Annotated in this window: 198 protein-coding genes, 1 tRNA gene, 3 riboswitches and 2 other annotated features (1 of these 204 cut by a window edge); of the genes, 41 read left to right on the forward strand and 158 right to left on the reverse strand. The window is 47.1% G+C overall.

The genetic code is table 11. From position 1 onward, the window contains the following. The 9 genes from ABRS97_RS12750 to ABRS97_RS12790 all read right to left on the reverse strand — a co-directional run. Positions 1-337: the beginning of a hypothetical protein gene (locus ABRS97_RS12750; protein ID WP_367814373.1), read on the reverse strand. It extends 623 nt beyond the left edge of the window; 337 of the gene's 960 nt are visible here — the first part of the coding sequence; it begins with the start codon at positions 335-337; the stop codon falls past the left edge of the window. 11 nt (positions 338-348) lie between these two features. Further along, complete coding sequence (locus ABRS97_RS12755) at positions 349-1,488, reverse strand: hypothetical protein (protein WP_367814375.1); 1,140 nt, start codon at positions 1,486-1,488, stop codon at positions 349-351. Continuing rightward, positions 1,485-1,748: an acyl carrier protein gene (locus tag ABRS97_RS12760; RefSeq protein ID WP_367814376.1), complete on the reverse strand. Its 264-nt coding sequence runs from the start codon at positions 1,746-1,748 to the stop codon at positions 1,485-1,487. The genes ABRS97_RS12755 and ABRS97_RS12760 overlap by 4 nt, the downstream gene beginning before the upstream one ends. After that, the gene (locus tag ABRS97_RS12765) at positions 1,738-3,276 is read right to left on the reverse strand and encodes a class I adenylate-forming enzyme family protein (RefSeq protein WP_367814378.1); all 1,539 of its coding nucleotides are present in this window, start codon (positions 3,274-3,276) and stop codon (positions 1,738-1,740) included. Before ABRS97_RS12765 ends, ABRS97_RS12760 begins: the two co-directional genes overlap by 11 nt. Before the next feature lie 30 nt (positions 3,277-3,306). Continuing rightward, on the reverse strand, positions 3,307-4,656 hold the full coding sequence (locus tag ABRS97_RS12770; RefSeq protein WP_367814379.1) for a glycosyltransferase: 1,350 nt from the start codon (positions 4,654-4,656) through the stop codon (positions 3,307-3,309). Positions 4,657-4,695: 39 nt separating this feature from the next. Then, positions 4,696-4,959 carry an acyl carrier protein gene (locus ABRS97_RS12775; protein WP_367814381.1) on the reverse strand — a complete coding sequence of 88 codons (264 nt, stop codon included), beginning with the start codon at positions 4,957-4,959 and terminating at the stop codon, positions 4,696-4,698. 6 nt (positions 4,960-4,965) lie between these two features. Further along, positions 4,966-5,256: a phosphopantetheine-binding protein gene (locus ABRS97_RS12780; RefSeq protein WP_367814383.1), complete on the reverse strand. Its 291-nt coding sequence runs from the start codon at positions 5,254-5,256 to the stop codon at positions 4,966-4,968. Between the two features lies 1 nt (position 5,257). Continuing rightward, positions 5,258-6,499: an AMP-binding protein gene (locus ABRS97_RS12785; protein WP_367814879.1), complete on the reverse strand. Its 1,242-nt coding sequence runs from the start codon at positions 6,497-6,499 to the stop codon at positions 5,258-5,260. 233 nt (positions 6,500-6,732) lie between these two features. Beyond that, the gene (locus tag ABRS97_RS12790) at positions 6,733-7,467 is read right to left on the reverse strand and encodes a glycerophosphodiester phosphodiesterase (protein WP_367814385.1); all 735 of its coding nucleotides are present in this window, start codon (positions 7,465-7,467) and stop codon (positions 6,733-6,735) included. Between the two features lie 219 nt (positions 7,468-7,686). Between ABRS97_RS12790 and ABRS97_RS12795 the strand changes: the two genes are divergently transcribed. The 5 genes from ABRS97_RS12795 to ABRS97_RS12815 all read left to right on the forward strand — a co-directional run bounded on the left by ABRS97_RS12795 (position 7,687) and on the right by ABRS97_RS12815 (position 13,064). Next, positions 7,687-8,646 (forward strand): carbohydrate ABC transporter permease, encoded by a 960-nt coding sequence (locus ABRS97_RS12795; protein WP_367814387.1) that lies wholly within the window; start codon positions 7,687-7,689, stop codon positions 8,644-8,646. Beyond that, positions 8,643-9,464, forward strand: a complete 822-nt coding sequence (locus ABRS97_RS12800; RefSeq protein WP_367814389.1) for a carbohydrate ABC transporter permease — start codon at positions 8,643-8,645, stop codon at positions 9,462-9,464. The genes ABRS97_RS12795 and ABRS97_RS12800 overlap by 4 nt, the downstream gene beginning before the upstream one ends. A gap of 87 nt (positions 9,465-9,551) precedes the next feature. Next, positions 9,552-10,949 (forward strand): ABC transporter substrate-binding protein, encoded by a 1,398-nt coding sequence (locus ABRS97_RS12805; RefSeq protein WP_367814391.1) that lies wholly within the window; start codon positions 9,552-9,554, stop codon positions 10,947-10,949. A gap of 307 nt (positions 10,950-11,256) precedes the next feature. Further along, positions 11,257-12,345: a 3-phosphoserine/phosphohydroxythreonine transaminase gene (gene serC / locus ABRS97_RS12810; RefSeq protein WP_367814392.1), complete on the forward strand. Its 1,089-nt coding sequence runs from the start codon at positions 11,257-11,259 to the stop codon at positions 12,343-12,345. A gap of 44 nt (positions 12,346-12,389) precedes the next feature. After that, positions 12,390-13,064: a YdeI/OmpD-associated family protein gene (locus ABRS97_RS12815; RefSeq protein WP_367814394.1), complete on the forward strand. Its 675-nt coding sequence runs from the start codon at positions 12,390-12,392 to the stop codon at positions 13,062-13,064. A gap of 92 nt (positions 13,065-13,156) precedes the next feature. Here ABRS97_RS12815 and lpdA read toward each other — a convergent pair whose 3' ends face one another. The 4 genes from lpdA to pdhA form a co-directional block, all read right to left on the reverse strand. Continuing rightward, entirely contained in the window at positions 13,157-14,572 is a 1,416-nt protein-coding gene (lpdA, locus tag ABRS97_RS12820) for a dihydrolipoyl dehydrogenase (protein WP_367814396.1), read from the reverse strand. 4 nt (positions 14,573-14,576) lie between these two features. Further along, positions 14,577-15,896 carry a dihydrolipoamide acetyltransferase family protein gene (locus ABRS97_RS12825; RefSeq protein ID WP_367814398.1) on the reverse strand — a complete coding sequence of 440 codons (1,320 nt, stop codon included), beginning with the start codon at positions 15,894-15,896 and terminating at the stop codon, positions 14,577-14,579. Positions 15,897-15,925: 29 nt separating this feature from the next. Then, complete coding sequence (locus ABRS97_RS12830; RefSeq protein WP_367814400.1) at positions 15,926-16,906, reverse strand: alpha-ketoacid dehydrogenase subunit beta; 981 nt, start codon at positions 16,904-16,906, stop codon at positions 15,926-15,928. A 69-nt stretch (positions 16,907-16,975) separates the two neighbouring features. Then, entirely contained in the window at positions 16,976-18,058 is a 1,083-nt protein-coding gene (gene pdhA / locus ABRS97_RS12835) for a pyruvate dehydrogenase (acetyl-transferring) E1 component subunit alpha (protein ID WP_367814402.1), read from the reverse strand. 218 nt (positions 18,059-18,276) lie between these two features. Here pdhA and ABRS97_RS12840 point away from each other — a divergent pair, with 218 nt between their 5' ends. Then, positions 18,277-19,005: an alpha/beta hydrolase gene (locus tag ABRS97_RS12840; protein WP_367814403.1), complete on the forward strand. Its 729-nt coding sequence runs from the start codon at positions 18,277-18,279 to the stop codon at positions 19,003-19,005. A gap of 60 nt (positions 19,006-19,065) precedes the next feature. On the opposite strand, the gene ABRS97_RS12845 is transcribed toward ABRS97_RS12840, so the two are convergent. Beyond that, on the reverse strand, positions 19,066-19,890 hold the full coding sequence (locus tag ABRS97_RS12845) for a lipoate--protein ligase family protein (protein WP_367814404.1): 825 nt from the start codon (positions 19,888-19,890) through the stop codon (positions 19,066-19,068). Positions 19,891-20,113: 223 nt separating this feature from the next. Between ABRS97_RS12845 and ABRS97_RS12850 the strand changes: the two genes are divergently transcribed. Next, entirely contained in the window at positions 20,114-21,382 is a 1,269-nt protein-coding gene (locus ABRS97_RS12850; protein WP_367814406.1) for an ATP-binding protein, read from the forward strand. Here the strand turns inward: ABRS97_RS12850 and ABRS97_RS12855 are convergent. The 10 genes from ABRS97_RS12855 to alaS form a co-directional block, all read right to left on the reverse strand. Continuing rightward, positions 21,365-23,191, reverse strand: coding sequence for a peptidoglycan D,D-transpeptidase FtsI family protein (locus ABRS97_RS12855; RefSeq protein ID WP_367814408.1), 1,827 nt, complete (start codon positions 23,189-23,191; stop codon positions 21,365-21,367). The two genes, ABRS97_RS12850 and ABRS97_RS12855, sit on opposite strands and share 18 nt — an antisense overlap. Positions 23,192-23,851: 660 nt before the next feature. Continuing rightward, entirely contained in the window at positions 23,852-26,047 is a 2,196-nt protein-coding gene (locus tag ABRS97_RS12860) for a methyl-accepting chemotaxis protein (protein ID WP_367814410.1), read from the reverse strand. A gap of 194 nt (positions 26,048-26,241) precedes the next feature. After that, complete coding sequence (locus ABRS97_RS12865; RefSeq protein ID WP_367814412.1) at positions 26,242-27,525, reverse strand: peptidase U32 family protein; 1,284 nt, start codon at positions 27,523-27,525, stop codon at positions 26,242-26,244. A gap of 22 nt (positions 27,526-27,547) precedes the next feature. After that, positions 27,548-28,477, reverse strand: a complete 930-nt coding sequence (locus ABRS97_RS12870; RefSeq protein WP_367814414.1) for a peptidase U32 family protein — start codon at positions 28,475-28,477, stop codon at positions 27,548-27,550. Positions 28,478-28,514: 37 nt separating this feature from the next. After that, complete coding sequence (gene mltG / locus ABRS97_RS12875; protein WP_367814416.1) at positions 28,515-29,621, reverse strand: endolytic transglycosylase MltG; 1,107 nt, start codon at positions 29,619-29,621, stop codon at positions 28,515-28,517. An 83-nt stretch (positions 29,622-29,704) separates the two neighbouring features. Next, complete coding sequence (locus ABRS97_RS12880; protein ID WP_367814417.1) at positions 29,705-30,001, reverse strand: DUF1292 domain-containing protein; 297 nt, start codon at positions 29,999-30,001, stop codon at positions 29,705-29,707. Beyond that, positions 29,998-30,306: a DUF1292 domain-containing protein gene (locus ABRS97_RS12885; RefSeq protein WP_367814419.1), complete on the reverse strand. Its 309-nt coding sequence runs from the start codon at positions 30,304-30,306 to the stop codon at positions 29,998-30,000. Before ABRS97_RS12885 ends, ABRS97_RS12880 begins: the two co-directional genes overlap by 4 nt. Positions 30,307-30,312: 6 nt before the next feature. Further along, positions 30,313-30,729, reverse strand: coding sequence for a Holliday junction resolvase RuvX (ruvX, locus tag ABRS97_RS12890; protein ID WP_367814420.1), 417 nt, complete (start codon positions 30,727-30,729; stop codon positions 30,313-30,315). Between the two features lie 17 nt (positions 30,730-30,746). Further along, positions 30,747-31,007 (reverse strand): IreB family regulatory phosphoprotein, encoded by a 261-nt coding sequence (locus tag ABRS97_RS12895; protein ID WP_134753304.1) that lies wholly within the window; start codon positions 31,005-31,007, stop codon positions 30,747-30,749. 141 nt (positions 31,008-31,148) lie between these two features. Then, positions 31,149-33,776, reverse strand: a complete 2,628-nt coding sequence (gene alaS, locus ABRS97_RS12900; RefSeq protein ID WP_367814422.1) for an alanine--tRNA ligase — start codon at positions 33,774-33,776, stop codon at positions 31,149-31,151. A 472-nt stretch (positions 33,777-34,248) separates the two neighbouring features. Here alaS and ABRS97_RS12905 point away from each other — a divergent pair, with 472 nt between their 5' ends. Further along, positions 34,249-34,476, forward strand: a complete 228-nt coding sequence (locus tag ABRS97_RS12905; protein ID WP_367814424.1) for a DUF3951 domain-containing protein — start codon at positions 34,249-34,251, stop codon at positions 34,474-34,476. Between the two features lie 212 nt (positions 34,477-34,688). Here the strand turns inward: ABRS97_RS12905 and ABRS97_RS12910 are convergent, their stop codons facing one another. The 5 genes from ABRS97_RS12910 to cymR form a co-directional block, all read right to left on the reverse strand. Then, positions 34,689-35,759 (reverse strand): AI-2E family transporter, encoded by a 1,071-nt coding sequence (locus tag ABRS97_RS12910; protein WP_367814426.1) that lies wholly within the window; start codon positions 35,757-35,759, stop codon positions 34,689-34,691. Positions 35,760-35,938: 179 nt separating this feature from the next. Next, entirely contained in the window at positions 35,939-36,142 is a 204-nt protein-coding gene (locus tag ABRS97_RS12915; protein ID WP_367814428.1) for a hypothetical protein, read from the reverse strand. A 10-nt stretch (positions 36,143-36,152) separates the two neighbouring features. Beyond that, the gene (locus ABRS97_RS12920; protein ID WP_367814430.1) at positions 36,153-36,674 is read right to left on the reverse strand and encodes a PRC-barrel domain-containing protein; all 522 of its coding nucleotides are present in this window, start codon (positions 36,672-36,674) and stop codon (positions 36,153-36,155) included. A gap of 184 nt (positions 36,675-36,858) precedes the next feature. Then, entirely contained in the window at positions 36,859-38,007 is a 1,149-nt protein-coding gene (locus ABRS97_RS12925; RefSeq protein ID WP_367814431.1) for a cysteine desulfurase family protein, read from the reverse strand. A gap of 10 nt (positions 38,008-38,017) precedes the next feature. After that, complete coding sequence (gene cymR / locus ABRS97_RS12930; RefSeq protein ID WP_367814433.1) at positions 38,018-38,437, reverse strand: cysteine metabolism transcriptional regulator CymR; 420 nt, start codon at positions 38,435-38,437, stop codon at positions 38,018-38,020. A 243-nt stretch (positions 38,438-38,680) separates the two neighbouring features. Between cymR and mnmA the strand changes: the two genes are divergently transcribed. The 3 genes from mnmA (at position 38,681) to ABRS97_RS12945 (ending at position 40,988) form a co-directional block, all read left to right on the forward strand. Further along, positions 38,681-39,769 carry a tRNA 2-thiouridine(34) synthase MnmA gene (gene mnmA, locus ABRS97_RS12935; RefSeq protein ID WP_367814434.1) on the forward strand — a complete coding sequence of 363 codons (1,089 nt, stop codon included), beginning with the start codon at positions 38,681-38,683 and terminating at the stop codon, positions 39,767-39,769. 69 nt (positions 39,770-39,838) lie between these two features. Continuing rightward, positions 39,839-40,507, forward strand: a complete 669-nt coding sequence (locus tag ABRS97_RS12940; protein ID WP_367814435.1) for an AlkZ-related protein — start codon at positions 39,839-39,841, stop codon at positions 40,505-40,507. Between the two features lie 109 nt (positions 40,508-40,616). Beyond that, complete coding sequence (locus ABRS97_RS12945) at positions 40,617-40,988, forward strand: DUF3889 domain-containing protein (protein WP_367814437.1); 372 nt, start codon at positions 40,617-40,619, stop codon at positions 40,986-40,988. On the opposite strand, the gene ABRS97_RS12950 is transcribed toward ABRS97_RS12945, so the two are convergent. The 5 genes from ABRS97_RS12950 to ABRS97_RS12970 form a co-directional block, all read right to left on the reverse strand. Then, positions 40,983-42,302, reverse strand: coding sequence for a replication-associated recombination protein A (locus tag ABRS97_RS12950; RefSeq protein WP_367814439.1), 1,320 nt, complete (start codon positions 42,300-42,302; stop codon positions 40,983-40,985). The two genes, ABRS97_RS12945 and ABRS97_RS12950, sit on opposite strands and share 6 nt — an antisense overlap. A gap of 128 nt (positions 42,303-42,430) precedes the next feature. Further along, entirely contained in the window at positions 42,431-43,189 is a 759-nt protein-coding gene (locus ABRS97_RS12955) for a tRNA threonylcarbamoyladenosine dehydratase (RefSeq protein ID WP_367814441.1), read from the reverse strand. A gap of 18 nt (positions 43,190-43,207) precedes the next feature. Continuing rightward, positions 43,208-44,989 carry an aspartate--tRNA ligase gene (aspS, locus tag ABRS97_RS12960; RefSeq protein ID WP_367814443.1) on the reverse strand — a complete coding sequence of 594 codons (1,782 nt, stop codon included), beginning with the start codon at positions 44,987-44,989 and terminating at the stop codon, positions 43,208-43,210. A 42-nt stretch (positions 44,990-45,031) separates the two neighbouring features. Next, positions 45,032-46,291 carry a histidine--tRNA ligase gene (gene hisS, locus ABRS97_RS12965; RefSeq protein WP_367814444.1) on the reverse strand — a complete coding sequence of 420 codons (1,260 nt, stop codon included), beginning with the start codon at positions 46,289-46,291 and terminating at the stop codon, positions 45,032-45,034. A 473-nt stretch (positions 46,292-46,764) separates the two neighbouring features. Then, positions 46,765-47,070 (reverse strand): winged helix-turn-helix transcriptional regulator, encoded by a 306-nt coding sequence (locus ABRS97_RS12970; protein WP_367814445.1) that lies wholly within the window; start codon positions 47,068-47,070, stop codon positions 46,765-46,767. Positions 47,071-47,191: 121 nt separating this feature from the next. On the opposite strand from ABRS97_RS12970, the gene ABRS97_RS12975 reads away from it, so the two are divergent. Together ABRS97_RS12975 and ABRS97_RS12980 are read left to right on the forward strand one after the other, a co-directional pair. Further along, the gene (locus ABRS97_RS12975) at positions 47,192-47,584 is read left to right on the forward strand and encodes a DoxX family protein (protein WP_367814447.1); all 393 of its coding nucleotides are present in this window, start codon (positions 47,192-47,194) and stop codon (positions 47,582-47,584) included. 306 nt (positions 47,585-47,890) lie between these two features. Beyond that, positions 47,891-48,187 carry a hypothetical protein gene (locus ABRS97_RS12980; RefSeq protein WP_367814448.1) on the forward strand — a complete coding sequence of 99 codons (297 nt, stop codon included), beginning with the start codon at positions 47,891-47,893 and terminating at the stop codon, positions 48,185-48,187. Positions 48,188-48,272: 85 nt separating this feature from the next. Here the strand turns inward: ABRS97_RS12980 and ABRS97_RS12985 are convergent, their stop codons facing one another. The 10 genes from ABRS97_RS12985 to ABRS97_RS13030 all read right to left on the reverse strand — a co-directional run bounded on the left by ABRS97_RS12985 (position 48,273) and on the right by ABRS97_RS13030 (position 60,320). Continuing rightward, a complete protein-coding gene (locus ABRS97_RS12985) occupies positions 48,273-50,219 on the reverse strand; it encodes an FAD-dependent oxidoreductase (protein ID WP_367814450.1) in 1,947 nt (648 codons plus the stop codon). Positions 50,220-50,408: 189 nt separating this feature from the next. Beyond that, positions 50,409-50,582, reverse strand: a complete 174-nt coding sequence (locus tag ABRS97_RS12990; protein ID WP_367814452.1) for a hypothetical protein — start codon at positions 50,580-50,582, stop codon at positions 50,409-50,411. A gap of 65 nt (positions 50,583-50,647) precedes the next feature. Continuing rightward, positions 50,648-51,088, reverse strand: a complete 441-nt coding sequence (gene dtd, locus ABRS97_RS12995) for a D-aminoacyl-tRNA deacylase (RefSeq protein ID WP_367814454.1) — start codon at positions 51,086-51,088, stop codon at positions 50,648-50,650. A 40-nt stretch (positions 51,089-51,128) separates the two neighbouring features. Then, entirely contained in the window at positions 51,129-53,315 is a 2,187-nt protein-coding gene (locus tag ABRS97_RS13000; protein ID WP_367814455.1) for a RelA/SpoT family protein, read from the reverse strand. Between the two features lie 284 nt (positions 53,316-53,599). After that, the gene (locus ABRS97_RS13005; protein WP_367814456.1) at positions 53,600-54,112 is read right to left on the reverse strand and encodes an adenine phosphoribosyltransferase; all 513 of its coding nucleotides are present in this window, start codon (positions 54,110-54,112) and stop codon (positions 53,600-53,602) included. After that, entirely contained in the window at positions 54,109-56,562 is a 2,454-nt protein-coding gene (gene recJ / locus ABRS97_RS13010; protein ID WP_367814458.1) for a single-stranded-DNA-specific exonuclease RecJ, read from the reverse strand. The genes ABRS97_RS13005 and recJ overlap by 4 nt, the downstream gene beginning before the upstream one ends. Before the next feature lie 115 nt (positions 56,563-56,677). Further along, positions 56,678-57,631 carry a cation diffusion facilitator family transporter gene (locus ABRS97_RS13015; RefSeq protein ID WP_367814460.1) on the reverse strand — a complete coding sequence of 318 codons (954 nt, stop codon included), beginning with the start codon at positions 57,629-57,631 and terminating at the stop codon, positions 56,678-56,680. 68 nt (positions 57,632-57,699) lie between these two features. Beyond that, positions 57,700-58,623: a protein translocase subunit SecF gene (gene secF, locus ABRS97_RS13020; RefSeq protein WP_367814461.1), complete on the reverse strand. Its 924-nt coding sequence runs from the start codon at positions 58,621-58,623 to the stop codon at positions 57,700-57,702. Beyond that, complete coding sequence (secD, locus tag ABRS97_RS13025) at positions 58,613-59,845, reverse strand: protein translocase subunit SecD (protein ID WP_367814881.1); 1,233 nt, start codon at positions 59,843-59,845, stop codon at positions 58,613-58,615. The genes secF and secD overlap by 11 nt, the downstream gene beginning before the upstream one ends. A gap of 124 nt (positions 59,846-59,969) precedes the next feature. Further along, a complete protein-coding gene (locus tag ABRS97_RS13030) occupies positions 59,970-60,320 on the reverse strand; it encodes a post-transcriptional regulator (RefSeq protein ID WP_367814463.1) in 351 nt (116 codons plus the stop codon). Positions 60,321-60,505: 185 nt separating this feature from the next. On the opposite strand from ABRS97_RS13030, the gene spoVB reads away from it, so the two are divergent. Further along, positions 60,506-62,074, forward strand: a complete 1,569-nt coding sequence (spoVB, locus tag ABRS97_RS13035; protein ID WP_367814883.1) for a stage V sporulation protein B — start codon at positions 60,506-60,508, stop codon at positions 62,072-62,074. Positions 62,075-62,077: 3 nt separating this feature from the next. On the opposite strand, the gene ABRS97_RS13040 is transcribed toward spoVB, so the two are convergent. Both ABRS97_RS13040 and ABRS97_RS13045 read right to left on the reverse strand, forming a co-directional pair. Continuing rightward, on the reverse strand, positions 62,078-62,758 hold the full coding sequence (locus tag ABRS97_RS13040) for a DUF421 domain-containing protein (protein WP_367814464.1): 681 nt from the start codon (positions 62,756-62,758) through the stop codon (positions 62,078-62,080). 114 nt (positions 62,759-62,872) lie between these two features. Continuing rightward, complete coding sequence (locus ABRS97_RS13045) at positions 62,873-64,213, reverse strand: ArsB/NhaD family transporter (protein WP_367814466.1); 1,341 nt, start codon at positions 64,211-64,213, stop codon at positions 62,873-62,875. 98 nt (positions 64,214-64,311) lie between these two features. Between ABRS97_RS13045 and ABRS97_RS13050 the strand changes: the two genes are divergently transcribed. Both ABRS97_RS13050 and ABRS97_RS13055 read left to right on the forward strand, forming a co-directional pair. Further along, positions 64,312-64,701 carry a TIGR04086 family membrane protein gene (locus ABRS97_RS13050; protein ID WP_367814468.1) on the forward strand — a complete coding sequence of 130 codons (390 nt, stop codon included), beginning with the start codon at positions 64,312-64,314 and terminating at the stop codon, positions 64,699-64,701. Positions 64,702-64,796: 95 nt separating this feature from the next. Further along, on the forward strand, positions 64,797-65,633 hold the full coding sequence (locus tag ABRS97_RS13055) for a phosphatase PAP2 family protein (protein ID WP_367814470.1): 837 nt from the start codon (positions 64,797-64,799) through the stop codon (positions 65,631-65,633). 75 nt (positions 65,634-65,708) lie between these two features. On the opposite strand, the gene yajC is transcribed toward ABRS97_RS13055, so the two are convergent. The 8 genes from yajC to ABRS97_RS13095 all read right to left on the reverse strand — a co-directional run bounded on the left by yajC (position 65,709) and on the right by ABRS97_RS13095 (position 73,579). Next, positions 65,709-66,008 carry a preprotein translocase subunit YajC gene (gene yajC / locus ABRS97_RS13060; RefSeq protein WP_367814472.1) on the reverse strand — a complete coding sequence of 100 codons (300 nt, stop codon included), beginning with the start codon at positions 66,006-66,008 and terminating at the stop codon, positions 65,709-65,711. Positions 66,009-66,023: 15 nt separating this feature from the next. Next, the gene (tgt, locus tag ABRS97_RS13065) at positions 66,024-67,163 is read right to left on the reverse strand and encodes a tRNA guanosine(34) transglycosylase Tgt (protein WP_367814474.1); all 1,140 of its coding nucleotides are present in this window, start codon (positions 67,161-67,163) and stop codon (positions 66,024-66,026) included. A gap of 43 nt (positions 67,164-67,206) precedes the next feature. Beyond that, positions 67,207-68,262 carry a tRNA preQ1(34) S-adenosylmethionine ribosyltransferase-isomerase QueA gene (gene queA, locus ABRS97_RS13070; protein ID WP_367814475.1) on the reverse strand — a complete coding sequence of 352 codons (1,056 nt, stop codon included), beginning with the start codon at positions 68,260-68,262 and terminating at the stop codon, positions 67,207-67,209. Positions 68,263-68,271: 9 nt separating this feature from the next. Further along, complete coding sequence (locus tag ABRS97_RS13075; protein WP_367814477.1) at positions 68,272-70,491, reverse strand: SpoIID/LytB domain-containing protein; 2,220 nt, start codon at positions 70,489-70,491, stop codon at positions 68,272-68,274. Positions 70,492-70,636: 145 nt separating this feature from the next. Beyond that, positions 70,637-71,644: a Holliday junction branch migration DNA helicase RuvB gene (gene ruvB / locus ABRS97_RS13080; RefSeq protein ID WP_367814479.1), complete on the reverse strand. Its 1,008-nt coding sequence runs from the start codon at positions 71,642-71,644 to the stop codon at positions 70,637-70,639. A gap of 26 nt (positions 71,645-71,670) precedes the next feature. Next, positions 71,671-72,300 carry a Holliday junction branch migration protein RuvA gene (gene ruvA / locus ABRS97_RS13085; protein ID WP_367814481.1) on the reverse strand — a complete coding sequence of 210 codons (630 nt, stop codon included), beginning with the start codon at positions 72,298-72,300 and terminating at the stop codon, positions 71,671-71,673. Then, positions 72,297-72,800, reverse strand: coding sequence for a crossover junction endodeoxyribonuclease RuvC (gene ruvC, locus ABRS97_RS13090; protein ID WP_367814483.1), 504 nt, complete (start codon positions 72,798-72,800; stop codon positions 72,297-72,299). Before ruvC ends, ruvA begins: the two co-directional genes overlap by 4 nt. A 113-nt stretch (positions 72,801-72,913) precedes the next feature. Further along, positions 72,914-73,579, reverse strand: coding sequence for a BofC C-terminal domain-containing protein (locus ABRS97_RS13095; RefSeq protein ID WP_367814485.1), 666 nt, complete (start codon positions 73,577-73,579; stop codon positions 72,914-72,916). A gap of 112 nt (positions 73,580-73,691) precedes the next feature. On the opposite strand from ABRS97_RS13095, the gene ABRS97_RS13100 reads away from it, so the two are divergent. Beyond that, on the forward strand, positions 73,692-73,907 hold the full coding sequence (locus ABRS97_RS13100; protein ID WP_367814487.1) for a hypothetical protein: 216 nt from the start codon (positions 73,692-73,694) through the stop codon (positions 73,905-73,907). Between the two features lie 234 nt (positions 73,908-74,141). Further along, on the forward strand, positions 74,142-74,753 hold the full coding sequence (gene sigW / locus ABRS97_RS13105) for an RNA polymerase sigma factor SigW (protein ID WP_367814489.1): 612 nt from the start codon (positions 74,142-74,144) through the stop codon (positions 74,751-74,753). 66 nt (positions 74,754-74,819) lie between these two features. On the opposite strand, the gene ABRS97_RS13110 is transcribed toward sigW, so the two are convergent. The 7 genes from ABRS97_RS13110 to ABRS97_RS13140 form a co-directional block, all read right to left on the reverse strand. Further along, positions 74,820-76,169 carry a LysM peptidoglycan-binding domain-containing protein gene (locus ABRS97_RS13110; RefSeq protein WP_367814491.1) on the reverse strand — a complete coding sequence of 450 codons (1,350 nt, stop codon included), beginning with the start codon at positions 76,167-76,169 and terminating at the stop codon, positions 74,820-74,822. A 261-nt stretch (positions 76,170-76,430) separates the two neighbouring features. Beyond that, positions 76,431-77,309, reverse strand: coding sequence for a branched-chain-amino-acid transaminase (gene ilvE / locus ABRS97_RS13115; RefSeq protein WP_367814493.1), 879 nt, complete (start codon positions 77,307-77,309; stop codon positions 76,431-76,433). An 8-nt stretch (positions 77,310-77,317) separates the two neighbouring features. Next, positions 77,318-78,205, reverse strand: coding sequence for a prephenate dehydratase (gene pheA / locus ABRS97_RS13120; protein ID WP_367814494.1), 888 nt, complete (start codon positions 78,203-78,205; stop codon positions 77,318-77,320). Beyond that, positions 78,202-79,182 (reverse strand): homoserine kinase, encoded by a 981-nt coding sequence (thrB, locus tag ABRS97_RS13125; RefSeq protein WP_367814496.1) that lies wholly within the window; start codon positions 79,180-79,182, stop codon positions 78,202-78,204. Before thrB ends, pheA begins: the two co-directional genes overlap by 4 nt. A 7-nt stretch (positions 79,183-79,189) precedes the next feature. Next, entirely contained in the window at positions 79,190-80,254 is a 1,065-nt protein-coding gene (gene thrC / locus ABRS97_RS13130; RefSeq protein ID WP_367814498.1) for a threonine synthase, read from the reverse strand. Between the two features lie 239 nt (positions 80,255-80,493). Next, the gene (locus ABRS97_RS13135; protein WP_367814500.1) at positions 80,494-81,780 is read right to left on the reverse strand and encodes a homoserine dehydrogenase; all 1,287 of its coding nucleotides are present in this window, start codon (positions 81,778-81,780) and stop codon (positions 80,494-80,496) included. Positions 81,781-81,808: 28 nt separating this feature from the next. Then, entirely contained in the window at positions 81,809-82,291 is a 483-nt protein-coding gene (locus ABRS97_RS13140) for an ACT domain-containing protein (protein WP_367814502.1), read from the reverse strand. A gap of 171 nt (positions 82,292-82,462) precedes the next feature. Between ABRS97_RS13140 and ABRS97_RS13145 the strand changes: the two genes are divergently transcribed. Then, positions 82,463-82,972, forward strand: a complete 510-nt coding sequence (locus ABRS97_RS13145; RefSeq protein ID WP_367814504.1) for an NUDIX domain-containing protein — start codon at positions 82,463-82,465, stop codon at positions 82,970-82,972. 55 nt (positions 82,973-83,027) lie between these two features. Here the strand turns inward: ABRS97_RS13145 and ABRS97_RS13150 are convergent, their stop codons facing one another. The 20 genes from ABRS97_RS13150 to ABRS97_RS13245 all read right to left on the reverse strand — a co-directional run bounded on the left by ABRS97_RS13150 (position 83,028) and on the right by ABRS97_RS13245 (position 99,906). Further along, the gene (locus tag ABRS97_RS13150) at positions 83,028-83,843 is read right to left on the reverse strand and encodes a C40 family peptidase (protein ID WP_367814505.1); all 816 of its coding nucleotides are present in this window, start codon (positions 83,841-83,843) and stop codon (positions 83,028-83,030) included. Positions 83,844-83,988: 145 nt separating this feature from the next. After that, positions 83,989-85,068, reverse strand: a complete 1,080-nt coding sequence (locus ABRS97_RS13155) for an anthranilate phosphoribosyltransferase (RefSeq protein ID WP_367814507.1) — start codon at positions 85,066-85,068, stop codon at positions 83,989-83,991. Positions 85,069-85,840: 772 nt separating this feature from the next. Continuing rightward, entirely contained in the window at positions 85,841-87,145 is a 1,305-nt protein-coding gene (obgE, locus tag ABRS97_RS13160; RefSeq protein WP_367814509.1) for a GTPase ObgE, read from the reverse strand. A gap of 52 nt (positions 87,146-87,197) precedes the next feature. Then, positions 87,198-87,953, reverse strand: coding sequence for a Spo0B domain-containing protein (locus tag ABRS97_RS13165; RefSeq protein ID WP_367814510.1), 756 nt, complete (start codon positions 87,951-87,953; stop codon positions 87,198-87,200). A 148-nt stretch (positions 87,954-88,101) separates the two neighbouring features. Beyond that, complete coding sequence (gene rpmA, locus ABRS97_RS13170; protein WP_367814511.1) at positions 88,102-88,413, reverse strand: 50S ribosomal protein L27; 312 nt, start codon at positions 88,411-88,413, stop codon at positions 88,102-88,104. Between the two features lie 4 nt (positions 88,414-88,417). Next, positions 88,418-88,771 (reverse strand): ribosomal-processing cysteine protease Prp, encoded by a 354-nt coding sequence (locus ABRS97_RS13175; protein ID WP_367814512.1) that lies wholly within the window; start codon positions 88,769-88,771, stop codon positions 88,418-88,420. Positions 88,772-88,782: 11 nt separating this feature from the next. Further along, positions 88,783-89,094, reverse strand: a complete 312-nt coding sequence (rplU, locus tag ABRS97_RS13180) for a 50S ribosomal protein L21 (protein ID WP_367814513.1) — start codon at positions 89,092-89,094, stop codon at positions 88,783-88,785. A 12-nt stretch (positions 89,095-89,106) separates the two neighbouring features. Beyond that, positions 89,107-89,195, reverse strand: a sequence feature (ribosomal protein L21 leader region). Positions 89,196-89,247: 52 nt separating this feature from the next. Beyond that, positions 89,248-90,411 carry an Rne/Rng family ribonuclease gene (locus ABRS97_RS13185; protein ID WP_367814514.1) on the reverse strand — a complete coding sequence of 388 codons (1,164 nt, stop codon included), beginning with the start codon at positions 90,409-90,411 and terminating at the stop codon, positions 89,248-89,250. Positions 90,412-90,432: 21 nt separating this feature from the next. Beyond that, positions 90,433-91,308, reverse strand: a complete 876-nt coding sequence (locus ABRS97_RS13190) for a M50 family metallopeptidase (protein WP_367814515.1) — start codon at positions 91,306-91,308, stop codon at positions 90,433-90,435. Further along, entirely contained in the window at positions 91,301-92,200 is a 900-nt protein-coding gene (locus tag ABRS97_RS13195; protein ID WP_367814517.1) for a peptidoglycan DD-metalloendopeptidase family protein, read from the reverse strand. The genes ABRS97_RS13190 and ABRS97_RS13195 overlap by 8 nt, the downstream gene beginning before the upstream one ends. Positions 92,201-92,321: 121 nt before the next feature. After that, on the reverse strand, positions 92,322-93,470 hold the full coding sequence (locus ABRS97_RS13200; protein WP_367814519.1) for an FtsW/RodA/SpoVE family cell cycle protein: 1,149 nt from the start codon (positions 93,468-93,470) through the stop codon (positions 92,322-92,324). Positions 93,471-93,477: 7 nt separating this feature from the next. Continuing rightward, positions 93,478-94,272: a septum site-determining protein MinD gene (gene minD / locus ABRS97_RS13205; RefSeq protein ID WP_367814521.1), complete on the reverse strand. Its 795-nt coding sequence runs from the start codon at positions 94,270-94,272 to the stop codon at positions 93,478-93,480. A gap of 38 nt (positions 94,273-94,310) precedes the next feature. Further along, a complete protein-coding gene (gene minC, locus ABRS97_RS13210) occupies positions 94,311-94,970 on the reverse strand; it encodes a septum site-determining protein MinC (RefSeq protein WP_367814522.1) in 660 nt (219 codons plus the stop codon). 72 nt (positions 94,971-95,042) lie between these two features. Then, on the reverse strand, positions 95,043-95,570 hold the full coding sequence (gene mreD / locus ABRS97_RS13215) for a rod shape-determining protein MreD (protein ID WP_367814524.1): 528 nt from the start codon (positions 95,568-95,570) through the stop codon (positions 95,043-95,045). Positions 95,571-95,583: 13 nt separating this feature from the next. After that, positions 95,584-96,456, reverse strand: coding sequence for a rod shape-determining protein MreC (gene mreC / locus ABRS97_RS13220; protein WP_483312451.1), 873 nt, complete (start codon positions 96,454-96,456; stop codon positions 95,584-95,586). Between the two features lie 14 nt (positions 96,457-96,470). Beyond that, positions 96,471-97,505, reverse strand: coding sequence for a rod shape-determining protein (locus tag ABRS97_RS13225; protein WP_367814528.1), 1,035 nt, complete (start codon positions 97,503-97,505; stop codon positions 96,471-96,473). Positions 97,506-97,626: 121 nt separating this feature from the next. Further along, positions 97,627-98,316, reverse strand: a complete 690-nt coding sequence (gene radC, locus ABRS97_RS13230; protein ID WP_367814530.1) for a RadC family protein — start codon at positions 98,314-98,316, stop codon at positions 97,627-97,629. A gap of 110 nt (positions 98,317-98,426) precedes the next feature. Continuing rightward, positions 98,427-98,876, reverse strand: a complete 450-nt coding sequence (locus tag ABRS97_RS13235) for an RrF2 family transcriptional regulator (RefSeq protein WP_367814532.1) — start codon at positions 98,874-98,876, stop codon at positions 98,427-98,429. Positions 98,877-99,003: 127 nt separating this feature from the next. Then, positions 99,004-99,606: a Maf family protein gene (locus tag ABRS97_RS13240; RefSeq protein WP_367814533.1), complete on the reverse strand. Its 603-nt coding sequence runs from the start codon at positions 99,604-99,606 to the stop codon at positions 99,004-99,006. Between the two features lie 57 nt (positions 99,607-99,663). Continuing rightward, a complete protein-coding gene (locus ABRS97_RS13245) occupies positions 99,664-99,906 on the reverse strand; it encodes a DUF4321 domain-containing protein (protein WP_367814535.1) in 243 nt (80 codons plus the stop codon). 145 nt (positions 99,907-100,051) lie between these two features. Between ABRS97_RS13245 and ABRS97_RS13250 the strand changes: the two genes are divergently transcribed. Continuing rightward, the gene (locus ABRS97_RS13250) at positions 100,052-101,323 is read left to right on the forward strand and encodes an N-acetylmuramoyl-L-alanine amidase (RefSeq protein ID WP_367814536.1); all 1,272 of its coding nucleotides are present in this window, start codon (positions 100,052-100,054) and stop codon (positions 101,321-101,323) included. 53 nt (positions 101,324-101,376) lie between these two features. Here the strand turns inward: ABRS97_RS13250 and ABRS97_RS13255 are convergent, their stop codons facing one another. From ABRS97_RS13255 to ABRS97_RS13295, 9 genes are all read right to left on the reverse strand, one after another. Beyond that, positions 101,377-102,732, reverse strand: coding sequence for an SPOR domain-containing protein (locus ABRS97_RS13255; protein ID WP_367814538.1), 1,356 nt, complete (start codon positions 102,730-102,732; stop codon positions 101,377-101,379). A 603-nt stretch (positions 102,733-103,335) separates the two neighbouring features. Beyond that, positions 103,336-103,458, reverse strand: a complete 123-nt coding sequence (locus tag ABRS97_RS13260; protein WP_367814540.1) for a hypothetical protein — start codon at positions 103,456-103,458, stop codon at positions 103,336-103,338. A 103-nt stretch (positions 103,459-103,561) separates the two neighbouring features. Further along, on the reverse strand, positions 103,562-104,950 hold the full coding sequence (gene murC / locus ABRS97_RS13265; protein WP_367814542.1) for a UDP-N-acetylmuramate--L-alanine ligase: 1,389 nt from the start codon (positions 104,948-104,950) through the stop codon (positions 103,562-103,564). 7 nt (positions 104,951-104,957) lie between these two features. Then, a complete protein-coding gene (locus ABRS97_RS13270) occupies positions 104,958-106,343 on the reverse strand; it encodes a bifunctional folylpolyglutamate synthase/dihydrofolate synthase (protein ID WP_483312452.1) in 1,386 nt (461 codons plus the stop codon). Positions 106,344-106,403: 60 nt separating this feature from the next. Continuing rightward, complete coding sequence (locus tag ABRS97_RS13275; protein WP_367814545.1) at positions 106,404-109,073, reverse strand: valine--tRNA ligase; 2,670 nt, start codon at positions 109,071-109,073, stop codon at positions 106,404-106,406. A gap of 105 nt (positions 109,074-109,178) precedes the next feature. Then, positions 109,179-109,432, reverse strand: a binding site (T-box leader). 87 nt (positions 109,433-109,519) lie between these two features. Then, the gene (locus ABRS97_RS13280; protein ID WP_367814547.1) at positions 109,520-109,927 is read right to left on the reverse strand and encodes a MerR family transcriptional regulator; all 408 of its coding nucleotides are present in this window, start codon (positions 109,925-109,927) and stop codon (positions 109,520-109,522) included. Between the two features lie 2 nt (positions 109,928-109,929). Further along, positions 109,930-110,979: a medium chain dehydrogenase/reductase family protein gene (locus ABRS97_RS13285; protein ID WP_367814549.1), complete on the reverse strand. Its 1,050-nt coding sequence runs from the start codon at positions 110,977-110,979 to the stop codon at positions 109,930-109,932. Positions 110,980-111,133: 154 nt separating this feature from the next. Next, on the reverse strand, positions 111,134-112,171 hold the full coding sequence (locus ABRS97_RS13290; RefSeq protein ID WP_367814551.1) for a LysM peptidoglycan-binding domain-containing protein: 1,038 nt from the start codon (positions 112,169-112,171) through the stop codon (positions 111,134-111,136). 117 nt (positions 112,172-112,288) lie between these two features. Beyond that, entirely contained in the window at positions 112,289-113,173 is an 885-nt protein-coding gene (locus ABRS97_RS13295) for an RluA family pseudouridine synthase (protein ID WP_367814552.1), read from the reverse strand. Positions 113,174-113,447: 274 nt separating this feature from the next. Between ABRS97_RS13295 and ABRS97_RS13300 the strand changes: the two genes are divergently transcribed. Continuing rightward, entirely contained in the window at positions 113,448-114,938 is a 1,491-nt protein-coding gene (locus tag ABRS97_RS13300) for a phosphodiester glycosidase family protein (protein ID WP_367814554.1), read from the forward strand. Between the two features lie 854 nt (positions 114,939-115,792). Here the strand turns inward: ABRS97_RS13300 and hemL are convergent. From hemL to lonB, 19 genes are all read right to left on the reverse strand, one after another. Next, positions 115,793-117,097 (reverse strand): glutamate-1-semialdehyde 2,1-aminomutase, encoded by a 1,305-nt coding sequence (gene hemL / locus ABRS97_RS13305; RefSeq protein ID WP_367814885.1) that lies wholly within the window; start codon positions 117,095-117,097, stop codon positions 115,793-115,795. 15 nt (positions 117,098-117,112) lie between these two features. Beyond that, entirely contained in the window at positions 117,113-118,552 is a 1,440-nt protein-coding gene (gene hemG, locus ABRS97_RS13310; RefSeq protein WP_367814555.1) for a protoporphyrinogen oxidase, read from the reverse strand. After that, entirely contained in the window at positions 118,549-119,493 is a 945-nt protein-coding gene (hemH, locus tag ABRS97_RS13315; protein ID WP_367814557.1) for a ferrochelatase, read from the reverse strand. Before hemH ends, hemG begins: the two co-directional genes overlap by 4 nt. Position 119,494: 1 nt before the next feature. Continuing rightward, a complete protein-coding gene (hemE, locus tag ABRS97_RS13320) occupies positions 119,495-120,559 on the reverse strand; it encodes a uroporphyrinogen decarboxylase (RefSeq protein ID WP_367814558.1) in 1,065 nt (354 codons plus the stop codon). Positions 120,560-120,728: 169 nt separating this feature from the next. Further along, positions 120,729-121,724 carry a porphobilinogen synthase gene (gene hemB / locus ABRS97_RS13325; protein WP_367814559.1) on the reverse strand — a complete coding sequence of 332 codons (996 nt, stop codon included), beginning with the start codon at positions 121,722-121,724 and terminating at the stop codon, positions 120,729-120,731. Positions 121,725-121,761: 37 nt separating this feature from the next. Next, positions 121,762-123,294: a uroporphyrinogen-III C-methyltransferase gene (cobA, locus tag ABRS97_RS13330; RefSeq protein ID WP_367814887.1), complete on the reverse strand. Its 1,533-nt coding sequence runs from the start codon at positions 123,292-123,294 to the stop codon at positions 121,762-121,764. 5 nt (positions 123,295-123,299) lie between these two features. Further along, a complete protein-coding gene (gene hemC, locus ABRS97_RS13335; protein WP_367814561.1) occupies positions 123,300-124,250 on the reverse strand; it encodes a hydroxymethylbilane synthase in 951 nt (316 codons plus the stop codon). 20 nt (positions 124,251-124,270) lie between these two features. After that, positions 124,271-124,975 carry a precorrin-2 dehydrogenase/sirohydrochlorin ferrochelatase family protein gene (locus tag ABRS97_RS13340; protein WP_367814563.1) on the reverse strand — a complete coding sequence of 235 codons (705 nt, stop codon included), beginning with the start codon at positions 124,973-124,975 and terminating at the stop codon, positions 124,271-124,273. Positions 124,976-124,980: 5 nt separating this feature from the next. Beyond that, on the reverse strand, positions 124,981-125,811 hold the full coding sequence (locus ABRS97_RS13345; protein WP_367814565.1) for a cytochrome C assembly family protein: 831 nt from the start codon (positions 125,809-125,811) through the stop codon (positions 124,981-124,983). 34 nt (positions 125,812-125,845) lie between these two features. After that, positions 125,846-127,249, reverse strand: a complete 1,404-nt coding sequence (gene hemA, locus ABRS97_RS13350) for a glutamyl-tRNA reductase (RefSeq protein ID WP_367814566.1) — start codon at positions 127,247-127,249, stop codon at positions 125,846-125,848. Between the two features lie 155 nt (positions 127,250-127,404). After that, on the reverse strand, positions 127,405-127,941 hold the full coding sequence (locus ABRS97_RS13355) for an S-adenosylmethionine decarboxylase (RefSeq protein WP_367814568.1): 537 nt from the start codon (positions 127,939-127,941) through the stop codon (positions 127,405-127,407). A 101-nt stretch (positions 127,942-128,042) separates the two neighbouring features. Continuing rightward, positions 128,043-128,444 carry an adenosylmethionine decarboxylase gene (gene speD / locus ABRS97_RS13360; protein WP_367814889.1) on the reverse strand — a complete coding sequence of 134 codons (402 nt, stop codon included), beginning with the start codon at positions 128,442-128,444 and terminating at the stop codon, positions 128,043-128,045. Between the two features lie 312 nt (positions 128,445-128,756). Further along, on the reverse strand, positions 128,757-129,344 hold the full coding sequence (locus ABRS97_RS13365) for a non-ribosomal peptide synthetase module (RefSeq protein WP_367814570.1): 588 nt from the start codon (positions 129,342-129,344) through the stop codon (positions 128,757-128,759). A 215-nt stretch (positions 129,345-129,559) separates the two neighbouring features. Next, on the reverse strand, positions 129,560-130,327 hold the full coding sequence (locus ABRS97_RS13370; protein ID WP_367814572.1) for a YhfC family intramembrane metalloprotease: 768 nt from the start codon (positions 130,325-130,327) through the stop codon (positions 129,560-129,562). A 6-nt stretch (positions 130,328-130,333) separates the two neighbouring features. Further along, positions 130,334-131,005, reverse strand: a complete 672-nt coding sequence (locus ABRS97_RS13375) for an SdpI family protein (protein WP_367814573.1) — start codon at positions 131,003-131,005, stop codon at positions 130,334-130,336. Between the two features lie 2 nt (positions 131,006-131,007). Then, on the reverse strand, positions 131,008-131,274 hold the full coding sequence (locus ABRS97_RS13380; protein WP_367814575.1) for an autorepressor SdpR family transcription factor: 267 nt from the start codon (positions 131,272-131,274) through the stop codon (positions 131,008-131,010). Positions 131,275-131,433: 159 nt separating this feature from the next. Then, positions 131,434-132,051 (reverse strand): ribosome biogenesis GTP-binding protein YihA/YsxC, encoded by a 618-nt coding sequence (yihA, locus tag ABRS97_RS13385; protein ID WP_367814577.1) that lies wholly within the window; start codon positions 132,049-132,051, stop codon positions 131,434-131,436. A gap of 22 nt (positions 132,052-132,073) precedes the next feature. Beyond that, positions 132,074-134,419 carry an endopeptidase La gene (gene lon, locus ABRS97_RS13390; protein ID WP_367814578.1) on the reverse strand — a complete coding sequence of 782 codons (2,346 nt, stop codon included), beginning with the start codon at positions 134,417-134,419 and terminating at the stop codon, positions 132,074-132,076. A gap of 147 nt (positions 134,420-134,566) precedes the next feature. After that, positions 134,567-136,285 (reverse strand): ATP-dependent protease LonB, encoded by a 1,719-nt coding sequence (gene lonB, locus ABRS97_RS13395; protein ID WP_367814580.1) that lies wholly within the window; start codon positions 136,283-136,285, stop codon positions 134,567-134,569. A 176-nt stretch (positions 136,286-136,461) separates the two neighbouring features. On the opposite strand from lonB, the gene ABRS97_RS13400 reads away from it, so the two are divergent. After that, complete coding sequence (locus ABRS97_RS13400; protein ID WP_367814582.1) at positions 136,462-137,139, forward strand: N-acetylmuramoyl-L-alanine amidase family protein; 678 nt, start codon at positions 136,462-136,464, stop codon at positions 137,137-137,139. Here ABRS97_RS13400 and ABRS97_RS13405 read toward each other — a convergent pair. From ABRS97_RS13405 to ABRS97_RS13430, 6 genes are all read right to left on the reverse strand, one after another. Next, positions 137,132-137,941, reverse strand: coding sequence for a divergent polysaccharide deacetylase family protein (locus tag ABRS97_RS13405; protein WP_367814584.1), 810 nt, complete (start codon positions 137,939-137,941; stop codon positions 137,132-137,134). The genes ABRS97_RS13400 and ABRS97_RS13405 overlap by 8 nt on opposite strands. A 148-nt stretch (positions 137,942-138,089) precedes the next feature. Beyond that, the gene (gene ispG / locus ABRS97_RS13410; protein WP_367814585.1) at positions 138,090-139,190 is read right to left on the reverse strand and encodes a flavodoxin-dependent (E)-4-hydroxy-3-methylbut-2-enyl-diphosphate synthase; all 1,101 of its coding nucleotides are present in this window, start codon (positions 139,188-139,190) and stop codon (positions 138,090-138,092) included. Positions 139,191-139,286: 96 nt separating this feature from the next. Continuing rightward, complete coding sequence (clpX, locus tag ABRS97_RS13415; protein WP_367814587.1) at positions 139,287-140,555, reverse strand: ATP-dependent protease ATP-binding subunit ClpX; 1,269 nt, start codon at positions 140,553-140,555, stop codon at positions 139,287-139,289. Between the two features lie 12 nt (positions 140,556-140,567). Continuing rightward, positions 140,568-141,158 (reverse strand): ATP-dependent Clp endopeptidase proteolytic subunit ClpP, encoded by a 591-nt coding sequence (gene clpP, locus ABRS97_RS13420; RefSeq protein WP_367814589.1) that lies wholly within the window; start codon positions 141,156-141,158, stop codon positions 140,568-140,570. Between the two features lie 247 nt (positions 141,159-141,405). Then, entirely contained in the window at positions 141,406-142,707 is a 1,302-nt protein-coding gene (tig, locus tag ABRS97_RS13425; RefSeq protein WP_367814591.1) for a trigger factor, read from the reverse strand. Positions 142,708-142,852: 145 nt separating this feature from the next. After that, positions 142,853-143,683 (reverse strand): hypothetical protein, encoded by an 831-nt coding sequence (locus ABRS97_RS13430; protein WP_367814593.1) that lies wholly within the window; start codon positions 143,681-143,683, stop codon positions 142,853-142,855. 242 nt (positions 143,684-143,925) lie between these two features. Between ABRS97_RS13430 and ABRS97_RS13435 the strand changes: the two genes are divergently transcribed. The 7 genes from ABRS97_RS13435 to ABRS97_RS13465 all read left to right on the forward strand — a co-directional run bounded on the left by ABRS97_RS13435 (position 143,926) and on the right by ABRS97_RS13465 (position 152,501). Beyond that, positions 143,926-143,999: transfer RNA gene (locus ABRS97_RS13435), tRNA-Arg, on the forward strand. A 132-nt stretch (positions 144,000-144,131) separates the two neighbouring features. Beyond that, positions 144,132-144,321: riboswitch (cobalamin riboswitch) on the forward strand. Positions 144,322-144,463: 142 nt separating this feature from the next. After that, complete coding sequence (locus tag ABRS97_RS13440) at positions 144,464-145,234, forward strand: energy-coupling factor ABC transporter permease (RefSeq protein WP_367814595.1); 771 nt, start codon at positions 144,464-144,466, stop codon at positions 145,232-145,234. Continuing rightward, the gene (locus ABRS97_RS13445; RefSeq protein ID WP_367814597.1) at positions 145,234-145,512 is read left to right on the forward strand and encodes an energy-coupling factor ABC transporter substrate-binding protein; all 279 of its coding nucleotides are present in this window, start codon (positions 145,234-145,236) and stop codon (positions 145,510-145,512) included. Before ABRS97_RS13440 ends, ABRS97_RS13445 begins: the two co-directional genes overlap by 1 nt. Next, positions 145,509-146,312, forward strand: a complete 804-nt coding sequence (gene cbiQ / locus ABRS97_RS13450; RefSeq protein ID WP_367814599.1) for a cobalt ECF transporter T component CbiQ — start codon at positions 145,509-145,511, stop codon at positions 146,310-146,312. Before ABRS97_RS13445 ends, cbiQ begins: the two co-directional genes overlap by 4 nt. Next, positions 146,309-147,157: an energy-coupling factor ABC transporter ATP-binding protein gene (locus ABRS97_RS13455; protein WP_367814601.1), complete on the forward strand. Its 849-nt coding sequence runs from the start codon at positions 146,309-146,311 to the stop codon at positions 147,155-147,157. Before cbiQ ends, ABRS97_RS13455 begins: the two co-directional genes overlap by 4 nt. A 25-nt stretch (positions 147,158-147,182) precedes the next feature. Next, a riboswitch (cobalamin riboswitch) is annotated at positions 147,183-147,382 on the forward strand. Positions 147,383-147,539: 157 nt separating this feature from the next. Continuing rightward, on the forward strand, positions 147,540-149,840 hold the full coding sequence (metE, locus tag ABRS97_RS13460; protein WP_367814603.1) for a 5-methyltetrahydropteroyltriglutamate--homocysteine S-methyltransferase: 2,301 nt from the start codon (positions 147,540-147,542) through the stop codon (positions 149,838-149,840). A 171-nt stretch (positions 149,841-150,011) separates the two neighbouring features. Further along, complete coding sequence (locus ABRS97_RS13465; protein ID WP_367814605.1) at positions 150,012-152,501, forward strand: hypothetical protein; 2,490 nt, start codon at positions 150,012-150,014, stop codon at positions 152,499-152,501. A gap of 75 nt (positions 152,502-152,576) precedes the next feature. Here ABRS97_RS13465 and ABRS97_RS13470 read toward each other — a convergent pair whose 3' ends face one another. The 4 genes from ABRS97_RS13470 to ABRS97_RS13485 form a co-directional block, all read right to left on the reverse strand. Then, positions 152,577-152,939: a (2Fe-2S) ferredoxin domain-containing protein gene (locus ABRS97_RS13470; protein WP_367814607.1), complete on the reverse strand. Its 363-nt coding sequence runs from the start codon at positions 152,937-152,939 to the stop codon at positions 152,577-152,579. Positions 152,940-152,974: 35 nt separating this feature from the next. After that, positions 152,975-153,181, reverse strand: a riboswitch (cobalamin riboswitch). A 75-nt stretch (positions 153,182-153,256) separates the two neighbouring features. After that, entirely contained in the window at positions 153,257-153,388 is a 132-nt protein-coding gene (locus tag ABRS97_RS13475; protein ID WP_367814609.1) for a hypothetical protein, read from the reverse strand. An 813-nt stretch (positions 153,389-154,201) separates the two neighbouring features. Then, positions 154,202-154,315, reverse strand: a complete 114-nt coding sequence (locus tag ABRS97_RS13480) for a DUF4023 family protein (protein ID WP_367814611.1) — start codon at positions 154,313-154,315, stop codon at positions 154,202-154,204. A 46-nt stretch (positions 154,316-154,361) separates the two neighbouring features. Then, positions 154,362-154,718, reverse strand: coding sequence for a hypothetical protein (locus ABRS97_RS13485; RefSeq protein WP_367814612.1), 357 nt, complete (start codon positions 154,716-154,718; stop codon positions 154,362-154,364). A gap of 174 nt (positions 154,719-154,892) precedes the next feature. On the opposite strand from ABRS97_RS13485, the gene asnB reads away from it, so the two are divergent. After that, on the forward strand, positions 154,893-156,737 hold the full coding sequence (asnB, locus tag ABRS97_RS13490) for an asparagine synthase (glutamine-hydrolyzing) (RefSeq protein ID WP_367814614.1): 1,845 nt from the start codon (positions 154,893-154,895) through the stop codon (positions 156,735-156,737). Between the two features lie 44 nt (positions 156,738-156,781). Here the strand turns inward: asnB and ABRS97_RS13495 are convergent, their stop codons facing one another. From ABRS97_RS13495 to ABRS97_RS13520, 6 genes are all read right to left on the reverse strand, one after another. After that, a complete protein-coding gene (locus tag ABRS97_RS13495; protein ID WP_367814616.1) occupies positions 156,782-157,432 on the reverse strand; it encodes an XTP/dITP diphosphatase in 651 nt (216 codons plus the stop codon). After that, positions 157,416-158,177, reverse strand: coding sequence for a ribonuclease PH (gene rph, locus ABRS97_RS13500; RefSeq protein ID WP_367814617.1), 762 nt, complete (start codon positions 158,175-158,177; stop codon positions 157,416-157,418). The genes ABRS97_RS13495 and rph overlap by 17 nt, the downstream gene beginning before the upstream one ends. A gap of 235 nt (positions 158,178-158,412) precedes the next feature. Next, positions 158,413-159,693: an ABC transporter substrate-binding protein gene (locus ABRS97_RS13505; protein WP_367814619.1), complete on the reverse strand. Its 1,281-nt coding sequence runs from the start codon at positions 159,691-159,693 to the stop codon at positions 158,413-158,415. 10 nt (positions 159,694-159,703) lie between these two features. Further along, the gene (locus tag ABRS97_RS13510) at positions 159,704-161,554 is read right to left on the reverse strand and encodes a GGDEF domain-containing protein (RefSeq protein WP_367814621.1); all 1,851 of its coding nucleotides are present in this window, start codon (positions 161,552-161,554) and stop codon (positions 159,704-159,706) included. A gap of 514 nt (positions 161,555-162,068) precedes the next feature. Next, positions 162,069-166,289, reverse strand: coding sequence for a fibronectin type III domain-containing protein (locus ABRS97_RS13515; protein ID WP_483312459.1), 4,221 nt, complete (start codon positions 166,287-166,289; stop codon positions 162,069-162,071). A gap of 483 nt (positions 166,290-166,772) precedes the next feature. Continuing rightward, on the reverse strand, positions 166,773-167,876 hold the full coding sequence (locus ABRS97_RS13520; RefSeq protein ID WP_367814625.1) for a LacI family DNA-binding transcriptional regulator: 1,104 nt from the start codon (positions 167,874-167,876) through the stop codon (positions 166,773-166,775). Between the two features lie 150 nt (positions 167,877-168,026). Between ABRS97_RS13520 and ABRS97_RS13525 the strand changes: the two genes are divergently transcribed. Both ABRS97_RS13525 and ABRS97_RS13530 read left to right on the forward strand, forming a co-directional pair. Continuing rightward, positions 168,027-169,223, forward strand: coding sequence for an AGE family epimerase/isomerase (locus ABRS97_RS13525; RefSeq protein ID WP_483312453.1), 1,197 nt, complete (start codon positions 168,027-168,029; stop codon positions 169,221-169,223). Between the two features lie 31 nt (positions 169,224-169,254). Beyond that, complete coding sequence (locus tag ABRS97_RS13530) at positions 169,255-170,424, forward strand: glycoside hydrolase family 130 protein (protein ID WP_367814629.1); 1,170 nt, start codon at positions 169,255-169,257, stop codon at positions 170,422-170,424. A gap of 107 nt (positions 170,425-170,531) precedes the next feature. On the opposite strand, the gene ABRS97_RS13535 is transcribed toward ABRS97_RS13530, so the two are convergent. The 11 genes from ABRS97_RS13535 to ABRS97_RS13585 form a co-directional block, all read right to left on the reverse strand. Next, on the reverse strand, positions 170,532-172,112 hold the full coding sequence (locus tag ABRS97_RS13535; RefSeq protein ID WP_367814631.1) for a response regulator transcription factor: 1,581 nt from the start codon (positions 172,110-172,112) through the stop codon (positions 170,532-170,534). Beyond that, on the reverse strand, positions 172,109-173,923 hold the full coding sequence (locus ABRS97_RS13540) for a cache domain-containing sensor histidine kinase (RefSeq protein ID WP_367814633.1): 1,815 nt from the start codon (positions 173,921-173,923) through the stop codon (positions 172,109-172,111). The genes ABRS97_RS13535 and ABRS97_RS13540 overlap by 4 nt, the downstream gene beginning before the upstream one ends. 90 nt (positions 173,924-174,013) lie before the next feature. Next, the gene (locus ABRS97_RS13545; protein WP_367814635.1) at positions 174,014-175,018 is read right to left on the reverse strand and encodes an ABC transporter permease; all 1,005 of its coding nucleotides are present in this window, start codon (positions 175,016-175,018) and stop codon (positions 174,014-174,016) included. Further along, the gene (locus ABRS97_RS13550; protein WP_367814638.1) at positions 175,015-176,502 is read right to left on the reverse strand and encodes a sugar ABC transporter ATP-binding protein; all 1,488 of its coding nucleotides are present in this window, start codon (positions 176,500-176,502) and stop codon (positions 175,015-175,017) included. The genes ABRS97_RS13545 and ABRS97_RS13550 overlap by 4 nt, the downstream gene beginning before the upstream one ends. Positions 176,503-176,594: 92 nt before the next feature. After that, on the reverse strand, positions 176,595-177,647 hold the full coding sequence (locus ABRS97_RS13555) for a substrate-binding domain-containing protein (RefSeq protein ID WP_367814640.1): 1,053 nt from the start codon (positions 177,645-177,647) through the stop codon (positions 176,595-176,597). Positions 177,648-178,001: 354 nt separating this feature from the next. After that, positions 178,002-179,051: a LacI family DNA-binding transcriptional regulator gene (locus tag ABRS97_RS13560; protein ID WP_367814642.1), complete on the reverse strand. Its 1,050-nt coding sequence runs from the start codon at positions 179,049-179,051 to the stop codon at positions 178,002-178,004. A 921-nt stretch (positions 179,052-179,972) separates the two neighbouring features. Continuing rightward, a complete protein-coding gene (locus ABRS97_RS13565) occupies positions 179,973-181,673 on the reverse strand; it encodes an ABC transporter substrate-binding protein (protein WP_367814644.1) in 1,701 nt (566 codons plus the stop codon). Between the two features lie 62 nt (positions 181,674-181,735). Further along, on the reverse strand, positions 181,736-182,635 hold the full coding sequence (locus tag ABRS97_RS13570) for a carbohydrate ABC transporter permease (protein ID WP_367814646.1): 900 nt from the start codon (positions 182,633-182,635) through the stop codon (positions 181,736-181,738). 12 nt (positions 182,636-182,647) lie between these two features. Then, the gene (locus ABRS97_RS13575) at positions 182,648-183,607 is read right to left on the reverse strand and encodes an ABC transporter permease (protein ID WP_483312454.1); all 960 of its coding nucleotides are present in this window, start codon (positions 183,605-183,607) and stop codon (positions 182,648-182,650) included. Between the two features lie 19 nt (positions 183,608-183,626). Then, entirely contained in the window at positions 183,627-185,789 is a 2,163-nt protein-coding gene (locus ABRS97_RS13580; RefSeq protein WP_367814648.1) for an alpha-galactosidase, read from the reverse strand. Between the two features lie 408 nt (positions 185,790-186,197). Continuing rightward, positions 186,198-186,905, reverse strand: coding sequence for a ThuA domain-containing protein (locus ABRS97_RS13585; protein ID WP_367814650.1), 708 nt, complete (start codon positions 186,903-186,905; stop codon positions 186,198-186,200). Between the two features lie 192 nt (positions 186,906-187,097). Between ABRS97_RS13585 and ABRS97_RS13590 the strand changes: the two genes are divergently transcribed. Then, positions 187,098-188,717, forward strand: a complete 1,620-nt coding sequence (locus ABRS97_RS13590) for a GMC oxidoreductase (RefSeq protein WP_367814652.1) — start codon at positions 187,098-187,100, stop codon at positions 188,715-188,717. An 8-nt stretch (positions 188,718-188,725) separates the two neighbouring features. On the opposite strand, the gene ABRS97_RS13595 is transcribed toward ABRS97_RS13590, so the two are convergent. The 6 genes from ABRS97_RS13595 to ABRS97_RS13620 are packed head-to-tail and all read right to left on the reverse strand — an operon-like array spanning position 188,726 to position 190,706. Next, on the reverse strand, positions 188,726-188,929 hold the full coding sequence (locus ABRS97_RS13595) for a spore germination protein (RefSeq protein ID WP_367814654.1): 204 nt from the start codon (positions 188,927-188,929) through the stop codon (positions 188,726-188,728). Positions 188,930-188,980: 51 nt separating this feature from the next. Continuing rightward, positions 188,981-189,358 carry a spore germination protein GerPE gene (locus ABRS97_RS13600; RefSeq protein ID WP_367814656.1) on the reverse strand — a complete coding sequence of 126 codons (378 nt, stop codon included), beginning with the start codon at positions 189,356-189,358 and terminating at the stop codon, positions 188,981-188,983. Then, positions 189,355-189,567, reverse strand: a complete 213-nt coding sequence (locus tag ABRS97_RS13605) for a spore gernimation protein GerPD (RefSeq protein WP_367814658.1) — start codon at positions 189,565-189,567, stop codon at positions 189,355-189,357. The genes ABRS97_RS13600 and ABRS97_RS13605 overlap by 4 nt, the downstream gene beginning before the upstream one ends. Positions 189,568-189,571: 4 nt before the next feature. Then, positions 189,572-190,183, reverse strand: a complete 612-nt coding sequence (gerPC, locus tag ABRS97_RS13610) for a spore germination protein GerPC (protein ID WP_367814660.1) — start codon at positions 190,181-190,183, stop codon at positions 189,572-189,574. Positions 190,184-190,234: 51 nt separating this feature from the next. Beyond that, the gene (locus ABRS97_RS13615; protein ID WP_367814662.1) at positions 190,235-190,462 is read right to left on the reverse strand and encodes a spore germination protein GerPB; all 228 of its coding nucleotides are present in this window, start codon (positions 190,460-190,462) and stop codon (positions 190,235-190,237) included. Then, complete coding sequence (locus tag ABRS97_RS13620; protein WP_367814664.1) at positions 190,446-190,706, reverse strand: spore germination protein; 261 nt, start codon at positions 190,704-190,706, stop codon at positions 190,446-190,448. Before ABRS97_RS13620 ends, ABRS97_RS13615 begins: the two co-directional genes overlap by 17 nt. A gap of 116 nt (positions 190,707-190,822) precedes the next feature. Between ABRS97_RS13620 and ABRS97_RS13625 the strand changes: the two genes are divergently transcribed. Next, positions 190,823-191,020 (forward strand): spore gernimation protein GerPD, encoded by a 198-nt coding sequence (locus tag ABRS97_RS13625; protein ID WP_367814892.1) that lies wholly within the window; start codon positions 190,823-190,825, stop codon positions 191,018-191,020. A gap of 36 nt (positions 191,021-191,056) precedes the next feature. Next, complete coding sequence (locus tag ABRS97_RS13630; protein WP_367814666.1) at positions 191,057-191,947, forward strand: SDR family oxidoreductase; 891 nt, start codon at positions 191,057-191,059, stop codon at positions 191,945-191,947. Here the strand turns inward: ABRS97_RS13630 and ABRS97_RS13635 are convergent. From ABRS97_RS13635 to ABRS97_RS13655, 5 genes are all read right to left on the reverse strand, one after another. After that, positions 191,941-193,038 (reverse strand): GerAB/ArcD/ProY family transporter, encoded by a 1,098-nt coding sequence (locus ABRS97_RS13635; protein ID WP_367814668.1) that lies wholly within the window; start codon positions 193,036-193,038, stop codon positions 191,941-191,943. The two genes, ABRS97_RS13630 and ABRS97_RS13635, sit on opposite strands and share 7 nt — an antisense overlap. A 28-nt stretch (positions 193,039-193,066) precedes the next feature. Next, on the reverse strand, positions 193,067-193,309 hold the full coding sequence (locus ABRS97_RS13640) for a hypothetical protein (protein ID WP_367814670.1): 243 nt from the start codon (positions 193,307-193,309) through the stop codon (positions 193,067-193,069). 30 nt (positions 193,310-193,339) lie between these two features. Next, positions 193,340-194,509 (reverse strand): Ger(x)C family spore germination protein, encoded by a 1,170-nt coding sequence (locus ABRS97_RS13645; protein WP_367814672.1) that lies wholly within the window; start codon positions 194,507-194,509, stop codon positions 193,340-193,342. Beyond that, positions 194,506-196,092 carry a spore germination protein gene (locus tag ABRS97_RS13650; protein ID WP_367814674.1) on the reverse strand — a complete coding sequence of 529 codons (1,587 nt, stop codon included), beginning with the start codon at positions 196,090-196,092 and terminating at the stop codon, positions 194,506-194,508. The genes ABRS97_RS13645 and ABRS97_RS13650 overlap by 4 nt, the downstream gene beginning before the upstream one ends. A gap of 222 nt (positions 196,093-196,314) precedes the next feature. Then, positions 196,315-197,361, reverse strand: a complete 1,047-nt coding sequence (locus tag ABRS97_RS13655; RefSeq protein ID WP_367814676.1) for a GerMN domain-containing protein — start codon at positions 197,359-197,361, stop codon at positions 196,315-196,317. A gap of 136 nt (positions 197,362-197,497) precedes the next feature. On the opposite strand from ABRS97_RS13655, the gene ABRS97_RS13660 reads away from it, so the two are divergent. Beyond that, positions 197,498-198,460 carry a phosphatidylglycerophosphatase A family protein gene (locus ABRS97_RS13660; protein ID WP_367814678.1) on the forward strand — a complete coding sequence of 321 codons (963 nt, stop codon included), beginning with the start codon at positions 197,498-197,500 and terminating at the stop codon, positions 198,458-198,460. Between the two features lie 713 nt (positions 198,461-199,173). Here the strand turns inward: ABRS97_RS13660 and ABRS97_RS13665 are convergent. Genes ABRS97_RS13665 through ABRS97_RS13675 form a run of 3 tightly spaced genes read right to left on the reverse strand, consistent with a single transcriptional unit; the run spans position 199,174 to position 201,615 of the window. After that, positions 199,174-200,145 (reverse strand): MBL fold metallo-hydrolase, encoded by a 972-nt coding sequence (locus ABRS97_RS13665; RefSeq protein ID WP_367814680.1) that lies wholly within the window; start codon positions 200,143-200,145, stop codon positions 199,174-199,176. A 10-nt stretch (positions 200,146-200,155) separates the two neighbouring features. Further along, the gene (locus ABRS97_RS13670; protein ID WP_367814682.1) at positions 200,156-200,917 is read right to left on the reverse strand and encodes a class I SAM-dependent methyltransferase; all 762 of its coding nucleotides are present in this window, start codon (positions 200,915-200,917) and stop codon (positions 200,156-200,158) included. A gap of 23 nt (positions 200,918-200,940) precedes the next feature. After that, complete coding sequence (locus tag ABRS97_RS13675) at positions 200,941-201,615, reverse strand: DUF6483 family protein (protein WP_367814684.1); 675 nt, start codon at positions 201,613-201,615, stop codon at positions 200,941-200,943. Between the two features lie 141 nt (positions 201,616-201,756). Between ABRS97_RS13675 and ABRS97_RS13680 the strand changes: the two genes are divergently transcribed. After that, positions 201,757-201,930 carry a LuxR C-terminal-related transcriptional regulator gene (locus ABRS97_RS13680; RefSeq protein WP_483312510.1) on the forward strand — a complete coding sequence of 58 codons (174 nt, stop codon included), beginning with the start codon at positions 201,757-201,759 and terminating at the stop codon, positions 201,928-201,930. A gap of 173 nt (positions 201,931-202,103) precedes the next feature. Here ABRS97_RS13680 and ABRS97_RS13685 read toward each other — a convergent pair whose 3' ends face one another. The 4 genes from ABRS97_RS13685 to ABRS97_RS13700 all read right to left on the reverse strand — a co-directional run bounded on the left by ABRS97_RS13685 (position 202,104) and on the right by ABRS97_RS13700 (position 207,066). Continuing rightward, complete coding sequence (locus tag ABRS97_RS13685; RefSeq protein ID WP_367814686.1) at positions 202,104-203,972, reverse strand: hypothetical protein; 1,869 nt, start codon at positions 203,970-203,972, stop codon at positions 202,104-202,106. A 428-nt stretch (positions 203,973-204,400) separates the two neighbouring features. Further along, a complete protein-coding gene (locus ABRS97_RS13690) occupies positions 204,401-204,751 on the reverse strand; it encodes a twin-arginine translocation signal domain-containing protein (RefSeq protein ID WP_367814688.1) in 351 nt (116 codons plus the stop codon). A gap of 223 nt (positions 204,752-204,974) precedes the next feature. After that, complete coding sequence (locus ABRS97_RS13695) at positions 204,975-206,390, reverse strand: Calx-beta domain-containing protein (RefSeq protein WP_367859111.1); 1,416 nt, start codon at positions 206,388-206,390, stop codon at positions 204,975-204,977. 382 nt (positions 206,391-206,772) lie between these two features. Next, positions 206,773-207,066 carry a DUF6483 family protein gene (locus ABRS97_RS13700; RefSeq protein ID WP_367814692.1) on the reverse strand — a complete coding sequence of 98 codons (294 nt, stop codon included), beginning with the start codon at positions 207,064-207,066 and terminating at the stop codon, positions 206,773-206,775. A 195-nt stretch (positions 207,067-207,261) separates the two neighbouring features. On the opposite strand from ABRS97_RS13700, the gene ABRS97_RS13705 reads away from it, so the two are divergent. After that, positions 207,262-207,483, forward strand: coding sequence for a helix-turn-helix domain-containing protein (locus tag ABRS97_RS13705; RefSeq protein ID WP_028556998.1), 222 nt, complete (start codon positions 207,262-207,264; stop codon positions 207,481-207,483). Between the two features lie 346 nt (positions 207,484-207,829). Beyond that, the gene (locus ABRS97_RS13710) at positions 207,830-212,260 is read left to right on the forward strand and encodes a DEAD/DEAH box helicase (RefSeq protein WP_367814695.1); all 4,431 of its coding nucleotides are present in this window, start codon (positions 207,830-207,832) and stop codon (positions 212,258-212,260) included. Positions 212,261-212,361: 101 nt separating this feature from the next. Here the strand turns inward: ABRS97_RS13710 and ABRS97_RS13715 are convergent, their stop codons facing one another. The 4 genes from ABRS97_RS13715 to ABRS97_RS13730 form a co-directional block, all read right to left on the reverse strand. Continuing rightward, the gene (locus ABRS97_RS13715; protein WP_367814697.1) at positions 212,362-214,461 is read right to left on the reverse strand and encodes a molybdopterin oxidoreductase family protein; all 2,100 of its coding nucleotides are present in this window, start codon (positions 214,459-214,461) and stop codon (positions 212,362-212,364) included. Positions 214,462-214,491: 30 nt separating this feature from the next. Next, positions 214,492-214,842, reverse strand: a complete 351-nt coding sequence (gene nirD / locus ABRS97_RS13720) for a nitrite reductase small subunit NirD (RefSeq protein ID WP_367814698.1) — start codon at positions 214,840-214,842, stop codon at positions 214,492-214,494. A gap of 32 nt (positions 214,843-214,874) precedes the next feature. Next, a complete protein-coding gene (gene nirB / locus ABRS97_RS13725) occupies positions 214,875-217,295 on the reverse strand; it encodes a nitrite reductase large subunit NirB (RefSeq protein ID WP_367814700.1) in 2,421 nt (806 codons plus the stop codon). A 245-nt stretch (positions 217,296-217,540) separates the two neighbouring features. Further along, entirely contained in the window at positions 217,541-218,779 is a 1,239-nt protein-coding gene (locus ABRS97_RS13730; RefSeq protein ID WP_367814702.1) for a nitrate/nitrite transporter, read from the reverse strand. A gap of 473 nt (positions 218,780-219,252) precedes the next feature. Here ABRS97_RS13730 and ABRS97_RS13735 point away from each other — a divergent pair, with 473 nt between their 5' ends. Both ABRS97_RS13735 and ABRS97_RS13740 read left to right on the forward strand, forming a co-directional pair. After that, entirely contained in the window at positions 219,253-219,903 is a 651-nt protein-coding gene (locus ABRS97_RS13735; RefSeq protein WP_367814704.1) for an ANTAR domain-containing response regulator, read from the forward strand. Next, positions 219,900-220,931 carry an anthranilate phosphoribosyltransferase gene (locus tag ABRS97_RS13740; RefSeq protein WP_367814706.1) on the forward strand — a complete coding sequence of 344 codons (1,032 nt, stop codon included), beginning with the start codon at positions 219,900-219,902 and terminating at the stop codon, positions 220,929-220,931. Before ABRS97_RS13735 ends, ABRS97_RS13740 begins: the two co-directional genes overlap by 4 nt. Positions 220,932-221,276: the final 345 nt, after the last annotated feature.

Genomic DNA, 221,276 nt, shown 5'->3' on the forward strand with positions numbered 1-221,276 from the left:
GCTCTGACTCAAATCCCAGCATGTTTTTTGGGAAAAAATGTAGCTTTGAAGCTAAGCATTCAAGCATGGCCCAATTGCCCTCGTGCAATATCGGGATAATATCTGCTACAGACCCATTGACAGGCTTCACTTGAATCCCGTACACATACTCCAAATCGCTTCGAAGAATGCTGCCTCCAGACATCAACGTATTTGCATAGTAGGTCAAATTCCAATAGCCCAATAAAAAATATCGATAATTCATGCCGGATAAATGTAAGCCGGTTAACATACATGATGCCGCACATTCCATGGCCGCTAACTTAATCATGTCTTTTGAAGTAATGGACCTCTCCACACGATGACCTCCTAGGAAACCTGGCATACAAATGGATGGAATTTACCGCTGACGGGGTGAGGCGGAATTTCATCTACACAATCAATGGCAATCGTTACATCTTCAGAAAAGAGGCACTGCCTTAAAAGCAATTCCAATTGATCCGCAGCCATGGCTAAGCCGGCATCATTTCTTCGATTGGCGACAATTAATAAACGGAACGATGTAAACGATTCTTGTATCAATTGAAATTGCTTGACCCCTTGTTCGATGGATAGCTGATGATAGAACTGATCGAGATATCGGAAAATGGATGCATCCACCGTACGGTCTGCGAGTTTTATTTGATTAGCGCGAAAAGGCAATAAATCCAAGATTTTCTTCCCGCTTACGGGATCAACATACACCCGTCCCACATCCCCGGTTCGATAACGAACGAACGGTATGCTTTTCATCACAAATGAGGTAACCAAAATATCGCCGATTTCCCCTTCCGCCACGGGCATACTGGTTTTGGGATCAATAACTTCCACGTGGGCCACTTGATCGTCAACTTCCAAAAAGCCTGCATCATTGGAGAATGCTATAAGCCAAACTTCTTCCAAACCGTAGTAATTAAGGACCGGTACTTGAAAAATTTCTTCGATTCGTTTCTTTTGCGCTGGTTGTATGATCTCGCCCCAGTTTTGAATGAATAACAAGTTTTTGGGGATGGCTACATGCTGTGCAGCAAAATATTCCGCTATTCTATAAATCGCCGAACATCGCCCTTGGATCATGTGAGGATGCGTGTTCGCAATTTGGCTCGCGTACTGTGCGACCATTCGTTGATTTGCATACAATGAGCTGCCTATAATCACGGATTCATGGCGTAATGGGAGTCCCCACTTTCGCCGGTGCCGATGGATCGCCATGGATAATTCCATTTTCTCCTCAGGCGTTTTCACACATCGAAAAGGGACGCCGGTACTACCCGATGTAAACGATTCTATTAAAGCTGCTTCAGAAGATAGCTGCAATGACTCCCGATGTTCGTTCACAATAGATTTATCGATGATGGGTAAATCCTGAAACTTCATGTTTTCGTTCGCCCATTTACGATAAAAAGGGTATGCATGGACCAATTCCGTTACTAAATGTTCCAATCGATCATCCGTCGCAATAGGGTTCATAGCTGATCTGTCCTTTTACGAATAAAACGCACTACGGATAAAACGGTTTGAAATAATTCAGGGTGCAAATCTTCCACTTCCAATTGAAATGAAAATGTTTCTTCAATTTCTGCCATTAACTCTAAAAATCGAATAGAATCCAAGCCAAGATCGTCTACCAAATTCGCATCTATGTGTATGTCCTCAATGCTCAGTTTGCAAACGCCGGAAAGCATGATGAACACTTTATTTTGAATTTCTTGTTCCATTTCAATCGACATGTGCCGTCTCCCTTGCCATTAATTTTAAAAGATCTCTATTTATTTTTTCGCTTCTGGTTTTGGGCAATTTCTCTACAATGACAATATCTGCTGGACGTTGTGCGCCGGAAAATCTTTTTTGACAGAACTTGTATAGCTCGTCTTTTGTTATTTCAACACTTGCCTTGGATATTTCGAGTACAACAAAAGCGAGAGGAAGCTGGCCCCAAACGGGGTTCGGGCGTCCTGTAACGGCTACTTCCTTTACAGAAGGATGGGTTACAAGTATTTTTTCGATCGCTTCGGGGTACACCATATTTCCCCCTACATTGAGAGCGTTGTCGCTGCGGCCTTGCACATAAAGGTAATCTTCCTTGTCCAAGTAGCCGATGTCTGCCGTACGCAAGCCATAGTGCTGCAGAACAGCATCTGTTCGCGTATGATCTTCATAGTAGCCCAGCATAACACCCGGCCCATTTACCACGACTTCTCCAACCTCATCGCGACCCACAGGCTGCCCTTCCCGATAAATCGAAATGGAAACGCCAGAAATGGGAATGCCCACGGAGTCTGGCCTGCTTCTCAGATCGCTTGGCGGAAGGTAGGACACGCGCGGAGAAGCTTCCGTCAATCCATATCCAGGGCTAATGAGCGCCCATGGCATTTGTTCTTGGAGTCGTAAGAGCAGGTTCGGAGGCATTTGCCCACCGACAATAATGATCTTCTTCAAGCTTGTGAGATTCGTTAATGGCTGTGATTCCGACCGTATAAGGGGGATAACCACAGATGGAACCGTACACATAAAGGTAATCTCAGAATCCCGAATATATTTAACAAAATATAGGGGATGAGGGATTGAGGCAGGTATAAATAAATTGGCACCCGCTATTAAGGCTACGAACCACTCACTCGTGTGGGTTGAACAGTAACCAAACGATTTGGACAACAATATGTTGTCCGTGCTATCGAGATTTAAATATTCTTGAATCGCGCTGGCATTAGTAAGCAGATTAAGATCACTTAACATGATTCCCTTCGGCTCCCCCGTTGTCCCGGAGGTCATAAACAGAACAGCGGTCTCCTCAGGAGGAACATATCGCCTGCTTAACGGAATGTCTCCGTAGTCGCTCTCCAACAACTTACCGGTTGCCCCATCTATAAATCTTGTAGATACATTTGAGCGCAACACAGGTTCTACATGTAAAAATCTATGCGGAGAAGTCAGCAGAGCCTCTGCTTCTACTTTGTGAATGACTTCTCTAACTTCTTCCCATTTGGCAGCAGCATGCAAAGGAACCGGCACACCTCCTGCCAGTACAACGGCTATAAATGCCTGAAAGCAATCCGGTGTCTGGTCCATCCAAATTGCTGCAAGGAAGCGATGCCGAAGACCCAATGATTTTAATGAGCCGGCAATCTGCTGTGCCTGTTCAAACATGGCCGCATAACTGATAAACGGTTTTTCTCCCAGCGAGGAGTCCGCAAAATAAAATCCCCGATCGTCCCTGGCAGTTTCACGGAAAAAGCTCGTCAATGAACTTGCATCCATGGTTTCACCCCTGTTTTTCATTGGATAAACTTAGATTTTATTCGCAAAATGTTGAATGACCGGTTTGACCAAATGCATCCATTCGGATAAGGATTCACTGGAAGTATCCGACATTATCGTCAGAAGCGATTGACTATGAAATGAGAATTGCTTTAAGTTCTCGGTATGATAAATTTGCAGCAAGTCAGAAGGCGTAGAAGTTGCAAGTTCATCTGTGTTCAACTGTGTGCATACTGATTTGCGGGATGACTCTTCGACCGCTGACACAATAAGCGGAGTAATTCGTTTATAATTGTAGTGCTGTGCGGCCTCAACGGCACGTCTGGAAAATTGTTGCCTTTTGCGCTTATCCAGAAGTAATTGAACGGTATAGTCAATAAATTGGTCGATCTGAATGCGGGGCACCTGCTGCTCCCAATGACAATCCACAAGAAAGCCGTCTTCCCCATGTAAGACTACTTCCCGGAACCCGTCCCAATTCGTACAAACAACAGGAAGCCCCCATACTTTGGCTTCGACCAGATTATATCCGAATGTCTCTCCAGGATCGGTGGACAAATTCACTAGCAAATCAGCTCTTCGAAAAAGCTCTTCCTTCACTTCGCCTTCAACCGCACCAACAAACACCACTTGATTGTGAAGTTCCAGCTCGTTAACCATAGTCTCTAATAGATGCTTGTACTGCTGTTTTTGGTGGTCCGATTGCCCTGTGTACTCGCCTGCAATGGATAAGCGAACATTCGGCACTTTCGAGCAAATGGTTTTAAAGCCTTTCAAAAGAACGTGAATATTTTTCACATCTTCAATCCGGCCTATCGCAAGAAGGTGTTTCCCCTGTCGATTAACGGATTCACTCCCGGGAATATCAAAATCCCCCATCGCGATACTCAGTGGAATTAGATGCGCCAGCCGGTAGTTGTCTGAGATACGAAGCAGCGCTTGTTTGCTGGATTCCGTACTGCAAAGCAGCACATCCCGCTCGGACAACCAGGGCGCGCAACCTATCCACTTTCTAATCCAAAACTCAGAACCCACCGAATGAGCCAGGAATAGAAACCCCAAATCCAATCCCGAACTGCTTCTGGCCATAAGCAAATAAGGCATGATGACCGGTAAATTAAGATACAAGGTCCGAATCTGATACCGCTCGCATAAGTCCGCCAATCTCTTCGACAAATCCATTAGCGAATCCGGGAATCCTTTTATCCAATTTTCTATCGTGCCTCCGAATAGCTTAAAGAAGCTAAATGAAGGGATTTTCACGAGTTCTGTATACTCTCCCAGGTACTGTATCCACTGGCCATCGATAATTCGTTCATTCACCCTAACGGGTTCTCCCCCTATGTAACCAATACGATGTCTGGTTGCTGCTTCTATCATTTTCCCTCCTGTTCGCAATTAAATTTGGATAAAACGAAGTCATTTTTCAAATAGCTTGTTCAAGATATGCTTAGCCAACTTCTCTATCGTTCTGGAGTTGTCTAACATTAATTCCTCATCTTCAAACCTGATGCCAAACTGCTGTTCAAGTTGAACAATCAAATTAATAGTTTTCACGGAGTCGACACCTAGTTCACGAAGTGGAACATCCGTTTGAAAGTTAGTTTCAACTTGCTGCGTAATGGAGGAAATTTTTTGTTTTATAGCGTAAACTATCTCTTCGCTACTATGGCCTATTTTCATCTGAAATCACTCTCCCCGGTACGAAGCACTTTCATTGCTCTTCTGTTCGTTTTGAATCTCCTTGATAAACCATATCAGCGAGCCCACCGTTTTAAATAACGCTGAGTCTACATCCTCTTCCGGAATGGAGATTTCGAATGCCTCTTCAATGTAAACCAACAGTTGAAGGACCATAATAGAATCAATATGCAAGTCCTCATAGATACGATCAGTATCACGTAACTCATGAGAAAGCTGCATTTGTAATTTTTCCCTAATAATAGAGTCAAGGGTGCTTAAAATCGTATTTTTCTCCATGTTATGAGGTCCTTTCTTGCTCGAATAATAAAGTTCGGCTCACTTTGCCCGATGGCAGCTTCGGAATCTCCCGAACGATTTCAATAATGCTTGGCACTTTATAGGCTGGCAGATGAGCCATGCACCAATTTTTAATTTCAAGTGGTCCTATCCCGTCAGAGACGATCACCTGCGCTTTGACGGCCTCCCCCCATACTTTGTGAGGCATTTTGTGAACAACAACCTCTTTAATCCCCTGCATACGGCCTATTGTATTTTCCAGTTCAGAAGGGAAGACTTTGAGCCCAGATACATTAATCACATCATCCATCCTGCCCCACACGTGCAGCTCCCCTGATTCAGCAATTTCCCCCGCATCATTGGTATGAATGCGATTACTGCCTACCTGAACGACGATCTCGTTTAAGGTCGGATGCGAGGCGCTTGGCGATAGAGTAACTTGCAAATGGTTGAGCGGCCGACCTACATCAGAAGATACGGAGTCAAGCTTACCCAAGGAAATGCATCCAACCTCCGTACATCCGTATTGCTGCCAAACCTCATGCGATTTGGGCTTTAGCTGTGAAAGCAATGCATCCGTCAAAGGCGCTCCTGAACTAATAAGCTTGTGGTAGGCTAGTTCCTCTTTCCCAAACGAATTTAGTAAGTGATACAGAAATGGAACAGCGTAGATAATCGATTTTGGCGTCGATCGAATCAATTGGAGAGCAAACTTGGGATTGGGACTCTGCACAACTATCGGCTCTGCATCTCTCTGCATACTGGCCAGAACGCCCGCTATCAAGCCGAATGAATGTGAAACCGGAACGAGAATGACAGCTTTCTCATCCGAAGAGGCTGAGAGGGCTCGGTTATAGTTTTCGATTTCAATTCCGATCTCATGCCACTCACGCGACACCAGCTTAGACTTGCCGGTCGTACCTGAGCTGAACTGCATTAACGATGGGGGATGAAAGGGTTGATTCTTGTCGATTTCAATAATGAATTCCACGTTTCCATAGATTAAATAGTGACAATTTGAACGAATGGCAAGTTCTTTGGCCGTTTCCAGCGGGGTATCTGGATGAATCAGCAAAATGGAACCCGATCGTTCTTGTAAGTATTGGACGAAAACAATAAGATCAAAAGATTCTTTGAGGCAAACGGCGTAGACCCTACCTTCCGGTCGCGAAAGTTCGGCTAATCTCCCCAGATAAGAAATCCTTGAAGAGAAGTCCTCTTTACAAAATCTTTGTTTATTCACTACTAACAAAGTTCCCCCTCCTTACAAGAGATATGGAAGCGTTATCAAAGAACAAGATGTCACATCCCCCAGATGACTAATAATTGTTATCCTAACAATATCATTCAATTACCTGTAATATAATCCCATAATAACTCCAAATTATTATTTTTTGCAAGTAAATTATTTAATTAAAGTAAAATAATGCTAACACAATAATAATGTTAGCATTATTATTTGGGTCAAAGAAAATTTCATTTTGTTTCCATGAGCTCCCTCAGCCGTCCCGGGAAATCCGTAATAATCCCCGTCACCCCGCAGGCAATCATCCGCTTGTAATCCTGCACATGATTGACCGTGTAAGGGTACACCGCTAACTCCGCTGCCGCTGCACCATCCACATCGCCTTGATCAATGGAGTGAAAGTGAGGATGCAGAGAGAACACTTCAATGCCCATCAATTGCGTATACGCCGCATGATCGATTAAGTTAGCCGCGTACAGCAGCCCTACTTTAACGGCCGGCTCCGCTTGCTTGATGCGGCGAATGACTTTGTGATCGAACGACGAGATGACCACGTCCTCCATTCTGCCTCTCTCGCGAAGAAAAGCGAGCAGCGCATGTTCCATGCGGCCTTCGTAAGCATGCTTCACTTCCACGTTGATCAGGATCCCCGCCGGTACCAAATCAAAAACCTCGCGCAGAAGAGGCACCTGCTCCCCGCGGAATGCATCCGAGAACCAGGCCCCTGCATCCAACCGTCCAATCTCATCCATGGTCTGTTCGCATATTAGCCCGGAGCCATTAGTCGTCCGATCCAGCGTATGATCGTGACAGACGACAATCTTTCCGTCTTTGGATATATGTACATCCAGTTCAATGCCTTCAGCCCCTTGCTCAAGTGCAAGCGCAAAAGAAGCTAGCGTATTTTCTGGCGCCTCGCCTGCTGCCCCTCTGTGTCCAATTACGATCGGTTTTAGCCTATTCATCGTCAACACTCCCAACATGATTTCTTTCTGTATGCTCAAATTATAGATGAATTCAACCAATTGTGCCCAGTGAACATTCGAAAGGTTAAATGGTAATTTTGTAAAGACCTTCAATAAAATCAACAATTTATTCATGTCTATTTAATCTCGGTCAAATACAACTTCTATATGATTGAGAACGATTAGTAGGAGTCTAATAATATTGTGGAGGATTTACCTATGAATACGCTGGAAAGAGATTTACCGCTTACTGCGTCTGCCAAACCATCTGGCAAGCTGCATCACAAAATCAACACGCTCTCTGCCCAGAAGTGGACGGAATCGCTGCTTGGTTTTATGTTCTTGGCACCTTCACTTGTTCTATTTGCCATTTTCCTTTTCTACCCACTCTTTCAAAGCATTTATCTTAGCGTTAATGAAACCGATCCTCGCGGTAGGATCGCAGGTTATGTCGGACTCGACAATTTCACTGCTATTTTCACCTCCGAACGCTTTTATAAAAGTCTCGAGGTCACAGGCGCATTCACCCTGCTCACTGTACCAACCGGAATCGTTTTGGCTCTCCTGCTCGCCGCCTTGACCCATAATCACTTGAAAGGCATGCGAATTTTCCAATTCATTTTCTCTTTGCCTGTAGTTCTATCCGTCAGTACCTCGGCAGTCATTTGGATGATGCTGTTCCACCCCAGTGTCGGCATGCTCAATTACATGCTTAGCCTGCTCGGCATAGGACCCGTTGCTTGGCTGACCGACCCAAGATGGGCACTGTTCTCTATCTCTATGATGACCATTTGGATGAATCTCGGCTTCAATTACATTGTCTTGCTCAGCGGCCTTCAGGGAGTACCCGATGACATCTACGATAGCGCCAAAATCGATGGCGCAGGCCCTATTCGGACGTTTGTGCAAATTATTATGCCGCTCGTATCTCCAACTATATTTTTTGTAACCATTGTCTCGATCATTGGCGCATTTCAGTCTTTCGGCCAGATTCACATTTTGACCAGAGGCGGTCCTGCTAACTCCACTCAATTCATCGTCTACTCCATTTATCAAGACGCATTCATTAATTACCGATTCGGCATAGGGAGCGCCCAAGCCTTAGTGCTCTTCGTCCTCATTCTCATACTGACTGTTGTACAATTTAAAGCATTTGAAAGGAATGTACACTATCAATGAGCAATCGCATCCAAAACACGCTTGTTTATGTCCTCTTGATCATTTTCGCCGCACTGATCCTTTATCCCATTTTTTATACCTTCACATCCGTTTTCATGACGCCCGCGGAAGCGTCATCTTACCCGCCCCGCCTCTGGCCAACCGGCCTTTACATAGGAAGCATCAGTGCGGTCTTGAAGCTGGTTCCGATCGGCACCTTTATTTCAAACAGCTTCATCGTTTCCTCGATCATCATGATCGGACAATTGCTTACGGCCAGCATGGCCGCCTACGCTTTTGCCAATATTTCGTTTAAAGGAAAAGCAGTCATCTTCGCTATCTTCATGGCCACTATGATGGTTCCTTGGGAAGTAACAATCATTCCCAACTATTTGACTGTGAAAAAATGGGGTTGGCTTGACAGCCTGCAGGGCCTGACAGTGCCCTTTCTTGCGTCAGCGTTTGGAACGTTTCTTCTGCGCCAATTTTTCCTTCAACTGCCTCGCGAGCTGTTTGAAGCAGCAAAGCTGGACGGATGCGGCCATATCCGCTGCTTCTTCCGTATCGTACTGCCTCTTTCACGTCCTGCACTAGCGACTTTGGCGGTCTATGCATTCCTGAACGCATGGAATATGTACTTGTGGCCGCTGCTAGTCACCAATAGCGTTGACAAACGAACGGCTCAAATCGGTATCGCCATGCTTCAATTTGAAGAACTCACCGTATGGAACTTGGTATTGACGGGCGTAGCGCTCGTTCTGCTGCCTTCGCTGCTTCTTCTCGTGTTTGGACTGAAGCAGCTCGTGCGCGGTTTAACCGCAGGTGCGTTAAAGGGTTAGTCGCCACTTGTTCGATGGCTCCTCTGTTGCGGTATCATACCGGAACGGATCACCATAAATAATGAATACATAAAGGGAGAGAAAAAAATGAAATCCTTGAAAATGAGAAGCTCTGTCATCGCTATGACTGCACTCGTCATGATGCTCACTAGCGCTTGCGGCTCAACTGAAAAGACAACCTCCGGCTCATCCGCTTCACCGGCAGCAAGTCCGTCCGCTGAAGCGAAAACCGCCGATACGAAGAAATCGAGCGAACCGGTCAAAGTCATCTGGTGGCACTCCATGAGTGGAGAGCTTGGGAAAGCCGTGGACAAGCTTGTCGCAGATTTCAACGCCTCTCATAAAGATGTTCAAGTCGAAGCTGTATTCCAAGGCACGTACGACGAGAGCTTAAACAAAATGAAAGCTTCGATGGATACCAAAAGCGGCCCTTCGCTCATTCAGGTTTACGAAATCGGCTCCCGCTTCATGATCGATTCCAAGGCAATTACACCTGTTCAAACCTTTGTCGACGCTGACAAATTCGATCTTTCCCAACTGGAAGACAATATTTTGAACTATTATAAGTTCGATAACAAGCTTTATTCCATGCCTTTCAATACATCCAATCCGATTCTGTACTATAACAAAGACATGTTCAAAGCCGCAGGTCTTGATCCAGAGAAGCCGCCAACTACTTACGAAGATGTAGCCAAAGCTTCCCAAGCACTTAGTAAAGACGGAAAATTAGGTTCCTCCTTCGCGATTTACGGCTGGTTCATGGAGCAATTTTTCGCCAATCAAGGCGTCGAGTACCTCAATAACGGAAATGGACGCACAGCTTCAGCTACAGAATCAGTTGTAAATAACGAGGCTGGCGTTAAAACATTGACATGGTGGAAGCAAATGGTCGATAACAAGACTTCTGCCAACCTGGGCCGCAAAACCGATGATACGAAGAAAGCTTTCTTAGCCGGTCAAGTTGCCATGACCTTGGATTCTACAGCTGCTCTGCGCGGTATCGTGGCAGGTACTGAAGGCAAATTCCAAGTCGGTACTGCGTTCCTGCCCAAACCTGCTGATTCAAAAGAAGGCGGTGTCGTTGTCGGTGGCGCTAGCTTGTACATCCTTAACAACAAATCCGAAGCTGAGCAAAAAGGCGCGTGGGAGTTCATTAAATTCCTGACGAATCCGCAAACGCAAGCTTGGTGGCACGTGAACACGGGCTACTTCCCAATTACGAAAAAAGCATACGACGAGCAGCTTGTGAAGGATAACCTTGCTAAATATCCTCAGTTCCAAACGGCGATTGACCAATTGCACGCAACCAAACCGAGCAAAGCAACACAAGGCGCTGTCATGGGTGTATTCCCGGAAGCCCGTCAAATCGTAGAAACTGCCATTGAAGAAGCACTGACTGGCAAAAAAGCGCCGAAAGACGCGCTCGATGGAGCTGCGAAAAGCATTACAGAGAAAATTGCCGCTTATAATAAAACGGTGAAATAACACATTTATCACTTTTCCAATGCTATTGACCTTTTGCCAAAATCGGCATATACTTCTATTCAACATCCATACTCGATTATGCCTATGAAGAGAATCCAACTCGGAGGCGTTTTCGCTAAGAAAGACTGCGCAGATTCGGTCATTTCTAAGTTAACCGGCACCGCCCGTTATCGCGGAACCAAGTGGAGAAGCGTTCAACCGAACGTTTCTTAAATTGGGTGGCACCGCGAGCAAACGCTCCTCGTCCCAATCGGATGAGGGCGTTTTTTGTGTTTTTTGGCCAAACCACACACGGGAGGAATCAGAAATGACGAAACGATTGTACAATTTTAACCCTGGACCAGCGGCACTGCCTCTGGAAGTATTGGAGCAAGCGCAAGAACAGTTTGTAGATTATGAAGGTAAAGGCATTTCTCTCATGGAAATGTCGCACCGAAGTAAAACTGTTGAAGAACTTAACCATGAAACACAGCAGCTTCTTCTCCAGCTTCTAGATCTCCCAACCGGCTATGAGGTGCTCTTCATGGGTGGAGGAGCGAGCACACAGTTTGCCCTTTTGCCGCTTAACTTTTTGCATGCCAATCAGACCGCGAACTACGCGCTGACCGGAAGTTTTGCCGACAAAGCTTATAAAGAAGCAGCTTATCTGGGGCGCACGCATATAGCCGCAAGCTCGAAGGATCAGAATTGGCGGAATATTCCCAATTTCGATAAAACAGACCTTGCTCCTGACTCCGCTTATGTGCATATTACGCTTAACAATACAATTGAAGGTTCGCGCTATACGGCAATACCCGAAGTAGGAAACATCCCCCTCGTCGCCGACCTGACCAGTGATATGTTAAGCAGAAAGCTGGACCTGAGCCGTTTTGCCATGATCTATGCAGGCGCTCAGAAAAATCTGGGCCCAGCCGGTGTTACGGTGGCAATTATCCGCGAAGAATGGCTGAAACAAGCATCCCGGACTATTCCGGAAATATTGCGATATGAGACTTTTGCGAAAAATAAATCGCTCTTCAACACCCCTCCAGTCCATGCCATCTATATGATGAATTTGGTTCTGAAATGGACTGTACAACAAGGCGGCGTGGAGCAACTAGAGCGTAAAAATGCGGCTAAAGCTAAGCTTTTATATGATGTAATCGATGCTAGCGAGGGTTTTTACAAAGGGAGTATCGAACATAAAGATCGATCCGATATGAATATTACGTGGCGGATGAAAAGTGATGAGCTTGAGCGCCATTTCGTCAAGCAATCCGAAGCCAATGGCTTTGAGGGTCTTGCCGGCCATCGAAGCGTCGGCGGTCTCCGAGCTTCTGCGTATAACGGTGTTCCTGTTGAAGCATGCCAGGCACTCGCTGACTTTATGATTGATTTTGCCAACAAAAATGGCTAAATTCATAGTATAAACATCTTTCCATATGAAGCGAGGGAATTTCCTTGAGTAACGATTTAGTTAAAAAGCTGCGTCTGGCTGGCTGCAAACGGGCACTGATCATCAACGCTCCAGAAGGTTACATCGAAAAGCTGCACCCGCTGCCTGAGGGTGTAGTCGTAACTAAACAACCAGATCGTAAACTGACCTACGATTTCGTTCAGGTCTTCGTTCATCATATTGCCGAGGTCCAGAGTCTGACCCCGCAAGCGATCCAAGCTGTGGAGCCAACGGGAATGCTTTGGATCAACTACCCAAAGGGTACTGGCAAAATCAAGACGGATATCAACCGTGATTCTGGCTGGCAGACAGTGACCGACCTCCACTACGAGGGTGTAGCACTCGTATCGATTGATGAGACCTGGTCGGCTATGCGATTTCGCCCCATAGGCTTGGTGAAGTCATCACGCAGCGAGCGCGCATCCGGCCGAAACGCAAATACCGAGAACTCGTCATCCGCCGCAGCCGACAAGACTGTGACCATACCGGAAGATCTCGCTGAAGCTTTCCGCACGAACCCGGAAGCACAGATCTTCTACGAAACTTTGTCGTACACGAACCGCAAAGAATATGTACGCTGGATTACAGACGCCAAACGCGAAGAAACCCGCAGCGGGCGGGTTGCCAAAACGGTAGACAAGCTGTCGCGGGGCATGAAGAATCCAATGATCAAAGACTAACAGGGCATAAAAAATTAAAGTCCCGTAGAGCGGCATAACGCCAAGGCTCTCGGGACTTTTTATCTAAAGGTGATGAAACCAGTGGAACTATCTTATTTGCCGAGCTGATGAATCGGGTGGCCCAGCGCGCCTTCAGCAGCGTCCATAACCATTTCAGTTAATGTTGGATGTGCATGAATAGTAAGCGCGATGTCCTCGAGGTTAGCAGCCATTTCAATCGCAAGCGCAAGCTCGCCGATCAGGTTGGAAGCTTCTGGACCCACGACTTGACCGCCTAGCAGCTGACCTGTTTCTTTGTCCCCGACTAACTTCACGAAGCCTTGACCGGCATTCAAGGAATTAGCCCGGCCGTTTGCCGCGTAAGGGAATTTACCGATCGTCACGTTATAGCCTTGCGCTTTCGCTTCGGTTTCATTCAGACCTACACTTGCAATTTCAGGATCGGAGAAAACAACCGCTGGCATCGCTTTGTAATCCACAATGCTGGAATGGCCAGCAATCGCTTCCGCTGCCACTTTCGCCTCATAAGAAGCTTTGTGCGCAAGCGCAAGACCTGGAACAATATCGCCAATTGCGAAAATGTGCGGAATGTTTGTTCTGCCTTGGTTGTCAACTTCGATCATGCCGCGATCCGTCATTTTCAGGTTAATCAGATCGAGACCAAGCTCACCATCCGTGTTAGGACGACGACCCACAGTAACAAGAACGTAATCCGCTGTTACTTGCTTCTCTTCACCTTTTACAGTGAAAGTAACCGTAACATCATTCTCATTTTTCGTGCTGGATTGCGCCAACGCTTCTGTATGAACCTCAACGCCGATTTTCTCCAGGTTGCGGGCTACAAGCTTCGTCATTTCCTTCTCGAAGCCTGGCAGTACATGATCAGAGCCCTCAAGCACCGTTACTTTCGTACCGAACTTCGCGAACGTTTGACCTAGCTCGATTCCGATATAGCCGCCGCCGATAACGACCATGCTTTTCGGAATCTCAGGCAGGTTCAGCGCCTCCGTGGAAGAAATAATTCTGCCGCCGTAAGGGAATGCTTTCAGCTCGATCGGACGGGAGCCCGTCGCAATAATACAGTGTTGGAAACGGTAGCGCGGCGCTTCTTGATCGTTAAACACACGTGCTTCGTGCTCATTGATGAACATCGCTTCGCCTTGGAACATTTGAACTTTGTTGCCTTTAAGCAGCCCGCTAACGCCACCTGTTTGTTTTTTCACGATACCACTTTTCCACTCTTGCACTTTCGCGAAGTCGACCTTCACGTTCTCTACCGAAATCCCCATGCTGTCGGCATGTTGAGCGTGTTCGTAGGTGTGTGCAGCAGAGATCAAAGCTTTGGATGGGATACAGCCGCGGTTCAAACACACGCCGCCCCATTCGGATTTATCAACAATCAAAACGCTTTTGCCCAGTTGCGCGGCGCGGATGGCGGCTACGTAGCCGCCAGGACCTGCACCAATGACCAACACGTCAATATCTAAAGAAGCATCTCCAACTACCATACTGTTACACCTCCAAAACGAGAAGCTCAGGATCAGCCAGAAGCTGCTTGATGTAGTTCAGGAAGCTCTGCGCTGTCGCTCCGTCCACGATACGGTGGTCAAAGCTCAGTGAAAGCGCCATAACCGAAGCGGCTACGATTTGTCCATTTTTCACGACAGGTTTCTCGGTAATGCGGCCCGCACCCAGAATCGCAACTTCAGGGAAGTTGATTACTGGTGTGAAGAACATGCCGCCTACAGAACCAATATTCGTAATGGAGATCGTGCTGCCTTTCAGCTCGTTCGGAGCCAATTTGCCATCGCGTCCGCGGACGGCAAGGTCTTTAATGGAAGAAGCAATCGACCATACGTTTTTACGGTCTGCGTCATGAATAACAGGAACGAGCAAGCCGTTTTCTGTATCTGTTGCAATACCGATGTTGTAGTACTTTTTGTAGACGATCTCTTGTTTCTCTTCGTCGATCATTGCGTTCATTACCGGGAATTGACGGCAAGCCGCAACCAATGCTTTCACGATGAAAGGCAAGTAAGTCAATTTCACGCCTTTTTTCTCAGCAAGCGGCTTCGTGCGCTCACGCAGAGCGACTAATGCCGTTACGTCGATCTCGTCCATCAATGTCACGTGCGGAGCCGTGTATACGGATTTGACCATCGCGTTCGCGATAATTTTGCGGATTCCTTTGAACGGAATCCGTTCTTCGACGCGATCGCCGACGACGACCTGCTGCGCTGCCGCGGCAGGCGTCGCTTCGCCAGCAGCTGCCGCAGCTGGCGCTGCAGTTGGTGCCGCGGCCGGAGCGGCACCGTTAAAGCCAAGCACGTCCTCGCGTGTCACGCGGCCGTGCTTGCCTGTTGGCGTCACCTCTGCGAGGGTGATGCCTTGCTCTCTTGCCAGCTTGCGCACGCTAGGCGTCGCAAGCACTTCTCTTGCCGCGCCTGTGGCGGCTGCCGGTACAGCAGCTGCCACAGGCGCTGCTGTAGGTGCCGGTGCTGCTACCGCTGTGACAGCAGCAGTTGGAGCCGGCGCAGAAGGTGCGACGTGGCTGCTGCCGCCGCCGTGAATCGATTCCGCAGGCAGTTCGCCTGTTACTTCAATCGTCATCACAAGCTCGCCGACGTTGCAGATTTGGCCTTCTTTCACTTTTACGTCAACGACCTTACCTTCAACTGGGCAAGGAACTTCAACGACCGCTTTATCATTCTGAACTTCCATAAGAATGGTTTCATCGGTGACGGTGTCACCCGCTTTGACCAAGAGCTTTACGATCTCGCCTTCATGTATGCCTTCACCAAGCTCAGGGAACTTGTATTCAAACAATGCCACGTGTATAACCCCCTTGTTTCATGCGTCGATTAGAATTCAAGAACTTGTTTAATGCCTGCGATGACACTTGCCGGACTAGGCAGCCAAGCATCTTCGATTTGCGCGAACGGATAAATGGTATCTGGCGGAGCAATACGCAGAACTGGAGCTTCCAGGTGCAGAATCGCTTTCTCGTTAATTTGAGCAATAACTTCGGCAGCGACACCGGATGTTTTTTGCGCTTCTTGGACGATAATTGCACGGTTTGTTTTCTTGATCGATGCGACAATCGTTTCAATATCGAGTGGAATCAGCGTACGAAGATCGATAACCTCAGCTTTTACGCCTTGCGTTTTTTCGATTTCCTCAGCCGCTTTCACCGATGTGTGAACCATAGCGCCATAAGTAATAATGGTAACGTCAGAGCCTTCACGAACAACGTTTGCTTTACCGATCTCAATCGTATATTCGCCTTCTGGCACTTCAGCGCGGAATGCGCGGTATAAGTTCAAATGCTCCATAAAGAAGACAGGGTCATTGTCGCGAATTGCGGAGATGAGCAAGCCTTTTGCATCATAAGGATTGGAAGGAACAACTACTTTGATACCTGGCGTTTGAACAAGCAGACCTTCGAGTGCATCCGTATGCAGCTCAGCCGCTTTAACACCGCCGCCGAAAGGTGTGCGGAATACGATTGGCGAATTATAACGACCGCCGGAACGATAACGCATACGAGCCGCTTGTACGCAAATTTGATCGAGAGCTTCATAAATGAAACCTACGAATTGAATTTCAGCGATAGGGCGAAAGCCTTGAATGCCAAGACCTACTGCAAGGCCGCCGATCGCGGACTCCGCAAGAGGCGTATCGAATACGCGTTCTTCGCCGAACTCCTTTTGCAAGCCTTCTGTAGCACGGAATACGCCGCCTACATTACCTACGTCTTCCCCGAACAAAATTACGTTTGGATCTCTTTCCAATTCGACGCGCATTGCGTCTTTTATCGCTTGAATCATCGTCATTTGTGCCATGACTATCCGTGCCTCCTAATAGTTTTCGCAAGAAAACTTGCTTCGTAAGCATAATCTTCGTGTATAAACTTATTTAAAAGCCTGCTTCTGTTCTTCTAGATGCGCTGGTGTCGTTTCAAACATGGAATCGATGAGACCGGAAACTGTCATTTTCTCAGTTTCTTCGGCTTTTTTGATGTGCTCAGCTACAGTCGCTTTCGCTTCTTCTTTCACGCGAGCTTCTTCTTCTTCGCTCCATAGCCCTTTTTTGGTAAGGAACAAACGCATGCGCGTAAGCGGATCTTTTGGCTCCCACTCCGCCTCTTCGTCTTTAGTGCGGTATTTAGTCGTATCATCCGCCATGGAATGCGGACGGTAACGGTAAGTTAAAGCTTCGATCAACGTAGCGCCTTCGCCTTTACGCCCTCTTTCGGCAGCTTCTGTAACTGCCTGAACAACAGCCAGAACGTCCATTCCGTCAACTTGAACACCTTTGATACCAGCTGCAACAGATTTGTGGGCAACGGAAAGCGCCCCTGTTTGTTTGGCATAAGGCGTCGTAATCGCGTAACCATTATTTTGTACAAAATAAATGACAGGCAGCTTGAAGGATCCTGCGAAGTTCATGCCTTCATAGAAATCGCCTTCGGAGCTTCCACCGTCGCCTGTGTAAGTAATTGCTACACGTGGTTGGTTGCGTTTTTTGAACGCCATAGCTACTCCAGTTGCATGAAGAACTTGTGCGCCGATGATGATTTGCGGCATAAGCACGTGCACGTCTTGCGGAATTTGACCGCCATGTTGGTGTCCGCGGGAATATAAGAATGCCTGGTACATCGGAAGTCCGTGCCAAACGAGCTGCGGCATATCACGGTAACCCGGGCAGATAAAGTCATCTTTATTTAATGCGAATTCACTACCGATCATCGATGCTTCTTGTCCGGATACCGGAGCGTAGAAGCCAAGTCGACCTTGACGACCGAGATTAACTGCTCTCTCGTCCCAAACGCGCGTGAAAACCATTCTTCTCATTAACTCTTTTAATTGATCATCGCTAAGTTTTGGCATTTTGTCGGGATTGACTACAGTGCCGTCTGGAGCAAGAACCTGTAAAGGCTCAACCTTCTCTGTGGTCACTTCATAATTTGCTTGGCTGACAAGTGGCTTACTCATACCATTTCACCTCGTATATGATTTTAATGCCTGCTAGCTTCACTTCTGTTATAGTATTATTATAAACCTGTTTTTGTGAATTGTACACCAGTATCCTTTAAGAATATGAGGTTATTTGCATAACTTGAATAGTACAGTTTCAGAAAATGTATAATACAGTTAACTGAAAATTAACAACTGCTATAATACACCTAACCTTTTATTAGGAGGAATCCCCCTTGGATAACTCACGTTATTACAAAAGAACCGTCGTGAAAGATGAACTTATTTCATCCATTCTCGGTGAAACCCGTACACTGCGTATCTACCTTCCCCCCGGGTATAACGAGCTGCTATCTTATCCTGTCATCTACTGTCAGGACGGCGAACAGTTCTTCAACTTCGGCCGTATCGCAACGACGTTAACCCGATGCATTTTGGATGATGGCTTGGAACCGGTCATTGTGGTTGGCGTTGATGTGGATACCGCCACTCGCACTTCAGAATATGCGCCTGAGGGAGAGCGCCACGATGCGTACTGCCGTTTTTTTGCGGAGGAACTGCTTCCCTATGTAGAAAGTCGCTATCCGGTCCGAAATGATCGAACGGAACGCATCCTTGCCGGTGATTCTTTAGGCGGCACAGTTTCCCTGCATCTTGCCTTAGATTATCGTAGCCTTTTTTGTCGCGTTATATCCTTGTCGGGGGCATTTTTCGATATGACGAGAGAACGCTTGAGGGCAGAGGACGATTTGTCGTGGCTGGAGCTGTACATGCTGATCGGATTGGATGAAACTGAGGTTAAAACAGAACGGGGAACCTTCGACTTTGTCAGAGAAAACCGCGCCGCCAAAGAGCTGTTGGAAAACAAAAATACCGCGCTCCATTATTTAGAGAAGCCCGGTAAGCATTTATGGGGGTTTTGGCAGGGTGAACTTGATGCTGCCCTGCACTACTTTTTAGGATAAATTACCCGTCAACAGAATACAGCCTTCACTTCGTCTTAAGACGAAGCGAGGGCTTCTTTCTTATTCTTTTATCGCGTAACGCTGCCTGAGGAGTCTAATCATGCTTTCAATCTGATCTGTCTCAGGAAAAGCCTCCAGTTCCTCTATGGCAACTGAATGGCTCCCTCTCGCTTGCATGACCTCTATCACATTAGCAATGAATTGTTTTGCGGTAAGGGGGACGGCTAAGCACTCAGATAAGCTCGCCATGCTTCCGGGAGCAACGATTGGATAGTCGTGAGAGGCTGACCCTAAGCTCGCAGCCCGCGTATAAAAATCTCTCGCCAGTGACGCCTTCTCCTCGCCAACGCCCTCTACAATAACGAAAGCTTGTACGGCGATGGCATGCTGCTGCCTGCGCTGGGCAATTCCGCAAAATTTGCGCCCTCCTACAGAAAGGTCAAACTCCCCAGGACAGAAAGAACCGACGATTTCGCCTTGATCAATTCGATTCGTCAGCTTATTCATAACTTCCCGGATCAAGGTCACCATACGTTCAAAATCTTTGCGATGCTCCATATCCCCCGCGGTTTTGGGAAGCAGCAGGGATAGGTTCACCACGCCTGAATCCAGGGGCACCGCAGCTCCCCCGGAATTCCGCACAGCGGTGTCATACCCTTGTTCACGGAGCCAGCGGTCTGCTGCCGAAGCTTGCGGCAGCCTGCTGTCGCGAAGACCCATCACGAATGCCCGCGGATGCCTCCATATATGAAGGATTGGCGGAGCACCAAGACCGATTGACCGGCATAAAAGTTCTTCCAATGCAAAAGCGTATAAGATATCGCGCGGCTCGGCATCCCGTGAGCGATCGCAAATAATCATAGATTGAGGCAGTTGTTCACTCATTTTCGTCTCTCCTGTATGGCGGTTTGTGTTCGTCTCTAGCATTGTAAGCGATACATTCCAATGCCGCAATAAAGGGTTTCTATAAGCCCTATTTCGACAAACCCAAATTAATCGCCATAACTTTCCAAAAAACATCAAAATAATGGAAAATATTCAGAGGAATTTCAAATTTTTTGTCGAAATAGTCCTTTGATACCCAAAATCCGATAAGTAGGCGAGACCATTGAATTCCATAGACGACTTGTTGCTCAATGTGTTAGTTCTGACAGTCCCCATCTTGTTGTATCATATTTTTTGGCTTGATCGCCCCATCTCAATTAATTTCAATTCTTGGGGACGGGCTTATATTGGCATCATCAGTTCGCTAGCCGTTATCTTCTGTATGTCGCATCCTTTTTTTACAGCGGCCGGCAGCGACTTTGATTTGCGAATCATCCCTTTGCTCGCCGCTTTTTTATACGGTGGGATTCGTCCGGGTCTGCTGGTTACTGCTGTTGTTATCGTGTATCGCTATTATTTGGGCGGTCCTGATTTTATTTGGATCATAACCCTAACTGCACTACTTGTACCTTTCATTCTTGCTTTTATTTCCCTTACAAACTGGAAACATTTAACCCCCAAAGTCATGTTCCCGTCACTTCTGGCTTTCGTAAGCAGCATTGCGACATTCTGTATTACGCTTGTCTATCGCGTCCAGTTAGATCAACCGATTGATGCGGCCTTTCTTCTGATTGGCGTGTTATTCTGCAGCATTCATATGCTGACTATGTGGCTCCTAACCTATTTAATCGAACGTATTCGTGAAAATATAGCCATGCGCCGTGAGGTGCAGCGCTCTGAGAAGCTTAATGTCTTGAGCGAATTAGCCGCATCCGTAGCCCATGAAATTCGCAATCCTATGACAGTGGCGCGCGGCTTTATGCAAATTCTAAGCCAATCTCAAGTCACCGAAGAGAAGAAGCGCATCTACACAACGATGGTCATCGAAGAAATTGATCGCGCGCAAAGTATTATCAGCGACTACCTCTCATTCGCCAAGCCTCAAGCCGAAAAGCTCGAGGAAGTCGATGTTTCCTCCTCCACATATAAATTAACGAATCTTATAAACCCCTATGCAGCCATGCGGGGTGTGCAGATTACCTTCCAGATGGAACCATCGTTAATTATAAAGGCCAATAGCGAGAAGATCATTCAATGTCTCGTTAATTTAACAAAAAACGGTATCGAAGCGATGCCGAACGGCGGAACTCTCCAAATCAATGGATACAAGATTAACTCCAATATCATCATTGAAATTAAAGATAATGGCATCGGAATGACGCCCGAACAGATTGAGAGGCTCGGAACCCCCTTTTATTCAACGAAACATAAAGGTACAGGTCTTGGCATGATGGTTTCCTATCGGATTATCAAAACGTTCGGAGGCAGCATTGAAGTAACAAGCCAACTTGGCAAAGGCACTTGTTTTACAATCCTACTTCCCTCTGTTTGAAGACTCCGCCAAGATATCCATGATCCCTTTAAATAGAGGTATGGCCTTGTTGCTTTCCAGTGGATCCATGTTCTTGATCACTACAGATACTGCATACTCAGGAGTTTGGACAGGGCCATATCCGATAAACCACTGATTCACTTTCTCTTGTTTGCCAGCTTTAATTTGAGCCGTTCCTGATTTGCCGGCCAGCTTCCACTTTGCAGCTTTTAATCCTTGCCCCGTACCTGCCGTTACAACTTCTTGCATCCAGCTTACCAATTTGCGGCTCGTTGCCGAGGATACCCGATTTTTAACCGATCCGAGCTGTTTGACTGGAAACTGTTCCATGACCTTATCTGTCTGATAACGAACTTCTTGAACCACTCTGGGGGAGTAGCCTTTCCCATCATGAAGAAGCGTCACAATCATGTTCGATGCCTGTAAGGGAGTCATCATCACGTCTCTTTGACCTATGGCTGTCTGCATTAATACCCCCTCGTCGTTTTGCGGCGTGTGTTCATCAAAGAGTTGCCCGCTATCTTCCGCATCCAATTGATGAAGAATCTCTCTCGCATCTGTTTTACCAGACCATCCAACCTCGTCCAATACACCAAGTTTATGCGCATAACTCTCTAATTGAGCAGCTGTCAGTCGCTGCATGACCCTGGCGAATACGATATTACAAGATTGCGCATACCCTTCTTCCAGCGTCAAAGGGCCGTGCCCGTCTTTTCTCCAGCAAGTAAATCCGTACTTGCCTAATGCGCCTTGACAATCGAACGTTTCCTTCGGGCCAACGACTCCCTCGTCGAGTGCTGCGGCAGCCACAACCGTCTTGAATATCGATCCTGGAGCTGTCGCCTTGATCGCATAATTGCTCCAATTGTTCGTGCTGAGATCGACTTGTGTGGGGTCAAAATTAGGCCTGCTTGCCATCGCGACAATATCCCCCTGAGCTGCCTCTTGCACGACCGCAGCCCCCTCGCGGATATGGAGCTTGTCCATCAACTTTTCAATTTGCTGCTGTATATTCAAGTCCAATGTAGTTACTACTTTTACTGGATAGAATGCATTTCCCGGCTCAATCAATCTAGCATCCAAACCTGGAAGTGGCTTTTTACCTGCATCGGTAAAATAAGAAATCGACGTTTCTCCGATCCCCCGAAGCCAATAGTCGAAAGCTTTCTCCAAGCCCGCTCCGCCAATCTTACTGCTAAGCGTCATTTTACCTTGCATAAGCTCATCTCCATATATGTGCATAACCCTATCCGGGTTCTGTCCGATGTATCCGATCAATTGCCGCGCGGTCATTTCGGCTGGATAGCGATCTTCTATCTCCACCACCTTCAAATTAGGAAGCTCGAGCGCATTAATTTGCTCCTCTTGCTCCAAATTAAGCGCCAGCGGCTTCCCTCCTTCAGATGCCCCCCAAATCTGTGGATCTTTTGCCTGATTGGAGAAAGCATTCCAAGCCTCCGAAGTCGTCTTTAGGATATGAGCGAGGCGTTCGACCTGCTGAGGATTCTCTTTCAGCACTTTGATTTCATTATTTATAGGGAAAACGACAAGCGCTTTGATAAGCTTCCCCGTTATCGGCATCGAATGGCGATCCACGATCACTCCACGGCCGCTCTCAAGTACGAGAGCACGTTGTCTTTGCAAGACCGAATTTTTAACTAGATTCACGCCTCTAGACGTGTAGCTTTCCGATGCCGCTACCTGGATCCAGAACAGCTTACCGGCAATCACACTGAAAATCAGCAGGATGGCGAAAAGAACGAACACCATTCTGCGTTGTTCCCTAGCGGTTAAATGACTCACTCGCATAACTTTGACGACTCCTTCTATCGTGCCGTTTCACCTTCTGCTCTCAGTATAGTCATTCGCTCTCATCCACAAACCGGATACACTTCTGTCTTACTTCTTAGATTCCGGGTACATTTCCCCTCCTCGAGCTTCGCAAGAAAAGCGAGGAGGTACTGCCGACCGCCTATTCCCCATGCACAGCAATATTCACGGAACTACGATGCCTTATTCCACGGTAACATCCCTTTTCTCCCCCTGAAGAGGAACTGGGGTGCGTTAAATGAGCGAAAACATGCCTAAAACCCAGCATTTCCCGCTCATAAGGTACGGTAGTTCCGCGAAATATCCCTACAACCGAAAATACCGCCTCATAACGCACCCACGTTCCGCATACTCATGCAAAAAGACCATCTATCGGCAGATCGTGGCGGTAGATGGCGATCAAACCGCAGTGGCACTTCCGGATCTCCCGCGTCCATCCTATCAATGCTCGTACTACACGATGCGTGCGGAATCTCTCCGCTCTGCGAGCTCAACGCACACACAAACCTGACGACATCTGCTTTCTGTTAGAATGGGTATCCCTAATGCTTTAATCCCGCAAATGATTTAAACATTCTAGCATGTAAAAAAAGCCCATTCTCCCAATAAGGGAGAACAGGCTTTAGCTCAAATAAAAGATTAAATTTCGAATTTAGAAAGTGTATCATTCAAAGACTTAGATAGCTCATCCAGCTTGTCTGACAGCTTCACCAAGCCATCGCTAATGCTAAGCTGCTCCGAGCTTAAGGATGCTACTTCCTCAGACGTGGCAAGCGACTCCTCAGCTACTGCACTAACATTCGTCATGGCGTCAGAAAGCACAACTTGGGATTGCTCCAGTGTACTGATCGAATCGCTCACAGTGCTCAGTTGCTCGATGAATCCGCCCATGTGGTTCGTCACTTGCTTGAAGATCGTATCCGCTTCTTTCACCGCTTGAATTTGCTCTTGGAAGATCGGCGTCGCCGTTGAAAGCACCTTCACGGTTTCATCGATTTCCTTCTGAATAGTCTCTGTAATTTGGCCGACGACATCGATAGATTGTCGGGATTGATCTGCCAATTTGCGAATTTCATCCGCTACAACCATGAAGCCTTTGCCGGCTGCTCCTGCACGCGCCGCTTCAATCGTCGCATTCAATGACAAAATATTCGTTTGTTTCGTCATATTGTTCAGAAGATCCAAAATTTTACGAATCGATCTCGTGCTGTCCTTCAAATTATCCACTTTATCCACCATGGAGCGGATCATTTCTTCGGTCAAATTAGTTTTACTAATAAGCTCGCCCATATATTTCGTACCCAGCTCGCTTGAGCTTTGAACATCGGCGGCTGCCGTTCCCATTTCCAAATTGGCCTCGATTACATTTTTCATTTGCATACCAATATGATGTGTCAGCTCGTTGCCTTTTTCCGATTCAGTCGCCAGTCCTGCGGCGCCATTGGAAATTTCATCCGTAGCAACTGCAATCTCTCTGGCTGCTGTTGCTGTTACTTTGGAAGAATTCGTCAACTCCGTCGCCGTTTCAAAAACTTGTTGCGCAGAAGCGCTTGTCTGCTGAACCAAAGAAGTAATTTGCTGCATCATGACATCGAAGCTAGCGCCAAGCTGTCCAATCTCATCCTGAGTTTTGTAATTCGCACGCACAGTCAGCTTACCTTTGGCCCCTTGCTGCATCAGATTGCGAAGATTGATGAGAGGTTTACCAATCATTCTGGCAACAAACAATCCGATCAACACTGCCGCGATAGCAGCAAATAACGCAATAAGCAGCGTATAGTTGAAAATTTTCTTAGCTTCACTAACCAAGGAACTTACCGGGATATCCCCGACCAGATTCCAACCCGAGACGGTCGATGAATAATAAGCGACCAAGTGATCATCTTTGTTAATAAAGGAGCCGTGCTCTTTCCCCAGTTGTTCCTTCGTTAACTGGATTTGAGCATCCTTTTCCAGCCCACCGGACTCTAACGTCGCAATATTTTTGTTATTCGCATTCGTAATAACAACTTTACTGTCTTCGCCAAGAGAAATTCCTTTTAATTCTTTATTCAAGATATCCGTGCTTAGCTCTACAACAAGAATCCCCGTTGTTTTACTGGATTGCGTACTTTTTATCAATCGGCCTACAGCGAACGTGTTTGTCGATCTGCTCGAATACCCTTCGATTTTACTATCCAACCAAGCTACTTTCCCTTCACCTTCCATAATTTTCTTATACCATTCCGTGGTGTTAACTTTATCTGATACTGTTCCGCCTGCTCCTGTAATAACGATTTTCGTACCATCGGGTCTATACAGATGAAGCGTTTTAATCGACTTGTTAGAGAAACTAACGATACTCATTTTATCTGATATTTGACGGATAACGTCCAAAGCTTCATAAGTAGAAGGATCCAATTCATCGTACTTTGTCAACAAATCCTGCAGTTCTTTGTTCAACATAATTTGCAAAGTTGTTTCGTCAAACGTCTGATAAAGGAAATCCAATTTTTGCCCGGCCTGTGTAACTGTTTGAAGGCTTGACTCGGCCACTTTATTTTTAATAACGTTTTTGGATACCGAGTACGAAATCATACCTACAACTAGAACAAAAAAGAGAATACTGACAAAGAACATTAAAAACAGCTTCATTCCAACTGATTTCACTGGATTTTCAAGCCTTACTTGTTTGAGCTCCCTAAACGCCGACGCACTCATTCCCTTTGATTTCTCGTTAAAATTTTGCCCAGCCGCTCTAGCGATTCGACCCCACTTCACACTCTGAATGACAGAAATGAAGGCTTTGCCTAGTTTGACTAAAGAAGAGGTTATCTTTTGAAGTCCGTCTTTCATCACGTTCACCACCATTAGTTTCTACATGCTTGAGTACCATTGCTTTTGGACTATAATGAAAAGGTTTACATCATCCATCAGAATTATATTTTCGACATCTTTTAACAATATCCTTTATTTATCGCGCTAATTTCCGAAAAGAAAAAAAGAAGCTTTTTCCAATATATTTTACACTGAAAAAAGCTTCTATGGTACTATTTTCCTGTTTTTTTGCGGAGCATATCCCACCTGTTTACAGGGTGATTTGTACGCACCTTGACGAGTTGCAGAGGATGTCTGGCCGCATCCAATTCCTGTCCCTCTTCATTCCAAATCTTATCCACAACTTGTTTAAACTGAGTGCCATTGGGACCAAAAAATTCGACCTCTTGACCTTGTTTAAAGTGATTACGCTGTTGGATAACAGCGATACCTGTCTTCACGTCGTAGTCCATAACCAAACCTACGAAGTCGAAGCCGACCACCTTATCCTCCGGCTCGAAAATATGATCCTCATGCCCAGGAGCATCAAAGAAGAAACCTGAGTTCAACGGCCGATTCGCAGCCTTGTAGATTTCATCCTGCCACAGCGGATTCAGCGCATACTGTTCCGGGTCTGCAAAATAAGCGTCGATAGCTTGGCGATAAGCATTGACGACAGTCGCCACATAATGAATGCTTTTCATGCGGCCTTCAATCTTAAAACTGTCCACACCGGACTCGATCATATCTGGGATATGTTCAATCATGCTGAGGTCCTTCGATCCCATCGTGAACGCATCATCTTCATCGCTGAACAACGGCAGGTCCGTTGCCAGAGGTGAGGATAATGGTTGATCTTTCGCAAACAAATCATATTTCCAGCGGCACGATTGCGAACAGCCCCCCCGATTCGAATCTCGGTCCGTGAAATGGTTGGAAAGCACGCATCTGCCAGAGTACGAGCTGCACATCGCGCCATGGATGAACGCTTCGATTTCTACCTCAACATGATGTTTAATCTCATCAATTTCCTTCATGCTCACTTCACGCGCCAATACGACGCGTTCGATGCCCTGTTCTTTCCAGAACTTCACCGTTTGCCAGTTCATCGTCGATTGCTGCGTACTTAAGTGCACTTCCAGCTTAGGAGCTACCCTCCTAGCCGTCTGCATAATGATTGGATCCGCGGCAATTATCGCTGAGATTCCTACTTCCTGTAGTCCTGCTAAATATTCTTCCAAGCCGTCTATATCTTCATTGTGGGCATAAATGTTCGTAGCAACGAACACTTTGGCTCCATACTGGTTGGCGAATTGGACACCTTCGCGCATTTCCTCCAATGTAAAATTATCAGCGTTAGAGCGCAGACCATACTTTTGTCCGCCAATATATACAGCATCTGCTCCATAATGGATGGCAAATTTCAGTTTCTCTAAACTGCCGGCTGGAGCGAGCAATTCCGGTTTCTCCAAGCGTACGCGTTTGCCGCGAGCACGAGTTTCTACTGCTGTCGTCATTATCTTTTAACACCTGCTTTCCTCAATAAACCTGCTCTTTATAGAAAAACCCATAAGACAATTCACGTTCAGGATCTTGCAACTGCTGAATCGCATCCAGCCATTCCTGCTTGAACGAATACCCTTGCGGATCTGCCGCATACGCGTCAATTACCGCACGATAACTTTTGACAACTGCTTCATTATATGCAAACGACTTGAGAAGCCCTTCGATTTTTACACTATCCACATGCCCATCCATAAGTTCTGGCAAATTTTCCAGCATACAAATGTCCTCCGAGCTCATGATATGTGTCCCGTTCCGATCTTCGTAGACCGGATAACGCTGGTCACGGCGCTCATGTTCGATGAGGAACAAGCCCCGCTCCATAGAACGATCTTGTAAAGAAGCGTCTTTCCTTTGATGTTCCATATAATTTTTTACAAGCTCACGCTTAGAGTGATAAATATTAGTTATCCCATGAACCTGAACTTCAACTTCCAGTTCGGTATTTTGTTTGAAATCCAGAACCTGATCCATATTCAATTCTCTTGCCAAAACGACCCGTGTTGCGCCATGCTGACCCCAATAATTAGCTGTCGCGTAATTGGTTGATGTCATCTCCGCATTCCAGTGCAGCTTAACAGACTCTGGCAAGCTTCTAACAGCCATTAATACGGCAGGATCACCGAATATAAAAGCATCCACGCCATACAGCTGCAGCTTCGTTAAGTACAACGAAAGACCATCAAGGCTATCGTTATCAAAAATGTTGTTCACAGCCACATACACTTTCGCTCCGCGCTCATGAGCCCAAGCGACAGCGTGCTTGAGTTCCTCCAGCGTTACTTCACCAGGCAGGCGCAATCCATAGCGCTCTTCCCCGATAATCACAGCATCTGCGCCTGCTTCAATCAGGCGCTTCAATTCTGTAACAGAACCGCTGCTTACTACTAATTCCGGTTTTTTCACGTGCTTACCTTCCTTCTATCCGCTCCCCAAACTCGGGTTAATTCGCTGATTTCTTACTAGCAGCAATGTTCTTCTTATGTTCTTCGAACGTTTCTGCGAACAAATGACCTTTTGTGCCGTCTTTCTTCGTCACATAGAACAAATACTTCGTCTCCTCCGGATATACCGCTGCTTGAATAGAGGCTAAGCTCGGGCTGGCAATTGGACCTGGAGGCAGACCCGCATTTAAATACGTATTATAAGGGCTTTGAATTTGCAAATCTTTCTCCAACAGCCGTTCTTTCGGCTTATCGAATAAATATTGCACCGTTGCATCAATTTGAAGCGGCATATTCTTTTTCAATCGGTTATTGATAACTCCGGATACAAGCGCCCGCTCCTCATTCACGACGACCTCACGTTCGATTAAGGAAGCAATCGTCAGCATTTGATGGACCGTAAGTCCGCGTGCTTGAAGCTTGTCCTTCCAATCTGGAGGCAGCGTCCCCAACTTTTTATCGAGCTCTTGCAGCGAACGCTCAATGAAATCTTGTTCCGTTGAGCCTTTTTTGAATTCATAAGTTTCTGGGAACAAGTAACCTTCTAAACGATGCCTGATATTTTTGTTGTCAGGAAGCGTACCCAGCGCATCAGCTTGGAATTGTGCTGGCGCCTCAACCTCTTGGAGGAAAACATCCGACTTCCAAGGCGTTTGCTCCCTGAGCTTATCGGCAATTTGCCCAATCGTAAAGCCTTCCGGAATCGTCACGCGAATGACTTCCTGTTTAACTGTTTCACCTTTATTCAGCTTCTCAATCATTTCATCAAAGCTCATTCCAGGCTTCATGCTGTATTCCCCAGCCTGAAGACGCGCCCCCATCTTCTTCACTTTTAAATAATAGGTAAAAATGGATGCGTTCTTAATTAGCCCCTTCGCTTCAAGCTCACTGGCAATTGCGGAAGAGCCAGCCCCCTGCGGGATCGTTACTCTCACTTCCTGATCCGATGCTGGCATAGGCCGCAGCGCATTCGCCACATAAAGTCCAATGCCGCTCACCCCGCCAATAATAAGAAGCAGCAGTAAACTGATAATAAGCAGCATGACTTTCAGCTTGCTCCGCTTAGGCCTCACTACTTCGCTTTGTTGATCCAACAGATCGTCCACATGGTTCCTCCCCCAACAAATGAGAAAACCTCTAACGATGTCGCTCATGATTGAGCAACCGCGTGTAGAGGCAATTTTGCTTCTTACAAATCTTCCTGCTCAGGGAACACCATTTCATCATAGAGCTCCGAAACAGTCTCCCATTCATCGTCATCTTCGATCGTTTCGAGTTCATACTGCTGATCTGCGCCAACAACGACTCGAAAAACGGCGACTTCATCGTCCTTCTTGAGTGCCTCGGATTGCAAGACAGCATACGTATGTTCACCGTAAACGAACTCTTTCAGCAGACGATAAACCGTTGATTCGTTTTGCTCGTCAAACAAAATGATATCATCCCCATAAGCATTCCGCAATATATCTGTTTGCGTCGTACTCATGCCTCGTCTTCCTCTTCATACTCAGCCATTAACGTGTTGAAAGTTTCTTCAACAATGTTCCACTCTTCTTCATCCTCAATGGTAAACAGCTTCAAATCTTCGCCGTCTTCATCTTCTTCATAACGGAACGCATAGACTTCATCTGTTTCTTCGTCTTCAGTCTCTACGGGAACGACCATCATGTATTTCTTATCAGAACCGTCCACTTCGAATTTCATGATGACCTCGAATTCTTCCTCGTTGCCTTCATCGTCTGGGATGTAAATGATTTCCGGTTCTTCCTCACGCAATTCTTCTTTGGACATGTTCATTCACCTCTTCATATTAGCATCCATATACCCTTGTAAAATGAGCTGTGCGGCCATTTTATCAATAACCGTCTTCCGCTTTTTACGGCTAACATCCGCTTCAAGAAGCGCGCGTGTCGCAGCGACAGTCGTCAGCCTTTCATCCCACAAGTGCACAGGTACATTTAGTCTTTGCTGCAAATCTTCAGAAAATGCGATGGCGATCTCTCCCCGAGGGCCAATCGTATTGTTCATATTTTTGGGCAGGCCTACGATAATTTCAGATACCCCGTATTCCTTAACAATTGCTTCCAGCCGCTCCCACTCGTGCTCAGGCTTTCGACGCTGAATAACTTCCAGACCTTGAGCGGTCCAGCCGAGCTCATCGCTGACGGCTACGCCAATTGTTTTATCCCCATAATCCAAGCCCATCCATCTCATGTCGGTTCTCTTTTCCCCTATTTGTGTTGGCCCAGATAAGAACGTACTAGTTCCTCGATCAGTTCATCCCGTTCCCGCTTACGAATGAGACTCCGAGCATTGTTATGTCGTGGGATATACGCAGGATCTCCGGAGAGCAAGTACCCGACAATCTGGTTAATCGGATTATACCCTTTTTCCTGAAGAGCATCGTAAACCGCTAATAACACTTCTTTCGGTGATGTCTCAATTTCTTCTGCTTTGACGTTGAACTTCATCGTTTTATCCATGGAACTCATCAGGAGCACCCCACTTTCGATACCTTGTTTTGAAAGTCCTCGATAAAGGCAATTTCAAATTTCTAAAAAATGTTAAGTGTATACTGTGATATATTCTCTACGGGTTTAAAAATTCCTGTCCCGCAGAAAAATAATTATCGTTTATGCAAATTGGGATAGAAGCCCTTCGACTCCAGCAAGGGCCGATTGCAGCTTGTTTGCATCCTTACCTCCCGCTTGGGCCATGTCCGGACGACCCCCGCCGCTGCCGCCGCATTGCGCAGCGACTTCTTTAATGATTTTACCAGCATGGAAGCCTTTGGCTACGAGGTCAGGCGTGACCGCAGCGACTAGATTGACCTTGTCATCCGCAGAAGCGCCGAGGACGATAACAGCCGATCCCAGCTTGCCCTTCATCTCATCGACAATGTTTCTCAAGGAATCCATGTCCCCCGCATTCACTTGAGCAGCCAAAACGTTAACGCCGGCTACCTGCTTCACTTGATCCGTAAGCGAACCTGCCTCAATACGGCCTAGCTTGCTGCGCAGCGACTCGTTCTCACGCGAAAGTTCTTTCACTTGCTGCAGGGTGCTGTCCAGACGTTTAGGAACGTCTTGCACGTTTGATTTCAGCATGCCTGCCGCTTCCTTCAATAATTGCAGCTGCTGGTCAAGGAATTCATAAGCGCTGCGGCCTGTAACAGCTTCGATCCGACGGACGCCGGAACCAATGCCTGATTCGCTGACGATTTTGAACAGCCCAATCTGTCCCGTGTTCTGCACATGGCAGCCTCCGCATAGCTCAAGGCTATAGTCGCCGACTTGCACGACACGTACAATGTCGCCATATTTTTCGCCGAAAAGCGCCATCGCGCCCATAGCTTTTGCGTCTGCGATCGCTTTAAGCGAAATATCTACATTCGTGTTATTCCAAATTTGACGATTCACGCGTAGTTCTACATCCTGCAATTCTTCAGCAGTAATACTGCCGAAGTGGGAGAAGTCAAAGCGCAAGCGATCCGGCTCTACTAATGAGCCAGCTTGATTGACATGTGTTCCCAGCACTTCCTTCAGCGCCTTGTGAAGCAGATGTGTAGCCGTGTGATTTTTGATTGTATCTCCGCGCTGAGCGGACGCGACAACAGCTTCAACGCTATCGCCTTTGCGCAGTACGCCGGATTCAACAACGACTTTATGCACATGTTGACCGTGAGGCGCTTTGTTGACATCTTCCACTTTCAACGTTACCAGTCCGTTAGCGATTGTCCCATAGTCACTGACCTGACCGCCGCTTTCTGCATAGAACGGCGTGCGATCCAAGATCACTTGACAACTTTCTCCGACCCCAACGTGATCAACGAATTGATTCTCATGTACAATAGCAACAATACTAGCAGTTACTACCAGTTCATTATATCCAACAAATTCGCTTTTAACCGTGAAATCAGCGAGCGGCCCGCCCTGAACTTTCATGCCTGCATCATCATGGCGGGCAGCTCTTGCCCGTTCACGCTGCTCTTGCATGGAAGCATCAAACCCTTCACGATCGACCGTCAAGCCTTTTTCTGCGGCAAAGTCTTCAGTCAAATCAAAAGGGAACCCATACGTATCATACAGCTTGAACGCATCCGGTCCGCTAATTTGACTGCCGCCAGCTTGGCGCGTCTTTTCAACCATCTCCGCAAGTATATGAAGACCGTCACTGAGTGTTTCGTGGAAACGCTCCTCTTCAGTGCGAATTACTTTCTCAATAAACTCTCGCTTATCTACGACTTCCGCGTAGTAAACGCCCATGATTTCGCCGACCGTAGACACTAGCTTGTAAAGGAACGGCTTGTCCGTCCCCAGCACTTTGCCGTAACGGACAGCACGGCGAAGCAAACGGCGAATGACATAGCCGCGTCCTTCATTAGATGGAAGAACGCCATCACCAACGGAGAACGCTACGGTTCTGATATGGTCAGCAATAACTTTAAGCGCAACATCATGCTCTTCCGTCACGTGATAGTTCACACCGGCAAGCTCACACGTTTTATCAATGATAGGCTTAAACAAGTCTGTGTCGAAGTTCGAATCCACATCTTGCAGAATGGATGCGAATCGCTCCAAACCTGCGCCTGTATCAATGTTTTTGTTCGGAAGCGGTGTGTAGCTGCCATCTTTGTTATGGTTGAATTGGGTGAACACCAGGTTCCACACTTCCAGAAAGCGCTCGTTCTCGCCGCCCGGCCAGCATTCAGGATCAGAGAGATCGCCATACTTATCGCCACGGTCGTAGAAAATTTCCGTACAAGGACCACATGGACCTTCGCCGATATCCCAGAAATTATCTTCCTTCAGCTTATAAATGCGTTCTTCAGGAATGCCGATTTGCTTATTCCAGATCTCAAAAGCTTCCTCATCATCCTCATGAACGGTGACAGATATCCGGTTCGGATCAAAGCCAATCCATTGTGGATCGGTCAAAAACTCCCAAGCCCAAGGAATAACTTCTTTTTTAAAATAGTCTCCAATGGAGAAGTTGCCCAACATTTCGAAAAAAGTGTGGTGACGACGCGTTTTGCCGACGTTCTCAATATCGTTCGTGCGTATACATTTCTGTGCGTTCGTAATCCGAGGGTTCTCGGGAATTTCGCGGCCGTCCAAATAAGGTTTGAGCGGTGCAATACCCGCATTGATCCAGAGAAGAGACGGGTCGTTATGCGGAACGAGCGATGAACTTGGTTCTACTTTGTGCCCTTTGCTTGCAAAAAACTGTAACCACTTGGATCGGATTTCACTGGCTTTCATCTCATTCATGCCTCCATTTATGGATGTGTTCTCTTGTATTCAAACAAAAAACGCCCCTGCTGCTAAACAGGGACGAATCATCGCGGTACCACCCTGGTTATTGCGTTTATAGACTCTAACCCCAGTCAGAACCATAAACCCAATCTCCTTGTGCGGATTTGTAACGGGTCCAACCGGTGGAGTTCATCCACACTCCGAAACGAGCGTTCAGCCATCCTGGCATCGGTAGGTTCTTTCAGCCAACTGATCAGCGCTTTTCGCTTTTCACCGGAACCTTTTCTCTGACGATGAGTTATGGCTTACTGAAGTTTCATCAACGTTTTCACAATTGTGATAGATAAGGCAAATTATAACTTTATGCTTCCATACTGTCAAATATTTGTCCGCCCGAGAACGTTCTAAAATGATGAAACCACATTTTCTGGGCAACGTATATACTATAAAATTAGATTGATATTGGGAGGATGTTGAAATGGATTTCTCGTCTATCCTTTTGTTGTCACTAATTGGTCCTGTCTTTATTTTAATTATTTACATCATGGCCAAAACGCTTATTAAAAAAGAGATACCCGACAGCAGGTATAACCCCTTTGACTATATTACAGGACAAACCAAAATCGAATTCCAGGAACAGAAGGAGCAAAAGGAAGAAGATAACGATCAGGGCGACGATAAAAATAAGAATGAAAAAAATGTTTAATCTAGTTGACAATGATTCTCAATGGACATATAATAAAGTCAATGATAATGATTTTCATTATCGAATAGAACATCACAGCAAGATTTACTTGTTTCGTGGCTCATCATTCGATGGTTTACAATTGCCACTCCTTTCATATCCTCAACCCTCGTGCAGAACCCCTTGGACCATGATCCCGCAAGTCATGGCTCAAAGGGGTTTTGTGCGTCTATTCATACTGTCGGCCTGTGAATATAATGCAAAAACACATGCTGAACGATAACTTTCAACACGGCAAAGAAGGGAACAGCCAAGATCAGGCCTACAATTCCAGCCACCTCTCCCCCTACAAGAAGCGCAAAGATAATGAACAGCGGATGCATGTGAAGCGTCCGCCCTACCACCTGTGGCGAGATGACATTACCTTCCAATATTTGCACAGCCATATTAATCAAGGCAACGAATAGAACCATTTTCAATGATACCGTCGAAGCCATGATGATTGCCGGCGCCGCCCCGAAAAATGGCCCTAAATAAGGGATGATGTTGAACACCGTTACAACACTTGCTAACAACAGTGGGTAGGGCATCCCGATTAGCCAATAGCCTAAATAAGCGAGAATACCGATAATCAAGCACACGATCAACTGCCCTCGAATGTAATTGCCAAGCGCCGTATCAATATCGATAAGCAGCTTGACTGTCTTCTTCCGGTGCGCCTTCGGCACAATCGCCAGCGCCGTTTTCTCCATGAGTTGAAAATCTTTAAGAATATAGAAGGCAACAAAAGGGACAATGAAAGCGATGAACAGCATGTTGATCATGTTGCCGATTCCATTCACATAATCGGAGATTGCTATCGATATCGTTTCCTCCAGCTTGGTTAGAGAGTTATTTAATCCTTGCCGGACGCTGTCAGGCAGCAATTGATTCTGATTAAACCCATCAACTAAGGATTGGGCGTGCATCGCCATCTCTGGCATATGCTCATTCAGCTCCTTGAATTGCTTAATAAACATCGGTGTCATGTTCATGACAATGACGGTAAGTGCTGAAATGAACACACTGTAAATCAGAAGTACTGCAATCGTTCTAGGCACTTTACGCTGATTAAGAATATTGACGATCGGATTCAATATGTATGAAATTATTACAGCGATGATAAACGGGGTTAGAATTGCTTTCAGAAAGCGAAATAAGCTTACTAATATGGGATTGATTTTCAGCAGCATATAAAGCGTTGCCAGAGCAAGCAGGGTGTAGATCAACATCACAAACCATTTATTTCTCCAAAAGCGTTCCATTGTGTTCACCTCTGCATCAAGGTATAAGCTTCGCTAATACAGTATATGTACAACCTGTGAAAAATAACCCGCTGTCCGAGGTGTCGAGCGGACACCATGCAGTTCACACAAAAAACGCCATCCTTCAAGTGCTTGGGCAAGCACCTGAAAAATGACGTTGTATGATTGTACCTTTGGTGTTAATTGGCGTGCACATGAATTTGAGGAATCTCTTCCTCAAAAAATAAATCATCAAGAGAGCTTAACGTTCCATCTTCCTCAACTTGATACACGGACATTTTGTCGCCATTCACGCTGAGCTCGATGAAACAGCCCCAGCAGTAAAATTGATGGGAACCTATTTTCCCAATATCTTTGGAATTGCAGTTTGGACAACGCATCATGTTACTCACCCTATTCTTCTTTGGATACGAAGAGTTCTTCTACTTCTGATGTCGCATGTGTTGGCACGATAATAGCGTCCTCCCCTTTGGTCGCCGACTCTGGCATGGGAAGCCATCTACGCCCTTCCTTCAAATCAGAAATAAACCCTTCAGACAATTCATAGCCTACTATTTGTTTGCCCCAATCCTTGTTCAAATAAACATCTTCTACCACGCCTAATTGTTGGCCCCCCACTGTAATAACGGGAAGTCCTTTAATCTTACGGCTTCCTTCAAGTAGCGCATGCAGCCCTTCAGCTTGCTCCAGCTCTTGAATGACATTGTCGTTCAGTATGGTAACGGCATCTTCTCCAGCAGCAACAAGTTCCTCCCATGGAATGTACCGGAGAGAAGAGAACCAGTTCTTGCTTTCAAGTACGATGCCTTTTATGTTCCAAGTTGGATCTAGCAACAAATCTTTCACTTGACCTATTTGCTTACCCGTTTCTACCGTCAGAACGGGAAGTCCGATGAGATCGTGCGCTTTGCGCAAACAAAATTCCTCCTAATTTCCCCCACGAAGTGACGAGATGCTATGAAGCATAGTCCGTCCGCATAGAGCTGAAAGCTCGGTCGGCGTCTAAACTTTCAGCTTAAAGCGATCAAGCTTTCGACTTGCTTCGATAAGTGTTCATCCATTAACTTTGTGGGGGGGCCCCAAATAGAACCACCCGGTACTACTTACTACGCAACCGGTTCACAATGGTTGCAAGTTTTTGGGCGGCTGCTTCGATTTGCTCTATAGAATTCCCCATTCCAAAGCTAAATCGAACCGCGGAGGCTGTAGCACTTTCTGGAAGCTTCATGGCCTTCAGCACATGGGAAATTTCGAGAGAACCCGAAGTGCACGCAGAGCCGCTCGCGGCTGCCACACCTTCCAGATCAAGATTCATAAGCAGTGTTTCCGTTGAAATACCTGGGAAGCTGATGTTCAGAATATGCGGGATTGACTGTTCCTTGTGACCATTAATAACAAAACCTTCAAAGCCTAATTGTTCTTCCAAAACGGTAAGCATGATTTGACGAAGCTCCATAGCTTTATGTTGCATGCTTGCAATCATCGACAAACTGATATCGACGGCTTTAGCAAATCCTGCGATGCCCGCCATATTTTCGGTGCCGGAACGACGCTTCCTCTCTTGAGAACCGCCATAAACATGAGGCATCAGAATTGTATTCTTAGAGACATATAACGCTCCTACACCCTTGGGACCGTATATTTTGTGAGCGGAAAGACTCATCAAATCCACGGGCAGCGAGTCAAGATGCAGCGGCAGTTTACCCAATGCTTGAACGGCATCCACATGAAAGGGAATCTGCCGGCTTCTAGCCAGGAGACCCGCTTGCTCAATCGGTTGAATCGTTCCCACTTCATTGTTCACATACATCATAGAGATAAGCGCCGTATCCGGACGAATGGCTGCTTCCAGATCCTCGATTTGAATAAGACCGGTCGGATCTACTGGCAGGTAGGTAACCTCGTAACCGAGGTTTTCCAATCTCTCGCAAGGATGTAGTACGGCATGATGCTCAATTTGGGTTGTGATCACGTGCTTCTTACCGTATTTATTTGCGTTGAGCACACCGAAGATGGCCATATTGTTACTCTCGGTCCCACCGCTCGTATAAATAAGCTGCCCAGGCAGACAGCCTAATGAAGCTGCCATGGCGTCACGAAACCGATTCAAAGCCGTTCTTGCCGCTCTGCCGAAGCTGTGTGTGCTGGATGGATTGCCATAAAAAGCTGTATAGAAAGGAAGCATTGCTTCCACTACGTCGGGATGCACAGGCGTTGTCGCCGCGTGATCTAAATAAATAGGAAACATAATCGCACCTTTAGATATAGAACATATAGTTGTCGTTCGTGCCTTGATCTTCGAAAGAAATTAAATTAGCCAATGTCGTTGAATCCAACACATCTGCAATGCTATCGCGAATGCGAATCCATAGATCCCGTTTGGCAGGATCGTCTTCTTCCGTAAAGTCTACGGGACTGATTGGCCCTTCCAATACGCGAATTACTTCACCAGCTGTTACCAGTTCAGGAGATTTCGATAGAATATATCCGCCGTATGCACCGCGAATACTTTTCACCAAGCCTGCATTTCTTAGCGGAGCCACGAGTTGTTCCAGGTAATGCTCGGAAAGCTGATGTTTTTCCGCAATGCTTTTGAGTGAAGTCGGTCCTTCACCGAATCTATTGGCCAGCTCCATCATGATTGTTAAACCATATCGGCCTTTTGTAGAAATTTTCAAAATAACACCTCATTCAACATTTATACCATCAAGGTCGTCTCTATCCTGCTAAACAGCGTTTCCATTTTAAGCAAAAACATTCCTAAACATCTGCATATCATATATATGTTATCATAATTCCTTGTTTTGTGGGAGAAAAACAATGACATTCTCATGAAATATTTTATATTTTCAGAGGGGACATGTATAATAGTGAGAGTTTCACTATGACTTGCAGGATAGGTAGAAAAGAGGTATACAGCTATGAGTAAAAAAACAAGGGTTATTCTAGGCATGTCCGGCGGAGTGGATTCTTCCGTGGCAGCGCTTCTGCTTAAGGAGCAAGGTTACGAAGTGATCGGCATATTCATGAAAAATTGGGACGATACCGATGAATTCGGGCATTGTACCGCAGAAGAAGATGCAGAGGATGTCAGAAGGGTTTGCGATCAGCTCGACATCCCTTTCTATACAGTAAATTTCGAGAAGCAATACTATGATAAAGTGTTCGCCTATTTCTTGGACGAGTATACCAAAGGCCGCACGCCGAACCCTGATGTGATGTGTAACCGGGAAATCAAGTTCGGTGAGCTGCTGCAAAAGGTTATCGATCTGGGCGGCGACTATATCGCCACAGGCCATTACGCGCAGGTCAAAGAGCAAGATGGCGAGTATATGCTGCTTCGCGGCAATGATTCCAACAAGGATCAGACTTACTTCCTGAATGTTCTGAATCAACAGCAATTATCCAGAGCTATGTTTCCAATCGGTCATTTGCCGAAGCCAAAGGTTCGCGAAATTGCAGAAGCCGCCGGACTGGCGACAGCTAAAAAGAAAGACAGCACGGGGATTTGCTTTATCGGCGAGCGTGACTTTAAGCAGTTTCTAAGTCAGTATCTTCCTGCAAAACCAGGCAACATGGTCGATATCCGAAATGGTGAAGTGAAGGGTCGTCACGATGGTCTCATGTACTACACGCTTGGGCAAAGACAAGGCTTGGGCATAGGTGGTTCAGGTTCAGGTGAACCGTGGTTTGTTGTTGATAAAGATTTGGAAAACAACCGTCTGCTGGTCGTTCAAGGCGAGCAATACCCAGGTCTCTATTCCAAAGGGTTAACCGCCACGGATGTGAACTGGATCAGCCCTAACAAGCCGACCGGTACCTTTGCCTGTACAGCGAAATTCCGCTATCGTCAGCCAGATCAAGGCGTTCGCATTACTTTAAGCGAAAATGGAACTTGTGAAGTCGTATTTGATCAACCGCAAAAAGCCGTGACACCGGGACAATCCGTCGTCTTCTATCAAAACGATGTATGCCTAGGCGGAGGCGTCATCGACAAGGTTCATAAATAAATCCATTTCTAGGAATATTTGAGAATAGGGATAGGGGATGTTGAGTTGGTGGAAAAGAAGGCAATTTCGATGAAAGCCGCAACTTATGCAGAAGCGGCTAAGATTGTGAAAGAGGTAGGTATTCTTCCCCTATCCTCCTTCATACCAGATCATCCTTCGCTTGAATCCATTACGGAAAAAGAACAATGGCATACAGGTTTAGAGGATGACCCCTGGCTTTGGCGAGACCGTTTTCCAGGCGATGGCTTAGCCGCATACGGTCGTTTTTTTGCTAAAAAGCCTTTGTTGATCGCTGCTGATCTGTTCCCATTAGTGAAAAACATATTGGAAGAACCCTACTCTGTGGATGAACGCTATCAGGATGGGCAGCTGCCTAAATCAGCTGTGGAGCTCTTTGAGGCTGTTTCTGAAAATGAGGGAATCGATGTCAAAGAGCTTCGAGCGAAGACCGGGATGAAAGCCAAGGAATCCAAGAATGAATTTGACCGCGCGCTGATTGAGCTTCAAAGCACAACAGACCTCCTCATTGCCGGCATTAGCGAGCGTTTGAATGCAAATGGGGTCAAAAGTGGCTGGAACAGCACTTGCTATATGACTGCCGCTCATTGGATGGAGCTTCATGGTCTTGAACCGAATACACTGCCTACTCCTGAAGCTAAAAGTATGCTTAGAACAAAGCTGCAAGGAAGATGCAGCGAAGCAGCGCTTGCTTATTTGTACAAGATATTCCGTCTGTAGCTGAAACCCTGCCAACTCTGAACCAGCCCTGTTGATAATTACCTTTCGCCGTCTCGTATACGGGCATGATCAACCGCTAACGATAACTGCGAAGGGTGTGAAAGAGTTCATGAGTAAAGCAGCAGCCGTCCTTTTTGTCCTATGCGCATGTTGGCATGTAGAAGCAGCAGCTACTACGGAGGGAAACAATGAAGTGATAAGGATCGAGCAAGCGCAGACGAATGAAAATGAGCCTGAGTATGCCAAGTGGAGTCGTCTCGCTTTTCATGAGGCAAGCAAGATTTATACGTTATTGGATTATCGATATATAGGCCAGACCCATGTTGCGCCAGGTGTTGACCAGCAGCAATTCCGTTTCTGGGTCAAGAAAAAAGATGCGGAATTTCCGTTGATTGTGTCGATTCGCTACAATCCGGTGACTCAAAAAGAGTTTAGTGTCACCATGGAAGAAGAAAGAAGAGGGAACGTACAGCTCTTATGAGACTGTAGGTCTACCTCTTCTTTTTTGTTGGTTCTGTTTCATTTTCTCTTCCGTTCCTTGCTCGCTGGCATTAAAAATGACTTCGTTCTTAATTTCATCCGGCAAATACTGCTGCGCGACATAGTGCCCTGGATAATCATGCGGGTACATGTAGCCTTTATGCCCCAACTTTTCTGCTCCTTTGTAATGCGTATCTCTCAAATGCAGCGGTACATCCGCAGATCTGATCTGATCCATTAGCTGAGTCGCTCTCGCGATAGCGATTGGAATGGAATTGGATTTAGGACTTTCTACAGCAAAAAGTATTGCCTGGGAAATGACGTACTTGGACTCCGGCCATCCGATCTTATGATAGGCATCCATGGCCGTTACGGCTTGCATCATGGCCTGCGGATTCGCCAGGCCAATATCTTCACTGCAGGCGACAATCAGACGCCGCAGGAACGTCATTGGATCCATGCCGAGCTTCTCGACGGCATAGAGGAACCAGAACAGCGCGGCGTCGCTGGAGCCGCGCACGCTTTTGTGAAAAGCGGACAAGACGTCGTATTGCGTCGACTCGTCCGCTTTCACGATCGGGCGGCGGATGGATTCTTCTGCCACCTCGAGCGTAATCTGAACCGTTCCGTCCGGTTCAGGGGAAGTTGTCAGCGCTGCAAGCTCCAGCGCGTTCAGCGAACGGCGGATATCGCCTACGGCCATCCGCGCAATATGCTCCAGCGCCTCCTCATCCACGCGGAGGCGCATGAAGCCGAGCCCCTTCACAGGATCGACGAGCGCTCTTCGCATCGCGATGAGCGCATGCTCCGCCGTGAGGGCCCTAAGCTGAAAGAGCGTCGAGCGCGACAGCAAGGCCCCATTCACATGGTGGAACGGGTTCTCTGTCGTCGCGCCGATGAAAATCAGGATGCCCTGCTCTACCGCAGGCAGCAGCGCATCTTGCCTCGAGGTATTGAAGCGATGCACCTCGTCGAGAAACAATGTTGTTTTGCGCCCATAAAGCGCTTTATTCGACTTCGCCAGTTCAATGACTTCCCGCACGTCTTTGACTGAAGCGTCAACCGCATTCAGTTTGATGAACTCTCCCTGTGTGCGATTCGCAATAATATTCGCCAATGTTGTTTTTCCGGTTCCCGGAGGACCATAAAGTAAAATAGAATTCACCTGATCCGCTTCAATGGCGCGCCGCAGCAGCTTTCCCCGTCCGATAATATGTTCCTGTCCAATATACTCCTCAAGCGTTGCAGGCCGCATCCGATCGGCTAAAAGCTTACCGCTAGGTTCTTGCTGCGAGGCATATGTGAATAAATCCATAATAGGCTGTTTCCTTTGCTATATTTCTAGAATAAACGTATGTTCTATTATACCCCGCCGGGGAAGCGGTGTCATGTAAAGATAAAAAAGAACGAATACCCTCAGTGGTATCCGTTCTTTCTTCTCAATTAACTTTGCTTTTTCTCTGCGCTCTCCAGCAAGTCCTTAACGGCGACGCTAACCATAATCAATCCGGCCACTGGCGGAACGAAGGCGTTGCTCGCCGGCGGCATCTGCGCTTTACGAATTTCTGGCGCATTTGCAGGCACGATCTGCTGTGTAACATCCTCACGAGGCTTCATCGGCTGCTCGGTCGAGAATACGACCTTCACACCCTTCTTGATCCCTTCCTTACGCAGCTTGTGACGAACGACGCGAGCGATAGGATCCATGCTCGTTTTCGAAATGTCAGCAACCTTGAATTGTGACGGATCCATCTTGTTAGCCGCCCCCATACTGGAGACGATCGGAATTTTCCGCTCCAAGCACTGCTTGATCAAATGGATTTTGTAAGAGATCGTATCGCTGGCATCTAGTACGTAATCAAGCGGGAACTCAAAAAACTTCTCATACGTTTCTTCTGTGTAAAACATGCGCAAGGCAATGACATCACATTCCGGATTAATCAACTTAATTCGATCGCGCATCAAGTCTGCCTTCGGCTGTCCCACCGTCGTGGTGAGCGCATGTATCTGACGATTAATATTCGTGATATCGACAACGTCTTTATCGACTAAAATAATCCGTCCCACACCTGTACGCGCCAACGCTTCGGCGGCTATGGAGCCTACGCCGCCTATGCCGAGCACGGCGACCGTACTATTTTTCATTACATTGAGGCCTTCTGGGCCTATGGCCAGTTCCGTCCGTGAAAATTGATGGAGCATGGAAACACGTCCTCTTTCTTAAGCTTTAGCAGCAGGCTGCTTCAGTGCTACCCGAATAGACAGCTGCTCTAATTGCTTGTCGTCTACAGTTCCTGGCGCATCCGTCAACAGATCCGTCGCACTCGCCGTTTTCGGGAATGCAATTGTTTCTCTCAAGTTCGTGCGGCCGGTAATCAGCATCACTAGACGGTCGAAGCCGAAAGCAAAACCACCGTGTGGAGGCGTGCCATACTCGAAAGCTTCGAGCAGGAAGCCGAACTTCTCAGTCGCCTCTTCTTTGGAGAAGCCAAGCGCTCCAAACATTTTCTCTTGTACTTCACGTTGATAAATACGCATGGAGCCGCCGCCCACTTCATAACCATTCAGCACCAAGTCATAAGCTTGCGCACGGATTTGTCCAGGGTCTGTATCGAAGAGATGAATATCATCTTCATTAGGACGTGTGAATGGGTGATGTTCTGCGACATAACGTTTCGCCTCTTCATCATAGCCAAGCAATGGGAAGTCTACGACCCAAGCATATTTGAACTTGGAATCATCAATGAGCCCAAGATCACGGCCAATTTTCAAGCGCAGGTTGCCGAGAACGTCTGCAACGACTTTTTTCTTATCGGCGGAGAAAAGAAGCAAGTCGCCTTCTTCAGCGCCTAAACGCTCAGTCAATGCTGCAATCTCAGCTTCATTGAAAAACTTCACGATAGGCCCTTTGAACTCGCCGTCTTTCACTTGAATCCAAGCCAAACCTTTGGCTCCATAACGTGACGCAAAAGTTCCCAGGTCGTCGATATCTTTACGGCTCCATGTACCGCAGCCTTTGGCGTTCAGCACTTTCACTTGACCGCCGGCTTTGATTACATTAGCAAATACTTGTACGCCTGAAGTTGCAACGATATCAGAAACGTCTTCAAGTTCTAAACCGAAACGAAGGTCCGGTTTGTCTGATCCATATTTGCCCATAGCATCCGCATAAGTGATGCGTTGGAATGGACGAGGAATTTCAACATTCGCCGTCTCTTTCATCAGATTCACTACAAGCTCTTCCAGAATATCCAGAAGCTGATCTTGCGCTAAGAAGGAAGTCTCGATGTCGACTTGCGTGAATTCCGGTTGACGGTCAGCACGAAGATCTTCGTCACGGAAGCAACGAGCGATTTGATAGTAACGTTCAAGACCACTAACCATCAACAATTGTTTAAAGATTTGCGGAGATTGCGGCAAGGCGAAAAACTCGCCTGGATGCACGCGGCTCGGTACCAAATAATCACGAGCGCCTTCCGGTGTGCTTTTGGTCAAAATGGGCGTTTCTACCTCAATGAATCCTTGATCGTCAAGGAAATTGCGGAACACTCTTGCCGCTTTGGAACGAAGCGCGAGCGTTTTTTGCATTTCGGGACGACGGAGGTCGAGATAACGATATCTTAAGCGAACAGCCTCATCCACATCTACACCGTCTTCGATGAAGAACGGAGGCGTTTTGGCTGCGTTCATGATTTCAATTTCAGTTACTTGAATTTCAATTTCACCCGTCGCGATATTTTTGTTAACCGTCTCCGCATCGCGTTCAACAACTTTTCCTATTACCGCCAGCACATATTCATTACGTGCGCGATCCGCGATAGCTAGAGCATCTCCTGAGAAATCTGGGTTGAATACCGTCTGCACCAAACCGCTGCGATCGCGAAGATCAATGAACAGCACGCCCCCAAGGTCGCGTCTTCTTTGAACCCATCCATTTAGTACTACCGTCTGTCCAATATGCGCTTTTGTAAGCTGCCCGCAATGATGTGTTTTGAGCATCATAATCGTATTTCCTCCTCATAGGGTTATAAAATGGGTAAATTTCTATTCAAAAAGTGTTTTCGAAGCGTTCGAAGCAAGCTCCGCCAGGGAAACCGTCATTTGATCTCCTGTTTCCATCTTCTTTAGCGTGATTTCGCCCCGAACGAGCTCGTCGTCACCAAGAATGGCGACAAAAGTCGCATGAAAGCGGTCTGCCGATTTCATTTGCGCTTTCAGTTTACGCCCTTGGTAATCTTTCTCTGCGGCTATGCCCTGCTGCCTCAATTGGTGCAAGAGTTTCGTGATTTCTTTCTCTGCGGCTTCGCCAAGCCCGATTAAGTACAGATCGAGCGGCTCCGGCTTCGGAATTTCGACCCCTTGCGCTTGCAGCACGAGCAAAATCCGCTCAAGCCCAAGTCCTAAACCAACGCCTGGTTGGTCATTACCTCCGATTTGCTCAACGAGGCCGTTGTATCGTCCCCCGCCGCCAATCGTATCAATCGCACCGATACCCGCTGCTTTGTATTCAAAGGCCGTATGCGTATAGTAGTCCAGTCCGCGTACAAGGCGAGGATTAATTCGGAATGGAATACCCATCCCCAGCAGATGCTCTTGAACCAATTGGAAGTGCGTTTGGCATTCTTCGTCCAGGTACTGTAGGATGTCTGGCGCGCCTTCACCGTATTTTTGATCCTTTTTACAGTCCAGAATGCGCATAGGATTGCGCTCGTAGCGGGATTGGCAGTCTTTGCAGAGCTGATCCTTCACCGGTGCGAAAAATTCCTGAAGCTTCTCGCGATACGCAGTTCTTACGGAAGGGGTACCGACGGAGTTCACCTCGACTGTAACCTCTTTTAGCCCAATTTCTTTGTAGAACGTATAACCAAGCGCAATAACCTCAGCATCGATACTCGGATCGACTGATCCGAACGCTTCAATACCGAACTGATGAAACTGACGGTATCTGCCAGCCTGCGGCTGTTCATAGCGGAACATAGGTCCCACATAGTACAGCTTACTCACATCAGGCTCGCCGTACAGTTTATTCTCCACAAAAGCCCGTACAACACCCGCTGTCCCCTCTGGACGCAGCGAGATGCTGCGATCACCTTTGTCGAGGAATGTGTACATCTCTTTCTCAACAATGTCCGTTGTCTCTCCGACGCCTCTGGAGAAAAGCTCGGTGTGCTCGAAAATAGGCGTACGGATTTCCTTGTAATTAAATCTCCTGCACAGTTCTCTTGCTTTCGACTCCAAATACTGCCACTTTTCGACCTCTCCGGGGAGGAGATCCTGTGTGCCCTTAGGCTTTTGAATGCTCATTTGTTCAACCTCCTAATCCTTGTCTTTAAACTTCTTTTAAATAACCTCGAATAGAAACAAAAAAACCTCTCGCCTCTGACTGTTTTGTCAGGGACGAGAGATTTGATCAACAAATTCACCCGTGGTACCACCCACATTCAGCAAGCTGCTAATCATATCCTCTGAGACTATGATCAAACAATCCTGCTCTTTACGGTTAACGCCCGTTACACGCACAGCAGCTACTAGGCAACAACTCTCTTAAAAGTTGGCTTGCAGTTCCCTGCCGGTCCTCCGGGAAGTCTTTTCATTCGCTCATCATAAGGAAGCTTGCAGCCATGACTTCCCTCTCTGATCTATGTGGAGGCGAATTACTTTATCCCTTCAATGGATCGAAGAACTATAGAATTACATTATTGATTATTGTAATCATTACCAGACCCAAAGTCAAGAGACAGGAGTACTCCCATCTACGTGCACAAGTGCCGGTATAATCAATGGAGGTCTGCCCATTTTTGCAGCTCATCCATAACTGGTTTAAGCCCTTTACCTTTAACCGTCAACTCGTACTCAATACGTACAGGTGTTTCCGGGTATACGTGTCGGATGATGATTCCAGCAGCCTCAAGCTCCTTGAATCTTTCTGAAAGCATTCGATCGCTCATACTCGGGATCAGCTCAGAGATATCCTTAAACCTTTTCGGTCCGGTCAGCAGCACAGTAATGATGAGTCCCGTCCAGCGCTTTCCCAGCAGTTCGAATGCGTTCTCGAATTTAGGACATAGTTGATATTCTTCCATATGAATCATCTCCTTATTAACAATTTTAACATAGTCGCTTGACAAAAGTAAGTGATTCGTAATAATATACTAACATAAAGTAAGTCATTATACAAAATATATCTTAAGAGGAGTTGTTAGTATGGCTTTAGGTCTACTTATTATTCGGTTGGTTATTGGTTTGACATTCGCGGCACATGGTACTCAGAAGGTGTTTGGCTGGTTCGGCGGGTATGGTCCAAAAGGAACGGGGGGCTTCTTTGAATCCATTGGCATCAAGCCAGGTGTGTTAATGGCCGTTCTTGCCGGTCTTGCGGAAATTGCCGGCGGATTGCTTTTCGCAGCTGGTCTTTGGACGATCGCAGGTGCTGCTCTTATCGTACTCACAATGTTAGTCGCTATAATCAAGGTTCATGGTAAAAATGGTTATTGGGTCACTGCAAACGGAATCGAATACAATGTTGCCTTAATCGTCATTGCTATTGGAGTCGCACTAATTGGCGCTGGCGACTATTCGTTAGATGCTATCTTATAAGTTGTCAAAATAAGATTAAACCCGACACAGCTGAGAGCTGAATCGGGTTTTTTGCACGTTTAGACAAGAAAATAGCCTGCAACACATTGGTTGCAGGCCTCAAGTATATATTTTAAAGGGGGTCGAAATTTATTATATCCCCGCTTGATTAAACGTACATGAAAATTAAATTACAATTACATTACAAAAGCTTCGTGCATTTTCACCAATTTTCATTTCTTTGTCCCCGTATATTCATCTAATTTCCACATATACATGTACAACAAGGGCGATATCCTTGAACTCTCAATCAGGAGGCTGGTTACAATGACAACACAAAATGGATTTCAAGAAGAACCGCAAGATCTGTTGGTGCTCTTCTCCGAAGAAGCCGAAGAAGAAGTAACAGAGGCTGCCGAAGAAGCAGCCGAGGAAGAAGCTTCAGATGAGGTTGAAGCGGAGGAGGCTCCCGAAGAAGATGAGGCTGAGGATGGGGAATCAGAAGAAGACGCAGTAGATGAAGAAGCATCAGAAGAAGCAGAAGCGGAAAACGAAGAAGCTGCCGAAGAAGCTGCCGAAGAATCCGCCGAAGTTGAAGCGGATGCCTCCGACACCGTCGAATAACTGTAAACGCAGTCAACCCCATCTGACAAAAAGCTAAGAGCCTTACTACCCCCATTCATGCGGTAGTAAGGCTCTTATTAGTCCTCTAGTTTTTGCCAGTCAAGGCAACCTTCAGATCTTTGATTAACATATACGTATCGGCATTCGTTAACTTCTGTTTATTGGCGATCAAGCTCAAGGAGGCTTCCGTTAGTAATTTGCCGCGGATAAGCTCTACCTGAGCTTGAGATGCGTCTACTTTCATACCTATCGCTTGCGTGATCGTGTAGGTCGCTTGCTCCAGTGTCAAAGCGATTTTGTCCGAATTGTCCAGCTTGGCAATCGCAGCTGATGGATCCCCTTTAAACGCGTCTGGCTTCATTTTCTTAGCACCGTTCACCAGATTGACCATACGCTTCGGATTGGCTTGCTCATCCAGATGGAAGTCGTTATTGTAGGCTCCGGATGCTAATCCAAGCATCATCGCCGTCTTCAGGCCTTCATATTCCTTATGCTCCATAAAAGGCTGTGGTTTCAAAGTGATTGGTTGAATCTCCATCCCCTGCTTGTTCAACTGGGCTTGAAGCTTCGCAATCACTTCCTTGGATGCTGACAGTTGGCGGAAAGTCAGTTTCTCTTGCTGTGCCAGCTTCACAGCTGCACCTGCCGCCTCGCCTTCTGCCATTCCAGTCGGCATCACTCGCGCGCTGCCATGCGGAAGCGTATCGTAGCTAGCCGCTCTGCCGACTACCAGTAAGCCATCCATCTTCTGAGGCACGAGGCTGCGGAACGGGATAGCATACTGCTTCGGTTTACACACGACATTGCCTGAATCCGTCGGAGAAATTCGTTGGATATCCACGGCATAAGAACCAAAGCCTATGCGATCCCATTGATCGCTATTCGTGCAAACATCCACGATGTTCAAGCGGTACTCCCCTTGCATATGACGGGTTTCGCGAACATATAGCTCAGGTGCTGTGCCATCTAGTTCGAGATGCGCGAACTCAGGGAACGTTTTTTGCATATATGCGACAACATTAGGCAATTCCTTTTTACCTATGTCGAATGCTTCTTGTACCGATTTAGGATTAAATGTGTCAACGCCAAATATTTGCAATGAATTGATGAGAACGGTATTATCGTTTTGTCTTCCCATATTGAGCCCTCTCATCTTGGCTCTCTCTTTGTTTACAGCGGGGTAACTGCTCATTTCCTTGTACCCGAAAACGCTGACTTCGTTGACACCAGAATTAACATCATCATCATTATTTAATCGCTTCGCCATCTGATCCCAGACCTCGGGCGTCACATTCTTCAAACGAAAGGCAAGTGTTACGGCCATTTTAGAATTGGGATCGCCAATATCTTCGTGACCAATGGTGAACGGCACACCTGCCGCAGCGGCAAAATCGCCATCCTGCGTTGCATCAATAACAGAAGGTGCTTTAACGACCTGCGTGCTTCCGTTTTCAAGTGTAATCGTCGCACCCTGCACGGCCGCTTGTCCTTGTGCCAGAAGCGGCTCTATTTTTTTTGTTTTCATGAGGATGTCAATATTTTTCTCATTTTTGACAAGATCGTAGAAGGCATTTGCCGCCGTATTGACATCGAACGAATCGCCTTCAATTTTGGCATACCATTCTGAGAAAATGCCCTTATTGAACACATCGTCTTTACCAAATATATTTTTACCTGAGGAGTAGTTCATATCAATAGAGTTGATCCATCCCAATGTCATCAGTCCGCCCAGAATTTCACGGTCGCGACCATCTACAAGCAGCGTAGATAAGCCATTCCGGGATGCGGAAACAGCTGCCGCAACTCCTTCCGGATCTGTCCCTACCACAATAACATCGTATGTATCTTTAGCTTTCTTTACGGATTTCACTTCTTCAAGGCTTTGCTTTTTCGTGCTGTGACCGCTGTTAGCTGGATGCTTATATTGGTAATACAGTGAAGCCGCGGCGGCAAGTACCGCAAGTAATATTAGTGCCCACATCAACAAAAGCCACCCTTTGGATGCGGAATTGCCACGTTCGGAATTCATCATTAGATCAAAAACACCTGCCCCATTTATTCTGTTCCTGCAGCTTTGGCATCCAATGCCCCTTAAGCTCATCCAACAGTTCTATTACACCACTTGTTAGTCTATCATATTTTCATGTTGCTGAGAAATTATGCGCGTTCAACAAATAAAGCCTCTCCCCTGTACAAATAGCAGGGCAAGAGGCTTTACGGCTTAACGATATGATTTTTTGGGAATGCTCTTTAATCGCTCCTGCCCGGAGGTGAACTCAGCGCTCATCTCAACGTCCGATAACTGAGGCGCTTGGCTCATCCGTTCGGCTAACGTGCCTTGGAGCAGTTGTTGCTCGGGAGCCGTCATGGCTTTGTGCTTGATCGATTGACGCATCTGGGTGCTCCTAACTGACATGATTGTACATTTCTAGTATGACCAGTCAGCCGTCTATTCAACCCTTATTTGCTGTCAATGATTAGGGTAACAGGTCCCCAGTTCGTAAATTCCACATCCATCATTTCGCCGAAAGCACCTGTCTCTACTTGAAGCCCTTGCGCCCGCAGCAGCTCATTGAATTTCTCATAGAGCGGTTCGGCGAGTTCCGGCCTTGCCGCCGACATAAAGTTAGGACGTTTGCCTTTCCGGCAATCCCCGTATAAGGTGAACTGCGAAACAGACAAAATTTGTCCTCCAGTCTCGATAACGGAAAGATTCATTTTACCCGTTTCATCTTCAAAAATGCGCAATCCGGACACTTTGTCCGCCAAATACTTGGCATCTTGCTCTGTATCCTCGTGAGTGATGCCTACGAGCAGCATTAGCCCCTGTTCAATTTGGCCAACTGTTTCAGCGTTTACCTTGACTTGGGCTGCTTTACAACGTTGTACAACTACTCTCATCGCTTCCTAAAACTCCTTCAAAGCTCCTTCACATGCTTAGCTACGTTTGCATGATCCGCTGCACGGAATATACGTCCTTAACGCGTTTGATTTTCTCAACGACCGCCTGCAGGTGATCAATGTTCTTAATCAGGATCGTCATGTGAATCGTTGCCATCTTGTTTTTATCCGAGCGTCCGGAGACAGCAGAAATCATCGTTTTGCTCTCCGATACAGCTTGCAGCACTTCATTCAAGAAACCACGGCGATCATGTCCTGTGATCTCGATTTCCACATTGAAATTAGACTCTACCGCTTCCGCCCATTCCACTTCAATTACACGTTCCTCTTCGCCCATGCTGGTAGGGATGTTCGTACAATCCGAGCGATGAACGGAAACTCCGCGTCCCCGCGTGATATAGCCCATAATAAGGTCACCTGGAACCGGATTGCAGCAGCGCGCAAAACGTACAAGCAAATTGTCGACACCTTTGACGCGAACGCCATTGGTCGGACGGCTTTTCCGTTCTGTTTGCGCTTGCGACTTAACCTCTTTGACCTCACTGGTCAACTGCATGACTTGCGCTTCTTCCGCTTCTTTGCGCATTTTTTCCGTCAGCTTCGTGCATATTTGAGCAGCTGTGATCCCGCCAAATCCAACGGCAGACAGCATGTCTTCAATATCATTAAAATTAAACTTTTTCGCCGCTTCCAGCATTTTGTCGTCGCTCATAAGCGTCGGCGGATCGATCGCCAAACGTTTCAACTCGCGCTCGATCATTTCCTTGCCTTTTTCCACATTTTCTTCGCGTTTTTCTTTCTTAAACCATTGCTTGATCTTGCTCCGTGCATGTGAGGATTGAGCAATTTTAATCCAGTCCTGACTCGGCCCATACGAATGCTTCGAGGTTAGAATCTCGATAATATCACCGGTCTTCAGCTTATGATCAAGTGGTACGATACGAGAATTCACCTTCGCGCCAATGGTGCGATTACCAACTTCAGTATGAATGCGGTATGCAAAGTCAAGCGGCACAGAGCCAGCAGGCAGTTCAATTACTTCTCCTTTTGGCGTAAACACATAAACAAGGTCAGAGAAGAAATCCATCTTCATGGATTCCATAAACTCGGAAGCATCGTTTGTTTCGTGCTGAAGCTCCAGAATTTCGCGGAACCAGCCCATTTTATCCCCAAAAGTGCCCGATGGTCCGACCGAACCGCCCTCTTTGTACGCCCAGTGGGCAGCGATACCGAACTCCGAAGTTTTGTGCATCTCCCACGTGCGAATCTGCACTTCGAGCGGCTCGCCCTTCGGACCAATTACAGTCGTATGCAGGGATTGATACATATTAGGTTTTGGCATTGCAATGTAATCTTTGAAACGGCCCGGCATCGGCTTCCATAGCGTATGAATAATGCCAAGCGACGCGTAACAATCTTTGATGCCATCGACAATAACGCGCAGCGCCATGAGATCGTAAATCTCGTTAAACTGCTTGCCGCGTGAACTCATTTTTTTATAAATACTGTATAAATGCTTGGGACGCCCCGAAATGTCTCCTTGGATACCCATTTCTTCCAGTTTCTCTTTGATGCTCTGGATAACGTCTTCGATGTATTGTTCACGCTCGGTGCGTTTCTTCTGCATAAGGTTAACGATCCGGTAATATTGCTGCGGATTCAAATACCGGAGAGCGATATCCTCCATCTCCCACTTGATCGTGGAAATCCCGAGCCGGTGCGCGATGGGACAGAAAATTTCCAGCGTTTCCTCCGCAATGCGGCGCTGGCTCTCTTCTGACTGGTATTTTAAAGTACGCATATTATGCAGTCGATCGGCAAGTTTAATCAAAATAACACGAATATCCTGGGCCATCGCCACGAACATTTTACGATAATTCTCGTTCTGCTGCTCTTCCTTGGACTTAAATTTGATTCGTTCCAGCTTGGTTAGTCCATCTACCAGCATGGCGCAAGTTTTTCCGAATTTATCATGAACGGCTTCAAGTGAAACCGTCGTATCTTCAACGACATCATGAAGCAATGCTGCGATCACCGAGGTGACATCCATCTGCATGTTCACCAGAATATCTGCAACAGCTAAGGGATGCAAAATATAGGGTTCCCCCGATTTGCGCACTTGGCCATGATGGGCTTCATCGGCAAATTCATAGGCCTCCCGAATCCTTTGCAAGTCATTTTCTTTTAGATAGGTGGCGGCCTTCTCCAATAGCTGCTCTATACCCATGCATTTACCCATTCCCTTTAGTCGATTTTTATTCATTATGACGGCAAGGCAGGCTCCACGTCAACTGCTCGCGGGCTTACATTCGACAAAATAACAGCCATTCTCGCAAAGCTTTCACTTTTTCACAAAATGTTACCTGCAATTGTCTCTAAAAGGCTTAGAAATTTTACTAGTATCAACCAGTTATAGGTCAAATAATCGTTATCGCGTCAGGCTATTAAAGGCTATAAATGTAAAGCACCCCATCCATGCGCTAAGGCAAATCATGAGGTGCTCTCGTATGATTAATATTGGACTAACGAAACGACATCAATACCATTCAGCTTATCTCTGCCATCCAGGTATGAAAGCTCAATCAAGAATGCTGCGCCGACAATATCTCCGCCAAGCTGCTTGATTAAGTCAATCGATGTTTGTATGGTACCGCCTGTAGCCAGCAAGTCATCGGCAATCAGCACTTTTTGGCCCGGTTTAATCGCATCTTTATGCATGGCTAATTTATCTTTCCCGTATTCGAGGGCATAATCGGCCTCGATGGTTTCGCCAGGCAGCTTGCCGCTCTTGCGGATCGGCGCAAAACCTACTCCTAGGGCATAAGCCAAAGGAGCGCCAACAACGAAACCGCGAGCTTCAGGTCCGGCAATCACATCGATTTCCTTCTCTTTAATCATTTCTTTCAACTGATTGATCGCCTCTTGATATACAGCTCCGTTTTGGAGAAGTGTTGTAATATCCTTGAAGCGAATGCCTGGTTGCGGGAAGTCTGGGATAACGCGAATATAATCTTTGAAATTCATACGATTTCCTCCATTTTTTCGTTTTGAGATGTTAGTTGTTCAACAATCCACTGCTCCAGCTCTTTAGCTGACGAGTACATCACGATCGATTCAACTTCCTGACGATGCAGCCTGTCTTGATACAAACGAGATGTTGTTAGATCCCTTTTGGCCGGAGCTGCTTGCAACCTAACGACGGCCCCTTGCCGCTCGATGAACCCTAATTCTTCGAATACGGATAGGATGAATTGTATCATAGCTGGGGAAAGACCTGAACGCCGACTAAAGGCTTGCATGAATCTTTGATCTCCTTCATTCAGAGATCCTTCTTTCTGCAGAAGCCCATACAATAGCTTAAACATATCGCGCGACGGCATTGTACTGCCCGTATTCGTGCCTAACTCCGCAAACACTGCATAGCAGCGCATCATCCCTCGCGCCTGCCGGAGCAGACTTTGCAAGCTTTGGGCGCTGCCAGGGATCGAGTACAGCACAATGTCCTGCATGCTGGCAAAATCCAGCTCAGCAGCCTTCGCATTGCCTGCTGCAAGCTCACCTGTATCCTGAACGATCCAGTAAGGAAAAGAATCGCCGAGCTGGAACGATGCTGCAGCAAATGGCCTGTCATCCCGTTCATTAAACAAAACAAAGGCTGCACTCGAATTAGAACCCGTGTTGCCTACACCCGCCGATAAGGCTTGCTGCAAAGCGGTGAGCTTCCCTTCCAACTGAGGCGCACCCCGCCAATCAAACAGCTGCACATGGGTGATTCTCAAATCCTGCATCACAATTTGCGGCTTACGAACGCCGTTCCATTCATTAATGGACAGTTCACCAAGCACATCAAGCCGAGCTGCCGGCGCTATCAAACTCGTAAGGCTTCCTTTGCCGAAGCCTACAGCTTCAACGGAGCAGCTTACTTCGTTCTGCACTTGAGAAAGCGCAAGCTTCAGATGCTGCTTCTCTTTCCCCATCGTGCGGATTTCGCCCAGCGACATATCCGTGAATACAAATCTCGGCGCAGGGTTCCCCATGCCGAACGGCGCCAGCTTCTCCAATTGCTCGATGCCCGCAATCGGCACATCAGCCAGACTGACAACCGCGTCCGCTTTCAGCAGAGGAATGAAATCCTGTTCCGTCAGCGATTCAGCCGCAAGCTCATTCAGCTTGAGCGTGAAAGCATCCAAATGGCTGCGATCCAGGCTCATTCCTGCCGCCGCCTGATGACCGCCGTAGTGATCAAGCCAGTCCTTGCATGCGGTCAATGCTTTATACAGATCGAACCCCGCAATGGAACGGGCGGAGCCTTTCGCTATCCCCGTTTCCGGATTAATGCTGAGCACAAGCGTTGGGCGATAAAACTTTTCCACTATTTTAGAAGCGACGATGCCGACTACGCCGACATTCCACTCTTCTTTGGCGACAACAATGACTTTATCCAGGCCGCTAGCCCACTGTTGCTCAGCCATTTCCAATGCTTCCTTCGTCATCTCTTCCACGATGCGCTGACGCTCTTTATTCAACATATCCAACTCGAAAGCAATTTGTTCTGCTTCCAGTTCATCAGTTGTTGTAAGCAGCTTCACCGCTTCGTCGGCGCATTCCAGCCTTCCGCTTGCATTAATGCGAGGAGCCAGTGAAAATCCGATATGTGAGGCGGTCACTTCTTTACGCTCAATGCCGGATACGCCGATCAAAGATCGGAAACCCGCATAGGTAGAGGCTTGCATGCGTACTAAGCCTAGCTTCACGATAAGTCGATTCTCACCGGTAAGCGGCATCAGGTCGGCGACTGTGCCCAGCGCAGCGAACTCCAGCAGCTCCTCAGGCAAGCGCCCAAGAAGCGCATGGGCAAGCTTAAAAGCCACACCGACGCCCGCTAGATGCTTAAACGGGTATGAACATCCCGGTTTCTTGGGATTAATAACCGCGAGCGCATCAGGTAATATCTCCGGCGGTTCATGATGGTCTGTAACAATGACATCCATGCCCAGCTCTTGAATGTACTGAACTTCATCTACGGCGCTGATCCCCGTATCGACGGTGATGAGCAGCGAGACGCCCTGCTCTTTGGCCAGCGCAATTGCCGATCGATTCAAACCGTATCCTTCACGGATCCGATGCGGTATATACGTATCGAAGCGTGCGCCTAAGCTTCGCAGCAAATGTGCCATCAACGACGTACTGCTTACGCCGTCGGCATCATAATCCCCATAGACGCGAATGTGCTCATCGCGCTCTATGGCTTTCTGGATGCGCTCAACAGCAGGACGCATCCCATCCAGCAGGAACGGGTCAAGAAAGTGATCCGCTCCGCCATGCATAAACTGTTCAGCTTCCTGAACGGTGTGTAAACCTCGGAGAACGAGCATTTTGGCGACGAGCGGATCGATATGTAAGTCGCGGACAAATGTTTCTATGAGTGATTCGTCCGCATTTCCTATGCTCCATCTGGCCTTGGGGGCTAGCACCTGGTGTGTCCTCCTTAAAGTTTTGCTATGCAAAACTATCTTCGTAAGCGTTAACTTAGAGCTTTCCGTTAGGAAAGCTTTCTTCGCAAGCTAAAATACTAATGTTCATACAGACTTAATGAAATATAGTCGGATATTCACTCAGTTCGGTATCCGTATTGTTTTTATAGGGATAACCGGCATCATATGGATTCACATGAACAAAAACATCCGTCACATGATGGAAGCGTTTCATCAACTGCTGTTTGACGATTTTTGCGATATCATGCCCCTCGAGCACCGAAATTCTCGGGTTCACGCTAATTTTAATATCAACGATGACATAATGGCCATGTTCTCTTGCTCGCAAATCATCTACAGCGATTACACCCTTAATCGTCTGGACCGTTGTTATGAGATCTGCAGCGTCTTCCTGATGCAGCACATGATCCATCGCCCGATGAATGGCATCCATTACGAGCGAATACCCCATCCTGAGAACGAGTGCAGAAACGAATAACCCGGCAATCGGATCAAGATAGTAAAGCATCTTGAAATCCAAATATTGCCCCACTAAAGCTCCGAACACGCCAACAAGCGCCGCAATTGAAGAGTATACATCGGAACGGTGCTCCCATGCATTGGTAATTAATGCCTGTGACTTCAATCGTTTCCCCAGCCGGAATTTATACTGAAACATCGCTTCTTTAACAACAAGCGAAATGCCAATTGCAATAAGCGCATACGCTTTAGGAGCCGCCTCAATGCCCTGCCACATCGACTTGATAGCTGAGATGCCGATCTCCAGCCCAACAACAAGCAAGAGAACGGAAACGACGATGGAAGCAATAGACTCCGCTTTCCCATGACCATAAGGATGATCTTCATCCGGCGGCTTTTTCGCGGCTCGAAGTCCAATTAGAACTATGAAAGAGCCGACTACGTCAGATGCTGAATGCGCGCTATCTGCCAGTAGCGCTTTGCTTTGCGCCATGTAACCGACGATACCCTTGAGAAGCGCAAGTGCCAGATTGCCGACAATTCCTGCCCAGGCGGCGAATTCAGCCTTTTGAAACCTCTCTTCATTCACGTACTGCCACTCCCCCTGAACCGATACAAAGGCCGCGTTAACTTTCACGCGGCCGGTTATTATGGTTATTACGCTGCAGTTTTCTTTTTAGAACTTAAAGATTTCCGTTTTAATAAATACCAGAGTGAACAAGCAATAAAGATTGAAGAGTACGCGCCGCTTGTCAATCCGATCAGTTTGGCGAGCGCAAACAGTTTGATTGACTCGCTTCCGAAAATGTAGAGACAGCCTGCAGCAATCAAAACGACGAGTACAGTATTGATGTTCCGCGCCATTGTCTGCCAGATACTGTTATTCACAAGATCGACAAGGTCTTCATCCGTCTTCAACTTGGCAAATCTTAAGTTTTCACGAATTCGGTCAAAAATAACGATTTTATCATTAATGGAATAACCGATTGTGGTTAAGACAGCCGCAAGGAACGGTAAGTTCACTTCAAGACGGAAAATCGCGAACATGGCGATAACAAGAAATGCATCGTGCAGAATCGCGATAATCGCGGCCAAAGCAAAGCGCCATTCAAAACGAATACTGACGTATACGCAGATTAGAACGCTCGCAATCGCGACGGCGTAGACAGCTTTCAGCAGCAGCTCTCGGGCTAATTGAGGATCCACCGTATTTACTTCTTTGGAAACTTCAACCCCATATGCGGTGGCAAAGGCGCCTTGAATCTTAGTCACTACATCGTCTGCCAAAACATCATCAAAACGGATGGATACACGATCACTGTTATTGCCTCCGATTGTTGGATCGGCGAATCGCGATTTCACATCTCCGCTAGTAGTCAACTGTTTCAAAATCTCATCGACCTTGGCTTTGTCCAACTGTTTGCCAACAACGAGATCAATATTGGTTCCCGCTTTAAAGTCGACCCCGAAGTTCATGCCCGCAAATAGCAGAACAGCTAGGCCTGCAATGACGATTACCAAAGAAATTGCAAAAAATTTGTTGCGGTTCTTTACAAAATCGAACTGTTTCTTAGAGCTCACGGATGTCTGCCTCCTTCACACCAAAATAACTCGGCTTTTTCAGCAAGTTGCCTCGGATGATCAGATGCAGCAGCCATCTCGACAAAATGACATTCGTTAGAATACTAATGATAATACTCATCATTGTAATAACTGCAAAGCCGCGGATGGCACCATTCCCGACGTAATACAAAACGATACCCGAAATCAAATTCGTTACGTTCGCATCCATAATCGTACGGAAGGAATGTTTAGAGCCTGCTTTCAAGGCGGACATAATACTTTTCCCTGAACGGATTTCCTCGCGGATTCGCTCGTAAGTAATGATATTCGCATCAACCGCCATACCTGCCCCTAAGACAAGGGCGGCAATCCCCGGCAATGTTAATGTCGCATTCATAAAGTCAAATACGGCCAGAAGAATCCAAACGTATGTAATCAAAGTAAAAGCAGCTACAAGACCTGGAGCACGATAATAGATCACCATAAATAGGAAAATCAGAATCGAAGCAATCAGTCCTGCTCTTGCTGTTTCGTGCAACGATGCCGTACCTAGCGTAGCGTCGACACGTTGAATGTACTTTTCAGTCAACTTTAACGGCATAGCGCCTAAATTAATCAGTTTCGCAACTTTAGTCGCTTCTGTCACGCTGGATTGATTGATAATCGCGGCATCGCTGTCGATTGGATACGGAACAGATGCTGTCGATTGCAGTTCTTCGTCCAAATAAATTGAGAGCGTACTTCCTGTAAGCTTCGTTGTAACTTCTTTAAACTTCTCTCTGCTTTTCAACTTAATTTCAACAATCGGTTGTTTCGTATTGGGATCATAGCTTAACTTCGCTGCGTTCTCAACGAAATCCGTACCATTCATATAAACCGTTCCATCAGGTCCCCGAAAAGTCAGCACGGCTGGTTTGGACATCAAACCCCTAACCTCATCTTCGTTCTTTACACCTGCTAAACGCACACGAATGCGATCGCTTCCCTCCGTACTTACCTCAGGTTCTGCAACTCCAAGGCTATCCGCACGTTTGGCAAGACTTTCTGCCGCTTGCGTAAGCGTTTCCTTCGTCAGCGGCTGACCAGCCGTTAAAGGCTCAGCTGTGTACAAAATTTCGAAGCCGCCTTTCAAATCCAAGCCAAGCTTAATTCGTTCTACAAGTTTAGGACTTGTTGCACCGATACACCCGAGCACAACAATAATCGTTAAAAAAAAGAACGAGATTCTTTTCCAATCCAGCATCTCTTGCTTGTCTCCCTTCCATACTCAATATTCCTATTATACTCAGGTGCGAAAAGTGAGTCAATTTAAGTAAGTTTATGTAACTTGCTTAATTTTCATCAAAAGAAAAATAAGCCCGTTATTAGAATTGGGCCCCTTTATATGCACTAAGCGTCATCCAGTTCATAAACTGTGTTGATTTTAGGGACAAGATGTCGTTAACTACTTGATGCAGCGGAGGCACACCGGTTTTGCGGTATTTTTCGCTGACACAATCCCATATTTCTTTGCCGCTGACATGCTCATAGCCCAGCATAATAAATTCTTCAACCTTGCTTAAACATAAGCTCTCGATAATCTCGTTCAGTTCAAGATCAGAGAGTGCATCCGCATCCGAATATTCTCCCTCTCCTTCGCGGATCAGGTCTTCGGCCTTTTCAATTTCCTTGTCCTCCGGCATTGTGTGTATGTGATCGTTGTCTTCCTCATTCATAGGGAGAACCTCCTAAGAGTTTTCCGTCAGGAAAACTTGCTTCGTAAGCAATAATGGATACACTATTCGATGCCCATCCACCATTTTCCTGCACGCAGCTATAACATGTCCGTAAAATGTTAGCATGAGCTTGGCCAATACTCGCATATCCATAGATTATATACGTATGGGAAGAGGGAATGGCATTGACCAAGCAATCGTTTATTCGCGGGACGATGATCCTGTTAGCCGCTGGTATTTTGAACCGAATTCTCGGCTTCATTCCCCGCATTACACTGCCGCGTGTTATTGGAGCAGAGGGTATTGGCATTTATCATATGGGCTGGCCCTTCCTCTCTGTCATCCTAACCATCATCACAGGCGGTATTCCTATCGCCATTGCCAAATTAATCGCTGAGGCGGAAGCAGAACGCAACGAGACGCGGATTCGCAGCATACTAAGAATTGCACTGTTTATAACGATTGGCTTAAGTTTGATTTTCACCATTATTTGCGTTGCCGGCGCTTCCTGGATCACAAGCCATTTGCTAACTGATGCACGGGTCTACTACACCTTCCTCTGCATGAGCCCGATGATTCCAATTATTGGCATTTCCGCAGTCTATCGCGGTTATTTTCAAGGCCGGCAGAACATGATACCTACGGCTTCTTCGCAAATCGTGGAAACACTAATTCGCATTGTAATGGTGTTGGTATGTTCATATGTGATGATTCCATATGGGATCGAATACGCAGCCGCAGGTGCGATGGTCGGCGTACTGGCGGGAGAAATAGGTGGGCTGCTCGTGCTTGCCATCCATTTTAAACACAGTAAGAACCGGACTATAGCCGCGTCAGCCAAAGTTCAAATCGGTACGGATCATATGGGCGGCAGGCTCTCCAATCTCCGGCGCATTATGCGCATATCCGTTCCCGTAACAGGCAGTAAGCTGATCGGCGCCGGTTCTTATCTCCTAGAATCCATTCTTATTGCTCAAAGCCTTGCCATAGCCGGCATTTCCACCTCAGTCGCCACAGCGCAGTATGGGGCTTTGCAAGGAATGATCTTCCCGATTCTTCTGCTGCCTGGCGCGTTAACGATGTCCTTATCCGTGTCGCTCGTACCTTCTCTCAGCGAAGCTGCCGCACGGAAAGATATGAAGACTATTCATATGCGCCTTCATCAGTCCTTACGGCTTGCTCTGATAACGGGGGCCCCTTTTGCAGTTCTGATGTTCGTACTAGCCGAGCCCATCTGCGCTTTTATGTACAACCAGCCTGATGTAGGGATTATGCTGAAAATGATGGCCCCCGTGGCAATATTCATTTATTTCCAAGCTCCTTTGCAATCAACGCTTCAAGCCTTGAACAAACCAGGAGCTGCCCTTATCAATACTTTAGTTGGTTCTGTTATTAAGCTCGTTCTTATCTACCTGCTTGCCAGTAAACCAGAAATGGGGATTCACGGCGCGGTATTCGCTATTAATGTGAACATCGTATTAGTAACTCTCCTGCACTGGAACAGCGTTGTCAGACTGCTGAAATTTCGCATGCAAGGCAGCGATTTCGCCAAAATCGTAGCCGCAATGGCACTTTCAGGCATGTGCTGCTACGCCGTCATGTACACGCCTTGGCATGCTGCCGACTGGGTTCGCTTTACTGCATCTTGTCTCATCGGCGTTATCATGTATATGATTTTTATCATGCTGTTCCGTCTTATTAATCAGAATGATGTGATTCGTTTATTAAAAATGGGGAAGAAAGTGATTCAATAACAGCTATCGTTTTCTATCCACAAATAATCGGCCCCTGTGATCGATGGAGCAATAGAAAATTTCTTTGAAATCATGGGCTCCTTTCGCTTGAAGCTGATTTTTCAGCCAAAACCTGGTTTTTCCTAGCTTTTCGAGATTTTCATCTTGCACTTTACCGTCCATAATGAGAGGCAGTGGCAGACCTTCATAGCGAATCGTTCCTTTCAGTCCGTCCGCTACCTTGACTGCCTCTTTCTCTTCTTTTTCCACAACACTCAACTTCCCCGACGGCTCTAATATGGCAAATTCCACGTCAGCAATACTCATAATCTTATTCTGTCTAAGCTGCAGCATTAAATCATCCAAATTATAGCGATGCTTCTTCATTTCTTCTCGATTGATCGAACCATTCTCAATGAGAACGCTCGGTTTCCCATCGAATAGCACACGGACGGTCCTGCTTTTCAATGTGATAAAAGCAATGGCAACTTGAATCAGCACCAGCGTCAGCATGGGAACAAGTCCATCCATGAGCGGTTTCCTTGCATCTTCGAGAACGAACACCGCAATTTCTGCAATCATAATGGAAATGACAAGATCGAACAGGGATAACTTTCCGATTTCCCGCTTCCCCATAATTCGAAGCATCAGAAATACGACAAAATAGATGAGCACTGTGCGCAAAAAAATAGTCAGAATGTCCATTGAGCGAGCCTCCCCGTGATCTAAAGATTAGGCTTACGAGTTCTCGGAGTTCAATGGTATTCTGACCGCTGATGATCTTCATCATGCAGATTTTACGTATTCAATTGTTGGCAATTAGAGCAAAAATAGATTGAAATATATCGTTGCAACAATCAGGAGCAGGAGAGATACAGGGGCTGCAACAATGAAATACGCCCGGTGAGAAAGCCCTCCTCCGTTTTGTCCTGCGAGACCAGCCGCAAACATACTTGCTGTTGAACCAAACAAAGTTGCGCTCCCTCCAATGGCCGCGCCTATGATTAATGACCACCAAAGCGGTGAAATCGAGATATCCCCTACATCAGCTAAAATAAATCCTGTATGTTGAATAACAGGGAGCATCGCGGCTACATAAGGAATTGTATCCATCATCGCAGAACCAATACTTGTCAGCCACAGCACGAGATTAGTTAAAAACGGTATGCTGCCTTGGCTGATTTCCAATCCTCTGGCTGCCACAAATCCGCTAACTCCCGCGTATGCAAGTCCTCCTACCATAATAAACAGGCCCAGAAAGAATAGGACTTGGGTCTCCATAACGCCCTGCACCACCGTGCGGTAGTCTCTGCTTTTCACCAGATGAATAATCGATTTATAATCGAGGGCTAACAACGCTGCTGCGCCAACAGCCCCAATATATGAAGCTTTCCAATCAAGAACCCCTTGCAAAACAAAGGCAAGCAGCGTAAGCACTGCAGCTATGCTCACTCCCCAAAGCAGCACTGGATCTCTAGTCAGGTAGGAGATCGGCTGCAAACTCAGAAGCTCTCTTTTGTGAGAATCCGATACAATGAGTTTCTTGCCATAAAGCAGCCACATGACCACGTAAACGATTAAAAGCAAAATCACTACAAGTGGGGCAAGGACTACCAGAAAACGCCCCATCGTAAGCCCTGCCGCAATGCCAATCATTCGATTCGGCATATTGCCTAGGAGTGTTGCTGCGCCGCCGACATTAGCGGACAACACAACAGCGATCAGAAAAGGTACAGAGGACAATTTCAACATCTTTGTTGCGCTTAGAAGAATAGGAACGATAACAGCTATTGCTAGAAAAGCATCCAAAACTGCTGAAATTGCCGCAACAAGTAGAGATAAACTAAGTAAAATCGTAAATGGCTTCAAGCGGAACTTTCGTATGATTGCACTTGCCGCATAAGCGATAAGGCCTGTCTTTTCCATAATGCCAGCAATCACGGTTAAGCTTGCAAATAGTAGAAGTGCATGCCAATTCGCGAATGTGGAAAAGGCTTTGCCCATAGGAACAATGCCCAGAACGATCATGAGCAGCGCCCCGCCCAATGCGGTGTAAGTGCGATCCCATTTTTCAATCAACATACACACGTAGGCTGCTGCAAAAATAAGAATAGCCATAATGGCTTGCCACATTACAGGCCCTTGTGAAAATTCAGTCATATGCTCACTTCCCCTCCAAACAGTCTGTACTAATTCTATGTGTACAACCATACAATGATGTTAACGGAAATTTCGAATATAAGAAAGGATTGGTGTCTATGAACCCTATGCGAAGTGTCAGTCAGGTTCGAATTACGTCTCCTCTATTTTCTGGACTTCTCTACTCATTAATCATGATGACGATCGGAACATTAGTTACATCCTTATTCTTACTGTTGACGAGTGCTCAAGAAACGTCCTTGCATACGCTAACTACGATTATTCATGCGGCTTCCCTGTTTATTGGCGGCTGGGTTTCCGGTAAAAGGGCAGGTGCGCGAGGCTGGTACCATGGCGGGATACTTGGTTTTGTTTATTTTTTGCTTATCTTCTTAATCGGGTTTCTTGCTTTTGATGCAGGACTCAACTTACAATCGTTGCAATTGCTAATCATCCTTTTCATTTCGGGAGCTTTAGGCGGGATGCTCGGAGTGAACACGCGCAAATAAGTAGTTTCCGTGAAATTATCACCTTCCCCCTTCAAATGTGGTATAATATCATAGTTCTTCACGCAACTAATTTCCATTTTTAGGGGGAAAACACCATGAGTCCCTTTCAGTCTATGACACATGCAACGATTTATATCGTTATTACCGTCTTCGTTTTTCTAACGATTGCCACACGAAAAAACCCATTTGCCATAGCCGGAAGCTTTGTGCAAGAGATCTTTACATCACGCAAGTACATGCTGCATTTTATTGCCTTGATCATCATCTTATTTTTCAATAAATTCGAGCTTTGGCTTGAGCAAACCATCAATTTTAAAGCTGATTTCACGAAATCGATTTATCGCGTTGAAGGCAACTTTGTCGCTGCGATCCAGCATTTCTTTCACCAGGATTTGCTTACTTATGTGAGCAGTTATTTCTACGTTGTCGTCTTCCCGGCTGTCATGATCGCTTCAATCGGCATTTATACGTATCAGAAAAACTATAAACTTTTCTACGCTATCTGTTATGCGCTCATGTTTAATTATATGATTGCCATCCCATTTTATCTGTTTTTCCCAGTAAATGAAGTCTGGTCGTTTCATCCGAATGTGAAGCTGCTCATTCTCGATGTGTTTCCGACGTTCGAACAGGACTATCGCCCGTTGTCCGGTCTAGATAACTGTTTCCCAAGTCTGCATACATCCATCTCCGTATCGATGGCCGTCATTGCAGTAAAAAGCCGCAATACTTTCTGGAAAATTTTCGTGCCTTGCTCTTCGGCATTCATCATTTTCACGATTTTCTACCTTGGCATCCATTGGCTGTCCGATATGTGCGCCGGAGTCATTCTTGGCGTGGTCGCAGCGAGACTTGCCCTGAGGATTTCCGAAGGCCATCTCGTGCTAGGCGAGCAAGCGCTGCTGCAGCGGCTGAAGAAAAACCAAATGTAAGCTTTTCAACCATACAAAGCCAAATAAAAAGCGAGAACCTGATAAGAGGATCTCGCTTTTTATTGTATACCGTAACTATTCTTTCGCGATAGAGTTGATGGCAGAACGATCGAACGTCATTTTCGTAGCATCGTTAACGCGCAGCACGCAAATATCGTCTGTAATTTCCATTATCGTTCCATGCAGCCCACCGATAGTAACGACCTTATCCCCTTTTTTCAACGCCCCTAGCATTTGATTGCGGGTCTTTTGTCTTTTTTGCTGTGGACGAATAAGTAAGAAGTAAAGTACAACAAACATGAGCACTAACGGCCCGTATGTATACAAATATCCTACTGCTCCTGTGTTAGCAGCAGCATCAGCTAATAAAAACATGGGTATCCTCCTTTCTTAAAATCCTCTTTCATTATCATTCAGCCCATATGCCTCAAAGAAAGTATCACGGAAATCGAGCAATCGATCCTCCATAATCGCTTCTCTCACATCACGCATGAGCTGCAATAGAAAGTGCAGATTATGATAAGTAGTCAGCCTGATACCAAAGGTTTCATCTGCTTTAATCAAGTGCCGAATATAAGCTCTGCTGTAATTCTTACAGGTGTAGCATGAACATTTCGGATCAATAGGACCGAAATCTTCGGCATACTTCGCATTGCGGATCACAAGCCGCCCAGCGCTCGTCATGCATGTACCGTTCCTGGCAATACGTGTCGGTAACACACAGTCGAACATGTCGATCCCGCGAATTGAGCCTTCTATTAAAGCATCCGGAGATCCAACCCCCATCAAATAACGAGGTTTGTTTGCAGGAAGCAGCGGTGTCGTATAGTCCAGCACCTCATACATCAAATGCTTAGGCTCACCTACGCTCAGTCCACCAATAGCATACCCCGGAAAATCCATGGAAGTCAACTGCTGTGCGCTGAGTCGGCGCAGATCCTCGTGCATGCCGCCTTGGACGATGGCAAAAAGACCTTGATCCTCTGGTCTTGCATGGCTTTGCAAGCAGCGCTCCGCCCAACGAGAGGTTCTTTCTAACGATTTCTTAAGGTAATCGTATTCTGCCGGATACGGCGGGCACTCGTCAAAAGCCATCATGATGTCAGAACCGAGCGCATTCTGAATCTCCATCGCCTTCTCAGGGGAAAGGAATAGCTTGTCCCCATTCAAATGAGACTTAAATTGAACGCCTTCTTCCGTAATTTTACGAATATCGCTCAGGCTGAATACTTGAAAACCGCCGCTATCCGTAAGAATCGGACGATCCCAGTTCATAAATTTATGCAGGCCGCCTGCCGCTTTTACCAATTCATGACCAGGACGAAGAAATAAATGATAGGTGTTACTTAAAATAATATGAGCGTCCATCGCCTTTAATTCCTCTGGGCTCATTGTTTTCACAGTCGCTTGTGTGCCTACCGGCATAAATGCTGGTGTTTCAATAACACCATGTGGTGTATGAACTCGGCCTAGCCGTGCTCCTGACTGTTTACAAGTTTTGATGGCTTCGTAGGTTACTGCTGCTGGCAATACATCCACTTCCTATTCTAAGTTAAACAATCGTTAAACTATTTTAATAAATGAACATGGCATCTCCGAAGCTGAAGAATCGGTATTCTTCGCTAACAGCTTGCCGATAGGCTTCCATAATATGTTCCTGACCTGCCAAAGCGCTTATCAGCATCAACAGCGTCGACTTCGGCAAATGAAAATTCGTTAGCAGCGCGTCTACAACTCGAAACTTATACCCAGGGTATATAAAAATGCTCGTCCAGCCGTGCGCCGGCTGAATCTCACCATGCTCGCCGCTAAGCTGGGCGACTGTTTCGAGTGTGCGCGCAGATGTTGTCCCGACAGCGATTACACGCTTGCCATTTGCTTTCGTTGCGTTAATGAGCTCAGCTGTTTCTGGAGAAAGCACGTAATATTCCGCGTGCATCTGATGCTCTTCAACCTTATCCACGGAGACCGGGCGAAAGGTGCCAAGTCCTACATGCAGCGTAACGAAAGCTATCTGCACGCCTTTCGTACGAAGCTTTTCCAAATAAGCTTCCGTGAAATGAAGACCTGCTGTCGGTGCGGCCGCAGAACCTTCATGCTTGGCGTACACCGTTTGATAACGTTCCTTTTCCGGGAGTTGCTCCTTGATATAAGGAGGAAGCGGCATTTGTCCAAGACTATCCAATATTTCATTGAAAATACCTGTGTAGCTGAACTGGAGCACACGCGCTCCCATCTCTCCCTCTTCCAACACTTCCGCCGTGAGAGGAGCTTGACCCTCGGATGCTGCGTCTACACCGAACACGACAACAGCCCCTTGTTTCATTCGTTTGCCAGGCTTAACCAAAGCCTCCCATCGATCTTCGCCGATTGGTTTAAGGAGCAGAATTTCTACCTTGGCGCCGGTATCTTTCTTCACACCAAAAAGCCGTGCTGGAATGACCCGTGTATCATTCATCACGAGTAAATCCCCGGCTTCCGCATAATCAGCCAATTCTTCGAACATCTGGTGGCTGATTGCACCTGTTTGTTTGTTTAGCGTAAGCAACCGAGACGCCGTCCGATCAAGCAGCGGCGTCTGGGCTATCAGTGACTCAGGCAGTTCAAAATCAAAAGCATTTACATCCATTGTGTGCATTCATTCCTTAGTTATGTTGACTCCAGCATAATAAGTTTGGAGTATTTTCTGATAATTATAGCCTAACTCAGCGTAGCCTCTTGCTCCCCACTGCGACATGCCCAAACCATGTCCAAATCCGGTCCCTCGAAAAACAAACTGCTTGCCGCGAACCTCAGCTGATGGTTGTGGTAAAGATGGCGTAGTTCCGGTCGCAAAAGTTGTACCAGCCGAACCCAGTGCAGTGAGATCCGTCTTTTTCAATGCAGTTGGTTTTGATTGCCCTCCGGAAAGAACGTATATAGCGTCTGAAGGCGCACTGTTCGTGTTATTGCTTCCAGCTCCTACAATAGCCAGATTTGAAGTGCTTGGCAGATTGCCGGCAGAAGTACTGCCCGATGTACTACCAGTATAACTTCCTGCTTGCTCAATTTCAAACCGGGTACTCGGAAGTCCGCCTAAAGCAGCGCGTAATGCGTCCGGATACGGTACTTTAGCAACAATCCCGTTCACCTTGAGTTCAATAGCCCTGCCGGATGGACCACGCTTGGAAATTTCCAGCGATTGCAAATCGCCACTGATCGTAACCCCCGAAGCGGCCAGCTTGGTTTTGATCTCATCAGCACTGTAAGGTCCCCGAACCCAAGAAAATGCGTTGGATTCCTTTTCTTGACCGAGAACAAGCACCCGCTCCTTCTCTGCCAACTGCGCGATAGAAGGATTCGCAGCATTATCGGCATAAGGGGCAAGACGAACATTCACACCATTTTCAGTTGCTTCGTAATAGGAAGCGCCATCTTTATTCTTCTGACCGGTATCTTTCAAATACATGGAATGCACATACGCCGTTCCACCGTCGGCAAGCTGAATACGGTACCATACAGCTTTTCCTTTCTCAGCGCCTTCATCGGGACTTGACACGCTGCGCAAGTAAGTGACAGGATTCCCCCATACCTCGGACGGATCAGCCGTCATTCCGCCTGCATTCGATGAGAAGACGGGGGAAATGAGCCCGCTTTTATCCTTGATGACCTCGCCTTTCGTCGCATCAACAGCTTGCAAGCCTCCTGCAAATTCACGCTGTAAACCGTAGTACGCTTGATCCATTGTGGAGTCTGTCACTTGAGCAATTTCATATTTGTTTCCTTGCTTAAGGGCATATGTACGGGCAGCAACGGCCTGGGCTTTCAACGCTTCAACCGGCCATCCCGCGCTCAACTCCGAGCCTAAGACGGCATAAAGGTATTGTTCAAGCGGCAGCTCATTGACTAGCGCTAGCTTATCATGGAAAGCACTGACTTCCATGTCTCCCCGATAGCTGCGTTCCGCTCGCTCTTTCACCGTAATTCCCGTTGCTTTGGGATGAATCCACGTTTTCTGATTCGATGTGCCCACCGCATAGTGCGCAACCGACTCGGTTCCATTTGCCGAAGCGGTCACATCAGCTCTACGCAGCAAGTACGAGACTGTCGCATTCACTGCTTGCAGCGGTACATTAGGCGCTGCTTTCAGCGCCAGCTGCTTTACCGCATTCAACTGCTCTGTCGTTGCCTCATTACCAATCCAAACAGCATACACCAGTTTCCCGCTCACATCTTCTTGTAGCGCAAGATCAGCGGAGAGTCCTGCTTGATTATAGACGCCTGCTTGCTGCAAAGCTTCTGCCTCCGTTGCATATCCTCCGGCGCTCCAGCGCAGCGGGCCAGCCAAGTCAGGGGCAGCTGACTTCGTCATGGCAGCGATGGTACTATCTTTCAAAACCTGCGCCTTTGCGCCTTCCGCCGCCTCTTTCGTAGGAAAGCTGCCGTAATGCACTTCATACATCGTTTTTCCTTGTTTTACTCGGCGTAGTACATACCCGTCTGCCTGCATCGTCGACAACTTGGCATACAATGCCTTTGCCGCTGTAAAATCCGCCGTTTCCAACAGGTTCACGCTGTACTGGTCAAGAGACAAACGAATCGCGGAGGCATCCGAGCTAGACGCCCATACCTTTGCGGCAGTGCCGACTCCGCCATTGCGAACGCCAATTTCAAGCCCTGCCGAGGATGACAACGTAACAACAGGCTCTGCAAGCTTATATTTCGTTGAATCTATAAAAAGAGCTACACGAATTTGATCGGGACGTGAAACTGTTTCCGCATAGGTAGGATTCGGCAGGAGGGGGGCAGCACTTAAGGTCAAAGCAGCCGTAGTCATGAGTACAAAGGTCTTAGGGATTAGCAGCTTGCTCCATTTCATGCGACAAAAATTCCTTTCTCTCGTGGGGTTTCTAGCTAATTAGACGCTCAAGTCATCCGGAAGTTTTGTTTGATAGAGCCATTAGCGACAAAAAAATCTCTTGCCCGCCTTTCAGCAGAGGCAAGAGATTCTACATACGTTTGACTTAACGCTGCTCCGGTACAGGCAATCCCAAGTGCTGATAGGCCATCGGTGTTACCATCCGACCGCGCGGTGTGCGCTGCAAGAAACCAATTTGCAGCAAATAGGGCTCATAGACGTCCTCGATCGTCTGACTCTCCTCACCGATTGTCGCCGCGATCGTTTCCAAGCCCACAGGACCGCCCTGAAAGCTCTGAATGATCGCACGCAGCATCTTGTGATCAATCTCATCTAGACCGAGATCATCGATCTGGATGAGCTTCAGCGCGGTCTTGGCGATGTCTAAGGTGATGATGCCATCACCCTTCACCTGCGCGAAATCGCGGACCCGCTTCAGCAAGCGGTTCGCAATTCGCGGCGTTCCGCGCGAGCGCATGCCAATCTCGCGCGCGGCTTCGCCGACGATGCCGACCTGAAGGATGTCGGCAGTCCGGCTGACGATATAGGTGAGCTCGTCCACCGTATAGAACTCCAGCCGGCTGACGACGCCGAAGCGGTCGCGCAGCGGCGCCGACAACAGGCCGACTCGCGTCGTCGCGCCGACCAGTGTAAACGCCGGCAAGTCTAGACGTACCGAGCGTGCGCTCGGCCCCTTGCCAATAATAATATCAAGGGCAAAGTCCTCCATCGCCGGATACAGCACTTCTTCCACCGTCCGGTGGAGCCGGTGTATTTCGTCGATGAAAAGCACGTCGCCCTCCTGCAAATTCGTCAGGATGGCAGCAAGATCTCCCGGCCGCTCGATAGCAGGGCCGGAGGTCGTTCGTATATTTACGCCAAGCTCGTTAGCGATAATATTGGATAGCGTCGTCTTGCCGAGCCCAGGCGGTCCGTACAGCAGCACATGGTCAAGCGCTTCCTTGCGCATCTTGGCTGCTTCGATGTAGACCTTCAAGTTCTCCTTCGCCTGCTTCTGGCCGATATATTCCGCCAGATAACGGGGACGCAGGCTGTATTCGATCACGCCATCCTCCATCATCAAATTAGCCGAAATAATTCGGTCGTTATCCATGGGTAGGTCCTCCTAATTCAACTGCATTACATCGTATACAAAGCTTGCAGCGCAAGCTTCATCAACACATCGACGGAATCCGATGCCTGAGCCTTAGGCTTCACCTGCAGCCAAGCACGGTCAGCTTCCGCTTCCGTATACCCAAGCGTCATCAACGCTTCTTTCGCTTCCGACCAAGCACTGCCGCCTTCGCTTATCTGCGAAGAACCTACGATGCTCATCGCTACGGCTGCTTCCGGACTCGTCAAGCTTACAGCCCCCAGCTTATCTTTCAAATCCAAAATAATCCGCTGCGCTGTTTTCTTCCCTATTCCCGGCAGCTTCGTTAAGAAGGCAAGGTTTTCTTGACTAATTGCAGCGACAACCGCTTCAGGCCTTCCTCCGGCAGCTAGAATGCCCAGTGCCACCTTTGGCCCGATGCCCGTTACGTCCAGCAGAAGCCGAAATAAGGATTGCTCATCCCGGCTCATAAAACCGAAAAGCAAATGTGCATCCTCACGAACGTGATAGTGGATGAACATGGTCACATCTTCATTCTCTTTATGCGGCAGTGCATAGGGATTGGGACAAAACACCCGGTAGCCAACGCCGCCTACGTCAAGAACCGCATATTCATTCTCGCGATGCGCTACTTTTCCTCGTAAGAAATCTATCATCTTTTCACGACCTCATTTATCTTGTTTTGCAATGCCGAAGAATGCGCATGGCAAATCGCCACCGCGAGCGCATCCGCAACATCGTCAGGTTTTGGGACTTTGGCCAGCTTAAGAAAAATTTTGACCATTTCCTGCACCTGATGCTTCTCTGCTTTACCATAGCCAACAACTGCTTGCTTCACTTGCAGCGGCGTATATTCAGCAATTGGCAGTCCAGCTTGAACACCTGCGAGAATCATGACGCCTCGCGCTTGTCCGACAGTGAACGCCGTCGTTACATTACGATTAAAAAACAATTTCTCAATCGCAAGCGCATCCGGTTTATATTTCTCTATTAATTGTGTCGTAGCGTCATAGACATCCTTAAGCCTCAGCCCAGGGTCCGTATGCGCTTCTGTTTGAATAGAACCATATTGAACGGGAACGAGCTTGCTGCCAATCTTATCTATAAATCCAAAACCCACAATAGCAATCCCTGGATCGATACCCAGAATACGCAAAGCTATTTCTCTCCCATCCCAAAAAAGCGAACATATGTAGTCATTTCATTATAGCAGATAACAAAAAAAAGAGATAGACTCGGGTCTCTCTCCCTGTCTATCTCTTATCATAACTAATTAACCATAGCCTGTTCCTTTTCTTCTACCGCATAATCGCTGAATGTTGACAGTACACTGTTATACTCCTCTACATCAGAAACGCGGATACCATCATGCAGTTGTTTCACGGTGTCGCGCGGCAAACTGCTTTCCAGATGTTGAATGTTTAACTGAAAAAAGGTGCGAATCACATTATCCTTGCCTGGATTTCCATTGAATAACGACAAATTCCCATTCTCATCAATACCGAATACAGCCCTCAATTTACATTCCGGCGACAGATCATTAATATGCTGAGTAAACGTTACCTCGCCCTTGGCACTTAGGCTCAGCAGCCAATCCGGGTGCTTCGTCTGCTCGTCCAGCATTTGACTTGGTGTGAGAGTGCCCAGTTCCTGTCGTTCTTCCCCGCATATATATGATTTAAACAGATAGGTTTCCCTGCTGTCCGTAATACCCTTGAGCGTTACAAGAGAATCTCGAAGTCTTTGGTCTTCCTCCGGTGTCAACTTAGCTAAGGTTGCTTGGCTATTCACACTGGCTGCATCTCCCGTGAAGTAACCTTCTTTATGAAGCATCCAGCTCGCGAGGCATATCACAATAACCGTTCCGAGCGCTATCCAATTACGTCTCCAGCGCAATTTTCTTTTCCAATGCTTAAAAAAGCTATGTACATTCACCGAAATCCCCTTCTATTCTCGTTTTTTCGTATTGTTTCCATTTGCGCTGGAGGCTATACATCATTTACCATAGAGAGAAGCGTGAAACCAATCAAGACGGACGGTGAACAGCATGAAAGGGAGAAAACGTATCAAACGAACTACACTCCTTGTGATCGGAGCCATTCTCTTATGGGGAGTTGTCGCCATTTGGAATGAAGTGCAGCGAAGTGAAGCCGGTTTAGCAGCTCCTCATTCAACAACGGCCTCGAAGGAAATACCGACTCCAGCCAGCAATCATACAGCCATCTATCAGGACCCAAATCAAGCAAACATCGGCACACCCTAGCATGAAAATTTGACTGTTGGCACAGAAATGTTATAGTCAGAAGTAGATAAATTTTTCTCATACTTATTCAGACTAAATGATATACATTTGACATGACTGATCTTATATGAATGAGAAAAGTTCACAATTCAATATGCACGAATTGGCTTACGAGAAAGTTTTCCGGCAGGAAGGCTCCGCGTATGCATTCAAAGACAGTTTTCCAGTGGGGAAAACGCTAAGGAGGGGAACAGCATGAATGTGGCAGAGCTTCAATTGATTCAGTTATCGCGCCGGGGGGACCGCAACGCTTTCGTGGAATTAGTGGAGTTGTACCGTAATAAAATTCAAAGACTTGCTTTTCGTATGCTTCACAACAGACCGGATTCCGAAGACATTGTCCAAGAAACTTTCATCCGTGTTTACTTAAACTTGAACCACTATGACGAAAGTCAAAATTTTTCAACCTGGATATACCGCATCGGCAAAAATGTAGCAATTGATCTGCTTCGCAAAAAAAAGCCTGTCCAATCCTTAGATGCCGAATTGTCAGAGAATGACGATGATTACAGCTACTACAGCAAGCTAGCCAGTCAAGATCAAACGCCTGAGAACGCCGTTCTCCAGACCGAGATTCAAGAGCATATGCATACATCCATTAATAAACTGGCCGACAAATATAAAAGTGTAATCACACTGTACTACTTAGAAGAGCTTTCGCTTCAGGAAATAAGCGAGAAGCTGGATTTACCTATCACAACAATCAAAACCCGGCTGCACCGGGGAAGAGAGCTTCTCCGCAAAAAATGGGGCATGAATTTCGTTGTTGGCTTAATGGTATTTTTCACAATTGGCATGCTGGCCTAAAAAAACAACCCACCACTTTTTCCAAAGCGGATGGGTTGTTTTTTTGCCTGCAAACCGACGCTCCACTTAAACGTTGATCCAGGGCAGATTTGGTTTCGGAGTCGAACGCTCCACTTGATTTTGCTGCCTTTTCAAAGCGGAGTTGATCGCGGCAGTATTTAATAATCTAGTCTTTTTTGATTTTACCGCTCTTTCACTCTTTTTACTGGGACGAATATCGATTTCTACCGTTTCCTCTTTATCGGTTTCTTCAGCTAGCTGATGGGTGTGAACTTGCGGTAACATCGGGGATTCGTATGGCGTTGGATAAGGCGTTTCATAATGCGGAACCATCCCGTGGTGAGGTGTATAGAAGTCTGGCCCTACCGGATAGTGTGGTACATGCTGCATATGGATTGGCGATGTCATTCCCATAGACATCTCTGGAAAATAGCCATCTGCAGTTGGAAAAGTTTGAGGAAATGTATGCCATGGCTCTTCAGCCGTATACGCTGGCATTCCTGCAGGGAATGTCTGCCATGGCTGCTCAGCGTAATGGCTTCCTCCACAACCGCAGCCTCCGCTGCTGACCGGGATTTGATTCGTTTCCATCGGGTAATGTCCATGTTCCCAGGGAGCTAGAGGATAAGGAACGAATTCAGGGCATTCGGAAACATCTGCCGGCTCCTGGCTTGGATAGACGGAGACTTCTGTAGCCTGAATATGGAACTGATGAAAAGGATGTACCGCTGGTTGCATGTATGGCTCATTAAGGCTCGTTTGTTCAGGCTCTTGAGCCGGCTCTTGCGCAGGCGCTTCCTGCGTCGGCATAGTAAAGTTCGGTAATTCCGGAGCTGCTTCGGGCGCTTCGGCAGGCTCAGGCGCTGCCTCGCTACTCGGGCTTTCCATAATCGGAAGATAAGGCGTGAGCGGCGGTTGGATGGGTTGGGCAGGCGCCGCTTGCTGAACAATCGGCTGCTCGACAAATGGCGCCGTCGACTTCTTGTGGGAATGGCCTGGCAATGGGGCTTGCTGCCAATGTTCATGACCATGGCTATGGTCTGGATGGTGGCTGTGCTCTTGACCTTGCGCTTGATCGGCATGTATTTTTGGAATAAATACCAGTTCCCCAGTCATGAGGACATTTGGATTTTTGAGCTGCGGATTGGCTTGAATCATCGCTTGCAGAGGAATATCCCAGGCTTTTCCCAACTTCCACAAGCTATCCCCTTGCTGGACGATGTGCTTATACACATACTCCGATGAGGGTGGCTCTACCGGTTTGGGACTGGATGGAATTTTGACCTTTTCGCCAATGCTCAAGACGTTCGGGTCAGCGAGTTGCGGATTTAAGGCAATGACCTGGTCCAGATCGACATGATATTTTTTTGCCAGCTCGTAGAGGGAGTCGCCTTTTTTGACAATATGGATTTTCAACACCAATACCTCCTTAGAGTTTTGCGGACAAAATCTGCATGATTGGATCCGTTTCCTGCTAACGGCGTAATCATGCGCGAAATGCGTCCGCTTCGCTTTTTCGTTTGTAAACTTTACCTCGCAAGCCTAAACGACAGCGGTATCCTTTCCGGTTACCCATTCACAATGACATTACAGTTTATGCACGTAACTAGGCTTTTGACCTCCTTTCGGACAAAAAAATCCCTCACGCTTAGAGCGCAAGGGATGATATCCAAAAACCTATTCAAAAACGCGAACGCCGTCAATCTCCACAATACCGCGAAACGCTTGCAGAAGATGCGTCGTAATCGGTCCCGCCTTACCTTCGCCGATGATACGGGCGTCCACCTCCCGCACAGCAATAACCTCAGCCGCCGTTCCTGTGAAGAACACTTCATCAGCCACATATACGTCATGAAGCGTAAATGGTTCCTCTTTCAGAGGATAACCCAGCTTGGCGCACAGCTCAATGATCGCCGCCCGTGTAATGCCTTCCAACGCTCCACAATAACAAGGAGGTGTGTAGACGACGCCTCTTTTGATGATGAAAATATTGTCCGACGAACCTTCGGCTACATAGCCTTGGGAATTCAACATAATCGCTTCGCCGACACCGGCAAGATTAGCTTGAATTTTGACTAAAATATTGTTCAAATAGTTGAGCGATTTAATCTTTGGATTCAGCGCGTCCGGCACGTTGCGCCGTGTCGATACCGATACCGTTTTCAGACCGTTCTCATAAGCTTCTTCCGGATAAATGGATAACTGCTCAACGATGATCAGAACGCTCGCTTTCGGTGAACGGCGCGGATCAAGTCCGAGATCTCCGGCGCCACGGGATACAACCAGACGGATGTACCCATCGCGAAGCTCATTTCGGCGAACGGTCTCCACAAGCGCTTCCTGCATCTCCTTGTAGGTTAAAGGAATGTTCAACATGATGGATTTTGCGGAATCATATAAGCGATCCAAGTGTTCTTTGCATTTAAATATCGTGCCATTGTAGATCCGAATGCCTTCGAAAATACCATCGCCATACAAAAAACCGTGATCATACACGGAAACTTTGGCATCTTCTTTCTTGACATAATTACCGTCTAAATAAATCCATTGTGCCATGTTGTTCCTTACACCTCCAAATTTTTCGTGTAATCTTCATAGGAATAACTAGGATAACAACCAAGAATGCGTACCTGACAGCCAATGGCTTCAATTTCCTCCAAAGCGGCAGGCAATAACACGGAGTCCATGGAACCAACGATATCTATGTAAAAATAGTAAATTCCCAGCTTTTTCTTCGTTGGCTTGGATTCAATCTTCGAAAGATTAATCCTGCGCCACGCGAAGGCAGACAGAAGCTGATGCAAAGCTCCAGGCTGATCATCAGGAAGCGTAACGAGAATCGTCGTTTTCATGTTATTCGAGGCCATCAATTCAGGTGCTTCGGCGCCGACGAGCAAGAAACGGGTCATATTATCTTTATGATCCTGAATTTCCCTTTGCAAAATTGGAACTTCGTAATCCACTGCGGCAATAAACGGACCTATGGCCGCAACTGTCGGATCCTTCAGCGTAGAAACCAACCGAACGCCTTCCGCTGTGCTGCTCACGGACTCGAATTCAGCACCACGCAAATATTGCTTCATAAACCGACTGCATTGCGCCGGCACGACATGGTGAGAGAGCACTTTGCGAATATGCGCATACGGATTGGAAGCATCCTTCGTCCTATCGGGAGCCTCGTATCCAATGAGATTCATATCGATAGGAAAAACCCACTCGGCCCGAATCGGCAAATCCACCTCATGGACAAGCCAATCCACATGCAAGTGAACGGAGCCTTCCAACGTGTTCTCGATCGGGATAACGCTTAGATCCGTTTCCCCGGCAGCAGTTGCGCCAAATACGTCTGAAATCAATTTAAATGGCACGTATTCAAAGGTGTCGTTCCCCAGAAAATGCCGAGTCGATTCCTCCGAAAATGTGCTTGGCCCTAATACAGCAATTCTCTTCAAGCTCGTACCTCCTTAGCGCTTGCCTCCTGTAGCCACGCGCCAAGATCTAAGTTCCCCGGACTGAGTAAAGTGGTCGTTACGCCGTCAGAGCTCGGCTTGAGCCACAATAGCTGCGCTTCAATGCCTTCCTTCTGAAGCGTTTCTTTCAGAAAAGCTTCCAGCTCGGCTTTTTGTTCACTTCTCGCATCCACGAGCGCAAGCATCGTAGGGCCCGCTCCGCTTAGAGCAACACCGAGCGCGCCATGCTGATCGGCTTGCTCCAGAATCGTGTTCATGCCTGGGATGAGCGCCGCGCGATACGGCTGATGCAGCGCATCCTTCATCGCATGGCGAATCATCCCCAAATTGCCTGTACTCAGCGCGGCAACGAGCAAAGAGGAGTGGCTGAGGTTGAACACCGCATCCTTCATCGATACTTGCTGCGGCATCACGCTTCTCGCCTTCTCTGTGGAAAGCTGGAAGGCTGGTATCGCTACCAGCGCTTCCAAGTTCACATCGGGTTCCAGCCGAATGGCTTCAGCGCGCTCCCCGTCCCAAAATGCAACCACGATCCCGCCAAACAAGCTAGCCCCGACATTGTCGGGGTGCTTCTCCAGGCGGGTTGCGATTTGGAACAGCTCATCTTGCGTGAGCTTGTTCCCGATCAGTGCATTGGCGCCGGCCAGCGCGCCAACAATGGCCGACGCGCTGCTGCCGAGGCCGCGCGTCAATGGAATATCGCTATACATCGTGATAGCCAATTCAGGATGAGAAACCCCAGCCTGCTCGAATACCATCTGTGCTACTTTATAAATCAAATTCGACTTGTCGGTCGGAACGCCATTCATCTGATCGCCGATCAATTGAATCGTCGTTGTATCCGATATCGCCATGTCGATCCAAGCGTACAAATTAAAAGCCATACCCAGAGAGTCAAACCCCGGTCCCAAGTTAGCTGTACTGGCTGGAACCTTCACTCTCACCTTATGCATTGACATGGAAAGCTCACCCCTCCAGCTTGCGGATAGCTTCCATAACCGCCTGCTCGGAGTCCTCAACAACGAGAGGATCGCCGCCGGCTACGCTCTTAATAGCGATGTTAGGATCCTTCAAGCCATGTCCAGTCAGTACGCACACAACGCTCTCTCCGCCTTTGAAATACCCTTCAGCTTTAAGCTTCATCACACCGGCAATTGAAGCTGCGGATGCCGGCTCAGCGAAGATGCCCTCTTTGGCAGCAATGGTACGGTATGCATGAAGAATTTGTTCGTCCGTAACATAGTTAATCTGGCCGCCCGATTCATTAGCGGCATTCACCGCACTGTCCCAGCTTGCCGGATTACCGATTCGAATAGCCGTAGCCACTGTTTCAGGATCGCGGATCGGTTCACCTTTGACAATCGCCATTGCGCCTTCAGCCTCGAAACCAATCATTTTCGGCAAGGAAGAGATTTTACCTCCGGCATGGTACTCTTTAAAGCCTTTCCAGTAAGCGGTAATGTTCCCCGCATTCCCTACAGGAATAGCCAAGTAGTCAGGAGCTTTGCCTAATTGGTCGCTCACCTCGAATGCCGCCGTTTTCTGGCCTTCAATCCGGTAAGGGTTCACGGAGTTGACCAAAGTAATTGGATGTTTGGCCGTAATTTCACGGACGATCTCCAAAGCACGGTCGAAGTTGCCTTCAATCGCAATGACTTTTGCGCCATAAATGATAGCCTGAGCCAGCTTGCCCAGCGCAATATTGTTATTAGGAATAAGAACGATACAGTTCAAGTTGCCTTTGGCTGCATAAGCGGCAGCTGCGGCTGACGTGTTCCCTGTGGATGCGCACATAATCGTGCGGCTTCCTTCTTCCATCGCTTTGGCAACAGCCATCACCATGCCGCGATCTTTAAAAGAACCCGTTGGATTCAAACCTTCATACTTGAAATAAATATCCAAATCCAGCTCGTCAGAGAGCTTGTCAGCGCGGATTAATGGGGTATTCCCTTCATGCAAAGTCAGCAACGGCGTGTTGTCATTAACAGGTAAATAATTTTTGTAAGTTTGCAATAAGCCCATATATCTCATTTCGGTACAGCGCCTCTCTTTTTGGGGTTGAATTTTTTGTTTAACTTCTTTTTATTTAAAATGAATGTTTTAAAAACCTGCTTTCAGAACCGAGAAGGTTGGACGATATCCGGAGAAGGAGGAACGGAGCGTAGGTGTCCTACGTGAGTACCGGACTTCCCGGATTCGTTCAAGATTCGACGCCGAATCCGCTTCCCCGAGCCTCTTCGTTATCAAAGCAGGTTTTTAAAACTACCTTATTAGCCTTCTACGCGGTAGAGGCTTTTGATGGAGTGAATAACATCCATCGATTCGAACTGTCTCAGCACGTTTTTCATACTGGCTTGATTCGCATCGTGCGTGATGATAATGATTTCCGCTTTCGGATTACTCGTGTTCGGATGCTGGAAGACAGACTCCAAGCTCACTTCATGCTGGGCGAAAATTTGCGTAATTTGCGCAAGCACACCCGCTTTATCTTCTACGTATAGAAGAATAAAGTTTTTAGAGGCAATCTGCTCGTCGGTTTTAAGCTTTTTCTCCTTGTAAGGAGCCAGAACCGTGCGTCCGTTCACACCTAGCTTCAAGTTGCGCACTACCGCAACCAAGTCAGCGACAACAGACGTCGCCGTCGGCAGCTCACCTGCGCCGGCTCCGTAGAACATGGTTTCACCAACCGCTTCACCTGTAACATAAACCGCGTTGTATACGCCGTTAACAGAAGCAAGGGGGTGGGAATTCTTCACCATCGTCGGCTGTACGCTTACCGAGATGTGGCCATCATGATTCTCTGCGATGCCAAGCAGCTTGACTTCGTACCCCAGTTTTTTTCCATATAGAATATCTTCTTTGCTTACATTCGAAATTCCTTTTACCTCAACGTCAGCCAAGGCCACATTCGCATGGAAACCAAGTGTGGAGAGGATCGTCATTTTACGCGCAGCATCAAGACCCTCTACATCGGAAGTCGGATCCGCCTCGGCATAACCGAGCTCTTGAGCTTCTTTCAGAACGTCAGCATAAGCTGCGCCTTCTTGACTCATTTTGGTCAAAATGTAGTTCGTCGTGCCGTTCACAATCCCCATGATCTTCGTAATGCGATCGGAAGAGAAGCCCTCAACTAATGCGCGAATGATCGGAATGCCGCCGGCAACGCTTGCCTCATACAGCACGTCGCAGCCCTTCTCAGCTGCTTTAGCCAAAATTTCGGCGCCATGCATCGCCATTAAGTCTTTGTTCGCTGTGACGATATGCTTACCGTTATCAAGCGCAGTCAGAATATGCTCTTTCGTTGTGGAGATCCCGCCCATCACTTCCACGATAACGTCGATCTCGCTATCATGAATGATATCCCATACACTCTCCGTCAGCTTGTCCGGATCGACAGTGATGTTACGGCTCTTTGTTCTATCTTGCACCAAAATCTTAGCAATTTCAATTGATGATCCCGTTTGACGCTGCAAATCCTCCTGATGTCCTTCAACGATACGAACCACACCTGTACCTACAGTTCCAAGCCCAAGTAAACCAATCTTGATCGGTTTCATTCCATATACCTCCCGAATAATTTCTATCTTAACTGCCTTGACCAATGATCATTGCACGCTTGACACCCTCTTGCGCATGAAGAGTATTCAGCAATTGGCGAATCTCTTCCCCCATGGAAGACGTTTCTACAGAAATGACAACATTCGCCATACCTTGTAAAGGAATCGTCTGATTAATGGTCAGCACATTTCCATCCAAATTTGCGATAAGCGCCAGCACTCTCGATAAAATCCCGGACCGATGCTCCAAATCCATGGATATCGTAATAATGCGCTCTCGTTCAAGTTTATTCAACGGATGAATGCCATCTTTGTACTTATAGAAAGCGCTCCGGCTAAGCCCGACTTGTTCGACTGCCTCGTGAATGGTCTTTACTTCTCCGCGCGCGAGCAGTTCTTTTGCTTGCGCCGTTTTGAGCACACCCTCTGGCAAAATATCTTCTCGAACTAAATAATACTGTTCCGGACCCTGGTGCTTGACCGGATGAAAAAACTCTTTGCTTTCCGGCACGATGTTATCGTCCTCTCTAGAAAGACCTATGTTCCTCTATAGTGGACATTATATCGAATTGGCTCCTTTGAAGCAATAGGCAATTTTCATCAAAACGTCAAATGCCGACACTATCTTTGCGGTTCTTTGCTATGATAAGCTGAAGGTAACTTAGGAGAAGGAGGCCAAGTAGTGATTAACCTACGTATGATGTCCACGGCTCTCCTTTGGAATAGCCACAATGAGCTTCTTATGATGAAGCGTTCCTTAACCCGCAAGCTGTCCCCTGGACTTTGGGCAGCCGTTGGCGGGCATTTAGAACCCACAGAGATTAATCACCCAAGAACCGCATGTCTGCGCGAAGTGTGGGAAGAAACCGGCATTGAACACGACGAAATTCACGGATTGCGCATGCAGTATGTGCTGCTAAGACTTAATGGCCAAGAAATCCGTCAGCAATTCTTTTATGTGGGGAATACAGATGTGAATCCGCGTATCGTCACCAGCGAAGGCGAACTTCATTGGATTCCTAGATCCCAAGTGCTCGATCGTCCTCTCCCCTTTATCTTTCGTAGTCTGCTCGAACATTATTTCACTTTCGGTCTGACGCCGCACCCTTGGGTGGGCTCAGCAGGCTTCCACCCGGAGACCGGGGAACCGACGATTCATTGGAACCCGCTGCTCGACCCGATGCAAACGTAGAGACGACAAAAAGACAGGCTTCGATTGCTCGCTGCCTGTCTTTTTGGTGTGCTCTTTATAGCGCGCTTCCTCCGTAAAGGAAACGGTATTCCCAATGCCGTCCTACTATAGAATCAATGCGAACGCCGCCGCTTTCCTTCGAATAGGTTGACAAGATTTGCCCATCACCCAAATACATAGCCACATGGGTAACCGTTTGCGCGGACTTGTCTATCCCGTTGTACTTGGAAGCGCTTGTCCCTTTGTAAGACATGAAAAACATCAGGTCGCCGGGTTGCAGATCATGCCAATCCGTCTTGGCGTTTCCAAGCGATTTCACATAATTCCCTTGTCCGCGTGAATCGCCTGGCAGTTTTAACCCGATGCCATCCAGAAACGCTTGACGGACAAAATCGGAACAATCGAACGTGCTCGTATCGCTGCGGCTAGATCCGAATTCATACGGGGTGCCCATATATTTCTTTCCGGCTTCAATTACTTTTTGAATTTTCTCGCTTTTAGTTTCACCTGCGGTATTGCCATTGGATTCCGATCCATTCGTAGATCCGCCTATTGAGCCGCTAATGATTTTTATGTATTTCGAACTTGTGCTGACATAGCCTATCCGACTATCAGATGCTTTAACTTTATACCACCAGCTGTTCGTTTTCTCAACAATAGTTACTTTCTCATTCGTTTTTAAATAGCGAATACGCGCTGAATTTTCATCCGGACTTGTTCTAAAACTTACACTGCTTACAATTTGTCCGACAGCCGCAACTGAAGTAGCCGTAGCTGCAGAAACTACCGAAGCTTGTCCAGGAAGCGGAGCCGTAATAGCTCCAAAAGCGATGGCAGGCACGAGCATAAACGTCAAAAGTTGTTTTTTCATGATGTTGACTTAGCCTCCTAAGCGTTTCCCCAGAAAATTTTCTGGTAAACTATGAATAGTCCCACAACTAGATGGTAACACATCCAAAGTAATAGTTTTACTTGTAATTTCTTCCACTCACAAGTGAAAATTGAAGGCGATCCCTTTAACCAATGTGTTCTGAGGAATCGCTGCTTAAGGGCTGCGTCTGATTCCGCCAACGATGACTCTGCTCCACCCACCGCTGCATAACTTTTTGCGCTTCTTTACGCTTCAGCAAGGATTCTGCAAGCTGGAACCCTTCCTCATAGCTACCTACTTTATCGAACCAAGTCAGGCGCAAGCCCGTGTTGAAAATAACATGGTCCCGTTCTCGTTTCACCTCTTTGGAATCTTCACCGGACATCACTCTTTGTAATAGGGAGAGCTGATCTGCTTTGCCAAGCGGCACAAGCGGCTCACTGTGGAAGCCGAACTTCTGAGGTACAACCAACCGCGATTCATCCCCCCAAGGGGTAACGATATGGATCATGCTGTTTTGATAAATCGGGAGATCCTCCGAGCCTTCCATACCCTGCACAATGTACACACTCTGAAAGCCGGAAGAAATGGAAATAGGGATTAGCGAGGCCATCGCCTGTTTCCCGTTCACCCCAATGATCATATTCGTAGAGCGAACCGGATTAATAACTTTCTCCACGGTATTCATAATCGTCTTTAGCCCTATTTGCTCGCGAACTTGCTTGAGTCTGCCTATCGGCGGGCATAGCTGATCTATCGGCAAAAAACCAATATGCAATTGAAAAAATAATGCTTCCCAAGCCTTCATAGGCAGTTCTAGAGAAACGCCAAAGCTTTCCAAAATCTCCTTCATTGCGATCCCCTGTCTAGGCGGAAGAGCATCGCTGCCATGCAGCACCTGCGAAAAACCTACAGATGCAAGCAACAAGCTTACAGGCAAGGTTACTGGAAAGTAATGACGTCCCTCCGCAGGTCCGGCGCTAAGGAGAGAGTTTCTAGAAGATTGATAGCTGAGCGAGCAACCGCGGAAAACATCTATGAAAGCCTTCAATTCATCAATCGATTCGCCTTTCATGCAAAGTGCCATTAAAAAAGCCGCGCACTGTGCATCTGTTGAATGGCCAAGCGCCAACTCTCGCGCTGCTTCAAAGGCTTCATCATAGGACAAATTACGAGTATCCTGCCCGCCTGTACCAATGGCTTGAATCCATCTTTTCACTATCATCTCTCCTTTTCTGGTGAAATGAACAGAAAGGCTGCATGTCACTAATCATTACATTAAATGATTTCTATTATGAAAATGGTAATGCTTTTCATTTTTTATGTCAAGTTATATGACATTTCATTTATGTAAAAACAAAAACAACGCCAAGCGGCGTCCTGGGTATAAACCCTATGTTGGCGCATGGGGAGTGGATTGGGAATGGGGTCAACGAGATTTCAAATACGGGCGCTAATGCTTCTCTCCCCCACGCCTATCCCCTTCTCTGCTCTACTTTGTGCTGTCTTCTTCTTTTCTCCCTAACCTGCCTTCCATCCGGTATTCATACCCATGAACACCCCTGTAAGATTCCTGGTACATTTCGCCTCCGTAAGCTCCGCAAGAAAACGAGGAGGTACCGCCGGACCGCCTATTCCCCAAGCACAGCGATTTCGACGGAACTACGATGCCTTATTCCACCTCAACGTCCCTTTTCTCCCCCTGAAGAGGAACTAGGGTGCGTTAAATGAACGAAACCGTGCCTACAACCCAGCATTTCCTACTCATAACGCACGGCAGTTCCGCGAAATGCCCATTCAAGCCGATATGACTAGCCATAACGCACCGTAGTTCCGCTAGCCCGCTCATGATATCGCCTTCAAGACAATGGTTCGGTGAACCGCTTACAGCACCATCTCTCCAAACCAAGCTTGCTCCCCTTAAAACAACATATACATTCTATAGCCTCAAAAATAAAACACCCATCCGCGAACGAATGAGTGTAACTGTATATCGTTTATTCCTTCTCAACAAATTCAAATTCGAAATCCGCGATCCGAATGGTTTGTCCATCCACCGCTCCACGGCTGCGCAGCTCTTTGTCGATTCCGATGTTACGCAAAATTCGCGCAAAGCGGGCGACACCATCTTGGGTAGAGAAATTCGTTCTTTTGATAAGACGCTCGATTGAAGGACTTTCAACCACGAAGATATCGTTTTCCCGATGGATCGTGAAATCCTGTTCATCCCGTTTCTTCTCATAGCGGTATACTTTACGTTCTTCCACTTCCGCGACTTCTTCTACTTCCGGCGCATCCGGTATACTGTCCAAGATGTCCGCAATTTTGTAAAGAAGCTCCTGCACACCCTCCCGCGTTACCGCAGAGATTGGATAAATGGTCAACTCCCTGCCATCCTCGGCAAGTTGCTCTCGGAAAAGAGTTAAATGGTCAGCGGATTCCGGCATATCCATTTTGTTCGCGACAACAATTTGCGGGCGATGCTCCAGCTTGGCATTATAGAGCTTGATTTCCTCATTGATTTTGAGGAAATCTTCATACGGGTCGCGGCCATCTGCAGCGGACATGTCCACGACGTGCACGATCACTCGCGTCCGTTCCACATGGCGGAGGAACTCATGACCGAGCCCAACGCCTTCGTGGGCGCCTTCGATCAAACCCGGCAGGTCCGCCATCACGAAGCTGCGGCCCTCGCCAACATCCACCACCCCAAGGTTCGGGGTGAGGGTCGTGAAGTGATACGCCGCGATTTTCGGTTTCGCGGCAGAAACAACCGAGAGCAGCGTGGATTTTCCCACACTAGGGAAGCCCACAAGGCCGACATCGGCCATCACCTTCATCTCGAGCACGACCCAGCGCTCCACGCCTTCCTCGCCGTTCTCAGCGATTTCAGGAGCCGTGTTCTGCGCTGTTGCGAAGCGAGTGTTGCCACGGCCTCCACGGCCGCCTTTCGCAACAACGACTTCCTGGCCGTGACGCGTTAAATCGGCGATGATTTCCTGCGTATCATCGTCAATAACCGTCGTGCCCGGCGGAATACGAACGATCATGTCCTCGGAGTTCGCGCCATGCTGCGATTTGTTGCGCCCTTTCTCGCCGCGGGCCGCTTTAAAATGCTTCTGATAGCGGAAATCCATCAGCGTCCGCAACCCCTCATCAACGCGGAAGATGACATCACCGCCATTCCCGCCGTCACCGCCTGCGGGACCGCCCTCCGGCACGTACTTCTCTCGCCGAAATGCGACTAAGCCATCACCACCGTCGCCGCCTTTAACAAAAATCTTCGCTTTATCTACAAACATACCTACACCTCAATAAAAGTGAGACTCCGGTCTACGACCAAAGATCCCTATATTATGTACGAAACGGTAGCCTCAAAGTAACAACCGCGCCTTCGCCTTGCAATTCAAACTGTTCAACCGTATGATGCGCACTCTGAATCAAAAGCGTTTCACGTACAGCTTCCTGCAGCCTAACCTGCTCATACGGTCCCTGATATACGAAATCAAGCAGCAAGCTATCTTCTTGAACGTCAAATTCCAAACTCAGTACCCCGCACTCATCGCCTTCAGACGCTGCATAGCTCTTGAACAGTTCCACCGTTTTTCGAACGATGCCATCAATCAACCCTTCATGCAGCGGAAGTTGCCCGAGGTTTACCTCTTGGTCCAGCTCAATCTCAAGCTGCAGCGACTTGGCATGCACTCGGAACAAAAGCAAATAGGTGATTAGGGAAGGAATGCCCAGCTTGGAGAGATTGCTTTCCTGCTGCATATTCATCTTTATTTTTTCCATATATGGCTGTAAATTATCAAACTTCTTTAATTGAATATAACCGAACAAAATCTGTATGTCATTCATCCAATCATGGCGCAATCTGCCTACAATTTGTAGCACATTTATATCGCTCAGCTGTTCCTGTTTGCGAAGCTCGTTGTTCCATTTCTCGTGCATTTTGCTAGCTTCCAGTTTGAAAGCGGTATAACCGCAAAGGACGATAATCAGAAATAAAGCTGCTCTGACCACCCATGGTTCCACAAACATCAATCCGGTTAACCCAATGAGCACGATTGCCATCAAATAAACCTGTGCGCCGCCCGCTTGCTTCATTGCCTCTTCGCTCCGTTCTCGCCTGCTTTGTAACCGTTTCTTCAGTATAGCACGGCAACTGGTAAACTTCACCATTCCTCGCACTGAAAAAAGGATGCACAAACAAATAAAAAACCCCAGCGAACTTATCGCTCGCCGGGGATTATTATTAAACTTCTAAAGCTGCAGCCACAGGAGCTACATCAACCGGGTATACGCTCACTTTTTTGCGATCGCGTCCCCAACGCTCGAATTTCACTACGCCTTGTACCAAAGCGAAAAGTGTATCATCCGAACCGATGCCTACATTAGTACCTGGGTGAATTTTCGTACCGCGTTGGCGGTAGAGAATGCTTCCCGCAGTAACGGTTTGACCGTCAGCACGTTTAGCGCCAAGGCGCTTCGAGTGAGAGTCACGTCCGTTCTTTGTGGAACCCACCCCTTTTTTGGAAGCGAAAAACTGGAGATCCAATTTCAACATGGTGTTATCCTCCTTTGTGATAGATTGTTTCAATCGTTATATATTCACCATAGTTATCTGCAATGGTTTGTAACATGACCACCATAGATTCTAGAATCAATTGGACTTTATTCCATGTCTCCGGAACAGACCGCGTACTCTCTGGAATTGTAACATCCATCAAGCCTCGCTCCATCTCGTGAATGGGAATTACGCCGGTAAGTGATTCAATCGAATTATATGTACCGAACGTTACCGCCGATACAGCAGCGCAGACTAAGTCTTTGCCAGGCACGTCATATTCAGCATGGCCTTCCACTACAAAAGATGAGATCTGAGGTAAATCTTGCGAAAGCCGTTCTATGGTCACATAGATCATAAGACTGCCTCTTACGCTTTGATTTTCTCAATAACTACTCTTGTGTACGGTTGACGATGACCTTGCTTTTTGTGATAGTTCTTTTTAGGTTTGTATTTGTATACGATAACCTTCGCGCCTTTGCCGTGTTTCTCCACTTTCGCGGATACTGCAGCACCGGATACCAATGGAGCACCTACTACCAAACCGCTCTCTTTGGAAACCGCAAGAACACGATCAAAAGAAACAACTTCACCTTCAGCTGCGTTCAATTTCTCGATGTATAGAACATCGCCCTCTTGAACTTTGTACTGTTTACCACCTGTTTCAATAATTGCGTACATATTCATTACCTCCTCATGTCTCAGACTCGCCTTGTCCAGGTGACGGTCAGGATAACATCCAGCGCCGTACTTCAACCCGATTCGCGCGGTTACAGCATGCCTAAACAACACACTCCGAGTATTATAACACAGAAATATTTTGCTATGCAATCATTATTTACGCTTACGGGTCATTTCAAGAAGTCCCAGCTTCGTCCAGCCTACGATGACTGTCTTAGACCGGTCTTTGCGAACTTCTTGTGAAATAATATCCGAAACCGACAATCGATTTATTTCCGAATTCATATCAATAAAATCTACAATAATAATGCCGCGCGTATTGCGCAGACGAAGCAAACGTGGAATTTCACTGGCAGCTTCCCGATTAATATCGAATACAGTTTGCTCCAAGTTGATTGAGCCTGTATACCTTCCAGTGTTCACATCGATGACCGTCAACGCTTCCGTCTGATCGAAAACAAGGTAACCGCCGCTCGGCAGCCAAATTTTGCGTCTAAAGCTGCGATTCAATTCTTCACTAACACCAAACTGATCAAAAAGCGGCACTTTACGATCATAAAAGGCAACTCGCCCCCGCCAGCTCGGATTCATCTTGCGAAGCAACTGCTTCATGTCTTCGTACACTTTGGCATTGTTCATCCAAACTTCTTTAACATCATCGGTTATTACATCACGCGTAAGACGAGGCAACAAATCAAGATCTTGATAAAGCTGAGCGGGCGCGCGCGACTCTCCCATTTTGGAGCAAATGGCGCTCCACAAATCCCGTAAATTTTGCAAATCATCGCGAATATCTTCCTCGCTTTGTCCAACGGCTCCCGTGCGGATGATTACACCTTCGCCAGGAAGCAGATGTCCTTCCGCAAGCTGTTTTAAACGAGCTCTTTCGGCTTCAAGATCAATTTTTCGTGAAATGGCAATGTAATCTGCCTCCGGCATATACACAATCCAACGCCCAGGTATGGAAATATGAGTCGTTACTCTAGCGCCTTTGGTGCCCTGCGGATCTTTAGTCACTTGGACCATAAACGTTTGGCCGACTTCGGCGAGTTCCGTGATAGGAGGTTTGATTTTGGGCTGTTTGTCCAAGTGGACGGGAAGCAGATCATCTATATAGAGAAAAGCATTCTTAGCAAGTCCGATATCGACGAATGCCGCCTGCATTCCGGGGAGTACATTGACAATCCGGCCCATATAGATGCTGCCTGCCCTTTGGGAATCAAGCGGATACTGCGTATCATACTCAACAAGACGACCCTCATCCAGTAAGGCCGCTTGTGTGAGTTCAGGCGTGCAGTGGATAATGAGCTGCTTCATGCTTTCACCTCAACAGTTATTTTACATGAAAAGATCGGAAACTGCACTCCCCGGTTTTTTCCCATCTAAATAACCGCTGACTAATTGCTGCTCTGGCAGCACCGCTTGTATGCGCCCCTTCTCATTTACAACATAGATAAGATGATATTTTTCTCTCATAAATAACTTTACAGTTTCAGCCATTGTCCGTTGCTTGGTTACGACAATCGGCTGGGCCAGCGTCCCCCTGCTGAGCAATCTGCTTGCCCGCCCGCTGCGTGACATCAGAAATCGGAAGAAGTGATAAGGCAGTTGCCGGTGCGCGTACCAATTCGTTACCAGCAGAAAAATCCCGATTACAAGCAAATTGAGCGGCAATTGTCCGCCAAGAAATTGAAAGACCGCCGCACAAATAACGCCTGCACTCAAAATCATACTAATCCATGTCGTGTACAAGATGGTGCTGTGATAGGAAAATACGTAGCCAAGCAAGCATTGCAAAACTTTGCCTCCGTCCAGCGGCATGACAGGCAGCAGATTGAACAGGCCAACCATCAGATTCGCTTCAATGAAATAGGTCCACCATTCGTGCGCACCTACGCCAAACCACTGTAAAACAACTGCTGTTAGAATCAACCACACATGCTGCAAGGGCCCTGCCAAAGCAACGATTAGCTCTTCGCTGGTCGGCACCGAACCGAGTTCATCGACGATCACAACCCCTCCAAAGGGAAGCAGCTGCACTTCGCGCACTCTCCATCCGAAGCCGCTGGCCGCCGCCAAATGTCCGAGTTCATGGATAAATACAATGCCAAACAATGTTGCAGCCTCTAGAAAATAGCCGGTAAATGCAGAACCAATAAATATAAGCGTGAACAAGGGATGAAACCGATATATCGTGCCGCCCCATTTAATCAAATGAGATCACATCCGTCGGGTTGACGGGATGCCCGTCCTTCGTTACGGCAAAATAAAAGGTCCCTTTGGCTGAATCTCCCTTCGAGGCCGTTCCGACGGCTTCCCCGCGATTGATCCAGTCGTTCAACTCCACATGCGCCTCACCCATAGAGCCGTACACGGATTGAAGTCCGTTAGCATGGCGAATGATGATGGTTAGGCCCGACTCCGATGTCATGCCCACAAAAACAACTTGTCCCGTATCCAGTGCATAAATGGGCGCATTTGCAGCCGTGTTCAGCATTACACCCGTGTAAGAAGAGCCATCATACGCTGCTACGATGCTTCCTTTGGCAGGCGAGAACAATGTTCGTTTGGATGCAGCGTTCACTTTCACCGCCTCTTCTCCTTCTCGATTATGAAAGCTGGGAATGAATGCAGGAGAGCCGCCGAACCGGTCTGTATACCAAGCGGATAACGCCGTGAAATCATACGATTGCGTTAACGAATCTGTAATGAATCGTTTCCCTGTGCCCGACCAGGGTTGGTTGACTTGGAACATGCCATAAATAGCCGCGAATAACAAGCAGCTAACGAACAGTTTGGTCACTATGGATCGGCGCGTTGGAGGAGAAAATAGGCTTTTCTCTTCTTCATTGATATCATCGCGTCCGTTCAAAGACGGATCCATTTTTAATTTGTGGCGCCAGGCAAATTCAGGATCCTCCATGCGGCGATTCCATTCCGGATCCGGGTAGAGTGGGCTATCGTTTTCGTGACGGTTCCGTAATTGGCTAGCGTCGCCGCGGTAAGGTTTCATTGTATTCGCCCCGCCATAACCGGGATCGGACGATTCCCGCAAATTACGCAGCCGTTCCAATCTGCGCTGTTTGACTTTATCTTTGACTTCCATGGAAGTCCCCTCCTAAGCGTTCTCTAGCATAGTACAGCCTATGAGGAGAGGGACAAGATTATGTAACAACGCAAAAAGAAAAAGCCCCGGAATCAGCTCGAGGCTTTTATTTCTTTTACATTCAAAACAACTCCGGTTCACGCTCCTGATGCAGTTTGACACTCATGACTAGACCTAAAGAGAGCATGTTTATAAGCAAGGACGTACCTCCGTAACTAATAAATGGAAGTGTGATCCCCGTTAACGGCATGATGCCAATCATCATCCCGACATTTTCGAAAATTTGGAAAACGAACATCGAAACAACGCCAACAACGATATAAGCGCCGCTGCGCTGCGTGCTCTGAATGGAGATGAGAATCATACGGTAAATGAGCATGAAATAGATCAACAACAAGATAGCGGAACCGCGGAAACCAAATTCCTCTCCCACAACGACAAAGATTGAATCCGAATAAGCAAAGGGAATAAAGTTACTGTGAACGGAAGTGCCTTTCAAGTAGCCTTCTCCTTCAAGCGCTCCTGAGCCAATTGCTCGCACTGCGTTACGTACCTGGTAGCTGTCGTCATCGGATACATTATGCGGATATAGGAAAGTATCAATCCGATCCATCCAGTGGCTGAAATGATATTTCTCCAACAAGAGATACAAAGAATCATGAAAATGCTTATATAGGGTAAGCATCAGAAACCCTGCCCCTGCCAGAATGAGAATACTGAACAAAACATGGGTGTATTTAATATTTCCAATCCACAGCATGCCGACAAGGATAACGACGAAAATAATGGCATTACCCAAATCAGGTTGAATCAGCACCAAAATGAATGGCAACAAAACTGCCAGGCTTACTGGAATCACATCTTTCTTCAAAAAAAGCAATTCGCCGCCGCGTCTGGCTAACAAAGCTGTGATGCATACAATCAAAATCAGCTTCACAAGCTCAGCCGGTTGAAAATTCAGTCCGCCGGGAAGTTCGAACCACCCCCGCGCACCGTGAACTTTGGCCCCGAATAAATAAACCGCAATTAAAGAAATAATGCCGATTCCATAAAGGAATGGCGATACTTTCACGAGCACCCGGTAGTCGAACAAGCTGATCCCGACAAAAGCAAGCAACCCAACCGCATACAAAACCAGGATTTTGGTGATAGAAATTGAAATGGTTGGATGATCCACAGATGCACTGTACACCATCATTGTGCTAATAATCATGAAGGCAACCAAGATGACAACAATAGGAATATCAATGTTTTTCAGTTTGGCAAGCACAGGACGATCATCCTATCCCGATAAACTTTTTCATACGTTTTACCCAGCCCGTTTTATCATCCAACTGCATCAACGGAACCGTATCCCCCAGAATTCGCCTGGCAATGTTACGATAGGCAATAGCTGCACGGGACGATGGGTTCATTACTGTCGGTTCACCTTGGTTAGCTGCTTTAATCACATATTCGTCATCAGGAACAATGCCTAACAAATCGATTGCAAGTACGGCGCATATTTCATCAATGTCCAGCATTTCGCCTTTTTTCACCATATTGGGCCGAATCCGGTTAATCACCAACTTCGGCGATGAAATCTTCTCAGCTTCAAGCAGGCCAATAATCCGGTCTGCGTCGCGCACGGCCGCATTTTCCGGCGTTGTGACAACAACCGCTTTGTCTGCACCGGCTACTGCGTTTTTGAAGCCTTGCTCGATACCCGCCGGACAATCGATAATGACGAAATCAAAATCTTTTTTGAGGTCTAGTACTATATTTCTAACATCCTCAGGCTGCACGGCATGCTTATCTTTCGTTTGTGCGGCAGGTAGCAGATACAACTCGTCGAAGCGCTTATCTTTGATCAACGCTTGCGGCAAACGGCAACGTCCTTCCACGACATCAACCAGATCGTAAATGATCCGGTTCTCAAGTCCCATCACGACATCCAAATTGCGCAGTCCGATATCGGTGTCAACCATGCAAACTTTTTTGCCCAATAAAGCCAAGGCTGTCCCCAAATTGGCGGAAGTCGTTGTTTTCCCGACGCCGCCTTTTCCTGAAGTAACTACAATCGCATCTCCCATATCTCTCACTCCCACACTGTTTTTTCCGTATATACGTCTTAACCCATCATGGATTCCGGCCCAATGCGATGAAGCTGATGCAGCTTGTCAATTTCCATCTTGCCTTCTTTGATGTAGGCGTATTCCATAAAAGCTTCCTCAATTCCCCATTCATCCGGAGGGCGGCTAATAATACCGGCAATTCTCAGCTGTGTCGGGCGCATGTGCGAAGCGGCAATAATGACACTCTCGTCGCCGTCCACGCCAGCGTGCGCCATACCGCGCAGCGAACCCATAATGTAGATGTTTCCTGTGCAAATGATAGTTCCACCAGGATTCACATCGCCAAGATAAAGCAAATCACCCTCATGATGGAGGGTTTGTCCAGAACGTATCATGCCTTTGAGCGTCTTTATCGTAGCGGCAGGCTCATCTATTTCCTGTTCAGACGGAAGTTCGCCTTCAATTGATTGGATAAGCAGATTTCCTTTTTGACGGATAATCGCGCGAATTTCTTCTTTTTGTTCTTCTGTCGCTTCGCGACTGCCTAATTTGACATGTACATGAATAATGGGTCCTGTCAATATTTGCTGATGCGTTTTCTCAAGTTTATGCTGAAGCTCCTTCAGTAAAACTTCCCACTCGCATGCGTCGTTAAGTAGAAAAACAAGGCCATCCTTGACCCCTTTTATCATCACATGATGCTTGGATACGGACATAGTTGCGTTCAGACCTCCCAACCTATACATTTCGGTTCATGTCCTGAATTCTCCTGCAAAAGGCCTAGAAATTTAATCTTCGGTTCCAGACGAAGCACTTAACTTTCCTTCGAGCAGCTTGCGCATAGGCACGTAGCAAAGCAAGGCAAAAAGCAGATTAAACAGAACACTCGGAAGCATATAGTGGGTGAGCGCGAACTTCAAATCGATATCAATCAGCTTGAATAAGCGATTAATGCCATAATTGATGAATTCAAACAACAACAAGCCGAAACCTGATATAAGCAAATTATAGAAGATTAGATTGGGCTGCTTTCGTTGAGCAAGTCCCGCTAGGTACCCGGATAGCCCCATTCCGAAGGAATAAATGCCAAGCATCGAACCATAGTAGTTGAAATCATGCAGCAACCCAAACAGCAATCCATAGATCAATGCAGAATGACGATGATGAAAAAGTCCGATAAATAGAATAAAAACCAAGGTAAAATGCGGCGCCACAAAGACTTGAGATTGCCACGAGGAAGGAATAAGCCAAGTTACAATCGTTCCTTGCAGAACAAACAGTCCGAGTAGAATGAGCCAGAGCAGATGTCGTTTCATTTTGCGCCCCACCTCATTTCACTTCAGGAACTTCAACCACAAATACTTCGCGTATATGGCTGAACGAAGCTTTGGGCTTCACCATAACCTTGTATGTGATTCCGAATTCCCCAGGGCCGATCGAGGAAATCGTTCCAACTTCAATGCCTTTTGGGAAAATCTGTCCCAGACCAGATGTAATAATGGTATCCCCGACTTTCATCGTATCCGCTTTTTCAACCTTGTTCATAACGAGCTCGCCTGAAGTGGAATCATAGGATTCTATCATCCCAAAAGGCTCATTTTCATTCCCTTTAACGGTAACGGCAACGGCTTTGGAATTATTGTCAGAATCATTGATTTCCTTGAGCAACTGCACATTGGAGTGAAAACCAAATACTTTACTTACTCTACCTACCAGACCATCTACCGTCATAACGGCCATATTCTCTTTAATGCCGTCTTTATCTCCAAGATTTATCGTTGTCGTACTGTTGTATGGATCGGTAGCCATACTGACGACTTCAGCGATACGGTACGTGTACACGTTAGCTTGCCGCTGTCGTTCCGTAAAGCCCAGTGCTTCCATGAGCCTTTTGTTCTGCGCTTCAAGCTCATTCAGACGCTGCGTATCCCTTGCATACTGCGTAAGCGTTAGCTTGAGCGTCTTGTTCTCTTCATAAATGACCCGCAGCTGGCGAATATCCTGAAAGAAACCCGCTATGGAAGAAGCGGGCTTGTAGAAGAGGCCTTGTGTCCACGAAACAGAGTCTTTCACAAATTTCTCCGGCCACGTCATAGGCGCCCGGTTTCCAAGGGTCAGTCCCATTAGAATAAAGAAGCAGATCAGGCCGAACATCAAAAAAATCAGCCTCTTGTTCCCCATAAATTTAAACAAATTGAGCACCTTCTAACGAATGTTTAACGCTTATACTTTGAAGTGGGTCCCGATCTCGTCTTGAACAAATGAATATTTTCCAGCGCGCGGCCAGTTCCAATAGCTACACAGTCCAGCGGATTGTCTGCGACAAGTACGGGCATTCCGGTTTCTCTTGAAAGCAAGCGATCTAGATTGCGGAGCAAGCCTCCTCCGCCAGTCAAAACAATACCGCGATCCATAATATCAGCGGAAAGCTCCGGCGGGCATTTCTCAAGCGTAACCTTTACCGCATCCACAATCGCATTGACCGTATCGGTCAGCGACTCGGTGATCTCATCCGAAGTAACGCTTAGCGTCTTAGGCAGGCCGGATACAAGATCACGACCTCGGATTTCAAGCGTTTCCGGCACTTCCATCGGGAGGGCGGAGCCGATTTCCATTTTCAACGTCTCGGCGGTACGCTCCCCAATCATCAAATTGTATGTACGTTTAATGTATTGAATGATGGCCTCGTCCATTTCATCGCCTGCTATGCGAATCGAGCGGCTGGTAACTATGCCTCCCAGAGAGATCACGGCTACTTCTGTCGTTCCGCCGCCGATATCGACTACCATGCTGCCTGTCGGCTCCCACACCGGTAGATCAGCGCCGATCGCAGCTGCAAAAGGTTCTTCAATCGTATAAGCTTCACGCGCCCCCGCTTGCTTGGTTGCATCCTCAACCGCTCTCTTCTCGACGGCTGTAATCCCAGATGGCACGCATACCATGACACTCGGATGACGCTGGAAAAGCCAACGCTGTTTCTGGGCCTGTCTCAGAAAATAGCGAATCATCGTCGATGTCGTCTCGAAATCAGCGATGACGCCATCTTTCATCGGGCGGATCGCGCGGATATTGCCTGGTGTCCGTCCAATCATTTTTTTAGCTGCGTCTCCGACAGCTTCAATTGTTTTTGTATCAGTACGAAGGGCAACCACAGAAGGCTCCCTAACGACAATTCCTCTGCCTTTTACATAAACAAGCGTATTAGCTGTACCCAAATCAATGCCTAAATCTTTCGTAAAACCACCGAACATGGCAGTTGCTCCTTTCTTTCCTGTTGCGTCTTAGTCTCTGTCAGACCTGCATCCCATGTTTGTCATTCTCGTCTACCTTTTCAAAAATACCGCCTCATCATCAAGCGTAAATCTTATTATATTACATATAGCCTTGTTCCTTCAAACTTATGAATTTTTGATCACCGATAATGACATGATCCAGCACTTCGATCCCTATAATCGAGCCCGCTTCCACCAGTCGATGTGTTAGCTGAATGTCTTCCGGACTGGGCGTTGGGTCACCGCTTGGATGATTGTGGACACAAACAATAGAAGCGCTGCTCCGCTTAATCGCTGCGCGAAACACTTCACGCGGATGTACGATGGATGCATTCAGAGAGCCCATCGACAAAGTCTCTTGAGCAAGCACATGATTTTTCGTGTTCAAAAACAGGCAAACGAAGTGTTCCTTCTGCAAATAACGCAAATCCTCGCTGACGAGGTCCGCGATATCTTTGGGTGAACGAATCGTCGCTCGTTCTGTTAACGAACTCTTCGCTATTCTGCGCCCAAGTTCAATTCCAGCCTGGATTTGCAATGCCTTGGCATCTCCGATTCCTCTTATTTCGGTAAGCTGATCCTTGCTCATATCAACCAAACTGCGCAGACCTCCGCACTCACTTAGAATACGTCCAGCTAATCGAAGCGCCGACTCCGAGACAGTCCCTGTGCGAAGTAAAATAGCTAGTAATTCCGCGTTGCTCAGCGCCCCCGCTCCAAACTGGAGCATACGTTCTCTTGGTCTCTCCTCTTGCGGTACTTCTTTAAGCATCAAGCTTATGGCTTCCATGAATTCCCCTCTTTCACACTATGTAGGTTATGTTACTTCTTAGTATCCCATTCATCCGGTAAAGCCCTGATAAATATAAAAAGCCCTCGGCTATTGGGATCCGAGGGCTTCTAGGACAATTGTTCATTATGGGTATGCGGGCAGACCATTGCATGAAGACGCTGGAGTATACTGCCAATCGTATGCTGGTCGAAATATAGTTCCATCTGCTTTTCCGCATCTGAAAACATAGTTCCCATCAATTTATCCATCTTGGACGATACCATACAGGATGTGTTCTCATCACCTGAGCACCAGCTTGGCTTCAGTGATCCCTGACAGGTTAATCGATATATCTCACCAAGTGTGACCCCGTCAGGATTACAGCTTAGTATAAAACCGCCGCCAATGCCTTCCTTCGTCGATACATAGCCTGCTTTTCGAAGAAAGCCCATTACTTTGCGAATGCGAGCTGAATGCGTGGATACGTTCGCTGCAATTTCCTCACTGGTTGCCATATGTTCAGGCAAATGAGCCAGCAATACAAGACTATGGACGGCTATCGTAAATTCGCTGTTCATGGCAGAGTATACCTCCCGGTAGCATTGCATGTGATGACTTGTTGCTTACTGTTATTGTAACCGTTACAGATTACACAGTCAATGCACAACCGCCATTTCCCAAGACGAGCGATCCCCCTTGAAGACACTAAAGAACGTGAATATCAAACGAAAGAAGCAAGTCGCTTAATAATGACAAAGGAAGCCCAACCACATTGAAATAATCGCCTTCGATGGATTCTATGATTGTTGCGCCGAGCCCTTGAATCGCGTAAGACCCTGCCTTATCTTTAGGCTCACCTGTAGCGATATAACGGCGAATTTGTTCATCGGACATAGGCTTCATTGAAACCCGCGTCACACGGTGAGAAACAACATGCCTTCCTGTAGCTGCATCCAGACAAGCGACGCCGCTGTATACTTCATGAACGCGACCTTGCAGCGCTTTAAGCATCTGGAAGGAGTGCTCTTCATCGACAGGCTTGCCCAACACTTCGCCTTGATACACCACAACGGTATCAGATCCGACGATGATGCCTTGCTTTTCATTATCTTGAAGCAGTTCGCGTACGGTTGAAGCTTTGCGTATCGATAGCAGCTCCACCAAATCGGCAGGCGTTATTTTTCCTTCGACGGTCTCATCCGCATCGCTGACCCGAATGATATAAGGAAGTCCGAGCGATTGGATCAGCTCCTGCCTCCGCGGCGAAGACGAAGCAAGAATAAGTGTTTGAATGGTTGTAAGGCTCAATGCTAACAGCTCCTAACTTAAGTGTCATTCATAAGAGGTTTAAGGCCCCTATTCCGTTTATAGCTTGCGGTACAAGAAATAGGCTCCTACTAATCCGAGAATGCTGCACAGATTTAGTTTGACCAGAAGATGAAGCTCATATTTCACAACTTGCAAATCTGCTTTTGGCTCCCAATTAATTTGCGCCGACTTGGTCAAAAAAGCGAGAGCAGATACCGGCGCCAGCAGCTGGCCTACGATAATTCCGGTAAGAAGACCCACGATTAAAAAGATGATTAGTGTGACGGTGCCTTTTTTCATAGCTGCCATCCTCTCTTCTATGTACAAGCCTATTATACTTGCATCTCCTTTTATTTACCATGACAAACATGATCGAATGGCGTATCTTACCTGCTTACACAGAGAGCTGATCCTAGTAAGATAGTCATTGGAGGTATTACCGCACATGAGTCTACTAAAGAAATTCCTCGTTTTTTCATTGTTACTTACTTTCGCTTTCCCTTATCAAGCATTCGCCTACACAGTTGTTGTCGATGCCGGTCACGGCGGAAGCGATCCGGGCGCCATCGGCGTTAACGGCTTGCAAGAAAAAGATGTCAATCTGGACATTACCCAGAAATTGAGAGATGAGCTTCTACAACAAGGCTATGACGTCGTCATGACACGAACCGATGATCGTTACTGGTCACTCGCCCAGCGCGTGGAATATGCGAACAATCAAAATGCTGACTTTTTTGTATCCGTTCATGCAAATTCGCACGCAAATTCCAAAGTAAACGGCTCAATGGTGCTTTATTATGATGATGCTTACCCCCAAGAAGATTATCCGGCCAGCGAAACGATGAAGCTGATGACACCTTACAGCAAAGATCTGGCGCAAAATGTGCTGAATGCCTTGGTAGCCGCATCAGGCACTGCCAACTTAGGACTCGTGCCAAGTGCCGTTTATGTCGCAAGAATGGGCACAGTTCCAAGCATTTTGGTAGAGACCGCTTTCTTAAGCAATTCAAGCGAAGCAGCTCTGTTAGCGGACGACGCGACTCGGGCAAAGATGGCAGCCGGAATTGCCAAAGGCATCGCAGCTTACGTACCGCCTGTATTTACTGACACAATAGGTCACTGGGCGCGAGAAGCCATTTTGCGGATGAAAGATAAGAAATGGGTTGAAGGTATCGGTAACCGTTATCAACCCGAGCGTGCATTGACCCGAGCTGAGTTCCTGACAGTAATGGATCGTATGTTTACGTTCAGTCAGTTAAACGATGTGTGCGGGACAAGCAGTTCAGCCGGGTCGGTCACAGCCGCGGTATATGGCTGCAAAGCGGACAGCGGCTCATCGTCAGCAACAACGAATGGATACAAGGACCTTCCCGCGACCCACTGGGCGAGTCCTGTTTTCGCGAGCGCGAAGAAGTTGAACTTACTCCAGGGCTATCAAGATGGAACGATACGTCCGGATCAACCGATTACGAGAGGCGAGGTTGCGGTCCTGTTCGATCGATTGCTTCAAATGGCACAGCCTGCCGCCAAACAGATTTCTGCTACAGCAAGTCAGAAATTCGACGATGTACCCGTTTCATTATGGAGTGCCAAGGCGATCTATTCGCTGAAAAGTCTCGGCATCATTCATGGCATGACTGAAACTACGTTTAAACCGGAGCAAACGATCACAAGAGCGGAAATAGCCGCTATGATGGACCGTTACACTTCGAAATAAAATAAGCAGCCTGTCACCTGATAGAAATGGTGACAGGCTGCTTATTTGGTTTCTCACGCGCCAACCTTCTTGAGCAGCTCTTTCTGCGCGATGATGTACTGCATCATCGCAGATTGTGCTTGCCAAAGCATTGCGATTGATGGCGCTTTTTTGTACTCCTCCATCGATTGAACCGCACCGTTCAACGCCTTTGTCATCGTCTGAACAAACGGTTTCGTTTCATCGTTCAAACCTTCATTGACTGAAGATGACAAGGCTGTCAGCGATTGATGCGAGGTACGAATAGCTTGCAGCGAGCTCTCTGCCAAGGCGGTTGGTTTCGGTTCAGCTAGATGAACAACGGTTATTCCGCTAATGGTGCGAATGAGCTTATCGCCTTCCGTAATCAGCGGCCCGACCGCCTCTGGCTTCTTGCCGCTCCACCGAATGCCGCTCACTGCAGGGATATCCATATTTTTAATGTACACCTCTAGTGATTTATCCTGTACTTGAAGCTGCTGGCTTAAGGCCAACGCTTCATCCCTTGATGACGCAACCCCGACAAAAACGGTAAGCTTCTCGCTTCCTTCCAATGCCGATGCCAAACCTTTTTTCTTCAGGCTGTCCTGGGCAGTTTGAGCACTTGACAGCGTACTGAATACACCATTTTGCAGGAAGGCATAGGTTTTGGCGGGAATCTGAACCTGCGTAATACCTGCTGCTGTTGATGGATTCTCGGGAGACTGCTCGGTCGCTGCCGGCTTAGGGGCATCCGTTACGGTTACTGCAGTGCCTGCTGTAGCCTTGCTTGGCGCTGCGATCTGAGCATTCGGTGAAGCGACAGCCGTCTTCTCTCCTTGTTCGCGATCTGTCGTGAACATCGAAAGCACAAAAAAACCAAATGCTACACCGGTGATCACCGCACCTGCAACCGAGGTCGCAATCCGGATCCAAGGCGCACCCGACGATTTGGCATATCTGGCTCCGGTACCCGGCTCTACATAAGGACCTTTGGCCGTCCAGGTTGTCCAATCGTCTTGATCAACTTGAGGCGCTGGGCCTGATCTTTCCGGCTCCTGAGATTGCCTTCTCTCCACGGGATGCTCCCTAGTTGCTTGCGATTCTCGAATAATGCGCTCTACCCTTTCACCTTCCGTCTCTATCGAGCTCGTCCAACTGCCGAAATCCGTTGTGAATGTATTCAGTGCATGCGATTCGAATAAGCTCTCGACTTGCTGTCTCTCCGCTTTTTCTACTGAAGTGACTTCTTCTGAAAATTCATTCTCCTTAAGCAACGTCTCTGTGACCTCGAATTCTTCTTGATAGAGAGGGATCACTTTGTCCTCCGAATCCACGGCGTCTCTCGCTTTGCGGCTTGCTTCCGGCTGATCATTTTGATCGAATCGATATGTGATTCTTGCTTTGCTCATAAGGTTCTCTCCTTCATCCTAATCTTGTATTACTAGATTATGATTAAGAGAATCGAAATATGTTCGCTGAAAAATAAAAACCTGAGGTGTGCCTCTCCTTATCTAGAGCCATACGCTTGAGCGTAGGGAGGGAACTTAAGTATGAGGTTCCAACCGCTGTTAAAGTCGTGTTCCTTGAATTTACAAGGTGGTGCGAACACGACTTAAAGGCGGACGCTATCACTTTTCCACCCCACACCCATCCCCTTCTCTGTTCTACGCTGTGCTAACTTCCACTTCTCTTTCCCCTAACTGTTCCTCGATTCGGTATTCCTATCCATGAATGCTTTTGTAAGATCCCGGGTACAATTCGCCTCCGCAGACTTCGCATGAAACCGGAGGAGGTACTGCCGGACCGCCAATTCCACATGCACAGCGATATCCACGGAACTACGATGTCTTATTCCACGATAACGTCCCTTACCTCCCCTTGAAGCGGAACTAGGGTGCGTTAAATGAGCGAAAATATGCTTACAACCCAGCATTTCCTACTCATAACGCACGGTAGTTCCGCGAAATGTCCCTACAACCGAAAATGCCGCTTCATAACGCACCCACGTTCCGCTAACCCGTGCAAAAACAGACGATCTCTCGCAGATCGAGGCGGTATTTCAATACGCCAACCCGCTGTGGCACTTCCGGATCTTCTACGTCCATCCTTTCAAATACTCCTACCACACGATGCATGCGGAATCTCTCCGCTCTGCGAGCTCGTCACACACTCATACCTGACGACAAAAAAAGACCGTCTCAAGCCGCTAGCGGCTTAAAACGATCTTATCCATAAACGTTAAACACTCGTGCCATGCTGACTGCGCAGCGCCTTGGCCAAGCCGTCCGCGGCTTTCCAGATATCGCCTGCACCCATCGTCAATACCAAATCATTAGGCTGTACGTGGCCAATTAAATATTCGAGTACTTCATCCCTCGTTGGAATATGCTGAACGCTCGGATTGCTATTGCTCCGAATAAGCTCTACCAGCTTCGCGGAATCCACACCCTCGATGCGTTTTTCCCCCGCTGGCGAATAAATATCCGTAATGATGACTTCATCCGCCTCTTCGAATGAGCGGCTGAACTGCTCGAATAAATAATAGGTCCGCGTATAACGCTGTGGTTGAAATACCGCTACGATGCGTTTGCCAGTTGCTTTCGCCGCAGAAATCGTCGCTTGAATTTCAGTAGGGTGATGGGCGTAATCGTCAATAACCAATATATTACCCACTTCCCCCAACACTTGAAATCTTCGTTTAGCGCCGCGAAACTCTAAAATAGCATCTGCAATCTGATCGAAGGAAAGACCTGCTTCCAGACAAGTAATGAGCGTAGCCAGTGCATTGTAAACGTTATGCTTACCGGGTACGGACAAAGCAATTTGCCCTAAAGTCACGCCTTTATGCTGCACGGTAAATGTAACTTTTCGGTCTCCTAAGGAGATATCGCTAGCTACATAATCAGCGTCACTGTGTATCCCGTACGTAATCACTTCACTTTGAATCTGCGGAATCATTTCACCTAGAAAAATGTCATCTCGACAGACGACCGCTTTTCCGCCAGGTCTTACTTGACTAAGAAATTGCGCGTACGCTTTTTTCAAATTCTCGAAATCCCCATTGTAGTTTTCCAAGTGGTCTGCTTCTATATTGTTCACCAATGCGAGTGTTGGATGATATTGTAAAAACGTGCCGTCGCTCTCATCCGCTTCAGCTACTACAAATTCACCTTTCCCCGCTTTGGCGTTGCTGCCTACGTTCATAATCTCTCCGCCAATGATATAGGTCGGATCAATCCCGCATATCTCCATCACAAGGGCGATCATCGACGAGGTCGTCGTTTTGCCGTGTGCGCCTGCCACCGCAATGCCCTTGCGTTCATTCATTAACCGCGCAAGCATCTGCGAGCGATGAATAATCGGGATATTGAGCTCTTCGGCCGCCTGCATTTCCACATTATCTTTCGCTAATGCAGTGGAATATACAACCAGATCCGCTCCCGAAACGTTTTGCGCTTCATGTCCTATAAATACTTGAGCTCCCTTAGCTTTCAACTTCTCTGTAAGCTCCTGCTGCGCCAGATCGGAACCCGAAATCCGGTATCCCATTTCAAGCATGACCTTGGCAATGGCACTCATTCCGTATCCGCCGATGCCGATAAAATGTACATGTTCTGCTTGACTCACGCCGTTCTCACCATCCTTTTTCAGAATCGGTTTGATAGGTAATCCAAGAACGAACATCGGAGATTAAATACAGCGTGCCGGATACGACCGCCAGATCATCCTGCTCAGTTCTGCTTGTTAGGGTTTTCAATGCCCGCTTCCAGTCGCGTTCCACGATGATGTCAACTTTCCGGTCCATATCGTGAAGCAGTTCAGCCGCAAGCTCGGCAAGCCGAGAGGCATCCCCTTTTTTATGAAAATCTGGTTCGGTAAGGATGAGAGTATCCACCAATGGTAGTATATGCCTGAGATAGCCCGTATGATTCTTCGTCGAGAGCATTCCTATCATAAAGTGCAACTTCTTGTAGCTATACACGCTTTGCAGCGCTGCAGCCAGCGTTTCCGCTCCTTCCGGGTTGTGCGCGCCGTCTAACAAGATGCGGGGCTGGCTCGACACCATCTCCAATCTGCCCGGCCAACGTGTCTCTAAGAGACCGTTATAGAGAATCTCGTCATCTACGATACATGCGTTATATTGACGAAGCACCTCAAGCGTCATTACAGCAACTGCCGCATTCGTCAGCTGATGCTTGCCATTGAGCGAAATTGGAACCTCTTTCAAATGGCGAAAGGGGCCGGCAAAATCGAAAGTTTGATGATCCAGCGCACTTGAAACGGCCGTGTAACTGAACTGCTGACCAAGCGAATACAAAGCCGCTTTCTTCTCTTTCGCCGTCTTCTCGATAACACTCCACACATGTTGAGGTTCCACAGCCGTGATGACAGGTACGCCTGATTTGATAATGCCGGCTTTCTCTGCAGCAACTTGCTCCAAGGAATCTCCCAATATTTCCATATGATCATGACCCACATTGGTAATAATGGTAACGACCGGATTCACAATATTCGTGCTATCCAGCCTTCCCCCTAAACCTGTTTCCCATACGACATAATCCGGATAAGCTACCTTGCCAAAATATAAAATAGCCAGCGCCGTAGAAATCTCGAACATGGACGGAGAACCCACTTCCGTCTCCGCGATCTCATCGACGATCGGTTTCATCTCATTAACCAAGCGCCGGAGCACATCGTCTTCAATATCTGCTCCGTTCACTTGGATACGATTCGTATACTTCTCCAAATAGGGGGAAGTGAAGGTACCTACATCATATCCGGCTTTGCACAGCACAGAAGTTAAGTAGGCGCAGGTCGACCCTTTCCCGTTTGTTCCGGCCACATGAATGAACTTCAGCCTGCGTTCAGGGTGCCCCAGCCGTTCCATCAGCATTTCCATACGCTGGAGGCCTGGCTTCATGCCAAGCTTTTCCATCCGGCCTACAATCCAGGCAATGGCCTCTTGCGCCGTCTGAAAAGGCGCCGGATTGGAATCTTTGATTTCAGTCATAGAACTCATCCTCTTTACTATATGAATCACCTTGTTTTCGTAACTAGGCGATTGCTTTATTTTCCATAATTACCCTTTTAATTCCGCTAATCGAGCAATGACTTTGTCCCTCTTATCGGCATAGTCTGCAAGCTTTGCTTTTTCCTCGTCAATAACTTTGGCTGGCGCCTTCGCAACAAAGCCTTCGTTGCTTAATTTCTTCTCGATACGCTCTACCTCGCCGCGGAGGGTTTGGAGCTCTTTATCCAGTCGAACAAGCTCTTGCGCGATATCAATCAAACCCGCTAGCGGCAAGAAAAGCTCCGCCCCAGTGATGACCGAAGTCATCGCTTTCTCAGGAGCAGCCATCTCAGCGTCAATTTGAAGCAGCGACGTGTTGCAGAAGCGGCGCAAATACTCTTCATTGCTGCGCAAAATGTTTTGCGCTTCGCTGCTAGCCGGCTTCACCAGCAATTCAACTTTCTTGCTCATCGGCACGTTGACTTCCGCGCGAATGTTACGAACGGAGCGAATCGCTTCCATGAGAAGCTCCATTTCGCGAACCGCATCCGGAGATTCGAAAGCTGCATTCTCTGTCGGCCAAGCCGCCAATGTAATCGTCTCGCCTTCATGCGGCAAATGCTGCCAAATCTCTTCGGAGATAAACGGCATGAACGGGTGAATCAAACGCTGCGTTTGGTCAAGCACATAGGCCAGAACAGATTGTGTTTTCTTTTTAGCCTCAGCGTCTGCGCCATATAAGCTCAGCTTACTGAACTCAATATACCAGTCACAGAGATCGTCCCAAATGAAGTTGTACAGCAAGCGGCCAGTTTCACCGAATTCATAGCTATCAATCAATCGCGTTACTTCACGAACGGTTTCGTTCAAGCGATGCAGAATCCAGCGATCCGCAGTCCCCATAGGACCCGAAAGATCGATATCAGCAGCCGTCACGCCTTCCAAATTCATCAAGGCAAAGCGGGAAGCATTCCAAATTTTATTGGCAAAGTTACGCGCTTGCTCCACACGTTCCCAGCGGAAGCGCAGATCTTGCCCCGGGGTGCTGCTCGTCGAAATCATATAGCGCATCGCATCAGCGCCGTATTTCTCAATAACCTCGAGCGGATCGACGCCGTTACCTAGCGATTTGGACATTTTACGGCCTTCCGAATCGCGAACAAGACCGTGCATGAGCACGTCTTTGAACGGAATTTGATCGGTAAACTCCAGAGCTGTAAAAATCATACGTGCAACCCAGAAATAAATAATGTCGTAACCAGTTACAAGTACAGACGTCGGATAGAATCGCTTCATATCCTCCGTTTCATTCGGCCAACCAAGTGTCGAGAACGGCCATAATGCTGAACTGAACCACGTATCCAGCACATCGTTGTCTTGGCGTATGTTGCTGCTTTGGCAATGAGAGCAAGCCATAGCGTCCTGGCGTTCAACGGTGACGCCGCCGCAATCCGCGCAATGCCATGCCGGAATGCGATGTCCCCACCAGAGCTGCCGGGAAATACACCAATCGCGCACATTCTCGATCCAGTGCAAGTACGTTTTCTCGAAACGATCCGGTACGAAATTCACGCCTTTGCCGGATTTCTGCGCTGCAATCGCTTGGTCTGCCAGCGGCTGCATTTTGACGAACCACTGCGTGGACAAATATGGCTCAATAACAGCGCCACTGCGCTCGCTATGGCCTACTTGATGCACGTGCTCTTCAATTTTCAAAAGCACGCCCTGTTCTTTCAAATCAGCCACGATCTGCTTACGGCAGTCGAAACGATCCAAGCCTTGGTAAGGACCTGCATTCGCATTCATCGTGCCGGATTCGTCCATGACGAGAATTTGCGGGAGATCGTGCCGTTTGCCGACTTCGAAATCGTTCGGATCGTGCGCAGGCGTAATTTTCACAGCGCCGCTTCCGAACTCTTTATCTACATACTCATCTGCGATAACGGGAATCTCGCGATTCACGATCGGAAGCAGCAGCATTTTGCCAATGAGGTGCTGATAGCGCTCATCCTTCGGATGAACGGCAACAGCCGTATCGCCGAGCATAGTCTCAGGCCGAGTCGTGGCAACAACGATGGAACCGGATCCGTCTGTCGTCTTGTATTCCAGATGGTACAGCGCACCCTGAACTTCCTTATATTCCACTTCTATATCGGACAAAGCCGTACGGGCAGCAGGATCCCAATTAATAATATAGTTACCGCGATAGATCAGGCCTTTTTCATAGAGGCTTACAAAAACTTCACGCACCGCTTGCGAAAGACCTTCATCCAGCGTAAAACGCTCGCGGGAGTAATCCAGCGAAAAGCCCATCTTCGCCCATTGTTCGCGAATGGTATTCGCGTACTGCTCTTTCCATTCCCAGACCTTCTCCAGGAATTTCTCGCGGCCCAGATCATAGCGGCTCTGCCCTTGCTCCCGCAGCTTTTGTTCCACTTTCGTTTGCGTTGCGATTCCTGCATGGTCAGACCCAGGCAGCCAGAGGGTATCATACCCCTGCATCCGCTTCGTGCGCGTCAATATATCCTGCAGCGTGAAATCAAGCGCATGCCCGATATGAAGCATACCCGTCACGTTCGGAGGGGGGATGACAATCGTATACGTCTCGGCGTCAGGGCGATTGCCGGCTTTGAAAAACTCATTTTTGATCCAATAATCATACCATTTGCGCTCGGCTTCCTTCGGATCATACGTCGTAGGCATTTGCAGTTGTTCCTTGGTTTCATTGGCTTCGGTCATATCATTACCTCCATGGCTTTTATCGCTGTCAAACAGGCATAAGGAGCCTGTGATTCCTCTGAAACATCCTCGCTTACTCAAAAAAAACAAAAAAAGCCCTTCGCCGCAAAGGACGAAAGGCTTGCTTCCGTGGTACCACCTTCATTCCACACAGCTTCAAATAAAGAAGCGCGTGGCTCTCAAACAGATAACGGCTGCGGCCGGCAAACGCTGTAGAAAGCGAGAAGAGACTCCTCTTTACTATCACGTTTACAACTCCGGGGTGACTTCGATCGGCTGCTTCCTATGGAACCTTTCAGCGCTGCAGTTCCACTCTCTGAAGGGGCTATCCGCCTACTACTCCCTTTCAACGTTTCCAGTATTACTCAAAATGATTTACATCATATAATAACGAACATTTGAAATAGAGTCAATATATCATTCCAGTATTGCCGATTATACGTACATTATGCATCTGCCGAAAAGATGCAGCCGTCCCGCAGCAAATTTTCATAATAGTCCGTTTTGACGTTAACTGCCTCAATCAGCGACTCCAGATCACGCATCTGTTCAAGCAAATGCAGCTTGTGTGTCCGAAGAAGTTTTAAGCGGTCTTCAACGAGCTGAGGGCTGGCATTACCTTTCTTTACTCGCTCAATCAGACAACCCTCCTGCAAAAACACAGTCATATGCTCCAGCGACATGCCCGTTTTTTTGAGCGAACCAATAAAAGCAAGCAAGTTTACATCCGCTTCGGTAAAACTGCGCACGCCCGTGCTCGACCTCGCAATTCCGGGCAGGAGCCCCATCTTCTCATAGTAACGAATCGTATGCGCGGACATTCCTGTTTGCTTCTCTACCTCGCGTATGAACAAGTTCATTCCTCCTGACTTAGCAGCACAATTTTCCCAATTGCCGATTGTCTTTTCACAAGTTCGTGCGCCAGCCCAGCTTCACTGAAGTCAAACATGCGCGATATTAAAGGTTTAATTTTTCCCCGTGATAAGAGATCGAACAACTCTGTCAAATCCGTTCGGAAGTGATCCGGCTTCTGTTGCTTGGCGCCTGTCGTGCTAAAAGCAATTGTTTGGACGGATTCCGACTGCGAGCCGGGCTCCGATAGCTGCATCCATTGACCTGCAACCTCTTGAATCTTATCTTGAGATGGCTGCTGATCTTCCAATATGGATGTAAATCCATATCCAACCAGTATGCCTCCAGCTTTCAGCACTTGCTTCGATCGCTCCCAATTCTCTTGGCCGATTGGATCAAACACAGCGTCGATGCCATGCGGAGCTTCCTGCCCAATCACTTTTACAAAATCATCCTGCTTGTAATCAATCAGTTTAGCTCCATATTCAGCTAATGCCGCATGCTTATGCGCGGAAGCTGTTCCATACATGTTCAAGCCATACAATCGCCCTAAATCGAGCAAGGCAGTACCCACGCCGCCTGAGGCTCCATGGATGAGAATTCGGCCGTTAGTTTCGATAGAAACAATGCGGTTCAGCATTTGGTAAGCTGTCACATAGTTCAGCACAAGCGCGACTGCCTCCCCAACATTTACCCCACTAGGAACCTCAATAGCTTCTGATTCCTGTACACAAATGTTCCTTGTATATCCGCCCGTTCCTTGCGTCATAGCTGCCACAAGCGTTCCTAAACGCGACTTCGATACACCGTCGCCAACCGCGTCTATTTCTCCTATTATATCATATCCAGGGGTAAAGGGCGTTTTCGGAGTGCCCGGATACACCCCTTCTCTTCGCATGCTATCCGCAAGTGCGACACCAATTGCTTTGACCTTGATCCGTACTTCCCCATAGCCAGGCGTTGGCATCGGGCTTTGAATGATTTGGAGCACCTCCGGACCGCCATACCTCGTAACGATTATCGACTCATTCTTCTTTTCATTTGTAATCATCATGCATCATTCTCCTTTTACTAATCGGATTTGGCTTTAGAAAGACTGTAAACCTTAGAGTCGACTCTAAGTCAAGCTAATATTTTGACTATCGTTCCGCAGCAACATAAAGAGCCCCCAGCCGCGTAATCGCAGCCAGAGGCTCTTGTTATGTACTTTATTTGGGCAAGTAGATAACCTGCCCCGCGCTTACTTCCTGATCGCTAAGACGATTCAATAATTGCAGCTCGCGTGGATTAACCTGATACTTTTTTGCGATAGTTTCCAGCGTTTCTTCTCTCTGTACGATACACATCTTCAGCTTGCGGAATTCTTGCGAACCCGCGCTGCTCTGCAAAAACAGACGCTTCCATTCTACGGCATCTATTTTCGCATCTTCAGCCGCCTGCGCGTCCGCCCCCTCCTTGCGCTTATCGGAAAGAACCGCGCCTGCTTTGGACAAAAGCGATTTGATGCCATAGGGATTGATGTCAACCGCTTCATTCGCCTTCTTGCCGAAAGCAACCTTAAGCTCTTTCTTCTCTTCCGTAACAACCGTGTTCTCTTGATGAGGCGTCACCTTCAATTCAGTAGATTCCACCTCCACAACAAAATGGCTATCTGCAGGAGGTTCCACTTCTTGTACAACGGGCTCCTGCTGGACTAAAGGAGCCGTATTTACAAGCTCAGGCTCAGGTTCAGGTGCCGGTGTGTACGGATAAGTTGGCTCTTGATACGGTGTAGGCACAGGTTCATGGGGCGATGTCGGAGGCGCTGGTTCATTACGAGTGAAGTCCGCTTGGTGAATAAACGTAATCTCCTCTTCCTCCCGCCAGCGCTCGATCGGAGCTGAAACCATTTCCACTCCGGTCAAGGACAAGACACCTGTCACATTCAAGCTTCTCGCAGACAATAAGTCCACATCAAAATTCTCGATTTCGATCTGAATGTCATCCACGCGATGAATCCGGTTAAGCGGCAGGGTAATTTCCACAGGAATCAAGTGCTCCAGAGACCGTGGCTCTTCCCCCTCAATACTGGAATAATTGCCTGTTAGCAGTAAATTTCCTTTCAGGATCGCCTGATCGTCAAGTGTTATTACCTGAATGTGCGGAAGCAGTTCAACGTCGTTTAACTCTTGTATGCCCGCTAATCCTTCATGCAGGTGGACGCGTTCATAAATATCAAATCTTAATCCTGGTTGCTGTTCAGCCACTGTACATCCTCCCTTCCTTCAATCCGCAATGCGATTGGCATTCGAATTATACAACCATTACATTCTTTGTCTCTAAAAGTATATGGGTGAAAAGGAGAAGGCATGACTACATTTTTATTAAGCTTTCAGCTTATCCAGCAATTTCAGCATATCTGCAGGCCAAGGAGCATGCGCCGTAATCTGTTCGCCTGTGACGGGATGGTCGAACAATAACCGTTCGCCATGGAGCGCTTGCCGGTTCAGTAGCGCCGCTGAGCCCCCATAGAGCGTATCGCCGATAAGCGGATGCCCCGCATGACTAAGGTGAACCCGAATCTGGTGCGTACGTCCTGTCTCCAGCTTAAGCTCGATATGAGCGGCACCTCTCATCTGCCTAACAACATGGTAATGAGTAACCGCCGGATCTCCCGTAGGCGTCACTCGGCGCTTGCCGGAATGATGGCGATCCCGGCCGATCGGTGCGCCAAATGTTCCTTGACTCGCGCGAAAAGTGCCCTGTGCGAGTCCCGCGTACCTGCGGTCGATCCGTTTATCTCGCATCGCTTCATCCAGCAGGATATGCGCCCATTCATTTTTGGCGTAGAGAACAGCTCCCGTCGTATCTTGGTCCAATCGATGAATATGCCTAATCCCGCAGGCTTGTCCCGTCGAGGCAAAATAATAAGCCACTGCGGAGGCCAATGTCCCCGATTGCCCAGCTTCAGCAGGATGAATCGACATCCCTGCCGGTTTATTCACGACCAGACAAAACTCGTCTTCGTAACAAATATCCAAATCAGCATACTCCGGGACAAACGATGCTTTTTCCTCTGGGAACATGCGCAGGAGAAGCTTATTTCCTTGCACAAGAACTCCCCCTTGCGAAGCCAGCCGCAGAAATAGTTTGCGAGGAACCGGCAGTATGGCCGACAGTTCTTCAATCGCGCGGGGCTGCAGCGCTTTCCACTGTGCATGAGGAAGGGGCAATTCCAGCCATTCTCCTTTGCGCTTCCAAGCCATCATGATTTCGACCGTTTAAAAGAAATGACGATCACGGCTAGCACAAGAAGAAAGCCAAAAACCAACAAACCCAAATCTATCGGGAAATCAAAAAAATAATATCTTTTCATAGTAAATGAAAACTCCTTAAGCGTGAGGAATATCGTACACTTTATTTTAACAATTACCAATAACAATTGCATGTGAAATTATGATAATATAAGTCTAGTATTGTGTTTTTTCGACATCGTCGCAGGAAGTAGATTCTGTAGAAAAAGAGAGCAGGAGAGGAATAACCTTGGGTACTGCAATATTGGATCATTTTCGTAGTTATAGTTGGCTGAAACGTATGCTGCTTGCAATAGCGGCGTTTACATTTCTTTGTTCAAGCTTTTTATTTTTGACTCCCCCTGGCGAGTATTTGCGCGAGTATATGGCCAAAACGGTCATCACAACGCAGCATCGTGACTGGGCATGGATCTTTGTAGGGGCGGAGCGCAGGGACCAAATGGTGCTGGAAATGCAAAACCTGACGGAGATTAACTCGGTCGAAAAACAAGATTTGCATGCGGTTAAGTATAATAAAAACCGCTCTACGGACAACCTCGTCAAAGTGGAAGACATATCCGGCCAGTTCTGGAAAGGCAAGAAAATGTACGTGTACGATCCAAGAACGATTCGCGTTGTTGTCCCCGCCAAGCAAGGCGAAGGCGAACGCATAACGTCGATGGTTGAACGCACGGGGGCTGTCGCCGGTGTCAATGGCGGAGGATTTAACGATCCGGACGGGCTTGGCAACGGATTTGCGCCGATTGGAGCTATTATGTCCGGTGGCCAGATCCTCTATACCGACCAAGACGGCAGCGTGCCTCAACACATCGTCGGGTTTACCAAAGAGGGTACGCTCATTATCGGAAAATATACGATTAACGAGCTTCTCAGTTTGAATGTAACGGATGCCGTCTCCTTCTACCCCCGCGTTATTGCTAACGGCAAACCGCTGATTACTAGCGGCGACGGAGGCTGGGGACGCGCACCGCGTACCGCAGTCGGGCAAAAAGCGGACGGTACGGTCATCTTCATCGTCATCGACGGCCGCCAAACGCACAGCGTAGGCGCGACACTTAAAGAAGTACAGGATTTATTCCTTGCTGACGGCGTCATTAACGCAGGCTTCTTGGATGGCGGAGCTTCCTCCGAACTTGTTTATAATGATGAGCTGGTGACCAAGCCTTCCAGCCGTTACGGCGAGCGCAGATTGCCATCCGCTTTCCTTGTATTCGATCATCCGGAAAGCGTCAAGGTAAATAATGTTTGGGAAGGCCTAACTAATATTGATCCAGGCGGCGCCTACGATCATCCTGAATTTTTGAAAGAACAAGCCGAGAAAAAAGCAAATGCGCCGAAAGCAACAGCAACACCGAAAGCAACGGCAACGCCTACTTCTTCGGTGAAGCCTGAATCAAGCCCTGGATCCGAAGAACAAGGGAAAAATGGCGCATCTAGTTCTCCGTCGAGCACAGGTAATAGCTCCAGTAAACCAAGCCCTTCAGGGAAACCGGAAGCCTCATCTTCGGCTTCGCCGAATCAAGGGAATACGCAAGGAAACGGTAGTAGCGGCAATACGAATACAGGAACTGGGACTGGAGGCGCCAATGCTGGTGCCTCAACACCTCCTAAGGCCAGCACACCGCCTGCCGCGAGCACCAGTCCTGCTGGACAGCAAGGACAAGCAGGGACGGGCATCAATGCGTCCCCAACGCCTTCAACGAATGTAAAGTCAAACTAGTTATCTCCCTATACATAGAGAAGGGTTGTCCCGAAAGCTAGTTCGGAAATTGCAGTTTGGCAGTTTCCAACTTTATAGTAATTAGCAAGAACAACAAGAACCTTCAGTTCCACTTTTATTGTGGTTTTGAAGGTTCTTGTTTGTTTATGGGAGATTCGCCCACTTTGCTTCAGTCTGTAGCCTCCTTTTGGGGCGCTACGGATCAGGGATTGCTTGTTGCATCCACTGTAAAGGTCAAAATGGACCTTTCGGCTTTTGACATCAAGCGGCCGGCCCTTTTGTCTAGGGCTGTAGCGTCCTTTTGGGAAGCTACAGACCAGAATTTGCTTGTTTGCATCCACTGTAAAGGTCAAAATGGACCTTACCGCTTTTGACATCAAGCGGCTTGCCTTTGTCTAGGGCTGTAGCGTCCTTTTGGGGCGCTACGGATCAGGGATTGCTTGTTGCATCCACTGTAAAGGTCAAAATGGACCTTTCGGCTTTTGACATCAAGCGGCCTGCCTTTGTTTCGGTCTGTAGCGTCCTTTCGGGCGCTACAGACCAGAATTTGCTTGTTGCATCCACTGTAAAGGCCAAAATGGACCTTACCTCTTTTGACAACAAGCTGACTACCTTTTGTCTCGGGCTGTAGCGTCCTTTTGGGGCGCTACAGCTCAGAATTTGTTTGTTGCATCCACTGTAAGAGTCAAAATGGACCTTACCTCTTTTGACAACAAGCGGCCTGCCAGCTCCTGCCATGCGGAGCATGTTTGCAAATAAAAAACCTTCATCCCACGTTTTCCTGGGGATGAAGGTTTTTTATTCATTGTTGGGGACCGTCCCTATTCACCAATCCACTGGGACAGTCTATTCTTTTATAATCGTTTCAAGGCTTCGCGGTGCGCTTCGATCGTCGCTGCGATATCTTCATCCGAGTGAGCCGTGGAAACGAACATCCCTTCAAACTGAGAAGGCGCAACCGATACGCCAAGATCCAGCAAATGGCCGAAATAGGCATTGAACTTGCCTATATCCGATGTTTTGGCCGTCTCATAATTAACAACCTTCTGCTCGGTAAAGAATGGGCAAATCATAGACCCTACGCGATTAATCGTGCAGGCTACGCCTAACTCGGCCGCATTCCTCGTGAATCCAGCCTCCAGTAACGCCGACTTGCGCTCCAGTTCCTCGTAAACGCCCGGTTCACCGAGCAGGGTTAAGGTCGCATACCCCGCAGCCATCGCAAGCGGGTTGCCCGAGAGCGTACCCGCCTGATAGATCGGGCCTGCCGGAGCAATCTGTTCCATGATATCGAGCCTGCCGCCGTAAGCTCCAACCGGCAGCCCGCCGCCAATGACTTTACCTAAGCACGTCAGGTCGGGCGTAATTCCAAACAAGCCCTGAGCACAGTGCTTATGAACACGGAAACCTGTCATCACCTCGTCAAAGATGAGCAGGGAACCATATTGCTCCGTTACGGCGCGAAGCCCTTGCAGGAAACCTTCCGCCGGGGGAACAACCCCCATATTCCCTGCAATCGGCTCCACGATAAGCGCAGCGATGTCTTCGCCATATTTCTCAAACACAAGCCGGACCGATTCCAAGTCGTTGTAAGGCACCGTAATCGTATTAGCAGCGACACCTTCAGGAACCCCCGGGCTGTCCGGCAGACCGAGCGTAGCAACGCCTGAGCCTGCTTTAATCAATAACGCATCGGCATGGCCGTGATAGCTGCCCTCGAATTTCACGATTTTGTTTCGCTTCGTGAAGCCTCGCGCGAGCCGCAGCGCGCTCATCGTCGCTTCCGTTCCCGAGTTCACCATACGCACCATCTCAATGGAAGGCACACGCTCAATGACCAGCTTGGCCATTTCGGTCTCCAGAAGAGTTGGTGCGCCGAAACTAGTTCCTTTTTCCGCAGTAGCTTTAACCGCCTCCAGCACGACCGGATTAGCATGTCCAACAATTAACGGTCCCCAGGAGCCTACATAGTCGATATAGGTGTTCCCATCAATATCCGTTACACGGGAGCCCACACCTTTTTCCATAAACATTGGTGTTAAACCGACGGACTTGAAGGCGCGTACAGGGCTGTTTACGCCACCTGGAATTACCTTCTTAGACTCTTGAAACGCCGCTGCAGAAAGATTGTCGATTCTTGTCGAATTTTTCAAAGTTATCACCCTCCCACTTCCTTATTGGATACGCTGCAACAGGAGGTCAGCCAGCTGCGAAGCAGCTTCTTTACCCTGTCTTATACAATCGGGAATACCGACTCCATGAAATCCTGCACCTGTCACTAGCACATTCGGCATCGCGGCCGCAAGCTCTTTCCGGAAAAGCGCAACCTGCTCCAAATGGCCGACCGGATATTGCGGCATCGACTGCTGCAATCGCGTCACTTCCGTGAACAGTGGGACAGTATGCAAACCTAGCAGCTCTCCTATATCATGACGCGCCTTCTGTACAAGCTCTTCATCGCTCCACTGCAGCCACTCTTGACGACCGGCACGCCCAATATAGCAACGCAGCAGAACCTTTCCTTCAGGCGCCGTATGCAGCCATTTCGCCGACGTCCATGTACAGGCTGTGATCGTACGATCTTCGTAATGTGGAACGAGAAACCCGGAGGCATCCAGTTCAAACGGAATATCCTTGCGATCAAAGGCCATAATGACATTGGCTACTGAAATATAGTCAATTTTTTTCAAAGCGGAAGCAGCGGGCACATGCGATAACACTTGAGCGGCCTGAAACGTTGGCGTGGATATAATCACACCGTCAACGACCTCCCTGTGACCATCTTCAAATGTAATCTCCGACTGATCTTCGCCGAACTCCCTAACCGAGACCACGCCAGTGTCTGTCCGCATGTCAACATCTTCCAAGGCGTTCACCAGACCGTTTACTAGCGTCTGCAGTCCCTTCTTGAACGTGACAAAAGCTGAGCTTCGAACGGCTGCCGGTACGTGCGCAGTTTCATCCGTGCTCGTTTTGCGGCTTGCGATCATGCCCAGGATTAAACTCCGATGATTCTGCTCCATCGCTTGGAATTGAGGGAAAGTCGCTTTCAAGCTCAGTTTGAACGTATCCCCCGCATAGATACCTGCAAGCAGCGGCTCAACGATCCGCTCTAACACCTCTTTACCCAAACGCCTTTCAAGAAAATGCCCCAGCGACTCATCCGCCGTTCCTTGCCGTTTCGGCTTTAAGAGATCGAGCGCAGCGCGCATTTTACCAAGCGGCGATATGAGCCCTGTTTGCATAAATGGCGTTATTTGAGTAGGGATGCCTAACACGAGACCCGGAGGCATGCGGTGCATTTTGCCTTGACGGACAATGTAGGTCTTCTTCGCCTTCGGATTCGTACCGGTCAGCTCTCCCTCAAGCCCCAAATCGCGCGCAAGATCAATCGTCGGCCGTTTACGGGCCAGCACCGAATCAGGTCCCTTTTCGATGACAAAGCCGTCCCGTTCGATCGTATGGATCTTACCGCCGAAAGCCGAAGATTTCTCCACCACGCTCAGATGTGCGTCAATCCCTTTTGAATCCAACTGCTTTTTGAGATAAAAAGCGGCGCTAAGTCCTGTAATCCCACCGCCGATAATCATAAAATGCGGTTTCTTCGTACTCATGACAACCTCGAAGTATTCACTTTCTCATAAACAACATCACTTAATGTTTGCATATAAAGAGGGTCTGTATTGAGCGATTCCGTGCGCTCCAAATGAAGTCCAAGCTCTCTAGCCAACGCCTGAGCCTCGATATCAATATCATAAAGAACCTCCAGATGATCCGAGACGAATCCAATCGGGCAAAGTAAAACGTTCTTCACATTCTCTTCCTTGCTAATCGTCTGGAGCACATCCAAAATATCCGGGCCAAGCCACGGTGTAGCGGTCTGTCCAGCGCTTTGCCATCCAAACTGCCAATTGGTTAGCCCTACGCGATCGGCAATAGCTCTGGATGTTGCTAGCAATTGATCCGGATAGGGATCTTTCATTTCCAGAATTTTCTCAGGAAGGCTGTGTGCTGTAAATATGACGCGTACCTCATCCTGTTTTACATCCGTAAATTTATCCAGAGCCTTCTCAACACGTGTACATAAAGCCTCAATCAGCTTCGGATGCAAATGATAGCTGGCAACAAAATCGATCTTCAAGCCAAGCTCATCCGCCTTCTCTTTTGCCCGTTTCACATATCCGCCAACACTCATTGTGGAATAATGAGGAGCGAGCACCACACCTACCGCTTCTGTAATTCCGTCCTTCACCATTTGCTCTACGCCATCTTCTACGTACGGCTGAGCATGCTTCAAGCCCTGGTAACAAACGAATTCAAACTCGGCGTGCTCCTGATTTAGCGTTTTCTCCAAGCCTTGAACTTGCTTATTCGTATTTTCACGCAGCGGAAAAAAGCCCCCCACAATCGCTTCATAACGCGATTTCAATTCATGCAGTTGCTCTGGCGTCGGCGGATGGCCGCGTCTTATATGCGTATAGTACGCTTCAATTTGATCCAGGCTTGCTGGAGTTCCATAGGACATGACTAACACACCAATACGACGATTTGTCATCTTAAACACCACTCTTTTCTGCTTGCTGAGATAGAACGGAATGCGAGTACGTATGAATGAATGTAGTAAGCTCTTTCAATTTCTCAAGGGATGCTTCAGGGAACAAGCCGTGGCCCAAATTAAAGATATAACCCGGTTGCAGAATACCCTCGTCAATAATGGCTTTCGCTTGTCTTTCGATGACACTCATAGGAGCTGTCAATACGTAAGGATCCAAGTTTCCTTGCACAGCAAAACGATCCCCCACTCTTCTGCGCCCTTCCGTAATCGGAATTCGCCAGTCGAGGCCGATAACATCTGCTTGAAGATTAGTAAGATAAGGCAGCAATTCCCCTGAGCTGACACCCGGGAAATAAATTTTTGGTTCTTTAAGGTCCGACAACTCTTTGAAAATTCTGGTCATGGTCGGCAGCACATACATCTTGAAATCTGCTGGAGACAGCGCGCCAACCCAACTATCGAATACTTGCACAGCCTTGGCTCCTGCAGCAATATGGGATTTCAAATACGTAATGACCATATCGCCTAGCTTGTCCATCAAGGCGTACCATACGGTAGGCTCCGAATACATCATCTGTTTCGTGCGGATATAGCTCTTGGAAGGTTTTCCTTCAATTAGATAGCTGGCAATCGTGAAGGGAGCCCCTGCAAAAGAAATCAAAGGCACTTCAAGCTCTTTATGTAAAATCTGTATCGTTTGAATAATGTGGGACAGATCTTTATCTACATCGATAGGACGCATTCGCTCTACATCCTGCGCGGAGCGAATAGGCGTATGAATAACAGGACCAATATTTTTTACGATATCAAAATCGATCCCCAGCGACGCGACCGGATTCATAATATCAGAATACAAGATAGCCGCATCTACGCCCAATTTCTTAACTGGCATCAATGTCACTTCAGCCGCAAGTTCTGGCTGCTGGCATATTTCCAGCAACGAATATTTTTCTTTGATTTTACGGTAATCCGGGTCATACCGACCAGCTTGGCGCATGTACCAGACAGGCAGAGTATCCACTTTTTCCTTACGGCAGGCTTTAATAAAATTATCGTTATAACTCATGAGGCACCTTCCTCTTTTTCCGACCATTTTGTTTCCATCTATTCTCATCCATTATGCCCTATTTATACGCTTGTCACAACCGACGAAAGCTTACGGAAAACGACAAAAGTATGACAAAAGAACCATCCGCGCCTAGCAGCTCTAGGTGGAATGGTTCTTGTGCCGGATACTAGCGATTTTGCAAATAACGCGCGATATCTTTAGCGAAGTACGTCAAAATAATGTCAGCGCCGGCGCGCTTAAAGCCGGTCATTGTTTCCATGACGATAGCCTCTTCGTTAATCCAACCCTGCGCTGCAGCAGCTTTGACCATGGCATACTCCGCGCTAACATTATACGCAACCACAGGCAAATCAAAGTTATCTTTCAACAACCGAATGATATCCATATAAGCAAGCGCTGGCTTCACCATCAGAAAATCGGCGCCTTCCATCACGTCGCTTTCCGCTTCACGCAAAGCTTCGCGACCATTAGCCGGATCCATTTGATACGTTTTGCGATCGCCGAACTGAGGCGCAGAGTGTACAGCATCCCGGAAGGGACCATAGTAAGCTGAAGCGTATTTTACAGAATACGCCATAACAGGAACGTTCTCGAAGCCCTCTTCATCAAGTCCCGCACGAATCGCATGCACATAGCCGTCCATCATATTGGAAGGCGCTATAATATCAGCGCCGGCTTTCGCTTGCGAAACCGCCGTGCGAACGAGCAGTTCCAAAGAGTGATCATTATGAATATCTGCTTGACCAGTAATCGGATTGTGATGGATAACGCCGCAATGGCCGGTATCCGTAAATTGGCACAAGCAAGTATCGGCAATGATCAGAAGGTTAGGATTCAACTCTTTAATACGGCGAGTAGCTTGTTGGACAATGCCCTCTTCATCGTAAGCAGACGTTCCTACCGCATCCTTATGCTCAGGAACACCGAACAAGAGTATCGCTTGAATGCCTAGCGACGTGATCTCATTAATTTCTTCCTCCACCCGGTCCAATGAAAAATGGTACACCCCTGGCATAGATGGAATCTCCGATTTAATATCCGTGCCATAGGTAACAAATACCGGCTGAACGACATCATGGACGGTTACTTGATTTTCACGAACCAAATTACGAAGTGCAGATGAGCCGCGCAAGCGGCGGTTACGAATAACGGGGAAACTCATGAAAAATCCGCCTCCTAAGTGATAAATATAAGCCTATTTATTTCCGGCGGGACAAGCTTTCAGCGAGTGAAGCCACTGTTGCTTCCTCCGCCATATATGTGATCGACAGCCCCGACTGACGGGCGGTTTCTGCCGTCTTCGGTCCAATACACGCAATCTCCGCGCCTTGCAGCAAACTGAGCGGATCTTCCACCCCCAGCTGACGCAAAGCCTCGAGCAAATTCGTTACGGTAGACGAGCTCGTAAAAGTTATGATATGAATGCCTTGATTTTGCAAAAGAGAGACGACTTCCTCGCCATCCTCGATAGCCAGCACGTTTTCGTACACATCGACTTCTGTAACCTGAAGCCCTAGCTCTGCAAGCTTCGAAGGCAAATATTCACGAGCGAGATCAGCCGTCGGCAGCAGCACTTTCTGGCCGGGCTTCAGCTCAGCTTGTATGGCCTCCAGCATATCCTCCGCTTGATATTTCGCAGGCAGAACATCAGCGAGAATGCCGTACGATGCGAGTGCCTCTGCAGTTTTGGGGCCAACAGCTGCAATGCGCGCATTGCCCATTCGGCGAACATCGATGCGCTTCTCACGCAGTCTGCGGAAGAAAAATTCGACACCGTTCACGCTCGTTAGCAAAATCCAATCAAACTCTTGAAGCCTGTCCAAAGTCTCATCGAGCTTCTGCAACACGTCGGGACGACTTGGCGTTTGAAGACGTATTACCGGAAATTCGACCGCTTCTCCCCCTAGCTCGTCGATAAGATCAACAAGCTCGCTTGCTTGGCTTCTTGCTCGTGTAACTAGAACTCTGCGTCCAAACAGCGGCTTTTTCTCGATCCAAGCCAGCTTGTCCCGGAGCTTGACGACTTCTCCGACGATAATGACCGCAGGCGATTGAAAATTCGCTTGTTTGACCTTTTCCGAGATATCCTCCAGCGTGCCTGTAATCGTCGCCTGATCCGTCCAGGTGCCCCAACGAACAAGCGCAACAGGCATTTGCGGCGATTTGCCGCAGCGAATCAGTTCGCTGCAAATATGCTCCAAATTGGCAACGCCCATGAGAAATACCATTGTCCCGACGGCTTTAGCCAAATGCTCCCAATCAAGATTTGAGTACGTTTTGTTGGGATACTCGTGACCCGTGATGATTGCAAAAGAAGAAGTAAAGTCGCGGTGTGTCACCGGAATGCCTGCATAAGCCGGAACCGCAATGGAGGACGTAATGCCGGGAATAATTTCGTAGGTGACGTCATTATCCGCGAGCAGTTCCGCTTCTTCGCCGACACGGCCGAATACACTAGGATCGCCGCCCTTGAGTCGCGTTACAATTTTGCCTTGCAGGGCGAGATCAACCAGCAACTGGTTGATTTGTTCCTGCTTCATCATATGCTTATCCGGTAACTTGCCGACAAAGATCAACTCAGCATCCGGTCTTCGGTGTTTTAATAACCGCGGTGTGGCAAGACGGTCATAGACAATCACATCTGCTTTCTGAATGGCTTCCAAGCCTCGAATCGTGATTAGTTTGGGATCTCCGGGTCCAGCACCTACTAGGTAAACCTTTCCTTTACTCACTCCGCTCACACCGATCCCTCCCTCACCTCAGCTAAAATACGATCCGCGCCCTGCGCGATCAGCTTGTCTGCAACAAGCTGGCCAAGCGCTTCCGGATCACTGCCGGAAGCAGCTTCCTTGAGCATGGTCAAGCCGTCAGGCGTACCGACCATGCCCGTCAGCGTCAGTATTGGCACATCTGACGCCTCGCTGGTCACGCTCGCGTACGCGCCGAGCGGCACCTGGCAGCCTCCATTGAGTCTGCCAAGGAAAGCCCGCTCCGCTCGCACCGCGAGCGCTGTCGGTTCATGCTGGAACCTGCCGAGCAGGTCCAGCATGAAGGCGTCGCCGCCCCGGCACTCGATGCACAGCGCTCCCTGCCCAACGGCAGGGAGGCACACCTCGGGCGGCAAGTACGCGCTGATGCGATCCTGCCAGCCGATCCGGTGCAAACCGGCCGCGGCAAGCAGAATCGCATCGAAGTTCTCCTCTTCGAGCTTGCGCAGCCTCGAATCGATATTGCCCCGGACCGACTCGATGCGGAGGTCCGGACGGGCGTGCTGCAGCTGGCTGGCGCGGCGCAACGAGCTTGTTCCGACGAGCGCGCCCTGCGGCAGCTCGTCCAGGGAGCGAAGCCCCCGCGTGATCAGCGCGTCGCGAGGATCCTCGCGGTGGGGCACCGCTCCCACAACCAGCCCTTCGGGTAGCTCGAAGGGCATATCTTTCATGCTGTGGACGGCCATGTCGATATCGCCGTCCATAAGTGCCTGTTCGATTTCCTTCACGAACAGGCCTTTGCCGCCTACTTTGGACAGTGTAACGTCCAGGATACGGTCGCCTTTGGTTACAATTTTCTTAATCTCAAATTGACAGGAAATGCCGAGTTCAACAGCCAATTGTTTCAATTGTTCCACGACTTGCCCCGTTTGCGTTAACGCAAGCGCGCTTTGTCTTGTACCCACAATTATGGTTCTCATCTCTATCTCTCCCGCCCTCTCTATAGTTGGAACCCAAATCCTTTAATCGTTGACCATTCGAACTCATGATCGATTGCCGTGAACAGCTCATTCTTCCAAGGTTCGAACGTACCGGAACGAATCTTGGACAGCACATCCCATTCCAGCATCTCTTTGAAAATCTGCTGTCTAAATGCGCCATCCTCAACGCGTTGTTGCACCTTCAGACGGGCTTCGCTTAGAAAATCAAGGTAAGACTCATATTCATCCCCATAAGCATCTTCGAGCTCTTTCGCTATTTTTCGCCCTAGAGATGGACTTGCGCCCCCAGTCGACACAGCAATAACGAGTTTGCCTCTCCGCACAACAGAAGGCAATATAAACGAACTAAGCTCAGGCTGATCGACGACATTGACTAAAAGTCCTTCTTCAATGGCTGTTTTGTATACAGCCTCATTCACTTCGGAACGATTCGTCGCTGCAACCACAAGCATGAAGGGCACCTTGCCCTTATTGTTCGAAACGATGTCCAACATGGCTGAAGGAGAGTACGTACGACGGTCTATAACCACTAAACCTCGCCTCTCCATTTCAACCAGCCCATCGCTGCATTCAGGACTCAACACCGTTACACGAGCTCCAGCCCCCACAAGGGAAAGAGCTTTACGTTCGGCAATTTTTCCGCCGCCGACAATTAGGCAGCTATGTCCCTGTACATTTAACACAATCGGATATTGATGCTTCATTCCACTCAACTCCAGATCCAATCATGAAACCCAGATACAAAATTCGATACAACGAAATTAATAACTACAACAACGAAAGCGGCAAGGTTCCAGGCAGCCAGCCTTTTCCCCGAAATTCGCATGGAATGATGTTGAAATAAATAAAACGTATAGGCAAGAAGAACAAACACCGAGTTAAGCACCTTTGGATCATAGAGAAGGTTGTTATTCCCCTCCAGAACGACCCACACAATGCCAAGACTCAAAGCCAGCATAAGAAGCGGCGCTCCAATAATAACGGCCAAATAAGTATACTGCTCAATTTTCTCTAACGACGGAAGCCTCATCACAGTTTGTGAAAATTTCTTTTCCTTAAGCATTCTGTGAAGAAATAAATACATGCAAGAGAAAATGGCTGCTATTGAAAATGCCGCATAACTTCCGATTGCTAGTGTAATATGTATGAATAATAGCTCGTCATTGATGTCCCAGCCGGCAATAATCGGCTTCACATGCGGATTGCCAAACACATTTAAAGCAAGTATCGCAAATCCTAACACATTCACGAAGAATACGAACAATTCAATTCGAAAGAACCGGTTGACAATGAGTGAAATCGTGACAATCAGCCACGAAAACATAAATAATACATCAGAGCGCGAGAACGCCCACTCCGTCAAATGGCCATATAGGCTAATTGCCAAATAGGCGGTTTGTAACACCCATACAAACAAAAGCAGCCCCGTCCCCATCCGTTTTGCGTTCCGGTTCGCATTCGCAAAGTCGGAAAAGTAAAACAGTAGGCTCAGGGCATACATATAGATCATCGCATCGAACAACCAACTACGTGTGACCATGGCACCTCTCCTTGGCGATTTCAGCGCCCTTCATTCAAGATCGCGCTAGAGCGTCTGCAGCCTGTAGACCAAACATAGAATTTTTCTCGTCCTGGAGGCGCTTCTCTTCAGCTTCCGCTACGATCCGTTCTGCTTCTTGTGCCAACTCAGCCGCTTGTTCATGCTGCTCCAATGTTTCTTCAAGAGCGAACAGCTTGGTGAACAGCTCCAATGCTTCATCGCCGTGACGCTCTCCTGCCATTTCCTTAATGCGCAGGATCGGATCCCGAAGCACTTGATTCACAATGCTTTTGGTTAATTTGCGAATAATTTTTACTTCCCGTTCATCCAAATCAGGAAGCTTTTTCATCATACTGTCCATCGTTTCTTCATGAATTAGATTGGCTTTCGTTTGAAGTGCATGGATAACCGGACTAACACCAAGCGTCTTGGTCCATTGGTCAAAAACAGCCATTTCACTTTCAATCATCAATTCAATCTTTGCCGCTTCCTTTTTTCTTTCCTGCAAATGCTTGTCAACGATATTTTCCAAATCGTCAATGTCATACAAGAACACATTAGGTAAATCGCTAATCTGCGGATCCAAATCCCGCGGAACCGCGATATCCATCATAAAGAGAGGGCGCGACTTTCTTTTTTGCAAATAAGGCTGGATGTCTTTTTTCGTGAGGACATAACCAGGAGCTCCAGTAGAGCTGATGATAATATCAACATCCGGCATTTGCTCCAGCATCTTATCTATCGTACAAGGAATGCCATTAAACTTCTCAGCGAGCTGCGCGGCTTTCTCGAAAGTACGATTCACAACAACCACTTTATTAGCCCCGTTCGCATACAAATGCTTTACGGTTAGCTCACTCATCTTGCCAGCTCCAATAATCATGACGGTCTTGTTCGTATAGGAGCCAAAAATCCGTTTACCAAGCTCAACTGCGGCGTAACTGACAGAAACGGGATTGTCGCTAATGCCTGTCTCCGAGTGTGCCCGCTTGGCAAGCGTAACGGATTGCTTAAACAACGTATTGAAAAAAGCTCCTGTCGTTTTCAAATTTTGCGACAATAAAAAAGCATCCCGCACTTGTCCAAGTATTTGCGTTTCCCCGATAACCATGGAATCCAAACCGCTTGTGACGCGGAAAAGGTGCTCCGTCGCTTTATCATTTTCATACATATACAGATGCTTCTGAAACTGATCTTTGGGAACGCCAAACCAGCGCTCAATAAAGTGTGTAATATAATGACTGCACAATTGCGCTCTGTCTACAACCGCGTATATTTCCGTACGGTTACAGGTGGCTACAATGACACATTCAAGTATGCTTTTCGTTTCTTTCAATTCTGCCAAAGCTTTTGGTAAATCACTTTCGGAAAAAGCGAATTTTTCCCGAATTTCAACCGGAGCTGTCCGATAGTTTAAGCCTACTGCGATAATATGCAAAGGTTCCACCTGCCTTCCCGTTCATTTCTATGAATCATTATAGCACAGCAAAACAAGCATTCCGACAATTTTTTTGACCAATTTATGAATGCTTCGTCTGCTCGTTAGTTTTCACAGCAAGCTGCTCGTATATACCATAACTGGCATAAAAACTGCTATTGCAGCATTTTTTTACGAATGGCCGTTGCCAACGCGGCGTCTAATTGTGCCAGCTTCGCATTCTGGGAAGAAATCATATCTCCTTTCGCAGACATGGCTTTCTCATATGCTTGATAGATAGCCTTATACTGATTAGCCGAGTCCTGAAGGAGCTGCAGTTCCTCCGGCTTCAGCTGCCGCTCGCCGCCAATTTGAAGCCTCTGTATATACTGCATGAGCTGTGTGATGGAATTCAATGAGGTCAGATACTCATTACCTCCAACCGCCAGGACCAATCGTTCATGGGTATAACCAGCTGAATACAACGCTTGTTTAACCGCATTCAGCTCTGCCGTATCCTTCGCCTTTCCTGCTTCTGCAAGATCATTATTGAGAAGCTCCATTTGGAAAAGGGATACCTGATACAGCAAATGCGTCGCGTCGTGCTCTTCTTTATGACTGCTCAACATTTGAACGACTTGATAGATAGGCCATATCACAAGAAACAGTACGATCCCATAAATGGCTGCTTTTCTTGCCAATCTTCTCCTCATGCCATCCCGCCCCCTCCCGCGTTATTAAAGTCTATGGGGTCTGGGACAAACAAATAACCACGGATTTCTCCGTGGTTTTCGTTATGGGTATGAGCAGTCTCTTATTTAACAAGCTCTGCTTGCTTCATTTCAGGAGTTTCAACTTGCAATTCACCGATTCCGCGAACTAGCTTTTTCGCATAAACCGTCTCTGGTTTCAATACGGATACCATGAAGTCGATTGCTAATTGAGGGTCAACTGTCTCACCGCAAGTATAGCAATCTAGCGCGGCAAAACCTCTCTCAGGATAAGTATGAATGGAGAGATGACTCTCGGACAACATAACAAGTACGGTTGCTCCTTGTGGTTCGAACTGCTTAGATTGTACAGATAGTACGGTTGCTCCGCATACCTCGGCAGCTTCTACCATCTGAGCCTGCAGCCAATCTGCATTGTTCAGAAGTTCGAAATCTACCCCCCAAGTATCTACAGCAACGTGTCTTCCGAAAGTTGAGTATTCCATTTCCATCTTTCGGTTCCCCCTTCCTAGGAATAAAATGTTTGAAAAAATTTCATCCGCTAGGACCTACGTCATTCACTTCCCGAGGGAATAATCTCTCGCAACATTCAATGTCCTGAGTGAATCCTGGTTCCTATATTGTTGTCAACGAAAATAAAAATAACATCTATTGACTAGAAATGCAATAGTTTTTTTTGCCAGCGCCTCTCACGCTTTTGGATTCAGTACCTACAATATGTTGATCGACGTCTGGATGTGCGTCCTAACAAAAAGAACCCTTGCTCAGGGTCCTCATTTCAGTGAATTTATGTTAGTTTAAGCCTCTAGTGTAAACAAACGATGCGTCAGTCCACTAAGGCGAATGTCAATCTGTTGATGAGTATCTTGATCTTGCATCGCGTTGCGCAAATCAAGAAGGTAATTAATCTGCTCATAAATCGCACTGATTTCACGTTCAATTTCGTTCTTCTGAAACAACTGCTCCATTTGACCAATCGTATCTTTGAATTCATAAATGACGGTCAAGAGCTGCCCTTTCACTTCTTCAATCTTCACAACAGTGCCGCGTTCATAATAGTAAACCATCGTGTAGCCTGGATAAATTCGATTCACAATGGCGCTTCCTTTGAACTCAGAAACCGCTTTACGCATCAAATTTGCCAGCAAGGTATTGCTTAATCGACAAGATCCTGTACATTCATATAGGCCCGATTTCTGCTCAAATGAAAGGACAATCTCCTGACCTGCATCGTCTTGAAAAACAACCTCTTGATTGCCATTCTCCAACACTTTAACCTGCAGGGTCACTTGATGATCCACAAACATCTGGAAAAACTTGAACATCTCGGCTTCCGTTAACTGTAGGCAGGTTTTGACATATTCAGTCGCTAACCTTTGTGCCATAAAAATCCCTCGATTCTTTGTTTTCAAGCCATTAACTCTTACCTTGCTTATTATTATACTACACGAGAGCTTAATATTCCTGCGGCCGATCCAGTAAATTTCAGGAGAAATCGATTAAAATCCGCATTTCCTCACCAAGAAGCTGGAATTTCATGAGATTACCTCTGTTTCCCTTCGTTTCATCCATAGTTCCCTCAAGATCTGAGAATAAAATGTTAATGCTCGTGAACTTTGCGGGATCTGGCTATATACACAACCGCTATACATCCGCTTATTGCCACGAAGCACTCCGCCGTCCACAAATTTACATAATGGGCCTGATACAACGCTGGAAAAAAATCAAATGCGGCATGCAGCAAAATAGCAGCAGGCAAGATCCATTTTTTCGCATACCGAATGCCATACATCACGAAGATGGACAGGGCAATCTGGATCAACAACGCCAGCACCCTCTCAAGCCCGCCAACAACAAAATGCGTGAATGGAACCCCTATCAAACCCGCTTTCAAAGTCGCAATTGCTTCAGTTGGCATTTTACCCGCCAGAACGGCATCCAACTTTCCCTGATTAAGGAGCAGCGCGTAAATCAAGCTCTGAATACAGACAATAACACCAATGAACAGCGCCTCAAAGCCCCCATGCCCGAGACCAAAAGCGATGCCATCTCTTCTCTCGCGATGAAGCTTCAGAACAAAACGCATGGCCAGAAACCTGCCTGTTTCTTCGAAAATTCCGGCTGCAAGCGGTCCATAAATAATCAAGAGCAGTGGGTTTGGAGCTATGTTCAAATTGGTGCCGAGGACGGCAGCATGCAGCAATTTCTCTAATATTTGCGTAAAAATGAAAAACGTGAGGGCGCCGATCCAGACAGGCTTCCAGCTAAATCGTTCATTTTTATAGAAGAAAATAAACATACTTACAACAGCAACGATAGGAATGATCCCTTGCAAAAGGATGCCTGTGATTGTTAAAGAATTGATCATGGTTTTTTAACCTCTTCCTTGGTCAAGCTTGCGATACACGAGAAAAGAATAAATAATGGGATAACCAATTGAAACTGCGATGCTGAACAAAAGCAAATATGGAACAAGAGCCGCGCCAAAGAAACCGCTAAAAATCATGACAAGCCCACAAAGCACCCACAGCGGCGCCGCCAAACGATGCGTTCGTCTCCAAACTTCTTCACTTGCCAGCGTCCACGGCGTGCGAATGCCCAGCGTGTAATTGTGCCGAATACGGCCCATATAATTTCCGAAAATGATCCATAAACCGCCCAGGAACAAAAAGAGAACAGTTGTCATTGAAATATCATAGCCGCGGTTATATAACAGAACTATCATAAATATGCCGCTTAAAAAAATGACGATTACAAAGCGAAGCAATTCATAAACATCCAGAAATTTTGTATAATTCGCCCGTTTCGGGTCCAGAATAGGCATCACTTTTAATGAGAATGCCAGGAATAAATTGAGCAGCGACATGAAGATAATAAAAGAAAATTTGCCCATATAACCGTTGACATTGCCGCTCAAATCAAAGTGAGAAGCCATTTGGTTAGGCAAATCTTGGTAGATCACGACAGCGACTCCTATAGGTACACACGTAATAATTAACAGCAGAATGTCTCTCCAGCCCCACGAAAATTTTGTATGTTTATTCATTCTTACTCATCTCCTTTTTTAATAATATCCATGAACCAACCCACGACTTCTTGCACAACTGTCGTATTCAGCGAGTACATAATATTCTGTCCTTGGCGTTCATCTACAATCAGCTTTGCAGTCTTAAGCGCGTTAAGATGGTGAGAAATACTTGGCTTGGTCATTTGAAAATGCTCGGCAATTTCGCCAGCTGTTCGATCTTTATCACGAAGCAGCTTTATAATCGCTCTTCGGGTCGGATCGGATAACGCTTTAAACGAGTCGTTCACAGGGGCCACCTCATTTTTTAGATATTTAGATAATTATCTAAATGTTTAATTGTAGTATAAAGGATTTCTATCTCCTTGTCAAAATGGTATTTGAACGAAAAAAACACCCCTTCACATTCTGCAAATGGGATGTTACTGATTCAGAATTATTCAAGCTCTCTACACGTTGTTTTCCGTCTGTTCCTGCGTCTCATATCCAATATACTTCTCAATAATTCCCCAAAGCTCGTCTTTGCCTAAGCCAAGCTCGGAAGAAAACAGCAGCGGATGATAACCTTGATCCATACCGAGTGTTTCCCGAACAATTTTGGCATGTTTTTGCCATCTGCTTTTCGGAATCTTGTCCGCCTTGGTCGCAACAACTAAAACAGGCAAGTCTTTATGCCGCAGCCATTCGTACATCGCCTGATCGTCCTTGGTTGGCGGATGCCGCAAGTCGATTAACTGCATGACAAGTTTGAGAGGTTCGCGATTAAGTAAGTAACTCTCGATGAATTTGCCCCACTTTTCACGCTCTGTTTTGGATACTTTTGCATAGCCATACCCGGGAAGATCGACGAAATATAAGTCCTGATTGATTTTGTAATAGTTAAGCGTTTGCGTTTTGCCTGGCTGCGAGCTGGTTCTGGCCAAATTCTTGCGGGCGATCATCCGGTTAATGAGCGATGATTTCCCGACATTAGAACGCCCTGCCAGAGCAATTTCCGGCAAGGCATCCTCAGGATATTGGCTAGGTCCAACTGCGCTGATAATAAATTCAGCTTGATTGACCTTCATGTCTATTCACTACTTTCTGTAATTATCCGACGTGGGCTGGCGGCTTATTTTTCACAAGCGCGTGTTCCAGCACTTGATCCATATGACTCACCGGAATGAACGTCATCTCATTGCGGACACTTTCTGGAATTTCGATAATGTCCTTCTCATTATCCTGCGGCAGCAGAATGGTGCGGATACCTGCGCGATGGGCGGCAAGCGCCTTCTCTTTCAAACCGCCGATCGGCAGGACGCGGCCGCGCAGCGTTATTTCACCGGTCATCGCGACTTTGCGAGAAACCGGAATATTCGTGAGTGCCGAGATCAGCGCTGTACCCATCGTGATTCCTGCAGATGGCCCATCTTTGGGAATCGCACCCTCGGGAATGTGAATGTGAATATCGTTCTTCTCATGGAAATCGGCGGCTATCCCAAACTCCACAGCGCGTGAACGCGTAAAGCTAAAAGCAGCTTGCGCTGATTCCTTCATCACATCACCGAGCTTACCTGTCAAAGTCAATTTCCCTGTTCCAGGCATCACCGTCACTTCAATGACAAGCGTGTCACCGCCGACTTCCGTCCAGGCGAGACCTGTTACAGCGCCGATTTGATCCTTTTCTTCAGCGACATTATAGCGGAACTTGGCTGGACCCAGAAAGTCTTTCAGGTTGTCTTCCCTCACATGTACCGGCGTTGACGGGTCAGACACAATCAGTTTGGCCGCTTTGCGGTTCATGCCTGCCACCTGCTGCTCCAAATTGCGCACACCCGCTTCTCTGGTGTACTCTCGCACAATTTTCATCAGCGCAGCTTCATCCACATTCAACTGCTCATCTTGCAAGCCATGGTCGCGCTTCTGCTTCGGCAGCAAATATTTCTTGGCAATTTGCAGCTTCTCGATTTCCGTATAACCTGGAATATAAAGAACTTCCATCCGATCAAGCAGTGGTCTCGGGATGTTGTGGACAGCATTGGCCGTGGTCACGAACATCACATTGGATAAATCAAACGGGACTTCAATGAAATGATCACTAAAAGTGCTATTCTGTTCCGGATCAAGTACTTCAAGCAATGCAGAAGCAGGGTCGCCACGGAAATCCATGGCCATTTTATCGATTTCATCGAGGAGGAAAACAGGATTGTTCGCGCCTGCGTTTTTCATCCCTTGAATAATGCGCCCTGGCATCGCGCCTACATAAGTGCGGCGATGGCCGCGGATCTCAGCTTCATCGCGTACGCCGCCAAGCGAGATGCGGATGAATTGTCTTCCCATGGATCTAGCGATAGAGCGAGCAATTGAGGTTTTCCCTACGCCCGGAGGACCGACTAGACAAAGGATAGGTCCCTTCAGTTTTTGAACAAGCTTCTGAACAGCCAAATATTCCAGCACGCGTTCCTTCGGCTTTTCCAATCCAAAGTGATCTTCATTCAAAATCTGCTCCGCTTTGATGAGGTCAAGATCATCCTCTGTCCGTTTCGACCAAGGAAGTCCTAACAGCCAGTCGATATAATTACGGATGACGCCGCCCTCGGCTGAGGTGGAAGGCATTTTCTCCAGTCGATCAATTTCCTTCTCAACCTTTTCCCGCACTTTGTCAGGCAATTCAGCCTCCGTAAGCTGTGCGCGGAGCTCATCGACTTCGCCCGCTCGCCCTTCTTTGTCGCCCAGTTCCTTCTGAATAGCCTTCATCTGCTCACGAAGGTAATATTCCTTCTGCGTTTTTTCCATCTGCTTTTTGACGCGTTGACTGATTTTGCGCTCCAGCTCAAGCACTTCGCGTTCATTATTCAAGATGTTCAGCATTTTCTCCAGACGTTCACGCACATCGACGGTTTCGAGAATCTCCTGTTTATCCTTAATTTTCAGCGATAAATGGCTGCATATAACATCGGCCAAGCGGCCGGGCTCATCAATATCGGAAACAGCCGCCAATGTTTCTGGCGTGACCTTTTTGGAAAGGTTGATATAATGTTCGAATTGATTCAGCACTGTGCGCATTAATGCATCGATTTCCGGGTCTGTGACTTCTTGCTCCGGCAGTTCTTTGGCTGTTACTTCATAATACTCGTCGTTAACGAGATATTCCGTAATTTCAGCCCGCAGGACGCCCTCTACGAGAACACGAATCGTCCCGTTCGGCAATTTGAGCATTTGCCTTACTTTTGCAATGGTGCCTATACGGTAAATATCCTCTTTGGAGGGCTCTTCTATGTTGATCTCGGATTGAGAGCAGAGGAGAATCATGCTGTCGTCAACCATCGCCCGTTCGAGCGCTTTTACTGACTTTTCTCGTCCCACATCCAGATGTAAAACCATACTGGGATAGACTAACAGTCCCCTTAAAGGTAAAAGCGGCAATCTGCGCACCTTGATTTTACCAGGTCCCATCCTCTGCACCTCCATATATAGGGATCTTTGATCCACGATCAAAGTCGCTCAGTTTGATATCCCTGTTGCTTTTACATTTTATCAAAATCGCAAACAAAACACCAATTGGCGCTCTGATGCGGTTTCCAGGGCTTTCTTAGCCCGTTTTTACGATTCTATGGAGTTAGGAGATTTAGCGTGCAAGATAGGTAATGCGCTTGCGGAAATTGCCCGATCAGCCGAAAGCGGCAAAGGAATCACATTGTCCTGCAGTTCAATGCCAAGCGCTATCTGCAACACTTCCTCAATCGATTCCGCAGCTATTACTTCTACGCCGGGCAGATCTGCAAACATCTCTTGCCAGTTTTCTTTTGGAATTACGACCTTGGTGGCCCCCGCTTGGAAAGCAGCTTCTACTTTCGCCACAACGCCTCCCACAGGCTTCACTTTGCCGTGAATGCTCATCTCGCCTGTCATCGCCAGCTTGTTGTCCACAGGTATTTTATGTATCGCGGAGGCAATCGCCGTAGCCATCGAAATTCCTGCAGAAGGTCCATCAATCGGAACCCCTCCCGGGAAATTAATGTGCAGATCATAGTCTGACGTATTGAATCCCAACTTACGCAGCACGGTGAGCACATTTTCGACCGATCCACGGGCCATGCTCTTTCTGCGTATCGTTCGGGAGCCTCCTCCCATTTCTTCTTCATCCACAACGCCTGTGATGTTGAATTTACCTGTTCCCGGTACGACGACTGGAATAGCGCTAACTTCAATTTCTAGCAGCGTGCCCAAATTAGGGCCATAAACAGCTAAGCCGTTCACAAAACCAACCTGCGGGTGAGCAGGCACTTTACGTTCAGGTCTCGGCGGAATTTGTGACGAATTTACGACCCATTCGATGTCAGCCGCAGTAATCTCTTCCCGTTTGTCTGTCAAAGCTATGCCTGCTGCAAGCTGTATCACGTTTACAGCTTCCCTGCCATTGGTCGCATATCGAGTGACTACATGCACAGCGGATGGACTTTCTTGGAAGCCGATTTTCTTCAGCGCTTTTTGCGCAATTTCGCCTACCTCTTCTGGAAGCAAAGGCCGAAAAAATATTTCCAGGCAGCGCGAGCGAATAGCCGGCGGAATCTCGCTTGGTGTCCGAGTCGTCGCCCCTACCAACCGGAAGTCGGCAGGCAGCCCATTTTGGAAAATGTCGTGAATGTAATTGGGAATATTCGTATCTTCTGAGCTGTAATAGGCGCTTTCCAGGAAAACTTTGCGATCTTCCAGTACCTTTAATAATTTATTCATTTGGGTAGGATGCAATTCACCAATCTCATCAATAAACAAGATGCCTCCGTGCGCTTTCGTAACGGCTCCTGGCTTAGGCTGCGGAATACCGGCAACCCCCATGGCTCCTGCGCCTTGATAAATAGGATCATGCACCGAACCAATTAGCGGATCAGCGATCCCCCTCTCGTCAAAACGAGCTGTAGTCGCATCGATTTCTGTAAATTTAGAATCAGGACGGAAAGGGGATTCCTGGTTTTTCTTTGCTTCTTCCAAAACGACCCGGGCAGCCGCGGTTTTACCGACGCCAGGAGGGCCATAGATCAAAACATGCTGCGGGTTCGGACCGCATAGCGCAGCTTTCAAAGCTTTGAGCCCTTCTTTCTGGCCAACGATATCCTGCATGGAGGTTGGGCGCGTTTTCTCAGACAACGGCTTCGTCAAGGAGATAGAGCGCAGCTTACGCAGCTTCTCCAATTCCTTTCTGGACTCTCTATCGACCGCAGACCGATTCGTCTGTTGATTGCGCAGCAAATTCCAAAAATACAATCCGATCACAACAGCGAAAAACACTTGAATTACCATGAGAATAATACTTAAGCTCATCTTCCTACCTCCTAAACGTTTTCATTCTTAAGAACGTAATCGCAAATCGTTATACCACTCATTATTCCCGTGTAAAAGAAGGTTAATCCAATCTATGCAAACTTTTGCAGGATGCATGACAGACCTTCATTCGAAGAAACATATAGAGTAGATATTGATGCGAAGGATGTGGTTTCATGAAGCAAATCCTTGCCATCCTTGTACTTACCATTTCACTTTGTATAACAAGTACGGATGCCATAGCGCAAAGCGTAGACAATCCCTTACTGCCAGGTGCTGATGTGCTGATTGATGTTGGGCATGGCGGAGTAGACAGCGGAGCCATGTTCGGAAAATATGAAGAGAAAGCTATGAATCTAGCCATCTCCAAGAAAACTTACAAACTGCTTAAAAAGAGAGGTTTTCGAGTTGCCATCAACCGCAAAGAGGATTACGCGTTAAGTGATGATAACAACTGGTCATTTGGCGGAAGACATCGCAAAGATCTCGCCCAAAGAGCAGGAATAGCGAATACCCTACAGCCCAAAATCATGCTTAGCATGCATATTAATGCAGGCAGACCTTCCCGGCGCGGCCCGCTTGTCATTTATCAAAATCAATCCGACAGCATTTTGCTTGCACATTTGCTGCAGCAGTCATTAAACCGTGTTTACGGGACAGATGAGCTTCCTGTATACGGAAAAAAATATTTCGTACTCAAGCATACGACATGTCCATCTGTCATCGTTGAGCTAGGCTTCATCACGAACAAAACGGACCGCAAGCTGCTGAACGACTCCCACCACCAAGCAAAGCTGGCGGAAGCGATCAGCACGGCTGTACAGCAATATTTTGCTATGATTCATCCTACTTAACGGTTTGCATCTTCATTGTTTTGGAAATTGATACAAAGGTACCTTCTTTTCCAAGAGAAGGAATGGCTTCCTTGATCACCTGCGCGGTTTTCTTTCCCGGAGGGCCTACGTGTCCAATGGCGATGCAGATGTCTCTTTCGTGAACAAGTTTCTTGAATTTATTCATTTGTTTATTAATGTGGCTATAGGTGTAGAGATCATCGAAAAAGAGCTGATTTTCCGAATAGGGCACACCCATTTGTCCAGCGAGCTTGCCGACTAAACTCTTGGGTGTCGTCCTGCTGTCCAGCAGCATCAAGCCCTTTTCTTTACAAATCTCCACGACTATTTTCATAACCCTTTCGTCGGCTGTAGCCTTAGATCCCATATGATTATTGATCCCTATGGCGTAAGGTACGTCAGCGATTGCCGCTAGCACCCTCTTGCGAATTTCGTCATTGGAGAGATCGGTTGTTATCGATCCTGGACCCAGCCAGCTTCTCTTGCCGCGCACAGGCTCCATCGGCAGATGTAAAATGACCTCATGGCCCTTTTCATGAGCTAACTGGGCATCTTGCTTTGTTGACGGCAAAAAGGGCATGACAGCTACGGTGAGCGGAATCCCCAGATTGAGCATTTCCGTGGTACCATCCATATTGTTGCCGAAATCATCAATGACGATGGCGATTTGCTTACCAGGTTTGGCCGTTTCCTGCATCGGCGGCATGGGTTCATCCAGTGCCCTGGCTTGGAACGGATGTATAAGCAGCAAGCCGCTCATCATTAACGGGAGAGTCACTGATAATAATTTCCTTGTGCGCATAATCATTCTCCTTCGAATTTTTCACCAGCTTAACTGGCGCGGCAAGCATCAGCTTTCCAGATTTACTCATTATGCTTCTCTTTCCCAAGGAATATGCGCAAAAAAGCCCAAAAGGATTTCATCCATCCTCTTGGGCTTCTTGGTCTCTTTATGAATGCTTGCGTCCTGGGATCACTCCCGTTTTCTCGTAAGAGTCAACTATAATGTCAATTTCTTTCTTTAGCTCAGCCAGCAGATCTGCTTCTGGAACTTTACGAATCATTTCCCCGTATCGGAAAAGCATGCCCTCGCCGCGAGCGCCTGCGATGCCAATATCGGCTTCACGTGCTTCGCCAGGGCCGTTGACCGCGCACCCAAGCACCGAAACCTTGATGGGCACTTTAATCTTGGCGATGTACGCCTCAACCTCATTGGCAATGGAGAATAAATCAATATCCAAACGACCGCATGTCGGACAAGAGACTAGCGTTGCAGCATTCGTAATCAATCCGAACGTTTTGAGCAATTCGCGCGCTACTTTTATCTCTTCGACAGGGTCAGCACTAAGCGAGATTCGGACCGTATTACCGATCCCCATGTTCAGAAGGGCACCGATACCTGCAGCACTCTTCACGGCGCCAGTGAACAGCGTTCCAGCCTCTGTGATGCCAAGGTGCAGCGGATAGTTGAATGCCTTCGCGGCTTTGGAGTAAGCAGCAATTGCCATGGGAACGTCAGATGCTTTGAGCGAAACGATAATATCATGGAAATCAAGCTCTTCCAAAATATTAATGTGGAACAAGGCGCTTTCTACCATGGCATCAGGCGTAGGATACCCATACTTCTCTAGCAAGTGGTTCTCGAGCGAGCCGGCATTGACCCCAATACGGATCGGAATACCACGCTCCTTGCATGCTTTAACAACGGCTTCGACCTTCTCTCGACGGCCGATATTCCCAGGATTGATACGGACCTTATCAATTCCGTTCTCAATTGCGGCAAGCGCCAAACGATGGTCGAAATGAATATCCGCAACAAGCGGAATATGAATTTGCTTTTTAATTTCCTTGATAGCTTCCGCAGCTTCCTTATTGTTCACCGTTACACGAACAATTTGGCAGCCCGCTTCTTCAAGGCGGTGGATCTCAGCGACCGTAGCTTTGACATCAGCCGTTTTCGTTGTGCACATACTTTGGATGATGACTTCGTTGCTGCCACCTATCGTTAAATCGCCCACCCGGACAGGGCGGGTATCTTTTCTATGGAACATTATGGTTTCTCTCCCATGACACCAAACATCCTCCGCTCCAATTTCCATGTAGGAAACCGGATTGGAGGCTGTGTGTTGAATTTGTGAAATTATGGGTTACGCACTTTCTTCTTTCTTCTTGCCAGTCGTCTGTCCGCCTTCTTTGGTTGTCAAAACAGGCGTTATTTTGTTTTGCACGGTTTCTTTGGTCACCATACAAGTAGAGACGTCTGTTCTCGAAGGGACTTCGAACATCACGTCAAGCATAATGCTCTCTATGATCGCTCTCAGACCGCGCGCGCCTGTATTACGTTTAATCGCCTCTTTGGCAATCGCGTCAAGCGCCTCTGCGTCGAATTCCAACGATACATTATCCATCTCCAACATCTTCTGGTATTGCTTCACCAAAGCATTCTTCGGCTCGGAAAGAATACGAACAAGAGCTGCTTCATCTAGTGGCTCCAAAGTTGAAATAACCGGTAGACGACCAACGAATTCTGGAATTAATCCGAATTTCAGCAAGTCTTCCGGAAGCACCATGGACAGGTACTCACCTGGTTTCAAATCGACTTTCATGCCGTCAGTGCTAAATCCGATGACTTTTTTGCCGATTCTGCGTTTGATGATCTGCTCGAGGCCATCGAAGGCTCCGCCGCAAATAAACAAAATGTTCGTTGTATCGATTTGGATGAATTCTTGGTGAGGATGCTTACGTCCGCCTTGCGGAGGAACTGAAGCAACTGTACCTTCAAGAATTTTCAGCAATGCCTGCTGAACGCCCTCTCCGGAAACATCTCTCGTAATCGATGGGTTCTCGGATTTGCGCGCCACTTTATCGATTTCGTCGATATAAATAATACCGCGCTCAGCTTTTTCCACATCGTAATCGGCTGCTTGAATCAATTTCAGTAAAATGTTCTCTACGTCTTCGCCCACATAACCAGCTTCTGTCAAAGAAGTCGCGTCAGCGATCGCAAACGGAACGTTAAGGATTTTGGCAAGCGTCTGCGCAAGCAGCGTTTTACCGCTTCCTGTCGGCCCTAAGAGCACAATGTTACTTTTTTGAAGTTCAACATCCTCAAGCTTGTTCTGCGAGTTGATGCGTTTGTAATGGTTATATACCGCTACAGCTAATGATTTCTTCGCTTGATCCTGGCCAATGACATATTGGTCCAAAATGTTGCGAATTTCTTTCGGCTTCGGAACATCCTTCAGGTCCAGCTCTTCCTCATGGCCCAGTTCCTCTTCAACAATCTCCGTGCAAAGCTCTATACATTCATCACAAATGTAAACCCCTGGACCTGCAACTAATTTGCGAACTTGGTCTTGGGATTTCCCGCAAAAGGAACATTTGAGTTGGCCTTTTTCATCGTTAAATTTAAACATGGGATCACTCCTTTATTTCAAGTCGTTTCGAGTGATAACCTCGTCGATTAAACCGTATGCTTTCGCTTCTTCAGCGCTCATAAAGTTATCGCGATCGGTGTCTCTTTCGATCTTTTCAAGCGGCTGTCCCGTACGCTCCACATAAATCTGGTTGAGTTTTTGCTTTGTTTTAATAATCCAATCCGCATGGATTTTGATATCGGTCGCTTGACCTCGAACGCCTCCGAGCGGCTGGTGAATCATTACTTCTGCATTAGGCAGCGCAAATCGCTTGCCCTTAGCTCCAGCTGTTAACAGCAAGGAACCCATACTTGCAGCCATGCCTACGCAGATCGTAGACACATCCGGCTTAATGAACTGCATGGTATCAAAGATACCCATCCCCGCTGTTACAGACCCACCTGGGGAATTGATATATAAGTGGATATCCTTCTCAGGATCCTGAGCGGATAAAAAGAGCAGCTGGGCAATGACCAAATTAGCCACATCGTCATCGATGGCGCTCCCGATGAAGATAATGCGGTCCTTGAGCAGGCGCGAGTAGATATCGTAGGAACGTTCCCCACGAGCCTCTTGTTCAACAACCATAGGAATAAGACTCATTGTACCAACTCCTTTTACGGCAAATAGCCATGTTTCACCCTATGCGGGATCTATTGACGGAAACAGGAAAATTTTCATGTTCCTTCTCCACCTAAGTAACAGTTTAACACGTTTGAGCAGCAAAGTCATTTTTTCAGGGTACAGCTATGTATGCGGGATTTTCTTGCTTATGTGAGGCAAATTGAGGCCAAAAATAGGGTAAAAGAAAGGCACGCCAGCGTTACGAACGTGCCTTTACTTACCTTATTTACACTGCTGCGGAAACATGCTTGCTATTTTCGAGCAGGAAGTCTACGGTTTTTCTTACAACCAAATCATTTGTCAAACCTTCAAGGCTGCCATTGGAAGCGAACAGCTCGCGAAGTTCTGCTGCAGATCTTTGGTAAGATTGCGCATATTTCTCAAGTTCTGCATCGACTTCTTCATCAGATACCGTGATTTTCTCAGCTGCTGCGATCGCTTCAAGAACGAGGTTGTTGCGAACACGCTTCTCAGCGTCTTCTCTCATTTGATCTTTCAGCACGCTTTCGTTTTGGCCGGAGAATTGGAAGTAAATTTCGAGCGTCATGCCTTGGGAGCGAAGACGTCTTTCGAATTCTTTCACCATAACATCAAGCTCAGCTTCTACCATAGCTGCTGGAATTTCAACTTCGGCGTTTGCCGCGGCTTTTTCGACAACAGCCGTTTCTTTAGCTGCTTCTCCGTCTTTTTCTTTACGCTCTTGAAGATTTTTTTTCATATCTTCTTTGTATTCATCAAGCGTATCGAACTCGCTAACGTCTTTGGCGAACTCATCATCGAGCTCTGGCAGGTTCTTGCGTTTGATGTCGTGAATTTTCACTTTGAACACAGCCGCTTTACCTTTAAGGTCTTCGGAATGATAGTTCTCAGGGAAGTTAACTTCAACTTCTTTCTCTTCGTCTTTCGCAAGGCCATCGAGCTGCTCTTCGAAACCTGGGATGAAGCTATTGGAGCCAAGCTCAAGGGAGTATTTCTCCGCTTTGCCGCCTTCGAAAGCTTCGCCATCAACGAATCCTTCGAAATCAAGAACAACGACATCTCCATTAGCAGCTTGCCCTTCTTCAAGAACAATAAGTTCCGCATGACGCTGTTGAAGGCGTTTCAGTTCTTCATTCACTTCTTCGTCCGTTACAGCCGCATCTACCGCTTCAACTTCAATGCCTTTGTAGTCGCCAAGTGTAACTTCCGGTTTAACCGTTACTTTCGCTTTGAATTTCAGAACTTGACCTTTGCCGAACTGCTCAACGTCAACCTCTGGACGATCAACAGGCTCAATGCCTGCCTCTTCGACAGCTTGTACATAAACTTCAGGTAAAATGATATCTAAAGCATCTTGATACAAGCTTTCAATACCAAATTTAGCTTCAAAGATAGAACGAGGTACTTTCCCTTTACGGAAACCTGGGACGTTCACTTTCGCGGATACTTTTTTGAATGCTTTATCCAGTGCATCTGCGACGCGATCCGCGCCAACTTCCACTTCAAGAACGCCTACGTTCTTCTCTATTTTTTCCCAACTTGCTTTCATTTTATGCCTTCCCCTCCAAAAATGTACCATGACATATTTTCACGTTCTGGCAAGTGGAGTGTTCAAATAAATACCCCTACCTACCATTATAACCATTCTATTATAACATATAACATTTTCATTTCAAGGCAGATGCTTCCTTCACTTATGAACGTTCTGGGTTCATCTGGTTCATGTACGTTTGCAGCGTGATATGAGCCCGCTTCCATTGCAATTTCATCGAATCGACAATGCCGTAGGTATCAAGAAGCTCCTCCCGGTTCGCGCTGCCGAACAGTCTCTCTTGAAGAACCGTGTGCAAAGCGGATGCCCAAACATCGACTGCTCCCTCCTCCAATTTCAACAAATCTGAATAGATAGAGGTTCCATAAGCATACGCGAGGAATTCTTGCCATGTTTGACTGGCAAAATAGACGAAATCAGGTTGATCCACCTCACTAATTTCCCCGACTCTGCGGATCATATCCTGAATTTGCGTTGGAAAATCTTCCGGGCACAGCGGAGTCTCTTCAATCTCCACGAAGACAGCCGCCCCATTCTTAGGCAGTTCTATGAAGCCGCGTTCGCCCATATGCCGCAGCGTTTGCAGCGCCTTAAATTGAATATAGGGATGCCGAGGCTTCTCGACAACCCACAGTTTCACCGCTTGACCGGCATCCTGCAGATCAACAAAAGCTAATTGCTCCAGTGCCGTTACTTGCTGTTCCAGCGTGCCTTCCCGAAGGTTGTTCAATAGCTTCTCGCCGAATGCAGCATTGTCCTTCGCTTTATCTTGGATATACTGGCGAAGCAGTTCCTCTTCTTCTTCCTGTTCTTCCTCCGTTGCTTCCATGGCTGGAAACACCGTTTCGGGATGCATCGTTTGGAGCCACTGGAGCAGGGCTTCCCATTGATCTCGCTTGGACTGCTCGACGGTTGAAAATTGCAGCAAAAAGGTCAGCCGCTTCTGCGCCTCGTCATAGAGTTCTTTTTGCAAAAAACGCGTAATCTCTTCCTCATACAACTGCTCTGTTTTGGGAAAAAGAATAAGATTGTTATTAGATGGTTCTGTTATGATGATCACCTCAAGCGCTTGGTCTTACTGGAGTCAGTTTACTTGATTGTTATGGCGATTGCAAAATAAATGTTTAAACAGGGTTGACTTCATTGAAATCAATGTGATAATATAACTCTTGCTTCGCTAAAACGGATTGCGATCCAACGGCGAAACGAGTCTGTGTCTCAGTAGCTCAGCTGGATAGAGCACACGCCTTCTAAGCGTGCGGTCGGGGGTTCGAATCCCTCCTGGGACGTACTATTTTAATAGAAAGAGACCGCACAATTCTGCGGTCTCTTTTGTCGTTTTGGCGAGCCCTGCATCCCTCCAGACAAATTTGTTATTCTCAACATCTCTTCCCATTCATATGCTATAATCAGTATAAATTTCAGATTTCAATAGATGAGGTGCCCTTGTGTGCAGCAAGGGGTAACAGGGAATCGGGTGCAACTCCCGAGCGGTCCCGCCACTGTAATCGGGGAGTTTCTTTCACACATGTCACTTGATGCCACATCAGGGAAGGCGAAAGAACACAACGATCCGAGAGCCAGGAGACCTACCTCCATCTAAGCACCCACAAGCCTTCGCGGAAAGGAGCGGTGTACGGCAAGAGATTCGGCAAACTCGATGTTGTCGGCTATTTCGCGCGTACCCACGGCCAATCCACACGGATTGGTCTTATTTGTTTTTTATTACATATTTTTAGGAGGAAAAGATCGAATGAAACAACGAAAAAAGAAACTTACGAGCCTCTTGCTGCTCGTGATGGGCTTCACTCTTTATCTTTTTGTCAATGAGCCTCAGCAAGCGTATGCGATGCACATTATGGAAGGATTTCTCCCTGTCGGATGGGCGATATTCTGGTGGGCGGCATTCCTGCCCTTCTTCTTCCTGGGGCTTCGATCGCTCATTAAAATTACGAAAGAGGCTCCTGAGCTCAAAATTATGCTCGGGCTTGCCGGCGCCTTTACTTTTGTCTTATCCGCGCTGAAAATCCCGTCCGTTACTGGGAGCAGCTCCCATCCAACAGGTACAGGCTTAGGCGCAGTTATGTTCGGCCCGCTCCCAATGAGCGTGCTCGGTTCGATTGTTTTGCTGTTCCAAGCGATATTGCTGGCCCATGGCGGGCTAACCACCCTTGGAGCGAATGCGTTTTCCATGGCCGTGTCAGGTCCTATTGTCGGTTATTTCGTCTACAAATCCATGATGAAAGCGTCCGGAAAGCAAAAGTTATCAATTTTTACAGCCGCAGCGCTCGCAGACTTGTCAACCTATGTAGTCACATCTGTTCAATTAGCTCTTGCATTTCCGGCTGAGCATGGTGGCGTTATGGCTTCATTTTTGAAATTCGGCGGCATTTTCGCCATTACGCAAATACCGCTTGCCATTAGTGAGGGCATTCTAACCGTATTAATTTGGAATTGGATTCAAGCATACAGCCCTACTGAACTTTCTATCCTGCAGCGAAAAATGAAAGGAGTACAAGAATAATGAAAGCTTCCACGAAAAATATCATGATGCTTAGCACCGTTGTGTTATTAGGCGTTTTACCGCTCGTTTTTGTCAAAGGCGAATTTGGAGGATCAGACAATGCCGCCGAGCAATTGATTCAAACTTTGCACCCTTCTTATCAACCATGGTTTTCGTCCTTTTTTGAGCTTCCTTCCGAAACAGAAAGCTTGCTCTTCGCCCTGCAGGCAGCCATCGGAGCCGGTTTCATCGGATTTGCGATTGGCTTTTTCAAAGGCAAAGCAACTAAATCCAAATGATCAAGCTGATCGATACGCTCTCATATCGTAATTCGTTACGTGCCGTTTCGCCAATGTGGAAATGCGGATTCGCAGCTGTTCTACTGCTCTTGTCCTATCTTTCTCATCCCGCTGTGCAGATCCTCTTATCGCTCTGGATGATGCTTTGGACCATTGGCTACGCCCGCATCCCCCTCAAGTACTACTTTCTTGTAATAGGCACAGCTTGCCTGTTTTATTCAGCGAGCTTGCCCGCACTGATTGTTGAAATTCGACCTTCACAAGACACGCTTAAGGCTTCATCGGACATCATATCTTATACATGTATGAATTGGACAGCATTCGTCTCTTCGACAGGTCTTTTGCTTGCTGGCAAATTGCTGTTACGCGTACTGGCAAGCCTCTCCTGCATGACATTTATAATGTTCAGCACGCCTTTTTCGGAGTTGCTCCAAGTTATGAAACGGCTTCGTATCCCATCTTTGGTGATCGAAATTATGCTCATTATGTATCGCTTCCTCTTTATCCTTTCTGAAACGGCACATGACATGTTCGTAGCCCAGAAGGCCAGAGGCGGCCAATCAAGTTTTCGAAGCAAGCTGAAAGATACGGCTATCTTGATCGTAAGAATGTTTATGAAAGCCATGCAGCGGTACAAGGCACTCTTCAATGGCCTCTTATCACGAGGCTTTACAGATGACATTCACATGGCGCCGTATGAGGCATCTCCCGTTTCACTGCGATACAGGTTTGAGAGCTTTGTCGGTGTTGGGTTATTGCTATCACTGGAAATTTGGCTTCGCTGGAGGAATATCCGATGACATCGATTTTAGAAATGGTTGACGTAAGCTTCCGCTATCCAGGCACTTCAAAGGAGGCCTTGCAACAGCTAAACATACGCATTCCAGAAAAGAAAAAAATAGCGATATGCGGACATAACGGTTCGGGCAAATCCACGCTTTTTTTACACGCAATTGGCATTCATCCGCCTTCGTCCGGCCAGGTGATTTGGAAAAACGAGCCGATGTCCTACAAACGCAGAGCACTTCAGCAGCTGCGTCAGCAAGTGGGTCTCGTTTTCCAAGACCCGGAGCAGCAGCTTATTCTCAACACGCCCTATGAGGATGTTTCTTACGGTTTGCGCAACGCAGAAGTGCCGGAAGCCGAAATTAAACTGCGCACGGATCAAATTCTGCGCACAATGCGGCTCGACCATCTGGCCCATACGCCTATCCATCACTTAAGCCTTGGTCAAAAGAAACGCGTGGCGCTCGCTGGCGTTCTCGTGCTTGAACCGAAGCTGCTGCTCCTGGATGAGCCTACAGCGTATCTGGATCGAATCTCAGAAGCCCAACTCGTGGAAGAGCTTAACCGCATTCATAGCCAAGGGGTCACACTTGTGATGGCCACTCACGATATGAATCTGGCCTATGCGTGGGCCGACTGGCTTCTGGTTATGGACAAGGGGCAATGCGTGATGGCAGGAACGCCCTATGAGATATTCAGCCGTACGGAGGATATCGCAGCGCTGGGGTTAGACAAGCCCATGCTGCTGGACATCTGGCAAGCGCTGCCCGAATCCGTGCGCCAAACCGTTGAACCGCCGAGGAATATAGAAGCTTATAAAGCGCTGTTGCAAAAATCATTTGCATATTTATTAGTTTAATTGTATGATTATTCAGATTCAACCAATTTCATATGTGGGAATAGGTGCTCTGAACGTTTACTCGCATTCAGAGCTTAAAAGGGAAGTTCGGTGCATATGCCGACGCGGTCCCGCCACTGTAACAGAGGAATCAACGCCATAACCGCCACTGATCGGATGATTGGGAAGGCAGGCGTTTGATGATGATTCTGGAGCCAGGAGACCTGCCTATTCTGACAGCACTGTTTTTTACCTACGGGAGATAGGGAGGTGTTAGAGATGGCAGCCACTGTATACATACAGACGAGGCATCTTTAACCTTTTTCAAAAACAGGTTAAGGATGCCTCTTTATTTTGCCTAGATTCGCATTAAACCAAAAAATGACCGAGAGGAAGTTATATCATGACTACAATTATAAGCAGCAATTTGGGATATCCCCGCATTGGAGAGAACAGAGAATGGAAAAAAACGCTGGAGGCTTTTTGGGCAGGCAAGCTGGAGGAAGCTGATTTCCTTAAACAAATTGAAGACATTCGTATCGGCAATTTAAAAGTGCAGCAGGACAAGGGGATTTCGCTCATCCCTGTCGGCGATTTCAGCCTTTATGACCATATGCTCGATACTTCGGCCATGTTCGGCATCGTGCCTAAGCGTTTTGCCTATAACGGAGGCGTCGTCCCCCTCTCCACTTATTACGCGATGGCTCGCGGCAGTCACGGAGCTACCGCTTGTGAAATGACGAAATGGTTGAATACGAACTATCATTACATCGTCCCTGAATTGAATGAAGCTGAGCCTGTGTTGACAATAAACAAACCGCTAGAAGCTTACCGCGAGGCCAAGCAAAAGCTGGGTATTCAAGGAAAACCCGTACTAATTGGGCTCTATACGTTCTTGAAGCTTTCAAAAGGGTATAAAGCCGAGCAAATCGATGCGCTTATCGGTAAATTACTTCCGCTCTATACGCGAATTTTGGTTGAGCTGGAGCAAGAAGGCGCCGAATGGGTACAGGTAGACGAGCCTATTCTCGTTCAATCCTTGACGGGTGCAGACATTGCCCGCGTGAAACATATTTATTCGGAGCTGGCCGCAGCAGCGCCCAAGCTGAATTTGATGCTGCAAACCTATTTCGATTCTGTGGAACATTACGAAGAGATCGTGTCATTGCCCGTGCAGGGCATTGGATTCGATTTCGTTCATGGACTCGAGGCTAACCTGAAACATATTCAGGCACACGGCTTCCCTGCTGATAAAACGTTGGGGGTAGGGCTTATTGACGGACGCAACATCTGGAAAGCGGATTTTGAGCAGAAGCTTGAACTGCTTGCCACCCTATCGAAATCTGTTTCTCCAGATCGATTCATCATTCAGCCATCCAGTTCCTTGCTTCATGTTCCCGTTTCCACACGCAAAGAAGCTAAATTAGAACCCGTTTTACGAGAAGCATTAGCTTTTGCTGAAGAAAAATTGGAAGAGATCTCCATCCTGACCAAGGCTCTGGCCGAAGGAAAAGCTGCGATTGCCGCTGAACTTGTACAAAACCAGGCCGCGATTGCCGCTCTAAGCGCCTCTGCCTACAGAAATAACAAGCAGGTACAACAAGCTGCTGCTGAGGTTTCCAGCGCGCCATCCCGCAGAAACAGCAATTTCGCTGAACGCCGGGCGATACAGCAGGAAAAATGGCAGCTCCCTTTCCTGCCAACGACAACGATCGGCAGCTTCCCGCAAACGATTGAAGTGAGAAATGCGCGAAAAAATTGGAGAAGCGGCGAATGGACAACGACGCAGTATGAGACGTTCATTCAAGAGCAGATCAAGCATTGGATCACGCTCCAGGAAGAGCTCGACTTGGATGTGCTCGTTCATGGCGAATTCGAGCGTACAGATATGGTTGAATTTTTCGGAGAGAAGTTAGCCGGATTCGCGTTTACAGGTGGTGGTTGGGTGCAATCCTACGGCTCCCGCTGCGTGAAGCCGCCGGTAATTTTTGGCGATGTGGCCTTCGTGAGTCCGATGACAGTGAAGGAAACAGCGTATGCGCAATCGCTCACAAATAAGCCGGTAAAAGGCATGCTGACAGGGCCAATCACCATTCTGAATTGGTCATTCGTCCGAAGCGACATGACTCGCGAGCAAGTTGCCTACCAAATTGCGCTCGCGCTTCGTGAAGAAGTCGAGGCGTTAGAGCAAGCCGGCATTGAAATGATTCAAGTCGACGAACCCGCTTTGCGCGAAGGCCTGCCGCTGAAGAAACAGGACTGGCAGGCTTACCTGGACTGGTCTGTGCTTGCGTTCCGCTTGTCCACAGCAACAGTTAAGGACACCACGCAAATTCACACGCATATGTGTTATTGCGAGTTTCATGACATTATCGACTCCATTCGCGCGCTGGATGCGGATGTGATCTCGATCGAAACCTCGCGGAGCCATGGCGAGCTGATTCATAGCTTCGAGGAGCACACCTATGATCAAGGTATCGGGCTTGGCGTCTACGATATTCATAGTCCACGCGTTCCGTCGGTCGATGAAATGCTCGGCATGATCGAACGCGCCCTCCAGGTGCTGGATCCGGCATTGTTCTGGATTAACCCTGACTGCGGCCTGAAAACAAGAGGCTTGGGCGAAACGGTCGCTTCGCTAAAAGTCATGGTTGAGGCCGCCAAGCTGTTTAGAGAAAAAGGACGACAAGCAACTGTATCTTAATCGTCAAGCCAGCATGAACTAACGCTTGAAATAAAGTGGTTGGGCAATATCTTCCTTGCTCAGCCACTTTTTTGATTTCTTCCCTATGGAAAAAGGCATACCATTCTTTCACCTAGTATGGTTAAATAATAGTAGTTCTTTGGGATAATTTAGGAAAAACGGGGGCTGTGTATGTATCAATCACATCAACGTGGAAGTGCGGTGTCCAACTCGGCAGAAGCAACTCCAGTAAGCGTTCAAAACGATAAACAATCGAAACCCTCTCAACCTTCTTTATTGGAAGGTTTTTCACTTTCCAAGCTTCCCACTCCGTCTCAAATTATGGCGTTGCAGCGTTCTGTCGGCAATCAAGCTGTGCAGCGCATGCTTACCAAGCCTACGCCAACTACTCCGATCATCCAAAGACTTCAAAAGGAAGATATCGATCTTTTTAAGTATAACGTTCCCGAAGATGAGCTTGCCAAGGTGCTTGAGCTCTTCACGAACTGGGAGCAGGAATTCCCGGATCCAGACCGGATCGAATTAAGGGAGAAAATGAGTAGACAATGGTTGAACAGGTTCCTGAATCATAACCAGCAAAAATTTTTTGAGAATAGGGATCGGCTTTTCGAGTTTATCAAATATGGGGTTTTCGAGTATATGGTGGATGAGGAACCAGAGCTGAAACCGTTGAACCCATTCGACAGGATTGTTGAACTTGTTTTTCCGGAAAGACGAAGATTTGATGAGAATCAGTTTACAAAAAACGCCGAAACGATAGCCCAATTCGATATGCACCATCAATTCGAGCTGGCCAAGCTTGGCTGGTCCATCATGCAAGTGGAAGATTTGAACCAGTTATTCTCCTGTTTACCGCTCGTTAAAGGCAACTTCGATCAATATCCGCCTATGTATGCGCATATCGTTTCTTCCCAGGCGTTTATGAAACTAAGTCCTGAGGTTAAAAATGATTGCTTTAGCTTGATGCTGGGCGAAGAACAAGAAGAAAAGGAAATAAAACTTCAACAACTGGCCGGTCTGTATCCGGATCTGTCATTAATTTTTCCGCCTGACGGCTACTTCACCGATGAGGGAGAAGGGCTGAAAAGCAAAATAATAAGCACTAATTTTAAGAATAAAAAATTCGAAGCGCTGTTCGATGAAATTGCCGAGGCAAAAAGCGAAAGCTTGATCAGAAACTCCTTAATGCAGTTTGGACAGTTTTTGCTAAAAGCCAAACCTCAACCTACCGAAATCCCGATAATATTGAAAGCATTGATGTCCATTATCAAGCTTCGCAGCCCTTCGCTTCGCATTGTCATGTATGATTCGTTATCCAAACTTCTGCCTATGGAAGATCTCCAACATGCGGAGGATTCCGATGATTCAGATTCCATGTCTTCCATAAATACCGTCAACAAAAAAGATCATCTTAAGCATATTAGCGATTCCGCAGAGCCATTTCGTTTGCTCAAAATCACCTTATCCGATTTGTATCCGGATTATCTGCATGATGGCAATGTGGAGAAATTTTTAGAAATAAAAGAAACAAGGCCTGCTCTCAAAGACAGCAACAAGCGTAAGAAGCTGCTGAGCGCTCTTCATACACTCCAAACAAGCGGGCTGTCCAAAGAAGACATTGCAGCAACACTCGCCCAGTTTTTTGAAAATGCGAAAGGAATGGGAACACTCGATATCTTACAAGCTTTTGCAAACCTTGAGATTTACATCAAACTTGGTTATACCCATAGTCTGACGCGCATTAACGATCTAACCAAACTGAAAGATGAACTTAATAAAAAGCTGGGTCAAAATTTGGGTGTTGAAGATGAGCAGTTGACTGAGAAAGGCATGCAGCATTTGCTGGATAAGTTTAGAAGCGTCAATCATTTGCTTGCTTATGCCGCGAATCTCAAACAAATGGAGGACGAACCTTCAAAAAAGAAAGCTTTGGAGGGCTTTAAACAATTTGTTGTAGCTCTTATGGAGGATTCCACGAATGAAGCCTATCAAAAGTTTCGATACGGGGAGAACGCGTCTCCTGATGATCTGGAATCGTGGGAGCATTTGACAAAGGTCCTGGAGATTCCTGAGGTTCGCCAGGAATGGAAACAAGGACTAATGCTTGAATATGGCAACGAGAATGAACCTCCGGAGTGGACCGTCGAGGATACTGACGCTCCTTCTGATATGCTGCTGCTCGGAACGGATATTTCGACGTGCCAAAATATTTACACCGGCTCCTTTAACGAATGTTTATTGAGTTATCTCATAGACGGTAAAAACAGAGCCATCGTCATTAAAAAAAGCGACCCCGAAAAAGCGAACAAGGATAAACAAATTATTGCAAGAGCGCTGTTTAAAATTTTGCTTGATGACAATGAGAATGTCATTCTTTATTTGGAAAAGCCTTACGTCAGCAATCAAATCGACCAAAACGAGGCCGAATACATGCTTCTGGAAATGGCCAAAATGCGCGCAGCGGACATTTCCAACTATCTGGACGTTAAGCTTTTGATTCCTGGAAATACCTATGCGAACACAGATGGTGCCAAGTATCCTAATAACGTTCATTCCTTAGGGGGCCCAGCTCCATTAGACTACAATGACACGGAGTTGAGTAGTGGACCATCATCTTATACCATTGACAAAAGTATGGTGGTGGAGCTTCCATTCAAATAAAAGAGCCTCCCTCAGTCTCTCGACATATAGGACGGCCCTTATAAATGATGGCGCGAAACAGCTGCTCTTTAAAATCTATTTCCGACGACTTACTCCTGTAGTACCTAACCCCGAAGCAATAAAATGTTCATCGTACGAATAGCTCACGTACTCTTCCAGCGGCTTGCCTTCTAGTAAATGCTCACGGACAAGCCGCCTGCCAAGTTCCGGGGTCATTTGCCGATACCATGTCCCTTCAGGATAAACCGTCACAACGCATGCATCCTCGCAACGCCCATTACAACGCGTACGGGTTGTATGTATCAAGTATTCGCTCCCTGCTTTAGCAATTTCCTCGCGGATGGCGATTGTTGTCTCATCGCCCAACTTGCGCAGGCAGGAGCCTCCATTACAAATGAACACGTGATGCCGAACTGTCGATAAATCCCAAGTCGTCATAACAAGACACCTCCCTATCTCCCGTAGGTACATAAACTGTGTTTTGCAAATAGGCAGGTTTCCTGGCTTCAGTGTCTACATCATCAGCACCCTTCCCGATTCATGATGACAATCAGTGGTATCGCGCTGAGACTCTCCTGTTACAGTGGCGGGACCGCGCCGGCTTTCAACCGACTTCCCTTTTAACTGGCCGAACTCGCAGCAATGCGAATTCTTACAGCACCTATTGCTCCAATCTAATCATACCTCAGTATATCTAGGGGAGCAAGAAAGAAGCCCCGACCCCTATGGGTTGGAGCTTCTTGGCATTTCACGGCCTACACCGATGGACGATTCGATGGATGATGGCCTGGCTCTGTTGAATCCAAATTTTGTTGAATGCGAGAAGATTGCTTCGAATGATCAATTGTGCTTTGGGTTTTAGCGTCTATGCCTCTTTTTTTACTCATTAGGGATTAGCCTCCTGTAAAAATATTGCCTGCTCATCTAGTATGGATGAACCCCAAGACCATTATGCTGTCTATATTTGGGAGCAAATCCGAGCCAACAATTACGAAATCCTGAGGCTGTGCCTCAGGCCTTATCTAGACCTATACGTCTAGGTATGGGGAGAGAATTGGGTATGTTGGGTATGGGGTTCCAAGCGCTGTTAAAGTCGTGTCCCTTGCATGGACAAGGTGGTGCGAACACGACATTAAGGACGCCATCGCATTTCCACCCACACCCATTCCCATGAACCCCTGTAAGATTCCGGGACATTTCACCTCCGCAAGATTCGCAAGAAAACCGAAGAGGTACTGCCGGGCCGCCAATCCCCCATGCACAGCGATATCGGCGGAACTACGATGCCTTATTCCACAGTAACGCCCTTTTTCTCCCCCTGAAGAGGAACTAGGGTGCGTTAAATAAGCGGAACTGTGCCTACAACCCAACATTTCCTGCTCATAACGCACGGTATTTCCGCGAAATGTCCCTGCAACCGAAAACACCGCCTCTTAACGCACCTACGTTCCGCTAACCCGTGCGAATAGACGAGCAGATCGAGTCGGTATGGGGCGATGGGGCGATCCAAACCGCTGCGGCACTTCCGGATCTTCTACGTCCATCATCTCAAATGCTCGTACCACACGATGCGTGCGGAATCTCCGCTCTGCGAGCTCGTCACACAGACATACCTGACGACATCTGCTTTCTATGTAAATAAAGGCCTGTAAGGAATACTCCCTACAGGCCTTCGGTGGTGCCATTGCAACCATTACACGTTAGTGCTTGTTGTTCGGCAAATTACTTTCCGGACGCTTATCACCATGTGTTCTGCGATTCTTCTCGGCTTTCCTCTGCTTCTCGTGCAGCTTGCTAATGAAATGGCTATCCATGAGCATTCGCCTCCTGAAGAAAGAATGGCACTGCCTTTATAGAATGTCACGCCAGCTCTAAATTTAAACGCATGGCAAGATTTAAAATAGTTCCTCTTGCTTCAGCATTCGTTTTTACTTGCTCATACAGCTCTTCAAACTGCTCTTTCTTCTGAATGAATTCAGGCTCGGTTTTGATCGCCGTTTGCGTCCAATTAATGAGGACGTTCTCCGCCTGGGTCAGCTCGTTGTAAGCCCGATGAAGGCCGACGCGCTCGACGATTTCTTCCATTTCCTCTTGGCTCACTTCTTTACCTTGCTCTTTCAACGCAGTGATCCGTTTATCCGCTTGATTGCTGATTTGCAGGAAATGTTCTCTGGCTGCCAAGTAATCGATTTGTGCTTTGGAGTGCTTCTTTTTCATCGTCATCACCTTCGTTAATTAATATGTAATAATTGGATTCATTGTAACAGTCCTGCACGTAAATTACAAAGACCTCTGAAGTAGGCGCTGTCGCCAAAGCAGGACAGACATTTTATAACCCGTGGATGCATACCCTTTATCATCATGCTCTCTTAAGGAAAGGGATGAACATCTATGTGCGGAATAACGGGGTGGATAGATTGGCGGAAAGACTTGACCGGGTACCCGTCCATTCTAGAGAATATGACAGAAACGCTGAATCTGCGCGGCCCGGATGCTTCCGGCACCTGGATCTCGCAGCATTGCGCGCTAGGCCATCGGCGCCTTAGCGTGATGGACCCGGAGAACGGCGCCCAGCCAATGATCCGGAAACAAGGTGATTATACGTATACGATCGTATATAATGGTGAGCTCTACAACGCCCCCGAGCTGAAAAAAGAGCTTGAACAGCGCGGTCACCACTTCCGTACTACGTGTGATACGGAGGTCCTGCTTGTTGCTTTTATTGAATGGGGCCGATCTTGCGTAGATCGGTTAAACGGCATTTTCGCATTTGCGGCATGGAATGATCAGGAGCAGTCCCTCTATTTGGTCAGAGATCGACTCGGCGTAAAGCCGCTTTTTTATTCTCATCAGAATGGTGTTCTTCTATTCGGATCTGAGCCAAAAGCCATACTTGCCCACCCTGACTTTAAAGCTGAGGTTGGCGCGGAGGGGTTGGCGGAAATCTTCGCGGTAGGTCCGGCGCGTACGCCAGGGCACGGCATTTATCGGGGCATGTCCGAGCTCAAGCCAGGACAGTGCGCTGTATTTGACCGTAACGGCTTATCTATCCGCACGTACTGGAAATTAGAAAGCAAGCCGCATCCGGACGATGTCGATGCTACAGCCTTACGCGTACAGGAGCTGCTGCAGGATACTGCCAAAAGGCAGCTAATCTCCGATGTTCCGATCTGTACCCTGCTTTCTGGAGGCTTGGACTCCAGCGCTCTGACGTCCTTAGCAGCAAGCCATTACAAGGAGAAGGGCCAAGGCGAGCTTCATACGTTTTCCATTGACTATGTCGACAACGACAAATATTTCAAAGCCAATGCCTTCCAGCCTAACGCAGATGCGCCCTGGATCAAACGAATGACCGAACACTTGGGTACCGTTCATCACTATATTGAATTCGACACACCCGAGCTAGTAGAGTCGCTTAAAGCGGCAGTCTTTGCCCGCGATTCGCCGGGGATGGCGGATGTAGACGGATCCCTGTATTTGTTTTGCCGTGAAATCAAAAAGGAAGCGACCGTGGCGATCTCCGGCGAAGCGGCCGATGAAATATTCGGCGGATATCCGTGGTTCCATCGCGAGGATGCGCTGGAGGCCAACACGTTCCCCTGGTCGCTTAAAATGAACAACCGGGTTGACATCCTTGCGCCCGATCTCATCGATTGGATTAAGCCTTTCGATTACGTCAGCAAGCGGTATCAGCAAGCGCTTAGCGAGGTACCGCGGCTAGCTGGGGAAACGCAGCAGCAAAATCGGATGCGCGAGATGTCCTATTTGAACATCACCCGCTTCATGCCGACTCTGCTCGACCGCAAAGACCGCATGAGCATGGCAGTCGGCCTGGAAGTCCGCGTTCCCTTCTGCGATCATCGGCTTGTCGAATATGTATGGAATATCCCTTGGGAAATCAAGACATCCGGGGATCGGGAAAAAGGGATTCTGCGCAAAGCACTCAAAGGCGTGCTCCCTGACGATGTCCTCACACGAAAAAAGAGTCCCTACCCGAAAACCCACAATCCCAATTATTTAGCTGCGGTTAGAAAATGGGTGCTGGAGATCCTGGACGACTCCAGTTCACCGCTCCTCCCCTTCATCGATGTGAACAAAATTCGCGCGTTAGCCTCCTCGGAAGATGCCGATGTCAATATTCCTTGGTTTGGCCAGCTTATGTCGGGTCCACAACTCTTCGCTTATCTGGCTCAAGTAGATACCTGGCTGCGCACGTACAAGATATCCATCCGCTAATCAAAAAACCTGCTATCCCTTACACGGAAGCAGGTTTCTTCGTTTTATTCAGCTGTTACATTCGGCAGCAAGTCCAAGAATTTACGCAAAGCCTTTGCGCGGTGACTCATCTCGTTTTTCTCTTCAACTGTCATTTCCGCCATCGTCTTCGCTAAACCAGGAATGTAGAATAACGGATCGTAGCCGAATCCGCCATCGCCTCTAGGTTCGCTTAGAATAAAACCGTCACAGCGATCCTCCGCTTCGATAATCTCATTTGCGACAGGATCGATTAACGTTAATGCACAAACAAAAGCAGCTTCGCTTAACAGCTTGGGATGCCCCTCATGTGCAGGCAGCTCTGCCGAAATAGCCCGCTCGCCTAACGCTTGCAGCAGCTTGGCATTATTGTCGCTGTCGGTAGCATCCTCACCTGCATAGCGAGCGGAATATACGCCCGGCGCGCCGTCAAGCGCGGCAACGCACAGCCCCGAATCATCAGCCAGCACGGGGACATGCAGATGTTTGGAAATGATCTGCGCTTTGATGCGCGCATTCTCGGCAAAGGTAGACCCGCTCTCGACGATTTCGGGGAGATCGGAATAATCGGCCAAGCTTCTGACTTTGTAACCTTTAGGCCCGAATAGCTTCGCAAACTCACGGACTTTGCCCTCATTGCGTGTAGCGATAACGACAAAATTACTCTGCAGCTGCATGTTCCACACCTCGGATACGGGCACTTATCGGCCCGAGCACCTTGCGCTGCTCTTCAATCATCGAATGGATACCGGTCTCGGCCAGAGCAAGCAGTTCATCCAGCTCCTTGCGGGAAAATGGCGCATCCTCGCCGGTTCCTTGAATCTCAACAAATTGGCCCGAGCCTGTCATAACAACGTTCATATCGACCTTAGCCTGGGAATCCTCTTCATAGTTAAGATCCAACCGGGATTCTTTGCCAATGACACCTACGCTGACTGAAGCGAGAAAGTCATTGATCGGAAACACCTTCAAATTTTTGTCCGTCGCCAATTTATTGATCGCAAACGCCATCGCTACGAAAGCTCCGGTAATCGAGGTCGTACGAGTCCCCCCATCAGCTTGGATGACATCGCAATCCAGTGTAACCGACCTTTCGCCCAACGCTTCCAGATTGACCACAGAGCGAAGCGCTCGTCCAATGAGACGTTGAATCTCCATAGTCCGTCCGCCCAGCTTCCCTTTGGCAGCTTCACGTTGATTCCTAACCTGCGTTGCGCGCGGCAGCATGGAATACTCCGCTGTCACCCACCCTTTGCCTTGGCCCTTCATAAAAGGCGGAACACGATCCTCAATGGTAGCTGTGCATATAACTTTGGTATCTCCGACCTCAATAAGCACCGAGCCTTCCGCATGTTTAATATAATGTGGGGTGATTTTCATAGGTCGCAGATCTTGATTCGTTCTTCCATTGATTCTCGCCATTCTGTTATTCTCCTCCTGTACTTGTCTTCCATATGGACATTGTAATGCAGTGCAGGGCTTTTGTAAAAAAATAGGTTTCATCCACAAAACTCATCTATATTTTTTTCCAAATTCGGGGTAAAAACCTATTTATTTTTGTTTATGTAAGGCCGCGTAAAAAAGAACCGGAAACCTAATACTAATTTATCTAAACATCAACCGCAAGTTAGCTTTAGCCCTCATCATGTTGAACAGGTCATTCGTTCTTCCTGATCAACAAATTACTTCGATCTTCCTTGATTATGATGTCCACCTGTTCACTAACCTTTTTCCACTGTTCCTGCGCCGGAACTTCAGAATCTACAGCTTCTCTGATTTTGTCGTTCCAATAATTGATTACTTTACTGTCAAGCGGCGTGGGTGTATATGTGTTCATATTGCGCAGCTCCGTACGCACGAGATCCTCCGGGTTCTGGCCATCCAGATACGAATCACTTTGCCCGTCTTTGACGACTCTCATCATACCCTTGATATATTCGAGAGCCATCTGTTTATTGGCACTTCGTTTGTTAATAGCGGCAACAGCGCCGCCATTGTTGCCATTGATCTTGAGCGGCAGCATCGTGGCACGCCATTTGCCACTCTGTAAAGGCACCCAATCCTTCAACTTATCGGGACCCCATGCCCCCATAACGAACATAACCAGTTTGCCGCTTCGCATCGCCTCCTGAGCGGTCTTATCCCAAATTTTTGCTCCAAAGAATAAATCCGCATTCTTCACTTCTCTTGCAACTTGAAGCGCCTCGACAAAGTGCTGACCATCGCGGTTAAATCTCAATTCACTGTCAAAGAGGCTAGTGCCCAAAGAAGCTATGTCAATTGGATCCGTATCATTCTGGAAAATATAGATTCCGTTCTGTCGTAGCTTTTTGGCCATTCCCAGCCACTTGTCTGGCGTGCTCATATACTCAGCAACGGATTCGGGATCGGATAAAAATCCGTTATCGGCAAGCACATCTGCCCTGTAGAAGGTCAGGGCTCCCCCAAGCCCGCATGGAATCGCGATCAAACGTTTTCCGTCCCAGCTCGACAGGGTAGGGATGAGGTTGCTTGGAATCTCCGCTGTCAACATAGCAGGATGATACTTGGGCTGATCAAGATTTTCAAATACATCCAATCCATTAAAATTATCAATCTGAGCGATGTCAAGCAGTACGATGTCTGGTTGTTGGTCTGCTTGTTGGTCTGATATGAATGCTTCCGTATATTGTTTGACAATATTGTTATAATCAAACTGCTTGACTATCACATTAATCTCCGGATGATTATTCAAAAAAAACTTTGTAGAGTCGGTCATGTCATAATATGACCACACCACTAGACGCTTATTGTTACTATCTGATTGCAATTGATTCTGTGTCTCCTTCTTATCAGGAAACACCCGCTCTGCACGCTGTAGACCTGGGACATTATTGGCACAGCCGGTTATATTCACAATCAAACCGCACAGTAAGACATACTTCATAAGTCCTCGCATCCAATTCCTCCTATTCGCCAGCAGAATACCAAGCAAATAAACTTCCGCCGCGCTGTTTGGCCTGGTACATGGCTTCATCCGCCAACTTTACCAATTCGGAAAGCTGTTCGGTATGTGCGGGTGATGCCGCAATCCCTATACTGGTATGGAGGGCTATTTCATATCCTGCATGCCACAGAGGGTGCTGAAATCCGGCAAGAATAGCTCTCGCAATCGATTCTGTCTGACTGCGTGTGGTCGATTCAAGCACAATGACGAACTCATCGCCGGCTAATCTGCATACAATTGCATTCCCGCAAGATCCGGTTAATATATGGGCTGCATGCACGAGAACAGCATCCCCCACCTCATGCCCATAGGTGTCATTAATAAGCTTAAACTTGTCCAAATCAAGGAACAGCAGCGTTACTTCCACCGGCGATATGGCTTTCCGGGATTCCAGACTATCCATATACTGTATAAAATAGAGCCGATTCGGCAGTTTCGTCAGGTTATCGTTGTAGGCCAAATGCTGAAAGAGCTGCTCGGACTGTGTTAATTTCAATGTCTGCTCCTGAAGCATAGTGTTCATGGTTTCAGCTTCCCTGAACATTAGGCGAAGCTTTACAGACATTTCGCGAACGTTTTCTACAAGCCAATTAAATTCAAGTATAGGCCCTCCAGCAAGCTCGAGTGTTTCACCTTTGGAAATCTTAAGGGGCAACCCAGATGTAGCCTGAATCAGCCGTTGCAAGATTGAAATGATAACCCTGCTCACAATACCCACCCCTGCTATGACCAACAATATGAAACTGAGGACGAGGGTAAGATTAAGGCCATATACCGACTGCATATCTTTTAATTCATCGATTACCGGTACCGTAATAAGCACTTGAAGATTGTCCAGATTCTGAGCCTTGTTTTCATAGATATATAGAGCATCATGCCATTTAGCCATGTTATGCGGAAATCTGCCTTGAGGCAACCACAACATTAATTCGCCATTGTAACGGTAATAGTCGCCTTGCGGCCATTTCCAAGTATCCCCAATTAATTGTTTCCGACTGTCTGCGAGGACGTACTCTTCGTTATCCAGAATCAGCATACGCGCAGCTCCAAGCTGTGACTTGTTGCTCTCTACGAGCTTCTGCAGCCTGCCTGACTGTAAATCTGCATGAAGGTGCAGTTTCTGTGCATCCTCAGCCATCCAACCATTGAAGTTTTCTTGAAGATTATTGTTTAACGAGCTTGTCAACTGCTGTACCCGTTGATGTAACATATTATCTAAATACTGGCCGGTTATAACTAAAAACAGAAAAAAAGGAAAAACAATTCCGCTTACCGCCAAGTGGAAAAGGATTGAAGTAAATGGTATAGCTTTAGCCTTCATCCCCCATTTTCTTTGCAAAATAAACGGATAAATATAAGTCAGCAATAGCTCAGCCAGAAGTGCATTGGTAATTCCATTTAAGATCGACACTGTTAACAAAAGCACGATTTCAGCATTTGAAGTTTTCCCATCTATAAATGTCAGCAAATAGATGTACGGAGAACCCACAATGACCCAGAAAACGAAGTCTCGCAATAAGAAGCTTCCTTTAAAGGAGCGTGTATACATACAGAGGAAAGCCGTTTCCAAAACTTGCACAAAAACCAAAGGTGTTTGATGAAATACAAACCACTGAACAAGTAAGGTAACTACGGAGATCCCAAGCGCCGCCCTCCTGCCGAGAATCCCGATTGCCAGCACGCTGAACAGGCTATGAAAAGAAAATTGAAGCCCAATTAGCATGGTTACGGAATACCATGGCGCAGAAGCAGAGAGAAATAACAAGCAAAGGATAAGTAGCCATTTGGCTGTAGATGTCAGTTTGTAATCCATTTGATTAAGCTCCAATACTTAAGAATGTGGACTATCGCAAATGGGCTTAAGATGAGCCTTTACCTTTTTCGAATCCTTGAAAAGACATAGCGGGTAGAGTTGTATATCGGGTTGATGATGTATTTTGGGATTTCAGTTTTCTGAAAACAAACTGAAATGGCCTGTGAAAAGCAAGTTAGCTTCTGATAGTCCCTTGATAAATTTCCTATACATCCATTGTAATAGGTTTAAGAGTTTTCACAATCTATTTTATTTGTACATTCCTAGTTATTTAGATAGATAACATTACCAAACAAATAAATAATTTTTACATATTACCCAAATGATAATAAAAAAGCATCAAGTCTTCAGACTAAATACTCGGCTCAGACGTATAAATTATCTAAAGGCCCCCCTCCTTCATAGAGGTAAGGCCTTCAGACATTGCACTAATGATTGTAACCGTGAGATCATGTTAGTTTGGATCACTCTCTTTGACGGTTACCACAAGCTTTGCTGGATTCGGTTCTTTTGGCTAGAACTTCAGTTGGAAATTCGTTATTTTTAGAGCTCCCGGCGTGACAGTTTCCCCAGCGCCTACATATACCTTGTACTCAATGCCTCTGACATCCGTTGGACTTGCCAGAACAGCATTATTGACCCAATTTGTCAATGCAGATTTCCAAATTAGAGAATTAAATGCATAAGTCACATCAACAGACTCCCCTGGAGCGATGATTCTTTCAACTGAGGGATCGGTTGCTGTTTGTCCTCCAGTTTCTTGCCAAGTCCATCCACCGCCTGTTCGCAGCACCAAGGATACGTGAATTGCCTTCGATCCGGTATTGGTTAATGTGCTGGAGATACTTGCATATTTAGACCAATCATCCCCAGTTCCTTTACCTGGCTTTGTATCCGTAGCAACACCTGCCGAGATCGTAGAACTTACGGTAGAAGCATAATTTACAAAGATCGTCTCGCCGTCCAAACCACTGGAAACATTTCCGGTAAATGCAGATTCCTGGAATACCCACGGATAGTAGCTTGCCGTTTTAGGCCGGTTCATTTCTGCAATCGTGTCGGCATACTTAGCCGCCGGCAAATCAAAGCTGATTGTATGCAATTGAATACTGCCTGCGAAACCTCCGCTTCCGCTTTGTACCCGGATAATAATCCGATTTGCAGTTTTGTTCGTGAGGCCAGCCAGAGGCACATTAACCTTCAATGTCGTCTTCGCAGGGATTGTGATATATTGCCCCAATTCGGCCCATTTCCAATCGCCATCTTTAACGATCGGTTGAATCTGAATTTCAGATGTATTCGGATTCGTAACGATGAGGTTCATATTGGTAAAGGTGCTCCAATCCTCCCCCGGGCTCGGATCCACCTGGAAAGCTGGAAAATTCTCCGTCTGAAGGTTAAACGTCATTTGCAATCCGCCGTTATCTAGCGGAGACAGTTTCGCGACAGTCGGAGTCGCCGGTTTGTCGGCGCCATTGAGTCCTACATACCAAGTAGTGTACTTGTCAATAATGCCTGGATCAATGGTTTCAACTAATTCAGAACCTGTAGTAGCCTTCTCAGCATTACTTACTGTCGATTCATTTCCTGCATCGTCATACGCTGTAACTGTAAACGAATATGTTGTTTTCATTGCCAAACCGGATGCAACATAGCTATTCGTTAAACTGGTGCCCAACAACACTCCATCTTTATAGATGTTATAGCCTGCAACGCCAATGTTGTCTGTTGATGCGGTCCATGATAGATTGGCTGTTGTGATCGCGGCGATGGCAGTAAGACCTGCCGGCGCCGTTGGCGCTATTGTATCATTGCTTGGTAATGTTTTAACGCTTACCTCGTTACTGGCAGCAGAAATGTTGCCTGCAGCATCGATCGCTTTTACCGTGAATGTATAAGAAGTATTTGCTTTCAGACCTGTAACAGTGAAACTTGTTGTGGTACTGATACTTTTCAATGTCCCGTTCTGGTATACATTGTAGCCTCTCACGCCAACGTTGTCTGTTGATCCTGTCCAGGTTAACGCAACGGAAGAGTAAGTTGGAGATGTTCCAACCAAATTGGAAGGTGCTGTCGGCGGCTCTTTGTCATCCGTATCTGTGAATACAGTAGCCAGTTTCGAAGTTGCATGAATCCCGTTTGGACCGTTGATAATGGCATTCCCTTGCTCCGTATAACTGGTTCCGGCCCAATCGTTCGACATGTCTAAATATTCCAGACCGGTACCATTCCCTTTCCAAGACCATCCAAGATAGCCAACACCCTTTTGCTGGCTATAGCTCATAATCGTCGCCTCGTCAACATCTCCGTTGGTATGTTTAATGCCAAATTCGCCGATTACAAGCGCCAAATTTTTGTTCAATACATTGTCAATATTGCTTTTCACCGTTGCAGCATCTTTTCCCGCATACTCATACATGTGAATCGAAAACATCGTATTTTTCAACGGATCCGCATTAAATACCTCTGTTCCATAGTCCACGATCGACTGCGGGTATTGTCCCCAACCTGCGCCGTCAACCATGATCGTGTTTTTAATCCCGGCACTTCTGAGCTTCGGTATAGCTGATTTATAACCGTCTGCCCAGCCTTGCCCGTTCCAGGTGCCGAACCATTCATTTGCAATGTTGAGGACGACCGTCTTCTCTTTTCCGATGAGTGCGCTTTTCATTTCAATCCAGTAATTCGCGATACTATCGAGAATCGCTGCACTATCCTTGCCCGTTCCATCATGCACTTCGACGATGGCTATCAATTTGTTTTTTTCGCACAATGAAATAAGGTCTTGTAAGGCGGATAAACTGTCTTTCGTCCATTGCTGTCCGTCTGAAAGTACAATTCTTACCGTATTTGCACCTGTTTTTGCAATTGCTGGAATGGCAACGGACTCCTGACCTTTGTACCAAGTGTAAGCATGGTTGACCCCTCTCATCACAAATGGAACTCCATTCGCATCATAGAGCGTTGTACCTTTAATATAGAATCCCGTTTCACTACGAATTACATCGGTTTTTACACTGAGTGGAGCACTTGCTGCCGATGTGTTTCCTGCCGCATCTTTGGCTTTCACGGTGAAGCTGTATGTTGTGTCTGCAGTCAAGCTAGTTACTGTATAGCTTGTTGTTGTGCTTGTTCCTGCCAGCGTTGTCCCATTGTATATCTCATAACCCGTTACTGCTACATTGTCTGTTGATGCTGTCCATGTCAGGCTAACGCTTGTAGCCGTCTTAGCAGGACTCGCAAGGTTTGTCGGCACTGTTGGCGGGGTTGGATCTGGAGATGTATTGGTTTTTACACTCAATGCAGTACTTGCTGCCGATGCGTTTCCTGCCGCATCTTTGGCTTTCACGGTGAAGCTGTATGTTGTGTCTGCAGTCAAGCCAGTTACTGTATAGCTTGTTGTTGTGCTTGTTCCTGCCAGCGTTGTCCCATTGTATATCTCGTAGCCCGTTACTCCTACATTGTCTGTTGATGCTGTCCATGTCAGGCTAACGCTTGTAGCCGTCTTCGCAGGACTCGCAAGGTTTGTAGGCACTGTTGGCGGGGTTGGATCTGGAGATGTATTGGTTTTTACACTCAATGCAGTACTTGCTGCCGATGCGTTTCCTGCCGCATCTTTGGCTTTCACGGTGAAGCTGTATGTTGTGTCTGCAGTCAAGCCAGTTACTGTATAGCTTGTTGTTGTGCTTGTTCCTGCCAGCGTTGTCCCATTGTATATCTCGTAGCCCGTTACTCCTACATTGTCTGTTGATGCTGTCCATGTCAGGCTAACGCTTGTAGCCGTCTTCGCAGGACTCGCAAGGTTTGTAGGCACTGTTGGCGGGGTTGGATCAGGATTTGATTCAACCAGCGAAAGTTTCCACCTTTGCTGGGGATTTCCATTGTCTGTCCATTGCTGCACATTGGCTCCATCCGAAGTATATCCACCGGCGACATCCAGTGCTTTACCACTGGCTTGTGAGATTAACTTGAAATATCCATCGCCCGTATCAATGATTTGCCATTTTTGTGCGGCGGTTCCATTGTCTGTCCATTGCTGCACATTAGCTCCATCCGCCGTAGAAGACCCGGCGACATCCAATGCCTTACCACTGGATTGAACGAGCAATTTATAGTACCCGCCGCCTAGGTTAATGATCTTCCACTGTTGCTGCAAGTTGCCATTATCCGACCATTGCTGCACATTAGCTCCATCCGCGGTAGCCCCCCCTGCGACATCCAGGTTTTTTCCGCTATGTTGAGCCGTAAGCTTGTAAACCGAACCAGATTTTATACCTGGATCCACAATTACATTATCCGCATATACTTCAAACCCCCAGAGAGAATATCCATAACTGGAAGCCCTTTCAGTTCCATACATTTTAATATATCTCGCATTCGTCGCTGCAAAAGAAATATCGTCGATTCCACCATCCCCTGTTGTAGTGGAATACACTGTGGTCCAGTTGCTGTTATCTGCAGAGATTTGAATTTGATAGGACTTCGCATAAGCGGCCTCCCAATTCAGCTTGACATTACTAACTTTGGCAACGCTTCCAAGATCGACGCTAATCCACTGTGGATCCGAATAATTGGATGACCACCTTGTTGAAGAGTTGCCGTCTGTGGCCATTGCTGCTGTTTTTGTTGAATCTTCAGACGAACTTGCAGTTGTCGTTTTGTTAAGCGCGAGATTTGTCGCTGCAGCACTTGCACTTATTGGCGGAATCAATCCGATCAGCAAACCGATTACCATAATGAACGCAAAAATTTTTTTCAAGAATCTTACCTCCCAATAATTTAAAAGTCCATGCCTTTTGAGTCACCTTACTTCAGTCTAGATGAAACTGAAAAAATAAAAGCCTCAAACCTTGTAAAATTCCCTCCTCCCTTGTAATTTACACGTTGAAAGCGCTCTCTTTTTTACCAACAAAAAAGAGAGTTCTAGGTGTTTAATATATTTAATGGTTTCCAACAAAGTGTTTAGAAAACCGTTAAACCCCTTCATAACAAGACCGTTGTGTGTACCTCCGTTCCTTTTACAGAATATGCCATAATAATATAACTTGTTAGCATAACTGTCAATAAATTTAATAACTAAATAATAATTTTTAGGTAATTAATGGAAGTAGTCAAGCTAAATATTACCCAATCGGGTCGGCTAAGATGGAGTTGAAGGAGGATAATCCCCCCTTATAAGCGATCCATAGCAGGTGCAACCCGATCGTCCTGACAGAGATCAAATCCTCCAAGAATTCCCCTTGTTGTCTCTGCCTCCTGAAGATGCTCTTACGACTAAATCACAGGCGATATTGATCTTTTCAAATGGTCTTTGAGGATCACGAATCCGATCAAGAAGCGCCGAGACGGCTCGTTCGCCAAGTTGTTCTTTTTTGACATGCACGGTTGTCAACGGAACCTCGGCGCGCTGGCTTTCATCGATATTATCAAAGCCTGTAATACAAATCTCCGCAGGAACGTCAATGCCTCGCTCCTTCAATAACGACAATGCCGATAGCGCTATTTCGTCATTGGCACATACCCAAGCAGTCGGCAGAGCTGTACCTTTTGCCGTTAGAGAATCCAGTTTCTCTTGTAAAACGCGTCGGTTAGCTTCGCGATCCGTACCCGACAAGGGCAGCTTGTCCCGAACAGGGTCAATCATGATCGCATATTCCTCCAAAGCTTTTCGAAACCCGATCCACCGGTCTGTGAAGCTTCTTGAAAACTGTGTGTCACCTAGAAACCAAAACGAACGATGTCCCAATCCCAGCAGATGTCCGGTAATTAGCGCAACACTGTCGATATTCGAAGCAAATACGGAATCCGAAGGCACGAGCGAATCTTCATGATCGGTTAGCACAAACGGCAGATTAAGCCTTTGAATTTCCAGCAGCATGGTGGTCGAAATTTCACCTACGCCAATCACACCCAATAAACGATCGGGTTTCAGCACCATTTCGAAATGATCGACCGTTTGTTCGGTAATGATTAGCATCCCCAAACCGTAATGGGACAATACGTGGCCAATTCCGTTAACAATCACACTCCAGAAGGCGGAATCCATTGTTTGAAGCCTAACGCTTGGCATCAAAACGGCAACAGTCCGTTTATTCGCACCGTTATCCTCCGGCATCCATCCCCTAAAATGATTCTTAGGTTTTCCGCTTTTGCCTGTTGCAGCATGTTTCTGTTTAAAATACCCGAGTTGCGTTGCTGCTTCGATAATTTTTTCCCTTGTTTTCGCGCTAACGCCATCTTTGCCGGCTAAAGCCTTTGAGACCGCATATTTCGAAAGCCCCACGGCATCTGCTATTTGCTGCATGCTAACTTTATTTTTCATGATGTTCGATGCCCCCTTTAATCGTTCCACTATTTTATAGCTAATACTATCTAAAGGAAATTAGGTTTACAAGTTATTTTGTTAGCAAAATTCCAGTTGACTAACCATTTTTGTTAGTTTACAATTCTATTTGTTAGCTAACAAAAAGAGGTGAATCCATTGAATCCTGCCTTGTTAAAGCAGGAAATGTCCAGTGAATTGGAGCATATTTTGCAATTTTGGATGCAGCACACGATTGATAGACAGCACAGCGGTTTCTACGGACGTATTGACAGCGATATGACTGTCCATCCTGAAGCTCCTAAAGGTCTAGTTCTGAACGCGCGCATCCTTTGGACATTTGCTAGAGCTTACCGGCACGAGCCAAAGCCGGAATATTTGGACATCGCCGAACGGGCGCTGGAGTATCTGGAAACATATTTTCGGGACTCAGAATACCCTGGCTACTTTTGGATGGTCGATTATCAAGGAAATCCGCTTCAGACCAAGAAGCAAATTTACGGCCAAGCTTTTTATCTTTACGCAATATCGGAATATATCCTGGCGACAGGACGCGAAGATTTGTTGAACTTAGCCGAGCAATTATTTGAAATTGTCGAGAAAAGTTTTGATCCTGTCCATGGCGGATATTTGGAGGCCTATGCCCGCAACTGGTCTGAGGAAGGCGACCTCCGTCTCGGGGAGCATGATCAGAATGATAAGAAATCGATGAATACTCACCTTCATATACTGGAGGCTTACACCAACTATTATCGGGTGTGCAAGAGCACGAAGCTGGAGAAGCAGTTCCACAGACTGATCGTAGATACAATCGAACGTATTATCGACTTGGACAAAGGGCATTTCCATCTCTTCTTCGACGAGGATTGGAGCCTTAAATCGAATCTCGTCTCATATGGACACGATATCGAAGGCAGTTGGCTGCTCTTGGAAGCCGCCGAAGTGCTGGGAGATCCGACTCTCATCGAACGCTCCAAACAAGCCGCGCTGCGGATGGCCGAAGCGGTTCTCGAAGAAGGCGTGGACTCGGATGGAGCCGTCATGTGGGAAGGCGATGCTGACCGTGTGCTCGATACGGATAAACATTGGTGGGGACAAGCAGAAGCCGTCGTGGGCTTCGTTAATGCTTGGCAGTTGACCGGCGAAGAACGGTATTGGAAGGCGGCTGCCGATTGCTGGCATTTCATCCGCGAGCATATCATCGACAAGGATAACGGTGAATGGTACTGGAGGACGGACAAGGGCGGTAAACCCTCATTGGCCGAATCGAAGGTTAACGAATGGAAATGCCCTTATCATAACAGCAGGGCTTGCTTTGAGATTATCGAACGACTGAACACATACTAATTCATCCTGAATGTTGAAAGGTAGTGCGACAATGAGTACTTTATTCGAACAACGTAAACAAATCATCCAAGAACGTTATGAATCTCTTATTAACCGTAAAAATGAGCCTTTGTTCTCGGAAAACGGTATCTATGAGCGTTATACGCATCCGGTCTTAACCGCCGCGCATGCTCCACTGGTTTGGCGATACGATTTCAATCCTGAAACCAATCCTTACTTTATGGAGCGGATCGGTGTAAACGCCGCGTTTAACCCTGGCGCTATCGAGTTAAACGGCAAGTTTTATCTGGTCGCACGTGTGGAAGGCAACGACCGCAAGTCCTTTTTCGCCGTAGCCGAGAGCGATAACGGGGTCACTGGCTTCCGCTTCTGGGACCGTCCTGTCGTGATGCCAGAGACCGAGAAACCGGACATTAACATTTACGATATGCGCCTGACTAAGCATGAAGACGGATGGATCTATGGTGTATTCTGTACGGAGCGTAAAGATCCTGACGCGGCTCCTGGAGACCTTTCAAGCGCTGTAGCACAAGCAGGTATTGCCCGCACAAAAGACTTAAAAACTTGGGAGCGCCTCCCGGATCTCAAAACCGGATCCGCTCAACAACGAAACGTCGTCCTGCATCCGGAATTTGTAGACGGCAAGTATGCTTTCTATACACGACCTCAGGATGGATTCATCGACGCCGGTTCCGGCGGTGGGATCGGTTGGGGATTGTCTGCAAGCATGAACCCAGCTATCCTTGATAAGGAGAGCATTATTGATCGCCGGTATTACCACACAATCAAGGAAGTCAAAAACGGTCAAGGCCCCGCTCCGATAAAAACGGAAAAAGGATGGCTCCACATCGCCCATGGCGTAAGAAATACTGCTGCTGGCCTACGTTATGTAATTTATGCATTCCTGACTGATCTTAAAGATCCTGCCAAGCTGCTCAGCTCACCTGCAGGTCACTTGATCGCACCGGAAGGCGAAGAACGTATCGGCGATGTATCCAATGTTGTCTTCACGAATGGCGTTATCGCTCGTGACAATGGGGATGTATACCTCTATTATGCTTCCTCCGACACCCGCTGCCATGTAGTCACGACAACCGTCGATAGACTGCTTGACTACGTCCTGAATACACCTGAGGACCCGCTTCGTTCCTATGCATGCGTTCAGCAGAGAATAGCGTTGGTTGACAATAATCTGGCGTAAACAAGGATAACTGCCTTAATGCCATGAAATAGACGTGACCCGGTAGGCAGCGCTTTTTTCAAAGTGCACCACCGGGTCACGTTTCGTTTCCATGGTTTTCAGGTTGTTCAACTCAGCTTTTCTCGATACTGAACAGGCGTTACCCCTTTGATGGATTTGAACAATTTTGTGAAATATTGAACGTCTTCATAACCGACAGTTCCCGCGATTTCATATATCTTTTTCGTTGGATCCCTCATGAGCTCTATCGCTTTCTCCACTCGATATTCCATCACATATTTGCTGAATGAAACGTTCATTTCCTCTTTAAAGATTTTGCTTAAGTAGGAAGCATTCATAAAGAATACATCTGCAACCGCATTTAGATTAATGGATTCGTTATAATGCTCATCCATGTATGCAACGATCTTTTCAATCACTTTCCGCTTCTTCTTCGTTTGTGTTTTACACAAGTAAGACATGATTTTAAAGAGAGCTTCCTCAAATAAATGACGTATTTCATCAATGTTCTGAGAGCTTTGCAATAACTCGAAAAACTGTAAGCTGAATCTCGAAACATCATCCATAGACCGCTTGCTTTCGGTTGTGGCTCTTGTTATTGTGGTGAGGATTTGAAAATATAAAAACTTGAACTCAATCAGATTCATTTGTTTATTTTCTTTCACAAGCCGATCCAAATGGATGAAAACCGATTGCTTATCGCCCAATTTAACTGAATTAACTAACCCTTCAATTTCATAATGCTTATACTTCTCTGTTTTAGCAGAAACAGCTGAGGTCGTGCCGCTTTCTTGATTGAGAAACCCGCTTAGCAATAAAGACTGCTTCGCTTGTCGGTATGACAAAGAAATCTCGATAAGGTTAGAACAGCATCCTCCATATCCAATTTCGACAGGACATCCAAATATTTTATAGATCATATGACTGATGCCTGCCGAATCGATCAACTGGCAAAGATTATCGGTGGCAAGGCCAGAAGATACAATGGCCACTACTTCATCAGAATGTGTAAAAGTAAACGTTTTGCAGTTCATCTCTTGAAGCATATCTCCGACCAAATTTCCTATAACGAACTGTGTGAATTCGGCATCTAAATCTATGCCATCTTCTTGCGATTGTTTAAATTGAAAAATCATACAATAATGATTCAGATTTGCATGTTCGATCTGAAAATCATTTAGAGCAGCAACAATCTCTTGTTCATTTTGAATCCGCCCATTGATCAGATTAACGAATACCATTTCTTTCAACATAGGTAACCGCTTGTTGACTTGCGTATCTGCCTTTTGCAGCAATTCCGCTTTTTTCTTCTCAGATTGAATGAGGTCCACACATTTTCTTACGACATGAAGCAAATCATGGTCTTCAACCGGCTTCAGTATATAGTCGAAAGCGCCGAGAGACAGCGCATTTTTGGCATATTCAAAGTCACTGTAGCCACTGATAATAATGACTTTCGCCTGAAGCTGACGTTCTCTTAAAGATTGAATGAGTTCAAGCCCCCCCATATGGGGCATGCGAATATCGGTCAGAATGATATCGGGAGCAAGTAGAAGCGCTTTCTCCAGTGCTTCATTGCCGCAGCTTGCCTCATCAATCACTTCGATCCCCAGCTGATCCCAATCTATGGTATGGATCAGTCTTTCGCGCACCCAAGCTTCGTCATCCACTACCATCATTTTTATCATGTCGCAGGCACCTCTTTGGCAACTATCGGAATTTCTATCGTTACTCTCGTTCCTTCCCCAGAGACGCTCTCGATTTGAATGCCATAACTGGCTCCGTATTTTAAACGGATTTGTCGGATTAAGTTTCTCAGGGCGAAGCTGGATGTCTCCTCTGTCGCTTCAACCTGGAGGCTTTGCCTTAATCGCAATAATGCTTCTTCTTTCATTCCACTGCCGTTGTCTTCCACAATGATTTTGAGTTTCCCTTCGAGAGAAGATACTTCAATTGAAATATGACCGTATCCCCTTGCTTTCTCGATTCCGTGATAGACCGAGTTCTCAACAATAGGCTGCAGCAGCATTTTAGGTACCAGACAATCTGCGAGCTCCTCTGGAAGATCTATATGAAAGCTGATCTCCCCTCGATAACGAATATTGATAATAGTTAAATAACTGACAACTAAACTTACAGCATCTTTTAATGAAACGATATCTTTGCCGCCGCTTAAGCTGATTCTGAAAAATTTGGATAAAGCAGCCACCATTTGTGATATCTCTTCGACCTTTTTTATTTTCGCGATGCTATAGATGGAATCAAGCGTATTGTATAAAAAATGCGGGTTGATTTGAGCCTGCAGCAGCTTAATTTCAGCTTCAAGTTTATACAGCTTTTCATTGGCAAGGTCTTTGACAAGCGCATTCAGTTCATCCGCCATATCATTAAATCCTTGATACACCTGCCTAAACTCATCTTGACGATTGTCCCGTATTCGTATATCCAAATTCCTGTTTCCGATTTTTTGCATTGCTTTTATAAGCTTTAATAAAGGTTTATAAAACTGATTAGATAAAAAGAAACTAACCATAAAGATGATGATCGCCATAATTGTGACAAGGACGATGAAAAAGTTCCTGATTTCATATACTTTTCCCAAAATCTCGGACGATGGTATAACGACGACATACCTCCACTTGTTATACGTTGAGATCGAATAGACAATGAATTGTTTATCGACAAAAAAACTGCCGCTTTCTTTTCCTGACGATTGAATCTTATCGTTAATCTGTGCGAAGAGGTCCGTTTTGTTTCCCACAACGCTCATATCTGAATGGGCAACAACATGAGAGTCGGCATCCAAGACGACGAAATCCCCTGGAATGCCTCTTTGTATTTTCCTATAATAGTCGCTGATATAACTCTCCCTTACATTGACAGACAGAACCGCGATCGTATTCCCTTCTTCATCTTTTAGAACCTTGTTAAAGGAAATCAATTTACTGTCTTCCAGACGGCTAGAAATATGATTCAAGCTATAATAATCGACGGGAGCGGCTACAAACCAGTGTTCATTGCCGTCTATCTTCTGACTTTCGCTTATAAAATCAATATTATTCACATCAACATCTTCATAGTAGGTAGATTTAGAATCGAGGATTGCATTTTGCTTAACCAAATATAAATAAAAGGAATCGGTGCCTTCCAGCACATTCTGAATTTTAATGCGTGTGATGAAAAAGCGAAGCAAATCCAACATCCCTGCATACTTTTCGTTTTTCACCTCTGGGGTGAGCCGTGTTTCTTGTTTAGCAAGGGTTAAGAGACGGTTATCCGTTAGTATTAACTTGCTTAATCCAGTTACATTATCAAGAGCGGAATCGATATTATTGACAGCGAAATCAATACTGCTTATGACAACCTTGGAAGTCTGATCCGTGATGGATTGTGAGGACCTATTGTAGAGCAATGCACTGACAATGATCATGGGAATGAGGATAACGATGAACATACTTATGAACATTTTGATCCGAAAACTAATGTTTTGAAATATCATCCGCTGTCCATTCCTCTTGAGATGGAACAATCCCTTCACCCTGATCTTACAGGGAAAAGGGACGCCACCGCGATTATAGTCCTATCTTGTTTAACTGCGTTTCTTCATCAATTGTATCGTTGTGATCAGCACGGCCGTCAATATCAAGAGCCCACGGACGATATACTGAACATATTCATTGACATTCAAGAGCGTCATCGCATTGATGAGTACACCCAGGAATATCAAACCGATAAAAGTCCCCCATACTTTGCCAATGCCTCCAAACAAGCTCGTGCCGCCAATAATGACCGATGAAATCGCAATCATTTCCCAGCCTTTGCCGAAGTTGAACGAACCGGACATAACCTGAGAAGAAACGAGCACACCGCTAAGCGCGGAGCAGAGCTGGACGACTATCATACATATCGTTTTGACACGCGGCACATTAATGCCTGACAGGCGGGCTGACTCCGGATTACCGCCTACCGCATAGACGGAACGTCCGAATTTGGTATAGTTCATCACGATAAAAATAATCGCGAATACAATAAGCAAAACAATGGCGGGAATCGGAATCGAGAATAGTTGGCCGGCTCCCAGTACATTATACCATGCGGGCAATGTCGTTACCGGAAATCCTTTTGATATAACAGCAGCAACACCATAGATAACATTCAACATAGCCAGTGTAATAATAAAAGAGGGGACTTTATACTTTGTTAAAATCCAGCCGTTAAACAGCCCGATCAAACCGGATGCCACAAATGACAGAATAATACCCACGATGACGGCAGCATCCATCGACATGATGCCCGCACCTGCAAGCTTGCCGGTCGTAAGGCCAATAATGACCCCCGTTAAAGCAACCGTGGATCCAATGGACAGATCGATCTCGCCAGCAATGATAACAATCGTCATGCCAAAGGCGATACAGCCCTGCAATGCCATATTTCTTAAAATGTTCAAGATGTTATCCGTGGTTAAAAAGCCGGATGATGCGAAAGTCATCATAATGACGATGACCAGAAGGATGATCTCCAGAACATGCTTGCTTAATTTCTTCTTCAAATTAAACGACGAAGAAGACAAATTTACGGATGCTGATGTTTTCATGATGCTTCCCCTCCCATACTAAGCGCGTAGAGCTCTTCTATTTTCAAAGCTTCCGGCGCATACTCCCCTGAAATTTTTCCGTCCTTCAAAATGAGGATGCGATGGCAAACCTCAAGCAGCTCCTCCAGCTCCGATGAGACCATGATGCTGGAAATCCCTTTGCGGGACTGCTCCCAAATAATTTGAAAGATTTGTTGTTTGGCATTAACATCAATGCCTCGCGTCGGCTCATCAAAAAACATAATGCTCGGTTTCGTGTTTAACCAATTTCCGACAACCACTTTTTGTTGATTCCCTCCGGATAGGGAGGACACCTGATGATTCACATCCGCAACCTTGATTTGGAGGTCATTCACTTGCCGTTGAACGAAAGATTCCTCTTCCTTTTTACGGATAAATAAACCCTTAGCTATTAAATCCAGGCTTGCCACACATAAATTATCCTTGATCGAAGCAATCTGAATGAGCCCTTCATGCTTACGGTCTTCCGGCGTGTAGGCCAGTCCAGCTTTTTTCATCTTTTCCGGAGTAGGCGATTGAATTTTCTGCCCACTGCAATAAATTTCGCCGCTATCAAACGGATCAGCGCCGAAGATCGATTTGAGCAGCTCGGTTCGGCCTGACCCGAGCATTCCCGCGATACCAAGAACTTCGCCTTTTCTTAACTGAAAGCTTACATCCTGAAACTTATGTTTACGGGTCAGCCCTTTTACTTCCAGTACAACTTCGCTCGATATCGTTAAATTCTCGGGACGGGTTCGTATTTCCACATCGCCAAACATCATGCCGATCAAATCTTTACGAGTCAAATCCTGCATGGGCGCTTTTCCGATAAAGTGGCCTTCACGCAAAACCGTGCAAGTATCCGCAATTTCCCAAAGCTCATGCAAACGGTGTGAAACATAGATAATGATGACATTCTTCTTTTTCAATTCCCTGATCATCTTGAATAACGATTCAATTTCGTTTTTCGCAAGGGCGGATGTCGGTTCATCCAATTGCAGAACCTTCGGATTAAAGCTCATTGCTTTTACAATTTCAATCATTTGGGCCTGACCAACGCTTAAGTTGTATACCGTTTCTTCTGCTGGAATATCCACACCAAGTTCTTTTAAAATTTCATTCGCCATCGCATATGTTTTTTTCCAGTCCACGACCATACCCTTCATAGGCATTCGGCCAAGAAAAATGTTTTCCGCAACAGTCAAGCCGGGTACTAGACTTAACTCCTGATAAACCGTCACAATACCCTTTGCAAAAGCATCTCTCGGATCACGAAATTTCAATGACGCTCCATCCAGGATGACCTCTCCCTGTGTAGGTTCGACCGCACCTGAAAAAATTTTCAGCAAGGTTGATTTTCCAGATCCATTCTTCCCAAGCAGTGCATGCACCTTTCCGCTTTCAAACGATACGGAGACTTGGTCCAAAGCCACAGTCCCTGGATATACTTTCGTTATTTTGCTGGTCTCCAATAAACTCATGGGCCTACCTCACAGTTCTCTCTCGTTTATATGGTTTGGGGATGCCTCGTTCTTCTGACCGGGCACCCCATTTGCAAGAAAATTCCAGACGGTTATTTACCCATTTTCGTTTTCAGATCGGCTTCGAACTTGGCAATGCCTTCAGGATTGGAACGGCTGAGCAGAATACCGTCTACAATGGTAGTCTTCCCTTTGCTCGCACTGACATCTTCACCTTTTAAACTTTTGATGAGCAGCTCCATCGCTTTATAACCCATGTTGTAAGGATCTTGCCCCGTAATGGCTTGGAGAATGCCATCTTTATCCTTTAACATTGAAATCAATTGATCGCTCGCATCTGTGCCGAACACAGCTACTTTGCCAGCTTTTCCGGCATTTTTCACGGCCATTGTCGCTCCGATTGTACCACCCTCATTAGCCGACCAAACAATATTTATATCCGGATGCGCTGTCAAAATATCACCTGTTACTGATACAGCTTTATCTTGAATCCAAGCGTCTTGGTCGGCAACAACTTCGACGTTAGGGTTGACTTTCTTCACTTCATCAAGGAATCCGTTTACACGGTCGGAACTTTGTTGCGGAAGTTGAGATTTGTACTGTAGAATGGCGATTTTTGCCTTTCCGTCAAGTTTCTCTTTGATATATTGTGCCGCTGCCTTACCTGTAATTTGTCCAATATTTTTATTCTCCGAGGTATACCCGCCGGCGATAAAAGATGCATTCGTCAAAGAAATATTCGTTACGGCAACCTTCAAGCCTTGTTCATCTGCTTTCTTTAAAGATGCGACAGAGGAATCCTGATTCAAAGGCGCGATCGCGATGCCATTTACCTTTTGCGAAATATACGTATTGATCAATTCTGCTTCTTTTCCTTGGTCATTACTTGTGTTGCCTGTTAGCACTTTAACTCCCGCTGCTTTTGCAGCATCTTGGTATCCAAGTGACAAAAGCTTCATGAATTGGTCTTCTTGGAACACAACACCCGCCACAACCAGATCTGTCTTCTTCTCAGGAGATTTGGCTTCCGTGTTTGCCGCTGGTTTTGATGATTCAGTGGCTGTCTTCGTAGTGCCGCAGGCTGCTAGAGAAAGGGAAAAAACGGTGACCGTCGCAAGAAGCAATAATTTTTTCATGTTTTTCATTGGAGCAACTCCCCTATTTTGAGTTTTTGGATACTGCATTCTTTGAAACCGCTATCACAAATACCCTTACAAGAAATATCCAACAAAGATTACTGATGGGACTTCCTTCACCCCCTGTAATGATTATTCAAACAATAGCTTACAACTTGAAGCATTCCTTGCTTGTAAGTAAATTATAGGCTGGAACAACAACCGCCTACAACGAGAGTAGTTTTATATTTCTTGTAGTATTTTTGTTTTTTTCTGTAAACCATTCCAAACATAAAAAGGACAGAAGTATGGAAATGGAACAACCATACATCTGCCCTTTTGCGAAGCGAAGCTACCGCTTGAATATTTAAATCAAATCTAAAACTACTCCCTTTTCCCAACCGATTGGCGAACGATCACGTCGCTGAACAGCAGCGTTTTCTCAAAAGGCAGGTCTGGGCTCCTCAATCTTTTCAACAGTACCTCCACGGCCCGCACACCCATCAATTCATTGTGCACATGCACCGTAGTCAAGCTTGGCAGATCGCGATACTCCTGCGTATTATCGAATCCTGTAATCGATACATCCTCCGGTATCCGAATGCCACGTTCGATGAGCAGCCGCATTACCGCATGCGCATAGAAATCGTTCGCGCAAACGAAAACATGAGGTAAATCTTTACTTTCAATCAGCCTATCGATCGTTTGTTCGATACCCTCAAGAGCGTTGTCCTCGTGGTTCAGCAAAGGATCTTCCGGCTCTGGGACGACAAGCCGATTCTCTTCAAGCACCGTACGGAATCCAAGCCAACGCTCATGAAAGCTTCGTGAATAATTCGGATTGCCGACGAACCGCATTCGGCGATGTCCGAGAGCGACCAAATTTACGGTCAACTTGCGGAAGCAGTCATAATTGTTAATGAACACCGAATCGCAAGGGATAAGCGGGTCCTCATGGTCGATCAAAACGAAAGGAATGGCCGTCTTTCTGATTTCCAGCAATAATTGGCTCGGTATGTAGCCAATGCCGATCAGACCGAGTACGGCGGATGGATTAATGATATCGATAAAGCCTTCGGCATTGTTCTCCGTTACCATCATCAAACGGGTTCCCTGCTTCTGCAGTTCAGAGGAAACCCCGTCCACGATCCTCCCCCAAAACACGGCGCTCCTCTCCTGAAATCGTATTTTAGGCATAAGCACGATAACCGTGTTTTTCACTATAGAGGACTTTCCCTTTTTCATGTTATGCTGGGCGGACTCGTTCTTTCCCCCCCACTGTGCGGCCAAGTTATAACCGAGAGACGTTGCGGTCTGTATAATTTTTGCTCTCGTTTCTTCACCAACACCGGGTTTACCGGATAGCGCCTGTGAAACGGCGAATTTGGATACCCCTACCTGATCGGCGATTTGTTGCATCGTCACTCTTTTCATATACGATCACTCCATCATAAGCTACACCACTCATTGTAGCATACTGCTGAGCATTTCACCTAACAAATATAGAAAAGTTAGTTTTCTCACGTCCCTTCTTCCCTTACGTTTGGTTGGGAGAAAAGCTCTTGTCTAAACCCACATGTTGGCGCATAGAGAGGAAACTTAAGTATGGGGTTCCAACCGCTGTTAAAGTCGTGTTCCTTGATTGGACAAGGTGGTGCGAACACGACTTTAAAGGCGGACGCTATCGCTTTTCCACCCCATACCCATTCCCTCTGTTCGACTTTGTGCTGCCTTCCACTTTCTCTTTTGACTAACCTGTCTTCCATCTGGTATTCCTGTCCACAACACCCCTGTAAGAGAAGGATTCCGGAGACATTTCGCCTCCGCAAGCTTCGCTAGAAAACCGAGGAGGTACTGCCGGTCCGCCTATTCCCCATGCACAGCAATATTCACGGAACTACGATGCCTTATTCCACGGTAACGTCCCTTTTCTCATCCTGAAGTGGAACTAGGGTGCGTTAAATAAGCCAAAATGCACTTAAAACTCAGCATTTCCTGCTCATAACGCACGGTAGTTCCGCGAAATGTCCCTACAACCGAAAATACCGCCGCATAACGCACCTACGTTCCGCTCACCCGTGCAAAAAGACGATCTCTCACAGATCGAGGCGGTATTTCAATGCGCCAAACCGCTGTGACACTTCCGGATCTTCTACCTCCATCCCGTCAAATGCTCGTACCACACGATGCGTGCGGAATTTCTCCGCTCAACGAGCTCGTCACACACATACCTAACGACATATGCTTACTGGCGTTAGATTGGGTATCCCTAACGCTGTAGTTCAGCAAAGAATTTAGCATTCTTTGTAAAAAAAGACTGCCTGATGTTGAACATCAGGCAGTCTCCCCGCATATTTACTTCTTATTCCAAACCTCGATGCGTTGCTTAAGCAGTTGGTCAAATTGGCCTTCCAATTTATGAACCCCGGCTTGTTCCATCTCTTTCTGGAACGTATCCCAAAGCACGTCGAAATTGTCCGGCGACTTCACAATCATCTCAGGCACACGTTTTCTGACGATGCCTTGAAGCTTCTGGAAAATAACTGCCCCATCCGTATCCGATGGGATATTGATTTGCCAAGCGGCTCCCCATGGCTTAACTTGGAATTCCGACGCTTTGGGGAACAGATCCTGCCACATCTTCGCATTATAATGAGACAGTACGTCTTTCTCTGGTGCCGTGTACGAGTCCATAATTTGCTGTTCGCTCTTGATCGTATACGTTTGGCCAGAAGGATCCTTCACGCCATCGCCGTGCTGCGGGAACGGATAGCCGTATACGCCAATGCCCGTTTTCTTGCCATATTGCGGATCCGCGTTGCGTTGATCCATATCCGTAACAACCCGCTTGCCATTCTCAATCTTGTACTGGGCACCTTCAATTCCCCAGTTGTTCAAAATTTGCGCTTCATCCGAACAGAGCCAATCCAGGAACTTGATAATGCGGACAGGGTCCTTGGCGCTCTTCGAAATGCCTATGCCGAAGCCAGCCGAGTAACCGGCATCTTGAAAGTTTCGGTTTTTGAGGCTTTCAGACTGCATAATTGGATAAACGCCGTAGGTAAGCTCCGGTTTGCCCCCCAGCTTCAGCGCTTGTTCCGGCTCCAGGTACTGCCACTTGGAATCGATCAATCCAAGGACGCGGCCGGAGGCAATTTTCGCCTTATACTGGTCGTATTTCTGGGTAAAGCTTTCCGGATCGATCAGACCGGTTGCATACATGTGGTTGAGCCATTTGAAATATTCCTTCTCTTCCGGACGCGTGTAATGGAAAACCGGCTTCTGCGTTTTTTCGTCGATATACCACTCGCCGTCGTCAGAGCCGCCTGTTGAGAACACAGCCGGATTCGTTATGCTTTGGGCGATGCGCCAGTCCTCGGCAATCAGCGTCAAGCCGATAGTCGGTTGCCCGTTAATCGTCGGATGATTATCCTTATACGTCTTAATAGCGTTTTCAAAATCTTGCAAAGTTTTAAGCTTCGGATAATTCAGTTCCTTCACGACCTGATGCTGCAGCATCATCCCGTCCTTCGGCTCCCACTGTTGCTGGTTAACGAAATAGGTGCCCAGGTAGTAAATAGACGGATCATCCTTGCTCCAGCGCAGACGATTCAGATAGTCGCCATACAGCTTTTTGATGTTCGGTCCATACTTATCGATAAGAGGTGCCAGATCGATAAAGCCACCGGCGTTGACGATCAGGTTCGTATCGTTTTTGGCGAAAATGAGATCCGGGTATTCGCCGCTGGCGGCCATCAGGGAAACCTTCTGCTTCGGATCACCGACCGGATAATCGATTTTCATCGTCACGCCTGTAAGCTCTGTAATCTTTTTGCCTACGGGGCTTTGCATATTTTCGTAGTTGGTATTGAGATCTGCGCTGAACATCGTGATCGTAGTCGGTTTTTTGTCATCCGAGCTTACACTTGGCGACGAACCTCCATCCTTCGAGGAGCTAGATCCGCCAGTGCCGCTTGTGCCTGCGTTCGCACATCCCGCGAGTACAAGAAGCGATGCCACCAGGGTTACGGCAGCCCATTTTTTTGTTTTTTCCATGCTAATGCCTCCCTTATTATTTAGTTTGTATGTAACAGAATCTCTGCTAATACCGCATGTACTCAACTCTTTACAGCCCCGAGCGTCAATCCCTGGACGAAGTATTTCTGAAGGAAAGGGTACACGACCAGAATGGGAAGTGTTGCTACAATGGTGATGGAAGCCCGAATCGACTCCGGCGATACGCGTGTAGAAAGCTCAGGGTTGCCGCTTCTGGCCATGTCGGCGCTGCTTGCCCCTGATGTTGTGTTTGCCAATATTTTCATGAGTTCATATTGCAGCGTCGTCAGATAATCCGAATTGCTGTTATAGAGGAACGTGTCAAACCAGGAATTCCATTGCCCGACCGCAATGAATAGCGCAATGGTCGCCAGCACCGGCTTACAAAGGGGAAGGATGATTTTGAAAAAAATCGTCATATCGTTGGCCCCATCGATTTTGGCTGACTCCTGAAGACTGATCGGAAGCCCGTCCATATAGGATCGGATCACGAAAATGTTCCATGCATTGACGAGTCCCGGCAAAACATACACCCAGAAGCTGTTCATCAAATGCAAATCACGAATGAGCATGTAGATCGGGATGATGCCTCCGGAAAAATACAAGGTCAGGACGAACAAGAGCGAAATTTGTTTTCTGGCGATAAAATCTTTCCGGCTTAGCACATAGGCCACCATTGCAGCGCTGAACACGCCAAACACGGTGCCGATCACTGTGCGGAATAAGGAGTTTTTAAACGCAATAAGCAAATTGTTGTAGATGAATATTTCCTTGTAATTTTCCAAAGTAAATATTCGGGGCCACAAATAAATGCCGCCTCTGACTGTATCCATCGCCTGGTTGAACGAGATCGCCAGCACATTCAAGAAGGGATACATGGTTACAACAGCCACAGCGATCATGAAAGCATACAGAAAGATATCGAAAATGGTGTTTTCGGATTTCATTTTCATTGTCGTCATCGCTTCGCCCCCTTAGATAACGCTTTCATTTGTCCACCGTTTAAACACACGGTTCGAAATCAGCAGCAGCGTAATGCTTACGATTGAATTCACAATCCCAACGGCTGTACCGAAGGAAAAGCGTCCCATTTTAATTCCGTAGTTAAGCACGTATAAATCGAGCACCTCGGAATAATCCTGTACGATACTGTTGCCAAGAAGGAACTGCTTCTCGAACCCTATGCTGGTCAACCAGCCAATTGACAAAATCATCATGACCATGATTGTCGGCCGTATGCCTGGCAATGTGATGTGCCAAATACGCCTGAACCTGCCCGCGCCGTCTACCTTGGCGGCATCGTACAATTCGGGATCGATACCGGAAATGGCCGCCAAATAAATGATTGAATTCCAGCCCATCTCCTTCCACAAATCGGACATTGTGACGATGCCCCAGAACCATTCTCCATGGGCCATGAACTGAATCGGCTTGTCGATAATGCGCAGGCCGACGAGCATCTGGTTGATGATACCCCCGTCTGTTGACAGTATTTTGGAAATCAGTCCTGCCACTACGACCCATGAGACGAAATGGGGCAAATACGAGATGGTTTGCATCGTCCGTTTAAACGGCATGAACCGAATTTCATTTAAAAATATGGCGAACAGAATCGGCACCGTATAACCGGCGGCCAAAGCCATAAAGCTCATCACAAGCGTATTCCGCAGCACAAGATAAAAATGGGGCTCCGAAAACAGCGCGATGAAATTGTCGAAACCAACCCAGGTTTGCTGGCTGAAGGGGATGCCGGGCTTGAACTTCTGGAAAGCCATTGTCCAGCCCCAAACCGGTATATAATTGAAGATGAGAATCCAGATAACAAACGGAACCGACATGAGAAACAAGTACTTCTGGTCGAGTGCGATCGACCATTTGGATTTCCCTCGCTTCGGGATTGCCATGGATAAGGAAGCTTCCTTTTCTGGGGTCATCGAAAACCAACTCCTCTCATTATCTAGGTGATGCCTGCAAATGAATCCAGGTGCTCGCGTAATCGCCCTTCACCTGCGGCAATGATAGTCCATCATGAAGCAAGCGATCTCCGGACATCATTTGAGCGGTCCCTGTATTTACATAAACCAATTCCGGATTCAAGCCATGCAGCTTCAGCCTCCGTACCGGTATGTTGGACTCTGCCAGCACCCGGAAATAGAACACAAGCGCTTCCGTTTGATCCTCGGAGATGAACATCCATGACGATTCGTTGCCCGCGAAGGGGCTGAGCAGCCGGTAGTAGTTTCCTGTCTGAACGAGAGATCGGAATCGCTTATACTGCAGGACTTGCTCTTTCACGATGCTCTTCTCTTCTTCAGACAGCTTAGTCAGATCAAGCTCGTATCCAAAGTTGCCGGACATCGCAGTGTCGCCTCTTGTCGTAAGCGGAGTCATTCTCCCAACCTGATGATTCGGCACTGCCGATACATGGGCTCCGATTGCGCTAACCGGATAAACGAGACTCATTCCGTACTGAATTTTCAAGCGTTCTATAGCATCCGTATTATCGCTGGTCCATGTTTGCGGCATGTAGTAGAGCATGCCCGGATCGAAACGCCCTCCGCCACTGGCACAGTTCTCGAACAAGATATGCGGGAAACGGACCGTCAAGCGTTCCAGCAACCGATATAGTCCGAGTATGTAACGATGGGCCGTTTCCTTTTGCTGCACAGGAGCTCGAACGGAAGAGCCGATTTCTGTCATATTCCGATTCATATCCCATTTCACATAGGTCACTTGAGCCCTTTCGAACACCGAACTAAGTGTTTCGAATATATAGTCGACGACCTCTTCTCTCGTGTAATCGAGCACTAGCTGGCTTCTCGCTTCCGTTCGCCTGCGCCCATCCACATGGAGGCACCAATCCGGGTGCTTGCGATACAACTCGCTGTCAGGCGATATCATCTCCGGTTCAACCCATAGCCCAAACTGAAGGCCCAGCCCCCGAATTTTCTCTGAAATGCCTTGCAGCCCTTCCGGAAGCTTGCGCCTGTCCTCAACCCAATCGCCAAGCGATGTCGTGTCGTCATCCCTTTTGCCGAACCAACCGTCATCCAAAACAAAAAGCTCGATGCCGAGGTCTACCGCCTCTTTTGCAATCGCTTCCAATCTGTCTGCGTCGAATTGAAAATAAGTCGCTTCCCAGTTGTTTACCAGGATCGGACGATCTTTGTCCCGGTAGACCCCTCTGCACAAACGGGACCTGTACAGCGAATGGTAGGTTCTAGACATTGCTCCTAGACCGTTATTGGAATAAACCAGTACAGCTTCCGGAGACTGAAACCGCTCTCCCGGCTGCAGTCGCCACATAAAATCAAACGGGTTGATTCCGATCGATATACGGGTGGAATGCATAGAATCCACTTCTGCGTCGATAACGAAGTTGCCGCTATACACAAAACTGAAAGCGAAAACTTCCCCTTGCACCTCATCCGCATTCGGAGCTGCAAGCGCCATGAAAGGATTAAGTTGATGGCTGCTGGCACCTCTTCTGCTTTCGATTCGTGTTACGCCGGGGCCAAGCGGCCGGCTCTGGATTTGCCCCTCTCTCGTCCATGCGCCTGATAAATATACGGCATTCAAATCACAGCGAGGCAAGTCCACACTAGCGCTCAATGCGCGGTGAAGGTGAAGCGCTTTCAAACCGCCATTGAAAAATCGTACCGATCGCGCGATGGCATTGTATTCGACGAATACGGTATAACTTAGCCATACTGTCAATCCCGAATACACGTCCAGCAGCTCCAGTTCAAGCGTCTGCGCTTCCGACTCCAGTTCTGCATATGTCGCTGGCAGCCCCTCCAGTGCAGGTTTACCTGACAGCAAGCGGTAGCTTTGATACGTAAGCTCGCTTATCCGGCTGCCATCCTCAAGTTCGACTTGATAAGCCGGATTGCGAAAATCCCCGGTACCATATTGCGGATATTCTTGGGGAAGCTTATCCAGATTGGTCTCGTTCAGGAGTTGCGAGTACAATTCGCAGGCCACCTGGCTAATCTGCAATTTTTTCCCCCAATATACATGAAGCGGATACCCGCGATCATGGATTTGAATGACATAACTCATGTCTTTGGCTTGCAAATGAAACCGTCGTTGCTCTTCATCAATGAAGATTCCCATCAGTTGATCTCCTAACATCAATAACATTTAACATAACAATTAATAATATATCAATAAAATGTTTGTTTGTAAATTAGTTTTTTAAGAAAACTTTTTTGTAATATTCAAGAGCTTATGTGCATATCGAGACACTGGTTTATAACGAACCGTTCCATCTATCGACATGAATATAGCCTTTTAAGTGGTAATTTTTCAGCAATTTCGCATATAGGCGATCCCGCCTTCTCTTCTCACCTAACAACATACCATTATCACCTAACTTTTTTTCACGAAATACATCGCACCTAGTCTATTGGCCGCACAAAAAGACCGAACAGAATACATCCTGCTCAGCCGCTTCGTCATTCCTGATTTCTATTTGATTGAATCTCGTCTCCATTTATTGGTTCGTTTGCACTTAAAAAAGATTCATCTTGCCGCCCAGACCATGCCCCTTCGAACCATCGTTTCCACCTGCGGCAGCAAGAGGATATCGGGGGAATGCCCCAGCGCGTTAAAATATACACGCCCTTTCCCGTACATCTTTATCCAGGACACGGGCATCCAAACCGGTCTCCAAATAAGCGGCGGATTCACGTGATCGAAATAAGTGGCGGCAAGCACTTGAACAGACGGATCATACATCATATACCATTGCTCTGTAGTCACGGTAAAATCCCCGATCCCTACGACCAGCGGATTGTACGGATCGACAATATGAACCCTGTAGGTCGCCCCCGTATCCCCAGGATGCGCAAGGAACTGGCCGCCCACCATGGCCTGATAGCTGATTTCACAACGGAAGGCGTCACCCATACCGTGGACCCCCGCGAGACCCGTACCATTTTGAACAGCATCCGTGAAATTGCGCAGCTGCTCCGCGGTAATTGTACCGGCAGTCCAGTCGGGAACGATCAAATCCATTCTCTTCAGTTTTTCTACATCCAGAAATACATCAAGTGAATCCGCGATTTCCACCTCAAAATTTTCTTCTTTCAATATTCTTGCTAATATTCCGGCAATCACACGGGGTTGGTGACCCGGATAACCACCTTGTACAATCAAAGCTTGTTTGCGGATCTGATTCCGCCAAGGATTATAAACGCCATTAACGATCGGGAGCGGCATTGACATCATATGCTTCCCTTCCTTTCACCTCTATTCTCCACCAATGTATGCGATGCCGTAACACTCAATGTATGCTGGTTGCACGAATCTCCTTCTATATAAACTCAATAAACAAATTATTTACTGTATTCGAATGCTTCAGATCGGCATATAAATCTACGGCTAGGCTTCTATATTTTATTAATAAGGAAGTGAACATATTTGAAAATTTATGTAGCCGGCACGCTCGATACATTACGAACAATTGCAAAGAAGCTCCACATAGAACTTGATACAATGATTACGTTAAACCCGCGTATTTCAGGACCTGATGTACCGCTTGCCGGCATGCATGTAAACCTTCCCCGCACACAGAAACCATCGCCTGCTCCACAACAAGGCTTATCCGCGACTTCCATCAGCCCGGTTTCCACAGTGGATTGGATCCCGATAACTTCGCTCGAGAAGATGAGCCAAACCGAGTATGATGTGCTAATCGTAGGAACCGGGGCGGGGGGCGGAGCTGTTCTCTGGCGATTGTGTCAACAATGGGGAAATAACGGGAAGAAGATCGGCGTTATAGAAGCAGGCGAGTTGCTCTTGCCAACCAATCTCTTGAACATCCAGACCATGAATACACAGCGCTATCTCGACATTGCCTACCACGATCCCAAATTTGCGATTCCGATCCCTGGCACGAGGTTTCGAAAAGTGATCGCATTGGGAGGAAGAACACTTGGATGGAGTGCGTTGAGTCCGCGCATGTATATAGCTAACTCTGACTGGCCGGTTCAGGAACTGGAAATGGATCGTTACTACAGCATCGCCGAGCAGGTAATGTGTGTGACAGATGATTATTCGAAAGGCTCTCCGATCAATCAAATTTATTTGAACCGCCTTTGGAACAGCCCCTACTTTGATGCCATGAACGAGCCGATGGCAGTCGATCTTGAACCGACCAAGTATGGAGAGATTCACTCCAACGTTTTTTTCAGTTCGATCACATTCCTGGCCCAGGCATTAAACAGGAGGCCTTATGATCTTGCTGTATTGTCCCGCGCCGTTCGGGTATTAACAAATAAGGGAAAAGCAGAGGGCGTACAAGTCATGACGCCGGATAAACGCTCTTTCAACCTGAAAGCAAAATATGTCGTTTTAAGCGCAAGCACAGTTGAGACCCCTCGTATTCTGCTCAATTCCGGCATTCATGGACGAGCGATAGGCCATTACCTGACTAATCATTCGAATGCAGCCGGGCGGGCATTGATCCATCGCAAGGATTATCCGTATGTGCTAGGAACGATCGGCATATTGATACCTGAGTCAAAAGAACGCCCGTACCAGGTGCAAATTGAAGGGCCAATCGATTACCGTTTTTACTTCGACAAACAAATTCCATTCAAGGAACAAATGGAACTGCAGATTATCGGCGTCGGCAGAGTTGAATCGAGATTCGAGAACCAGATCACCCTGGACCCTCATGCGCGAGACGAGTATGGCATGCCTCAAGTACAAGTCCGCCTTGATTACAATGAAACAGACCAAACCATTCTGCGGCAGTCGGCACAAGCAGTGAGACAAATTACGGACTTGCTCGGCGCCCCGCTGATCTCCCTCAGTTTTCAGGAGTCTCTTGCGGGCGATCATGAATCGGGAACATGCCGAATGGGCCTCGATCCGGAGACCTCCGTAACCGGCAGGTACGGTCAGGTCCACGGCATTTCCGGGCTTTATGTCGCAGACAACAGTGTCCTGCCCTTCCTCGGCGCGGCGAATCCGACACTGACTACAGTTGCTTTGGCCATGCGCACAGCGGACTATCTTGCACGCACCTTGAGCTAACTGCCTGCTTATGCGATTGAATTATCGATTATACTAGGGTCCAGCACATTATTGATGGTTGTGCCATTCACTGTATTTACAACATTCCCCGTACTTCCGCCAGGCCCGGAAACAGATTTAGAAGAGTTCTTCGGGGCAATTTCGAGGGTATCGCCGAAATTCACCGTTCCTGAGTTACTGTTAATATTTATATTCACAACGATTGAAGGCACTGGCTTCACTCCCAGAAATTGTAATTTCAACAACGAACAGGTAGAGCGTGATCAGGAGGACGGTTCTCTCAATAAATGGCGAATGTTTTTAATTCGCACCTCGGCTTTCATTATGCCGCTTGAACCAAGTTGGGCGAGACTGGAACCTGTAATTCTGAAAATATAGATGTCCCCGGCTTGAATAACCGGCGTTTCATTCATACGGGTCATCGTTATATTTTCCGTTATGACCGGATGCGATAAGGATCGGGAAAAGAGGGTATAGTCACGATAATTAAATTCATTGTCATAAAAAATCGCTTTTTCACGCTGGACAGCTATCGAATAAATGAGTGGGATAAACTTTTCGCTGTCTCCAATTTGGACAACAGAGATATTGTCTGTAACGCTGTTTTTGAAACTGCCGACGGATGTGATTCGATTGCTCAATGACCGTCACCCCCTTCATCGGCAGTTGGCTCTTGCAAGGGAACTACAGGAATGGTCACACCAATAATTTTGTCTTCCGGCGGCTCTTCAATAGCAAAAAACAATGAAACATGTTTAATATCCCCGACCATAAAATTGGATGAACTGCCAATTCCGAATAAATCAATATGATTTACAGAGAACTTCCCGTTGATGATATGATATTCCATTTCCTTATTGATTCCTTTCTTTTGGTAAACTTCGAATAAATGAATCAAATGTCTGTTCAATATCCCGTTTTATTTTATCTGTAATGGACTGTACAAATTGATCATCTTCCCTTTCTGTTGCTTCTTTTTTGACCTGATTCAAGTAATATTGGATTCGCCCGTCTATTTGTTTTTTGACATCCTCAACAATAAATTTCCGATAAGGATCATCCAAGTTATAATGGTTGTTCTTCTCGCAGTTTTTAAGCGTTTGAAACGCTTCATCATTGAAATACTCCGATATATGTCGTTGGATATCGTCAAACAGTTCAGGGGATTCATTTTCTATCGATGCTACATTGGTCGATTGCTCAACGGCGAATTCCTCAATGGATGAATCCGTACCGTTTGGCTTTATTCCTATATTTAATGTTCCTGACAATTTCTCGACTTTTAATAAATCGAATTTGTATTCATTCCTGATTGTGGCAGGCTGCGCACATTTTTGTTTCAAACTGTTCATTTCTTGTAGAAGCTGTTGCATCATGCCTTGAAGCTCTTTGATTTGATTGCTTTGATAATGTAAGTATCCGTGCAGTTGCTGTAAGTATCGTTGCCATTCAGAACTCATATACATAAAATCGACCTCGCTTATTCTGATTTGATCGAGATGCAGGGCGCTTGCTGTTTATCGCTCAAATACTTGCGGAGGTTCAATCAAAGGAACATAGATTTGTGTAGGTTTCAACATTTGTTGTCCTAACGATGGGGCCGGCTGAGTAAATTGCCCTGAATTATAAAACTGGGATAATGATTTGATCACGCCCGCGCTTCCAATCTGAAAAACGGAAGAGTTTGAAATCCCGTCAATTTTTATCGTATGAATGACAATATTTTGCTCAATGAATAGATTCATCGTTACTCACTCCTGCACTAATAATAGCGGGGCTCGGCGAAGGGCTATACTGTTCAAACGCGTCAATTCCATAAACATTAATGACACTCGGGGCAGTGTTAACATTTAAATGCTCTCCGGAATTAAAGGAACCGCCGCCTGCATAGGTTCTAAAAAAACCTTGCGGTGCAATCGTTCGGGCATCTCCGATATTCAGAACTCCGCTCAAGGAATTAACATTCACAGTTCCAACAATAGTCGGCATAACCTACATCCTTTTTAATCCTACAATATGTTCAGATATCTATAGGTGTTCACCTAAGCCTCAATTTTACATAGAATAAAAAGGAAATCATCGACCAGGAGGGCTTGGAAGTGAAAATGACTGTACGGAATAAAAAAGTAGAGATTGATACCATCAAAATAAAAGGCATTTCCGCTTCGTCTGTCTTTTTATTTGGCGACACAGAGACCATCACCAGTTCTGCCTATTTTGACACACCATCTGACTCGTTATTGATCACGCCGAAAGTTCCGATCCGTTCCAAAGAAAAGAACCGCAATCAATCCTTAAGCTGATTGGGAAATCCGAACAATCGCAAAGAGAGGGATACCATGAAGAGAATATTCGGCAGTTACAAAAAGTGCCAAACAATTCCCATTTTCCACCCTCCGCAATATCAACCACAGCAGCCAGGCATCGAATCGATCATGATCCCAAGGCCTATATCCGAGAAGCCATCCTACATAGGTGCATGCAAACTTTTAAACAAAGTGGCCATCATTACAGGCGGTGACAGCGGTATAGGAAGAGCTGTGTCTTACGCTTTTGCCAAAGAAGGAGCAGACATCGTCATTGTTTATTACAATGAACATGGCGATGCCGCAGAGACGAGAGAGAGAGTAATGGAGCTTGGCAGGCGGTGCATCACGATTGCCGGGGATATTGGCGACGAGGCGTTTTGCAAACAGATTGTGGAACAAACGATATCCGCCTTTGGGAGAATTGACACATTAGTCAACAACGCTGCGATCCAATTTTATCAAACGAGCATTGAGGATATTACCCGTGAGCAGATCGAATTAACGTTTCGAACGAACATTTTTTCTATGTTTTATCTGACGAAAGCGGTTCTGCCCTATTTGAAGCCGGGAAGCACGATCATCAATACAAGCTCGGAGACAGCGGTAAGAGGCTATAGAGATTTAATTGACTACTCAGCAACCAAGGGGGCTATCAGCACGTTCACCCGTTCCTTGAGTTTATCGTTAATTGATCGCGGCATTCGAGTCAATGCGGTAGCTCCGGGTACAACATGGACTCCGCTTATTCCCGCTTCCTCACCACCAGAGTCTTATGCATCTTCCGGCTTTGATACGCCCATGAAAAGAAGCGGTCAGCCTGCCGATCTCGCCCCGGCCTACGTATACTTGGCTTCCGACGATTCTTCCTATGTCATGGGTCAAGTGATACACGTAAACGGCGGGGATTACTTTAGTCAATGAGATTTATTCGTTTTTATCATTGTGACGATCGTAAGAAGAATGAGCGGACATGTATTGGCAATAAGATTCCAAAGCGGCCAAACATTCGTTAATACTTCACCCCATCTTGACTCCCCTTTAAACAACACGACGGAGAGCAATAAATTGACAAACGCAAGCGGGAAAATCAATATACGGTGATCGGGCAGTTTGAGAAGCCGGGCAATTGTCAAAGTCAACACCAATAGCGCAAGCGTTGCTTTCATATAAGAGCCAACAACCAGCGCATAACCGATAACGGATTCGATTCTTTCGATGATATCCTGGATACCAATCAACCGCGCAATTTGATACAGCGCAAATTTGATGTTGCCGGACGCAGGACCTAATATCATAATCGCACACACAGTTACAAGAATGAAGCACAAGCCATTGACCAAAAGAGCAAGGAACATGCCTCTATTCATATTTTTTTTGTCTTCCTTGCTAACATAATGTAGAAGCATAGAGAAAAGAAAAATTTCCGAATATGGGAACCCACAGGTGAAATAAGTTCCAAAAAGAATCGGTTTGATTCCATCAGGAGCAATGGGCAGCAGAAACTCTGGATGAAAATAGTAACTGGCCAAAAGCAAAGTGACAAAGACTGCCAACATGGTGATTGACATGAGCACGGTGAACATTCTCGCCATCGTTTCAATGCCTGAGCGCGCAGTCAATGAAATAAGAAAAAAAATGAAACCATGGATAATATATACAGACGTATCTTTCATCATCGAGCTTTTAAAAAACAACCCCATATCCAGCACAATGCCTGAAGCCATATGTAAAACAAGTGAAATAAACGGAAGCGCAAGAAGTATAGTCAACAAATTTCCAAACGTTTTTCGTCCATAATCGATAAAGCTTAATCCTGGGAACTTCCCGTTTAAATACAGCAAACATCCTAGTTGCAAACTGCCGATGGTCCATGAAATGATAAGGGAAATCCAGGCCCCGTTCTTGGCAAGAGCTGTTAAAGGCCCAGGGATGTTTATGATCGCAGAACCAGTTAAAAATATAAAAAAAAGGATGGATATTTGTTTTGCGCTTATCGATTCATTGTTGTTCATTTCATCCTCCGTTTCCGAATGAACGAGGTTAAGGAGTCGGTTTTAGCCATTTCACGATACGATCGGCTGGTGGCTTCAAAATGTAATCAATCAGTGTATTCAAATCCGGCCAATGCTTATCCATAATAAAATCAAGACTTAAATACACAGTGATGAGCATTATGCACAGATATGAAAGACGTTCCACAGGCTGGCCTTTCTTCACACCAGGGATGTCATACAACAAAATGCCCACATATACAACCAGAAGAAATCCTATTTTATGCAACATATGTATATGTTCCTTTGATCCAATGGATTATTATTCTTTTTTATTCCCGAAAGGCGAACTGATTTTCATGCCAGAATTCAGTATATTAACTTTAACATCAACAGTTATCCTGCTTTCGGCGAAACGCTCGCCCCATGTCGGCTTCCAACGCTTCCATAATGCGGGATCTTTCCGATAGATCTGATTTCCGACACCGATTGCATCTATTTTTTCATTCTGTAAATAGGCGATGGTTCTCCGTAATTTGCGTTCCACAATTTTTCCAATATTTTGTTCAAACAGCAATTCATCTTCTTCCGTTTTTAGCGTAGCGCATCGAAACTCGCCAAGCGATCCTTCAATGTCTGACATTACATGAATAATCGCTTCATTTTCTTTGATTTCTGTTTTAATCTTCGTTTTTATTGAAGTGACTTCTAAAGATTCCATCGACTTCTTTGGGTCTTCGCTGGAGCCCGTGCAGGGAAACTCCAGGATCCCGCTTTCATATTTGTCAAGAAGCATAACCAAGGATTCGGTGAATGACAGCTGCATGATATCAGCCAACTTCTCGTCTTTGAGCATGGCGAGCCCGGTAGCGGTAATGGGCTGGGAAGCATTGCTTTTATGTAAATATGGCAAAATCGCAACGTTCGTCTGGCCCAAAAATTGTACCGCCAGATCAAAAAGCGGGATATTCGACGTTTTGGCATTATATTTTGCGCCGGATTTTTGCATTTTCTGCAATTGCTGCCCAATTGTCTGCTCGATGAATGGTTTGACTTTCAAATAATCTGCCGCTTTCCCTTCGGCAATCATGACAGGGACCGTTGGCCTGGGCTCATGATCTCGCGAAAAGAAATCAAGCATCTCCCTGATGTTTTGTTTCCTGCCCAGCTCCTCGCTTATGATAATAGCGCGCATATGATCCCACTTCGCTTTGCGCCCTAAATGGCTTGGAATATCGCGTATCGCATCGAATATGGTATCTCCCTCCGTTCGAATAGTAATACCTTTTACTGGAGGCTTCCCGCCTCCGCCAAGCCCCCCCCCTTCAGATGGATTATAAAAATGCGTGGTCATCACAAACTCGCTATCTTCACTCCTATCAAGCGCTACAGCTTGGGCAAATCCGAATTCCGTCAATTCCGCTTTATCCCCGCAGCCGGCCAGCAGAAAAATAATCGGGAGGGAATAGACGACAGGCAGCCATACTCTCATTGAACCTTCTTCCTCTCTGCCGGTAATTTGTGTTGGTGGCGGTTCCTTGGTGAATGAAGCAATATTTTCCGAGGTATCACAATAAACAAATCCCGAAATTGTTTGATTTCAAGCGGCGCCACAGGGGAAAGGTACGGTTGACCGAGCGAGCGCAAAGTCGTCAGATGCAAAAAAGTTAGCAGTAAGCCGAACATAACACCGAATCCCCCAAGAGTTGCAGCAAGCATCATCAAAGGAAATCTTAAAATACGGATGGCAATAGCCATGCTGTACTGAGGGAGCGCAAACGAGGCGATGCCGGTCAGGGAAACGACAATCACCATAACTGGCGAAGCAATCTTGGCTTGAATGGCAGCCTGTCCGATAACGAGCGCGCCGACTATGCTGACGGCGGAGCCGATCGGCCGTGGCAAGCGTATGCCCGCTTCCCGAAGAATTTCAAAAAAGAATTCCATCAGCAGTGCTTCGATAAACGCTGGAAATGGAATCCCCTCCCGAGTGTCAAGAACGGCCAGCAACAAAACGGTCGGGATTAACTCAGAATGGAATGTCGTCAAAGCAATATAAGTACTTGGCAATAATAGCGCCATCAGGCTCGCTCCGAAACGGAGCAGCCTGATTAGCGAAGAAAAGAGAGATCTATGATAATAGTCCTCGCTTGTTACAAAAAACTCGAAAAAGAGGCCAGGACAGACCACGATTGTAGGCGTTCCGTCCACCAATACAATTATTTTACCGTCTAGCAATGCGGCAACAGCATTATCAGGCCTTTCTGTATAACGGACTTGCGGAAAGGGAGACAGCTTCGAATCTCCGATCCAATCCTCCAAATAGGACGTTTCAAGGATCTCTTCATTAGTGATTTGCGATAACCGCCGCTTAAATTCGGATAATGTTTCGGGATTTACAGCTCCCTCCAGATATCCATACGAAATGCGCCTCCGACATTCCTCACCTGCGGTAAAATAATGAAACTTCAGTCGGGGGGATCTCAGCAAGTTACGAATAATGCCAATATTAGCGTCAAGATCCTCAATCATACTCATATGAGGTCCTTGCACAACCGGCTCTGTGATTGGTTCAGTAATCTGACGATTTTGTATACCAAGCGCGCTATAGCTTATCGCTTTATTCCACTCGTCAAAGAAGATAATGATATGCCCGTCCAGAATGAGATTTGTGACTTGAACGAAATCTTCTGCAATCATTGCCGACTGGGCTGATACCCCGTTCTTAGAAAAAAAGCGCATGACATCTTCTGTTGTAATCGTTGTTGCCGGTCCTACTTCGTGTGTGACCAGATCCTGCAAGGATTCTTTCATATAATTTACTTTTTTATCTTTGATCAGCGTTTCCAGGTAAACGGAGAATGCCTTTTTTTCGAGGGATGGACCATAGCTCCAATGAAGGATCCTCAGGTCGTTACAGTCCACAAATGTATCCTGAATTTGCTTCAGATTATCCTTCAAACTCTGTGAAATCGGTAATTGATTAATTACTCCTGATTGGGTTCCTTCGTCTGAAGGTCCCTCTGGTGATTTACGCGGCAAATGTTTCTTCTTCAGAAGTTGTCTCCACATCATTAGCATGCATCCTTATCTTCAGAGTATAAAAAGAACATACATGGCTTAACACAAGCATCTCCTTAAAAATCCATATTTAACCGCTTGAGAAAACATTCACCTATTATGACACCCTTACGGCGCTGATCATGTTCGAATGAAATGACAACAAGAAAAGACCTCTATGCAAGCAGGCCTTATCTTGACAACCCTACCGCATAAAGGACTCCCGTCCGGCTTCGCTTAGAGCTTCACCGGATTCACATGTGCTGGCCTTACTACTGGCTTGCTGTAGTTTTGATTGTCAGTTGAAGTGATTTTTACAGCCCCATCCACCTTGATTTGAACCTGTTTAACGCTTGTATTCTCTGTTAAGGAGAGAATGACGGACTGCAGCGCATCGCCTGGCGCCTTCTGATCAGAACCGAGCAGCTTACTGGAGAAATCAACCGTCACCAAGCCCTCCGCTTGTTTGACGCTTTTCACTTCCGTGGTTGCATTCAGGACACTGGTCAAGCCTTTCTTCGCATCCGGTCCTTTGATGAGCTGGTCCACGACAGCTTTTGCCACATCATCGGTTCTTTTTACCAACCGGGTTACGGGTACATAATATTTGTAATTTTGATCATTTTGATTCAAAAAGTACAGAGTGACCGGCGTCGATTGACCGAACTCGGCATCCTCCGCTTTTTCAATATTGATGCCCATCGTACGAGCAAGCGGCGTGTCGAGCGGCGTTCTGCCTTTAGGCATTTCTTTCAGCTCTTTGCCGTTCACCCAAATCTGCACCTTCTCTACGGTCGGAAAACTGGTGAGCGCCCAAGTAATGGCTTCAAGCATTTTCCGTTCATTTTGCTGGTCATAATTAAGAAATTCTTTGGAGAAATCGACGACAGCCCGTTTATCGCTCGTTACATTAACGCCCAACACTTTGGTGTCTTTCGGGAGCAGGGCTTGGAAGCCCGCGGGCAGAAGACTTGAAACCTGTCCTCCATCCACCATATACTCCAGCGTCGTCTTCGCTACGGATTGCGACTTAGGCAGGCCCAAGCTCACCGGGGTGACAAAACCTTTGGCATCTTTCACATACACAGTCATTTGCGACGAATTGTCCCCAGACATATCAATCGTTACTGCGCTCGAAGTCGTTTGCGCATCTACATCTGTCTCCACTTTGGGAGGCGCATCAATATCACTCTTTTTGCCAGATCCGAGAACCGAACAGCCCGTAGTCAGCAAGGCAATCACCCCCGCGATAGCGGCTGAACGAAGCCAATGTTGTTGTTTCATTCTTTCTCCTCCTTTAAGGTCTAGCCTGTACTAACCTTTTTCGTATTATTATGTATACGAGGCTTTGTCCGATTTATAACTACTTTTTGGTATGCTATACTCATGAAATAGATTAGACCGAACTGGAGGCAATGGCATGCGAACGTTTCTAAAAGAAAAAACGATGATTTTCAATGATTTTCGCGAAGAAGTTTTTGGTCACTACCCTCAGGCCGTGATTGAAGAAGCCGTAGCTCGTCTGCTGGTTGAAATAAAAGGGATCAAGAAAATTCCTTACGAAACGATTACCAGCACCCTGTTAGGCGTGCTAAGCAAGACAGAAACCTATAATGTGATGACCACCCTCATGGAACTGCAAAAAAAGGTAAAGCACGATCCCGAGCTGCTCGCCAGCATGAAGGATCCCTCCTATAATGTGCATCGCACGATTGCCATGTCCATCTGCGGCATTTATGGAAGCGGCGCTATTTCCTTGTTCGGCTTCGTAGATTGCAAGTTCAGATTTTTCTTCCCAACCCGGCGTCCCAAATCCTTCATCTCCAAAGGCATTTGCGCCATTGTAGCGTCTACCGCAAGCGTCATTATTTCTGAGCATGTGAAAACAGACTATACAGAACGCAATCTCTCCTTACTCCAATCTAGAGGCGTGGCCCTAGATGATATGGTCGAAATCCTCGATCACTTGCAGCGTCCCTATAACCCGGACATGGAGCGCAGTCTATGCGAGGAACACATCCTCGCTGTGTTAAGGAAGCAGCAAACCTTCCATGCAATCCAACTCGCCATAAAAATCGATACAGCTGTTGAAAATGGAGAATTCAGCGAGCAGTATACACATACCGTCGGCCATGACGAGGGACTATTTGGCGTTGACGAAAGCATCGCTACAGCGATTCCTCTCATGTACGGTACTATCGCCCTGACCAACTTCGGGTTCCTGGATAAGCAAAAAATCGGCATTATTTCTGAGCTCGACAGCGACCATACAGAAGGTAAATGCAATACATTTATCGATGATATTGTTTGCGGGGTCGTTGCCGCTGCCTGCGGGCGTCTCGCGCATAACAATACGCCTACTTATAGTAAGCCTCTTCAATGAGATCAGGAATTACGAGGATTGAAAAAGCATGGAATGAGCGCAGATACGTGCAACCGCAACCTGTAGCGCCGCCGCATAGCAGCGGTCAAACCCCACTCGGCATGTAGCCAGCTCTCGTAAAACACCCTCCGCGAGGGAAAGCATTGAGGGAGCCGGAGGAGCAACCGATGTTCAAGCAGCGTCGCCAGCATGGGGTAGACAAGGGATCATACTCCTGGCTCGGCTCGGTTCGGTGCGCTTAACTCGCGGAACAGCGGTACGCTATTTCACCGTAGAATCCCATTTAGGATGGTGAAAGGGAACTATGATGCGCTATTCCGGCATTTGTGAGCATTCCCCCCTCGATTCTTGCAAATAACGCACTCACGTTCCGTGAAATCAACCTACAAGCCCAAATGGCTATCCATAGCGCACCGACGTTCCGCTCGTTCGGGCACCCGAAATGAAATCATAAGCAAACGTCAACTTTCGCCCTGCGCAAAAAATGAGACTCTTCTCAAAAGTCATTTCTTGATTTTTGAGCCCCCACTCTGACATGAAATGCATAAAATAAGGGGTAAACTTCGCTCACCCCAAACCCAAAACATATACATTCATATATGTAAAAAGAAGCCTCCAAAACCGCTTATATAGTGGTTTTGAAGGCTTCTTCGCACATAATTTGGGACTGGCTCGCTCGTTGCTAACCTTCATTTACTATCTATGCTAACCGATTAAACGGCGATATAACGGACCTGCTCGGCATCCGCCTCCAGCTGTCGGATGCGGCCCTCCGCTTCAAGCAAAATCAAATGCGCAATCGTCTCCGACAGCGCGAAGCGCATCTGGTGGATCGACAGCCGATCGCCGAACGTGGTGCGGCATACTTCATATGCGGTAAGCAGCGCGCTCAGGTGCTGCTCCATGAGTACCAGCCGCTCATGGTGATGGCGCACCAGCTCCTCAGCGCGCGCAGCGAACCCCGCCCAAGGCTCCCGGTGCCCCGGGAAAGCCATCTTCACAGGCAGCCTGCTCATCTCCTGCAGGCTGCTGAGGTATGCGCCGAGCGGATTATCTTCCACCTGCGGGAGGAAGCTGACGTTCGGCGATATTTGCGGCAGGACGTGATCGCCGCAAAAAACTATCTCCGCCTCGGCGTCGTAGAAGATGAGATGACCCGCGGCATGGCCGGGGGTCTCGATCGCTTCGTACACGCGGTCCCCGAGGCGCACGGGCCCTTCGCCCAGCAGCGTGATCTGCGGCTGCGGGGAAACCATCGGGACGAAGCCCGCCATGTGCTTCGTCATCTCGTCCAGCCCGTCAGCCGGCAGGCCGTGACGGGCGAACAGCGTCAGGAGCAGCGCCGACATCGGCTGCTCCTCGCCCCACAGGAGCTGCACCTGACGCAGGCCGGTCTCCGAGAGGAGTACCGGCGCGCCCGTGCGCTCCTGGAACCACCCCGCCATCCCGTAGTGGTCGGGATGGTGATGGGTGAGCACAATCTGCTCGATGTGCTCAAAAGCAATGCCGCGCTCCTGCAGCACCGTGAGCCAGAGCGCCTCCGCATCCGGGGTGTGCAGCCCCGGATCGATGACCGTATACCCGTCGCTGCCGCGTACGAGATAGGCGTTGACCCATCGCAGCGGAAAAGGCAGCGGAACTTTAACTTGAAGGATGTAATCGTTATGCTCGGTTACGATGTTCATTTTGTGCTGCTCATCCTTCCTTATGTCCTACAAAAATCATCCGGCTGGATGCTTCCGCATCATAAGCCTGCCCGTCATAACCGCCATAGACATGGTCGATATGCAGTCCGGCTTTGCCCAGCATCGCTTCAAAAGCTGCGCGCTCATACAGCTTCACCTGCTCCAGATACTCGCGGTCAGGAGCGCCCTCCTGCGAAATCGTAATTCGTTTGCGCACACAGCCGTCTTCAATGCGTCTGGACTCCCGAATCAGATTGCCGTCCTCCGATCTCTCCGAGCTGGGAACGAGATGAGTCTTCACATGAATGGGGTTCAGGAAATCAACGATAAATTTCCCGTTAGCTTTTAGCAAACGATTCATTTCGTAGAAGACCTTCTCATTTTCTTCATCCTCATCAAAATACCCAAACGACGTAAACAAATTAACGACCGCATCAAACGTATGTTCAAGCGGCACCTCGCGCATATCGCCGCGCAGCCACTTCACCTGCTTGCCCGTGTCACGTGAGATCGCATCACTCAGCAGCACCTCCGACAAATCGACCCCCGTCACCTTGTAGCCAAACTCAGACAGCGCCATCGAATGCCGTCCCATGCCGCAGCATAAATCCAATACTTCCGCACCCTGCGGGATGTGAAGCCAGTCCATCATTTTTTTCACTTCATGGTAAGCGCCCTGCAAATCTCTATGCTTATAAACCAGTAAATAATCGTTCCCGAAACTTTCCTGATACCATGCCGTTTTACTTTCGCCATTTACATGTAAATTCATTGGTCACCTATCCAATAATTAAATTATAATATTTGCCTATTTTGCAGCAAACGAAGGCCTTCCTCCGCCTCTTCCTTGCTAAAATTACCAGCGAACAATATCGTTTCTTCCGTGTCCAAAAGTCGCTCATAAAATAAAATGCCGTGTGCTTTCGCTAGCTCCGCACGTCCCGGATAATCATCCATAAAATGGAATATTATATCCTCCGCTTTAGCATACTCGCCCTGTGATTCATAATAACCGAAAAGCCGCAGCATAATTTGCTCAGGTAAGACCCATGACTGCAACCGTTCCAAGCTCTGCGCAATTCGCAGCGACGCCTCCTTGCTCATATCAGGATCCTCGATCGAAGGAGTCGCAACGAGAAGCAATACTAGATCCAATGATTTTAGATAAGAGACGTAAGCATCATTAAACTGCTCGTTCTGCCGATACATGTCCCCATTGCCCATAAACAAGTCGCCGAGAACCAAGGCTTTACCGGTATCCGTATTGCCCTGATAAGTCAACAGCTCCAAAATATCCTTGCTGGACAAGGCCAAGAGCGACCTCACATTCAGTCCCAGCAAATGACGGCTTGCCTCATCTAATAATTGCTGAGCGTCGCCGATAGGGATGTGCTCCTTGTTAAACAATATCCGATGCAGCACCACTGTCATTTGCTCGATTTGCCGCATAAAATAGTCACGTCTGAACAAAAGAGAATCCCCCATCCTCCGAAAAAATGCCTCTTTTCAGCTTACCATGCATCTGGATGAAACTCAAAAGCAGATATCGCCCATTTTTCCTCATAACCTTGTATTTCCCAATACCCGAGCAAGGAGGGGTGACACACATCCATGGGCAGCGACCACAAAAACAAATTTCTACTTACGAACCGCGAACGAGAAGTATTCGAACTTTTGGTGCAGGACAAAACGACTAAGGATATCGCGCAGCAGCTTTCCATAAGCGAAAAGACTGTGAGAAATCACATTTCCAATGTGATGTGGTTTAAAACACACACATTCTAAAATGTCTGAAATTCTTGATTTCATTGGGTTTTTGGGTAGTGTGGATTGGTCGGCATTGAGTCAGCTGAAATCGTGATTTAGCGAAGGAATGAACTATTCGGTTTTGCCAGTAGGTAAGATAAATTTTCAGAAATAAAAAATCCCCCACCAGCCAAAAGCCAGTGGGGGCTATATTAAAACTCTACCTTGAAAATTCCATCGCGTTTGTTGTCATTTGGATATTTTTCATAAAAGTCAACAGTAGACCCAGATATAAGTATATTTTTTAATATTAATTTTTTTGCTTGGGCTTCGATTGCCTTAGTGTTTCCAATCGTCTTTAATACTATATTTACTAAAGTAATACTATCATGCAATTCTTTTATAAATATGGGCAAGCTCGCTTTAATCCTTCCTCCGCTCACCAATAAATTCATGTCAAACTCTAGAGGAAGAGTACCATCACTTCTAACCCCTAATCCTATTCCATTTTGGCTTAAGTTCTCAGTATCGGGATTATAAATAAAAATGTCTTTGGGTTGATACTGCCCTTCAATCTTAATACTATAGTTTCCATAATCTCGAATAACGGGATTGTTTACAGTAATACTTCTACAATTTTGTTTAATAACCAGTGCTCCATCGGATGCCCCAACTAGATTCGTTAATCTATTGGGGTAAGTTGTAACATTCACACATGATAAAAATTCAAGACATTGATCGTTTGCATCAACAATGTGTGCTGTTACATCTATATTATGACATTCCGAAAATTGTACTGCTTCATTTCTGTTGCCGGTTCTAGCTACGTAATCCCAAGTACACCCAGTTGTGCTAACTCCTTTATCACTAATATTTACCCCAACGCCAGTTGGTGCTGCGCTACCCGAGACACCTGGCTCTTTACAAATATATATTTTTGTATCTAACTGATCCGACTTTACAACATCATTAACTTCATATGCTTTTCCAGGAGTCCAGTCTTTGTTAATTGTCATTATATCTCTATAGACTTGACATGCACCTATCGAGTTATAATTAACGATTAGATTACGGCTACCGTAGATAATTGAATCACTGTATGTTGAACTATTAAAGTGAGCATTAATAGTCCCTTGTTGCAACCCATTTCCTCGTAATGCTTTGTCACCTGGGATTCTACCGACCTTTGTAGCATAATAATTCACCGAAAAATTGTTGCAATCATTCATTAACAATCCCAATAAAGCTTTTAGATTCGTTGCTCTAATTTCTGCACTGAAATCAGCACATTGGTTAAATGCGATTCCACTTCCATATGCACTTCTACTTCCCTCCAAGGCTATATCAATGCTACCACCCACACAATGATTAATAATAAATCCGCCACCTGATGAAGATATAAAGTTCCCATTGATATTTAATCGGTACGGATACTTTATCTTTGTTACTGTAACATTCGGAGTATATGTCCCCACGTATTTCCACGAAACACCACCAACACCATCTGAAATACTATCACCATTTCCACTAGGAGCAGTATCTTTCGATATTCCTATTTGCAGCGATTCATATACCTTGTTTGTGTCACTATAAACTCTTTCACCACTTATGTATGAAGTATTAGGTTGCCATGCCCTATATTTGGTAAAATTGAAATTAATCTGTCTATCCAAAATTACTTTACCATCAGATTTGACACTTTCAACTCGCGCCACTGCCTTTCCAAATGTATATCTCGCAACAGGATATTCAGCACTAATTGCGCCAGCAATTTCAACATAGTCTCCAGCCCCATAAGGAATAGGATTAGGTAGAGGACTTATAAACTTAAAGAAGTTGTCGCCATCCAAGATATCTTCTATTGGATAAGGTGTATCCATGGCACTATCAAATACAAATCCAAAATCTCCTGCGAACTCTACTTTTCCATCACTTTTAAAACTAACATTAATGTCAGTAATTAAAATATTTGAACCCAAAGTATATTTACCTGATGGAAAAATTAGTTCTACGCTTTGTCCAGATTTCCCTTGTAAAGCTGAGTTGATATTACTGATATCGGTGACCACAATGCTGCTCATTTTTCACCACTCCTTTTGGATATTATTTACATTTAAATTATACACTATTTTCCACTTTTATCATATTCAAGGCGTTGTTCGTGATAAGAGTTAAGTATAAAATAAAAAGGGTGCTGTCTATCCATGTCACCAAGCTCTTTATCCGAATGCCTGTGAGCGCCTGAATGCTCTTTAACTGAGCCTCGTAGTCCATCGCCATTTTGAAGTGGGAGCCGCTCCGATTTACAAGTAGGAGGATCCGTTGACCTTCGTAATGGAATTATAATATATGCGTCCGACGCTCCCTATGATATCAGTGATGAAGCTTTGGCTCCGTACGATGAGTAATTAAAGGATCCCGATATCTACGAGAAGCCCGAGGAAACCATCCCCGGGCTTTTAGGCATTTCCAATCTTTTGTATCAACTACGTATTGCTTAAAGTATTTATTAACACTCCCCTATGAGCGCCAAAAATACGTATATTACTGGAGACAATATTAGGTTTGTTTGAAGGTTCTCTATATTAATGTTCATTGAATTACCGCTAGTGTTATTAAGGGATGTTTTTATTAATGCCAAAAAGCTATCGGCTTTATGTTGAAGATTTAATCTTATACCCTTAATTTGTAGCCTTATGGCAACACTTGTTGTTGACACTCCATAGGTATTACCTGTGACAGTTTGAGCAGACACGTTAACCGGATCCAATATTTTCTTGCCTGCAACCAAAGCAATTCCAGCTGCACTGACACCAGCAATGAATTTCCTTCTTGATAAACCCTTGTCCTTTTCTTCCACAAACAATCCCTCCTCGATACTATTCGTATCAACAATACCATCTACTGGGATTTTTTGTATATTAAAGAGTAGAGCCCTAAGAGAGAGCACTCCTTAGGGCTTTACTCTTTTATTGATCGATCATTTCGTCTGGAAGCTTAACTGAGAGTTTCCCAGTGATATCATGACATAAAAATACCCTAGCCCTACTGCTATTTAAGCAACAAGACAAGGGTTATGATTTTTAATCATCGTCACGAATAGCAATAAATACTTTGTTCGTTTCCTCACTTGCTAGAAATTCTTGGGGCCCTGTAAGTCTTATAGAAAACGATTTGAATAATTCCTTTTTGGTGTCATTCACAAGTTTTACAGTTATGGTTTTTTTTACTTCATCTCCGGCGAAAGTCAGCGTACCACTGTTAGTAATATAATCAGAGCCTGGATACGCCGTATCAGCCACTGTTGTGTAGTTCACAGAAATTTGCCCATAATCGCCTCCTGTCCGGTATACATTTACTGTTACAGTATCGGCAGATTCATCAGCCCAAATTAATGCTGATTTGAAATCGAACTTAATTTTTCCTCCGGAATCAGTAAGTAAAAATTTAAATAACTTCCCGGAATCAAGTACATAGTACCAATTTTCATCATCCAATTTGATCATTTGTGCAGTATAGGGCGATAAATCTATCAGTCTCAAGTTTAATCCTTTTCCGTAATACCTCTTATCACCAACTTTTATAATGACCTCACCATCTTCTGAAAAACCCTCAATATGCGCTTTTGACCATGAATGATCACTAAAAGAATAATTTATACCATACTCAAGTGGGCAAAATATTTCAACCCGGTACCCCCTTGAATAGACATAACAATTGTTACTCAGTTTGTGTTCTTCATAGTCGAAGTTTTGATATGTAATTCCACTCTGAATTTTAAGTTCATTTTTTTGAAAGTCGTATTTATATAAAATTACATCAAAGGAATTACTGTAATGGCGCTCATCACTAAAAAATAATTTATTTCCATAAAAAATGCTTCCAAAATTAAAATTTTGATATTCAGAGGCATTCACTTGAGTAACTTTAGTTTGACCATTGGTAAAGTAAACTACGACTACTCCTTGCTCATTTACATAAGCCACGTTACCATCTTTAGAAACATAGGCATTTTCATATTTGGAATTATATCCATTTTCACTCGAAACATTTTTCAAACTGTTACTATTTGTGTCTAGTACCCAAATTTGAATAGGATCATTATACTGCCTTGTAACGAAGGTGATATACGTGCCATTTTTTTGAATAAACTGGCCCACATTTTCGTTTAGAACAGTTTGGATTACACCATTCTTCCACGAATATAAGCTTGAGTTTGCCACATACACAACTCCACTACCTGTTAAATATCCTTTTTGTGCATAAGTTGCACTAATTACGGTATCTTGCCCAGTAATTATATCTCTAAGGTGTAATGAACTGTTTGCATTGTTCGAGTATAAAATTCTAGTCGTATCAAAATCTACGATGGTCCCTGGAACTGATGCGATTTCTACGGATTGAGCTTTTGCTACAGATGACAATCCAAGAAGAAGGAACATGAATAAACCTAAAAACAACATGGAACGAAGTAAACTCTTGTTTGCGGAGACAAGCATTTTCTCACTCCTTAAAATGGAATATTTTGTAATTGAAACAAATCGTATCATATCATTAATCTTATTTGTAGACAAGGGATAGTAGGCTCAAATTTACTTCTGGTGAAAAAAAAGAAAAGAGCCCCCACCCAGCCATTTGCTGCCAAATGAGGGCTTTGTCATTTATCTTTGTTTTTATTAAGAATGGGAAGAAATCTTTTCATGGTTACACCCACTTTATAAAATAGGATCCGCTACCATCAGGCACCGATCCTCTATTATTCATGCTACTGAATCTTGTGCGTCACTTTTTAATCACCTATCGGGCCGCGCTTCTTAGTTATCGACTCCACTAATTTATTGATGGAATCGCCAATTCTCACGACTTCTTCTTGATGTTCTTTTAGGGCCATGTGCGCTGGCAGACGTGAAGCATTTGATTAATCTCAGCAATACGTTCTTGTTCGTTTTTGGACATACTCACTTCCGTATTGCCCTGATAAGTCAACAGCTCCAAAATATCCTTGCTGGACAAGGCCAGGAGCGACTTCACATTCAGTCCCAGCAAATGACGGCTTGCCTCGTCTAATAATTGCTGAGCGTCACCGATAGGGATGTGCTCCTTGTTAAACAATATCCGATGCAGCGCCAATGTCATCTGCTCGATTTGCCGCATAAAATAGTCACGTCTGAACAAAAGAGCTTCCCCCATCCTCCGGAAAAAATGCCTCTTTTCGGCTTATCATGCATCTGGATGAAACTCAAAAGCAGATATCGCCCATTTTTCCCCATCTATCGCACCATTGATAGTAGCCCTTCATAAACTAACTTTGACTGTATCCCTTAACCTTGTATTTCCCAATACCCGAGCAAGGAGGGGTGACACACATCCATGGGCAGCGACCACAAAAACAAATTTCTACTTACGAACCGCGAACGAGAAGTATTCGAACTTTTGGTGCAGGACAAAACGACTAAGGATATCGCGCAGCAGCTTTTCATAAGCGAAAAGACTGTTCGAAATCACATATCGAACGTCATGCAGAAGCTGAACGTAAAGGGTCGTTCACAAGCGGTTGTAGAACTGATCAAGCTTGGGGAATTAAAGATCTGATTCCGTCAGTACGCGGATCCATGCAAGCCTTCGGACCTCCTTCTATGGAGCGTTGCGGGGGCTTTTTATGTGGAGGGGGGAGGGGACTCGCAATGGAACAATGATCCATCCAACCCACTAACCCCCTGTCTCCAGACTCTATGAGCCCAAGCGGACTGGTGCTATACTTAACTTACGAATCAACTCCGGTAATCAGCGCCTTTCCTCCTCCAGGCAAGCGCTCTACATATTTACCAAGCATTCATGAAAAATGACGTGCAAACTGATCTCAGTTTTGCGCGTCATTTTTCTTTTTATTTAACGACGCTGGCGGGTAAAGGCTCATTATGCTATGTTGGAAGAAAATGTGAGTAAGGAAGTGCGTGAAATGACAGGCAATCCGCTTCAGCCATACGATTTTCATCCGATTTTGGAGACATGGTTCAGCTCCCGCTTCGGAGAACCTACCGATGTTCAGAAACAAGCATGGCGGCACATTGCTTCTGGTGCGCACACGCTTATTTCTTCACCCACCGGTTCAGGGAAAACGTTAGCAGCTTTATTGCCGTGCATGGATAGCATTGCCAAAATGAAGATAACTCAGGAAGCCAGTGAAGCCGGAGTCCGAGTACTGGTCGTGACACCGCTTAAGGCGTTGAATAACGATATTCATGATCATTTGCTGCATTTCATGGCGGAGATCGATGAGCTTGCCACATCCTCCGCGCGAACAGCGGGCTGGCCAGGTCTCACGGTCGGTGTGCGGACCGGCGACACAACGCAAAGTACGCGGGCATCGATGCTTAGGCAGCCGCCGGATATTCTGGTGACGACGCCGGAGTCGCTATACTTGCTTCTGACCTCGCCGCGCGCGAGAGGTATGCTGAAAAGCGTGGAGCGAATCATCGTCGATGAGATCCACGATCTGGCAGCGGACAAGCGCGGCATGCACTTGTCGCTCACGCTGGAGCGGCTGACTGCGTGGTGCGGCCGATCCGTGCAGCGGATCGGCGTTTCGGCAACGCAAAAGCCAATCCAGCGCGTTGCGCTTTATCTTGGCGGCTGGGACGGTGATCAGCCGCGCGAGGTAGCGATTGTCGAGAGCAGCGCTGACAAACGCTATGAGCTGCAGGTGACGATGCCGGAACCTGCGCGGGCGGGGGCAGACAAGGAGGCGGTATGGACGCCCCTTGTGGAAAAACTGCTGCAGCTTATGGAAGGAAGCGCTACAACACTTCTATTCGCAAACAGCCGCAGGCTTTGCGAGCGGTTGACCTTGCGGTTGAACGATCACGTCGGGCACGAGATCGCGCGGAGCCACCACGGCAGTGTCGCCCGCGAGAAGCGGCTCGAAGTCGAGCGCATGCTGAAGGCCGGTGAGCTTCGCTGCCTCGTGGCCACGTCGTCGCTTGAGCTCGGCATCGACGTCGGGCATGTCGATCTGGTCGTCCAGATCGACTCGCCGTTCACTGCGGCCGCCGGCATCCAGCGCATCGGCCGTGCCGGCCACGCCGTCGGCAGCACCAGCCGCGGCGTCCTGCTTGCGCGCAGCCGCAGCCTGCTGCCGGAGCTGGCCGTGCTCAGCAGGCGCATCGCAGCGCGCGACATCGAGGCCATCCGCATTCCGCGGGGGAGCCTCGATGTGCTGGCGCAGCAGATCGTCGCCATGGCAGCCATGGACGACGGTCTGGATGTCGCGAGCCTGGAGCGGCTGCTCGCGCAGAGCGACAGCTACCGCGGATTGCCTCGCGAGCAGTGGCTCGCCATGCTCGACGTGCTCGCAGGCTTTTACCCCTTCGTGCGTCCCCTTATCGAATGGGACCGCGAAACAGGCCGCCTGCTGCCTTTGGCGGCCACGCAGATGGCTGCGCTTATCGGCGCAGGCACTATCCCGCAAAGCACGGCGTACCCCGTGCATCACCATGAAACCGGGCTTCATCTCGGCGAGCTTGATGAAGAATTCATTCACGAATCGTCCATAGGCGACGTGTTCCAGCTTGGAACGGCTTCCTGGCGAATCGTCCGCATGCGTCCGGAACGGATCTATGTCCGCGAAGCCGACAATCGTTACAGCGAAATCCCCTTCTGGCGAGGGGAATCGGGCGGCAAATCGTTTGAGCTTGGCGTGCAAACCGGAAACATATGGCGGGAGCTCCGCGATCGCTTGCACATGCAGTCAGACGATCACTCCCTGATCGCTTCCTCCGAGGCTCGATCACAAGCCAATCTTCACGTCCAAGCATGGTTAATGAGCACCTATGGTTTTGATGCCGAAGCCAGTGAAAGCCTCATTGCGCTCGTTCGCAATCAAATCGCCGTTAACACAGTACCGACGGACACAACGATTGTCATCGAAACCTTTGCAGACGAAAACAGTCAGACTCACTATGTGCTGCACAGCTTATTGGGACGAAAGTTCAACCGGACATGGCTGATCGCGATTGACCTCGCTTTGAAGGGGTACGGTCACTCAGCCATTTATACGAATGCCAAAGATAACGGCATCGAGCTGATTTTCCCGGTATATAATGAAGCTATTTTACATAAAATCATGTCCTTAACCTTCAAACAGGCCGAACAATACGTCATTGACGGCGTCGCCGCATCCGGTATGTTCAGCGCAGCTTTCCAGAGGCTTGCAGAAACATCACTCCTGTTATCGAGAAGCTTTACCCGGATGCCTGCCTGGAAAAAAAGGCTCCGGGGGCAGGAGCTTCTCAAGGAAGCCCTCCCCTTCAGGGAACGATTTCCTTTATTTCAAGAAGCGATGCGCGAATGCCTGGAAGACCAAGTCGACCTCCAGCATCTCCAAGAAGTTCTGGATGCCTTGGCTGACGGCACCATGCAGTTCGCCGTGCATCGCAATCATTTCCCTTCACCACTAGCAGCTCAGTTCCAATCCGATTATGTGCATCAAAGGATCTATGAGTCCGACGCGCTTTCTCAAGATTTGCAGGTCGAGCTGCTTGGATTCAGCCGTCAAATGGCAGCCGATGTGTTCGGTGCGGAATCCATCCGCAACGCGATTAATCCGCAAGTCATTGCCGATGAAGAGAGCAAGCTGGCGAGACGGGAAGCTCCCCTGGCATCAGCCGAGGAGCTTCACCGTTATTTGAAAGAACGCGGAGATGCCTCCGCCGAAGAGCTGCGTCAGGCGAGTGCAAACGCTGCCCCTCAGGTTGATAGTTGGATTGAAGTGCTCACGAAAAAATCATTCATTACGAGCATAACGTGGTTGAACGAAACCCGGTTCTTTTGCAGCGAAGAACTTGAGTTCTATAGCTCTCTTTCGGACTCTTCCATCTCGCAAACGTTCGTTTTTCAACGATTTGCCGATGGGAAGCTTTCTTTTACAACTGACGAACTGGCTGCACGGTATGATATTCCCCGAGAATTCGCTGCCTCTTGGATTGCAGCAGCTATAGCATCAGGCTCCATCGCAACTGCTCCTTTTGCCGATCCTGAGGTCGAAGAACTGTGGACGAGCTCCAAGGTCGCTTCCCGATTGATTCGTCTATCGCTCCAATCCTATCGGCGCAATGGACAAGGAGTTTCGCCATTTACATTTTTGCAGCACATGCCTTTATGGCGCAAGCTAACGGAGCATTCCGAGCAAACAGGGATCGAAGCGCTTCGCGAAGTCATCCGTGACCTGCAAGGGCTCTTCCTTCCTGTTTCTCTCTGGGAGTCTGTCCTCTTTCCGACAAGACAGCCCGCTTACCGCAAGCAGGAACTGGACCTTCTATGTTCGTCCGGAGAGATTCTGTGGATCGGCCGTAAGGACCCTGAGGAGAAAGAGGGAAAGATCGCTTTCTTCCTAGCCGAAAGCAACCTGCTATTTGAGCCATGCCTTGCCGCTGTTCAGAACAAACCCGTCTCGCAGCCCGAGCTTCTGAGCGTACTTCAACATAAAGGCGCCAGCTTCCTAAGCAAGCTTGGCCTTGAAACAGGCAGAGCCCCTTCGGTGCTGCTGGATGAACTTCTTCAGTTAGTGTGGGACGGACGTGCAGCGAACGACCAATTCGCGCCGCTACGCTTACATGCGCAGGGCACTTCGAAAAAGCCCGAAAAATTTCAATCCGGACTTGGCCGTTGGTATTCGCTCGATTCCATGCTAAGCCCTGCCTTCGACAAGGCGGCCTCATCTGTTGCGTGGACGCATCATTTGTTGGAACGTTTTGGGATCATCACGAAGGAGCTTGTAGCTGCAATGTGCCCATTCCCATGGGATTCCATTTTCGCAGCACTTAAACAATTAGAGGAGTGGGGTCTTGTTGTACGCGGATTATTTATAACGGATGTGCCTTATCTGCAATTTGCTACGAAGGATTTCGTTGCGATACTTCACCAACATTCAGCCCTTCAAACGGATGGCCCTTCATCAGCTTTGAAGCAGCATGCCCATCACATCTCTCTGCTAAATGCGGTAGATCCGGCGAACCCATTTGGTTCGCTTGTTCCTTGGCTGGAAGTCCCAGGCATTTCGTTTTCCCGTAAAAGCGGCAATTTCTTAGCCTTTCGCGGCAACCAATGGCTGTACTGGATTGAAAATAACGGGAAGCGCATCTACCCTATCCATCAAACACAAAGCCAGGAAGAAAACCCGAAAGAGCTGATCGCCCTGGAGTTGAAAAGCATGTTCCGCTTATTTTTAAAGCAAAATCAGCTGCGCAAAATTGTTATCGACAGCTGGAACGGAGTTCGTATTGCAGAAGCGCCTGAACAAGAGTATTTAAAGCTGCTTGGAGCCGAAAAAGACCGCGCCAGCTTCGTGCTCTGGCCCAGCCAACTCCAATAAAACGATGAACGGACAGTCAACATGAAACTCGTGAGGTTTAGTGTCAATAAACGGGCATCCGGCCAATTCGGCCTCAGGATGCTCATTTATGTTCACTTTGCTTAAGCACGTTCCACCTTAACTGCGCAAATTTTGAATTCTGGCATTCGGCTTGTCGGATCCAGCGCATCAATCGTCAGCTTATTAACCGAGAGTTCTTCCCCCCAATGAAAAGGGACAAATACGGTTCGCGGTTGAATGCCCTCCGTCACTTTAACTTGAAAAACAAGCGAACCGCGACGGCTGGTGATCCGAATTTGATCATCAATGCCTAGGCCAATCCGACCGGCTAGCCATGGATGTATTTCCGCCACAGGTACGGGCGCTTTCTTATTCAGACCTTCCGTACGCCGGGTTTGAGCACCGCTTAAATAATGGTTGCCTAACCGCCCCGTGGTAAGCACATAGGGATAATCCGTATCAATGGGCTCAGCAGGCATTTTGGGCGTAATGCCAAACAGCTTTGCTTTACCATCCGCATGATAAAAGGATTCCTTAAACAACTGCGGACTTCCGGGATGCTCATTCGAAGGACACGGCCAGAAAAGCCCCTTCTCCGCTTTGAGCCGGTCATACGTAATGCCGCTGTAATCCGCCTTGCCACCGGCAGATGCGCGTGCAAGTTCAGCAAACACATCTTCAATGCCGTTATATTGAAAATACGCACCGCGCCCAAGTTCTGCAGCCAATTCACAAATGATGTGATAATCCAGCTTGGCATTGCCGGGAAGCTCCAGCGCTTTACCGCGATGGAACACCCTGCCCTCCAGGTTGGTTAAGGTGCCTTCCGCTTCAAGGAAGGAAGAGCCTGGCAGCAAATAGTGCGCGTATTTGGCTGTTTCCGTCTCAAACATATCCACCACGACAAGCAGTTCCAACTTCTGCAAAGCCCGTTCCACCATTTGACTGTTCGGGCTTGAAACAAGCGGATTAGAGCCCAACACAATCAAGGCCTTAATCTCGCCTTCATCGACTTTTTGCAACAGTTCGTAAGCCGAAACGCCTTTCCCAGGAAGCTCATCGGGATGGATGCCCCATACCCCGGCTACATGTTCGCGTGCGGCCGGATCCTCAATCAGGCGGTAGCCTGGCAATTGATCGGCCTTTTGTCCATGTTCTCGCCCGCCTTGGCCGTTCGCTTGACCGGTTACGGCTCCGTAACCGCAGCCTTTGCGCCCTATTTTGCCAGTGAGAAGTGTTAAATTAATATAGTTCAGCGTGTTCTCTACGCCGTTTATTTGCTGCTCCAGACCTCGTGCCGTAAGTACAATTCCCGTCTCCGCTTTGGCGAAGCCGCGCGCAACCGTGCGAACAACACCTTCCAGAACGCCTGTAATCTCTTCTACTCTTGATGGCGTAAAGGAACGTACCGCTTCCTTCACCTGTTCAAGCCCATGCGTCCGATCTCTGACAAAAGATTCTGCAAACAGCTTTTCTTCAATAATGACATGCAAGAGTCCATTCACAAAAACAGAATCAAAACCAGGCTGGAGCCGCACATGAATATCCGCTACCTTCGAGGTCATGGTGTTGCGAGGATCGATGGTGACGATCACCGCGCCGTTTTTCTTCGCTTCGAGCAAATAAGGCATCATCGTTGGCTGGCATTCCGCAATATTAGTGCCAGCCAAAATGATGTATTTGGCATTCGGTATTTCCGAAAGAGGCATCGTCATTCCCCGGTCGAGCCCAAAAGCCTGATTGCTTGCCGCTGCGGCAGACGACATACAGTAACGTCCATTGTAATCAATATATTTAGAACGTAAAGCTACACGTGTAAATTTACCAAGCAGGTAGCTCACTTCGTTCGTTAACGATCCGCCGCCGTATACGCCGACAGCATCGTTGCCATGCTTCGCTTGCAGCCTTTTAATTTTATCAGCAATATCCTTAAGCGCATGACCCCATGTTACATCATGCCAACCCTGAGAGTCACCGTACGCTCTGTGCAAGGGCTCCGTAATCCGCTCGGGATGAATAACGTGCTCCAGCGAGTTCAGTCCCTTCTGACAGAGACGGCCTGTCGCCACAGGAAATGATTGGCTTGGCTTGATAGTGAGTCCCGGGCCCTTTTCATTCGGTTGGAGTGTAAGCCCGCACTGCATGCTGCAGAAGCAGCAGTGGGACGAGGTCATCTCCATCGTTGTCAGCGCTGCTTTCATCGCACCTCACCCCCACTCACTTTAAGCAGATTAGCTGGCCAAATCGCCAGTTATTGGGAACCCAATATACACGCTTCCCTCTTGAACTTTTGTCGAATACGTCTTCACACACCCTGTATCAGGCGCTTGCACCAAACCCGAAGGAAGATGAATTTTACGATCATGGAGCGGACAAAAAATGTGATCGTCGCAGACGATGCCTTCCGCCAAAACGCCTTCCTTGTGCGGGCAGCGGTTCTGAATCGCTTGAAGCTTGCCGCTGCTTAACTTGAAGAGCGCCACTTCTTCACCTTTATATCGAATTGTTTTCCCTGTATTCACAGCCAGCTCATCATAGGCTACGGCTTGCACCCAAACCATTTGTTCTTCTTGTACGGCCATACTTGTCTCCTCCCAACGGAAAAATGCTTTTTCTATTTAAGTTCAACCACTTCGTATAAATCTTGGCGAATTTTTTTGCTATCGATAGCTGCTCTCCACGGATCTTGCGTGACCGACAGAGTCACATCCATTCTTGCGCACAGCTCTTTGCGTTGATCCTCATTCAGAACGACTTCACGAACATGCTCGATACCGAGTCTGTGTACCCACTCGCTTGTACGTTCGCCATACTTACCGGTCTCGCGGTAATATTGCAGATACGCTTCTGTGTACTCGATGATCTCCTCTTCGGTTTTAACGGTTGCCAGCAGGTCGCCAACGCGTACCTTCACACCGCCGTTACCGCCAGCATACAACTCCCATCCGCCATCGACGGAAACAACGCCAAGATCTTTAATGCCGGATTCCGCACAGTTCCGCGGACAACCGGATACCGCCATTTTCACTTTTGCCGGTGTATTGAGCCGTTCAAACCGTTTCTCCAATTGAATCCCGACACCCATGGCGTCTCCTGTGCCGAATCGGCAGAAGGTTTCGCCTACACAAGTTTTCACGGTACGGAGCGCTTTACCGTAGGCATATCCAGACGGCATATCGAGCGCTTCCCACATCGCGGTCAAATCTTCTTTTTTCACGCCAAGCAAGTCGATGCGTTGTCCGCCTGTAAGCTTCACTGTTGGAACATTGAATTGTTCCGCCACTTCGGCAATCCGCTTCAAATCCTTCGGGCTGGTCACGCCGCCATACATACGCGGAACGACCGAATAGGTGCCGTCTTTCTGAATGTTCGCATGCATACGCTCATTGACGAAGCGTGATGTGCTGTCATCCTTATAAGTTTCAGGGCTAACCATCCCTAAGTAGTAGTTCAGTGCAGGACGACACTTCGAGCAGCCTTCTTCGTTTTTCCAGCCGAGCACGTGCATGACTTCACGAACGTGGGATAGCCCCTTTTCGCGAATCGCCGTTACCACTTCATCGCGTGTATGATCTGTGCAACCGCAAATGGTTTCCTTCGCAGCGTTCTTATCATAAGAATCGCCGAGCGTGTAAGCCAACAAATCGCTGACAAGCGGTTTGCAGCCGCCACAAGAACGGGATGCCGTCGTGCAGTTTTTTACTTCTTCCACAGTGGTCAAGCCTTGCTCACGGATGGCCGAACAGATCGTTCCTTTCGTTACCCCGTTACAGCCGCAAATAATCGCGTCGTCCTTCATATCAGCCACACCGGAAGCTGCGCCGCCACCGCCGGAAGAATCCGTCAGGATCGCCGTCTTGCCCATGCCGCTAATGTCCGTTTCTTCACGAATCATTTGCATTAAACGCGTACCGTCGGCTGTGTCCCCGAACAGAACGGCGCCGATGATTTTGTTGTCTTTAATCACAACTTTCTTATAAATGCCGGAAAATTCATCGTGTACGCGAATGGCTTTCGTACCTTCGGCATCCATGAACTGGCCGCCTGAGAACACGTCAACGCCGGATACTTTGAGCTTCGTATAGACAACTGAACCTTCATAAGGGCCCGTTTCAACGCCTGCCAAATGTTTTGCAAGCACCGCGCCTTGCTCATAAAGCGGAGCCACGAGACCATAAGCGATGCCACGGTGCATCGCGCATTCGCCTACGGCGTACACATTCGGGATACTCGTTTGCAAATAGTCATTCACGATGATCCCTGGATTACACTCAAGACCCGCATTTTTCGCGAGCTCGACATTCGGTCGGATACCTACAGCCATGACGATCAAATCAGCTTCAGCAACGCTACCGTCTTTGAACTTCAAACCTTTTACTCGCTTGTCGCCAACGATTTCGGCGGACTGCTTTTCGAGAAGGAAGTTGATCCCCTGCTCTTCAAGCGCAGCTTGCAGCATTTTCGAAGCCTGACGGTCAAGCTGGCGCTCCATAATCGTGTCTACGATGTGGACGACATCGACTTGCATGCCTAAGTTCAGAAAGCCCCTCGCCGCTTCAAGTCCAAGCAGACCGCCGCCAATGACAATCGCTTTCTTGTACTTCTTCGCCGATTCCATCATAATTTCGCAATCACGAATCGTTCGATACGCCATAACGCCTTCTTTATCCACGCCCGGCAAAGGAATCATGAATGGATTAGAACCTGTCGCAATCAACAATTTATCGTAAGAAACCGTCAGCCCTTTATCGCTTGTTACCGTTTGGGCGGTTGTATCGATTTGAGTTACAGTGTGATTCGTGTGCAATGTAATGCCATTGCTTTCATACCATTCATAAGGATGAATGACGATATCCTCTACTTTGGAATCTCCGGCGAGCACGTAGGACAACAGGATTCGGTTGTAGTTCGGATGCGGTTCGCTGCCGAAAATCGTAACCTCATATTTATCAGGAGCCAGTTTCAGCAGATGTTCAACGGCATTCACGCCAGCCATTCCGTTTCCGATTAATACGAGCTTTTCCTTGTGTGTCATTACAATCTCCCTTTCTATGGTTCAATCTTGAAAAAAAGGTCACCCGGGAGCACGCGCTCCCAGACGACAAAAGTTGGGATATGGAGCTTGAGTCGTTCAATCTGAACGATCAAAGACGAATACAACGTAAACGTCTTTGCGCATACAGCCTGATCGTCTGGACTCGCAGGCTGCATGCGCAAAGCTTTTACTTTATATTCAGGCTGCCGGCCCATTCAATCTGACCGGCAACCCGCGTGAAACATCTAAGCGTGCGCGCTATCCAAAGGTGCAGCCGTTTTTACTTTGCCGCCTTCACCGATCCATGAGCGTTTCCATTTCCCTTGCACAACCGTAATGACCAGCAAACAGAAGATGGCGATACCGCTGAGAATCAGAAAGCCTGGTGTGAATGAGCCCGTAGAAAGTTTCATGTTACCGAGAATTTTGGGCAAGAAGTAACCGCCCAGTCCACCAGCTGCCCCAACGATGCCCGTTATCATGCCAACTTCATTGCTGAAGCGCTGAGGCACGAGCTGGAACACTGCGCCATTACCCATCCCCATGCACATCATGCCAATAAAGAGGAGCACTGTTGTCATACCTAAGCCTGGCAGTGAAGATACGGCCGCAAGCATCAAGCCGATTACGCCATACAAAGTCATCAGCATGCGTAAGCCGCCCATTTTATCAGAAAGCCAGCCGCCTACCGGACGGAAGAAACTTCCTGCAATGATGCAGATGGTCGCGAAATCAGCAGCTGCAACCGGACTTAATTTATACTGCGTATTGAAGAAAATCGTTAAGTAGTTAGCCATACCGGAGAATCCTCCGAAGGTCACCATGTATAACAAACAGAACACCCAAGTATCTTTTTGCTTAAGCACTCGACCGTAATCCGCCAGCTTTGCGGGCGCCGGTTGAGAAGGGCTGTCTTTCGCCGTGAAAATGAAGAAGAGGAATACAATGACTAATGGAATGAGCGCCAAGCCGAACACCACATGCCAACTGCCATAATGCTGAGCCAGACGATTCGCAAACAAGGTAGCAAAGATCGTACCGCTATTTCCCGCACCGGCAATCCCGAGCGCTAAACCTTGGTACTCCGGCGGATACCAGCGGCTTGCCAATGGCAGCGCGGCGGCGAAGCTAGCTCCGGCGATCCCCAGCATCAAAGCAACAAAGTACATATCATTGAGAGAATTCGCCACTTTCCAGCCGAAGATTAAAGGAACGACTGTTAAGATCATGCCAATGATCGCCGTTTTGCGCGGTCCGATTCGGTCAGTCAAGTAACCAAGCACGAGCCGGAGAATGGAACCTCCCAGAGCAGGCAATGCGACCAGATTTGCTTTTTGCGCAGCATCCAGTTCAAAATCCTTGGCAATCAGTACAGCGAGCGGGCCCAACATAACCCAAATCATAAAGCTCATGTCAAAATACAAAAATGCACTTAGCAGCGACCCCTTGTGACCACTTTGCAAAAAACTTTTCCGATCAACCATGTGTTCCCTCTCCTTTGTGCGAGGCTTTTTCGCCTTCTTTTTTTACCTACCCGATTACTTGAATGACTGAACCCCAGCAAAAAAAGACCGACAAACATAAACCGCGTAAATGCGGATTGCTTGATCGGCCTCATTGCCACTGCAGTCACTTCACTGTGATCTGCATGTTAGATTAAATACCATCATTTGAACATAAAAGCCTATCCAATTACATACTTGTAAGGGATAGGCGCCATTGCCTTCGTTGATGAACACACCATTGTGTTCGTTCATATCGTTATTATAGTACGACTTTTTGTTCACGTCAATAAACATAACATAAATAATTTTATTATGAACTCTTCCTATTATATATCGACAAAATTTGAATCCATATGCTATAGTAATGCCGTATATATCATTAAATATATAGCAATAACCTAACATATACATTACATGAATAAGTTAAGTTTAATGATGATGGAGGTATCGTCATGTTACAAACCTTTATACTGATCGACGAGTTCGAACGAACTCGCCCATTGACCTCCTCCACCTCGCCGGCGCAAAAGCCGAACTCTGCAAATGCCGCCAAGACGACGAAACCCGAATCCATCCTGAAAGACATGGGGTTCCGCGTCTATGCTGCAAGCCATGCGAAAGAAATTTCTTTCATTATTCCTAAAGCAGATGCCGTCCTTTTATCCGTAAGCCCGGATCAAGTGGAGCCATGGCGCGCCCGCGTACTCGCTCACCGCAGTCTTCCCATGTTTTGGTGGTGCGATCCGCTCACCTTTCCAAGCAACGAATGTAAAATCGATTCCGGCATCGATGGATTGATCGGCTCAAAGATGAGTCCTCTGGAAATTCATTGCGCTTTGCTGCTCGGAGTCAATCATTACTTTCAACGGACGGAATGGGAGCAGGAACGTGAGCAGCTGTTATCTAAGCTGGAGGAGCGAAAATGGATTGATCAGGCAAAACGCATTTTAAGTGAAATCAAGCATATTTCTGAGGCGGAAGCATACGACTTCCTCCGCAAGCAGGCGATGAATGAACGTAAACGGATGGTAGATGTCGCCACCTCCATCGTCAAGGTGTATCAATTACTGCAGGATGAGAATAAAGGAGGCCGAAAACGATGATATCCCTTTTAAAAGAAGTGGGACGCGGAAAACGCGGCGCGAGAGATCTTTCTTATGAAGAAGCCTTCCAAGCGGCTGAATGGATATTAAATGGAACATCTACACCTGCTCAGACCGGCGCTTTTCTGGTTGCTGAACGCGTTAAGATGGAATCGTCGGAAGAATTGAAAGCTTTCATTGATGCGCTGCGCACACGCATCACCACATATCCCGTGCCAGGCAGCATCGACTGTGCCGGCCCTTATGATGGACGCGGCCGCACGTTCATCGCGACGCTTCCAACCGCATTCGTGCTCGCCGCATGCGGACTTCCTGCAACGCTTCACGGCAGTCCAAGCATGCCCCCCAAATGGGGCATTACGCTCACGGACGTGCTCGAAGCGTTGAAGGTGCCTGCGCTGCAAGCTTCGCGTGAAGCGCTCATTTCTGCCGCGGCGCGAACAGGCTTCCTGTTTACGCCGACGGAAAGCTGGTGCGCTCCGCTCGGAGAGCTGCGCGGGCTGCGCCAGGAACTCGGGCTGCGCACCGTGTTCAACACCGCAGAGAAGCTGCTTCGCTTCACCGAAGCGCCTTATATGGCGGTCGGTGTATTTCATGGCACCGTGTTTGAGAAAATTACGAATCTGCTCATCGATTTAGGCGTTTCGCACGGGATCGTTGTGCAAGGCATGGAAGGCTCCGAGGATCTATCCGTGGAAAAACGGACGAGAACTTATGTGATTCGCGACAAGGTCAGTGAATTGTTCATCGTCGATCCAGAGCTGTATGAGATGATGGTCGAAGTGCCTGAGGTTGAGTGGACGGCACAGCTCCAAGGAGAAACGGCGCTGGCCGTGCTCCGCGGCACCGCTGAATTGCCTTACCTGAATATGGTGCTTCTCAACAGCGCTGTTCGCTTATGGGTCTCCCAGAAGGCAGGCTCCATCGAAGAAGGCATCTATATGGCTCGTCATGCCATTGAGCAAGGAACAGCTATGCAGAAATTCACGGAATGGACGGAAGCGATCAAGCCGGTGTCTACGAAGTAGGGCGCTCCGTGTAAGGCCCTTTTTAGGCCTTACACGGGCCTCGGGGCGCTTGCCCGCTCCGCGTAAGCGCCATAAAGGCTCTAACAAGCGAGATTGCCTTTCGCTTGTTGGAGCCTCTTTACTTGTAAGGCCCTGTTCAGGCCTTACACCGGTCTCCGGGCGCTTGCTGCTCCGCGTAAGCGCCATAAAGGCTCTAACAAGCGAGATTGCCTTTCGCTTGTTAGAGCCTTGAAACTTGTAAGGCCCTGTTCAGGCCTTACACGGGTCTCCGGGCGCTTACCCGCTCCGCGTAAGCGCCATAAAGGCTCTAACAAGCGAGATTGCCTTTCGCTTGTTAGAGCCTTG

Source organism: Paenibacillus tabacirhizosphaerae (assembly GCF_040812395.1).
GTDB lineage: Bacteria > Bacillota > Bacilli > Paenibacillales > NBRC-103111 > Paenibacillus_E.

What these genes read in the sequence shown, in the direction of transcription:
- ABRS97_RS12755 (WP_367814375.1), bottom strand. Translation starts at nt 1,488, where the DNA reads ATGAACCCTATTGCGACGGATGATCGATTGGAACATTTAGTAACGGAA.
- ABRS97_RS12760 (WP_367814376.1), bottom strand. Translation starts at nt 1,748, where the DNA reads ATGTCGATTGAAATGGAACAAGAAATTCAAAATAAAGTGTTCATCATG.
- ABRS97_RS12765 (WP_367814378.1), bottom strand. Translation starts at nt 3,276, where the DNA reads ATGGATGCAAGTTCATTGACGAGCTTTTTCCGTGAAACTGCCAGGGAC.
- ABRS97_RS12770 (WP_367814379.1), bottom strand. Translation starts at nt 4,656, where the DNA reads ATGATAGAAGCAGCAACCAGACATCGTATTGGTTACATAGGGGGAGAA.
- ABRS97_RS12775 (WP_367814381.1), bottom strand. Translation starts at nt 4,959, where the DNA reads ATGAAAATAGGCCATAGTAGCGAAGAGATAGTTTACGCTATAAAACAA.
- ABRS97_RS12780 (WP_367814383.1), bottom strand. Translation starts at nt 5,256, where the DNA reads ATGGAGAAAAATACGATTTTAAGCACCCTTGACTCTATTATTAGGGAA.
- ABRS97_RS12790 (WP_367814385.1), bottom strand. Translation starts at nt 7,467, where the DNA reads ATGAATAGGCTAAAACCGATCGTAATTGGACACAGAGGGGCAGCAGGC.
- ABRS97_RS12795 (WP_367814387.1), top strand. Translation starts at nt 7,687, where the DNA reads ATGAATACGCTGGAAAGAGATTTACCGCTTACTGCGTCTGCCAAACCA.
- ABRS97_RS12800 (WP_367814389.1), top strand. Translation starts at nt 8,643, where the DNA reads ATGAGCAATCGCATCCAAAACACGCTTGTTTATGTCCTCTTGATCATT.
- ABRS97_RS12805 (WP_367814391.1), top strand. Translation starts at nt 9,552, where the DNA reads ATGAAATCCTTGAAAATGAGAAGCTCTGTCATCGCTATGACTGCACTC.
- serC (WP_367814392.1), top strand. Translation starts at nt 11,257, where the DNA reads ATGACGAAACGATTGTACAATTTTAACCCTGGACCAGCGGCACTGCCT.
- lpdA (WP_367814396.1), bottom strand. Translation starts at nt 14,572, where the DNA reads ATGGTAGTTGGAGATGCTTCTTTAGATATTGACGTGTTGGTCATTGGT.
- ABRS97_RS12830 (WP_367814400.1), bottom strand. Translation starts at nt 16,906, where the DNA reads ATGGCACAAATGACGATGATTCAAGCGATAAAAGACGCAATGCGCGTC.
- pdhA (WP_367814402.1), bottom strand. Translation starts at nt 18,058, where the DNA reads ATGAGTAAGCCACTTGTCAGCCAAGCAAATTATGAAGTGACCACAGAG.
- ABRS97_RS12845 (WP_367814404.1), bottom strand. Translation starts at nt 19,890, where the DNA reads ATGAGTGAACAACTGCCTCAATCTATGATTATTTGCGATCGCTCACGG.
- ABRS97_RS12855 (WP_367814408.1), bottom strand. Translation starts at nt 23,191, where the DNA reads ATGCGAGTGAGTCATTTAACCGCTAGGGAACAACGCAGAATGGTGTTC.
- ABRS97_RS12860 (WP_367814410.1), bottom strand. Translation starts at nt 26,047, where the DNA reads ATGAAAGACGGACTTCAAAAGATAACCTCTTCTTTAGTCAAACTAGGC.
- ABRS97_RS12865 (WP_367814412.1), bottom strand. Translation starts at nt 27,525, where the DNA reads ATGACGACAGCAGTAGAAACTCGTGCTCGCGGCAAACGCGTACGCTTG.
- ABRS97_RS12880 (WP_367814417.1), bottom strand. Translation starts at nt 30,001, where the DNA reads ATGAGTACGACGCAAACAGATATATTGCGGAATGCTTATGGGGATGAT.
- ABRS97_RS12885 (WP_367814419.1), bottom strand. Translation starts at nt 30,306, where the DNA reads ATGTCCAAAGAAGAATTGCGTGAGGAAGAACCGGAAATCATTTACATC.
- ruvX (WP_367814420.1), bottom strand. Translation starts at nt 30,729, where the DNA reads ATGAGATGGATGGGCTTGGATTATGGGGATAAAACAATTGGCGTAGCC.
- ABRS97_RS12895 (WP_134753304.1), bottom strand. Translation starts at nt 31,007, where the DNA reads ATGAGTTCCATGGATAAAACGATGAAGTTCAACGTCAAAGCAGAAGAA.
- alaS (WP_367814422.1), bottom strand. Translation starts at nt 33,776, where the DNA reads ATGAAAGCCAGTGAAATCCGATCCAAGTGGTTACAGTTTTTTGCAAGC.
- ABRS97_RS12905 (WP_367814424.1), top strand. Translation starts at nt 34,249, where the DNA reads ATGGATTTCTCGTCTATCCTTTTGTTGTCACTAATTGGTCCTGTCTTT.
- ABRS97_RS12910 (WP_367814426.1), bottom strand. Translation starts at nt 35,759, where the DNA reads ATGGAACGCTTTTGGAGAAATAAATGGTTTGTGATGTTGATCTACACC.
- ABRS97_RS12915 (WP_367814428.1), bottom strand. Translation starts at nt 36,142, where the DNA reads ATGATGCGTTGTCCAAACTGCAATTCCAAAGATATTGGGAAAATAGGT.
- ABRS97_RS12925 (WP_367814431.1), bottom strand. Translation starts at nt 38,007, where the DNA reads ATGTTTCCTATTTATTTAGATCACGCGGCGACAACGCCTGTGCATCCC.
- mnmA (WP_367814434.1), top strand. Translation starts at nt 38,681, where the DNA reads ATGAGTAAAAAAACAAGGGTTATTCTAGGCATGTCCGGCGGAGTGGAT.
- ABRS97_RS12940 (WP_367814435.1), top strand. Translation starts at nt 39,839, where the DNA reads ATGAAAGCCGCAACTTATGCAGAAGCGGCTAAGATTGTGAAAGAGGTA.
- ABRS97_RS12945 (WP_367814437.1), top strand. Translation starts at nt 40,617, where the DNA reads ATGAGTAAAGCAGCAGCCGTCCTTTTTGTCCTATGCGCATGTTGGCAT.
- ABRS97_RS12950 (WP_367814439.1), bottom strand. Translation starts at nt 42,302, where the DNA reads ATGGATTTATTCACATATGCCTCGCAGCAAGAACCTAGCGGTAAGCTT.
- ABRS97_RS12955 (WP_367814441.1), bottom strand. Translation starts at nt 43,189, where the DNA reads ATGCTCCATCAATTTTCACGGACGGAACTGGCCATAGGCCCAGAAGGC.
- aspS (WP_367814443.1), bottom strand. Translation starts at nt 44,989, where the DNA reads ATGATGCTCAAAACACATCATTGCGGGCAGCTTACAAAAGCGCATATT.
- hisS (WP_367814444.1), bottom strand. Translation starts at nt 46,291, where the DNA reads ATGAGCATTCAAAAGCCTAAGGGCACACAGGATCTCCTCCCCGGAGAG.
- ABRS97_RS12970 (WP_367814445.1), bottom strand. Translation starts at nt 47,070, where the DNA reads ATGGAAGAATATCAACTATGTCCTAAATTCGAGAACGCATTCGAACTG.
- ABRS97_RS12975 (WP_367814447.1), top strand. Translation starts at nt 47,192, where the DNA reads ATGGCTTTAGGTCTACTTATTATTCGGTTGGTTATTGGTTTGACATTC.
- ABRS97_RS12980 (WP_367814448.1), top strand. Translation starts at nt 47,891, where the DNA reads ATGACAACACAAAATGGATTTCAAGAAGAACCGCAAGATCTGTTGGTG.
- ABRS97_RS12985 (WP_367814450.1), bottom strand. Translation starts at nt 50,219, where the DNA reads ATGATGAATTCCGAACGTGGCAATTCCGCATCCAAAGGGTGGCTTTTG.
- ABRS97_RS12990 (WP_367814452.1), bottom strand. Translation starts at nt 50,582, where the DNA reads ATGCGTCAATCGATCAAGCACAAAGCCATGACGGCTCCCGAGCAACAA.
- dtd (WP_367814454.1), bottom strand. Translation starts at nt 51,088, where the DNA reads ATGAGAGTAGTTGTACAACGTTGTAAAGCAGCCCAAGTCAAGGTAAAC.
- ABRS97_RS13000 (WP_367814455.1), bottom strand. Translation starts at nt 53,315, where the DNA reads ATGGGTATAGAGCAGCTATTGGAGAAGGCCGCCACCTATCTAAAAGAA.
- ABRS97_RS13005 (WP_367814456.1), bottom strand. Translation starts at nt 54,112, where the DNA reads ATGAATTTCAAAGATTATATTCGCGTTATCCCAGACTTCCCGCAACCA.
- ABRS97_RS13030 (WP_367814463.1), bottom strand. Translation starts at nt 60,320, where the DNA reads ATGAATGAGGAAGACAACGATCACATACACACAATGCCGGAGGACAAG.
- ABRS97_RS13040 (WP_367814464.1), bottom strand. Translation starts at nt 62,758, where the DNA reads ATGGACATTCTGACTATTTTTTTGCGCACAGTGCTCATCTATTTTGTC.
- ABRS97_RS13045 (WP_367814466.1), bottom strand. Translation starts at nt 64,213, where the DNA reads ATGACTGAATTTTCACAAGGGCCTGTAATGTGGCAAGCCATTATGGCT.
- ABRS97_RS13050 (WP_367814468.1), top strand. Translation starts at nt 64,312, where the DNA reads ATGAACCCTATGCGAAGTGTCAGTCAGGTTCGAATTACGTCTCCTCTA.
- ABRS97_RS13055 (WP_367814470.1), top strand. Translation starts at nt 64,797, where the DNA reads ATGAGTCCCTTTCAGTCTATGACACATGCAACGATTTATATCGTTATT.
- yajC (WP_367814472.1), bottom strand. Translation starts at nt 66,008, where the DNA reads ATGTTTTTATTAGCTGATGCTGCTGCTAACACAGGAGCAGTAGGATAT.
- queA (WP_367814475.1), bottom strand. Translation starts at nt 68,262, where the DNA reads ATGGATGTAAATGCTTTTGATTTTGAACTGCCTGAGTCACTGATAGCC.
- ABRS97_RS13075 (WP_367814477.1), bottom strand. Translation starts at nt 70,491, where the DNA reads ATGAAATGGAGCAAGCTGCTAATCCCTAAGACCTTTGTACTCATGACT.
- ruvB (WP_367814479.1), bottom strand. Translation starts at nt 71,644, where the DNA reads ATGGATAACGACCGAATTATTTCGGCTAATTTGATGATGGAGGATGGC.
- ruvA (WP_367814481.1), bottom strand. Translation starts at nt 72,300, where the DNA reads ATGATAGATTTCTTACGAGGAAAAGTAGCGCATCGCGAGAATGAATAT.
- ABRS97_RS13100 (WP_367814487.1), top strand. Translation starts at nt 73,692, where the DNA reads ATGAAAGGGAGAAAACGTATCAAACGAACTACACTCCTTGTGATCGGA.
- sigW (WP_367814489.1), top strand. Translation starts at nt 74,142, where the DNA reads ATGAATGTGGCAGAGCTTCAATTGATTCAGTTATCGCGCCGGGGGGAC.
- ilvE (WP_367814493.1), bottom strand. Translation starts at nt 77,309, where the DNA reads ATGGCACAATGGATTTATTTAGACGGTAATTATGTCAAGAAAGAAGAT.
- thrB (WP_367814496.1), bottom strand. Translation starts at nt 79,182, where the DNA reads ATGTCAATGCATAAGGTGAGAGTGAAGGTTCCAGCCAGTACAGCTAAC.
- thrC (WP_367814498.1), bottom strand. Translation starts at nt 80,254, where the DNA reads ATGAGATATATGGGCTTATTGCAAACTTACAAAAATTATTTACCTGTT.
- ABRS97_RS13135 (WP_367814500.1), bottom strand. Translation starts at nt 81,780, where the DNA reads ATGAAACCGATCAAGATTGGTTTACTTGGGCTTGGAACTGTAGGTACA.
- ABRS97_RS13150 (WP_367814505.1), bottom strand. Translation starts at nt 83,843, where the DNA reads ATGAAAAAACAACTTTTGACGTTTATGCTCGTGCCTGCCATCGCTTTT.
- ABRS97_RS13155 (WP_367814507.1), bottom strand. Translation starts at nt 85,068, where the DNA reads ATGATAGTGAAAAGATGGATTCAAGCCATTGGTACAGGCGGGCAGGAT.
- obgE (WP_367814509.1), bottom strand. Translation starts at nt 87,145, where the DNA reads ATGTTTGTAGATAAAGCGAAGATTTTTGTTAAAGGCGGCGACGGTGGT.
- ABRS97_RS13165 (WP_367814510.1), bottom strand. Translation starts at nt 87,953, where the DNA reads ATGAAGCAAGCGGGCGGCGCACAGGTTTATTTGATGGCAATCGTGCTC.
- rpmA (WP_367814511.1), bottom strand. Translation starts at nt 88,413, where the DNA reads ATGTTGAAATTGGATCTCCAGTTTTTCGCTTCCAAAAAAGGGGTGGGT.
- ABRS97_RS13175 (WP_367814512.1), bottom strand. Translation starts at nt 88,771, where the DNA reads ATGATCTATGTGACCATAGAACGGCTTTCGCAAGATTTACCTCAGATC.
- rplU (WP_367814513.1), bottom strand. Translation starts at nt 89,094, where the DNA reads ATGTACGCAATTATTGAAACAGGTGGTAAACAGTACAAAGTTCAAGAG.
- ABRS97_RS13185 (WP_367814514.1), bottom strand. Translation starts at nt 90,411, where the DNA reads ATGAAGCAGCTCATTATCCACTGCACGCCTGAACTCACACAAGCGGCC.
- ABRS97_RS13195 (WP_367814517.1), bottom strand. Translation starts at nt 92,200, where the DNA reads ATGGAAGTCAAAGATAAAGTCAAACAGCGCAGATTGGAACGGCTGCGT.
- minD (WP_367814521.1), bottom strand. Translation starts at nt 94,272, where the DNA reads ATGGGAGATGCGATTGTAGTTACTTCAGGAAAAGGCGGCGTCGGGAAA.
- minC (WP_367814522.1), bottom strand. Translation starts at nt 94,970, where the DNA reads ATGTCCGTATCCAAGCATCATGTGATGATAAAAGGGGTCAAGGATGGC.
- mreD (WP_367814524.1), bottom strand. Translation starts at nt 95,570, where the DNA reads ATGAAACGACATCTGCTCTGGCTCATTCTACTCGGACTGTTTGTTCTG.
- ABRS97_RS13225 (WP_367814528.1), bottom strand. Translation starts at nt 97,505, where the DNA reads ATGTTCGGTGGTTTTACGAAAGATTTAGGCATTGATTTGGGTACAGCT.
- radC (WP_367814530.1), bottom strand. Translation starts at nt 98,316, where the DNA reads ATGGAAGCCATAAGCTTGATGCTTAAAGAAGTACCGCAAGAGGAGAGA.
- ABRS97_RS13235 (WP_367814532.1), bottom strand. Translation starts at nt 98,876, where the DNA reads ATGAACAGCGAATTTACGATAGCCGTCCATAGTCTTGTATTGCTGGCT.
- ABRS97_RS13245 (WP_367814535.1), bottom strand. Translation starts at nt 99,906, where the DNA reads ATGAAAAAAGGCACCGTCACACTAATCATCTTTTTAATCGTGGGTCTT.
- ABRS97_RS13250 (WP_367814536.1), top strand. Translation starts at nt 100,052, where the DNA reads ATGAGTCTACTAAAGAAATTCCTCGTTTTTTCATTGTTACTTACTTTC.
- ABRS97_RS13255 (WP_367814538.1), bottom strand. Translation starts at nt 102,732, where the DNA reads ATGAGCAAAGCAAGAATCACATATCGATTCGATCAAAATGATCAGCCG.
- ABRS97_RS13260 (WP_367814540.1), bottom strand. Translation starts at nt 103,458, where the DNA reads ATGCATCGTGTGGTAGGAGTATTTGAAAGGATGGACGTAGAAGATCCG.
- ABRS97_RS13270 (WP_483312452.1), bottom strand. Translation starts at nt 106,343, where the DNA reads ATGAGTTCTATGACTGAAATCAAAGATTCCAATCCGGCGCCTTTTCAG.
- ABRS97_RS13275 (WP_367814545.1), bottom strand. Translation starts at nt 109,073, where the DNA reads ATGACCGAAGCCAATGAAACCAAGGAACAACTGCAAATGCCTACGACG.
- ABRS97_RS13285 (WP_367814549.1), bottom strand. Translation starts at nt 110,979, where the DNA reads ATGATGATTACAAATGAAAAGAAGAATGAGTCGATAATCGTTACGAGG.
- ABRS97_RS13295 (WP_367814552.1), bottom strand. Translation starts at nt 113,173, where the DNA reads ATGATGGCTTGGAAGCGCAAAGGAGAATGGCTGGAATTGCCCCTTCCT.
- hemG (WP_367814555.1), bottom strand. Translation starts at nt 118,552, where the DNA reads ATGAGTACGAAGAAACCGCATTTTATGATTATCGGCGGTGGGATTACA.
- hemH (WP_367814557.1), bottom strand. Translation starts at nt 119,493, where the DNA reads ATGACAAATCGTCGTATTGGTGTGTTAGTCATGTCCTATGGAACTCCA.
- hemE (WP_367814558.1), bottom strand. Translation starts at nt 120,559, where the DNA reads ATGAGTTATAACGATAATTTTATTAAAGCCTGCCGTAAGGAAAAAGTG.
- hemB (WP_367814559.1), bottom strand. Translation starts at nt 121,724, where the DNA reads ATGAGTTTCCCCGTTATTCGTAACCGCCGCTTGCGCGGCTCATCTGCA.
- hemC (WP_367814561.1), bottom strand. Translation starts at nt 124,250, where the DNA reads ATGAGAACCATAATTGTGGGTACAAGACAAAGCGCGCTTGCGTTAACG.
- ABRS97_RS13340 (WP_367814563.1), bottom strand. Translation starts at nt 124,975, where the DNA reads ATGAAGCATCAATATCCGATTGTGTTAAATGTACAGGGACATAGCTGC.
- ABRS97_RS13345 (WP_367814565.1), bottom strand. Translation starts at nt 125,811, where the DNA reads ATGGTCACACGTAGTTGGTTGTTCGATGCGATGATCTATATGTATGCC.
- ABRS97_RS13355 (WP_367814568.1), bottom strand. Translation starts at nt 127,941, where the DNA reads ATGAGGAGAAGATTGGCAAGAAAAGCAGCCATTTATGGGATCGTACTG.
- speD (WP_367814889.1), bottom strand. Translation starts at nt 128,444, where the DNA reads ATGGAATACTCAACTTTCGGAAGACACGTTGCTGTAGATACTTGGGGG.
- ABRS97_RS13365 (WP_367814570.1), bottom strand. Translation starts at nt 129,344, where the DNA reads ATGGCACAAAGGTTAGCGACTGAATATGTCAAAACCTGCCTACAGTTA.
- ABRS97_RS13370 (WP_367814572.1), bottom strand. Translation starts at nt 130,327, where the DNA reads ATGATCAATTCTTTAACAATCACAGGCATCCTTTTGCAAGGGATCATT.
- ABRS97_RS13375 (WP_367814573.1), bottom strand. Translation starts at nt 131,005, where the DNA reads ATGAATAAACATACAAAATTTTCGTGGGGCTGGAGAGACATTCTGCTG.
- yihA (WP_367814577.1), bottom strand. Translation starts at nt 132,051, where the DNA reads ATGAAGGTCAATCAAGCTGAATTTATTATCAGCGCAGTTGGACCTAGC.
- lon (WP_367814578.1), bottom strand. Translation starts at nt 134,419, where the DNA reads ATGGGACCTGGTAAAATCAAGGTGCGCAGATTGCCGCTTTTACCTTTA.
- lonB (WP_367814580.1), bottom strand. Translation starts at nt 136,285, where the DNA reads ATGAGCTTAAGTATTATTCTCATGGTAATTCAAGTGTTTTTCGCTGTT.
- ABRS97_RS13400 (WP_367814582.1), top strand. Translation starts at nt 136,462, where the DNA reads ATGAAGCAAATCCTTGCCATCCTTGTACTTACCATTTCACTTTGTATA.
- ABRS97_RS13405 (WP_367814584.1), bottom strand. Translation starts at nt 137,941, where the DNA reads ATGCGCACAAGGAAATTATTATCAGTGACTCTCCCGTTAATGATGAGC.
- ispG (WP_367814585.1), bottom strand. Translation starts at nt 139,190, where the DNA reads ATGTTCCATAGAAAAGATACCCGCCCTGTCCGGGTGGGCGATTTAACG.
- clpX (WP_367814587.1), bottom strand. Translation starts at nt 140,555, where the DNA reads ATGTTTAAATTTAACGATGAAAAAGGCCAACTCAAATGTTCCTTTTGC.
- clpP (WP_367814589.1), bottom strand. Translation starts at nt 141,158, where the DNA reads ATGAGTCTTATTCCTATGGTTGTTGAACAAGAGGCTCGTGGGGAACGT.
- tig (WP_367814591.1), bottom strand. Translation starts at nt 142,707, where the DNA reads ATGAAAGCAAGTTGGGAAAAAATAGAGAAGAACGTAGGCGTTCTTGAA.
- ABRS97_RS13440 (WP_367814595.1), top strand. Translation starts at nt 144,464, where the DNA reads ATGAAACAACGAAAAAAGAAACTTACGAGCCTCTTGCTGCTCGTGATG.
- ABRS97_RS13445 (WP_367814597.1), top strand. Translation starts at nt 145,234, where the DNA reads ATGAAAGCTTCCACGAAAAATATCATGATGCTTAGCACCGTTGTGTTA.
- cbiQ (WP_367814599.1), top strand. Translation starts at nt 145,509, where the DNA reads ATGATCAAGCTGATCGATACGCTCTCATATCGTAATTCGTTACGTGCC.
- ABRS97_RS13455 (WP_367814601.1), top strand. Translation starts at nt 146,309, where the DNA reads ATGACATCGATTTTAGAAATGGTTGACGTAAGCTTCCGCTATCCAGGC.
- metE (WP_367814603.1), top strand. Translation starts at nt 147,540, where the DNA reads ATGACTACAATTATAAGCAGCAATTTGGGATATCCCCGCATTGGAGAG.
- ABRS97_RS13465 (WP_367814605.1), top strand. Translation starts at nt 150,012, where the DNA reads ATGTATCAATCACATCAACGTGGAAGTGCGGTGTCCAACTCGGCAGAA.
- ABRS97_RS13470 (WP_367814607.1), bottom strand. Translation starts at nt 152,939, where the DNA reads ATGACGACTTGGGATTTATCGACAGTTCGGCATCACGTGTTCATTTGT.
- ABRS97_RS13475 (WP_367814609.1), bottom strand. Translation starts at nt 153,388, where the DNA reads ATGAGTAAAAAAAGAGGCATAGACGCTAAAACCCAAAGCACAATTGAT.
- ABRS97_RS13480 (WP_367814611.1), bottom strand. Translation starts at nt 154,315, where the DNA reads ATGGATAGCCATTTCATTAGCAAGCTGCACGAGAAGCAGAGGAAAGCC.
- ABRS97_RS13485 (WP_367814612.1), bottom strand. Translation starts at nt 154,718, where the DNA reads ATGAAAAAGAAGCACTCCAAAGCACAAATCGATTACTTGGCAGCCAGA.
- asnB (WP_367814614.1), top strand. Translation starts at nt 154,893, where the DNA reads ATGTGCGGAATAACGGGGTGGATAGATTGGCGGAAAGACTTGACCGGG.
- ABRS97_RS13495 (WP_367814616.1), bottom strand. Translation starts at nt 157,432, where the DNA reads ATGCAGCTGCAGAGTAATTTTGTCGTTATCGCTACACGCAATGAGGGC.
- rph (WP_367814617.1), bottom strand. Translation starts at nt 158,177, where the DNA reads ATGGCGAGAATCAATGGAAGAACGAATCAAGATCTGCGACCTATGAAA.
- ABRS97_RS13505 (WP_367814619.1), bottom strand. Translation starts at nt 159,693, where the DNA reads ATGCGAGGACTTATGAAGTATGTCTTACTGTGCGGTTTGATTGTGAAT.
- ABRS97_RS13510 (WP_367814621.1), bottom strand. Translation starts at nt 161,554, where the DNA reads ATGGATTACAAACTGACATCTACAGCCAAATGGCTACTTATCCTTTGC.
- ABRS97_RS13515 (WP_483312459.1), bottom strand. Translation starts at nt 166,289, where the DNA reads ATGGTAATCGGTTTGCTGATCGGATTGATTCCGCCAATAAGTGCAAGT.
- ABRS97_RS13520 (WP_367814625.1), bottom strand. Translation starts at nt 167,876, where the DNA reads ATGAAAAATAAAGTTAGCATGCAGCAAATAGCAGATGCCGTGGGGCTT.
- ABRS97_RS13530 (WP_367814629.1), top strand. Translation starts at nt 169,255, where the DNA reads ATGAGTACTTTATTCGAACAACGTAAACAAATCATCCAAGAACGTTAT.
- ABRS97_RS13535 (WP_367814631.1), bottom strand. Translation starts at nt 172,112, where the DNA reads ATGATAAAAATGATGGTAGTGGATGACGAAGCTTGGGTGCGCGAAAGA.
- ABRS97_RS13540 (WP_367814633.1), bottom strand. Translation starts at nt 173,923, where the DNA reads ATGATATTTCAAAACATTAGTTTTCGGATCAAAATGTTCATAAGTATG.
- ABRS97_RS13545 (WP_367814635.1), bottom strand. Translation starts at nt 175,018, where the DNA reads ATGAAAACATCAGCATCCGTAAATTTGTCTTCTTCGTCGTTTAATTTG.
- ABRS97_RS13550 (WP_367814638.1), bottom strand. Translation starts at nt 176,502, where the DNA reads ATGAGTTTATTGGAGACCAGCAAAATAACGAAAGTATATCCAGGGACT.
- ABRS97_RS13555 (WP_367814640.1), bottom strand. Translation starts at nt 177,647, where the DNA reads ATGAAAAACATGAAAAAATTATTGCTTCTTGCGACGGTCACCGTTTTT.
- ABRS97_RS13560 (WP_367814642.1), bottom strand. Translation starts at nt 179,051, where the DNA reads ATGAAAAGAGTGACGATGCAACAAATCGCCGATCAGGTAGGGGTATCC.
- ABRS97_RS13565 (WP_367814644.1), bottom strand. Translation starts at nt 181,673, where the DNA reads ATGGAAAAAACAAAAAAATGGGCTGCCGTAACCCTGGTGGCATCGCTT.
- ABRS97_RS13570 (WP_367814646.1), bottom strand. Translation starts at nt 182,635, where the DNA reads ATGACGACAATGAAAATGAAATCCGAAAACACCATTTTCGATATCTTT.
- ABRS97_RS13575 (WP_483312454.1), bottom strand. Translation starts at nt 183,607, where the DNA reads ATGACCCCAGAAAAGGAAGCTTCCTTATCCATGGCAATCCCGAAGCGA.
- ABRS97_RS13580 (WP_367814648.1), bottom strand. Translation starts at nt 185,789, where the DNA reads ATGGGAATCTTCATTGATGAAGAGCAACGACGGTTTCATTTGCAAGCC.
- ABRS97_RS13585 (WP_367814650.1), bottom strand. Translation starts at nt 186,905, where the DNA reads ATGATGTCAATGCCGCTCCCGATCGTTAATGGCGTTTATAATCCTTGG.
- ABRS97_RS13605 (WP_367814658.1), bottom strand. Translation starts at nt 189,567, where the DNA reads ATGGAATATCATATCATCAACGGGAAGTTCTCTGTAAATCATATTGAT.
- gerPC (WP_367814660.1), bottom strand. Translation starts at nt 190,183, where the DNA reads ATGTATATGAGTTCTGAATGGCAACGATACTTACAGCAACTGCACGGA.
- ABRS97_RS13615 (WP_367814662.1), bottom strand. Translation starts at nt 190,462, where the DNA reads ATGAATCTATTCATTGAGCAAAATATTGTCATTCATACGATAAAAATT.
- ABRS97_RS13620 (WP_367814664.1), bottom strand. Translation starts at nt 190,706, where the DNA reads ATGCCGACTATTGTTGGAACTGTGAATGTTAATTCCTTGAGCGGAGTT.
- ABRS97_RS13625 (WP_367814892.1), top strand. Translation starts at nt 190,823, where the DNA reads ATGACTGTACGGAATAAAAAAGTAGAGATTGATACCATCAAAATAAAA.
- ABRS97_RS13630 (WP_367814666.1), top strand. Translation starts at nt 191,057, where the DNA reads ATGAAGAGAATATTCGGCAGTTACAAAAAGTGCCAAACAATTCCCATT.
- ABRS97_RS13635 (WP_367814668.1), bottom strand. Translation starts at nt 193,038, where the DNA reads ATGAACAACAATGAATCGATAAGCGCAAAACAAATATCCATCCTTTTT.
- ABRS97_RS13640 (WP_367814670.1), bottom strand. Translation starts at nt 193,309, where the DNA reads ATGTTGCATAAAATAGGATTTCTTCTGGTTGTATATGTGGGCATTTTG.
- ABRS97_RS13645 (WP_367814672.1), bottom strand. Translation starts at nt 194,509, where the DNA reads ATGAGAGTATGGCTGCCTGTCGTCTATTCCCTCCCGATTATTTTTCTG.
- ABRS97_RS13650 (WP_367814674.1), bottom strand. Translation starts at nt 196,092, where the DNA reads ATGATGTGGAGACAACTTCTGAAGAAGAAACATTTGCCGCGTAAATCA.
- ABRS97_RS13655 (WP_367814676.1), bottom strand. Translation starts at nt 197,361, where the DNA reads ATGAAACAACAACATTGGCTTCGTTCAGCCGCTATCGCGGGGGTGATT.
- ABRS97_RS13660 (WP_367814678.1), top strand. Translation starts at nt 197,498, where the DNA reads ATGCGAACGTTTCTAAAAGAAAAAACGATGATTTTCAATGATTTTCGC.
- ABRS97_RS13665 (WP_367814680.1), bottom strand. Translation starts at nt 200,145, where the DNA reads ATGAACATCGTAACCGAGCATAACGATTACATCCTTCAAGTTAAAGTT.
- ABRS97_RS13670 (WP_367814682.1), bottom strand. Translation starts at nt 200,917, where the DNA reads ATGAATTTACATGTAAATGGCGAAAGTAAAACGGCATGGTATCAGGAA.
- ABRS97_RS13680 (WP_483312510.1), top strand. Translation starts at nt 201,757, where the DNA reads ATGGGCAGCGACCACAAAAACAAATTTCTACTTACGAACCGCGAACGA.
- ABRS97_RS13685 (WP_367814686.1), bottom strand. Translation starts at nt 203,972, where the DNA reads ATGAGCAGCATTGTGGTCACCGATATCAGTAATATCAACTCAGCTTTA.
- ABRS97_RS13695 (WP_367859111.1), bottom strand. Translation starts at nt 206,390, where the DNA reads ATGCTTGTCTCCGCAAACAAGAGTTTACTTCGTTCCATGTTGTTTTTA.
- ABRS97_RS13705 (WP_028556998.1), top strand. Translation starts at nt 207,262, where the DNA reads ATGGGCAGCGACCACAAAAACAAATTTCTACTTACGAACCGCGAACGA.
- ABRS97_RS13715 (WP_367814697.1), bottom strand. Translation starts at nt 214,461, where the DNA reads ATGAAAGCAGCGCTGACAACGATGGAGATGACCTCGTCCCACTGCTGC.
- nirD (WP_367814698.1), bottom strand. Translation starts at nt 214,842, where the DNA reads ATGGCCGTACAAGAAGAACAAATGGTTTGGGTGCAAGCCGTAGCCTAT.
- nirB (WP_367814700.1), bottom strand. Translation starts at nt 217,295, where the DNA reads ATGACACACAAGGAAAAGCTCGTATTAATCGGAAACGGAATGGCTGGC.
- ABRS97_RS13730 (WP_367814702.1), bottom strand. Translation starts at nt 218,779, where the DNA reads ATGGTTGATCGGAAAAGTTTTTTGCAAAGTGGTCACAAGGGGTCGCTG.
- ABRS97_RS13735 (WP_367814704.1), top strand. Translation starts at nt 219,253, where the DNA reads ATGTTACAAACCTTTATACTGATCGACGAGTTCGAACGAACTCGCCCA.
- ABRS97_RS13740 (WP_367814706.1), top strand. Translation starts at nt 219,900, where the DNA reads ATGATATCCCTTTTAAAAGAAGTGGGACGCGGAAAACGCGGCGCGAGA.